Source organism: Salinispora vitiensis, assembly GCF_000378825.1.
In the GTDB taxonomy this organism is placed as follows: domain Bacteria; phylum Actinomycetota; class Actinomycetes; order Mycobacteriales; family Micromonosporaceae; genus Micromonospora; species Micromonospora vitiensis.
This window is the reverse complement of sequence record NZ_KB900388.1, coordinates 632,377-863,062: the sequence shown is the minus strand read 5'-3', so window position 1 is coordinate 863,062 and position 230,686 is coordinate 632,377. Positions and strand designations below refer to the sequence as shown.

The following is a 230,686-nucleotide window of genomic DNA, read 5'->3' as shown; positions in this document are numbered from 1 at the left end:
CTTCCCCCACGCCAACGACAGCGGGTCGATGCGTCGAGTCATCCGAGACGTTGGCGGCGAGGCCGCCGGGGTGGCGAACACCTGAGCCAATCGGCGAGCGCGGCGGGCAGCCGGATCCGGCCGAGGGCCAGCCAACCAGGGGTACGGGCCATGGGGTAGCGGCCCGTACCCCTGGTTCACCACGAGTCCTGGCCGACCTCGGCGGCCCGGGTCTGCAGGATTGCCAGCAGGGTCCGGGCCTGGACGTTGACGTATCGGCTGTGCCCGGCCAGCCAGCTGAGTTGGCCTGGCGTGATCCAGTGGTAGCCGGGCGGCGCCTCGGTCGGCGTCGCCGCCTCGTCGGTGGCGACCACCAGGTAGCGGCTCTCGGCATTGCGGAACCGACCGCCCTCCTCGGAGTGCGTCGCTGCGTACCGGACCTGATCCGGGGACGGCTCCAGCATCAGGTCGAGAAACGGGGGGCGTTGCACCGCTGGCAGCTGGGGGTAGCTCGCCGGAACACACTGCACGGTCGGCGCTAGTTCCACTGTGTCGAGGAAGCCCCCCTCCACCCGGGCGTGCACGAGAACGTGCGGCACCCCGCCGAAGGTCCGGTACGCAAAACCCACCACACCCGGGGCCACCGGCTCGATCAGCGGCTGGCTCCAGCTGGAAACCTCTCGGTTCGCGCCCTCAACAGCGACCGCCAGCACCCGGAAGTGCCGCTGATCAGGGCGGTAGATGCTGTGTTCGTCGCGGCACCAGCCCGCTACCCGCGCCAGCGGAACACGGTGGGTTCGTACCTCGTGGCTGGCCCGTTGACCGGTGAACCAGGTAGCCACCTCGGCGTCGGAGCAGATGGCACCGGGCTCGGGGTACGCCAGCGGTGCGCTCGCCAGCACCGTACGCGAGTCCATGTTGACCACGTTGTCCTGCCGGAGAAGCTGACCCAGCTGACCGAGCGTGAGCCAGCGAAAGCGCTCGTCCGCTGGTACCTCACCCGTCACTTCGACGATCATGTTGCGATTGCGCTTGCGGTAGAACCAGGCGCCGTGCTCGGACTGCAGGACATCGGTGAGTACCCGGCCCGGTGGGGGGTCAACGAAGTGTTCCAGGTACGTCACCGCCGTCCCGCCATGCGCCTTCGTGTAGTTACTCCGAGTGGCCTGCACGGTGGGTGACAGCTGCACCAGGTTGGGATTGCCCGGCTCCACCTTCGCCTGCATGAGGAAGTGCAGCGTGCCGTCGAACTCCTTCGCCAGGATCCCGAGGATGCCGATCTCCCGTTGCACAATGATCGGCTGTTGCCACTCGACGCCCACATCCGGTCGAACGACGTGCAGTCCCTCCACCGTGAAAAACCCTCCGCTGTGGTGGCGCAGGTTCCCGGTCTCCGCCTGGAACGACCAGCCGTCCAATTCCGCGAACGGGATCCGCCGTACTCGGGTACGGCACGCGACCCGCTCAGCGGCGAGCCAGCCCAGCACATCGGAGGTGGCGATCCCGACGCCCTCGGTAGCCGCTGCCGAGCGTGCGAGCCGTTCGGTGAGTTCGGTGCCGCTACGCGGTTGGAGCAATACGGCTGAGGTCACGGTCGATCACCACTTCCTAGCGCGCGCCGTTGAGGGGTCACCGGTGGCGGCACTCGCCGCGCGCTAGGCGGCACCGAAACGCCCCGGGGCACCGGTCCCGCCATGGTGCTCAGCGACCGCCCATCCGGGCATCCTCGACGTTGCCCCGGCCACGGCCACGCTGCCGAACCTGATCAGTTCGTCCGGCGGCGGGGACGCGGGTGGCGGCACTGCTTCGGGGCCACCAACCGACTGGGAAGAGAGTTCAACCGCACTGGTGACGTCAGTCGAACGGGCTGCCCGGCGGCAGGCCCACGGGTCAGGGCAGCGTTCGGGCCAGCACCGACCGGTGTGGCTCCGCGGCGCGCGCGAGGGGTTCCTGCCGTGCCGTGGTGGCCGGGCACCCGCCGGCTACCGGGACGGAGCGGGGGGTGAGTTCCGGTAGGGCGAGCAGCACCGGTGGGTCGATCACCCGCCGGCGGCGGAGGCGGACCGCAGCACTGGTCACACCGTCCGCAATGACCGTCACCCGGGGGTGCATCCCGATCAGGGCGGTGCGACGGCGGGCTTCGGGGCCGACACCGTCGGCCACCGCCACCGCGTGCACGAACCAGGTGCCGTTGGGTACGTGCGGCAGGTGGTAACAGGACGGCCGGCCGCCCGGCACATCAACGACCATCGCCGATACTGCGCGGTGCTGCACGATCCGGGTCGAAAACGCACCCAAATAAACCTGGGCGTTGCCGTGCCCTTCCGGCAGGCTGATCGTCCCAGCGATCGCCCCGACGCCGAGGCGAATGGCCGGAGACCGACCAGGTAGCTCAGTCGCACCGGTAGGCGAAAGGCGACGGAACCGGCCGGGCGAGACCCCGACACTGGAAGTGAAACAATTACTGAAAGAGCCGAGGCTGCTGTACCCCACCAGCACGGAGACATCCGTTATCCGCAGCGGGGTCTCAAGAAGAAGACGCTTGGCCTGATGAATCCGAATAGCGGCCAGAAAACGACCGGGGGTAATTCCGGTTATATTGCGAAAAAGTCGGGCAAAATAGAACCTACTCAACCCGACACTCTCCGCAATCTCGGCCAGCGTCAGCGGCCGGTCGTAACGCTCCCAGAGGTACTCGATCGCCCGTTCGACTGCACTGTCCATACGCACCTCGCTGCATCGTCGCCGACCACCATGGTTACCGCCCTCCGTCGGGAGCAGCTCGAGCAGCAATGGGGACCGGATCCGAACCGGCGATCACCTACAGCGAAAAGGTCGCAACAATTTGTTACCGACAGCAGGCCGGTGTCGGCGTGATCAGCCGCTCCAGACGGACGCGACACCCTAAGTGGCGGGAAAGCATGATTCGAGACGCTAAATACATATTTACATTGGCGATGCGTCGGCACGCCCAGAACGCCAGCCGACCCGAAACGGCGACCCACCTCCCCGCCTTGGTCTGCCTGAAAACGACAACCAAGGCAGGTAGGTCAACCACTCCCAGGAATCCATGCCGAAACCGCTGCAAACCTGCACCGAACCCTACAAACACTTTTCCCGCCTGGAACCGACATTTCCACCTCGCGACCATCGAGTTAATCACCAGTTCCCTGGATCGCTGGATCATGGCACAATATTACGCAATTACCCGCGACACCCAGGGACTGATCGATGGGGGGAGAAACATAGAACACGTGGCAACGCCTACCTGTCGGCGCCCCTGAAATCGTTTTTCCAGTCCGGCATGCATGTGTTGCCGAACTCGCTTCATCAAACAATTCGGCTCCATTTCTATGTCAACCCAAGCCTGCCGCCAGGCCATGATGAAAGGCTTGGAGTTGATAATCCGTTACACGGAGGAGATCGGGTGGAAAGGGACCAGACACTTCTGAACTTCGGGCTACTCGGCCCACTCTCGCTCCACTACGGTCGCACGCCGGTGGAGACCAGCGCACCCAAACAACGTCAGGTGCTCGCCCTACTCGCTCTGAATGTCGGACGCGTCGTCACCGTGCCGATGCTCATCGAGGAACTGTGGGGAGACCGTCCACCACGAAGCCACGCCACAACCCTGCAGACTTACATTCTGCAGCTACGAAACGCACTCGCCACGGCCGGGTACGGCAGCCCGGAAGCCCGACAGATAATCGGTACCCGCCACAATGGCTATCTACTCGAGGGCTTCGCGTGCGAAACAGATGTCGAAGTGTACAACCGCCACCTTGTCGCCGGTCGCACCGCCGCCGAGGCGGGCAACCAGCACCGAGCCTCGCAGGAGTTCAGTCACGCACTTCAGGTCTGGCGCGGTTCAGCCCTGGTCGACGTCCGAATGGGTCCGATCCTGGAGATCGAGGCGGCATCACTTGAGGAAAGCCGGCTCTGCGCGCTGGAACGGCGGATCGAAACAGACCTGGCCCTGGGCCGGCACTCCGATCTACTGGCGGAACTAACGCTCGTCACGGCACGGAATCCGATGAACGAAAACCTGTGCGCGCTACGAATGATGGCCATGTATCGGGCCGGTCACGTCGGGCGCTCACTTCAGGCCTATCACCGCCTCCGTTCCATCCTCAACGAAGAGCTCGGCGTGGAGCCAGGACCACGAGTACAGCGGCTCCTGGCAGCCATCCTTGCCGGCGATCCGGGGCTGGAGGAGACGTCACCGCTATCACCCCCCAATAAATTCACGGTGCGCCATCCGTAACCCCGGTCTGCCGACTGGACCGGAACTCTGTCACCCGTGTGGATTCCACTTCTACCAAGCTATCCCAGGCTGGTTGACCCGGGCAGACCTGCCTGCCCCGAGGGAGGTAAACCAACTGGCCAGAAATTGGCTACCACCCAGCCGTGGCATCACCGAGGAGAACTAGATGCAAAAGGTTTTTTCGCGGGACGGCACCACGATCGCCTACCAGCAGGCCGGAGCCGGGCCGCCAATCGTACTTCTGAACGGCGCATTTCGCGATCACACAATTTTTGACGCACTCGTCCCAGAGCTGACAGCGCACTGCACCACCTACGTCTACGACCGCCGAGGACGGGGGCAGAGCGCAGATTCCCCCCGCTATGCCATCGAACGAGAGATTGAGGACCTCGCCGCCGTGATCGAGGAGGCGGGTGGCCACGCGGTCGTGTTCGCCGGGTCGTGCGGCGCGAATCTCGCGCTGGAGGCGGCCCTGGCGGGTACCCCGATCACCAAGCTGGCCCTGCACGAGCCGTACTTCCGGGTCGGTGACCACCCGCGGCCGCCCCTCGATGCCGCCGACCAGCTACGCGCGCTGGTCGCCGATGGCCAACGTGGCGCGGCTGCGGAGTACTTCCTGAGCGTGCTGATGGACCTACCCCCAACGGCAATCGCCCAGTGGCGGCAAGGCCCACTCTGGGCGACGAACGAGGCGAACGCCCACACGCTCGCCTATGACACCACTTTGTGTGGCGATTTCACCCTCCCGGTCGATCGGCTGGCCGCCCTGCGGACTCCCACCCTGGTCGTCAACAGCGACGGCACCAGCGACTGGCTGCGTGCCGCGGCCCAGGCGACGGCGGCGGCCCTGCCGAACGCCCTAGGGAGGGAGCTGCCCGGCTCCTGGCACCGGATCGAGATGGAGGCGCTTGGCCGGGTTCTGGTCGAGTTCGCCACGACCTGATACCTCCACCGCCCGCGAAAGGAGCTGTCGGATGAACACGCGCGAAGCGGAGGCGGCTGACGAACCGGTCAACCGCAATTCGCCCCAGGTCCATCAGGAATCAAGAAGCGCCCGGAGGTCCACCGTTCGTAGCATGAAGCACATGGGAGTCAAGGTTGCGCAGCGCTTCGTCGCCGTCGACGACCATGAACGTGCGCTCACCTTCTACCGGGATGTTCTCGGCCTTGAGGTTCGCCAAGACCACACATTCGAGGGATTGCGCTGGATTGCCCTCGGTTCGTCTGGGCAGTCCGATGCCGACATCGTTCTGCAGTCCCTGGTCGTCTACCCGGAAACCTCGCCCGCTGACCAGCACGCCCTGGCGGAGCTGCTGGTGAAGGGCCTGCTGCCCGGTCTGGTCTTCCGCACCGAAGACTGTGACGCGGCCTTCGAGCACCTTCGCGCCGAGGGCGCAACGGTGGTGCAGGAGCCGACCGACCAGCCCTGGGGCGTCCGGGACTGCGCATTCCGCGACCCGGCCGGCAACACGCTGCGGTTCTCCCAGGTCCGCCGCCGGAGAAAAGACACCAGCGACGGTGGCGGCTCCGGGGGGCCCCCATTTTCCCAACCATCGGCCTATTCAGGACGGAACGGATGATCGAAGCCAAGAATCTGACTAAGCGCTACGGCGACAAGGTTGCCGTGAAGGATCTTTCCTTCACGGTCGGCCCCGGCAAGGTAACCGGGTTCCTCGGCCCCAACGGCGCCGGCAAGTCGACGACCATGCGCCTACTGCTCGGTCTCGACCATCCGGATCGTGGCACCGCCACCATCGACGGCAAGCGCTACCGCGAGCTGACCACCCCGCTCGCCGCAGTCGGCGCGCTCCTAGAGGCCAAGGCGGTGCACCCGGGCCGGACCGCCTACAACCATCTGCTCTGCCTGGCCCAGTCGCAAGGCATCGGCAAGAAGCGGGTCTCGGAGGTACTCGACCTAGTCGGACTGCGCGAAGTGGCACACAAGCGGGCCGGAAACTTCTCCCTCGGCATGGGGCAACGACTCGGGCTCGCCGCCGCCCTGCTCGGTGATCCCGCCGTGTTGGTGCTGGACGAACCGGTCAACGGGCTTGACCCGGAGGGCATCCTCTGGGTCCGCACCTTCATGCGGCAGCTGGCAGCCGAGGGTCGAACCGTCTTCGTCTCCAGCCACCTGATGAACGAGATGGCAGTGACTGCCGAGCATCTCATCATCATCGGCCGCGGCAGCCTGATCGCGGACTGCCCAACCCAGGAGTTCATCGAGCGGGGAAAGAAGCAGACGGTGCTCGTCCGCAGCCCGAACGCCGACGAGTTGTCCGAGGCACTCACCCGGGCCGGCGGCACGGTGACCCGCAACGACGACAACGAGCTGAGCGTTGAGGACATGGACACCACCAGGATCGGTGAGATCGCGTCGGCCGGTGGGTACGTCCTCCACGAGGTGGTCCCGCAACGCGGCACCCTGGAGGAGGCGTTCATGACGCTGACCCGGGAGAGCGTGGAGTACGCCGGCACTGGCTCAACCCACGATGCCGACGCCCCGAAGTCCGGAGGGGAAGCCCGATGACCGCGACCGCCGCCCGTCCCACCGCCAGCACGGTGGCCAGCCGCGCCACCTTTGGTGGACTGCTGCGCTCCGAGTGGACAAAGCTCCGCTCGGTCCGGTCGACCGGCTGGTCGCTCGGACTACTCGCGTTGCTGTACCCATCCTTCACCGCACTGCTCATCGGCTTGACCACCGCCGCGTGGGACGACACGGCTGCCAGCGACCGCGAGCTGATCACCGGTGATCCGACGACGGTCATCCTCGGTAGCGGCTTTCTGATCAGCCAACCCGCCATCTGTGTCCTGGGCGTCATGGTTATCGCGTCGGAGTACTCCACCGGCATGATCCGGGCCAGCCTACTGGCGAAGCCCGGCCGGCTGTCCATGCTCGCGGCCAAGGGCGTGGTGCTGAGCCTGGTAGTCCTGGCGGTGAGCCTGGTTGCGGCGTTCGTCTCGTTCTTCATCGGCGCGGCGATGCTCAGCGAGAGGGTTGAGGCGTCCCTCAGCGATCCCGGTGCGCTGCGGGCAGTGGTGGGTACCGGCCTCTACCTGGCCATGCTCAGCCTGTTCTCCCTCGCTATCGGTGCCATCGTGCGGCGCACCGCGGCGGGGATCACCGGTGTGATCATGTTCGTGCTCGTGCTCGCTCCCCTGGTGCAGCTGCTGCCCGGCAAGTTCGGCGAGTACGCACACGCCTACCTGCCGACCGAGGCCGGAATCCTGATCGGCCAGGCCACCCAGCAGGAGGGAAGTCTCCTCACGCCCTGGCAGGGCTTCGGGGTGTTCGGCCTGTGGACCGCTGCTCTGCTGGCGCTCGCGGCCTTCCTCCTGAATCGCCGCGACGCCTGATCCACTAGCGTCGCCTCGGGCGCTCCCCATCGCCGGGGAGCGCCCGCGAGCGGAGGATGGTCAGCGGTGGACCGATGGGCCGGTGGCGTCCGGGAGCAACACCAAGCGCCTCAGCCGACAGGTTTGACACCCGGCGGGGCCACGGCACCGCCACCTCAGCCCAGGGCGGTCCGCAGTAGCTTCTTGATCATTGCCTCGGCCTTGTCGGTCAGCTCGGTCAGGGCGAACGATGTCGCCCACAGACCCTGCTCGTCGTCGAGCTTCGCCTCCGGCGAGAACCCGAAAGTCGAGTAACGCTGTTTGTCTCCCTGCCCGCTGCGGAAGAAGCAGATCACCTTTCCGCTCCTGGCCCAGGCGGGCTGGCCGTACCACAGCTTCGGTGCCAGCTCAGGGGCGGTCTCGGTAATGACGGCGTGCAGGCGTTCAGCCAACGCGCGGTCCGGCTGCGCCATGTTGCTGATCTTCTCAAGGACGTCTCTCTCGTCGGCTGCCGCCTTGTTCGCGCTCTTGCTACGGCGAGCCTCCGACTTCAACTCCGCCGCCCGGTCCTTGATGGCGGCCCGCTCGACCTCGGAGAACCCTTCCTCCTGGGACGACTTTGCCTGCTTGCTGTCCTTACCAGCTTTCGACGTAACGCTCACGTACGCACTGCTCCTTTTGTCCGTCCGGCGGCCAACGTGTTTCTCCAGCTAACCACCTGCAGCAGCCAACGCCTTCTCGATTCCGCACCAATCCATCATCGGCGTGGCGCCCCGGCGCCACCTCTCCCTCGGAAGCAGCGACATTCCACATCCCACGTCACGCCGAGCACAGGCGAAAGCGACTCTTCCCAGTTGAGAGGAGGGCTAGGTCGGAGGGTTAGTCGCCGTCGACCGCGCATCTCGATCCCGGAGGCGCCGCCAAGCAGAGCGGTCAATCCTGGGACGTCGTCGATGTCGAGGGGGGTTCATATCGTCACTGCCGACATGGACTTGAGGTCAGTCCCGGGGACCTTGGGAGACTCGGCCGGTTGATGGAAGGGCAGCGGCGATGCAGTCGAGGACGCGCTTTAGCCCATACCGGAACTGGTCGTCGCGGCTCAGGTGCGGCTGGCGCGCCTCCTTCACGATCTTGGTGAAGATCGGGTACTCCCCGCTTTTCACCAGCCGGTCAACGTACGGGGCACTCCGCGCCATCCACTCCGACTCGCTGAGCCCACTGCGGCGCAATTCCTTGGCGGAGCTGATCTCCTCGCGGGAGGTGCCCTCAATATAGCCGTTCAGCATGGCTACGAGGCCGAGATTCTCGTCGATGGAGACGAAGGCGTCAAGCACTCCCATCAGCCGTTCGATCAAGAAAATCTGGTTGGGTCCGAAGCTGGGCAGGGACCGCTGCACGGTGACGATCCACGGGTGCCTCAGCCGCATGGCCCGCAGTTCGTCGGCGTAGCGGGTCAGGTCGGTACGCCAGTCGCCCGAGGGCATACCCACGACGTCGATCTCGCCCATCACCCGGTCGGCCATGAGCTCGATCAGGTTGTCGCGGCTCGGGACGTACCGGTAGAGGGACATCACGCCGGCGCCGATCTCGGCGGCGATCCGCCGCATGGTGGTGGCCTCCAGCCCTTCGGCGTCGGCGATCCGGACGGCCGCCTCGGTGATCTGCGCACGGCTGTAGCCCGGCGTCGGCCCGTAGGCCGGGCGCTCGGGTCGCATCCAGATGTTCACGTACTCGGCGTCGGCCACCGTTCCACCCTCCTGATTGCGCACATCGTACCCAGTCCCTTAGCCTGGCCGCCATGACCGCGTACAACGTACCCAGTAGTGGGGTCATGGCGGATCCAATGGTGGTCGCCGAAGGGCTGCACAAGTCCTTCGGCGACCACCACGCGCTACGAGGCCTGGACCTGAGCGTCGTGAGAGGAACGGTCTGCGGCCTGCTCGGGGCGAATGGCGCGGGGAAGACGACCGCGGTGCGCATCCTGGCGACCCTGTCCGATCCCGATGCCGGACACGCCCGCGTCGCCGGATACGACGTCGTCCGCGAGGCCGGCGAAGTGCGTGCGCGGATCGGGCTAGCGGGCCAGTACGCCGCCGTGGACGAAAAGCTCACCGGCCGCGGCAACCTGCGCATGTTCGGGCGCCTGTACCACCTGTCCCGCCGTGCGGCGCACCGGCGGGCCGACGAGCTACTGGAGCGCTTCGGCCTGATGGACGCCGCCGACCGTCCGGTCGCAAGCTATTCCGGCGGCATGCGGCGTCGCCTCGACCTGATCACCAGCCTCATCCGGCGCCCCGAGGTGCTCTTCCTGGACGAACCCACCACCGGTCTGGACCCGCGCAGCCGCGGCGAGATCTGGAACAGTGTCCGCGAGCTGGTGGCCGACGGCACCACGGTGCTGCTCACCACGCAGTATCTGGACGAGGCCGACCACCTGGCCGACGACATCGTGGTCATCGACCACGGGCAGGTGATCGCCACCGGCACGCCCGAGGAGCTGAAAGCCACGATCGGGGATCGCCTCGACGTCACCCTCGAAGACCCCGCCGCGCTGCCTGCGGCGATGACCCACCTGAATACCCTCGCCAACACCGATCCCACGCCGGTGGGCCCCGACGGGCTCAGCGTCGTCCTGCCCGTCGGCGGCCTCCGGCTCGCCGACATCGTGCGCGAGCTCGACCACGCCGGGGTCGCCGCGGCTGACGTGCGGCTGCGCCGCCCCACCCTCGACGAGGTGTTCCTGCGCCTCACCGACCGCAAGGAGCCCGTCCGATGACTGCCCGCACCTCACCACTGCGTCGCCTGGGCTGGACGCTCACCGACGGGCTGACCCTGGTCGGCCGCGAGCTGGGACGACTGCGACAAGAACCTGGACAGATTGTCGCCGCGCTGGTCTTCCCGGTCATCATGGTGGTGCTGTTCGGGTACGTCTTCGGCAGCGCGATCCAGGTGCCGAACGGCGACGACTACCGCGAGTACCTCATGCCCGGCCTGTTCGCGATGGTGACCTTCTCCGCGTGGTTGGGGGTCATGACGCGGATGGCCACCGACGCCTCCCGCGGGGTGATGGACCGGTTTCGTTCCATGCCGATGGCGCGCTTGGCTGTGCCGTTCGGGCAGACCGGCGCCGACCTGCTGACCGGCCTGCTGATGCTGGCCATCATGGTGGGTGCAGGCCTGCTGGTGGGCTGGCAGCCGCACCGCGGCGTGATCACCACGGCCCAGGCGTTCCTGCTGATGATCGTGCTGCGGTACGCGCTGAGCTGGGTGGGCGTCTATCTGGGCCTGGCGGTGAAGAACGACCAAATCGCCGATGCGCTGGTGCCCCTGGGCCTGCCGTTCACGATGCTGTCAAACGCGTTCGTCCCGACCGCCGGAATGCCGGGCTGGCTGCGCTTCCTGGCCGACTGGAACCCGGTCAGCGCGCTCACCGCTGCCTCCCGGGGGCTGTTCGGCAACCCAGGCGTCCCGTCCGGAAACGTGGACTGGCCACTCGCGCACCCGGTGACGGCCACCCTGCTCTGGTCGGTCGCGCTGCTGGTGATCTTCGTCCCGCTGTCGCTCCGCGCCTACCTGCGCAGCGGACGCTGAACGCTCCCAGGTATCTGCGGCACACCTGCGCGATGCTGTCCCTGCTGCGGGCTTCGCCTGCGCTGATCTGACCACCTTCTGCCGGATCGGCGAGCCCGGCCGGTTCGAGCACCTCCGCAGCTCCGCGCTCGGCTCCGGAACCCGACCAACTACATCGCCAGATCCTGCTCGAGACGGCCGCCTCAGGCCCCACCCACGCCCTCGATCGTGAAGAGCCGCCACAGCTCGCGACGTAGGCCACAACCTATCGGTCTTGGGAATCACGAAAACTTCGGATGAGGATCACCAGGACGATCAGGGCGACCAGGGCCGCGAGTCCAAGGCCGAGTTGCATACCCCGCACAAAGGTGTGGTCTGCCACCGTCCGAATCGCCGTCACCTGATCGGGCTCGGGGTGATCAACTGGCCGACCAGGCCCGACTATCGCCTCAAAAGCGTTCGGATTGGTATCGTCAACGATCTGCTCGACAACAGCAGTCCGTTCGGCACGGTCCGGAATGGTGCTGGCGAGGTCGCTGTCCAAGAAAGAAGCGACCCATACCGAAACGATCGTTCCCAGCACCGCGTAGCCGGCGGTTGATCCAAGACCTCGCTGGGTGGCTATGATGCCCGAGGCCATGCCGGCCCGCTCGACCGGCACCGAATTCAACGCCAGCCCCTGCACCGGCGGGATGATCAGGGAGAGACCGGCGCCCAGGAGCAGGAAGCCCAGCACGACGGCGACGACACTCCGCGCCACCCCGACCACCATTATGGCCAGTCCGACAACGAGCAGAGTCTGGCCGACGAGGGCCGGCAGGCGGGCACCACGGCGGGCAGCGATGAAGCCAGCCACCGGGGAAACCGCCACCGACGCGAGGGAAGACGGCAAGATGAGCAGACCCGCCTCCACCGGGGCATAGAGCCGGACATTCTGAAAGTACTGGGTGACGATTAACAAGGCGCCATACACTGTAAAAAAGCCGAAAAATATTGCCATGTTACCCAGCCGGTAGGCGCGGCTAGTGAAGAGCCGCAGATCCATCATCGGTGACCGGTTGCGGAGCTCACGGACGATGAAGGCAATGAGGCCAACGGCGAAGGCGGCGAACGCTACCAGAATTAGCGGCGATCCCCAGCCCAGGTCATGGCCATCGATAACGGCAAAAGTAAATGCTCCGACTGTTATCACAAACAGCAGCTGCCCGGGTAGATCGACAACACGGCGGGTGGACTCGCGCGACTCGGCGACGTACCGAAGGGTCAGCCCGACCGCCAGCACGGCGACCGGAACATTGACGAAGAAGACGACCCGCCAGCTCGCAACCTCGGTCAAGATTCCGCCGAGCGGCGGGCCGAGCGCTAGCCCGATGTCCGCGACCGCGGCAAAGAGCCCGAGGGCGAAAAAGCGCTGCCGCTTGTGCGGGAAGGTCGCCGAGACCAGGGCCAGTGCGGTGACGGTGATGACGGCCGCGGCCACTCCCTGCAACCCCCGCGCCACCAGCATGACGGTGAAGGTGGAGGTTAGTCCGGCCGTCACCGAGGCCACGATGAAGACCACCACTGCGGTCAGGTACAGGCGCCGCCGCCCGAACCGATCAGCCACGGTGGCCGCGGGCATGATGGCGATAGCCATTCCCATGGTGTAGGTGGCCACGATCCACTGCAGCCCCGACTCCCCCAAATCATAGAAGGCCTGAATTCGGGGCAGCGCCACATTCGCTACCAGCACATCGTGCAGGGTGATGAAGACGCCAAGGCCAGCCGCTACTATCGTCCACTTCTGGGCCCGCGTCCACGGGCGGCCCTCGCCCATCTCAGCTTCCGTTCCGGCGCCCACGAGATCACGGTAGGCGGACCATCGGCGACCCGTGGGCTATTGGACGGTTCCGGTGACTCCTTGCTGCCGGTCAACCGTCGCCCCGGCGCCGCGGCGCACCGACCGGGTTAGCGATCGCCTTGCGTCTCCCAGCTAAACGGGGCGACATCACGACCAGGATCACACCAGTCCGGCTTTCGCAGTGTGTACACGCTGAGCGGCACCGCGATGATCACGGCCGCCAACCCTACTAGGAGTCCTATATAGACGATGGGACTTCCGACACCGATCTGATCTGGGGGTGTAAGGCTGGAGGCGAGTGCGAGCGCCGAGGCGACGAAACCGATGCCACCGATGACCCACATTCCCGGAAGCCCACCCGGCACTCGGTACGGTCGTCGTCGCTCAGGTTGGCTATATCGTAGGTGGATCGCCGCGGCGAACATTCCTAGATAGATGAATAGATAGAGGAGACCAGCAAGCTGACTGAGGACCTGGAAGGCCGCCTCCACTGATGGCATAACAATAAACAGCACCGCCAGGACACTAACCGAAATCGCCTGGAACAGCAAGATTCTGGTAGGCATCCCGTATTTGTTTGTCGATTGAAAGAAGCGCGGCAGATAGCCGGCCTTGGCCACCGCCAACATCGCGGTTGACGGGCCTACGACCCAGGTCACGATGCCGGCCAGAACGCCGATCACCAAGGCGACGGCGACTATCGGCGCCGCCCAGGCGAGGCCGAGCCAGCGGAAAACATCAAGGAAAGTTATCAGTAACGACTGCGTCAGGTCTATCTCGGACCGCGGCACCACGAAGGAAATCGTCAGTGTTCCCAGCACTAGGATGCTCATCGCTCCCACCGCCGCGATCAGCACCGCCAGCGGATAGTGCCGGGACGGGTTCTCCACGTCCCGCACATGGATCGCATTCATCTCCATTCCGGCGTAGAAGAGGAAGATACTCGCGGCCAGCGCCAGGTTACTGAACTGCGTGAAGTCCGGGAGCACCTCGTCCCAACCCAGCGGCGTCTGCGACTGCCCGCCCGAGCTGAGGTAGACGAGACCGAGGATCACGAGGAGCAAGGCGGGCAGAATAGTGCCGGCGATGCCGCCCCATTTCGCGATACGGGTAAACGCGGCAATCCCGCGGGCACCGACCGCGGTGGCGACCCAGAAGACCGCGAGCACAGTCAGCAGAATGTATACCCGGTTGCCGGACAACTTCTCATCCAGCGTTGCCTCCGGGCCGGTGTAGGCGAGCGAGATCGCCCCGAAGGTGAGAAGAGCCGGAAAGAAGATCGTCACCTGGGCCAGAAGTAGAAAAATGGCCACGAATCCCCAACGGGCCCCGAACGCCTCGCCAACCCACCGGAACACGCCTCCCTTCTCCGGCCACCCGGTGGCTAGTTCAGCGGCGACCAACGAGACTGGCACGAGGAAGAAGACCGCAGCGAAGACATAGTAAAATGCGGCACTCAACCCGTACTCGGCCTCAGCCGGTAGGCCGCTCAGGCTGACCACCGCGACGATGTTGAGCATCGCCAGCCCCAGGACACTGATCTTCGCCGTGTTTTTGCCCGCCGGCCGGCTATCTGACGGAGCCATGCGCTCTCGCAAAGATCAATGATGGAACCCAGGTCGCTGGCCGACCGCGGGTATAGGAGATTCAAGAGAGTCAAGGTGCGCTATCTCGCCACGAAGTTCAGCAATAAACACCTCGGCGAGGTCACGGCTGAGCCCATTGCGAATCACGATTCGCTGCACCGTGTGGTCCGTGAGATTCTCGGGCAGCGCATAGGTGGGGATCTGCCATCCCTTCATACGCATGCGATCGGACAGGTGATATAGATTCCAATTTTTGGTGTACCCACTCCGCTGGCGCCAGGCCAGCACCGGAATATCGCTACCATCGCTCCATAGCTCGAGATGCGGTATCTTTTCGATCTCCTGGGAGAGATACCGCGCGACATCATGCATGGCGAGCTGCACCCGCCGATAGCCCTCTCGACCGAGACGCAGGAAGAGATAGTACTGCAGGAGCACCTGCGCTCCCGGTCTGGTGAAATTCAGCCCGAGCGTCGGTGTTTCGCCACCCAGGTAGTTAACCCAGAAAATCAAGTCCTCGGGCAACGCCGCCTCGTCTCGCCAGACCACCCATCCCAGCCCGGGGTACACCAGTCCATATTTGTGACCGGAGACGTTGATCGACGCTACTCTCCGGAGCCGGAAATCCCAGACCATGTCTGGCTGAACAAAGGGCGCCACGAACGCGCCGGTAGCTCCGTCCACATGAATTTCAATATCAAGCCCGGTCGAGTCCTGAATTTCGTCCAGGGCAGCCGCGATGCGCTGGACCGGCTCGAACATGCCAGTGTATGTCACGCCAAGAATCGCGACGACCCCGATCGTGTTCTCGTCCACGTATGACGCAAGGTCGTGACCGTCCAGGGTCTTGTGCTCTTCGGAGATTGGAACGAAGCGGGGCTCCACATCCCAGTAGTTGCAAAACTTCTTCCAACACACCTGCACCGCGCTCGACATCACCAGGTTGGGGTGACTGGTCGGCTTGCCGGCACGGCGGCGCGCATGCTGCCAACGACGCTTAAGCGCCAACCCTCCCAGCATGCAGGCTTCCGAGGAACCGGTCGTGGAAGCACCGATAGTGCTCCGCGGGTCCCGGGCATGCCAGAGATCTGCCAGCATGACCAAACATCGCTTCTCTATCGCGCCGGTTGCCTGATACTCATCTTTGTCTATAAGGTTTCGGTCGAAGGTTTCCGCGAACAGTTTCTCGGCATGATCATCCATCCAGGTGCCAACAAATGTCGCCAAATTCAATCGGGCGTTCCCGTCGAGGGCCACCTCGTCGTGCACGATCTGGTATGCGGTCTCGGGCAGAGTGGCGGCGTCCGGAATCGAAAACCGGGTACGCTCCGTCGACTGGCCTGGACGCGCGAACATCGGATTCAACAGAAGTGAATCCGAAGCAACCATGTCAAAATCTTGTTCCATGTCCGGCATTTACCCTCCTAGGGTTCGCCAGCGACCAGGGGCTACGGATTGGCCAACAGCGTTCCCGGTGGCAAAGGCTCGTCGGGCACACGCTACGCCCGCGGCGCAGGCCCGCGCCGGCAATCGCAACAGCTTCACCCGGCCGACAACACCGCTGGCGCCCTCTCACCTTCTGGCTTACACCGCAGCCGTAAGGTGGATCACTTCGCCGGAACCTGGCCGGACGGACCTGGTGTCACTTGGCGTTGAAGTAACCCGCCTCCGGGTGGTGCACGACAATTGCGTCGGTGGCCTGTTCCGGAACGAGCTGGAACTCCTCCGACAGCTGCACACCGATCCGTTCCGCACCCAGCAGGTCCACGAGCTTCGCCCGGTCCTCCAGGTCCGGGCAGGCCGGGTAGCCGAAGGCATACCGGCAGCCCCGGTAGTCGTTACGCAGCAACCCGGCCAGGTCAGCCGGGTCGGTGGTGGCCACCGTACGGTCGTCGGGCAGGCTCAGCTCGGCGCGGACCCGCTGGTGCCAGTACTCGGCTAGGGCCTCGGTGAGCTGCACCGACAGCCCGTGCACCTCCAGGTAGTCGCGGTACTCGTTGCGCGCGAACAACTTCGCCGTATATTCGCTGATCGGTTGGCCAACCGTGACCAGCTGCAACGCCACCACGTCCAGCTCGCCGCCGCGAGGACGGAAGAAGTCGGCCAGGCAGAGCCGCCGTTCCTGGCGCTGCCGGGGGAAGGTGAACCGGGCCCGCTCCGCGTGCCTGTTCTCGTCGAGCACGACCAGGTCATTGCCGTCGGAGTAGACCGGAAAGTAGCCGTACACCACAGCTGCCTCCAGTACCTGGTCGGCGATGAGCCGGTCCAGCCAGTAACGCAGCCGCGGCCGACCCTCGGTCTCCACCAGCTCCTCGTAGCTGGGACCCTTCCCGCCGCGGGTACCGCGTAGCCCCCACTGCCCGAGGAACGTCGCCCGTTCGTCGAGCAGGGCCGCGTAGTCGGCGAGGGGCAGCCCTCTGACCACCCGGGTGCCGAAGAACGGTGGGGTGGGCACCGCCACGTCGGTGGACACGTCGGAGCGGACCGATGCGTCGTTAAGCTCCGGCAACGAATCGCTGACGATCGCCCGCTGCCGCGCCCGCCGCGCCCGCCGCGCGGCCAACGCCGCCTCCCGCTCCGGGTCCTCCACTGGTGGACCGCCGCGCTTGGCGGCCATCACCCGGTCCATCAGGGAGAGCCCTTCGAAGGCGTCCCGGGCGTAGTGCACCTGGCCGGGGAACATCGATCGCAGGTCGTCCTCGACGTACGCGCGGGTCAGCGCCGCACCCCCGAGTAGGACCGGCCAGCGCTCCGCAACGCCCCGCGTGGCCATCTCGGCCAGGTTCTCCTTCATGATGACGGTGCTCTTCACCAACAGCCCCGACATGCCGATCGCGTCCGCGCGGTTCTGCTCGGCGGCGTCGAGGATGGCGTTGATCGGCTGCTTGATCCCGATGTTCACCACCTCGTAGCCGTTGTTCGACAGAATGATGTCGACGAGGTTCTTGCCGATGTCGTGGACGTCGCCCTTCACAGTGGCGAGCACGATCCGTCCCTTACCGCCGTCATCGGCCTTCTCCAGGTGCGGCTCCAGGTACGCCACCGCGGACTTCATCACCTCGGCGGACTGGAGTACGAACGGCAGCTGCATCTGGCCGGCCCCGAACAGCTCGCCGACCACCTTCATCCCGTCCAGCAGAATGTCGTTGATAACGACCATCGCCGCCAACCCGGTGGCGAGGGCCGCGTCCAGATCGGCCTCGAGACCGTTGCCCTCGCCATCGATGATCCGGCGCTTGAGCCGCTCCTTGAGCGGCAGCGCGGCCAGCTCCTCCGCTCGGCTGGCCCGCGCCGAGGCGGCGTCCACCCCCTCGAAGGCTTCGATGAAGCGCTGGACCGGGTCGTACCCTTCGCGGCGTCGGTCGTAGACCAGCTCGAGTGCGATCTCCCGTTGCTCGTCGGGGATTCTCGACATCGGCAGGATCTTGCTGGCGTGCACGATCGCCGAGGTCAGCCCGGCCTGGACGCACTCGTGCAGGAACACCGAGTTGAGCACCTGCCGGGCCGCCGGATTGAGCCCGAACGAGACGTTGGAGATACCCAGGGTGAAGTTGACCCCCGGGTAGCGGGCGGCGATCTCCCGGATCGCCTCGATGGTCTCGATCCCGTCCCGCCGGGTCTCCTCCTGCCCGGTGGCGATCGGGAAGGTCAGGGCGTCGATCAGGATGTCCGACCGGGCCATCCCCCACCGGCCGGTCAGATCGTCGATCAGCCGGGTGGCCACGCGTACCTTCCAGTCCTTGGTACGGGCCTGCCCCTCCTCGTCGATGAGCAGCGCCACCACCGCCGCGCCGTGTTCCTTGACCACGGGCATCAGGCGGGCGTAGCGGGAATCGGGGCCGTCGCCGTCCTCGAAGTTGACCGAGTTGACCACGCATCGTCCACCGAGCGTCTCCAACCCCGCCTCGATCACGCCCGGCTCGGTCGAATCCAGCATGATCGGGAGCGTGGAGGCGGTGGCGAACCGGCTGGCCAGCTCGCGCATGTCCTGGGTGCCGTCGCGGCCCACGTAGTCCACGCAGAGGTCCAGCAGGTGCGAGCCGTCCCGCGCCTGGCCCCGGGCAATCTCGACGCATGCCTGCCAGTCCTCGGCGAGCATGGCCGTACGGAACGCCCTGGATCCGTTGGCGTTGGTCCGCTCCCCCACCATCAGCACGCTCGCGTCCTGCGCGAAGGGGACATGGTGGTAGATCGACGAGGCACCGGGCTCGGGCTGTGGCTCGCGTACCACCGGCGGTCGGCCCCGCATCCGTCCGGCCAACACCCGGATGTGCTCCGGCGTGGTCCCGCAGCAGCCGCCGACCAGCGCCACACCGTAGTCGGTGACGAACTGCGCCAGGGCATCGCCCAGCTCGTCCGGCGTCAGCGGGAAGTACGCACCGTCGGAGGTGAGGACCGGCAGGCCGGCGTTCGGCATCACCGACACCGGAGTCTGGGAGTGCTGGGACAGGTAGCGCAGGTGCTCACCCATCTCCGCCGGCCCGGTGGAGCAGTTCAGCCCGATCAGGTCGATGCCGAGTGGCTCGATCGCGGTGAGCGCGGCGCCGATCTCGCTGCCCAGCAACATGGTGCCGGTGGTCTCCACCGCCACATGACAGATGATCGGGACCGGGCGGCCCAATTCGGCCATCGCCCGCTTCGCGCCGACTACCGCCGCCTTCACCTGGAGCAGGTCCTGGCACGTCTCGATGATCAGCGCATCGGATCCGCCGGCGATCAGGCCAACGGCGTTCTCCTGGTACGCGTCCCGCAGCGCGGCGTACGTGGCGTGCCCCAGGGTGGGCAGCTTCGTGCCCGGCCCGATCGAGCCCAGGACGAAGCGCGGCTGCTCCGGTGTCGCGTACGCGTCGGCGGCGGTGCGGGCCAGCCGGGCGCCAGCCTCGGACAGCTCACGGATGCGCCGCTCAATGCCGTACTCGGCCAGATTCGCGAGGTTTGCGCCGAACGTGTTGGTCTCCACGCAGTCTGCACCCACGGCCAGATATGCTTCGTGCACGTCACGGACAGCGTCCGGCCGGGTCACGTTGAGGATTTCGTTGCAGCCCTCCAGCCCGTCGAAGTCATCGAGAGTCAGGTCTGCCGCGTGCAACATGGTCCCCATCGCTCCGTCGGCGACGAGGATCCGGTCGGCCAACGCGTCGAGCACGGAGATCATCACAGCTTCAGGTTACTGCGAGGACACGGGGTGTGGTCGACCCCCGACTGCCGGGTCCCACGTGGGGTATCCAGAAACCCGCTACCCCCTTATCGCCCGAGTGTTTGTTTCGTCGCTTGACAGATCGGCGCGGCCGACGGTCCGGTTCCCACCCTTGGCACGTAGGCTGACGGACGTGAGGGACTACAGCGACGCCACGACACCTGGTGGCCGGCCGATCGGGCAGCTGCCCGGCACCGCCCCGACGGGCGGGACGAGGTGACCGCGTGACCGAGTTCGACGGACTACCGGTCCTGCGGTCCCCCGTGGCCATCGCCGCCTTCGAAGGTTGGAACGACGCCGCCGATGCCTCGACGGCCGCCGTCGAACACCTGGAACAGGTATGGCAGGCCCGGCCGGTGACCGAGCTGGATCCGGAGGACTTCTACGACTTCCAGGTCAGCCGCCCCACGATCGCGATGTCGGCGGGCGAGACCCGACGGGTGGAGTGGCCCACCACCCGGTTCATGGCCGCCAGCCCCGCCGGTACCGAGCGGGATGTCGTGCTGATCCGCGGAATCGAGCCGAGCATGCGCTGGCGCACCTTCTGCGAGCAGGTCCTGGAGATTTGCCACAGTCTGGAGGTCGAACGGGTGGTGCTGCTCGGCGCACTCCTGGCTGACGTGCCGTACACCCGACCGCTGCCGATCAGCGGAAGCGCCTCCGACAAGGGCGCGGCACAGCGCTTCCAGCTCACCCCCACCCGTTACGACGGGCCCACTGGCATTGTCGGGGTTCTGCACGACGCCTGCACCCGGGCCGAGGTGAACGCGGTGTCGTTCTGGGTGCATGTGCCGCACTACGCCAACAACCCACCCTGCCCCAAGGCGACCCTGGCCCTGCTGCACCGGGTTGAGGAGGTGCTGGATCTGCCGGTGCCGATGGCGGACCTCGCCGAGGAGGCCGCCGAGTGGGAACAGCGGGTACGGGGTGCCGCCGAGCAGGACGCCGAGCTCGGTGAGTACGTCCGCGAGTTGGAAGAACGGGTCGGCGACGCCGGCATCACCCCGCTGACCGGGGACGAGATCGCCCAGGAGTTTGAGAAGTACCTGCGCCGGCGCGGCGGCTCCGCCGGTCCTACCGCCGGCTCCTGGTAACCCGCAGCGCACTGACCCCATAGCGCACTGATCCCCGTGGCCCGCCACCTTCACCGGTGGCGGGCCACTGTCTGTCTGTCCCGAGTCGGTTGTGGACGGGAACCCACCCGCTACGGCATCCTAGGAACCTAGTTGATGACCGAGGAGGCGGGCATGCAGATCAACCCGGGAGCGGCCGAGTTCCCGCACCGACAGATCGCCGCGCAGATCAAGGCACAGGTGCGCCGCGGCGACTGGGGCCCCGGCGAGCGGCTACCCTCCATCCCGGCCATCGCCGAAATGTTCGGCGTCGCCAAGCAGACGGTGCAACGCGCCGTGGACCAACTCCGGGTCGAGGGCATCCTGATCACGAAGCCGGGCTCCGGTACGTACGTCCGCGGCACCCGACGCCGCCTCAACCGGCTCTCCCGGGGCCGGTACGGCGGCTTCCGTGGCTACCACACCGACCTCGCCGCCCGGTACCGGCAACAGCTCGTCTCCGTCGGTCCCGCCCCCGCACCGCCCGAGGTCGCCGACGCGTTCGGCGTATCCGACGGCACCGAGTTGCTCTGTCGCCGGCACTTGGTCCGGGCCGAGGACTCCCCGGTGGAGGTCGGTGCCGCCTGGTTCCTACCGACCGACACCGCCGGCACCTCACTGGAGCGGGCCGAGGCATTCGGCCGCCCCCTCTACCAGGAGGCCGAGGAAGCCACCGGCCGACGGTACGTCACCGCGACTGACACGATCAGTGCCCGGCAGCCCAGCCGAGACGAGGCGGAGACCCTCCAGATCCGCCCCGACACCCCGGTGCTACACCTGCTGCACATCGCCTACGACGAGCGCCGTAAACCGATCGAGGTCGCCCAAGCCACCTGGCCCGGTCCGGTCACCACCCTGACCGAGGCGTACCGGATCCCGGCCCCGGCGACCGACCCGGATCCGGGCCCGGGGCTCGTCTTGGGCTGATGGCGAGGCCACCCGTGCCGAGTGGGCCGCCTACCGGCCGATCGGACTGCCCAGTAGGTCAAGACGGACGCCGAGCAGGGCGTCCAGTGCCCGGGTGAAGAGCGCGGGCGCCCCCGAGTCGTCGCCGGCACCGACGAGCGCCGCCTCCGCCCAGGAGTCCGCCAGCGCGAGCGCCCCCGGGGTGTCGAGGTCGTCGGCGAGGCGCGCCCGAAGCGTGGCCAGAAACACCTCCGCGGACGGTCCGCAGGGCAACGCGGCCGCCCGCCGCCATCGGCCCAGCCGCTCCTGCGCGGTCGCCAACAGCTCGTCGCTCCAGGAGCGGTCGCTGCGGTAGTGCCCGCTCATCAGGGCCAGCCGGACCGCCATCGGATCCACTTGGTCGGCTCGCAACCGAGAGACGAAGACCAGGTTGCCGCGGGACTTGGACATCTTCTCGCCGTCCAGGCCGATCATGCCTGCGTGCACGTAGTGCCCGGCGAACGGGGTCTGCCCGGTCAGCAGCTCGGCGTGGGCGGCCGAGCACTCATGGTGTGGGAAGATCAGATCATTGCCGCCACCCTGCACATCGATCTGCGCACCGAGCAGGTCCAGCGCGATCACGGCGCACTCGATGTGCCAGCCGGGGCGGCCCGGGCCCAGTTCCCCGCCGGGCCACGACGGCTCGTCGACGCGGGCACCACGCCACAACAGCGGATCGAGCGGGTCGCGCTTACCGGCCCGATCCGGGTCACCACCGCGCTCGGGGAAGATCTCCAGCATCTGCTCCCGGCTCAGGTGGGACTCGTACCCGAACCGGGGCGCGGCCGCGATGTCGAAGTAGACATCGCCGGTGCCGTCCTCGAGCCGGTAGGCAGCGCCCTCCTTCACCAGGGTCAGGACCCGCTCGGCGATGTCCGGGATCGACTCCACCGCACCGACGTAGTGCTCCGGCGGGATGATCCGCAGCGCCGCCATGTCCTCCCGGAACAGCGCGGTCTCCCGCATCGCCAGGACCTTCCAGTCCTCGCCGTCCCGGGCGGCGCGTTCCAGCAGCGGATCATCGATGTCGGTCACGTTCTGCACATACGTCACGTCCCGCCCGGCGTCCCGCCACACCCGCTGGATCAGGTCGAAGGTGATCATGGTGGCGGCGTGCCCCAGGTGGGTGGCGTCATACGGGGTGATGCCGCAGACATACATGGTGCCGGTGCCGGTGCCGGTCGGCGCGCTGGCGGCCATGCCCCGCCGGGCCGAGTCAAACAACATCAGCGGCCCGCCCTGGCCCGGCAGCCGCGGTACCTCGTGTCCCGCCCAAGAGTCCATGACCGCCAGCCTAACCAGCCGCCAATCCTTACCACCGAGCGACATGAGAGGTCGTCGTCTTTGCCGATCATGGGGTGTACCGGTCTGACCGAGTGACCTAGCCTAGCCAGTACGCCCTTCGCAAGTTAAGACAAAGGCAGATGCTGGCGCGAATTCCAGGACCGCACGATGTGCTGGCGGCCGGCCGGCCGGCCGCCAGCAGCGTCAGTGGCCCGGAAGGCGACGCTTGACCGCGCGGGCGAGCCGCTTCGGGTCACGGACGACCGCAACCTTGCGGATCACCACGGCCAGACGGGCGGCCCGCGACCCCCTGAACCTGCTCATCTCCGTGCGCAGCGACCGAAGCCGGCCCTCCCGCACCTTCAGCTGCTGGTCGCGCATTTTCAGGGTGCGTTCTAGGCCAAAGACGTGTCCGGCAAGTTCCACCGCCCGGGTCCTTGCCATCTCCGCCTCAACCAACTGCGTACGCAATTCCGGGATGGGCGCCGCAGTTTGCGGCGCGTCCACTACTGCGGCCACCGACTCGGCGATCTGCCGACCTCGATCGAGGATGGCGTCGGTCGGCGTCTCGCCACTCATGCTCAGCCAGGTTCGCACTAGGTCGGCGCCAGACATCCACGGTGGCCATGGGTGGCGGTGGTGCCCACGGCTCAGCCTGTCGGCAAACCGATGCCACGCAGCGGCAAGCAACTCGGCAGTGCCGGACTCGTCCACGGTCCGCCATGCCAGCACGCCCCGGGCGAAGGTGTCGCCGTCCACGCCGGTATCGTCCAGGCAGATCACCGCACCGGGCCCGAACTCGGCGGCGCTCTTGCCTACCCAGTCGCCCAACTGTTCGGCGAGTCGGCGGAATTCGGGTACATCCTCCTTGGCCGCAGCCCGCAGCAGCAACCGCTCTACCGACTCTGTGTCGGGCACTTCGGCCGGGCTTTCGTTGGCGGACAGACCAGCTGGCGGCGAGCCTGCGCCGGCAACGGTGACTAGCCTCCAACGGTTGTCAGCCAGGTCGGCAGCGAGCACCGATGAGGTGTTGCCTCCCCGGGTGTAGATGGTGTGGACGGCGGGCGGGCGGGGCCCGCACACTACGAGCCAGCCTGGTGTGACGGCGCCCAATTGGCCGGCGCAGGCGGCTGCGTTGAGACCCTCCGCCAGCGACGCGAGGAGCGGCACGGCGGTCGCTGCGGTTTCGAACGCCCGGACGGCGATCCGAGCCGCCGGCCGCCCCGGGCGGGTGGCGGCGAGCGCGTCGGCCTCAATCAACGTATGCGTCTCGCCCGCAACATCAACTGTTGCCCAGAGCAAGGGCGTTTCGAGACCGAGGCCGGTCAGAGCTTCGCGCAGTTGGGCGGGGGAGGCGGGCCGGGTCGGGTCATCGTGCAGTGGCCACCACTCATCGTCGCCGTGCCGCTTGTGTGACGGCCGCGAGTCGAACAACTCCGTAAGTGCGAAGTCGTTTTGCATGCCGACGACAACCACGGCACCGGCGGCGGCGGCCCGGACCAGTGCGGTAGCCCGAGTCTGCCAGTCCTGCTGCGGCGCGTCGTAGCCCATCACCCGGTCCAGCCCGTCGGCGGCGAGCACTAGGTCGTACGCCTCATCCTCGGTGAGGCTGTCGATCAGCCCGTCCAGCGAGCCGGCGACTATCGTGACGGTCGTGTTTGTTATCGCGGCCCGCAACGCCTCCGCGTCACTGACTGAACGGACCAACACGGTCGTTTGGGCACTACGTGCGGCTACGCCGTCGATCAGGTCGGTGCCGTGGGGACCGACTATCAGCGCACGTTCGGACCGTGGCAGCAGGTCGGCGAGTAGGGCGGCGAGCACCGAGCCACTCGCCGGAGCCCGGCCGTCGGAGTAGTCGGTCCAAGGCTGCATCTCACCCCGGACGAATCCATTGCCGGTCGATCGGTTGTCAGTCACGTTCATTCCAATCGAATAGCATGCGCATCTCGGCCGGTGGCATCATCCATGCCCGGCCGAGTTCCTCATTGGTAATGTCCCGGGCCACCGCGACATCGATGTCCTTGCCGTGCATCTCCGGCCAGAGCCGGGCGATACGGGCCGTGCCGCCAAACAGCGGGTTCTCGCCCGCCATTTCCATGGGATCGCCATAGACAGCGGGCTGGCAACCGGCGGCGACGCCGTAGAAGACCGCCGAGGACAGCCGGTTAGCGGCCACCCGCTTGTGCTTGCGGAGCGCCGCCAGCTGCTTGTAGAGGAAACGCCGATCGGTGCCGTCATAGTTCCAACCACGTCGGCCGAAACTCACCACGTCGAAGCCGGCCTTGTCGTAGTAACGCCGGACCTCAGGGCGTTCATACTCGGTGTAGTAGAGGCTGAACGTCACCGGACCTGATTCCGTCTCTCGGATCTCGTCGATCAGCCGGGCATGGTTACCACTGATCTTGCCACCCTCCCAGCCGTGGAAGAGGAACCACAGGGTGCCCTCCCGCTCTTGCTCAGGCACCGCGCCCAACTCGGGCTCGAGGTTCATCAGGTAGAGCCAGGGGGCGCCGACGACGTGGTAGTTGCGGCGACCGAGGGCATGGCCGCGTCGCCGGGGCGCGTCACTCCACACGAACCGCCAGGCGCCATCAAAGAACTCGTGCACCGGGTTCCAGCCACAGCCGACATTCCAGCCGTGCTGTAGGTAGCCCCGGATCCGGGGCGGGAAATCGTCGTCCAGCCCGCAGTATCGAGCAAGGATGTGAGCTTGAGCGTAATAGTGATTGTGATGGTGCATTTCACCGAACCTCAACATGCAGACGGCCAGAGCGGGGGTACAGACCAACGGGTCGTCCGCCAGCGTCAATCTGCAGCGGCAGCTGAGCGACCAGGAAGGCGTCGACCTGCAGGGCGTACGGTGACTCGCCGTCAGGGGGCAGCACCCACAGGATCCAGTCAGCGCGCCGGTCGCTGCCCGGTTGCGCCGTCGCCACCGGCGCCAGTAGCTCGGTCAGGTCCACGTCAGCGGACCACCTACCGTCGGACCGGGTGACCCGGCAGGACACGTCCACGTGGTGGTCGGCCGCGTCAACGTACCGCCGCCACACGACTGCGCCAGGGTCCGCGTCGGTCCAGAGCCGGCCCTGCACGGAGAGCCGATGGCCAGCCCCGGCCGGCGTCACCCTTGCCGTGTCGGCCTGCAGCTGCAACGGCCCCTCGACCACGTTGAGGTACTGGCCGGGCGACCGGGTGACAGCGACCAACCGGTCCTTGTACACGGTGGCGACCGGGGCGTCCAGCCCGGTTGCGAGTATCAGGTGGCGCTGGTTGGCCCACCTGATACTCGCCACCCGCGTGGTGCGCAGGGTGAACGGGTTGTCCGGGCTGGCACTGTCGACGAGGCTGCTGAACGGGACCCGGGCGGTGTACACCAGCTGCTTGCCCGACAGCTGGGTTTCCAACTGAACCTGAACGGTCTCGGAGTGGCGGGCTAGTTGAAGCCCTGCACCCTTCAGATCCGTAGGCATCCGGCCGGTGAGGACGATCCCGTCGCCATCGACGCTGGCACCGGTTAGCTCCAGTGGCCGGATCAACCGCCGCAGCATGATCTCCCCCGCGTTGGTATTGCCCGGCTGGATCCAGGTGTCCTCGTCGATCCAGGCGCCAGTGGCATTCTGCGGGTTGCCGGGCTGAACGTTGCGCAGCAGACTACCTCGGTGGAGAACGCCAGCGCGCAGGCTCACCTTGATGCGCGCACCCGACACATCAGCCGGTAGTTTGGTCAGTGTCGCCTTCGACACCCGGGTCTGGAAGCCCACCAGAGTCTCCTCGCCGTGCGAGTCCCGGGCGGTGAACCGCTCGACCGGCAATTCCATCCGCAGGGTGCCGGCAACCAATGTCAACCGTAGCGTGGAGTTGGCTCCTATCGAGAGGTGCCGGATCTCGGCTGTACCCCGGATCGTCAGCGTGGTGTCGTCCCAGGACATCCGGGTAACCGTGGTGTGGAGGCTTAGCTCACGTCGAGGTAGCCGATAGAGCTGACGCGGCACCGTCGAACCGCGCCCGCCGGTGGGATAGTGGTTCTGGAACCGCCAGGGAAACAGGGAACTCCGGCGTGCCCGGGCGCCGGCGCCCAGTCCGCCCATGGCACGAAACTCGGCCAGCCGGCGCAGTTGGTCGGTGTCGCCGGCCGCCAAGGCGTGGTATTGCAACTGGTCGTAGGCGGAGGCTCGCCGGAGCGCGCGCAGATCGAGCCGGCGGGTCAGTCGTTGGCCAAGCTCAACCAGGGACGGCTCTTCGTGTTCCTCGGCGGTAGCGAAGGCCTGCACCACCGTTGCCAAGTCGATCTGGGCGAAGTGCCGGTGTACTCGGTCACGGAGTTCGGGCGCTCGCGTGTCAATGAGGTCCAGGACCATCTCGGCCGACAGGATCCGGTCGGCCAGGTTGTCGTAGTGGAACTTCTGCTGGGTGATTGACTCGCCAGACTCACGCTCGCGCCAGAAGTAGACTGGAGCAGCGAGGCAGTCGACGGTCACCGCATCCAGATGCGCCTTGAGAGTGACCGGGTAATCCTCATACCGAATCGGCGGGAACTCCAGCTCGAACTCATCCCAGAAAGAACGGCGGTAAACCTTATTCCACACCATCCTGTCCAGCGCGAGAACAGAGTTCTCCAGGATGTGAGTAGCCTTTCTGTCGCCTGTGAAAACGATATTATGCAAGTAACTCTTTTTCACCCCGGAGGAGTTGTTAAACCGGCACGCGTTGCCCCCGACGAAGGATGAGCCGCTGCTGTCCAGGGAGCTCACCATCGACTGGTAGGCGTAAGGCGGAACAAGGTCGTCACTGTCGACAAAGGTAATATATTCTCCCACGCTGTGCCGAGTGCCGGTGTTCCGGGCCGGGCCGAGACCCAAATTCTCCTGAGTAATCACCCGAAAGCGGTAGTCACGCGAGGCGTACGCGTGTGCGATGGCGGCGCTGCCGTCCTGCGAGCCATCGTCAACCATGACGACCTCGTAGTCCTGAAACGTCTGACGGGCCAACGACTCCAGACAGTCCCGGATGTAGTCACCAACGTTATAGAACGGGACAACGATGCTAAGTCGAGTGGGCATGTCGCCCCCTTCCCGATACCCGAAGCGTCGCGGGGCGGTTTACCGCTCCGCGACGCAGGACGGGGCTGGGAATCCACTCCTGATATTCCACGATGCCACTTTCCGAGATTGGGGCGGACGGTCGCCAGGCTAGTCACCCGGACCACCACCATGCAAACGCCTCGAGTTGGTCAAAACGGAAATAAACCCCCAAAAGCACCCGGATGGCTCTCGTTGAGAGGCGCATCTTATGGCAAACACTTTAAAATTTCACCACCAGCGACCTGATTCACTTTTGTGACCAACATCGGCTTCGGCGCCGAGATCCGCGAATACATCTCGGATCAGGCCGCAGTGGCGTCCTCGAGAACCACGCCGGATGGGCTTCGCGTTGTGGCTGGCCGGTGTTGACCAGGCTGACCAGGATGGATGTCCCGCCGAAGACCATGGATGAGGAGGGCAATCTGTTGATCCCCAGGCGGTTGTGCCAGCTACTCACATGGGTGGCCACGGCATCGCCGGCCACTGACGCGACGGCAACGGGAATTGTCCGGCGGCCCGCAGCCGCTCAATCCGGGAAGCCACCGCGGCGACTTCGCTGACCGTAAGGTGCTCGGCGAGAGCACCGCCCAGCTCCCCGGCGACCGCGCTGGCGAGGGTCGCAAGCACCTCCGCCACGTCCGTCGGCAGCTCGCGGCCCGCCCAACCCCACAAGACCGTGCGCAGCTTCTCCTCCACGTGGAAGCTGACCCCGTGATCCACGCCGTGGATTCGGCCCTCCGGGCCGACCAGAACATGTCCGCCCTTGCGGTCGGCGTTGTTGATAACCGCGTCCAGCACGGCTAGCCGGGCGAGCCGCGGATCGTCCGCGTGCGCCAGGGCGTACGGGATGCCCTCCTCGTCCCGGGCCGCGGCCACCGCCAACCAGCGGGACGGCAGTTTGTCGGTCGGAACAAACCCGACCAGTGGCTCCGGCTCCACCGGCCCGTCGATCCACAGCTGACAGGAGCCGGGGCCGAGCGGCCCGTCGCGCAGCACCGTCGGCGGCACCAGGTCCCATCCGGTGGCCGCCGACACCAGGTACGCGGCGACCTCGCGCCCGGCGAGATTGCCATCCGGAAAGTCCCAGAGGGGCCGCTCACCCCGCACCGGCTTGTAGACACAACGCGCGGTCATCCCATCCAGGGTCAGGGCCGCGCGGAGCGTCGTGTTCGAGGCGTCCACCAGCCGCCCCTCCAACTCGAGCGCACCCTCCCGCAGCAGCCGAAGCACCTGATCACCGTCCTGGCGCGGCTGGTGCCAATCCCGGCTCCGGTACAGCTCAGATGAGGTCACCGGTGGTAGCCGTTGTGGCGCGGGCAGAGGTGACCGACCGGGTCGAGGGGCTGGCCGCAGAGCGGACACGGCGGCCGGCCCGCGTTTACCACCCGCCGGGCCCGTCCGATGAACTCGCGGGTCGCCTCCGGCGTCAACCGCACCCGCAGCCGGTCCAAGTCGTCGTCTGGCTCCTCGTCCTCCGACTCGTCCAACTCGACCTCAGCCGCAGCCTCGGCGGCCCCAACCTCGACCTCGGCCTCGCCGACCGCGATCGCCTCGATCACGACCGTCTCGGTGTCCACGTCAAAGGCCAAACCCAGGGTGCCGACCCGGAACTCCTCGTCGACGGGCGCGTCCAGCGGATCGTTGTCCCCACCGACCGGGCCGGTCTCCGGCAGTTTCACCCCAAACCGCCGTTGCGCCTCGGAGAGCAACTCCTCAAGCTTCTCCGCCAGCAATGAGACCTGGACTTTCTCCAGCGCGACGCTGACCAGCCGGCCGCCGCCGCGGGCCTGGAGAAAGAACGTGCGATCCCCGGGCGGCCCGACGGTTCCGGCGACGAACCGCTCCGGCGGCTCGAAGGCGTGCACCTGGTGGGTCATACCTCGACCCTATCCGGCGCACCCGCGGGGCGCGCACCCCACCGACCGGAATCGCCGCGCGGCGCCTCCGCACCGCTACGACCCCTCGGCCCCGCCGGGATCACCCGGGTCGCGTTGCCCCTCGCCAGCGCCAACATAATCGCCGGAACGGGTCAAGCCCCTGCCCCGGCGCCGCCCCCGATCGTGGCGTCCGAGTCCGCGGTACGGCGCTTCCGCCTGCCCCGCTTCGGCGGGGGCGGGACCAACGCGGTCAGATCTCCGCCGGTGTCGTTGAGCCGCACCAGGAACGGACGCAGCGGGGTGTAGCGGATCGCCGTGACCGAGGCCGGATCCACGATGAGCCGCTGGAAGAGGTCCAGGTGCAGGCCGAGCGCGTCCGCCACGATCGCTTTGATCACATCGCCGTGGGTGCAGGCCAGCCAGACCGCGTCCGGCCCGTGCTCCGCGCTCACCCGAGCATCCCAGCTGCGCACCGCGGCCACCGCCCGGGCCGCCATGCTCGCCATCGCCTCCCCACCGGGGAAGACCGCCGCGCTGGGATGCTGCTGCACGACCGGCCAGAGCGCGTCCTTCGCGAGTTGTTTCAGCGGCTGCCCCTCCCAGCTGCCGTACCCGCACTCGGTCAGCCCCTCCTCCACCACCGGCACGGCCTGGGGCAACGCCCGCTCCAGGGTCTGCCGGCAACGGACCAACGGGCTGGTCACCACGGTCGGGCAGGAAAGCAGCCGGAGCCGCTCGCCGACCGCGGCGGCCTGGGAGCGGCCGGTCTCGTCCAGCTCGACCGGCTGCCGACCGGCCAGCCCACCGGCCGCGTTCGCGGTCGTCCGGCCGTGTCGCAAGAGCAGTAGCGTCGCCACGGTGACCACCCTAGAGCCTGCCCCACGCACTGGCCCACCGATGCGCCCTGGGCCGGGGTCCGTGCCGGGCGCGTCGGCGAGAACGGGTCAGGTGGCGCTGATGGTGCCGGTCAGCAGCAGGGCGAGCACCAGCGTTCCCAATGCCACCCGATACAGAACAAAGATGTACAGGGTGTGGCGCGCCACGTAGCGCAGCAGCCAGGCGATGGCCGCGTAACCCACGGCGAAGGCGGCCGCCGTGGCCACGATCATCTGCGCCCCGCTCGGCACCGAGGTGCCCGGCGCCGCCGGGGCGAAGACGTCCTCGAGACTGAGCACGCCCGACATCACCACCGCGGGAATGGCCAGCAGAAACGAGTATCGGGCCGCGGTCTCCCGGGTCAGGTTGAGCAGCAGGCCGGCGGTGAGCGTCCCCCCCGACCGAGACACGCCGGGAATCAGCGCCATCGCCTGCGCGAAACCCATCACCACACCGTCGCGCATCCGGAAGTTCTGTAGCGTCCGCGTCTGCCGGCCCCAGTACTCGGCGAACGCCAGCACGAAGGCGAACAGGATCAGGGTGCTGGCAACCAGCCACAGGTTCCGCGCGGTCTCCCGGATCTGGTCCTTGAACAGGAGGCCGAAGACGCCGATGGGAATCGAGCCGACGATGACGTACCAGCCCATCCGGTAGTCGAGGCTGCTGCGCACCGACCGATCCCAGATTCCAACGACCCAGGTACGGGTGATTCGCCAGATGTCCTTGGCGAAGTAGAGCAGCACCGCCGCCTCGGTGCCGAGCTGGGTGACGGCGGTGAACGACGCACCGGCGTCCTGCTCGAAGAAGATGGCGGAGGTGATCCGCAGATGGCCCGACGAGCTGATCGGCAGGAATTCGGTCAGGCCCTGCACGATGCCCAGGACAATGGCCTCGACCCAGGTCACTCGCCGACTCCTGCGAGATCCAGCGCCTCGGCGACGGTCCGTAGGGTCTGCACGCCGCTGTCCCGGTCGGCCACGAAGAGGGTCACCGACAGCGTGGTGACGCCGGCAGCGGCGAACTCCCGCATCCGCTCGGCGATGCGCTCCTTCGAACCGAGCAGCGAGGTGCGGTCAATCAACTCCAGCGGCACCGCGGCGGCCGCGTCGCGGTGCCGCTTGGCCAGGTACAGCTCCTGCACCTCGCGCGCGGCCTCGCCGTACCCCATCCGGGTGGCGAGCTGGTTGTAGAAGTTCTGCTGCCGGCTGCCCATGCCACCGATGTAGAGCGCGGCGTACCAGCGGACCAGTTCGGCGCAGCTGGCGACATCGTCACCGATCACCACCGGCACCGAGGGAACCACATCGAAGCCGGACAGCTCCTTCCCGGCGCGGGCCCGACCGGCGCGAATCGCAGCAAGCTGCTCCGCGGCGAACTCCGGCGCGTAGAAGACGGCGAGCCAGCCGTCGGCGATCTCGCCGGCGAGTTCCAGGTTCTTCGGACCGACGGCGGCCAGGTAGGTCGGGATGTACTCCCGGGGCGGGTGGAAGCCCAGGCGTAGCGCCTTGCCCGGTCCGTCGGGTAGCGGCAGAGTGTAGAAGTCGCCGGTGTAGGCGACCTGCTTGCGGGCCACCGCCAGCCGAACGATGTCGACGAACTCCCGGGTCCGGGCGAGCGGGCGGGCGAACCGTACGCCGTGCCAGCCCTCGGAGACCTGCGGACCGGACACCCCTAGGCCGAGCCGGAACCGGCCACCGGAGAGCGCGTCGATGGTCGCGGCGGTCATCGCGGTCATCGCCGGAGTGCGGCCCGGAATCTGCATCACCGCGCTACCGAGCTCGATCCGCTTGGTCTGGCCGGCCATCCAGGCGAGCATGCTCGGCGAGTCGGAGCCGTACGCCTCCGCCGCCCACACCACCGTGTAGCCGAGCCGGTCCGCCTCCTGGGCCAGAGCCAGATGGTCGGCAGGTGTACTCCACGCCGTCTGGTAACCGAGGCTGAGCCCGAGTCGCACTAGTCCTCCCCCATCCACACCACAGGTCGCATCAGGTTACGCAATACCATCGCCGCCCTCGATCACCGGCTCACGCAAACAGCGCCGGCAGCGAGGTACCCGAGGAGCACGGCGACGAACAGGCGGCAGACTGGACGGCAGCGGGATATCGGTGCGACCCGTGATGGAAATAAGATTCAACCATGCAACAGCGACCGCTCGGCCGAAGCGGGCTGGCGGTTTCGCGGCTCGCGCTCGGCACCATGACCTGGGGCCGGGACACCGACGCCGACGATGCGGCGGCCCAGATGAAAGGTTATCTCGACGCCGGCGGCAACCTGGTCGACACCGCCGATGTCTACGGTGACGGTGACGCCGAGTCGGTCATCGGCTCGCTGCTCGGCACCCTGGTCCCCCGCGAGGAGCTGCTGATCGCGACCAAGGCCGGGCTGCGCCCGGGCCACGGCCGGCGCCGCGACGGCTCCCGTGGGCACCTACTACGCACCCTGGACGCGTCCCTGCGGCGCCTCGGCACCGACCACGTCGACCTGTTCCAGGTGCACGGGTATGACCCGGACACGCCGCTGGAGGAGACCCTCGCGGCGCTGGACCACGCGGTCGCAAGCGGGCGGGTCCGGTACGTCGGCGTCGCCAACTTCTCCGGCTGGCAAACCGCCCGGGCCGCGGCCTGGCAGGCGGCCTGGCCCGGCCGCTCCCCGGTGGTCGCCGCCCAGGTGGAGTACTCGCTACTGGAACGCGGCATCGAGCGGGAGGTGCTACCGGCCTGCGCGGCTCTCGGGCTGGGGGTGTTGCCCTGGTCACCGCTGGGGCGGGGAGTCCTGACCGGCAAGTACCGAAACGGCCGACCAGCGGATTCTCGGGCGGCCTCACCACATTTCGAGCGGTTCGTCGCGACCTACCTGGAACCGCGCTGCTCCAGCATCGTGGAAGCGGTTGCCACCGCCGCCGGCGGCCTCGGCGTCTCCCCGCTGGAGGTCGCGCTGGCCTGGATCCGCGACCGGCCCGGGGTCGTCGCGCCGATCCTCGGCGCGCGCACGGTGGGGCAGTTACTCGGCGCCCTCCAGGTCGAGGAGATGACCCTGCCGGAGGAGATCAGAACAGCCCTCGACGACGTCTCCGCCGTCCCGGTCGGCTACCCGGAGCGCGACGGCTGACCCCGGCCCGGGGCGCGACGGCGGACTCCGGGCCAGGGCGCACCCCGCCTGGCCTGGGCTAACCGGGCCGGGAAGGGTGCCTGCGGGGTGGCGCCGGGCTGGGCGGATGGGCAGCATGGGGCCATGGACTACGAATACGCGCCGCTACGGTTACCCCCGAACGTTGACCGGCTGACCGCGGCCGCGCAGCTCGCCATCCAGGCGGAGTTCTCCGGCTGGGAGCTGGCCCGGGTCCGGCTTTTCCGGGATGGGACCCGGCAGGTCGTGCTGCGCCGTCGCCGGATCAGCCCGCCACCACCCGGCCTCTCCTACTAGCCGCCGCGGCCCAGACGGTGGCGATTCGGTGGCGGTCATGGCTCCAACAGGCCGGTGAACTCGCTGTGCCGAGGGTCCGCAGCACCTCGTCGGGCACCGGTCGGGCACGGCAGACATGCCGGGCGCGGAAGGCGCGCGCCGGATCGAACAGCTCGTCGCGGCGCTACGCGCGGGAGAGGGCTTCCACCTGGGCCGGATCATCCCGACCGCATCCGCGCTCTCGGTCGTGGAGGAGGTGCCGGCCGGACCGGCCGGGGCGAGCGGGCGGCCCGCCCGGCGGACGCCGGTGGCGGCCTCAGGAAGGCCGAGCGACGCCCTTCATGACCGACCGCGTCTCCTCCGACCAGGCGGTGGGGCGCAGGGTCTTCGGATCGATGCGGACGTGTACCCGCCTACCCTCGGCGTGCACGGTCTGCCCGTCCCGGGACAGGCAGCGGAACCCGTAGGCGGCGCTGGACCCGCTGAACCGGTCGATCCACAGGTGCACGGCCATGGCCCCGGTGCCCCGGAACGGCATGCGGTAGGAGATGGCGAACTCGGCCACCGCCAGAAACACGTCCGGATGGCTGTAGGTGCCTCCGTCGAACGTCCAGCCGTGGGACGTCCAGAAGGTGTTGAGGGCGCGCTCCACCAGAACTCCGTACCGGCAGTTGTGCACCAGCCCCATCGAGTCGAGGTCGTCGAAGTGGATCGGAAGCAGCTCAACGTGCCCGTGATCGACCGAGAACTCGACTGATGCTGTCACCGTATCCCACCATTTCGCATTGGCGTCGATGGTCCACCGTGGCGGTCATCGCCGCACCCGAACCGTGACGATCCGCCGCTGCGAAGTTATCAGACAGGTACGGTCCCGGTCGATGACCAGGAGTACCGTTCGGTCGATGAGCGCAGTCGGCAGCTCCGCCGACAAATGCCGATGCCCTGCCGGCGTGCGTCGGACCGGCAGGTAGAGGTGCTTCAGCATGGCACGATCGAGCGCGGCGAAGCCGCGGATCTCGCCGGTCTCCGGACTCTCGGCCGCCCAGGGTCACGCGTTTGGGCAGCGCCTAGTCGTTTGTATCCGAAGAGGACGAGTCTACATTATTTGTCGCCTCTCCAGATCAGGACTGATCGCCTTCTCGCTCAAGCGCCGGTCGCCAATCGATGCACCGGCTACTGACAACACAGGACAATTAATGGGGTATGCATGAGGAAGGGGCTCAGGCCTCGTCGGTGGCAGCACCTACCACCACACACCGCAGGACGATCTCAGAGGATGGTTGTACGGTCCGCGGACGTCAGAGCGGGGAAGCGCCTGCGGACGTGGGCGGGGGTGAGGGGAACCTCCTCGGCAAGCATGTCGAGGAAGGCGCGGGCGATGGGGTCGGGCTCGCTGCGGGTGTACGCGGTCAGGGGGCGCAGCAGCGCGGGGTCCGGGCGGAGTAGTGCTGCCTCGAAGTGGGGAGGAACGGCGTTCCCGGGGACGAGCGCCAGGCCCAGCCCGGCGGCGGCGAAGTTGACCGCGAACGGCGCCTGCTGGGTGCGCACGGTGATCCGGGGCTCGAAGCCCGCGGCGGCGCAGGCCCGGTCGAGGAGCTGCGCCAGGCCGCTGTCGGGGGTGAAGTGCACCCATTCCCGCTCGGCGAGGTCGGCGAGGCGGACCGTGCCGCCCGGGGCCGTGGCCAGGGGGTCGTCGGGGTGGGTGACCAGAAAGAACTCCTCCGCCCCCAGGTGCCCGATGGTGCCCTCCCCACTGGGCGGGGGCGGGCCGATGGCGATGTCGGCCTCTCCGTCCGCCATGGCGGCGGCGAGTTCGGTGGTGTGCCGGTGCTCGAACAGGGTGACGCGCACATCGGGGTGGCGGGTGCGCCAGAGCGCCAGCGCCGTGGGCAGAATGCCGTAGCTCACCGAGTAGAGCGTGGCCAACTGAAGCTCACCCGAGGCGACTCCGGTGGCGCGCCGGGCCGCGGTGACGGCCCGCCGGGCGTCGGCTAGGGCGGCTCGGGCGGACGGCAGCATCGCCCGACCGGCGGCGGTCAACCGCAGGCCGCGGGGCAGGCGTTCCAGGAGGCGGCCGCCCATCTCCTTCTCGAGGGCGTGGAACTGGTGCGACAGCCCGGGCTGGGTGATGTTGAGCAGGGCGGCGGCCTGGGTGAAGGACCCCTCGTCGATGATCGTCACAAAGTACTCGAGCTGACGAAGCGTAGCCATGCGCCCAGCTTATCGAGTCAAGAATATCCCGTCATTGGACGCATGGGGCGCGGCGGGTGCCGGCTGGTTCGTCCACGAACCACACCCGGCCTCCAAGGCGGCCACGAACGAGTACGGCCGGCCAGGACGGTCCGCCGTCAGCGGCCCGCGTATCGCTGATCACCCCGCAGCCCCTGGTCCTGATCTTCTTCCCTCGAGAAGAAGAACGATCAACCAGGGGCTACGGCCATGACCAGCCAGGGTCGATAGCAACCAACCCCGGGTAGCAATCAAGTCAGTGGGTGCGGTCGTACTCCTCGTCGTCCAGCTCGAGGAAGGGGTGCTCGTCGAGCCGACCGACCAACCGGTCCTCGGCGGCGGGCTGGAACGGACCCACCGGGTCGTCATCGTCGAAGGCCTCGAGATCGACCGCGGCGTCAACCTCGCTGACCATGACAACGCCGTCCATCGGCTCCAGCTCCGGCACATCCAGTGCGGCGAGCGATCCGTCCCCGCTCTGCAACAGCTCCAAGACCGCCTCGCCGACCCCCTCGACAGGTGCCGGCTCGTCCTCGTCGGGGGCCTCCGCCCGCCGGGCCGACGTGGCGGCCCGGATCAGCGCCGAGACGCTCGGCACCCGGTAGTCCCGACGCTGCCGTACCGAGATGACGTGTGGGTGGCTGTCGATGGCCGGCGAGCCGTCTGGGCTGGTGAAGCGCTCGTCGGCCTCCTCCGGGTCGATCGCCTGCACATCCCAGGGAGTAACCTCGCCGAAGGCATCCATCAGCTGCTCGTCGTAGGCGTACGAGGCGTTGTTCAACGCGACGTACGCCTGCCAGACGGCATCGTCGTCGATTCGGCCCTGCGCGGCGCGCACGGCGGCCAGGTGGTGGCGGGCCGCCTCGATGACGCGTTCGAGGGCAGGGTCCAGCTCACCATGCTGGTCGATCATGTAAGGCGTCCCTTCGGTGTTCGGAAGGCGCCGCGCCGAAGTACGGAAGCGGCTCAGCAGTTGCGGAGGAACCGGTCGAGAACCCGCACGCCGAACTGTAGTCCGTCCACTGGAACCCGCTCGTCGATGCCGTGGAACAGCGCGGAGAAGTTCAGGTCGGCGGGGAGGCGCAGCGGTGCGAAGCCGAAACAACGGATACCCAACCGGGTGAAGGCCTTCGCGTCGGTGCCACCGGAGAGCATGTACGGCACCGGCCGGGCCCCCGGGTCCTCGGCACGTAGCGCGGCGGAGATCGCCTCGACCAGGGCACCGTCGAAGGTGGTCTCCAGCGCGGGCTGGCGCTGAAGATACTCGATCTCGATGTCCGGGCCGACCAACCCGCGCAGTTGCCGCTCCAACAGCTCCGACTGACCGGGCAGGCTCCGACAGTCGATGGTGGCGCTGGCGCGTCCGGGGATGACGTTGTCCTTGTAGCCCGCGGCGAGCCGGGTGGGATTGGCCGTGTTGCGGATGGTCGCCCCAACGAGGTTGGCGATCGGGCCGAGCTTGCCGATGGCTGTCTCCGGATCGTCCGGGTCCAGCTCGATGCCGAGCGCCTCGGACACCTCAAGGAGGAACGCGCGTACGGTGTCGGTAACGACGACCGGGAAGCGGTGCTGGCCGATCCGGGCGACCGCCGCGGCGAGGGCGGTGACTGCGTTGTCGTCGTGGACCATCGAGCCGTGCCCCGGCCGCCCCCGGGCGTGCAGCCGCAGCCAGTCAATGCCCTTCTGGGCGGTCTCGATCAGATACAGCCGCTGGTTCTCGTTCACCGAATATGAGAAACCCCCGACCTCGCCGATGCCTTCGGCGCAGCCCGCGAAGAGCTCGGGGTGATGCTCCACCAGGAAATGCGCGCCGTACTCACTGCCGGCCTCCTCATCGGCGGTGAAGGCGAGCACCACGTCCCGGGGCGGCCGGATCCCGCTGCGCTGCCAGTGCCGTACCACCGCGAGCGTCATCGCGTCGAAGTCCTTCATATCGATCGCACCGCGACCCCAGAGGTAGCCGTCCCGCAGCTCACCCGAGAACGGATGCACCGACCACTCGTCCGCCTCGGCCGGCACCACGTCCAAGTGGCCGTGGACGAGCAGGCCGGGGCGATTCCGGTCGGTGCCGGGGATCCGGGCGACGAGGTTGGCCCGGCGGGGCGCGGACTCGTGGAGCACCGAGTCGATGCCGACCTCGGCGAGCTTCTCGGCCACGTACTCGGCCGCTCGGCGCTCCCCGACGCTGGTGTCGTTGTCACCGGTGTTGGTGGTGTCGATGCGCAGCAGATCCTGACAGAGGCCGATGACCTCGTCGGTGGGTGCGGGGTGGGCGCAGGCGGTGTCGCTCCTCATCGCTCCTTGATACCAGGAGAGCGGCCAGGGGTGGGGTGGCGCCGGATCTGGTCCACGGGGTGCGAACGCCGTGCCGCCGGGTAACAGACGGACATGACCGACCTATACCCTGCCGCCGACGACCGCGAGACACTGCGGCAGGCGGCCGCCGCGCACACCGCCGCCACCCGGGACGTGGAGCTCTTCCTGCGCCGGCTACCGGCGGTGCCCGCTCCGGCGGACATCACCGAGTACGCCAACCTGCTCACTCGGGAACGGCAGACCCGCGCCGACCGGGAGGCCGCCGCCGACGCGGCGGGACTGACGATCACCAGTCTGGAACCCGGAGCGTAGTGATCCGTCGGTGTGGGTGCTGGTGAACTCGAAGCCGGCACCCCACCCGACCTGATCGGAAGCGGTCAGCGTTCCACCAGGACGTCGTGGCCCAGATCCAGCAGGGCATGCCGCCACCGGTCATCGGCGTTGCCGCGCGAGGGCTTCGCCGCCAGCAGGTTCTCGATCTCGTCGACGGTGTCCCGCATCGTCTCGATGTCGTCCCGGGTCAGGTCCACCTTGCGTTTGGTGAGCACCCGCAGGATGTGCCGGCCCGGCTCGGGCAGGCCGAGGTCGGGGTCCGGGCCGAAGGTCTCCTCACCGGAGCCCCGGGTGAGCAGCCACTGCCGCAGCTTCTCGGACGGCACGTTGACCCGCTCGTGGAAGCTCTCCCAGAGCTCCTCCACCTGCGGATCGAGCCGCTGCTCGCGTACCATCAGCCCTCCTCTCGCCGGCCGTCGGTCGCCGCCGGGTCCGGCTCGCCGGTCCCGACCTGCCCCGGGCCCTCTGGTGGCACCTGCACCCGGGCGGGGTTCGCGGTCGGTGCGGCGACGATCGGCTCGGTCCGTTCGGTGTTCTCCTGGGTCTCCTCGGGTTCGGTCATCTCCGCCTCCCGGCGCTCAACGGGGATGCGTGGTGGTGGCCGCGGTGTAGCCGTCGCCCTCGGCGACATCGATGGTGAGCTGGCCGTCACGGGCGTCCACAACCACCCGTTGGCCCGGCGACACCGCGGACTCCAGCAGCATCCGGGACAACTGGTTGTCCAACTCGCGCTGAATGACCCGCCGCAGCGGGCGGGCCCCGAACTCGGGCTGGTAGCCGTGCTCGGCGAGCCAGTCGATGCCGGCGGTGGTGATCTCGACGTCGACATCCTGCGCGTGCAACCGACGGCGGGTCTCCGCCAACAGCAGCTCGGTGATCTGCCGCAGTTGCTCCGCCTCCAGGCGGCGGAAGATGATGATCTCATCGATGCGGTTCAGGAACTCTGGACGGAAGTTCTCCTGGAGCCGGCGCAACAAGCGGTCGCGGAGCTCGTCGTTCTCCCCGCCGGCCGCCCCGGTGCCAAAGCCGACCGCCCGCTGGGTGCCGGTAATCAGCTCCGAGCCGAGGTTACTCGTCATGATCAAAACGGTGTTCTTAAAATTCACCGTCCGGCCCTGGCTGTCGGTGAGCCGGCCGTCGTCGAGCACCTGGAGCAGGATGTTAAACACATCCGGGTGCGCCTTCTCGATCTCGTCCAGCAGCACCACCGCGTACGGGCGGCGCCGCACCGCCTCGGTGAGCTGCCCGGCCTCCTCGTACCCGACGTAGCCGGGCGGCGCGCCGACCAACCGGCTGACCGTGTGCCGCTCCTGGAACTCGCTCATGTCGACCCGTACCATCCGGTCGGCCTCGCCGAACAGCGCCTCGGCAAGCGCCCGGGCCAACTCGGTCTTGCCGACGCCGGTGGGGCCGAGGAAGAGGAAGCTACCCATCGGCCGGTCCGGGTCCGCCAACCCGGTCCGCGAACGGCGCACCGCCTCGGAGACCGCGTTGACCGCGTCGTCCTGACCCACGACCTTCTCGTGCAGGTGCCCCTCCAGCCGCAGTAGCCGATCCCGCTCCTCCTCGGTGAGCTGCGCAACGGGGATGCCGGTGGCCCGGGAGACCACCTCGGCGATCTCGTGCGGCCCCACCTGCGGCACGTGGTTAGCGCTACCCTCGTCGCCGCGAACCCGGCGGATCTGGGCCTCCAGGTCGGCGATCTGGTCACGCAACGTGGAGGCCTTCTCGTACTGCTCGTCGGCGACGGCCTGCTCCTTGTCGCGGCGTACCTCGTCGAGCTGGGTCTCCAACTCGCGTACGTCCGAGTCCGGGGTACGGGTGCGCAGCCGGACCCGCGCGCCGGCCTGGTCAATCAGGTCGATCGCCTTGTCCGGCAGGTAGCGGTCGGTGACGTAGCGATCGGAGAGCTCCGCCGCGACGACCAGCGCCTCGTCGGTGAAGCGGACCTGGTGGTGCGCCTCGTAGCGGTCGCGAAGGCCACGCAGGATGGCCACCGTGTCGTCGACCCCCGGCTCGGGCACGAAGACCGGCTGGAACCGGCGGGCCAGCGCGGCGTCCTTCTCGATGGTCCGGCGATACTCGTCCAGCGTGGTTGCGCCGATCACCCGCAGCTCGCCGCGGGCCAGCGCCGGCTTGAGCATGTTGGACGCGTCCATTCCGCCCTCGCTGCCGGCCCCACCCGCCCCGACCAGGGTGTGAATCTCGTCGAGAAAGACGATCAGCTTTTCGCGATGGGCCCGGATCTCGTCAATGACCTTCTTCAGCCGCTCCTCGAAGTCACCCCGGTAGCGGGTACCGGCGACCAGGCCGGCCAGGTCGAGTTGGATGACCCGCTTACCGAGCAGGGTCTGCGGCACGTCGCCGTCGCAGATCCGCTCCGCGAGCCCCTCCACGATGGCGGTCTTGCCGACACCGGCCTCACCGATCAGCACCGGGTTGTTCTTGGTTCGCCGGGACAGGATCTCGACTGCCTGCTCGATCTCGTCGGCCCGGCCGATGACCGGGTCGATCTGATCGTTCTGGGCGAGCTCGGTGAGATCCTGCCCGTACTGGTCGAGGGTGGGGGTGCCCCGATCCGGCCGCGGCCCAGTGGTCGGGCCCCGGTCAGCACTCGCCGCCTGCAACGACTCCGGCTGGATCCGGCCGGCGGCGAGCATCCGGCCGGCGGGTGACTCCGGGTTCAGCGGCAACGCCATCAGGATGTGCTCCGGCCCGATGTAGTTGGCGCTCATGGCGCGGGACAGCTGGTGGGCATCGAGCAGCGCCCGCTTGGCGGCGGGGGTGAGGGACAAGTTCGGCGGGACCTCGCCCCCGGGCGCCCCCTCGCCCCGCCCGCCAAGCGCGTTGAGCAGGGTGTCGGGTTCGGCGCCGGCTCGTTTGACCAGCTCCCGCAGGGACTGCCGTTGCAGCGCGGCCCAGAGCAGGTGGTCGGTGTCCAGGTCGGTGCTGTGCCGCTCAGCCGCCCGACGTGCGGCGTCGGCGAGCATCTCCCGGGCGTCGGCGGTCATCAGCCGGGTGATGTCGACCCGGTGTGCGGGCCGGCGCCCACCCTCGCTCCGGCCGAAGTACCGGGCCAGGAACTCGTCCCATGGGTCGGAGCCGAAGTCGCCGGGTCCCATATCTGTCTCCTCCGCTGCTCGGCGCGGCACGGTCGCCAGGGGCTACCCGGCCGTCGTCTGGACAAACTCCGCCGGCTGGCCAACAGGGTTGCCCGGGCGCGGGCGGATCGGGTGGCAGGCTGGCGGCATGAACGGGACACCGCTGCTGATCGTGGACGCCGCCAATGTGGTGGGATCCCGGCCGGACGGCTGGTGGCGGGACCGGGTCGGGGCGACCACCCGACTGCGGGACAGCCTCACCGGCCTGCCCGATTCCGGGGTGCCACCGGAGCTGCCGCCGCCGGTCGAGGTGGTGCTGGTGGTTGAGGGTGCGGCGCGCGGGGTGCCGCCGGTGCCGGGGGTACGGGTGGTGGTAGCCCAGCAGTCCGGCGACGACGCGGTGGTGGACCTAGTCACCGCGGACCCGCAGCGCCGCCGGGTCGTCATCACCGCCGACCGGGAGCTGCGAGAACGCGTGCTCCGGCGGGGCGCCGAGGTACGTGGACCGCGCTGGTTGACCGGCCGCTGAGCCCAGCCACGCATCCCGGGGTGGTCGACCTCCCCGCGCTTCTGGGTGACAACCACTCAGGAGGGCTGAATACTGGCAGGGAGGATGTTCTCTCCTGGTGCCGATAGGCTCTAATGGAGGCACCCCTTGCCCCAGGAGGTTCCGTCGTGGCGAGCGTCGCCGAGCTCAAGGCAGCCATCGATGTCGCGCTCCAACAGATCGGTGACGGTCAGAAGGCTGTGCACGCTGCCGGTGAGCAGCTGGCCGAGGCGCAACAGACGCTGGCCGGCGCGTTGGAGGGCAGCGGACACGAGACGGTGGATGCGGCCCAGGCCTCGCTGACCCAGGCCGGGCAGGAGTTGGAGGAGTGCCTGGCGGCCACGCTCGTCGCGGTCGAGCAGGCCCAGCTGTACGTCGCGACCCTCTGAGCGCCGCCGTGTCCATCGTCGAAGATATCGGCGCGCAGGTGCGCGCCGCCAGCGATGACCTGCCGCTCGGCCAACTCGCCGAGGCGCTCGACCGGTTCGGGCTGGCCGCCGAGCGGCTGCGCTGGGTGCGTCAGGAGTCCGCCAACCCGATGGGGGTGCCGGAGCTGTCCAGCGCCGTCGAATACGCCGAGTCCGCCGGCTACGCGCTGCGCGTCGCCCAGGAGCAGCTGACTGCGTACCTGGCCATGATCGGGCTGGCGGCCGACGACTCACCCGCCACACGTACCGCCCCCGACCGGCAACCGGCACACGATGCTCCCCGTGGTGCCACGCCACCGACCACGGCCACTGTCCCGCCGAGCCCGACCGCCGCACCGCGCTGGTGGGCAGTCCGGGTCGCCGAGCTGACCGGTGGCAGGAGCGGGTCGGAGCCACCGGATGAGGCGATCGCCGACTCCGGCGAACTGCTGCGCCGAGTCGTCCACGAGGTCCGCGCCGGCGACCGGGAACGACTCCGCGCCGAGCTGGGCCGCGCCCACGCCGACGTGGGGTTGGGGTTGGCCGCGCTGGCCCCTCCCCTGCTGCGGGAACTGGCCGGGGAGTTCCTTGGGCACCCGCCCCGGGCCGAGGACCTGCCGCGGCTCCGCCAAGTCCTGGCCAGCCGGACCCGCGACCTACTGCCGGGCCTGCCCGCGCCGGTGGTGGAGACACTGCTGGCCCGGGTCTGCCGGATGCCGCCGCCCCGCCGGGAGGACGCCGAACAGCCACATGCTGCCGACCCGGCGGTCACCGCCGGGGTGCTGACCGGCGTCCTGCTCGCCCGGCTCGGCCGCGAGCTACCCAGGGACCGGCTTCCCGCCGAGAGCCGGAGCGGGGCGATCACCCCGGGACAGCCCGCGTCTCGACGAGGCGCCGATGGCTGACCGACGGGCGCAGCTCGCGGCCCGGGTCCGACAAACCCTCGGCGAGGCCCTCGGCGCGACCCGGACCCGGCTGGCCGCGGCGCAGACCGAACTGGCCGCCGAACAAGGCCGACTCGACCGGGTCCGCCAGGCCGCCGCCGCAGTGCCCGCACGGGTCGGCGCGGAGCGAGACCGGCGCCTCGCCGAGATCGACTCCCAACACTCGGCCCGGATCGCCGAGCTGTCCCGGCGGGCGGCGGACGCGGCCCACCGGGAGGCCCCGGGCGCGGCCACCACCGACTGGCCACAGTGGCACCCAACCCCCGCCCGCCGGACGGACCTGCCCGGCCCACTACGGGTCGGCACGCTCGCCGTTCCGGGCGGGGAGTCGGTGCCCGCGTTGGTGCCGCTACTCGACGCCGGGCACGTCGAGCTGACCGGCAGCGACCGGGTGGCGGGCGAGGCGGTGGTGGCCGCGCTACTGCTGCGGGCGGTAGGCCGGGCCGACCCGGGCGCGGTCCGGTTGACCGGATACGACCCGGAGCATCTCGGGGGCGGCTTGGCGGGTTTCGCGCCGCTGGGTACCGCCGGGCTGCTCACCTTCGTCGGACCGGGCGGGCTGGGCCGGCTCCTGGACGACCTCGTCGAGGAGATCCACCGGATCAATTCCACTGTGCTGGCGGGCGAGCACCGCTCCCTGCGTGAGCTGGCCACTGCCACCGGTCGACGGCCAGAGCCGTGGCGGGTGGCGGTGTTACTCGGCGGGGAGGAGCCGTCCCGGCACGTACGCGGCCAACTCGACCGGGTGGTCCGCACCGGCGCGGCCTGCGGCGTGCACCTGGTGGTACGCGGCCTGACCCTGCCGGAGGACGCCCCCGTGGCCCGGATCCGCGTCGAACCGGGCCGGGTCGAGCTTGCCGGCGCACCGCCGGTCACGCTCGACCCGGCGCCCCCGGCGACCCTGGTTACCGAGACCTGCCGGGGCATCGCCGCCCGGGTCAACGCCGGCCCGGAGCCGACGCCCTTCAGCGACCTGCTCCCACCGCTGGAGCAGATGTGGCGGGAGGACTCAGCGTCCGGCCTGATCGCGCCGATCGGCGAGGGAACGGACGGCCAACCGGTGCTGGTCACTATCGGTGACTATCCGCCGCACGCGCTGATCGGTGGCCCATCGGGCACCGGCAAGACAAACCTGATCTTCGCCTGGATCGGTGCGCTCGCCGCCCGCTACTCCCCGGCCGAGTTGGAGCTCTACCTGCTCGATTTCAAGGAGGGCGTCTCTTTCGCCCGGTTTGCGCAGGGTCGCCGCGACCCGAGCTGGCTGCCGCACGTTCGGCTGGTCGGCATCAACGTCAACACGGACCGGGAGTTCGGTCTGGCCCTGCTCCGCTTCCTCGCCGAAGAGCTGCGCCGGCGCGCCGACGCGGCCAAAGAGTACGAGGTCACGAAGCTCGCCGAACTGCGCGCGGTGGACCCGGCCGGGCGCTGGCCGCGGATCGTCGCCGTGGTCGACGAATTCCAAATGCTGCTCGCCGGCCGCGATGCGGTCGCCCGGGAGGCCGCCGATCTCCTGGAGGACCTGGCCCGGCGCGGCCGCTCGCAGGGCATCCACCTGGTCCTCGCCTCGCAGGACGTCCGGGGAATCGAGGCGCTGTGGGGGCGGCCAGCCCTGGTCTCCCAGTTCACCCTCCGCATCGCCCTACCCAAGGCGCTCCGGATCCTCGCCGAGCGCAACGACGCCGCGCAGTCACTACCCCGCCACCACGCCGTGATCAACGCCGAGTCGGGATTGGCCGAGGGGAACGCGGTCGCCCGGATACCGTCGGCGAGCGACTGGGAGACGTGGAGCGAGCTGCAGCACCGACTCTGGCGGATGCGCCGGCCGGACGCCGCCCCGGCGCGGCTCTTCGATGGTGACGCGATCCCCCGGTTGACCGACGCCCCGGACTACCAGGCGCTCTGCGCACCGGAGGCCGGGACGCCACGAGCCCCGACGGCGCTACTCGGCGAGATCATCGACGTACAGGCCCGCTCGGCAGGGCTTCGGCTGCCGCGCGCGCCCGGGCGTAACCTCGCCGTGCTGGGCACCCGCGTTGACGAGGCGTGCGCCGTACTCGCCGCGGCTGGGCGGTCGCTCGCCCGACAGCACAGTCCCGGAACGGCACGGTTCTCCATCGCCTGTCTGGACCCGGACGCCGACGCCGCCGCCCGTTGCCTCTACACCGACCTCGCCGACGATGCCGCCTGGTACGACGAGGAGACCGTCACCGAGCTGATGGCCGAGACCACCGCCGGGCTGGGCGCCCCCGGCGTCGGTGCTCCCCACTACCTACTGCTGTTCGCCGTTGACGCGGCGGCCGGCGCGCTCTCCGCCCGGGTTGGCGGCCAGACCGGGCTGGAGCAGCTACGCCGCGTCCTGCATGACGGGCCGGAGCGGCGGACGCATGTGCTGGCCTGGTGGCGGGGAGTCGCGCGGATGCGGGCCGACCTCGGCGGACCGGCCGCCCGCACGGACCAGATCGGTGCCTGGGTGGCGCTCGACACGCACGGCGGGGAACTGGGCGCCTCGCTCTATCCCGGCACCGGCGGGCCGGACTGGTACCCCCGCCCATGGCGGGGCCTCTTTTTCGACCGGGCGGTGCACCGCACCGGGCAAACCATCATCCCGTACGGGCACCAGCGGTGAGGCAGCCGGTGCCGAGCGAGTCGTATCCGGCGCAGGTGCGACGACTGGCCGACCTGACCGAGCAGGTGTCGGCGCAGCGGGCCGAGGCACACGCCTGGTACGAGCAGCAATGTGCGGCCGCGCGGCGTGCCGTGGCGAACGCCGAGGACCAGGTCCGGCACGCGGAACGGGAAGTGACGGCAGCTCGCCGGCTGCAGGAGCGGGTCGAGGCGGAGGTCCGGCTGTTGTGGCAAGAGCTACGCGGGCGGTTTCGGTCGACGGGCCGCCAGCTGGACGGGCCCCCCGGCCCGGTCACCGGCGTCGCCGGGAACCCCCTGCCGATGCTGGCCGCGGTGCGGGACCTCCTGGCCCGTACCGGTCAACCCGGTGAGCTGCCCGGATCCGTCAATCCGCTGCTGGTCGGCTGCGGATTCGGTGGTGCGCTGGTCACGTACGCCCTGGGCACCGTCGCCCGGACCGCCGGCGACCGGTACGGCGGCGACCTCGCGGTCGGGCTGCCGGTGCTGGCGCTGGTCGTAACCTTGCTCGGCCCGCTGGCCGGCCTGATCCCGGCGAAGATTCTCGCTGACCGGCAACACGCGGTGCTCGGCCCGCGCCCGGTGGCCGTGGTGGTGGTCGCCGGACTGCTGACGACGGGGCTCCTCCTGGCCGTTGCCCGCTGAGCCGGTCAGTCGTGGCGGCGTCAGCCACCCGTCGCGCCCTCATCGGGCCGGTTCGGACAGCCGCCCTGGGCAGGTACGGCGACCGCCTCCCGGAGCAGGCGACGCACGAGGGTGACCCGATCGGGGTCGTCGGTCAGGCCGGGCAGGTCCCCGACCCGGCTGACCTCCCCGGAGAGCAACGCGCGCAGGGCCGGGGCACACGCCTGCGGCAGGGTGATCGTACGGTCGAAGACCCGCAGCGTCACCCGCTCTCCCGCCGTGGTGAGCTGCCACCGCAGGCCCGGACGGGGAGTGACCCGGCTGTCAGGGCCGAGCGCGTCCAACGCGGCCGCCTGGGCAAGGGGAGACAGCGGAGCCGGCCGGGCGGCCGGCCATGCGCGCTGCCGCAGCCGGGCGGCGAGCGCTGCCGGTTCGACGCAGCGCAGCCAGTCCTGCAGCACCTCCACCGTTTTCGTCAACTCGGGCTCCACCGCCTCCGGGTCGGAGATGTCAATCCCGAAGGGCAGGGTGGCCCGCAGCCGCGGCTCCTCGGTGGCGAGCGCGAGCAACTCCTCGACCAGCGTGTACCTGGTCAGCGCCCGTACGCCGACGGTCAGGTGAAGTGAGCTGCGCTCCTGGGCCTTGGCACTGTGCAACCAGCCACGGGGCAGGTACAGCGCGTCGCCGGGGGCGAGCAGCACGTCGAGGCTGGGGGCCCCCGTCGCGGTCGCCGAGACCTCATCGGCTCGGCCGCCCCACGGCTGCCGCTCCAGCGGATCGGCAAGCACCGGCGGGTGGATTCGCCAGTGCTTCACACCGTCGACCTGGAGGACGAAGACGTCGTGCGTGTCGTAATGGGTGGCAAATCCCTGGCTGCCGGCAGGAGTCAGGTAGGCGTTGACCTGCAACGGCTGCCCGAGCGCCCAGCCGAGCTCCCGGGTGAAGTCGATGAGTGGCGGCCAGGTGCGGTGCAGGCCCTGCAACACCAGGGTGGCGCCGCCGACGTACAGGTCGAGGATCTTCTCGTCGAGAACCTGGTCGGCGATCTCGGCGCCCGCGCCCCCGCCGCCGGTGTACCGCGCCGCCGGCACCAACACGCCGTCCTGCGCCACCCGCAGGAACGGGGTGCGCAAGCCCCGCCGGCTGAGCAACTCGTCCGCGTCGGCCGGGCTGAGTAGGTCGCAGAAGCCGCTCTGGTTGGGCAACTCGTCGGCGCGGGACAGCAGCGGCGCCTGTCCCCAGTGCACGGCGGCGAACCTCGCCGGCTCGACGGAGACGCACCGGGTCAACGCCGACGCCACGGTTCGCTCGGGCTCCTCGGGGGCGAACGGGAGTGCCGGGCGACCGGGGCCGCCCGGCGAGTCGAGGTACGGCACCGCGTGGTTCAGCGGGCGCTGCCGTCGGCACCACCATCATGCTGACCCGGGGTCGCCCCACCATCAGCCGGACCCTCCGCGCTGCCGTCGGCACCACCATCATGCTGACCCGGGGTCGCCCCACCATCAGCCGGACCCTCGGCGCGGTCGGCCCCGCCGGAGGTCGTCATGTCGTCGTCGTTGAGTGCCATGGGTGCTCCTCGGCTGTGCCCCGTCCGAACGCCGGGGTCCGTCCTACGGCGGGTGTACCCCACCTCCAGCCCTCCCCACCACACGGTAGCCGCCGCCGGACTGCGACGTTGGCGTTCGCCGGTCAACGGACCCGGGTCCGAAGAACCCTGCCACCCGGAAGGGCAGGCGGGTGGGTGGGTCGGTGGGTGGGGCTGCTCAGCTGTCGCTCCACCCCCGAGCGTCGGGCTCCCACCGGCCATCGTCGTCGCGCCGCGGGGGCCCCACCGGGCCGCGGCGTTGTCGTAGCGGGCTGGCCCGGCCGGGCCGGGGCGCCCGTCGCCAACCGCGGGGCGTTCCGACGACGTGAACAACGACGCCCCGACAGCGCTCCGTTCTCGCCTGCAGCGTCACCTTCCAGCCACCTCCGTCCGCTCCGGCCGTGCCACCCTGGGCGGCGACGGCGCGTCAGGCCGCGCGACGCTCCCGAGTTTGCTTGCAGCTAACGCAGGTCGTCGCAGATGGAAAGATCTCCAACCGCTCCACCGGAATAGCCGCGCCACAGCCCTCGCAGAAGCCGTAGGTGCCCTCTTCCAGCCGGGTCAGGGCGTGCTCGAACTGTGCCCGGCGGTCGAGGATCGTGCGCAACAGGGACTGCGCGGTATCCCGCTCCGCGGTCTTCGTGCCACTGTCGGCCTGATCATCGCCCGCGGTGTCCCCGACCTCGACCAGGCGCAGCACCTGACTCTGCACCACAGCCTGCTCGTACTCGGCGGCGAGCTCGTCGTAGCGGGCCTGCAGGGACTGCCGGATCTGATCGGCTTCCGCCTGGGGCCGGGGCGTGTCGACCGGGTCGTGGACGAGCATTTCTGCCTGCCTTCCTGAGGGCCTTCCGGTCCACCGGACCGGTGCTGGTCGTCGCTACACGGGTTGACGACCCGTGTGTGAGCCGACCGAATACCCCGCACCGCCACGGACCAAACCGCCGCCCGACCGGCTACCCGGGCCCATGGATGGCGCGCAGCACCAGCGCGGGTGACGGCTCCGTCAGACCAGCGCGGGTGATGGCCTCCGTCAACCGCTGCGGTCGATGGCCACTCGGGCGTCGTCAGCGAGCCGGTAGCCGACCCCGTAGACGGTGGTGACCAGGGGGACATCCACTCCGACCTTGCCCCGCAGCCGACGGACGTGCACGTCCACCGTGCGTACCCCGGCGTGCTCGTAGCCCCAGACCGCATTGAGTAGTTGCAGCCGCGTAAAGACCCGGCGGGGGTGGGCAACCAGGTGCAACAACAGATCGAACTCCAGCCGGGTCAACGACAACGGCTCGCCGTCGCGCAGCACGGACCGAGAGGAGGCGAGGATGTGCAGGGTGGGGATGGTGGGGATGGTGGGGGCGAGCGACCGGCTTGGCGAACGGCCGGCCGGGACCGGCTCCGCCCGGCGGTCCGAAAACCCGTTGCCGGTCATGGTGACCGTGCCGTCTCCACACTCCACCAGTTCTCGGGCCGCGTCCAGCAACCGCCGGGCCGCTGGATTCAGGGCCTCGTCGCTGGCCAACGGGATCGACAGGGTCACCGTGAGGACCGGGGGAACCGTGTTGGTGGGACGGCGCTGGCCTCCCGGCGGGCGACCGGGAACAGCAGGTTGGGACGAATGCCATCCGGCGCGCGACGAAGCGGGGCTGACCGACATGGTCCTCCTTGGCTGGTCCGGGTATCTCCCCAACGGCCCGGGACGCCGCTTCACCGATGCTTCCCGGCACCCGTTCGGCGGTCAAGGGGCAGCTGCGTTGCATGAATGTGACAATTGGCTTACACATCGAAGCGAGATGCTCGCTCTGCGTACGAGGTCAACTGATTACAGCAGAGCCGCTGCGAGGACCCGATCCGGGGGTCCCCACCGCGTTCACATTTACCATTCCGTTGCCCCACTACCCGTGTCACCGCATTCCGGCGGGGTATACAGGAAAGGTGGAGGACTCGCTCTCCCAGCAGCTTCGCGCCGCCGCGGCGGCGCTGCTCGCCGCCCTGGACGAGCCGGAAAGCACCCGGGCGACCCACCGGTTCGACGACCTGAGGGCGCGACGCTGGATCGAGTACCGGCCCCGGCCCCGGCCTGGCGTTTGCCTGGCCGACCTGCCCCGCGCTGCCCGGAAAGCCACCCACCGACTACTGGCGAGCGCCCTGAGCCCGTCGGCGTACGCGCAGGCAGTAACGATTATCGGGCTGGAGGAGGTCCTCGACCGAGCCGAGGGGTGGCGCCGCGGCCGACACAGCGACGACTACTGGGTGGCGGTTTTCGGTGACCCGATCCAGGACGAGGCGTGGGGGTGGCGGGTCGAGGGGCACCACCTGTCGATCAGCATGACCATCGTCGCCGACCAGGTCTCCCCCGCTCCGGTCTTTTTCGGGGCGAACCCGGCCGCCGTCCGGTGGGCCGGCCGGCCGGTCACCCGCCCGCTCGGCCCCGAGGAGGACCTGGGCCGGGCGTTGCTGGATGCCCTCAGCCCGCAACTACGGGCGACGGCGCTCATCGCCGAGGCGGCCCCCACCGACATCATCAGCGCGACCCGACCGCGCGTGGACACCCCGATGACTCCCCTCGGTGTCTCCGCTGACCGGCTGAACCCGACCGGCCGGGCCCTGTTGGACCAACTCGTCGCCCTCTACCTGGAACGGCTCCCGCCAGAGTTGGCAAACCGGGAGGCACGTCGGCTCGCCGGGTCCCCAATGCACTTCGCCTGGGCTGGACCGAGTTGGCCGGGGCAGCGCCACTACTACCGCGTACAGGGCGACGACCTGCTGATCGAGTACGACAACACCGCGGACGACGGCAACCACGCCCACACCGTGCTTCGCCGGCCGAGCAGTGATTTCGGCGCCGACCTGCTGGCTGCCCACCACCGGGTCGCCCACTGAGACCCACGGCGACGGGTCCAGCGGAACAGCCCCGCCCACCGCGCGGCCATTCCTCCGGCGGGCTAGTTGTCGCGAGGCCGCGAAACCGTGGTGACCAACCGCTCGGCCACCTCCCGCAGCGGGATCCCGAGCGAGGACGCCGCGCTGCGCAGCACCGTCACTGCCTCCTCCGCCCGGCACCCCCGCTGGGTCATGACGACACCGATCGCCTGCCCGACAACGCTCTCGCCGAGCAGTGCCACGTCGACCTGACCGGCCTCGGTCACCGCCCGTGCCCGATCCCGTACCGCGGCGAGCAGAAGACCGGCGTGGTCGGCCACCAGCATCGCGGTCAGCTGGTGCCGGGGGGTAAGCACCTCCCCGGCTCCCGCATAGAGGTTGAGCGCGCCGATCACCTGCTCGTCGATATCGACCGGCGCGGAGATCACAGCCGACACCCCGAGCCGTCGGGCCCGCCACGTCCAGTCCGGCCACCGCGTCTCAACGCTCAGTCGCTCCACGACCACCAGCTCCCGTCGCCCGATCGCCGCCATGGCCGGCGAGTCTGGGCCGTGCCGCAGGTCGTCGAGCTCGGCGAGCCGGTGATCGGAGGCCACCGCCCCGGCCTGCTCCCCCGCGCGCAGGGAGGTGAACCCGCACCAGTTGACCCCCGGGACACCGTCCCGGGCGATCCGGACGAGGACGGTCAGCGCGGCGTCGAGGTCGCTCGCGCCGATCAGCCCGGCGGTCAGCTCCCGGAGCAGTCCCGCGGTCTCCAGGACACCGAGCGTCCCCCCGACCGACTCCCGCATCTCCAGGTCCACCAGACCCCACCTCCGTCACGCCGTGCGCTGCCCATCCCACCGGACCGCCGAAGCATTCGTCCGTCCCGACTCCGCGGCCCCGGCCTACTACCCCACGGGGAGGGGTCGAAACTACCTAAAGTGGGCGGCCTCCGGAGCCGGAGGATAGCGGAACACTCCGGACGAATCAGCGGGATCCCGAGCTGAGCCGCCGCCCCACCGAGGCAATCAGCCGGTCGAGCTCCGAACCGAACGGGTTGTCGTGCACGAGGTACGTCCACGTCGCGCTCGGCCGGACCAGCTTGGCCTCGTCCGGCTCCCAGTCCTCGTCGAACTCCGTCTCGGTGAAGGTTTCGATGGTGCGCCGCTCGATCTCCGGCACCAACTCGTTGAAGGAGGGCACCGCGGCACGGTGGAACTCGTCAAGCGGGTCCAACCGGCCCAACGCCCGCAGGTGCACGCCCTCGCGGACCTCGGAGAGCTCGGCGAGATGCTCGGCCCAGAGCCGGTCCAGATGGAACAACGCGATCGACCGGGCGGCCCGGGCGAGCAGATCCTCGTCCATCTCGCCCGCCTGGTCCGCGACCTTGTCGAGCAGCATCAGTGCGGCGACATCGCTGGTCAGCAGCCGCTCACGGCGCTCCGCCAACGCCTTGCGCTGCTGCTCCACCACCACGCTGTAGCGCCAGGTGTTGCGGTGGATCTCATGGTTGACCCCCTCCGCGACCCGCTGGGAGTGCTCCACGGCGTAATCCACCTGCGGGTCGGTGACCAGGCCGTCGGCGTTCATCCGCGGCGACCGCGGCACCGTGTCGCCAGCGTGCCGGACCACGAGATCGTCCTGCAGACTGACGAAGAAGACCGACCCACCCGGGTCACCCTGCCGACCGGCCCGCCCACGCAGCTGGTCGTCCACCCGACGGCTGTCGTGCCGGCCGCTGCCGATCACGTAGAGACCACCCAGCTCGGCCACCCGGTCCCGGTCCGCCTGATCGCTGCCGCCGAGTCGGATGTCGACACCCCGGCCGGCCATCTGGGTCGAGACCGTGACCGCGCCGTGGGCACCGGCCTCGGCGATGATCGCCGCCTCCTCGTCGTCGTTCTTGGCGTTCAGCACGACGCAGGGAACGTCAGCAGCGTCGAGACCGGCCGCCAGGCTTTCGGACTCCTTCACGTCGAGGGTGCCGACCAGGACCGGCCGTCCCCGCTCGTGGTTGCGCCGGATCTCGTCGATCAGCGCCTCCTCCTTCTCCGCCTGGGTCGCGTAGATCCGGTCCGGCTCGTCCTCGCGGACACACGGCGTGTTCGGCGGGACCACCGCCACCTCGAGATCAAAGAACTCGCGTAGCTGCTCGCCGACGAGTACCGCGGTCGCCGTCATCCCGCACACGGTCGGGTAGAGCCCGATGTACGCCTGCACGGCGATCGTGCCGAGCACCTCCCCCTCGGCGGTGGCGTCGAGCCCTTCCTTGGCCTCGACCGCCGCCTGCAGTCCATCCGGCCAACGGCGACGCTGCGCCACCCGTCCGCGCATCTCGTCGATCAACTCGACCGTGCCGTCCCGCACGATGTAGTCCACATCGCGGTGCAGCAGGGCGTGCGCGTGCAGGGCCACGTTCACCGCGGAGAGCTGGGCGACCTGCTCCTCGTCGTACAGGTCGATGCCGAGCTTGGCCTCGACGGCGCTGAGGCCGTCGGTGGTGAAGGCGACGCTGCGACCGTCCTCGGCCACCGTGTAGTGCCGACCCTCACGCAGCCCACGCATCAACGCCGCGGCGGTGTGCAGCGGATCCTGCTCGCCAGGAACCGCTCCAGCGAGGACCATCGGTACCCGGGCCTCGTCGATCAGGATCGAGTCGGCCTCGTCCACGATCGCGGTACGCAGCGCCGGCTGGACCCGGTCCTCAATGTCGGTGACCAGCTGGTCGCGCAGGTAGTCGAAGCCCGCCTCGCTGACCGACACGTACGTGACATCGCAGGCGTACGCCGCGCGTCGCTGCTCCGGGGTGGACGCCTCGTTGACCCAGCCGACGGTCAGGCCGAGCAGGTCATAGACCGGCTGCATCCACTGGGCGTCCCGGCGGGCCAGATAGTCGTTGACGGTCAGCACGTGCACCGGACCGTTGCCGAGGCGGACATGCCCGTACGCGGCGACCGTCGCGGTCAGGGTCTTACCCTCACCGGTGGCCATCTCGGCGACCTTGCCGGAGAGCAACGCCATCGCACCGAGCAGCTGCACATCGTAGGGCCGCTGGTCCAGTCCGCGGTGGGCGGCCTCGCGGCCGACCGCGCAGATCTCCGCGTAGTTCTCAGCCCGGCCGGCGACCTCGGTCAGCTCGACATCGTCGAGAGCCCGTAGTTCCTCGACCCGGGTCTCAATGGCGGGCAGGAGTTTCTCCAGCGGTGCGAGATCGACTGTTGTCCCGGGGCGCTGGAGGAACCGGCGGAACCTGCTCTTCAACCGTTGCGACACACCCATGAGCGGCAACGGTACGCGACCGGACCGATCTTGAGCGGCCCACCCGGTCCGTCGCCGACGTCCACGAGCGCCACCGCTGGCCGCTACCGGTGACTGACCGCCACCGGTGACCAGTCGGTCGGGGGCGGGAGAAGCACCACCGCTCCCCGGGGAACGAAAATGCCGCTCTAGCCGGAATAATCCCTCTCGCCTGGTTTCATGGTCAGAGGGGCGGGTAGCCGCGCCCGTCCCATCTGTCGTAGCGGGGTGAGGGTCCATGCCCAAGCGGGTCACCACGGAACCACGGGACCGGGGTCCGGCGATCCTGGCACCGGCGCGCTTTGGCGGCTACCCGGGCCCGCGACGGCCGGCGCTACCCGGCAGCACGCTGGCCCGCTGGCTGTCCACCACCGACCACAAGCAGATCGGCCTGCTCTACCTGACCACGTCCTTCGTCTTCTTCGTGCTGGCCGGCATCGAGGCGATGCTGATCCGGGGCGAGCTGGCCCGACCCGGGCTCCAGTTCCTCTCCCCCGAGCAGTACAACCAGTTGTTCACCACCCACGCCCTCGCGATGCTGCTGCTCTTCGCCACCCCGGCGGCGCTGGGGATGGCCAACTACATCGTCCCGATCCAGGTCGGGGCGCCGGACGTCGCGTTCCCCCGCCTGAACGCCTTCGGCTACTGGCTCTTCCTCTTCGGCGGTCTGCTGCTCTTCGGCAGTTTCCTGACCCCGGGCGGCTCCGCCGACTTCGGCTGGTTCGCCTACACGCCCTTGAGTCAGGCCGAACACTCCCCCGGCATCGGCCCCGACATGGTGCTGGTCGGACTCGCCCTCGGCGGCGTCGGCACAATCCTCACCGCGGTCAACCTGATCACCACCATCGTCACTCTCCGCGCCCCCGGCATGACCATGTTCCGAATGCCGATCTTCACCTGGAACATGCTCTTCACCAGCCTCCTGATCCTGCTGGTCTTCCCCCTGCTGGCCGCCGCGCTCTTCGCCCTGCTCGCCGACCGGCTGCTGGGAGCACACGTCTTCGATCCGGCCACCGGCGGACCACTGCTCTGGCAGCACCTGTTCTGGTTCTGGGGCCACCCCGAGGTCTACATCATCGCGGTGCCCTTCTTCGGGATCATCACCGAGATCATCCCGGTGTTCTCCCGCAAACCCGTCTTCGGCTACACCGGACTGGTGTTCGCCACCGGCGCCATCACCGTGCTGTCCATGGCGGTCTGGGCACACCACATGTTCGGCACCGGCCAGGTGCTACTGCCGTTCTTCAGCATCCTGAGCTACCTGATCGCCGTACCGACCGGGGTGAAGTTCTTCAACTGGATCGGCTCCATGTGGAAGGGGCAGCTCACCTTCGAGACACCGATGCTCTTCTCCATCGGTTTCCTAGTCACCTTCCTGTTCGGCGGGCTCACCGGGGTGCTGCTTGCCAGCCCACCGGTGGACTTCCACGTAACCGACAGCTACTTCGTGGTAGGGCATTTCCACTACGTGCTCTTCGGTACGGTGGTCTTCGCCTTCTTCGGCGGAATCTACTTCTGGTTCCCGAAGATGACCGGGCGGCTACTCGACGAACGACTCGGCAAGGTGCACTTCTGGACCATGTTCCTCAGCTTCCACGGCACCTTCCTGGTCCAGCACTGGCTGGGCAACGAGGGAATGCCCCGCCGGTACGTCGACTATCTGCCCGGCGATGGGTTCACCACCCTGAACACAATCTCCACCGTATCGTCGTTCGTACTCGGCGCATCCACCCTGTTCTTCATCTGGAACGCCTGGAAGTCCTGGCGGTACGGACCCGTGGTCAAGGTGGACGATCCATGGGGCTTCGGTAACTCCCTGGAGTGGGCGACTACCTGTCCACCGCCGCTGCGCAACTTCGACCAGATACCCCGGATCCGCTCGGAGCGCCCGGCCTTCGACGCCAAGTACGGCCCCCTCGTCGCCAACCTCGGTCGTGATCTGCCGCAACGCACTACCCGGCCACCGCAGAAGCTCCGCGACGAGCTGCACCGGGAGCCACACCTGCCCGAGCCACCCAGCGCCGAGGGCGCGGTCGGCGCACGCGAGGCGGTCGCCTACCACCCCTCGCCACAGTCCGGGGCGCGGCCGGTCGAGGTACCGGAGCCGGAGGACGTGCGTCGACCCAGCTTCGAGGAGACCGACGGGCCCGAGGAGACCACCGACCTTGAAACCCCGCAGGAACCGAATGACCGGTGGCGCCATCCCCGTGGATCCGGCGACAGCACCGAGAACTGAGCCAGCCCGGCGGGCGGACGGCCTGGCGTAGCCGGGCGGCTCTCACCGAGCTCTGGGACGGCCGGTCTCCGCCTCGCTGACACCGTTCTGCCACGGCGGCGGCGCGTCGGCGAGCATCGCCTGCCGCAGCCAGGTCAGCGCCCGGGACAGCAGCCGGGACACGTGCATCTGGGAGATGCCAAAGCGGGCGGCGATCTCCGCCTGGGTCTGGTTGCCGTAGAAACGCATGGCGAGGATCCGCCGCTCCCGCCAGGGCAGCCGATGCAACAGACCGCTCACGGTGACCCGATCATCCACCGACTCCAGCGCGTTGTCGGACTCACCCACCAGGTCACCGAACTCGGCCGAGCTCTCGCCGCCGACCGGGGCGTTGAGCGACGCCGGGCTGTAGCCGGCAGCCGACTCCAGCGCCGCGAGAATCTCCTCCTCCGGCGTCTCCAACCGCACCGCCAACTCCGCCACCGTGGGCGCCCGGGACAGCTCACTGGTCAGCGCCGCCGTGGCCTGGCCAACCTCGAGGATGAGGTCACGCAGCCGGCGGGGCACGTGCACACCCCAGGTACGGTCCCGGAAGTGACGCTTGATCTCACCAACGATGGTGATCGCCGCATACGCGGTAAAGGAGCCCCGCTCCGGGTCGTACCGATCCACCGCGTTCACCAGCCCGAGCCGCGCGACCTGTTCCAGGTCCTCCAGTGGCTCGCCCCGCCCGCGATACCGACGGGCCAATCGTCCGGCGAACGGCAGAGCGAAGCGGACCAGATCGTCCCGGGCCTCCTGGCACCGCTGGGGCGGCAACCCCTCAATCCGGGCCGCGTACGCCAGTGCTGCCGCGTCGAGGTCCTCCAAGCCTCGCTCGGTCGGTGACGGCGTACTTGTGGTGGTCTGTCCGAACATCCGCGCCTCCCTCAGGAAGGTCCCGCCCGGATTTGGCAAACCGGTCGTGCGCGTGGTGATCCCACGCACCGGGTCGGAAGTGGGTTTCGTGGCTGGGACGCCAGTGGGCGCCGGCAGGATCCGGCCGCCGCAGCCAGCGGTGTTCCCGCTCCGTAGGTACTCAATCACGGGACCCCGGGTTCGCGAGGATGTTTCGGCACGTCCGGGTCAGGAGACGAGCAGGCCCTGCGGGGAGCCGCCGTCGCGGAGTGCCGCAAGGGCTGCTGTAACGGTCATCGGCGACGGCGTGGGCAGGTCGTACGACTGCGCCCGCAGCACCTCGGTGGCCCGACGCGTCGGCACCGAGGTGACCGGATATCCCCGGGCGGCCGACCGATCCAGAACCCGCCGACGATGGCCGAAGCCGGCCACAGCCAGCCACTGGGGCAGCCCGGCGACCGCCGGCGACCGTAGCCCCGGCGGCTCCGGCAGCACGTCCACGGAGCTGAACGGCTCGCTGCCGGCGAGCCACCACTCCACCCCCTCCACGCTGCGCCGGGTGGCGTTCTCGCACCAGTAGGGCACCATGCCGGCCCGAACCACCTGCCACGGGTCGAGCAGCCGGCCGCACTCGACGATGAGACGGTTGCCGGTCTTTCCGGCCGCGCGCAACCAGTGCCGGTACAGGTCCGCGGTCAGCGCGCTCAACACCGCCGGCTCGGGCACGAGTACCTGATGCGACGGATGCCGGTGCACCGAACCCCAATCCCGAACGGACTGCTCGAAGCCGGGCTCCACCCCGTGTTCGGCCAGGCGGGGCGCCTCCGCCACCACCGGCGGGCACCACCGTGCGCCGTCGCTTCCGGCCGCGTGGAGCACCTGACGCAACGCGGGGCTGTCCGGGTGGAAATCCACCGGATCAAGCCCACTGCGCGGCGAGCCGACCTGGAAGCTGTGCCCGGGGGCGGAGTCAACCACCGGCCAGGTACGGGCGTCACAGAGCAGCAGCACCGGCGCTCCGGGCTCCAGGCACTCCGCCAGCCACTGGAGGTAGGCCGCGGGCAGCCAACGCCAGCGAGCGGCCAGCGCGACCGTCGCCCCCGCCAGCGCACCGCGGCTGGCCGGGCAGTGCACCTGCCGGACGTGGAGTTCGGGGTTGCCCACCAACAACCGGGCGGCCAGTGCGGCGCCGTGATCGAGCGCGGCCTGCGGCCCGTCCACCGCCCCCTGCGGCCAGTGCACAGTAAGTTCGAAGCCGGTGGGCAGCCACGGGATGCCGAGCGCGACCGCGAGGTGCGCCGCCGCGCCGTGTGGTGAGCCGAGCAGCAGCCCGGGATAGCGGCGGCGGGGATACTGGTCGGCGAACCAACGGGCCACCTGATCCGCGTCCACCTCGGCGGCCTGCCCCACGGTCAGCGCGACCCGGCCGGCGGCTCGGGCAGCCGCGGCCCGCCGGACTGGTTCAGGCGCCCCGCTGAGACGAGAAATCCCTCTGGGGTACCCCAGATCGGCGCAGTCGGTGCCGCGCAGGGCCCGGGCGGTGGCCGCGACCAGGGTCCGGGCTGCGCTGCCGGCTGCCACGACGCGGTCGCCGGTCAGCCCGTCAACGCGCCCTGCGCGCACCCCGTGCGCCGGCCCGGCCCTTCCTCGTTCACTAACCACGCAGCCCGGCTTCCCACCTCCGATGGGGTTCAAACTGGGCATCCCTTACTCATCGGGATTAACCCGGTAACCCGGGCGGATGGGCGGCGGGACCTCAGGCGCCGTCCCGCCCCGGCGTGGCCGCATCGACGTACCGGAGCACCGCACCCACCCCACCGGTCAGCTCCGGCGCCTCATCGGGGCCGAGGACGGTCAGCTCCGCGTCAGTTCCCACCAACGCCCGTACCAGGGCGGCATCGACGCGTACCTGCTCCGGGTCCCGGACCGCCATGGCAGACAGCTGCTCAGGATCGGTGGCGAGCTGCGTGGGATCCGACCCGACCCACAGCTCTCCCGTCGCCGACGGGTCGTCCACGAGGAGCAGGTTCTCGACCTGGTCTCGCTGCAGCGCGGAAACCACCGCATCCAGCCCGGAGCCGACCTCCTCCTGCTGGCCGAACCGGTCCAGGGCAGTGCTGACCCGCTGGTCGGCCACCTCGGCGATGGTCTGCACGGTCAGGTCATCCAACTGGGTGTGGTCGGCGCCGTCGGCCCGTTTGCCGGCATCGGTACGGACCAGCACCTCCTGCCAGCGCTCCGGCAACTGCGCGGCGATCACACCGGTGGCCCGCACATCTCCGGACACCACCACCACGTCGGCACGCACCCGCTCCGCCAGCTCCGCGGCGGCGGCGGCGATGTCCCCCGCGTTGCGGTGCCAGGCCTCCACCGCAGCCCGCTGATAGCGGGACTGGGACCAACCGCCCGGCCGCACGCGACGTAGTTGGTAGTCCTGCCGGCCCTGCACCTGGGCGTGCCGGGGCACGCCCCCCGCGCTGACCGCCATCGCGTCCGCTCCGGTCCGGTCGGCGATCACCCGCACCCAGGCCACCTGCTCGCCCCGCTGGGCCAGCAGCGGCATCACGTGCGGCAGCGACGCGAACGCGGCGACGTCTCGCAGCGGCGGGGCGGACAGGTACTCCGACAGGGCCACCCGACCGTGGCTGGCGAAGACCGCGATGCCGTAGTCACCAGGCATCGGATTATGCCCCCGAACCACCCGATCGATCGCCTCGATCGACGCCGGATCGGCCCCTTGCTCCTGAAGTCGGTCCCGGAGCGCGCGCCAGCGCAGGTCCAGCGCGGCGTGGGCGTCCTCGGTGTCGGCGGAGGCGTCCAGGTAAACCGAACACCACGGGCCCGGTCGATCATAGAGCGGGCGTAGGAAGGACAGCTGCATGCGCGACCCCTTTCCAGCTCGACCCTGCGGTTACCCGTGCCGGCTGACTTGTCACCTGACCCGCGCCACGTGACCAGCGTTCATTCCCCCCATTCACCCACACCGGCCGATACCATCGGTGAACAGATCAACCCTGGGTGGTGGCGATGGACAGCGACCTACATGCCCCACGGATCACTCATCCGACGGCGCGCATCGTCACCGGGCGAATCGTCCGGTTACTCGAGGGCTACCCGCGTGAGGTACGGGTGGGCCAGCCGGTGCTGGTGGCGGTGCTCGTGGCAGCCGGCGTGGTCAGAATGCTGATGGCCCTGCTCCAACAGCTCGCGGCGGCCGATTCCGGCCGCGGCCGGCGCACCTTCAAGGAGCTCCGGAACGGGCCGGAGTTCCTGGTTACCCCCGTCCGCCTGCGGGACTCCGTCGGACGGCTGTGCGAGGTCGAGCTACACGGACACCTGCCGCAGAGTGCCCTGCACCCGGCCGACCACGTGCAACTCACCCTACGCCGGCAGCGCGACTCCGAACTTCCGCCGAAGATCGAGCGGATCGTCAACCTCACCACCGGCCAGTCGCTCACCCCGCGTACGGCGACCCTCTGGTCGCATCTCGGGCCGCCGCTCCTGCTCCAGGCCAGCCTGGGCCTGCTGCTGCTGGTCGCGGTGGCCGCCGGTGCAAGCCTGCTCTGAGCCGGCTCCGGTAACCGCTCGGTCCACGCGGTAGCCCGGGCGCGGCCCGGATCGACGGGAGTCTGTCGTGGCCCACCGGTGGGTGGGAGAAACAAACAGGTCTACCGCCGTTGGACACACTGTGCGACTGTCAGGTAACGGGCCAGCGGTGACAGGGCGGTAACCATGGGCGAGAACGTTGACGTGCGGACCTTCGACCGTGCGGATCGAGCCCGATATCGCGAAAAGCTCCGCCGCTGCCTCCATGCCTTCGCCGAGTTGCTACCAGACTCCCGGTTCGATGTGGATCGACCGGCGACCGGGGTGGAGATCGAGCTCAATCTGGTCGACGACATGTCCCGGCCCACGATGCGCAACGCCGCAGTGCTGGCCGCGGTGGCCGACCCAGACTTCCAGACCGAGTTGGGTCAGTTCAACCTGGAGATCAACGTAGCTCCCCTGCGGCTCGCCGGCACCGGGGCACTGGAGTTCGAGAAGACGCTGCGTGAGCGCCTCAACGCCGCCGACATCCGGGCACGCACCGTCGGCGCCCGTCTCGTCATGATCGGCATCTTGCCGACGCTACGGTCGGAACACCTCACCTCGGCGGCGCTCTCCGCGAATCCCCGCTTCGCACTACTCAACGAGCAGATCTTCGCCGCTCGTGGCGAAGATCTGCGAATCGTCATCAACGGCGTAGAGCGACTGACGACCACCGCGGACACCATCACTCCAGAGGCGGCCTGCACCAGCGCTCAGTTCCACCTCCAGGTCAGCCCCGCCCAGTTCGGCGACTACTGGAACGCGGCGCAGGCGATCGCCGGCGTTCAGGTGGCGCTGGGCGCCAACGCACCGCTGTTCTTCGGCCGGGAGCTGTGGCGGGAGACGCGGATCCCGCTGTTCGAACAGGCGACCGACACCCGCGCCGAGGAGATCAAGGCACAGGGCGTCCGTCCCCGGGTGTGGTTCGGGGAACGCTGGATCGCCACTGCCCTCGACCTCTTCGACGAAAACGTCCGCTACTTCCCCGCACTGCTTCCGGTCTGCGACCCGGAGGACCCAGTCGACGCGATCGCGGCGGGTGCCGTGCCGCAGCTGGCCGAGCTACGCCTGCACAACGGCACCATCTACCGGTGGAACCGGCCGAGCTATGACGTCCTGGCGGGCCGGCCGCGGCTGCGGCTGGAGAACCGCGTGCTACCGGCCGGGCCCACCGTGGTGGACACCATCGCCAACGGGGCATTCTTCTTCGGTCTCGTCCGCGCGCTGGCCGAGAGCGACCGACCACTGTGGTCACAAATGTCCTTCAACGCGGCCGAGGAGAACTTCACCACTTGCGCCCGACACGGCATCGACGCGCAGGTCTTCTGGCCGGGCCTCGGCCAGCTACCCGTCACCGAGCTGGTACTCCGCCGGCTACTCCCGCTGGCCCACCACGGGCTGGACCGCTGGGGAATGGACCCGACCGAGCGGGATCGGCTGCTCGGCATCATCGAGCAGCGCTGCCTCACCGGCCGCAACGGGGCGAGCTGGCAGGTAGCCACCCTGAACCGGCTGGAGTCCGCCGACCGCCTGGGCCGGCCCGAGGCGCTGCGCGAGACGCTCCGTCACTACGTGGACCTGATGCATAGCAACCGCCCAGCCCACGAGTGGCCCATTCCCTGACCCACCCCCGGTCAAATTCGGATCACCGGCCGGCGGCTGTCGGAGAGGTGCGGCGTAACACGGGAATGAGGAGCGCCGCGACAGCGGTGTGCATCAGCGCCAGGGTGATCCGGGAGCCGGTGGGAATGCCGGTACCGAGCAGCGGGCCGCCGTAGGAGATGATCAATACACTCAGGGCGATCACCGTCCAGGCGGTACGGGCCGGTCGGATGAGTCGCTCCAGCACCGCCAGGAGACCCCATCCCGCCAGCGACGTGCACAGGGACATGAGGACGACGGCGCCGAGTGGGACCGCCTCCAGCTCGGTGCTGCCCGGACCACTGGTGGCCTGGAGCTCCACGCCCAGGAACAGGACCGCGATGGCCCAGATGACAAGGTTGATGAGGACGATTCCCACCACCGCACCGAGTCGCCAACGGTTCCTCGCGGGCTCCGGTTCGGGCTGGGGATGGGTTCCGGTCTCCATCGATCCTTCCTTCCTTCGTTGATCCACCCCGACAAAACGATGACTTACGCAACTAACTGCTCGAAGCATAGACTTGCCACCCGCAACTGCGGAAGTAGTAGGGTGTGGAAATGTCAGCGACCGAACCGACCCCCCAGCCGGCGGTCGAGGAACCCGACCCGGTGCTGGTCGCCATCGAACGGGCCATGGTCAAAATTCGTCGCCGGCAGACGCAACGAGTACTGGGCCAGATCGTCACAAAGGACGAGCCACACATCGACCTGAACCAGATCGCCGCGGTAGACGCCGTGGCCGAAGGGCCCGACGAGACGCAGGAAGGCGTCACGGTTGGCGTGGTGGCCGAACGGCTTGGCATCGACCCGTCCCGGGCCAGCCGGGTGGTAGCGGCGACCATCCAGAACGGCTACCTACGTCGGATCGCCTCCCAGCACGACGGCCGACGGAGTTGCCTGGAGATCACCGACCAGGGGGCCGCCGCACTCGAGCAGACACACCGGGCCCGGCACGCGCTTTACGAACGCCTCCTCGCCGGCTGGACGGTCACGGACCGACGCGACCTGGCCCGGCTCCTGACCAGGTTCACCGCCTCGATCAGCGCGGACGAATCCGGCCCCGCGGCGCCGACCGCCAACCGCACGTGAGCGGCCCGATCGCGCCACGGCCCTGGCCAGCAGAAAGATCACCGGCCGCTGCCGACAGTGCAGCGGCCCGCCATTCCGCCTGGCAGCGCCAGCCGCGGGTAGGCGCAGTGAGGAGACACTGAGAGCACATGGCGAGAACAATCCGGGTCAGCACCCGAAACGCGACCTTCCAGCAGTGGCAGGCCCTGCTGACCAATCGCACCAAACGCCAGCGTGCGGGGGAATTCGTGGTCCAGGGGGTCCGGCCAATCACCCTCGCCGTCGAACACGGTTGGCAGATCCGTGCACTGCTGTTTCCCGCCGGGCAGAGCCTCTCCCGATGGAGTCGAGACCTACTGGACCGGGTCGGCGGAGCCAGCCCGGTCTCGGTGTCGCCGGAGCTGTTGGGTGAGCTCGGGGGCAAGGACGAGGAGCCACCGGAGTTACTCGCGGTGGTCGGCCTCCCCGAGGACCGACTGCAGCGCATACCCGACTCGGCCAACATGCTGGTGATGGTCTTCGACCGTCCGACCGCTCCCGGCAACATTGGTTCGCTGGTTCGGTCCGCGGATGCCTTCGGAGCCGCCGGCGTGGTCATCACCGGGCATGCGGCCGACCCCTACGACCCCAAGTCCGTGCGTGCGAGTACCGGGTCAATGTTCACCGTGCCGGTGGTGCGCGTGCCGAGCCACCGTGCGGTGCTGGACTGGGCCGACTCGCTGCGTGCTGCGGGCGTCCCCATCGAGATCGTCGGCACCGACGAAAACGGCGAGGTGGAGATCGCCGCGCACGACCTCACCGGCCCAAAGCTCATCGCGGTGGGTAACGAGACGCGCGGACTCAGCACGGCGTGGCGGCAGTCCTGCGACCGTACGGTTCAGATCCCGATCACCGGCGCCGCCAGCTCCCTGAACGCCGCCGCCGCGGCGACCGTCGTGTTGTACGAGGCCGCGCGGCAACGGTCGGCGTCGGCCGCCGGCGGGGTAGCTCCACCACGCCCGTAGCGACGGCCGACAAGGCAGGCCCACCAACCGCCTCGACTCAGGCGCGTACCTGCGTGAGCCAGTCGGTGACGGAACGTGGAGCGAGACCAAGCAGCCGCTGGGCGCTGTTCTCCTCGGCTACGGTGTTCCCGGCCTGGGCGTTCAACAGCTCGTACAGGCCCACCACGCCAGCGCTGGCACCGGCACCGAAGAGCGGGGTGATGAGATCGCCGAACGCGGCCGGCGTGATGGCCTCGTAGCGCACGTCCGTCCCCAGATAGGCGGAGAACCCCGCGGCCAGGTCCGCCCCCGTCAGCCCTGGCCGATGCCCGACGGCGACCGTACCGGTGGTGACGGTCGGATCGGTCAGGAGCCGGGTGACGATGTCTGCGACGTCCAGGTGGGAACTCCACGACACCGCAAAGTTCTCCGGAAGCGGATAGCGCAGGACCCCCTCCGCACGTACGGGCCCCATGACGACGGGCAGTAGCAGATTCTCCAGGTAGAGGCGCGGAGCGACCACGGCCGTCGGGACACCACTCGCCTCGATGCCACGGATCAGCTGGACGACCGGCGTCTCCGGCGCAGCCTGAAGCGGCGTCCCCGGCTGGTCAACGACCTGACCGCTGGTGGAGATGACCACCCGGCGAGGTCGGGCCGTGGCGACCGCCGCCGCGACCGCTTTGGCGTAGACTTCCAGATCGGCCGGCGCCCCCAAGGGAAGGTGGACGAACACACCATCCGCACCGGTGTAGCTCGCCGCCAACGAGTCGGCATCCGCCAGGTTGACCGCGGCCGAGGCGAATCCGTCCGGCACCGTGGTGGTGTCCCGGACCGCCGCGACCGCGCGCTGCCCCGCCGCCTGGAGAGCGGACAGCACCGGGAACCCCTGAGCGCCAGTGGCGCCATGCACGATGTAAGACATCTCGAAATTAACGCATATGGCGGTGCAGTCACGCCAGTTCGGGTAGGGGTCCGCCGACCGGCAGCCAGATCACGGGTGTCCGGCAGTCCCGATACCCGCAGGCAGCCGGCAGTCGCTGAGCCCGACCACAGGGTCAACGACTGCCGGCTGGATAGGTTAGCGAGAGTTCACGCCGTTCAGCGCTGCTCGAGGTTGACGTAGTCGCGCTGCATGGCACCGGTGTAGACCTGCCGCGGACGGCCGATCTTCGTCTCCGGGTCCTTGATCATCTCACGCCACTGGGCGATCCAGCCGGGGAGCCGCCCCAGCGCGAACAGCACCGTGAACATCTTCGTCGGGAAACCCATGGCCTTGTAGATCAGGCCGGTGTAGAAGTCCACGTTCGGGTAGAGCCGGCGGGAGACGAAGAAGTCGTCGGCGAGCGCAATCTCCTCCAGCTCCATCGCGAGGTCCAGCATCGGGTCCGAGATGGACATCCGACCGAGCACGTCCTGGGCGGCCTTCTTCACGATGGCGGCCCGAGGGTCGTAGTTCTTGTAGACCCGGTGGCCGAAGCCCATCAGTTTCGCACCGGCCTGCCGGTCCTTGACCCGCCGTACGAAGGAGCGGACATCGCCACCGTCAGCCCGGATCGTCTCCAGCATCTCCAACACGGCCTGGTTCGCACCGCCGTGCAGCGGACCGAAGAGGGCGTTCACCCCCGCCGAGACCGAGGCGAAGAGGTTGGCGTTGCTGGAACCCACCAGCCGTACGGTCGAGGTGGAGCAGTTCTGCTCGTGGTCGGCGTGCAGGATGAACAGCATGTCCAGCACCCGAGCCATCACCGGGTCAACCTCGTACGGCTCGGCCGGCACGCCGAAGGTCATCCGGAGGAAGTTCTCCACGTACCCGAGGGAGTTCTCCGGGTAGAGCAGCGGCTGGCCGATCGACTTCTTGTAGGCGTACGAGGCGATGGTCGGCACCTTCGCCATCAGCCGGACCGTCGACATCTCCACATGCTCGTCGTCGAACGGGTCGAGACTGTCCTGGTAGAAGGTGGAGATGGCGCTTACCGCCGAGGAGAGCACCGCCATCGGGTGCGCGTCCCGGGGGAAGCCGTCGAAGAACCGACGCATCTCCTCGTGCAGCAACGAGTGTCGCCGGATCCGCTCGGTGAACTCGGTCAGCTGCTGCTGGGTGGGGAGTTCGCCGTAGGTCAGCAAATATGAGACCTCCAGGAAGGAGGACTTCTCCGCCAGCTGCTCGATCGGGTAGCCACGGTAGCGCAGGATCCCCGCATCGCCGTCGATGTAGGTGATCGCGGACGAGCAGGCGGCGGTGTTCACGAAGCCAGGATCATAGGTCGTCATCCCAGTCTGCTTGAGCAGCTGGCTGACCCCGATGCCGGCGGGACCCTCGATCGCCGTGTTCACCGGCATCGACATCTGCCCACCGGGATGATCGAGCTTGACTTCCGTCATGTGCGTCCTCGCTTTGCCGACAGATCTTCTTCGTTGAATTTCCTTCGCGTTACCGTATTCGTGCTTCCCAGGACACCGCCCCCCGGTGGTTCGCCGGTGAGGGATGCGTCACCCATTTCCCGGCCGACCGGCCCAGAAACGCCGACCGGGTCTACCGCCCGAGACCGAGGAGTCAGCCGAGGCAGGACAGGGCAGGACGAAGCCGCTGGACCATAAATATCGGCACCAATCGCGGCAGAACACCATAAATTGCCTGGTTCAGGCCGGGAGGAACAGGCTGGACCACCCGAGCGCTGGCGACCGCGGCCAGCAGAACGAGGCCGAGGCCAGCGGCCAGCGGCGGTAAGCGACCAGGGAACAGGGAACAGGGACCAGGGACCAGAGACCAGCGACCAGCGACCAGCGACCAGCGACCAGCGACCAGGGTCAGGAAAGCGCGAGCCGGGTCAGCGTGCCATCGGGGGCGACGAGGAAAAGATCAAGCTGATTGGTTCCCGGCCGAAAAAACTGATCATTATCGATTAGGGCGGCGAACCGGCGCCCGCCCTCGTCCCGGCTAACCACCGGAACCACGACGGCAACCCGGTCGTTGATGGCCACCGCCAGCGGGGTGCCGTCGGGGACCTCGTCGGGCAGGTCACCCCAGACCAACGCGGGTAACAGGCCCTGGTCCGGATCCACCTCCCGGAAGGCAGCCAGGTTCTCGACCTGGGCCACCCCCGCCGTCGGCTGATCCGGCGCTGTGCTGCCGATCAGCGGGTGCGGCGCGGCTGGCGGCACGACGGCGGGAACGCCACCGTCGATCGGGATCGGCTGGGCGGGCCGGTCATAGAAGACCTTACTTTCCTGCGCCCGGGGCGCCTCCCGCGCCGACAACCCGTCGACCTCCCAGGGCAGCCGAATCGCCGCCTCGTCGGCGAGGGTGGGCAGCAGATCGACGTGCTGCCAGTCCCGGTCGTCGACCCGGCCGGTGCGTTGCCCGGGATACTTGACAAACAGCGGCACCCAGGCCACCTCGTCGGCCGCGGCTTCGATCGCGCCCATCCCCCGCCCCGGCGCCCCCTCGGTGAAGCTCACCCCGTGGTCGGCGGTGACCACCAGCAGGGCGTCGTCGTAGAGTCCGGTGGCGCGCAGCGTACGCACAGTCTCGCCGATCAGCCGGTCGGTGTAACCGAGCTGGGCCAAGTGGCGCTGACGGGCCAACTCCGCCCAGCCCTCCCCGTCGTTCGGGAAGTCCTCCGGCGCCGCATAGCGCATCCCCGAGGGCAGATACGCCCATGGCGAATGCGGCATCAGCAGGTGCAGGAAGTGCAGGGTGGGCCGGTCAGACGGCCGGAGCCCGGCGAGGAAGCTACTGAATCGGGCCGGTTGGTTGTCACTCAACCGGTCCCAGCGAAACGTCGGATCCTCCGGGATCGGCTCGGCCGCGTCGAGGCCAGCCTCGGCGGCGGTCTGTTCCCGGTAGGAGTCCGCCGGGTCAACCCGGCTCTCTGTTGGCGCGGATATCCGGGCCAACAACTTCGCGCTCTCCCGAGCCAGTACCCCCATCCCCTGCTCCCGACCCAGCGTCGTCTCACAGCGGCTGGGCGGGCAGAGGCGGGCGATGCTCTCCTCGGCGCGGATGTCGTAAAGGCCACCGAAGGCGGTGAACAGGTTGTCCGGATGGTGCGAATAGTGGGGGGCCGCCCCGGTGGCCGGATAGCGGCCGGTCAACATCGCCGGCAACGCGTACGGCGTCCAACCGCTGACCCCGGTCGCGTTCCGGTACCAGGTCGAGCCGGCGGCCAGCTCGGCGAAGTGCGGAAACCGGTCCGCGTCGACCTGCCCGTCCGGGTTGAGCAGGGAGACCAGGGGCAGTTCGTCCAGGACCAGGAGAACCACCGGCGGGTGGCCACCAGCGCGGGCCAGCCCGACGGTGCCGCCGTCCCAGCGCGGCAACACCACCGCCGAAGTGGGCGACACGAGCAGGAACAGCGCGACGAAGACCACTGGCCCGAGCGCCGCGACCCGTAGCACGCGGGCCGGGGCACGCCACCGCCGGTAGGCCACCGTCGCCGCCGCCGCGAGGACCACCGCCAGCAGCAACAACGGCACGCCCCGCAAAGGTGTGGTGTGCCGTCCAACCTGCACGGCCAGCGCGGTGAGCAGTACCCCCACAAGCAGCGTCTGGGTCCACTCCCGGGTGGCACGGCCGGCGAGCCGCGACGTCGCCGCGAGCGCGCCGATCGCGAGGGTCGGCACGATCGCGACCAGCACGACCAGTTGTACGATCTCGCCACGGCTGGCCCGGTGGAAGAGGAAGAAGTCCGGGCTCTGGCCGAGCACATCCAACAACGGCTGAGTAACCGCGAGCCCGAGCAGGGCGGTGAGCTCCAGTAGCCGGAGCCCCTCCGCTCTCCAGCCACGCCGCGGCGCACCGTCGGGGTCCCCCGCTGCGCCGGCTCGTCGATCAGCGGCGCCGTCAACGTCCTCGGGTCGATCCGGGGTGGGCGCGACGTCCGGGTCAGCCACTCAGGACCACCCGGTACAGGGTCCGGCTACCCGAGGGCAGCCGAAGGCGTTCCTCAAGGTGACCGTGGGCAGCGAGCAGCCGCTCGAACTCGTCCCGGTGGTAGTGGGGGAAGGTGTCCTGCGGTTTGTTGGCCAGCAGCCGACGGGCCATCGGATCCTCCGGGTGTACGAACTCCACCACCAGCCGGGTGCCGGGCCGACCGAAACCGGCCAACCACGCGACCACCTCCGGCAGCGGGACGTTCCGCCCCACCGCGAGGTGGTGCACCACCGCCAGGGCGAGGACGACATCAGCCCGCGCCCGATCACCGAAGGAGGCCCGTTCGATCCCCCGCCAGCCGCCGCCGGGTGACGGGTCGGCCAGATCCATCACCAACGGCAGGATCCGCTGCTCCCCCTCGGCCCGCAGCTCCCGGTACAGCCGGTCAACCACCCCAGGATCCTGTTCGACGGCGACAACGTACTCGGCGTGACGCGCGGCCAGGCGGGCGTACCGGCCGTCGTTGGTCCCGAGGTCGAGCGCCAGCCGCGTCGGGGGCCCGGCGGTCAGCGAAGCGGCGACGAAGCGCTCCTTGGCGGTCCGGTCCTCGGCGGTGTAACCGCAGGTGCGCTGGTAGTCAATCCAGTGGCTGGCGGGCGGCGACCGGTCCAGCCGGCGGACGAGGCGTTGCAGACGGCGTACCGTGGCGACGGCGAGGTCGCGGGAGTAGCCGGCGTCGCGCAGCTGGTTGCGGACCTCGGCCGTACTCGATTGGGCGTTGCGTCGCTGCATCGCGTCGTGCAGGTGAACGTGGGTGAGCACGCCGGGGCGGAACCGGCGACGGCCGGTGAGCAGCCGACGAATCTGGTCCGCCTCGATGCCGTCCACCTGGGCCCGCAGCAACGGCTGGAAGTCCAGCCCCAGGTGGGCACCGAGGAGTAACGGGTACAGCAGGGTCTGGCAGAACTGGCGGTAGCCGGCCCAGGGCTCACCGTCCCGGACCGGGGCGAACGAGCCGATATCGATGAAGACCGGCTCCACGCCGCGCCACTGCAGGTTGTACGCCGAGCCGTCCTTGGTGGTGAAGCCCTCCGGCAGCGCCGCCTGGAGGATGTCCAGGTGCAGCAGGGCGGCGTCCCGCAGCATGCCGTGGGACCATTCGTACGGGTGGGAGACGAACGGGATGCGTTCGTGCCGGAGCACCGCGGACCAGCCCGGCGGGGCCGGGCTGGTCTCCACGGTGTCGCAGACCTTACCCTCGGCAAGCAGTGCCGCGAAGAAGTCGCTGCCGGCGAGGGCCCGCCAGTCGGTGGCGGCCCGCTCGTCCAACCCACGCAGCACGTCGTCGCCGCGGTGGAAGACCCGATTCGCGGGATCCCGAAAGGACGCTGGCTCCGCCCGCAGGTCGGGATACGCAGATGTCATGCCGGTCGGTTCCGGTCGGTGGGCTGCTTACGGAACCGGGCCACCAAGCGTCGCCAGTAGAGCTTGCCGGCGACCGCGACACCCGCTGCCCCGCCAACCACCGCCTGCACGATCAGGCTGCCCGATCCCGCATCCAGGTAGGCCAGATGATCCACTGGCTACTCCTTCCGATCTCGCTCCTCGGCCCACCAAACCGGGCGCACCGGGAGGTGCTCCAATACGCTGAGGATGTATTCGGACACAGTACGCGCATGCAGGGCGCAATGCGGGTCATAACCACGCCAGCATTCTGATTTGGTGGCGATTCAGCCCCAACCGTCAGCCACCCCGCCGGTGGTGCATGGCATAGCGGAGCAGCACGAACCGCAACACCGTGGCGGCTAGGTTCGCGACGACCAGCACCGCCAACTCCACCGTCCGCGTCGGAGCCGCCACCACGGCGTGTAGCAACGCGAGCGAACCACTGGTCAGCGCAAGGCCCAGCCCGAAGGCCACCAGGCCTTGCAGATGGTGCCGACCGGCGCCCCACCGACCGGTGATCCCGAAGGTCAGTCGCCGATTCGCCGCGGTGTTGGCTACCGCAGTGATCAACAGCGACAGCAGATTTGCCGGTTGGGCGCCGAGGACGCCGCGGGTGGCGACGTACAACAGCAGGTAGGCCACCGTGCTGGCCACCCCGACCAGGGCGAACCGGCCCAGCTGCCGGGGCAGCCCCACCGGCACTCGCGCCGGCGGCGGTGCGAGCGGGGCCCGTCCGAACTGCTCACGCAGATGCCGCAGCGGCAGCGCCCCGGTGAACAGGGCCCGCCCCAGCCGGCCGATGCCACGCAGGTCGGCCAGCGCGGTCGCCAACACATCCACCCGACTGTCCGGATCATCCACCCAGTCCACCGGAACCTCGTGGATGCGGAGGCCAGCCCGCTGGGCCAGCACCAGCAACTCGGTGTCGAAAAACCACCCGGTGTCCCGGACCAACGGCAGCAGCTGGGCCGCCACGTCAGCCCGGATCGCCTTGAAGCCGCACTGGGCATCGGAGAATCGAACGGCGAGGGTGCCCCGAAGCAACAGGTTGTACCCCCGCGAGATCACCTCCCGCTTCGTACCCCGAACCACCCGTGAGGTTCGGGCCAGCCGGGTGCCGATGGCAAGGTCCGAATGACCAGAGATGAGCGGCGCGACCAGCGGCAGCAGCGCCGCCAGATCAGTAGACAAGTCCACATCCATGTAGACGAGCACCTGCGCGGGTGAGGCCGACCAGGCGGCCCGAAGCGCCCGCCCACGCCCCTTGGCATCCAGATGTAGCACCTCGACACCGGCGAGGTCGGCGGCGAGCGACCGGGCTACGTCCAGCGTGCCATCGACACTGGCGTTGTCCGCGATCGTGATCCGGAATGGGTACGGGACATTCGCGCGTAGATGTGCGTGCAGCCGCCGCACGCACGGCCCGAGGTCCGTCTCCTCGTTGTAGACGGGAATCACCACGTCCAGGATGGGCGCCGTGACAACAGGCTGGATCCACTCGGTAACCCGGACTTCGGTTGTATCGATCATGCTTCCTCTCCCTCGCTACTCAGGTCGTAGATAGTGATTCCGTCCACGGTTCGCGCCTCGAACGTCTCCGCCACCCAGGCGGCGATCTCGGAGGAGGCGGAGCTGCCACCGTTGGCACCCCGGAAGCCATCCCCGTCGATGAACCAATGGATCTCTCCGGCAGCGACGTAACGCTGGAACTCGACGACGGTCGGGGCGGGATCGGTGCCGTTGAAACCACCCACGGGCAGCACCGGCTCGCCGGTGGCCAGCTGGTAGCCGGCAGCGTTGTTCGCACCCACCGTGGCCGCGACCCACGTGTAGCTGTCGCTGTCGAGTTCAAGGAGCTCGCGCAGTTGCGCGCTGGGAACGCGGGCACCCAGCAGCCCACCGGCACCGCCCGGCTGGCCGAGCTGGTGCTGCCCGCCGGACTGGTCTGGCCCACCGGGCTGACCGGAGCCGTTCGGGCCACCGGGCCCACCGGGTTGACCCGACCCGTTCGGCCCACCGGGCTGACCCGACCCATTCGGGCCACCGGGCCCACCGGGTTGACCCGACCCGTTCGGCCCACCGGGCTGACCCGATCCATTCGGGCCATCGGGCCCACCGGGTTGACCCGACCCATTCGGCCCACCAGACCCACCGGGCGGACCCGGCTGGCGGTTGTCGGATGCCATGCCGGATTGCCGATCCGGACCCTGCGGCAGCTGCGCGGCGCCGGGAGGCTGCCCGCCACCGGCGGCGCCGGGGCCCTCGCCGGCGCCGTCAGACCGATCGCTGACCTCGCGAGCCAGCTCCGGTCCCGCCGTGGGAACCCCACCGTTGTGCGCCGACGCGGCGGCATGTAACGAGTACGCCACCGGCCCGGCGAGGGCCGCCGCGGCACCCAGCGCAAGCCCCGCCACCCCAACTGATCGGGGCAGCCGAGGAGAGAGCACCAACAGCGCCGCTGCCGCGAGGCCACCCACCAGAACCGTGGTACGCAACCACGGATACCAGTCCGGGCTACGAGCCAGCAGCAGCCAGGACCATCCCACGGTGCTGGCCAACGCCCCGGCCAGGATGACGGTGGCGGCATGGGGCTGCCGACGCCAGACAGCGCCGGGCGGCGCGGTTCGCACCCGCCACAGGAGCGTGACACCGATCCCGACCAGGGCACCGACCGCCGGTGCCAGGGCCACGGTGTAGTACTCGTGGAAGATCCCGGACATGAAGCTGAAGATCGCCCCGGTGACCAGCAACCAGCCGCCCCAGATCAGCAGCCCGGCGCGGGTCAGGTCGGTCCGCGGAGCCCGCCCGACCACCAGTAGACCGGCGGCGAGCAGGATCAACGCGGCGGGCAACAGCCAGGCGATCTGCCCGCCAACCTGGTCGTCGAACATGCGCAGCAGGCCGGCCCCGTCACCCAAGCCCCCTCCGCCGGGCTGCCCCACGCTGCCTTCCTCGCGGCCGGTGATGCGGCCGAGACCGTTGTAGCCAAGGGTCAGCTCGAGGACACTGTTGGTCTGCGATCCGCCGACATACGGGCGAGCGCTGGAAGGGACCAACTCGACGATGGCCACCCACCACCCCGCCGACAGCACGACCGCGAGGCCGGCCAGCAGGGTCTGGCGGATCCGCCGGCCGAGCCCGGTCGGCGCTGCCAGCAGGTAGACACCGGCAAGCACCGGCACCACCAGGAAGGCCTGCAACATCTTGGTGAGGAAGGCGAACCCGACCAGCACACCGGCGAGCACGAGCCATCGGGTCGCGGCCGTCTCGACCGCCCGTACGGTGGCGTAGGCGGCGGCCACCAGCAGCAGCACCAGCAGCGCGTCCGGGTTGTTGTACCGGAACATCAGCGTGGCCACCGGTGTGACGGCGAGGACCGCGCCAGCGATCAGCCCTGCTGCCGGGCCGTGCCAACGCCGTACCGCGGCGTGGAGCACCGCGACCGCGGCCACCCCGCACAGCGCCTGCGGCAGCAGCACCGCCCAGCTGCTCAGGCCGAACAGTCGTACCGACAGCGCCATCAGCCACAGCGCGGCGGGCGGCTTGTCAACGGTGATGGAGTTGGCGGCATCGAACGAGCCGTAGAAGAAGGCGGTCCAGTTCTGCGCGCCGGCCTGCGCCGCCGCCGCGTAGTAGGCGTTCGCCCAGCCGGAGACGTCGAGCCCCCACAGGTAGAGCCCGGCGGTAGCTAGCAGTAGCCCGCCGAGGCACGGGCGCTCCCAGCGGGCCGTCCGACGCGGCCTGGAGGTCGGCGCCGCCTCCGGTTCTGCCAGCGGTGGCCGGGCGAAGCCTGCCGACGGAGCGGCACGGGACCCGTAGGTCGTCTCGGATCTGTCCATGGCGGGAAGCCTGGCCGGCCGGGCTGCGCGACCCCCATGGGTTCGCTATGCCTCCGCTGTGGAATTCGGCAGCCGTACGGTGAACACGGTGCGACCGGGTCGGCTGCGCACCGAGACGGTCCCGTGGTGGGCGTCGACCACCGCGGCGACGATGGCGAGCCCCAACCCGGTGCTGCCCTGCGACCGCGACCGCGAGCTGTCCGCGCGCGCGAAGCGCTCGAAGACCTCTGGTTGCAGCTCCGCCGGAATACCGGGGCCGTCGTCGGCGACCCGGAGCACCGCCGCGTCGGGCTCAACAGCGAGGCTGGTGGTGACAGTGGTACCGGCCGGCGTGTGCACCCGGGCGTTGGTCAGGAGGTTGGCCACCACCTGGTGCAGCCGGGCCGCGTCACCGGGCACGGCGATCTGCTCCTCGGGCAGGTCCAACTGCCAGCGGTGTTCGGATCCGGCGACGTGCGCGTCACTGACGGCATCCACGACCAGCACGGAGAGGTCCACCGACGCGACCGCGAGCGGGCGACCTGAGTCGAGCCGGGCGAGCAGCAACAGATCCTCCACCAGGCCGGTCATCCGGGTGCTCTCGGACTCGACGCGGCGCAGGGCGTGCGCCACGTCGGGCGGCACCTGGTCCCGGCCTCGCCGGGCCACCTCCGCGTACCCTCGGATGGCCGCCAGCGGGGTCCGCAGTTCGTGACTCGCGTCGGCGACGAACTGACGCACCCGTGTTTCGCTGGCCTGCCGCGCGGCGAGCGCGGCGGCGACGTGCCCGAGCATTCGGTTGAGCGCGGCACCGACCTGGCCCACCTCGGTGCGGGTGTCGGTGTCGGCGCCCGGCACCCGCACCGGCAGCGTCACCGCGCCCCGGTCCAACGGCAATTCGCTGACCTGGGCGGCCGTGGCGGCGACCCGCCGCAGCGGGCGCAGGGTGCGCCGGACCATCAGTGCCCCGGTGGTGCCGGCGACGATCAGCCCGGTGCCCGCGATTCCGGCCTGCGCGACGACCATCCACATCACCGTCTCCTGCACCTCGGCGAGGGGGAGGGCGAACGCGGTCACCCGGCCGTCCGGCCACTGCCTGGCTATGGCCCGGTACTCCCCCTGCTCCAGATCCACCGTGCGCGGATCGGCGCCCGGCACCAGGCCGCCCAACGCCGCCACCGCCTCGGACGCGATGCTCTTCCCACCGTCCTCGCGGGCCTCGGTCTGGATGCGGGCCTCGGTGACCCGGCCATCCTGCAGTTCCGCGATGACCGACCCCACTCCCATTCCGGCCGGGATCTTGAGTTCCTGCCACTCGCGCCGCCGCTCGGGAGAGGGAAAGCCCTGTGGTCCGGCATCGGCCTGGAGTTGCCGGTCGATTCGGTCAGTTAGGAAGTCCCGTAACGCGACGGTGGTGATCCCACCGATGCCGACGCTAACCGCGGCCAGCAGGGAGACCAGGATGACCACCAGCCGGGTCCGCAGCGACCGACCGGCCACCCACCGCCGCCAACCCACCCCTTCAGTCGGCGGGCTTGAGCACATAGCCCGCCCCGCGCAGGGTGTGGATCATCGGCGCGCGGCCGACGTCGATCTTCTTGCGCAGGTACGAGATGTACAGCTCGACCACGTTGGCCTGACCTCCGAAGTCGTAGTTCCAGACGCGGTCCAGGATCTGCGCCTTGCTGAGCACCCGGCGCGGGTTACGCATGAGATAACGCAGCAACTCAAACTCGGTGGCGGTTAACGCGATCAACTTTCCGCCCCGGCTCACCTCGTGGCTGTCCTCGTCGAGGGAGAGGTCGCCGACGGTGAGCACGGCCTCCTGCCGGGCGGCGATCGCGAAGCCGGAGCGGCGCAGCAGCGCTCGCAGGCGGGCGATCACCTCCTCCAGACTGAACGGCTTGGTCACGTAGTCATCGCCGCCGACGGTCAACCCGGCAATCCGGTCCTCGACCGCGTCCCGCGCGGTCAGGAAGAGCACCGGCACGGTCGGAGCCACCTCGCGTAGGCGACGCAGCACCGCGAAGCCGTCCAGGTCGGGCAGCATCACGTCGAGCACCACGGCGTCCGGCTGGAACTGACGGGCCGTGCTCAGCGCCGCCATCCCATTGCCGGCGGTACGCACCTGCCAACCCTCGTAGCGCAGCGCCATCGACAGCAGGTCGGACAGGGTGGATTCGTCGTCAACCACCAGGACCCGCACGGGCTGACCGTCGGGGCGGCGGAGGTCAACCCGGGCTGGTCCCACCTGCTCGTTGGTCATCATGGCCCTCATCCTGGATGCTCCCGCTGTAGGGCGGTTGTGCGCTTCCTGTGCCCCCGCTGTGCAGGCTACTCGGACGCTCCCGGCCGGGGCCGAAACGAAACGACAGGCCCAGCCGACTCCGCTCCCCGGAGCTGCTCTTCGCTGCCCGGAGCGCGGTTTCGCGCGGCCGAACGCCGGGTAGCCCGGGGTGAGTGACGGGAGGAACACCATGTCCCAGCACAGCTCCTGGCTGAACGAGACAGCCACCGCGACGGCGGAGGGCGGGCACGTCCGCACCGAGGATGGCGGGCTCTCCACCGCCCTGGCATCCCCACTGGCTCCGCACTGCACCGGGCTGAGCCCGTCGCAGTTGCTCGCTGCGGCCTTCGCCTCCTGCCTGCACCACGCCGCGGTGGAAGCGGCCGGTGAGATCACCGACGAGGCCCACACGGTCCAAGTGCGGGCCGAGGCGAAGCTCGGCCGCGACGACGACGGCCGGTACCGGGCCGACGTGAACGCCTCCATCTCGTCGGTCGGACTGACCCGCCAACAGTTGGCTGACCTGGTGGAACACGCTGATCGGCTCTGGCCCTTCTCCACCGAGGATGCGAGCCGGCACCACCTGACGGTGGCGCTGACCGACAACGGCCGACACTGAGCCATGGCGATCCGGACCTGTCGGGTCAGCAGTCCGACCGACCACTGCTTAACCGAACGCCGGATCAGTCGCCAGCTGTTCGGAGGAGGGGTTAAGCCATGGATCAGGCCACCCGGCAAGATCAGAACCTTGTAACCTTTCCAGCTCCCTAAACGCCTATTTCCGACATTAGCGATAAATGAGGTTTGTACGGTTTCCCCGGACCTCATCCACCCCATCCGAACTGTGCGGCAATTAGTGACGCACCCCACGGATCGGACCGATGGCAGCGAGCGATCTGCTTTCTAGCCTCGGCGGATGCACCCCGACGACGCGTTCACCGAGAAGACAACACAGCACGGATCGGCTACCCAGTCGACCGATGAAACCTCCACCGAACGGACTACCCAGCCCGTCCGCACCTCCAGTAGCGGGCTACGCACGCTGCTGGCGTCAACCCCGGCCCGGGTCGCGCTCGCCGCCGGCCTCACCGGCTGCCTCGGCGTAGCCACTTTCATTGGGACGCGGCAGACCCCCGAGCAGCCCGAGCAGGCCGCAGTCGCCGAGGCGGCAGCGGAACGGGGCGAAGCGGCAGAGCGCGCTACGCGCTCCCTCCTTCGCGACGACGCCGCCTCGACCAGCCCCAGCCCGACCGAGACCGCCACCCCGACCGAAACCGCCAGCCCCACTGCGGCCGAGCAGGAGCCGACCTTCAGCATGCCGGCACCGCCCCAACCGGTCGCCGGGCTGACCCAGACCCAGATGGACAACGCAAAGACGATCGTCGACGTCGGGACCGAGATGAGCATCCCGCATCGTGGTCTGGTCGTCGCCATCGCCACCGCGATGCAGGAGAGCACCCTGCTCAACTACGCCAACGCGGGCGTGCCGGAGTCACAGAACTACCCGCATGAGGCGGTTGGTTGGGACCACGACTCGGTCGGCCTGTTCCAGCAGCGCGCAAGCACCGGCTGGGGTAGCGTCGCCGAGCTGATGACTCCGACTTACGCCGCCGAGGCGTTCTACCAGGCACTCCTACAGGTCCCCGGCTGGCAGGAGATGAGCGTCGCTTGGGCTGCCCAGTCTGTCCAGGTATCGGCTTTCCCCGACGCGTACGCCCAGCACGAAACCCGGGCGAACACCATCGTCGGCGCGTTGGTGTGACGGGATCCCGCGCCGCACAACCGGGTGCGTCCATCCCCACCAGGCGAACCATCCCCGGCGGGGCCATGGTCCCCGGTAGGCGAATTACCCCTCAGTGGGCGGCTCGGCTCGGCGCCACGGCGGAGGCGGCGGTCGGCGTGTCGGTCGGCACCGCCTCCGTCGCGCCACCGAGGATCTCGTCAACCCGGACCGCCCGGCGCCGTCGAGCGTGTAGCGCCGCCTCAAGCTCCCGACGGGCCTGCACCGCCTCGGTGTAGGCCTGCTCGCGCACCTGTCGAGCCTCCTCCCGGGCGGAGTCGAACTCCAGTCGCGCCCGGAGCAGCAAATCGGTCACCTCCCGCTCAGCGGCTTCCCGATCGGGTGGGTCAACGGGCCGCCGCGCCACGTCGCCAAGGTCGAGCCGCTGAAGCACCCCACAGAGACCCGCCGCCTCCTCGCGAATCTCGTCCCACTCCCGGCCGGCCCGCGCGGTGCCCTCTGCACGTGCCGCCAACCGGCTCAATCGAACCCCGAGCTCATCCAGGCAGGAATCGACCTGCCGCTGGTCGTAACCGACGTCTACGACGGAGAACCTCATACTGTCGCCCCCAGACAGCTGGTACGTCTATCCCCACTGTCGATCCTCGGTGCCCGGGGCCACCGCCGGGGACATTCGGGAAAAATATTCAACATTCGAACGACCCGCCGAGTTCCGACACCTCAGGTCACCGCTACCGTCGGTCCGGCCGAACGCTGCGGGCGGAAGAGCGGCACCGCGCCGCTCTCCATCGTCGATACCGCTGCTCACACCGCCCGCTGCCTACACCGCCCGCAGGTCAGGGCCGGTTACCCGCCCCGGCACCACCGTCGCTGGTTCGGCATCCCCAGGCGCGCCCGAATCCGGAGTCTGGAAGAGGTAGCGGAGAAACTCCCCGCCGGACTCGTTGTCGTCCGCACCGGGCCACTGCCCGACGCAATCCACCCCGATCACCTCCCGGCCCGTGCCGTCGCTCTCCTCAAGCAGGACCCACAGGCTGACCGGGTAGCACCGGGTGCCACCGGGTGCCAGCCGCCAACGTGCGTACCAGCCGGGTCGGGCGGGGATGATCTCGACGATCCGCTTCATCACGACCTTCCCTTCCGCATACCTCGGAAGTCCACCGGTCCACTGCGATCGTCCGGCTCAACCGGGTGAGCAACCATCACCCCGGTCGGATGAGGATCCCGCGCCGACTCCGCGGCCATGCCCAGGCCCGTTTCCTGCTCGCCAGCGGTGGGAAGGCATCGATGACAGCGGGAACCGCACTGGAGGAGGCCACATGCGCAAGCAGATGGAGGGCGACAACCAACGCCGCCGGGCACTCGCCCGTCAGGCCCGGAGCCAGGGACAGCGGCCCAGCGGGACCGGGGCCAGCCTGGGCGCCACCAAGCAGTTGACCAGCCTTGACCAACGGCGGCGCAACGGACCCGCGCCAGCGGGACGCCACAAACCGACCAGCACCAACGGTGGTCCCGCCCCACCTCCGGTCGGCACCGCGGAACATTCACGGCCTATCCCGGACAGTGGCCCCAGCAGTGCCACCACGATCAGCTACCAGGATCTGGTGGCCGATGTCGGCCGGCGGTCCGGGGTCGACTTCCCCACCGCGAAGGTGGGCGCGACGGCGACGGTGCTGACCCTGGCCCGCACACTGGGTGCGGCCGAACGCGGCCGGCTACTCGCGGCCGTGCCGAGCCGGCTACACGACATCATCCCGGTGGGCGGTATCGAGGACCGCCCCGACCTACCCGGCTTCCTCGCCGAGGTGGGGCGGCTGAGCGGCCGTACCCCGGAGCAGGCCCGGTACCAGGCGGCGGCCACCCTCACCGCGCTGGCCGACCGGGATGCGGACCTGGTCGAGTCGCTGCACGTCCCGGAGGAGTTGCGGGACCTACTCGCCCCGCCCGAGCCCGGGGGCGGCGTGATCGGAGGGACGGCCGCAACCCCACCGCTCGACGAGGAACAGCTACGCGAGGAGTTGGCCCGCCTCCCGTACTGGTCCGGTGATCGGCACGGGCTGTCCCGAACAGTCGAGCTGCCCACCGAGAACCTCGGCCGGGTGCTGGACCGACTCGACCGGCTCCGACTGCAGATCGGACGCGGACCTTCGATCGGACAACCGGACCGCACCACCGCCGTGTTGACGGTGGCGACCTCCCGGCCCCGAAGGGCTCCCGAGGTGACCGGACCGGACGTTGACCTGGCCCACGCCGTCGACGACGCGATCGACGAGGTGGGGGCCGGGATGGCGGGCTAGCCCGGCGCCCCGTAACGGGAAGGGGCCACCGCCAAAACCTGGTCGCACCATCTGGTCGCGGCGGGCCCCTTCCCCTGCCTATCCCATCGGGGCGGGCACCTCGGGGGAGCTGCTCTCCAACGGAACCGAGTTGGCCGGCACCAGGCTCAACTGGACCGCCGGACGGGGCAGGGTAGCGTCCAGCAGCCAGTCGGCGCCCACCCGGGCGCGATTACCGGGCAGGTTGAGCAGGTGATATCCCCGGGTCACCACCTTGGCGGGCAGTCCGGCCAGCGGCACCTTCAACGGGTTCGCCGCCGCATCCCGACCACCCAGGTCAACCACCCAGCCCAGGTCATGGTGGTGGTACGGCTTGCGGGTGCCCTGCCCGTACGAGGCGGCGATGTTGCGGGCGACCAGCTTGCCCTGCCGCTGGGCGTGCTGGGCGGTCATCGCGCATACCTGCCCGGGCTGGGCCAGGTCGGGCACGGCCGCGGCGTCGCCACAGGCGTACACCTCCGGAAAGCCCGGCACGTTGAGGTACTCATCGGTCACCAGCCGGCCCTTCTCGGTCCGCAGACCGAGCTGCTCCACAAATGGATCGGGGCGGACCCCGACACACCAGATGAGGGAGCAGGTCTGGATGAACTCCCCGTCGGTGAGCTTGACCCCATCGGCGGTCGCGACCGCAACCGAGGTTCCCATCCGCACATCCACGCCCCGCTCGTCCAGGACCCGGTGGGCGGTGTCGGACATCCGCCGGTCCAGCTCGGGTAGCACCCGCGGCGCCACGTCGACCAGCATCCACCGGGGCCGAAGCTTCAGCCGGGACCGCTGCCCGACGAGCCGGTCGGTGAACAGCTGCCCGTGGGCGGCCACCTCCGTACCGGTGTAGCCGGCTCCCACCACCACGAAGGTGGACCGCGCCCGTTGTTCGGCCGGGTCGGTGGCCTGTTCCGCGAGTTCAACCTGTCGCACCACGTGGTCGTGGAGGTAGAGCGCCTCTGGCAGGCCGCGAAAGCCGTGCGCGTACTCGGTCACCCCCGGGATCGGCAGCAGCTTGTTGACGCTGCCGACCGCCAGCACCAGCCGGTCGTACGCGAGGCGGTTCCGCTCCCCCTCCGGCTGGGTGAAACCGACCCAGCGGTTCCGCAGGTCAACGTGGTCGGCTTCGCCGACCACGAGGCGGACGCCATCGAGGGTCCCCGCCAGCGGCACCGAGATCCGGGACGGCTCGACGACACCGGCGGCGACCTCCGGCAGCAGCGGCAGGTACAGGAAGTAGTCGGTCGTGTTCAGCAGCACGATCTCGGCCTGATCCCGGGCCAGCCGGCTGAGTGTCTTTGCCGCGTGGTACCCGGCGAAACCGGCCCCTACGATCACCACCCGAGGCTTCGTCATTCCACCGCCGTTCCCCGGGCAAGGCTGGACAAACCTCCCGGTTGCCCGGCGGCACCGCGGGCGCCGCGCACCGATGGTGAACGCCCTCGGTCAGGTGGGGCCCCGGCCGACGGTGCTGGCGCCCGACCTGCTGGTACGGGTCGCGTACAGGCTTGTGGCGGTGACCGCCACGAGGACAACGAGAATCACTGCGAGTGATGCCAGGGTCGGAATCTGCGGCACCCCCGGCCAGACCCCGTGGGCCCAGTGCAGGCCCAGCTTCACTCCGATGAAGGCGAGGATGACCGCGAGTCCGTAGTTGAGGTGAACCAGCCGGCTGAGCGCGGCGTGCAGGACGAAGTAGAGCGCCCGCAGCCCGAGCAGCGCGAAGGCGTTGGTGGCGAAGACCAGGTACGGATCTTCGGTGATGCCGTACACGGCGGGCACCGAATCGACGGCGAAGACCACATCAGTGGCGAGCACCGCGACGACCACCAGGGCCAGCGGGGTGAGGGTTCGCCGGCCGGCGAGGCGGACGACCATCTTCGTACCCTGGTAGTCCTGGGTGACCGGCATGAACCTGCGCAGGAGCCGTACCGAGCGCATTCCGTTGATGTCGACCTCCTGCTCCTGGCCGGAGATCGCGTCGCGCAGCAGCTTCGCCGCGGTGGCGAGCAGGATGAGGGCGAAGAGCAGGAAGGCGAAGTCGAGTGTCTGCAGAGCAGCCGCGCCGAGTGCGATGAACACCGCGCGCAGCACCAGGGCACCGGTGATCCCGAACAGCAGGACCCGCTGGGCGAGCACCGGGGGCACCGCGAACGCGGCCAGCAGCAGCATGAAGACGAAGAGGTTGTCTACCGAGAGGGACTTCTCCACCAGGTAGCCGGTCAGGTACTCGACGCCCTGCTGCGAGCCGTAGCGGGACCAGAGCCAGGCGCCGAACGCCAGCGGCAGCGCGAGGTAGAACGCCGACCAGGCCAGCGCCTCCCGGAGCGATACCTCGTGCGGCCGCCGGGTGACCAGGAAGTCGAGCACCAGCAGCACGACGATACCGGCGATGGTGACGCCCCACAGCGTCGGTGTACCGACCGACTGCAGCTCGGCAGAAAGGTACAAATCGGTCATGGAGCCTCCTCGAACACGATGCCATGCTCGAGGTCTCCTTCACCCACTTTCGTGGGCAACCATCCGAGGCAGGCTCCGGGGCCCGCCGTACTGACCGGAATGGCTCGCGGGAAGTACTCCCCTCGTCTCGACCAAGGGTAGGGCAGCCCGGGTCCAAGCCGCCACGCGGCACCCCGGCAACGGCACTCAGTACCAACCAGCGCACCAAGCCCCCTACCACCCGAACCCATCGGCGCTTATCGTGGCCCGATGACCGACAACGTACCGGCCGGCCCCCTCGCCGGGGTGCGGGCAATCGAGCTGGCTGGCATCGGGCCGGGGCCATTCGCCGCAATGATGCTGGCCGATCTGGGCGCCGAGGTGATCCGGGTGGACCGCGCGGCCGACGTGGACCCGACCGCCTTCGGCACCCCGCACCCCGACCTGCTGAACCGGGGACGGCGATCAATCGGCGTGGACCTGAAGTCACCCTCCGGCCGCGACGTGGCGCTCGCGCTGACCGCCGGTGCGGATGTGCTGATCGAGGGTTTCCGGCCCGGCGTGACCGAGCGACTTGGTCTCGGCCCGGCGGACTGCCACGCGGTGAACCCACGCCTCGTGTACGGGCGGATGACCGGCTGGGGGCAGCACGGTCCCGCCAGACCCGAAGCCGGGCACGACATCACCTACCTGGCCCTGACCGGGGCGCTACACGGGATCGGGCGGGCCAACGAACGTCCGGTTCCGCCGCTGAACCTGCTCGGCGACTTCGGTGGCGGTGGGATGCTACTCGCCCTCGGCCTGATCAGCGCCCTGTACGCCGTGCGCGGCGGCGCCACCGGCCAGGTGGTGGACGCCGCCATCGTGGACGGCGTCTCGGTGCTCAGCACCCAGATCCACGCCCTACGCCGCCTCGGCAGGTGGCAGGACCCACGCGGGGTGAACCTGCTCGACGGGGGCGCACCGTTCTACGACAGCTACGAGTGTGCCGACGGAAAGCACCTGGCGGTGGGCGCGCTGGAGCCCCGGTTCTACGACGAACTGGTCCAACGCACCGGCTTTCCGCTGCCCGGCGATACCGCGCTGGACCGCACCGACCCGGCGAACTGGCCGGCGTTGCGGGAGGCGTGGGCACGGTTGTTCCGGACCCGGACCCGGGACGAGTGGGCGACGCTGTTCGCCGGCTCGGACGCCTGCGTAGCCCCAGTTCTGGATTGGGCGGAGGCACCAGCCCACCCGCACCTGGCGGCGCGGGACACCTTTGTGGAGCACCACGGGGTGACCCAGCCGGCGCCCGCACCACGCTTCTCCGGTACCCCGACAGCCCTGCACCGTCCACCGCCGCACCCCGGCGAACACACGGACGAACTGCTGGCCGAGGCGGGCTTCGGAGCTGACCGCATCGCCGATCTGCATGCCGCGGGGGCCGTCGCCTAGCCACCGAGGGTGCGGGGAGTCAACACCGCGCATCAAGGCCGGCGCAGCGCCGAACCCGGCGCCAGCGCCGGCTCCACCAATTCCCGGTAGTCGCGGGGCAGCTGCACCGCGACATCGTCGAACTCACCACCGCTGATCGCCTCCCGCAGCGTGCTGAAGACCGCTCGGACCGCCCCGTGCGCAGTCGCTTCGTCAACGTGGGCGCGGGCGGCCACCCGGGTGACGAACTCCGCCGCCGCGAGCCGCTGCGCTGCCTCGTTCTCGGGCCCCGGCTTCAGCACCACCTGCAGTTGCGCCGGCAGCTGTACGGCTAGGTCCAGCACCTCCCCGCCGGTCAGCCGCTCGGCAAGTGTCTCCAGGACCGCCCGGGTCAGCTCCACCGCCTGTGCGGTAGGGGTGCCCGTCCGCTGCCCGACCTGGTCAACAAAGGTGTGATAATCCATGCTGTCCCTTCGGTCCGGCCGATCGGATACCCACCCGCGGGGTGCGGAAACCGCCGGCTGCCGGCGGCGGAGAAGGGTCTGCCCACTCACCGCGCTGGTACGGCCTGACCGATCACCTCCGGGTATCGCTGCTCCAGGTCAACCCGGGCGAGCGCGCCCACCAGCCAGGCCAGCCGCTCCGACCGGCCGTTACCCGCCAGTCCGGCCAGGTCGTCGGCGGAACGCCCAAGGCCCAGCCGCCGGGCCGCGGCCAGCGCCCGCCGATCGGCGACCGGCGGCACCTCCGCCCAGAGTGCCTGCACCTCGCGGAGAAACAGGACAACCGCCGTGTCGTCCACCCCGGGCAGCTCGGTGAGCAGGTCACGTTCCCGGTCGGCATCGCGGGCGGCGACCACGCGCAACCGGCGCAGGTCGCCCCGGTACCGGTCAACGACCGCCTGCGCCAACTTCCCGAGCGTGTCGGCGGTCTGCTCGGCTTCCGCCCGGAGGCCGCAGTCGCGCAGCAGCCCGACCCGCTCTGCGGGCGTGGAGCGGGCCAGCCGGGCGGCACTGTCCCAGCCATGGACCTGCAGGGCGCGGGCCGCCGCAATCGCTCGCCGGGCGTCGCCGCGGCGGGACAACAACACGGCGAGGCAGAGCAGCTGAAAGAGGCTCGACGGGTTGTTGGTGGTGCGGAAACCGTACTGCTCAGCGAAGCCGCGCCCGCCCCCGGCGAGCCGGCGGACCAAGCGCTTCTTGTCCTCGATTGTCGGCATGGGCGGCGACTACCCGCCCCGACCGGCGCCACTCCTGGCTGCCCGGCACCGCTGCCACACACACCCACCCGGCTCGCCAACGCCCCAGCCGCACCGCTGGCGGCGCGCGTCGCCCTCACTGTCGGCGTGCGCTGACGGCCTCGTCCAACAGGCTTTCGATCCGGTCCACTCCGGCGGGCATCGACATCTGCTGCAGGTACGCCTCCCGGCCCCGCCGCCCCATCTCGGCACGGGCCGTCGGCGGGATGGTGGTGGCCAACCAGAACCGGTCGGCGAGGGCGTCCCACTCCTCCGGCGGACACGACAGTCCGGCCCGGGCGCTCTCCACGACCTCGGCGGTGTCGCCACCGGCCGAGGCGATCACCGGCGCCCCGCAGGACAGGGCCGTGGGCAACTTGCCGGGCAGGGTGCTGCGTAGTTCGGGCCGATCCCGAAGCATGACCAACTGGTAGTCGGCGGCGGCGTACAGCTCCGGCATCTCCAACGGCGAGCGCCGGTCGACGAACCGCACGTTGTCGGCGCCCAGCTCGGCGGCGAGCCCCCGCACCGGCCGCTCTTGCTCGCCCGACCCGACCAGCACCAGATCCATCCGCTGGTCGAGGGCCGCCGCCGCCCGTACCGCCGTCTCCAGCCCTTGTCGGGCGCCGATGGTGCCGGCGTGCATGACCACGCAGCGGTCGTCGCGACGGATCAGCTGACCGGCGGCCGGGCTCGGCGGAGCCGGCTGGAAGATCCGCTCGTCGGTCCAGTTGAGCACCATCTCGACCCGCTCCGGGTCGGCCCCCTCGGTCACGACGAGGTCCCGCAGCGAGGGGGCCGCGACCGCGACCCGGTCGGCGCGGCGGTAGGTGGCGGCCATCGCCCGGGCGAGCCGAGCGGTCCACCGATCGGGCTCGCCGGCAGCCGGCTCCTGGCCCGCCCACACGTCTTGAACGTGCACTACCGCCGGCACCCGTCGAAGCGCGCGCAGCAGGCGGGCGGCGGCGAAGGCGGTGGCCGGCGGCTGGTGCACGTAGAGGGCGTCGACACCGGCGAAGAACCGCCGGCCGACCAGCGACACGCTGCCCGCGAAGGAGCGGGGGCCGGACCACCGGCCGCGTACCTGGCCGTTCCGGCCAAGATAGCGGGGCACCCGCCGCACGGTCAGCCGCTCACTGCGGGTCTCGTGGCGCCAACGCTGACGCCAGCCCGGGTAGGGGTGCCCGCCCGGATAGTCCGGAAATCCGGTCAGTACCCGGACTTCGTGCCCACGGCGGGCCAACTCCTCCGCGAGGCTGCCCGGGATGAAAGCCGGTTCCGGTGGAAAGTGATACGCCAGGATGCCGATCTTCATCGTTGCTCCCCCGTTGCCAGCAGGGCGGCCGTTTTGCCCCGCTGGCCGCTGTCCATGTACGAGTCCGCCCTGCAGCGGTCCATCAGGTACGCCGCCGCACCGTGCCGAAAGCCCCAAAGAAACTCATAAAAGCTCCTAAGCTCAACTTATACCGTGAAACCATTACAACGCCTCATACATCAAATATCCGAAGTTTCGCCATTCGATCGATAAGCCCGACGCCCTGCCGCCCCCGGGCGAAACGGTGCGACGGGGGCAAGGTCACGTCGTCTCCGCTCGCCGTCCCGTCACTCGCCTGGATAGGGTGGTGAGCGGTGTGCCGGGAAGCCTGGTCGGCGAACGTTTCCTGCTGCTCTGACACCGCTTGGATGGACCGCGCGTATGACCGACCGCACCCCGCCCCCGGGCCGCGCCCGCCGCCTCTTTTCGCGTACCTCCTGGCCGGAGGCCCGCTTCCTGGCTGACGTGCTGCGGACCGAGACCTTCGGCGGCGGCCTGCTACTGCTCGGCGCGGTGATCGCGCTGCTCTGGGCGAACTCGCCCTGGGGCGACTCCTACACCAACCTGGCATCGTGGGTGCCCTGGCCGGGCGGGTCCGACCTGCACCTGAACCTGGACCTCGCCACCTGGGCGGCCGACGGCCTGCTGGCGATCTTCTTCTTCGTGGTCGGGCTCGAGCTCAAACGCGAGTTCGTCGCCGGCGACCTGCGCGATCCACGACGTGCCGCCCTGCCGGTCGTCGCGGCGGTCGGCGGCATGATCGTTCCGGCCCTGATCTACGTCGGCATCAACCTCTCCGCCGGTGGCGAGAACCTGCGCGGCTGGGCCATCCCGACCGCCACCGACATCGCCTTCGCGCTCGCCGTGCTGGCGGTCATCGGATCCCACCTGCCGCAAGGGCTCCGCGCCTTCCTGCTCACCCTGGCCGTGGTGGACGACCTGCTCGCGATCACGGTCATCGCCATCTTCTACACCGGCGACTTCAAACTCATGCCGCTGCTGCTCGCGCTGCTGCCGATCGCCCTCTTCGGCCTGCTCGTGCAGCGCCGCAAGACCTGGTGGTGGGCGCTGATCCCGCTGGCCCTGGTGGCCTGGACCCTGGTGCACGAGTCGGGCGTGCACGCCACGGTGGCCGGCGTCCTGCTCGGCTTCACGGTGCCGGTCCTGCGCGGCCGGGAAGGGGACAAGCACGGGCTCGCCGAGCACCTCGAGCACCGCTGGCGGCCGATCTCCGCCGGCTTCGCCGTCCCCGTCTTCGCCTTCTTCGCCGCCGGAGTGTCCCTACGCGGTGCCGACCTCGGCGCCGTGATCACCGACCCGATCGTCGTCGGCATCGTCGCTGGCCTAGTGCTCGGCAAGGTAATCGGTATCTTCGGCTCGACGTTCCTGCTCGCCCGGTTCACCCGAGCCGAGCTGGACCGGGACATCACCTGGACCGACCTGCTCGGGGTCTCCCTACTGGCCGGCATCGGATTCACCGTGTCGCTGCTGATCGGTGAACTCGCCTTCGACAGCAGTGCCGCCGATGACAACGTCAAGGCTGCCGTACTCAGTGGGTCCCTGATCGCGGCGCTGCTCGCCTCCGTCGTGCTGACCCGACGCAACAAGGCCTATCGGCGTATCGCCGTGAAGGAGCGGGTGGACAGCAACCGCGACGGGGTACCCGACGTTTACCAGCACCGCGACGACTGACCAGGCCGACCGGTCGCCGACGGACGCCACCGCGCTTCCGTCGGCGAAACCGCCAAAGCGCGGCAGCGGGCGAACCGAACTCGGTCGGTTCGCCCGCTGCCGGCGCAGGGCGTACCGCCCGGAAGGTCAGCCGAGCTGCCCGGCCGCGTCCAGGATCAGCCAGAGGCCACACCCGGCGAAGAGCAGCGCCGCACCGAAGCGCACGGTCCGCTCGGGCAACCTGCGACCGAGTACCCGCCCCACCATGATCGCCAAGGCGTCCGCGGCGACCATGCCGAGCGTGGATCCGACCCAGGTACCGAACCAGCCGTACTGGGTCGCCAGGGTGATGGTCGCCAGCATGGTCTTGTCGCCCAGCTCGGCGAGGAGGAACGCGACGCCGACCACCACCGCCGGCCGACCCGACCGGTCCGCCTTGCGGCGCTCCTGCTCGGTGAGGCGGTCGCCGCGAAGCGTCCAGGCGCCGAAACCGAGAAACGCCACGCCGGCGAGGAGCGCGATCCATCCGGTAGGCAGCGCCGCACCGAGCCCGTAGCCGATCGCCACCGAGGCGAGGTGTACGACGGCCGTGGCCACGGTGATGCCGACCAACACCGGCAACGGTCGAAACCGGGTGGCAAAGGTCAGCGCCATCAGCTGGGACTTGTCCCCCAACTCGGCGACAAAGACGACGCCGAAGCTCACTCCCAGCGCAACGAGGAAACCCGCCATGACATCCTTCCGATCCGGCCGGAAAGAGGCACGGAGGGACCTCGACCCGGCTACCAACCTGGGTCGAAGGTCTCGCCCGCCCCGCAGAGCGGGGCCGTGTGGCCGGGCGCCGGAACACCAGTGTGTCGACCACGACGTTGGGGGCTACTCCCCTTCGCGCCGACCACCCTAGCCGACCACCGACGACGCTGATGTCGGCGGACCGGCCAGGCCGGTTGGTAGAGGAGGGGGCGGGCCGGTGAGTCGAGGAGGGGCCGGCGGCGTCCGCCTACTCGGCGCGGGCGAGCGTGACGCCGAACAGGCCGGCCGGATCCGTCCAGAACTCACTGGTGACGAAGCCCGCCGCGCGCAGCTCCGCCGCGATCCCCTCGGGTCGGAACTTCGCCGAGACTTCGGTCCGTAGCTCCTCCCCGGCGGCGAACGTCACCTCGGTGTCGAGCACCTGCACCCGCATCGGGTGCCGGGCCCGCAGCCGCATCTCGATCCACTCCCGCTCCGGATTCCAGAGCGCGACGTGGTCGAAGGCCGCTGGGTCGAAATCGGCACCCAGCTCCCGGTTGATCACCCGCAGTACGTTGCGGTTGAACTCGGCGGTCACCCCCGCCGCGTCATCGTATGCGGGAACAATGACGGCCGGATCCTTCACTAGGTCGGTGCCGACCAGCAGCCAGTCCCCCGGCTCCAGCGCGACGCGCATCGCCGCGAGGAACTCGGCGCGCTCGGCCGGCAGCAGGTTGCCGATCGTCCCGCCGAGAAACACCACGAGCCGCCGCCCACCCGCCGGCAGCCGATCAAGATGCCGGGTGAAGTCGCCAACGATTCCCCGGACACGCAGGCCGGGATAGTCCACGGCGATCCGGGCGGTGGACTCACGCAGCGCACTCACTGACACGTCCAGCGGCACAAAGGTGCCCAGGTCGCCGTGGCGGGTGAACGCGTCCAGCAACAGCCGGGTCTTCTCCGAGGAACCGGAGCCCAACTCGATCAGCGTCTTGGCACCACTCATCGTCGCGATCTCAGCAGCCCGCTCCAGCAACACCGCCCGTTCGGCCCCGGTCTGGTAGTACTCCGCCAGCCGGGTGATCTCCTCGAAGAGCTGGCTGCCCCGAGCATCGTAGAACCACTTCGGGGACAACCACTTCTCCTCGGCGGTCAACCCGGCACGAACATCCTGCCGCAGGTTGCGGCCCAGGTCCTGCTCTTCGAGGTGGATCTCCAGCGGCTCTGCGCTCATGTCTGTCCCTTCCTCATTGGCGTCTCCGGCGGTATCAACGGCCTGGCGATCACTCCGCCAGCAGGGCACTGGTCCGCACCCCGGTGGCGGTCGCCACCACCAGCTGCCCCTCTGGCACCGCCTGCCAGTCGGGGTCGTCGTCGTGCGGCTCGGACGCCAGCAGCACCGAGTCCGGCGTCCGACGGATCGACAGGCTGTGCCCGGCGACGCTCGCCACCGCCGTGTGCCCATCGGTGAGCAGCAGGTTGAGCCGGGACCCGGGGGCGGCCCGGGCCACCGCCACCACCGTCTCCGCCACGGCGCGGCCCGGCTCGACCCCGGCGCGCAGCCGGTGCCGGACCAGCGCCCAGAGCAGCGCTGCATCGGTGGGCGCGTCGAGGGTGAGCAGGTCACGCACCGGCAACGCACCAGCGAGCGAGGCCAGGCTGTCCGGCCAGCCGCGAACCGCCCCGTTGTGGCTGAACAGCCACCGCCCTTCCAGAAACGGCGCGGCGGCCGTCTCGAGCACCGGCATGCCGACGGTCGCGGACCGGACCGCCGCGAGGATCGCGCCCGCCCGGGTGACGCCGGCCAGCTGGGCGATCGTCGGGTCGGTCCAGATCGGCTGCGCCCGCCGGTAGCGGACCGGATCGCCGTCGTCGGAGTACCAACCGACACCGAAGCCGTCGGCATTGATACACCCGCCACGGCGCATGTCCTTCGGCGCCCAGGATTGTTGGACCAGCGACGCCGGCGGATCGAAGAGCAACTCCCGCAGGGTGATCGGCGGCCCGAGATAGACCAGGTGACGGCACATCAGCGGGCCCTCACTCGGGTGCTTCTTCGGGGGCGACGTCCCGCGCGCAGCGGAAACCACTGAAAATCTGCCGCCGAATGGGATAGTCCCAGTTTCGGAAGGTGCCCCGGCAGGCCGCCCGGTCGGTACCGAACGATCCGCCGCGCAACACCCGGTAATCATCACCGAAGAAGACTTCGGAGTACTCCCGGTACGGAAAGGCCGTGAAGCCGGGATGGCCGCGGAAGGTGGTCGAGGTCCACTCCCACACGTCGCCGATCAGCTGGTGGACACCGAGCGGCGACGCACCCGCCGGGTAGGCCCCGACCGGCGCCGGCCAGAGGTGCTGCTGGCCCAGATTGGCGTGGCTGGTCGTCGGCTCACCGTCGCCCCACGGGTAGCGGCGGGACCGACCGGTCGCCGGGTCCCAGCGGGCCGCCTTCTCCCACTCCGCCTCGGTCGGCAACCGCTTTCCCGCCCAGGTGGCGTAGGCCTGCGCCTCGTACCAGCCGACATGCACCACCGGCTCGTCGTCGCGTACCGGCGCCCATCGGCCGAAGCGGCGGTAGGCCCAGCCGTCGCCGTCCGGGCGCCAGTGCAACGGTGCCGTCAGGCCCACCTCCTGCAGGTGCGCCCACCCCGCGCTGCTCCACCACCGTGGGTCGCGGTACCCGCCCTCGGCGATGAAGGCCGCGTACGCACCGTTGGTGACCGGCGCCGCGTCGATGACGTACGCGGGCAGGTGCACCCGGTGGGCGGGGCGCTCGTTGTCCAACGCCCAGGGATCGGTGTCGGTGCCCATGGTGAACTCACCGGCCGGAACCAGTACCTCCCCGCCGACCCGGACCCGAGGCTCCGGCGGCGGCGGCGCGTCGAAGACAGCCGGACCGGAGCGCAGCTGATGGGTCGCGAGCATGGTCTCGTCGTGCTGCTGCTCGTGCTGGACGATCATGCCGAAGGCAAAGCCGTCGGCGACCAGCCGCCGATCGGTGAAGGTCACCCCGTCGAGGAGGTCGAAGACCTTGTCCCGGACCGTCGACACATATGCCCGCGCCTGCGGCGGCGGCAGCAACGGCAGCGCCGGCCGGTCCCGGCGCGGCTGCTTGAAGGCGTCATAGAGCTCGTCGATGTCCTGGCGGACCGGCTCCCGGCCGCCAACGTCCCGGACCAGCCAGAGCTCTTCCTGGTTGCCGACGTGGGCGAGGTCCCAGACCAGGGGCGACATCAGCGGTGAATGCTGTCGCACCAGGTCGGCGTCGTCAACCGCGTCGGTCAACACCTCGGTACGGGCCCGGGCCCGGGCCAGCTCCGTCGCGATGTGCTCCCGCAGTCGTACCCCGTCGGGCCGGTCGGTTGTCTCGGTCACCGCCGCCTCCTTCCCGCGGCCTCCCGCCGCCGTCGTACGCCTCGGTCAAGGTCGTCGTGCAGGGCGGCCGGTAGCCCCAGCCGGGGCAGCACGGTCAGCGCCAGATCAAAAAGGTCGGCGGCCGTCGCCGCGAGAGCGTCGTCGTGCAGGCCGTACCGGGCGGCGGCGATCCACCGCTGCGCCTGTGCCCCGACGAGCGAGCGGGCGGCCCGGGTGACGGCCGGTTCGGAGAGCAACGCGGCGACCACCGCCACCGGCACGGACCAGCTGCCTTCCGGTTGGGCGTCGAGGTAGCGCAGCTCCAGGTAGCCGCGGGGACGCACCGGCGGAAAGAGCGTGCTCACGTGGTAGTCGAGATCGTCGACTGTGGGGGGCCGGGGCAGCGCGCCAGCGAGCCAGTCGGCGAAGGTGACGCCGACCGGAGCCGTCCAGTCCGGCCCATCCCGCACGCAGAGCAACGGGGCAGCGAGGACGTACGCCGTCCAACTGGCGATCGGATCCGCGGTGCCCTGCTCGGGAGTCCACACCGCCCGGGTCCGCGCCGGGTCGATGGCCAGCCATGCGGCCATCCGGGCCGAGACCCAGCCGGTCGCTCGCCCGGCATGCCGGCCGGCGGTGGCGAAGGCGGCGATCAGGGGTGGACCGATCGCGTGTGCCGTGGCCCAGCGGTCGGCGAGCTGATCCGCCTCGCCGACATCCAGGCAGACCTGGAGGCTGGCGGTGCTGTACATCATCCTGCGCCCGGCCGGGCCACGGCGATCGAAGACCTGGCGCATCGCCCGGTACCGCGGGGTTTCGAACACGGGACGGGGTGATCGGTGGGCGTCAATCCCACCGGCACCGAGGACCAGCCCGGCTCGCTCGAGTAACGCGGTGAGTTCGGCGATCTCGGCTTCGGTGGCGGTGACGAGGGCCATGACCGAGGTATGTGTTGCGGTGGAGATCTCCACCTGCCCGCCGGGCTCGACAGTGACGGAGCCGCCATGCCTCAGCGGCTGGGCGGGGCTCGTCGTGTCCAGGGTGCGGGGGCTGTGCGGCCCGAGGGCTGCCCGTAGGCGGTTAGCCCCGACCGGACGGGCGGGGTCGACCGCATCGTGCACGGTCCATTCAAGCTCGACGCCGAGCCATCGGGGCGGGCCGGTCTTGAAACAGATCCGCGACAGGTGGCTCGCAGCCGCGGCCGGGGAGGTGAGGACCGTGCCGTGATCCACCTCCGGCGACGTCACCATGGTCCGGCCCCTTTCGCCGCGCCGACGTCCAACCCGTGCCACCGTAACGCGGATCACCACGAAGGTGGATGCCCGCGAGCCAGCCTCCCTCTGTCTAGCAGACGAACTCCGTAAATCCGGGTGGAATACCGGAGCCCCCGCGGCGGGTGGGGCTCCGCGGCGCAGCACCCCCGCCCGCGGTGGGTACGGTGTTGGCGTGTTGACATCGGGTGTCGTGCTCAGCGGTCGATACCGCCTGGACGAACGGATCGCCACCGGCGGCATGGGGGACGTCTGGCGGGGCGTCGATCTGATCCTGGACCGCCCCGTGGCGGTGAAGGTACTGCTACCAACGCTCGTCTGTGACCCCGATTTCATCACCCGGTTCCGCTCTGAGGCGCGGATCATGGCCGCCCTGCGGCACCCGGGGGTGGTGCAGGTCTTCGACTGCGGCGCGGACGAGCTCCCCAACGGCGACCAGGCCAACTACCTGATCATGGAGTTTGTTACCGGCGAACCCCTGTCCCGACGGATCGAGGCCGCCGGTGGGCTCGACGTGGCCGAGACGATGTCAATCGTCGAGCAGGCCGCAGCAGCGCTGGAAGCTGTGCATCGCCGTGGCGTCGTGCACCGGGATATCAAGCCAAGCAACCTGGTGGTGCAGGAGAACGGTGCCGTTGTGCTGGTCGACTTCGGGGTCGCCCGTTCGACTGGCGTGACGAGCATCACCAGCACCAACGCCGTACCGGGAACCGCGCTCTACATGGCACCGGAGCAGGCCGCCGGGCGTCCGGTCTCCGGTGCCACCGACATCTACGCGCTCGGGGCGGTGGCCTACTGCTGCCTCAGCGGCAGCCCGCCATTCACCGGCGAAAACCCGCTGCAGGTCGCCGTCGCGCACCTCGACGAAGAGCCCCCCGAGCTACCCCACGACATTCCGGAGGCGGTGCGGGCGCTGGTCCGCCGAGCTCTGGCGAAGAACCCCGAGAGCCGGTTCAGCAGTGGGGCTGCGATGGCAGCGGCCGCCCGCGCCGCGGTGTCGGATCCCACCGCGGCAACCGCACCGACGGCTCGGGTGGTTCCGGCGACGCTGCGCACTGCCGAGCCGAAGACGCTCACCGATAATCCGGTCGTCGACACGTACCGCCCCGGCCGACGCGGACCGCTGGTTGGGGCGGTGGCCACCGCGGTGGTGGCGGTCGCCGGCCTGGCCACGGCGGTGGCTCTCGGCGGCGCTGCCGCGGACCGCCCGGGCGGGACGCCGTCGTCGGCGCCGACAACGGCGGGCGACGACGGGGCAGCCCCGCCGCCCGTCGCGACGACCAGTTCGGCGCCGCAGCGCCCCTATCAACCGAACGGGTCCACCAGTAAGCCGCCGCCGGCACCGACACCAACCCTTTCGGCATCGGCATCGGCATCGGTGTCGGCTTCGGCGGACCCATCGCCGAGCCCGAGCGAGCCGCCGAACTCCTCGGAAACGCCCGAGCCGCCGCCATCGCCAAGCTCCGAGCCGTCCGATCCGAGCGACGCCCCCACGACGACGCCACCGGCCCCGACCACCACCCCCGGGGCAGGAGCGTGACCCGGAGCGCCGGAGCGGTGTCGGCTGGTCAGCTGTCGAGCAGCTCCTGCATCCGGCTGATCTCAACGTTCTGTTCGACGGCGACCGAGTTCGCGAACTCCAGCAGCACCGGCTCCGCACCGACCTTCAGCAAACCGATGGACATTTCGACAGCCCCGGCGTGGTGATCGCTCATCATCTCCACGAAGAGTCGGTCGAACTCGGCACCCTGAGACTCGGCGAGACGGCGCATCGCCTCCGGCGACTGCATGCCACGCATCGTGCTGTGGTCGTGCTCGGGAACCTCCACCGGAAGGTTGCGGGCGGCGAGCCAGGCCCGCAACACCTCGATCTCCGGCGCCTGACTGGCCCGGATCCGCTCAGCCAGCGCCGCCACCTGTGGATCGGCGGCCCGTCCCGGGGCCAACTCCGACATCTCCAGCGCCTGCTCATGATGCGGGATCATCATCTGGACGTACCAGGTATCCAGCGAGTTGTGCGCTCCGGTGGCGATCGCCCGCACCTCGTCGGCAGGGCGGATTCGAGCCGGCTCTCCGGGCCGGCCGGGCACGATGACCGACGGACCGGGGCTGTCGTCGACCCCAGTTGCCGTCGGCACCGCAGATCGTGACCGGTCCTGGGCGACCCCCTGCCACACCACCACGCCGAGCAACAGAGCCACCGTCGTCACAGCGGCCAGCACCCACCTACCCCGCACGGTCATTCGACACCCCCTAGCGGTCAAGGTCACGATGATCGTAGCCATCGACAACTGAGAGTATATGTGACATACATCACCGCCTTTCGCCTCGGCGGGCCCGGCTATCGGCAGCCCAAGAGCCTCGCCGCGCCGAGATCAACCAGAGCCAGCGGGCCGGACCGGATCGGATCGATCGCAATAGCTATCGACACTCGACATTGCAGCGGTAGGGTGTGGCCAGTCTTCACACCTCGCGAAGGGCCCCGCCGATGAGCAGATCCCGCACGCCGCGGTCCCGCTGGCTCGGCACACTGAGCCTGGCCGCGGCCGGCCTTCTCCTGACGAGCGTGGCCGCGCTGGCGCCCCAGGGCGCCAGCGCGGCCACCACCAAGTCCAGCGCCGTCACCACCGCGGACATCCCCGGGGTTGACGAGATCCGCAGCAGCCCCAACCTGAAGCAGGTCGCCAACCTGCCACTGGAAACACCGCTCGACGCGACGAACAGCGACCTCGCCTTCCAGGGCCGGTACGCCTTCGCCGGCAACTACAACGGCTTCGTTATCTACGACATCTCGCGTCCGGCCGCACCGACGGTCGTCTCCCGCGTGCTCTGTCCCGGCTCGCAGAATGACATCTCCGTCCACGGCGACCTGCTCTTCCTCTCCACCGACTCGCCCCGCAGCGACGACTCGTGCGACAGCATCAGGGTGCCGTCAAGCGAGACTCAGTGGGAGGGCATCAAGATCTTCGACATCAGCGACAAGGGCAACCCCCGCTACCTGAAGAGTGTGCAGACCGCCTGCGGTTCGCACACCCACACGCTGGTGCCCGGCCGAAACAAGGCGACGATGTACATCTACGTCTCGTCGTACGGCCCGTCGGACACGTACGTCGGCTGCCCGCCACCGCACGACTCGATCTCCATCGTCAAGGTGCCGGTACACCGGCCCACCGACGCGGCGGTGGTGGCCACCCCGAACCTCTTCCCCGACGGCGGCTACGAGGGCGTGCCGGGACAGAAGTCGGCGACCAGCGGTTGCCACGACATCACTGCCTACCCGTCGAAGAACCTGGCCGCCGGTGCCTGCATGGGTGACGGCATCCTGATGGACATCTCGGACCGCGAAGCGCCGCAGGTCATCAACCGGGTCCGGGACACCGAGAACTTCGCCTTCTGGCACTCCGCCACCTTCAACAACGCCGGCACAAAGGTGATCTTCACCGACGAGCTGGGCGGTGGCGGTGCCCCCACCTGCAACGACACCATCGGTCCCAACCGGGGAGCCGACGCCATCTACGACATCGTCGGTCGCGGCGACGACCGCACCCTGGTCTTCGGCAGCTACTTCAAAATCCCGCGGGAGAACGCCGACACCGAGAACTGCGTGGCACACAACGGCTCGCTGATCCCGGTGTTCGGGCGGGACATCATGGTCCAGGCGTGGTACCAGGGCGGCATCTCGGTCTGGGACTTCACCAACTCGGCCAACCCCCGCGAGATCGCGTACTGGGAGCGGGGCCCGCTGGACGAGGAAAACCTGGTCCTCGGCGGCTCCTGGTCCGCCTACTGGTACAACGGCTACATCTACTCCAACGACATCACCAAGGGCCTGGACGTTCTCCGGCTCAACGACTGGCGCACCTGGACGGCCAACTTCGTCCGCTTCCCGGAGCTGAACGCACAGACCCAGAATGGTCGCTTCGGCTGGTAACCGACGGGTAACCGCGCAGCCCGATCCCGACCGGACGCATCGTGGGGCCGGCTTCCATCCGGAAGCCGGCCCCACGTCTCGCTCGGCGGTCCGGCGTGACTCAGGCCCGCGTCACTGGCTGCTGCAGCTCCGTCACCCCGGCCGCGGGATCATCGGCACAGTACTCCAGGTACAGCTCGCGGGCGTAGCCCTCGGCCCGCCAACCGTTCTCCTCGATCCACTGAGCCAGCAGCTGCAGGGTCCCCGCGACCTCATTCATCGACCCGCGGTGAATCACCGTGGCCGCTGCCGGCACCGCCGGCAGGTCAACGACCGCCAAGTCCCGCGCCAGATCCGGGCTGACCGCGACCTCGATGGCGGCATGCACGACAACCTGCTCCCCGTCCCCGGCCGGCTCGTAATATGCCAGGCCCGGCCCGGCCGGCGACATCTCCGCCGCGGCCAGCCGCCGGAACAACTCCGGGTAGAGCGGCTGAATCGCCCGACCAATGTCAGCGGGCTCGTAGCTGGCCGCCGTCGTGGTCAACTCCGCGACGCGGAGCGTCGGTAGCTCCTTGAGCACGACATCCTGCGTGGTCATCCGACCCTCTCTCTCGATCGCCCGGAGCCTCGCCTCGATCCGGGTCAACCGCGCGGCGTCCGCGGCAAGCTGCGCCGCCAGCTGGGCCCGACGCAGCCGCAGCATGCCGCGCAACTCCGCGACATCCAACGCGTCGTCGAGGACCTGCTGCACCTGGGCCAGCGTGAGACCAAGATCCTTCAACGCGATCACCCGGTTGAGCCGGCGCAGCTGGTCGGCCGTGTAGTACCGGTAGCCGCTGCGGGCGTCAACAGCGACCGGCCGGAGCAGACCGATGCGGTCATAGTGTCGCAACATCCGCACCGATACCCGGCCGAGCCTGGCGAAGTCTCCGATAGAGAACATGGTCCCTCCACGGTCGGCCCTGACACGATGTCAGAGTCAACCCCCGGACCATCCTCAGCCGGGCGACGGCACGTCGTCCCCCGGGCTACGCCGCGGTCCGACCAGCCGGCGCACGACCGGCAGTGCGTTCCACTTCGCCGCGCCGACCAGGTCCCGGGCATGCTCCAGCACCGTGTAGTCCGGGCGGGCTCGGCCGGCGGCGATGGCCCGATCCAAGTCGTTGCCGCAGCTGGTCAGCACGCGGCCGAAATCCCGGCGTACCGGCTCGGCCAGGTCGTAGCGGAAGGAGCGGTGCAGCCGGGCGAAGACCGGTTTGTAGAGCCGGGCCCGCTCGTGCAGACCGGAGGAGTACGACATCGGGTTCTTCGGTCGCCGCCGGATGTAGTCCGGCAACAGATCGGCGAAGGCGCGCCGGACGATCCACTTCTCCTGCCCCGCGCGCAGTTTGAGCCCGATCGGCAACCGCATCGCGAGCTCGACCACCCTCGGGTCGAGGAACGGCACCCGGGCCTCCACCCCGTACGCCATGCTGGTGCGGTCCACGCGTTGCAACTCCGTACGGCCAAGATTGCTGATCTTGTGCAGGAAGAGCCGATGGGCATCCTGCGGGCCGACCCGGTGGTACATCGGGTAGCCGCCGAACAACTCGTCCGAGCCGTCGCCGGTGAGCGCCACCTTGACGCCCAACTCGCGCAGCCGTCGGAAGAGCGGCACCGAGACCACCGCGTTGATGATGTCGCCGTACTCGGTGAGTTCCGAAATCCGGATCGCCTCCCGGATCTGGGCCAGGCGAATGTCTCGCGGCTGCAACTCCACCACCTCGTGCGGGACCCCAAGGTCCTTCGCCAACCGACGCGCGTAACGCAGGTCGGGGCTCTCCGGCACGCCGACGGTGACCGCCACGCAGTCCGGGTGCAGCTCGCGGGCGTGTAGCAGCGCGAGGGAACTGTCCAGGCCACCGGAGAGGACCACACCGACGGTGAGGTCGGTGTCCAGCCGTGCCCGGATGCTGTCGGTGAGGGCGGCCCGGACGAGCAGGGCGGCCTCGTCCGGGTCGTCCACGATTGGCAGCCCCGCACCGAGGGCGAGCAGGTTGACGTACGGACGCAGGCAGGCTGCGACGTCGGCCTGCACCCAGCCGTGGTGTCCGGGCGGCACCTCGGTAACCGGCGCGCCGAAGCCGACCAGGGCCTTGACCTCGCTCGCCACATGCACACACCCCGGGGTCTGGGTCCAGTACAGCGGCTTGACCCCGAGCGGATCACGCACCAGGTACGCCCGTCCGCTGGCCCGTTCGACGATCACGAAGGCGTACTCACCGCGCAGCCGGGAGACCATCGCCTCGCCCCAGTGCAGGTACCCCGCGAGTACCACTTCGGTGTCGCTCGCCCCACGGAATCGGTGACCCAGGGCGGTCAGCTCCGCGCGCAGCTCATGGTGGTTGAAGACCTCGCCGTTGTAGCAGAGCACCCACCGCTCGTCGGCGGAGACCCAGGGTTGCACGGCCCGCTTCCGGTCCACCACCGGCAGCCGGCGCACCCCGGTGAGCAGGCCCGTCTCGGATCGGGTCTCGGTCACTTCACCGCGGGGCGCCAGGATGGCGAGCATCTGTCGGAAGACAGCCGGATCGGCCTCCGGACCGAGGCTCACCGCGATCCCACCCATGCGTTCAGACCCCCAGCTCGGCTTCGTATACCCGACGCAGTCGACCGCGCGCCCCGGGCGCCAGGCACAGGTGCCAGGCCTGCCCCTCGTCAACCACGTTGACCTCGCCCGACCGCTGCCGGGCGAGAAGCAGTTCGGCGAGGACGTCCCGGGCTCCGAAGCGGTCGAACCAGTTCATCTCCACATCCGCGGCCCAGCCGAGGCAGTGCCCGCTGGGCAGCACTGCCGCATACCCGAGCTGGCGCAGCCGGTACTGGTGCTCCGCGCTGCGTACCAGGCTGGTCACCCAGAGCGGCGGGGTGCCGGCGGGGGCGTGGGCGACGAACTCGCGGGCGATGTCGTTGAGTAGTGCCACCATCTCCCGGCGGGATCGGCGGAACAGCAACCCGGCGGTCTGTGGAGCAGCGCCGGGGCGGATTCGGTGCCGCAGTGCCCGCATTCCGCGCTCGAAGATCGTGGCCGGCTGTTCCTGGTAGCGGAAGCGCAGCAGGTCCCGGCGGCGCAGCCACTCCAGGTCAACCAGGTCGGTGCTCTGGTTGACCTGCTCGTCGGTGCGGTAGGTGAGCGCGTCGCGCCACCACATGACGTCGATGCGCGAGAGCAGGTAGATCCGGACCAGGGCGGTAAGGTCAGCCGCGGAACTGCGCTCGCTCGGCTGGTAGCGAGCCATCTCCAACAGCAGCGTCTCGCGCGCGCCGACCAGCCCTGATGGAGTGGCATCCAGCACCGCCGCGATGGCCGGCTCGCGCAACCGCTGGTCGATCAGCACCTGGCGGGCTACGGTGCTGGCGACGCCAGCGAGCGCAGCCACCTCAATCAACAAATCGGCGACGGCCGCTCGGTACGCGTCCAGGTCGGGCTCGCCGGCCGGAAGCCGGCGGGACACGTCTGCCGCCGCGCGGCGGGCGGAAGCCGGGATGGACGGGCCGGGCTGCTGGCCCGGGCTTCGGCTGGGCACACGCATCGTCGGCCCCCTCTCCCGTCTTCGCACGCCAGGAAGCGTCACTCTGCGTGAGATCGTAATCACCTCTAGCGGGTATTAGGCCGAATATTCCTCCTATTTCCCCGTTAAGAACCTAAAACAGCTTGGAAGGGAGCTAAGCACCAGCATGCGGACAGCTAGCCAGGGATCCGGCGGGGCCCGCAGCCCCGCCACCCGGGTTCGCAACCGCACCGCCACCCGCGGCAACATCGGCCGACGCAATGATGTGCCGGTCGGCGAAGCGGGCCCCGAGTCGTGATGAAAGGCTTGTCGCATGAGCTCCGCACCCGTTAGGCCAGATCCAGCTGCCGAACCGTCCACTGCCGACGAGGCGACCGCCTTCGTCGACCTGGGCCTGCGCGACGAACTCCTCGCCGCGCTCGCCGCGCTCGGCTACGAGGAGCCGACGCCGATCCAGCGGGAGGCGATCCCTCCCCTGCTCGCCGGACGGGACCTACTCGGCCAGGCTGCCACGGGCACCGGCAAGACGGCCGCATTCGCCCTACCGTTACTGCAACGGATGCCCGCCGACCGGTCGACCGCCGATCCGGTGGCGCTGGTGCTGGTACCCACCCGAGAGCTGGCAGTGCAGGTCTCGGAGGCGTTCCATCGGTACGGCAAGGAACTTGGCACCCGGGTGCTGCCAATCTACGGCGGCCAGCCGATCGGTCGGCAGCTGCGGGCTCTGGACGCGGGGGTGGACATCGTGGTGGCCACGCCCGGCCGAGCGCTCGACCACATCGCTCGTGGCACCCTCCGCCTGGGTGACGTCGGCACCGTCGTGCTGGACGAGGCCGACGAGATGCTGGACATGGGCTTCGCCGAGGACATCGAGGCGATCCTGGAACACGCGCCGGAACAGCGGCAGACCGTCCTCTTCTCGGCGACCATGCCGGCCCGCATCGACGGCATGGCCCGGGCGTATCTGACCGACCCGATCCGCATCCTCATCGCGCGGGAGAAGCCGGTGGCGGGGGAGGCACCCCGGGTACGGCAGAGCGCGTACCTGGTGGCCCGAGCGCACAAACCCGCCGCGCTGGGCCGGGTGCTGGACGTCGAGTCCCCCACTGCGGCGATCGTCTTCTGCCGCAGCCGGGAGGAGGTTGACCGGCTCACCGAGACGATGAACGGTCGCGGCTACCGGGCCGAGGCGCTGCACGGCGGGATGAGTCAGGAGCAGCGAGACCGGGTGATGGGTCGACTGCGTGCCGGCACCGCCGACCTGCTGGTCGCCACCGACGTGGCAGCGCGGGGCCTGGACGTCGAGCAGCTCAGCCACGTCGTCAACTACGACGTCCCCTCGGCGCCCGAGTCGTACGTGCACCGGATCGGCCGGGTGGGGCGAGCCGGCCGGGAGGGAGTGGCGATCACTCTCGCCGAACCGCGGGCGCACCGGATGCTCAAGACCATCGAGCGGGTCACCGGTCAACGGATCACCATCGACAAGATCCCCACCGTGGCGGACCTGCGCAATCGTCGCCTGGAACTCACCCAGGCGGCGCTGCGGGAGAGCCTGCTGGAAGACGACCTGGAGCCGTTCCGGGTGATCGTCGAGTCGCTGAGCGACGAGTTCGACCTGATGGAGGTGGCCCTCGCCGCGGTACGCCTGGCCCACGAGGCCACCCTGCCGGGCGCGCTGGAGGAGGAAGAGGAGATCCCGCAGATCGCGGTTCGCCCACCCCGGACCGGCCGACCGGGACAGGAGGGCCGGGGGGAGCGTCGGCCGGGACGGCCCCGGAGCGCCGGCACCACCCAGGTCTTCGTCGGGCTGGGCCGGCGGGCCGGGGTCCGACCGCAGGATCTGGTCGGCGCGATCACCGGCGAGACCGGCATGAACGGACGGGACATCGGCTCGATCGAGATCGCAGACCGCTTCTCGCTGGTGGAGGTGCCGTCGGGGCTGGCCGACGAGGTGATCTCGGGCCTGCGCGGCAGCACCATCAAGGGACGCCGGGCAACCGTTCGCCGCGACCGGGACACCGACGGGGGTGACCGCCGCCAGCAGCACCGTTAGCGGGCGCGCGGTCGCCAACGCGCTGGCATTGACGAGGGCGTGTTAGCGGCCCTCGTCGGCGGCGATCGGCTCCTCGCCACCGCGTGCTACCAAACTCCGGGCGCACCAGCCGGCCAACGGTGGTCGGCATTGGTGCGCCCGAGGTGTTTCGGTTGTCACCATGGCGATTCGGCACCAGATTTCGCCTCCCCCGAAATGAAGTCGACGCGTTTTGTTGCGAAAATGCCCGGCGATAGGTCAAACTTTGACCCACACCCCGCCCCCACACAGGGAGTAATCGGCCATGGCAAGAAAAGTAATCACGGTTCTGACCGACGACCTCGACGGCGGGAAAGCCGATCGGACCGTTGAGTTCAGCCTGGACGGCGTGGCGTACACCATCGACGTGTCCGACGAGAATGCGGGCATCCTCCGGAAGACGCTGGATCCGTATCTGAGCGCCGGCCGCAGGATCGGCCGGGGCGGCGTGGACACGTCACGGACGCTGCGACGGGGCACCAGCACTGGAATAGACCGGGAGCAGAACCGTGCGATCCGGGAATGGGCCGCGCAGAACGGCTACAAGATTTCTGAGCGCGGTCGCATCCCGGTAGAGGTGGTCGAGGCGTACAAGAAGCGCTGAGCGCCCAGGTACCCGCCCGAGCGGGGCCGTGCCGAGTCCGGCACGGCCCCGCTGCCTTTTCGCCGGCCAAACGGCCCGCCGCCAGTGCCGCGCCCCGCACTCACCACCATGCCGGCGGGCGGTCGCCCGACCGGGCCCGCTCCACCAGGAACAGACACGTTTCGGAATCGACCGCGAGGGACCGGAATCGCCGGACCACCGACGGTCGCCCGGTAGCTGAATTGATCCGGGCTCGCCGACATTCGACCGTGACCGGGGCTCGGCTCATACCAGTCCACCACCATCGGACTTGGCTACAGCCGGTACCGGCCAGCCAGTTAAGGGCCCCACGATGGTCAGCGCGGGCCGACTGCCCGCATCGGCGATAGCGTGATCCCTGTTGATGGAGACAGCGACTTCACCCGTCCGACTCGATCGATGTCGGGCGATATGCTCCAAATGCTGCACGAGCAGCAATCAACCCGAGAGCATAGATGTCGACTGCCGCATCGCGCTCCGGACAGACCGGCCCCCGCCAGATCTCGGCCAAATCCCTCCTTCGTCGTCGCCCTCCGCATCGCCCCGGGTTTACCAAGTCGCTGCTGGGCCACGGGGGTTAGCGGTTTGCGGAAGGCCGCGCGGCCAGCCATCTGATGCGGTCTATAGCTCCGACGCCGGCCGGATCAGGACCATCTGGCGACACGACATGGCGGAGCACTGCCGGTCGCACCCCGCGAGGGTCACTACCGAGCCATCGGCCAATGCCAGTTGTTGAGGTGATCCGCGCGGGCGGCCGAGTCCGCTAGGCCAACCAGCAACCCGGGCGAACGGCGCTCCTTCGTTCAGCTGGCACGCGCATCGAGGCAGCCCCGGCAGGCCCAAGATTCCACCACAGTCATTGCACAACACACCTTTCACAAGAACTATTGTCTTGCTAGTCTCCCGGCGTGGACTCTCGACCGACGCGGCACATCCGAAACATCCAGGCACTCGGCGCACTGGCCCATCCGGTACGACAGCGCCTGCTCGACGTACTCAAACTGGAAGGGCCCGCTACGGTCGGCGCGCTGTCTGAGGCGACCAACCAGGCGGTCGGTAACGTGAGCCACCATCTTCGCGTCCTAGCCTCGGCCGAGCTCATCGAGGAAGCACCGGAGTTGGCCAGAAACCGCCGGGAGCGGTGGTGGCGTCTTGTCTCCGCGGACGTGCGCTGGAGCCGGGTTGACTTCGATACCGACGCCTTGTCCGAAGCGGTCGCACACGCTGTAGGCACCATGGTGTTCGACCGTCAGGGGGCGTTCTTCCGGCAATGGCTCGCCGAGCGAGGAACCTATGACGCCGCCTGGCACGAGGGGTGCGCTGTCTCCGCCGAGACGTGGCTACGGCTGACCGCCGACGAGACCCGCCAGGTAGCAAACGAGCTGACCGAGGTGCTCACCCGTTGGGCGAACCGAGAGGTCCCGGACGACGGACAGCAGCGGGAATCGGTGTTGGCTGTCGCCCACACCGTCCCTGCGACTCCGTGAGGTCCATACCAGAGCGCCTACCTGCCCGCTGGGGCCTGCTCGCGGATCGAGACTTTCGGCTGTTGTTCCTGGGGGAAACCGCCAGCAAGTTCGGCAGTAGCGTCACCACGGTCGCACTACCCCTGATCGGCGTCGTTGAGTTGCAGGTGAGCGCGTTCACCGTCGCTATGCTGACCGCCTCGGTGTGGCTGCCCTGGCTGGTGCTTGGCCTGCCGGCCGGTGTCTGGGTGGGGCAGCTGCCTCGCCGTACGGTCATGCTGGCCTGCAACGTCGTGTCGGCTGGGGCGTTTGCCAGCATCCCCCTCGCGGCGGTGCTCGACGTGTTGACCGTCGCGCACCTGTTGGCGGTCGGGCTGCTTGCCGGGATGGCCTCGGTCTTCTTCACGACCGCCTACCAGGTTTATCTGCCGGAGCTGGTCGAACCGAGTCACCTTGTCGAGGGCAATGCCAAGCTTCAGGGCAGCGCCTCCGCCGCCCAGGTCGCCGGTCCCGGCGTCGGGGGTCTGCTCGCCCAGTGGCTCGGCGCGGTCACCGGTCTGCTGGTCAACGCCGCCACCTTCCTGCTGGCCACCCTCATGCTCGCCCTGATCCGGGCCCCTGGGCAGCCCCCGGAACCGCGGCTGACCACCCGCCCGTCGCTGCTACGCGAGGTGCGCGAGGGTCTCCGCTTCACGCTGCGAGATCCTTACCTACGTACCCTCACCGCGTTTGGGTCCGCAGCCAACCTCACCCTGATCGGCTACCAGTCCATACTCGTGCTCTTCCTCGTCCGGGAGGTGGGGGTCACCCCCGGGCTCACCGGCCTACTCGTCAGCACGGGCGCCCTCGGCGGCATCCTCGGCGCCATCATCGCCCGACCACTCTGCAGGCGACTGGGCACCGCACGCAGCATCCTGCTCAGCCACCTCGCCGCTGCGCCGTTCGGACTACTGATACCGACAGTTGGTAATGACTGGACGCTCGTGCTGTTCGTCGTCGGGTCGCTCCTACTCGCCACCGGCGTAATGGTCTGCAGCGTGGTCTCGGCGAGCTTCCGCCAGACCTACCCCCCGCCGCACCTACTCAGTCGTGTTGTGTCCACCGCCATGTTCGTCAACTACGGCACGATCCCCCTCGGCGCGTTGCTAAGTGGCGTCCTTGCCTCCGTGATCGGCCTTCGCCCCACGATGTGGGCCATGCTGATCCTGTACGTGTCGTGTTGGACGATTCTCGGCGCGAGCCCGTTGCGTCGGCGAGTGGATCTACCCACCTCGGCCGTGGCCCAGCCTGCCGAGCGGGGGGACCGCACCGCGGGTGCCGTTCCCTACCGCTCCGTCGGTCAACGATGACGGCCGTGCCCCGGATCAGCGCCAGACGACCACCTCGTCCAGCGGCTTGCGGGAGATGTCCGGCACGGTCGCCCCCTCCGCCGGGTAGCCGACCGGAATAATCAGGTTTCCCCGCTCCTCCGCCGGCCGGTCCAACAACTCGTTGAGGAAACGCATCGGACTCGGGGTGTGGGTCAGGGTGGCGAGGCCAGCCTGGTGCAGCGCGGCGAGCAGTAGCCCGACCGCGATCCCCACCGACTCCTTGACGTAGTAGGGGCGGGGACTCTGTGGGCCGCGGTGGACCTCGAAGACGACGATCACCGCTGGGGCGGTCTCCAGGAACGGCTTGCTCGCGTCCGTTCCCAGCGGCGCCAGCGCCGACAGCCACTCCTGCGGGGCGCGCTGCTCGTAGAACACCCGCTCCTCGGCCTCCGCTGCGACACGCAGCCGCCGCTTGAGCTCCGGTTCGGTTACCACCACGAACCGCCACGGCTGCCGGTTCGCGCCGCTCGGCGCCGAGGCCGCCGCCCGCAGGGCGTGCTCGAGCACCCCCTCCGGGACCGGCATCTCGCTGAAGTCCCGCACGGTACGGCGCCGGACCATCGCCTCGGCGAACCCGCGTACCCGAGCCAGCGCCGCCGCGGGCGGCACGCCGTAGTCGGAGAGTGGTCGGACGGCGGGGGGCTGCTCAGCACGGTTCGGCGACATCCGGCCATTGTCGGCCGCCCGGGTGGCGGTGGCCACTCCCGCGTCGGCATGATCGACGTAACGGCCGACGGGAGGCGGAGCGGATGCGGGTGGTCTCACTGGTGCCGTCGCTGACCGAGGCCGTGGCGTTGACGCTGCCCGGGGTGCTGGTCGGTGCCACCGAGTGGTGCACCCACCCGGTGGGGCTGCAGGTGCCCCGGGTCGGCGGCAGCAAGTACCCGGACCTGGACCGGGTCCGCGCGCTCCGGCCGGATCTGGTCCTGCTCAACGTCGAGGAGAACCGGCGTGAGGACGCGGACGCTCTGGTGGCGGCGGGGGTGCCGGTGCGGGTCACCTACCCTCGTACCGTCGATGGGGCGCTCACCGAGTTGGCCGAGCTCCTCACCGAGCTGGGTTCGCCGGGTGAGCCCGAGTGGTTGGTCTCCGCCCGCCGCGTCTGGGCGGACCTGCCCGCGGACCGGTCGCCGCGCCGGGCCGTGGTGCCGGTCTGGCGGCGCCCGTGGGTGGCGCTGGGCCGGGACACGTTCGCCGGGGACGTGCTCCGGCGACTGGGGCTGACCAATCTGTACGCCGACCACGCCGAGCGGTATCCTCGGCCGTCCCTGGACGAGCTACGCGGCCGGGCTCCTGCGCTGGTCGTGCTGCCCGACGAGCCATACCGTTTCACTGTGGATGATGGGCCGGAGGCATTCCCCGGGCTACCGTGCGCCCTCGTCTCCGGTCGGCACCTGACGTGGTACGGCCCGTCCCTGGTGGAGGCGCCCGCCGTCCTGGCCGCCCAGTTGGCGGCACCGGTCACCCACCCGGCGGGTTGACCCACAGGCCCAAGGTCCCGGCTGGCGAACCCCACTTGACCCTGTTCGCACTCATTGCCGCTGCGATCCAATTGAAGTACCACAGACAGTGCGATTCGAGGCACCAGCAGGAAGGGGCGTGGAGACGATGACCGCAACCACCAAGCGGAACGCCGCCGAGACCACCAGCAACCTGAACCAGGTCGAAACCGGGCCGGGGCGAGCCGCCCGCCACGTACTGGCCGGCACCCGCCTGGCGCTGGGCTGGATCTTCCTCTGGGCCTTTCTCGACAAGCTGTTCGGGCTGGGGCGGGCGACCGAAGCCGACAGTGCCTGGATCAACGGCGGCAGCCCGACGAAGGGCTTCCTGAGCTTCGGCGCGACCGGCCCGTTCAAGGGCTTCTACAACAGCATCGCGGGCGCGGCCTGGGCCGACTGGCTGTTCATGATCGGGCTGGCGGCGATCGGCACCGCCCTACTGCTCGGGATCGGCATCCGGGTCGCCGCCGCGACCGGCGGACTACTCATGGTCCTGATGTGGACGGCCGCCCTGCCGCCGTCGAACAACCCGTTCATGGACGACCACCTGATCTACGCCGCGGTGCTGGCGGTCATCGCCCTGCTCAACGCCGGCGACACCTGGGGTCTCGGTCGAGCCTGGGCCGGACTCCCGATCGTACGGCGGATGCCCTGGCTCCGTTGACGATCCCGGTACTCCGCTGGGCGGGTGTCACCACTGGTGACGCCCGCCCAGCGTGGTTACCGCCCCCTGGCGGTCGGCCTGCGGCGATCCGGCAGGATCGGGCAGGTCAGGCAGGACGACGAAGGACAGGAGATGCTGGTGAACCAGGCAACGAAGCCCGAGGTGGGACCGATCGAGGGCGACCCGCCGAGCGACCTCCTCGTCGAGGAGATCACTGTCGGCGAGGGCGCGGAGGCGAAGGCCGGGCAGGTCGCCCGCGTCCACTACGTGGGTGTCGCCCACTCCACGGGCCGTGAGTTCGACGCATCGTGGAACCGCGGCGAGCCGCTCGAGTTCCCCCTCGGTGGCGGGCGGGTCATCGCCGGCTGGGACCAGGGTGTGGTCGGCATGCGGGTCGGCGGCCGACGGCGACTGACCATTCCGCCGCACCTCGCCTACGGCGACCGCGGCGCCGGTGGCGTCATTCGGCCAGGCGAGACGCTGGTCTTCGTCGTTGACCTGGTCGGCCTCCGCTGACCGGTCCGACCAACCGGGCCCGGGCGTTCCCTCCGGCTTACCGGAGGGAACGCCCGGGACAACCCGTCACCTCAGCTCCGGCGGTCAGCCGCCGCTCACGGAGGGCTCTGGAGCAGGGGAACCGCTGCCCTCGGACGGCACCGGTGCGGGAGAGCCGCCGGCCACCGCGCCCGGGTTCGGGGCGGCCGGACTCGGTTTCAGACTTGCCGGCACGGGCAGGGCGCTGCCCTTGACGTACTCCTCCCAGCTCACGTTCCAGGCGGTCCAGCCGTTGCCCTCGCCCAACGTCACCTCGGTGCCCTTGATGGTCACCAGGTCGCCGACCTGGGTGACGCCCATCAGCCAGTCGGCGCTGCCGGCCGAGAGGTTGGTACAGCCGTGGGAGACGTTGCGGTACCCCTGAACGCCCTCCGACCAGGGCGCGCCGTGTAGGAATTCGCCCTGCCAGGTCAGCCGCTGCGCATCTTCGACATCCACCACGTACGGGTCCGCCGAGCCACGGGTGTCGAAGGTGGTGAACTCATGCTTCTCCATGATCACCATCTTCCCACTGGAGGTCGGCGTGCTCGGCTTGCCGAGGCTCACCGGTAGCTCCCGCAGCAGCTTTCCGTCCTGGAACACCGACATCTGCTTGGTCTCGTTGTCGATCTCCAAGGCGACCTGACGACCGATCTTCGAGGTCGCCCGCCGGTCGGCGTCGCCCACGTACTCCTCACCGATCGGCAGGCCCTCCAAACCGGCGCGGAAACTGATCGTCGTACCCGGTTGCCAGAAGTCCGGCGCCCGGTAGTAGACCTGGCTGCCGTCGGATACCCAGGACCACGCCCCGGGCTGGGATGGATTGGTCCGCACAAACAAGCGCCGCTGAACGGCCGCCCGGGCCTCCTCCGGAATCGGCGGATCGAACGCGACCGTCACCGGCATAGCGGTTCCGTACGTCCGGTCATCCGCGAAATACAACGTGCTGGTAATTGCCGGTTTCGTGGACTTCGGCCCGGTGGTGAAGGTGGTTTTCCGAGTGGTAGTTGTTTTACCCGAGTTACCGGTAGCAGTCACCTCGGCCGTGTATGTCCGTTCTGGCGTTAGCGGCGCGCTCGGCACCCAGGTCGAGCCATCCTCCCGGGGCTCTCCCTTGACCTCGGCCCCCGTGTCGTCGGTGACGCGGATCGCCGTAATTGTCCCGTCCTTGACCGCGGTGCCGACCTCGGCGCTGATCGGGATGTCTTTCGCTCGGTCGGCCGGCGTCACGGTCAATTCCGGCGGAGCCGGTTGGGCCTCCTCGCGCTTGTCGGCGGTGCACCCGCCGAGCGCCACCGACACGGCCGCGACGGTTACCGTGAGCAGCGTCATTCGCCGCCTAATTGTCATGTGCGTACCCCCCGTTGATCGCCTCCTCCGCCACATTCTCTCCGCCAAGCAACCCGGGTAACGCAATTTCAATAAAATCGGCGGCGCAATTATCGCCCCTGTTTCACGGCTTCGTGCTTTCTGTTCCGAGCCTGCCCGATCAGGCTCACCGTTCATATCCGAGCCGATTAGGGGCTGTTCGTCCGAAATTTTCTCCAACGTGCGGTGGAGCCCGGAACGCGGGGCCTACGGGCCCCGCGTCCTGGTCAGAGGTTCGCGATCAGCACCGCTGGCCGCTCGACACAGTCCGCGACATGCCGCAGGAAGCCACCGGCCACCCCGCCGTCGCAGACCCGATGATCAAAAGTGAGGCTGAGCTGCGTCACCTTGCGTACCGCAAGCTGCCCGTCCACCACCCACGGCTTGTCCACAATCCGGCCGACGCCGAGCAGCGCCGCCTCCGGATGGTTGATGATCGGTGTGGACCCGTCCACCCCGAACACGCCGTAGTTGTTCAGCGTGAACGTCCCGCCGGTGAGCCGGCTCGGTGGCAGCGTGCCGGCCCGCGCCGCCGCCGTGGTCTCGGCCAGCGCGGCGGCCAGCCCGGCCGTGGTGAGCCGCTGCGCGTCGCGCAGCACCGGAACCACGAGCCCTCGGTCGGTCTGGGCCGCGATGCCCAGATGCACCCCGGCGGACTGGACGATCCGCTGCGCCCCACTGTCTACCCGGGCATTGAGCTGGGGGAATCGCCGCAGCCCAGCGAGGCAGATCCGGGCGAGCAGCGCCAGGACGCTCACCGGTTCGGCCGGGGTGGCCGCGTTGATCGCCGCGCGGGTCTCCAGCAGGGCGGTCGCGTCGGCATCCACCCAGATCGTCACCTCGGGAATCTCCCGCCGGCTGCGGGAGAGCTTCTCGGCGATGACCTTACGGATACCGGTCAACGGCACGATCACATCGCCGTCGGCGGGCACGGCTTCCGCCGCCGGCACGGCGTTCGCGGCGGACACAGCGGGCGCAGTGACCGGAGCCAGGGTGGCGGCCTCCACATCAGCCCGGCGAATCACCCCACCGGGGCCGGTACCACGCAGGGCGGCCAGGTCAACGCCGCGCTGCTTCGCCAAGCGCCGCACGATCGGCGAGATGACCCGAACGCTCCCGCCGGCTGGCCCCCGGCCACCACCCGGGGCAGTGCCGGTCGGGGCGGCACCACTGGACACGACACCGGTCGGGGCGGCCCGGGACCGGCGTCGGCGAGCCGCTCCGCCGTGGCCGGTCCCATACCCGATCAAGACGTTCCCGGAGCCATCCTGCTCCGGCTCACGGTTGACCACCGGCCCACCAGAGCCCCCAGGAGCACCATCCGCCTCGACCGCCGCCAGCGACGCAATGGTGATCAAGGGCTGGCCGACCGGCCGCACCTCGCCCGCCGTGCCGTGCAGGGCCACCACCCGTCCGGCGTACGGGCAGGGCACGTCGACCACCGCCTTGGCGGTCTCCACCTCCACGACGGCCTGGTCCACCGTCACCGTGTCGCCCACGGCGACCCGCCACTCGACGATCTCCGCCTCGCTCAGCCCTTCCCCGAGATCCGGCAGGAGGAAGACTCGCTCACTCATCCGACCGTCACCCACCGCTCGTCGGGCTGGTCATCCCACTGGAGGCGGGCCACCGTGTCAAGCACCCGATCCACCGACGGCAGATGGGTGTGCTCCAGCATCGGCGCCGGGTACGGGATGTCCAACCCGGCGACCCGCAGCACCGGCGCGAGCAGGGAGTGGAAGCAACGCTCCTGCACGCGCGCGGCGATCTCCGCACCGACCCCGGCAAAGCCCTGGGCCTCGTGCACCACCACGCACCGGCCCGTTCTCCGCACCGACGCCGCGATCGTGCCGTCGTCGAACGGCACGATCGTCCGCACGTCAACGACTTCAAGGTCCCGGCCCTCCGCCTGGGCTGCCTCGGCAGCGGCCAGGGCCACCGGCACCGCCGGCCCGTACGCGACCAGGGTGGCGTCAGTGCCCGGACGACGTACGACGGCGCGGCCGAACGGCTCGGTCCGGACCGGCAGCTGCGCCTCGGAGCTAGCGAAGTAGAGCTTCTTCGGCTCCAAGAAGATGACCGGGTCCGGGTCGTCGATCGCCGAACGCAGCAGCGAGTAGGCGTCGGCCACGGTGGCCGGGGTTACGACCTTCAAACCGGGGGTGTGCGCGTAGTACGCCTCCGAGGAGTCGCAGTGGTGCTCCACCCCGCCGATGCCACCAGCGTACGGGATCCGGATCACGATCGGCACGGTCAGCGCGCTCCGGGTACGGTTGCGCAGCTTCGCCACGTGCGAGGCGATCTGCTCGAAGGCCGGGTACCCGAACGCGTCGAACTGCAGCTCCACCACCGGGCGGAGCCCGGACATGGCGAGGCCGACCGCGAAGCCGACGATGCCGGCCTCGGCGAGCGGAGTGTCGAAGCAGCGCTTGTCGCCGAAGCGGGCCGCCAGCCCGTCAGTGATCCGGAACACCCCGCCGAGTTGGCCGACATCCTCGCCGAAGACGACCACCCGGTCGTCGTCGAGCATCGCGTCGGCGAGCGCGGCGTTGAGCGCCTTCGCCATGGTCATGCTTGCCATCACCCGGCTCCCTCCTGGTCGGCGGCCAACTCGGCGCGAACCTGCGCCCGCTGTTCGACCAGCTGCGGCGTTGGTTCGGCGTAGACGTGGTCGAAGAGCGTCAACGGGTCAACGGTCGGCTTGTCGTGCATCCGCTCGCGCAGGTCGGCCGCGTACTCCTCGGCCTGCGCGGCCACCCGCGCCACGGTGGTGTCGTCCAACGCCCCCCGGTCCCGCAGGTAGGTTTCCAGCCGGACGACCGGGTCCCGGTCCTGCCAGCTCGCCACCTCATCGGCGTCCCGGTAGCGGGCGGCGTCGTCGGCGTTGGTGTGCGGCTCCATCCGGTAGGTGTGCGCCTCGACCAGGAAGGGGCCGTGGCCAGCACGGGCGTGCGCCACGGCCCGGGTGAGCACCGCAAGGACGGCGACCGGGTCGTTGCCGTCGACCCGCTCGCTGGGCACGCCGTACCCGACGCCCTTGTACGCGAGACTGGGTGCGGCGGTCTGCCGGGACAGCGGCACGCTGATCGCGTACTCGTTGTTCTGGATGAGGTAGACGACCGGCGCCTTGAAGACGGCGGCGAAGTTGACCCCCTCGTGGAAATCACCCTCGCTGGTGGCGCCGTCGCCGAGAAAGGCCAGTGCCACCGTGTCCCGACCCTGGTACGCCTCGCCGTAGGCGAGGCCGGCGGCGTGCACACACTGGGTGGCCAACGGGGTGCACTGCGGGGCGGTACGCCGGACGGCCGGATCGTAACCACAGTGCCAGTCACCGCGGAGCAGGGTCAGCACCTCGACGGGGTCGATCCCCCGGGCGGTCAACGCCATCGACTCGCGATAGGTCGGGAACACCCAGTCCTCGTCGCGCAGCGCGAGGACCGCGCCGACCTGACATGCCTCCTGGCCCCGAGCCGACGGGTAGACGGCGAGCCGACCCTGTTTGGTCAGGGCGGTGGCCTGCAGGTCGAAGCGACGGCCGAGCACCATCCGGCGATACAGCTCGACCAGCGCCTCAACGGGGGGCACCGGGTAGTCGGGGTGCGCCGGCAGCGGGGTGCCGGCGGGGTCGAGCAGGCGAATCTGCTCGGTGGTGGGCAGGAACGGGCGGGCCGGGTCCGGCGGCGCGGCCGGCCGAGACTTTCGGCGAACCGCCCGGGATGTGGTTGTCACGGCGGGTACCTCCTGGACGTCTGGTGCGCCCATGCTCCTGTGGTCGGATGGTTGACTCAAGAACCGGTGAAAACGCAGGATGGTTGGCCTAGGGGAGGTATCGCAATGAGCCAAGAGTCCGACCCGGGTAGGGCCGCGGCGACCGGGCCGGGACAATCGGCCCGGCCCCTGGACGATGTGGACCGTCGCATCCTGGCCGAGTTGGTCCGGGACGGACGCACGTCGGTGCGGACGCTCGCCGCACGCCTGCACATCTCCCGAACCAACGCGTACGCCCGGATGGAGCGGTTGCTCCGCGACGGTGTGGTCACCGGCTTTCATGCCCGGGTGACGCCGGAGGCCGCCGGCCTGGGTACGTCGGCGTACATCGCCATCACCATCGAACAGAACACCTGGCGGGAGGTCTCGGCGGAGCTGGCCCAGGTGCGCTACCTGGAGCACGCCGCGCTGGTCGGCGGCGAGCACGACGTACTCGCTCTGGTCCGGGCCCCGGACAACGCCACGCTGCGAGACGTGGTGCTGACCCGGGTGCAGAGCATCCCCGGGGTGCTCTCCAGCCGCACCTGGCTGGTCTTCCACGAGTTCGACGGCGAGACGTCGCCCTGGGGCCCGGCTGCGTCCCCACCGTCTCCCGGCCCCCGGCGCCCGGGACCCTAACGCTCGGGCGGCGCCGCCAGCTTCTCCCGGTCGGCCAGCTCCAGCAACGGCTCCAGCGAATACGCCCGTTCGTCCAGCCCCGCGTGTGGATCGCCGTGCTCGGCGAAGCGGGCCGGCATCGTGGTGATGTCGAAGTCCTCCGGCTGGGCATCGTCCAGCTCAGTCCAGGCCACCGGGGCGGAGACCAGCGCCGCCGGGGTGGGCCGGATCGAGTACGCCGAGGCCATCGTGTGGTCCCGGGCCATCTGGTTGTAGTCGACGAAGACCGGCCGATCCCGTTGTTCCCGCCACCAGGTGGTGGTGACCAGGTCGGGCCGACGGCGCTGGATCTCCCGACCCAACGCCAGCACCGCCCGGCGGCAGTCACCGAAGCCCCACCGTGGCTCGATGGTGAGGTAGACGTGCAACCCTCGTCCCCCGGTGGTCTTCGGGTAGCCAACCAGGCCGAGCTCGTCGAGGAATGCGCGGACCTCGTGCGCCACCGGTACCACCTGGTCGAACCCGACCCCGGGTAGCGGATCCAGGTCGATGCGGAGCTGGTCCGGTCGCTCGACATCAGGTCGGGACACCGGCCACGGGTGGAACCGGAGCGTGCCGAGGTTGACCGCCCAGGCCACCACGGCCAGCTCACTCGGCGCGAGCTCGTCCGCGCTCCGACCGCTCGGGAACGTCAGGTGCACGGTGCGAACCCAGTCGGGAGCGCCCGCCGGCAGCCGCTTCTGGAAGAAGGCGTCCCCGCGGTTGTCCGCCCGCGTCGCGATCTTGGCACCGGCGAAGACGCCGCGCGGCCACCGTTCGAGCATCGTCGGCCGGTCCCGAAGGGCGCGCAGGATGCCCTCGCCGACCGCCAGGAAGTAACGCACCACATCGATTTTGGTCAGCCCCAACTCGGAGAAGTAGGGCTTGTCCGGGTTGGAGACGCGGACCAGCCGCCGTCCCACCCGGATCTGCTCGGCCGGCGTCGCCACGTCCACACCGTAGCCGTGATCCGACGCGCACCTCGGGTCGGACGCGCATCGCCAGCCGCACGGATCCGACAACCCCGGCGAAGGAACGGGCTACCAGGCGGTCGGTGGCGACCCCGCCGGCGCCGGCAGGATCCGGCGCGGCTGCCCCGGCGGCCCGCCCCGGCGCCGCCACTCCCGGGGGTAGCCCACCGACACCTCCTCGAAGCGCACCCCGTCGTACCAGGTGGTGCGCGGGATGTGGAGGTGGCCGTAGACCACCGCGACGGCGTCGAAACGCCGATGCCAGTCGGCCGTCGCCTCGGTGCCGCACCACTGCGCGAAGATCGGATAGCGGAGAATGCGGGTGGGCTCACGACGCAGCGGCCAGTGGTTCACCAGGACCGTCGGCAGCGCCGGGTCCCGCTCCGCCAGCCGCCGGGCCGTCCCGGCGACCCGGGCGGCGCACCAGGCCGACCGGCTCTCGTACGGGTCGGGGTGCAGCAGGTACTCGTCGGTGCAGACGATCCCGGTCCGGTACGCCTCGGCGAGCGCCGCCTGCGACGTGTCGAGGCCCTCGGGACGCCAGCTGTAGTCGTAGAGCAGGAACAGCGGTGCCACGGTGACCGGGCCGCCGGGCCCCTCCCACACCGGGTACGGGTCCTCCGGTGTGACGACGCCGAGCTCCCGGCAGAGCTCGACCAGGTGGGCGTAGCGGGCGGCGCCGCGCAGGGGCACCGGGTCGGCTGGCAGGCTCCACAGCTCGTGGTTGCCGGGCGACCAGAGCACCTTCGCGAACCGGGCAGCCAGCAGCCGCAGCGCCCATTCGACCTGCGCGACCGTGTCTCCCACGTCGCCGGCGACCAGCAGCCAGTCCGCTGGCGACTCCGGGCGGAGCTGCTCAACGACCGTCCGGTTCTCCGCGTGCCGCACGTGCAGATCACTGATTGCGAGCAGACTTCCCCGACCGTCCGCCCGATCGCCCGGCCCCGCCATGTGCCGATCCTAGCCGCGCCGCCCATCGCCGTCGATCTTCGATCCGGCGCTGCCCCGCCGAGCACGGCGGAGGAACGTCGGCCGGGCGCCGCACCGCGAACCCGGTAGGATCCCCTCGGGTCGGGACTGGCGCGATTTGGGATGGAGCACCATCGGGGAACGACCCACCACACGGACGCACGCCGAGCGCCTGGGCCTCCACACGTCCACCGGGAACGTTCACCAGGAGGTCACATGTCGGGTAACGCCGAGTCCACCGCCTATCGCAGCGCGCTCGAGGTGATCGGTGCCGTCGAGCCGCGGGTCGCCACCGCCATCCGCGCCGAGTTGGCCGACCAGCGTGAGTCGCTCAAGCTGATCGCCAGCGAGAACTACGCCTCCCCCGCGACGCTGCTGGCCATGGGCAACTGGTTCAGCGACAAGTACGCCGAAGGTACGGTCGGCCGTCGCTTCTACGCCGGCTGCCAGAACGTCGACACCGTCGAGGCGCTCGCCGCCGAGCACGCCCGGGAGTTGTTCGGAGCGCCGTACGCCTACGTGCAGCCGCACTCGGGGATCGACGCCAACCTTGTCGCCTTCTGGGCGGTCCTCGCCGACCGGGTCGAGGCGCCCGCGCTCAAGCGCGCCCAGGCCCGACATGTCAACGACCTCACCGAGGCCGACTGGTTCGCCCTGCGCCGGGAATTGGGCGACCAGCGGATGCTGGGCATGTCGCTGGACGCGGGCGGTCACCTCACCCACGGCTTCCGGCCGAACATCTCCGGCAAGATGTTCGACCAGCGCAGCTACGGCACCGACCCGGAGACCGGGTTGATCGACTACGACCGGGTCGCCGAGGCCGCCCGTGAGTTCAAGCCGCTGATCCTCGTCGGCGGCTACTCGGCGTACCCCCGGAAGGTCAACTTCCGGATCCTGCGGGAGATCGCCGACTCGGTCGGTGCCACCTTCATGGTGGACATGGCCCACTTCGCCGGGCTGGTCGCCGGCAAGGTCTTCACCGGTGACTTCGACCCGGTTCCGCACGCGCACATCGTGACCTCCACCACGCACAAGTCGCTGCGTGGGCCCCGCGGCGGCCTGGTGCTCTGCGGTCCGGAGCTCGCCGCGCAGGTCGACCGGGGCTGCCCGATGGTGCTCGGCGGCCCGCTGCCGCAGGTGATGGCCGCCAAGGCGGTCGCGCTCGCCGAGGCCCGGCGTCCCGACTTCGTCGACTACGCCGGGCGGATCGTCGCCAACGCGCAGGCCCTGGCCGACGGGTTGCAGCGTCGGGGCGCGAAGCTGGTCACCGGCGGGACCGACAACCACTTGGCGCTGATCGACGTGACCGGGTACGGGCTCACCGGCCGGCAGGCCGAGCAGGCGCTCCTCGACTCGGGCATCGTCACCAACCGCAACGCGATCCCGCAGGACCCGAACGGCGCCTGGTACACCTCCGGGATCCGGGTCGGTACGCCGGCGTTGACCACCCGCGGCTTCGGCACCGCCGAGCTGGACGCCACTGCCGAGCTGATCCACACCGTCCTGAGCCGGACCGCACCCGGGACGAACGCCGACGGCACCCCGTCGAAGGCGAAGTACGTGCTGGACCCGGGCGTCGCCGACCGGGTCGGCAAGCAGGCCAGCGACCTGCTCACCGGTTTCCCCCTCTATCCCGCCATCGACCTCGGCTAGCCCGCCGGTCCCGATCGGACTCGTCAGCGCACGGTGGTGTCCTCGGACCAGCTACTCCGGTAGAGGGTTCCCCGGCCCTGCGGGTCGGGGACACCATCGACGGGCGGCACCGACGCGGGGAACTCGTCCTCCGGCCCGTTGGGCTGCACTCCCCCGGCTGTCCGGGACCGGCGGAGCCGGGTGACGACGAACCAGCCGAGCCCCGCCACGCAGGCCACGATGACGATGTTCTGGAGCACCCCGGCGTACTCCTCGACCAGATGCCAGTTGTCACCGAGCAGGTAACCGGCCATGACGAAGGTGGTATTCCAGATCAGACTGCCCATTGTGGTGTAGACGACGAAGGTCCACACCGGCATCCGCTCCACCCCGGCCGGGATCGAGATCATGCTTCGGAAGATCGGAATCATCCGGCCGAAAAACACCGCTTTGACGCCGTGCCGGAGAAACCACTCTTCGGTCTTGTCGACGTCGCTCAGCTTCACCAACGGAAGCCGGGCGGCGATGGCTCGCATCCGGTCCCGCCCCAATGCCGCACCGATGTAGTACAGCGCGAGCGCACCCACCAGCGAGCCCAACGTGGTCCAGAAGATCGCGCTGATGACGCTCATCCGTCCCTGGCCGGCAACGAACCCGGCCAGGGGCAGGATCACCTCGCTGGGGATCGGCGGGAACAGGTTCTCCAGCGCCACGGCGAGGCCGGCGCCGGGCCCGCCCAGCCGCTCCACCAGACCGATCACGTGCCCGACCAGGCCGTCCTGAGGGGGTTCGGCCTGGCTGACGCTGGTACTGGCGGCGAGGAGGGCGTGCACGGTTCGAGGCATGGGCTATACGGTACGAACTCCACCTGAGAGCGCACTCAGCCGGTCGGCGCTGACCGGACGACGAGATCAGGCGGGCCCGCGCCGAGTCAGCCCGAGGGTAGTTCGGCCAGGATCCGGTCGAGCAGTTCCGGCGTACGCTCTGGCGGCTCCGCCTCCACGCAGAGCCGCTCCATCGCCAACGCGTAGAACTCCAGATCTTCCCGCTTGTCGAGGTAGAGGGCGCTGGTGAGCTGCTCAATGTAGACCACGTCGGGCAGTTCCTGGTCACTGAAGCGCAAGATGGTGAAGGCGCCGCCCGCGGCGGCGTGCCCACCGGCGGCGAACGGTACGACCTGGAGCCGCACGTTCGGCAGCCTGGTCGCCTCGATCAGCGCCGAGACCTGCTGCCGCATGACCGCCGCGCCGCCGATCGGCCGGCGCAGGGCCGCTTCGTCCACCACGGCCCACAGCTGTGGCGGTTCCGCACCGTGCAGCACCTGTTGCCGCCGCATGCGCAGCGTGACCCGACGGTCGATCTCCGCCGACGAGGCACGGCTGTGCCCGAGAAGCACGACCGCCCGGGCGTACTCCTCGGTCTGGAGCAGGCCGGGCACGAACTGGAGCTCGTACGTGCGGATCCGGGTCGCCGCTGCCTCCAACCCGAGGTAGGCCTGGAACCAGGACGGCAGCACGTCCCCGTACCGGTGCCACCAACCGGGGCTGTTCGCGTCCCGGGCCAGGCCGAGCAGGGCGTCCCGCTCCGTTGGGTCGGTGATGCCGTAGAGGGTCAGGAGATCCGCGACGTCGCGTTCCTTGAAACCGACCCGTCCCAGCTCCATTCTACTGATCTTCGACTCGGAGGCCCGAATCTCCCAGCCCGCGCCCTCCCGGGTAACCCCGCAGGACTCGCGGAGCCGGCGCAGCTGCGCGCCGAGCATCATCCGTAGGACGGTTGGGCCAGCCGATGACCCCCCCTCAACGGGTATCGTCGCCACTGCCGCCCCTCCGTTTGCTGGACGCGCCCGGGCCGGACCTGACCCGGTCGCCGGGTCAGCATGCCATGGCCCATCGGTGAGGGGAATTGGTCCCGGCGGCGCGGCGCGGATCAGTCGATCAGTGGATCAAGTGATCGAAGTCACCATCTCTGGCCCCGAGCACGAAGGCCGCGATCTCGTCCACGGTGTAGATCAGAGCGGGGCCGTCGGGATGCCGCGAGTTGCGCACGGCGATGCCCGCACCATCCGGAAGCTCGGCCAGCTCGACGCAGTTGCCACTGGGGTTACTACGGCGGCTCTTCTGCCACCGCAGCGGCGGCAGCTCGGGAGCGGGAACGCCATTCGATAGCGGCTGCATGTGCGCCCTTCTCGTCATGCATCCGTCCACACCGCAGCCCGGACGGGTACGTGTGGACAGAGAGGCTCCTGCACGTGCATCTGCTATTGCATCTGCATCGGACAACGAGCATGATAGCCGACGGGAGTGGTGTCGATCCGCTTACCGTAAGTCACCTTTACTGGGCGGCTAGCAGGGCAGACACGGGTCGGTGACCGTCGGCAATGCCGGGGCATCGGCATGACGGGAGGACTCATGCCGGATCCGCTGACGATCGCATCCGGCGTCTGCGCCGCGGGCGCCCTCATCTCCTCCTGGCAGCTGCACCGCCGGGCGGTGCAGGCCGAGACGGAGATCGCCCTCCTCCAGGCCGAGCTCGCCGCCGAACGCCACGCGGCCAGCCACGACCCGCTCACCGGCCTGCCCAACCGGCGAGCCTTTCATCGGCTGGCCGCCGCCCTGCTGACCCGAGCCGACGGGCGACCGCTGATCGCCGTCGTCCTCGATCTCGACGACTTCAAACAGATCAACGATCGGTACGGACACGCCGCCGGCGACCAGGTACTGGTCAACGTCGCCCAGCGGCTCGCCGACTTCGCGGGAGACGACCCGGTCGCCCGACTCGGCGGGGATGAATTCGCCGGGCTGCTCACCGCCCCTGAGGTCGAGCGGCGGTGGCTTGAGCACGCCACCCGCCGGCTGCACGATGTCCTCGCCGCACCAATCCGGCTGCACTCCGCAAGCGTGCGGGTGACCGCCTCCGTCGGATTGGCGCCGGTCACCTGCCCCGCCCAGCTCTCCGAGGCGTTGGACCAGGCCGACGCCGCGATGTACCGCGCGAAGAGCATCGACTCGCCCCACCTCCGCCAGCTCCTCGACAGCGCGAGCAGCGGCGACCGCTGACCAACTGGCCGCCCTGCCCGATGATCGTCATGCGACCGATCGTCAGGTGGCCTGGCTACGGGTGACCTGGCGACGGGCCAGCAACACGACGGCCAACAAGATGAGCCCCGCAAGTCCGACCAGCACCCGCTGGGCCAACCCCAGGTAGTCGGCCGGACCGAGTTGGCCTCTGGAGACGTCGTACCGGATGGGAAGGACCACCGCACGCGCATACCCCCGGGGGTACTGTTGGCGATGGAGGTGTCAGGTGAAGCTTCGACCCGAGATGACCGGTGATGCGCTGACCCGGCTCAAGCGAGCCCGAGGCCAACTCAACGCGGTAATCGACATGATGGAGGACGGTCAGGACTGCCGCGAGGTGCTGACCCAGCTCGCCGCGGTGTCGAAGGCCATCGACCGGGCTGGCTACAAAATCATCGCATCGGGCATGCGGCACTGCACCACCGCTCGGAAACAGGGCGAGGAACCCGAAATGACCGAGGAGGAGTTGGAGAAGCTCTTCCTCGCCCTGGCCTGAGTCAACCGAGAACCAACCCTCCAGCTGCATCCCGGCGATCGGAGGGGGTAACCGCACGCCAACCGAAAGACATCCACCTGACCGCTGCATACCCCCGGGGGTATAGGTTTTGCCCTGAAAGGAGCACGACGGTGACATTCAACGTGTCGGTCCTCGCGACCTCATCCCTGGGCGACCGCAGCTACCTGGCCACCGACGGTCAGGTGGCGGTCGTCGTTGACCCACAGCGTGACATCGACCGAATCCTGTACCTGGCCGGAGCGGCGGGGGTCCGCATCACCCATGTGGTCGAGACGCACATTCACAACGACTACGTCTCCGGCGGGCTCGATCTGGCTCGCGTCACCGGCGCCCACTACCTGGTCGCCGCGGCCGAGCGGGTCGAATTCGAACGCCTGCCGGTCACCGACGGCGACACCCTGTTGGTCTCCGACACGATGCGCCTACGGGTTACCGCCACCCCCGGCCATACCTTCCACCACCTGTCCTACGTCCTGGACTACGCGAACGATGGCGACTGGCAACCAGTGGGAGCCTTCACCGGCGGCTCACTCCTCTTCGGCACCACCGGCCGCACCGACCTGCTCGGCCAGCAACACGCCCACGAACTGGCCCACCACCAGCACAGCTCCGCCCGGCGGCTGGCAGACCTGCTGCCCGACGGCGCCGAAGTGTGGCCGACCCACGGGTTCGGCAGCTTCTGCTCCGCCAGCCAGACCGACGCCCCGGAATCGACCATCGGCCGGGAGAAGGAGGTTAACCCGGTGCTCCGGCTGGCCGCCGACGACTTCGTCACCGAAACCCTCACCGGGTTGGACGCCTACCCGGCCTACTACGCCCATACGGGCTTTACCAACCTCAACGGTCCGGCACCGGTGAACCTCACCCCGGTTGCCCGCGTCGACGCCGCCGAGCTACGTCGGCGGGTCAACGCCGGGGAATGGGTGGTTGACCTACGGCACCGCAGGGCGTACGCCGCCGCCCATCTGATCGGTACGGTCAGCCTTGGACTGGACGGAGCGATGTCCACCTGGCTCGGCTGGCTCATCAGCTGGGGCACACCGGTCACCCTGCTCGCCGAGACCTCCGCGCAGATCGCCGAGGCACAGCGCGAACTGGTACGCATCGGCATCGACCGGCCAGCCGGCCAGGCCACCGGCGAGGCCGAGCGGTGGGCGGCCGACCGCGAACAGCTACGGAAGCTACCGCTGGCCGACTTCGCCGCGCTGGCCGCCGCCCGTACCGGGCGGCTCCCCACCGGGCTGCCCACCCCCGACGTGGTGCTCGACGTGCGAATGGCCAACGAGTGGGCCGCAGGGCACATCGCTGGCGCCGTACACCTGCCCCTGTCCGAGCTTCCCCGGCGTCTCGCCGACCTGCCCACCGGTGCGGTCTGGGTGCACTGCGGCTCCGGCTATCGGGCCACCGCCGCCGGTTCGCTGTTGGCCAACGCCGGCCGCGACGTGGTCGTCATCGACGACCGATTCGCAGCGGCCGAGGCGGCCGGAATCACCCTGGTCGGCGCGGAAGCCACCCGCACCCGCCACGACAACGCGCCAACCGGACGGCGGTCGTGACCCTCAGCCTCATCCTGACCGTCGGGCTGGCCGTCCTGATCGGGCTCAGCCTCGGCCTACTCGGCGGGGGCGGCTCCATCCTCGCCGTACCGCTGCTGGTCTACGTCGCCGACCTGCCGGCGAAGGAGGCGATCGCCACCTCGCTGCTGGTGGTCGGCGTGACCAGCGCGGTCGGCGTGCTACCGCACGCCCGCGCCGGACGGATCCGCTGGCGTACCGGCCTGCTCTTCGGGGTCGCCGGCATGGCCGGGGCCTACGTCGGCGGCCGGCTGGCCGCATTCGTCCCGGCGGCGGTCCTGCTCACCGGCTTCGGAGTGATGATGCTGGCCACCGCGACCGCGATGATCCGTGGTCGCCGTGGCACCGGCCGGTCGAGGGTGCCACGAGAGCTCCCGGTACGGCGGGTCCTCCTAGACGGCGTTGTGGTCGGCCTGGTCACCGGCATCGTCGGCGCGGGTGGCGGCTTCCTGGTGGTGCCCGCACTCGCGCTCCTCGGTGGCCTGCCGATGTCGGTCGCCGCCGGCACCTCACTGGTGGTCATAGCGATGAAGTCGTTCGCGGGTCTGGCCGGCTTCCTGTCCAGCGTCAGCATCGACTGGGGCCTGGCCGCCGCGGTCACCACAGCCGCGGTCGCCGGCAGCCTCGCCGGCGCCCGACTGGCCGGCCGGGTACCGGAAGTCGTGCTCCGTCGGACCTTCGGCGGATTCGTACTGGTCGCGGGCGTGTTCATGCTGGTCCAGCAGGTGCCCGGGGACGGCCGGGACAAGATCCTGGTTGCCGTCCTCGCCAGCGCCCTCGCGGCGGGGGCACTGCTGGTCGCCGGCCGCCGCCGCAGATCCGCTGGGACGACCGGGCCCGCGCACCGCGGCGCACCGGATCACCAGGCGGAGCGCTGAGCGCACGGGCAGGAACTCGCCGGTTTCGGCCCGGCATGTTGTCGGCCAGGCCGGGAAGGCGGCGGAGCGTCCCCCGCCAACGGGGGCGGGACGGAGGTCGACATGCGGGTAGTACTGTGGGTCATCGGCATCGTCGCGGCCGCACTCATCCTGCTGGGACTGCTCTGGCAGGCGGCCCAATGGCTGATGGTTATCGGTGCGATCGCGCTGGTGATCGTGATCATCATGGCGGTGGTCAAGGTGCGCCAGATGACCCGGCAATCGCAACGACGGCACTGACCACGGGGCACTCGATCGGCGGTGCGGTGACAGGCACCTCGCCGGGTTTTCTACCAGACCGTAGGTTACGGTCCGGTAGACGAACGTGGGGAGGATGGCACCATGAACCTGAGCGCCGAGCGGCCGTGGCTTCGTAGCTACGCACCGGGGGTGCCGACCACCATCACCCCGACCGACGAGTCCCTGGTCGACCTGCTGCGAGTGGCCGTTCACCGGTTCGGCGACCGGACCGCACTGGACTTCTTCGGCGCCACCACCAGCTACCGAGAGCTGGCGGCCCAGGTGGACCGGGCGGCTGAGGCGCTACGCCGCCTCGGCGTCGGCCAAGGCGACCGGGTCGCACTGATCCTGCCGAACTGCCCGCAACACGTGGTGGCCTTCTACGCGGTGCTGAGACTCGGTGCGATTGTGGTCGAGCACAACCCGCTCTACACCGAGCAGGAACTCGCCCACCAGCTCGCCGACCACGGTGCCCGGGTCGCTGTGGTCTGGAACAAGGTCGCGCCGCTGGTGCAACGCACCGCCAGCGCCACCAAGGTCGAAACGGTCATCGCAGTCGACCTCAGCGCGGCCCTACCCCCGCTCAAGCGCTGGGCGCTGCGGCTACCGGTGCCCCGAGCCCGCACCGCCCGCGCCGCGATCACCGCCCCCGCACCGGGCACCCTGGCCTGGGAACGCCTGCTGGCCGGCAGCGGGCCGCTGGCCGCCGACCATCCCGCGCCAGAGCCGGACGACACCGCGTTGTTGCAGTACACCGGCGGCACCACCGGCACCCCGAAGGGAGCGATCCTCACCCACCGCAACCTGCGCGCCAACGCGGCGCAGGGCCGCGCGTGGGTGCCGGGACTCCGCGACGGCGCCGAGACCGTGTACGGCGTACTACCGCTGTTCCACGCCTACGGGCTGACGCTCTGCCTGACCTTCTCGGTCAGCATCGGTGCGACCCTGGTGCTGCTGCCCCGCTTCGACGTGGACGAGACCCTCCAGGCGATGCGTCGCCGCCCGCCCACATTCCTGCCGGCGGTGCCGCCGATCTACGAGAAGCTCGCCGTCGCCGCCCGGGAGCGCGGGGTCGACCTGACCTCCATCCGGTACGCCATCTCCGGTGCGATGTCGCTGCCCCCGGCCACCGTGGGCCTGTGGGAGTCGGTGACCGGCGGGCTGCTTGTCGAGGGGTACGGGATGACCGAGACCTCCCCGGTGGCGTTGGGGAATCCGGTGTCCACGGCCCGGCAGCCCGGCACGGTGGGCATCCCGTTCCCCGCCACCAACATCCGCATCGTCGACCCGGAGGACCCGACCCGGGACCGCGCGCCCGGCGAGGCAGGCGAGTTGCTGATCAACGGGCCGCAGGTCTTCGCCGGCTACTGGTGCCGGCCGGAGGAGACCGCGGCGGTGCTGCTGCCCGGCGGTTGGCTTCGGACCGGGGACATCGTGGAGATGAACTCGGACGGATTCGTACGGGTCGTTGACCGGATCAAAGAACTGATCATTACTGGTGGGTTCAACGTCTACCCGTCCGAGGTGGAGGAGGCGCTGCGGCAGATCCCGGGGATCCGCGACGCCGCGGCGGTCGGCCTGCCCGGCGCCAGCGGCGGCGAGGAGGTTGTCGCCGTGGTGGTACTGCACGCCGACTGCACCACCGACGAGGCGGGCATCCGGGCCGGGTGCCGGGAGCAGTTGACCGCGTACAAGGTGCCGCGCCGGGTGGTGGTGGTTGACGACCTGCCCCGCTCCCAGATCGGGAAGGTGCTGCGCCGGGAGGTCCGCGACCGGCTGCTCGCCACTTGACCGGGGGGCCGGCTGCTCGCCACCTAACCGGAGGCCGGGCCGCCGAGCCGGCCCGGCCGGACTGACCTACGCCAGCTCAGGCACCAGAGGTGCCCAGCGCCGGCGCCGACCGGTTGCTGGCCCGGTCGCGGGGCCGGCGATTGGGCAGCGACAGCCGGATGACCTTCTTCCAGGCGGAGAAGACCTGCCGGGGCAGCGATCCGGTGGTGTACTTCAGGCCGTACCGGTCGAACAGCGCCCGGACCTCCGGGACGACCTCCCGGTAGCGGTTGCTCGGCAGGTCCGGGAAGAGGTGGTGCTCGATCTGGTGGGAGAGGTTGCCGGACATGATGTGTAGCAACCGGCTACCGCTGATGTTCGCCGAGCCGAGCATCTGCCGCAGGTACCACTCGCCGCGGGTCTCCCCCTCGATCGAGGTCTTCTCGAAGGTCTCCACGCCCTCCGGGAAGTGCCCGCACATGATCACCGAGTGGCTCCACAGGTTCCGGACCAGGTTCGCGGTGAAGGTCGCGGCGAGCGTGCTCAGAAACGATGGTCCGGACAGCAATGGGTGCAGCACGTAGTCCTTCAGGACCTGACGGCGGATCTTCCGGCCGACCGCCCGGGCCCGGGCCCGGAACGCCGGATCCCGGTGCCGGCCCTTCTTCAGGTTGCGCCCCAGTTCCAGGTCGTACGCGGCGATGCCGTACTCGAAGAAGAAGGCGTTGATCAGGTTCCACACCGGCTGCCCCAGGTAGAGCGGGTGCCACCGCTGGTCCTCGTCAACGCGCATGATGCCGTACCCGAGGTCGTTGTCCTTGCCGATCACGTTGGTGTAGCGGTGGTGCAGCTCGTTGTGGGAGTGCTTCCACTGCTCGGCCGGAGAGACGTGGTCCCACTCCCAGGTCGTGGAATGGATCTTCGGGTCCCGCATCCAGTCCCACTGGCCGTGCAGGATGTTGTGCCCGATCTCCATGTTCTCCAGGATCTTGGCGACCGACAGACCGGCCGTCCCGATGATCCACGCCGGCGGGAACAGCGAGAAGAGCAGCACCGCCCGACTGCCCAACTCCAGGCCCCGCTGCGTCCGGATCAGCCGGCGGATGTAGCGGGCGTCCCGTTCCCCCAGGTCGGCCAGCACGCGGTCCCGGATCGCGTCCAGTTCCTTTCCGATTTCCTCAATGTCCTCGGAGCTTAGGTGAGCGATCGGGTTGGCGGGCTTGCGTTGCATGACGGTCACGTCGGTACTCCGGAATCAGTGTTCGAGATCGCAGGGGCCGGCGGCAGCCGACACACAGGTTTGGACGAGGACGCCGTCGCCGGGAACCGCCGTGGTCAGCGACCCGTTGCGCAGGTCACGGACGGCGCCTTGGCGCAGCGGCAGGACGCAGCCGTAACAGATGCCCATGCGGCAGCCGGACGGCATCAGCACACCGGCCGCCTCCCCCGCCTCCAGCAGCGGGGTGCGGCCGTCGGCGGCGACGGTCACCCCGCTGCGACCGAAGGTGACGGTGCCGCCCTCGCCCGGCGCGATGATGGTCGGGCGGAACTGCTCGGTGTGCAGTCGTTCGCCGAGGCCGGCGGCGGTCCAGTGCGCGGTCAGGGCGTCGAGGAGCCCGGCCGGGCCGCACGCCCACGTCTCCCGCTCGAGATGGTCCGGCACCAGCGCGGCCAGGTCGGCGAGGCTGAGCTGGCCGGCATCCCGGGTGTGCCGCTCCACCAGCCGGAGCGAGCCGGTGGCGGCGAGGTCCCGCAGCGCCGCACCGAAGATCACGTCCGCTGCGGTGGGCGCCGAGTGCACCAGCGTGACGTCCGCCCCGGTGAGGGCCCCGCTGCGCAGCATCCCCATGACGGGGGTGATGCCGCTGCCCGCGGTCACCAGCAGCACCCGCGCCGGCGGGGTGGCCGGTGGCACGAAGTCGCCCTGCGCCTGGTCAAGCTGCACAATCGTGCCGGGTTGAGCGTGCCGCACCAGCTGGTTGCTGACCAGGCCGCCGGGAATCGCCTTGACGGTGATCGTGATCGGGTCGTGGCGGTCGCCGGGAGCGGAGGTCACCGAGTAGGCCCGCCACTGCCGCACGCCGTTGACATCCACGCCGAGCCGGACGTACTGCCCGGGGCGGTGCCCCTGCCAGTCTCGCCCCGGCTGGATCACGACGGTGGCGGCGTCCTGGGTCTCCGGACGCACCTCGAGGATCCGGCCCCGTAGGTCGGCGCCAGCACGCAGCGGGGCGACCAGGTCAAGGTAGTCGTCGGGCAGCAGCGGGGTGGTGACCGCCGCGGCGAGCCGCAGCAGCCCGCGACGCAGGGACGCCGGTGCGGACGGGCGCTGGACGGTGGTGGTCATCTCCCGATGGTGGCGGCACACTGGCATAAAATCTTGACCTGGGAAGGTGAACCCGACCCGGTAATTTATACGAAGGGAACAAAGTTGTGGCCGAACGTTCCGAGGCGACCCGGCGGGCCGCCCGGCTGGACCTCGATGACCGGGTCGCCGGGGAACTCCGCAACGGGCTCGCCCTGCTCGCGGAGCACACCGTCACCGCGATCACCGCCGAGGTACCCAGCTATTCCGGCACCCTCACCGGGCAGATGCGGGACAAGATCGAGAATGCCGTACGGATCGCCCTCGGCACCTTCCTGCAACTCGTCGAACGCTCCTACGGGGCCAGCACCCCGCTCGTCCCCGCCGTCGAGGCCGCGTACGCGCTCGGCAGCGGAGAGGCCCGCTCCGGCCGCAGCGTGGACGCGCTACTCGCCGCGTACCGGGTGGGCGCCCGGGTTTCGTGGCGGGAGATGTCCGCTATCGCCGTACGCGGACAGCTGCCGGCCGCCACGGTGGCCGAGTTCGCCGAGCTGATGTTCGCCTACATCGACGAGCTCTCCGCCGCCAGCGTCGCCGGGCACGCCGACGAGTTGGCCAGTACTGGCCTCATCCGCCGCCGAAACCTGGAACGACTCACCCAGCAGCTGGTAACCGGAGCCGACGAAGAAGTACTGCTGCGCAGCGCGGAGCGGGCCGACTGGCCAACACCGCAGACCCTCACCGCCGTGCTGCTGCCCCGATCGAACCTACGCCCGGTACTCAAGCTACTCCCCGGACAGACGCTGGAGAGCGCCGACGACCTGCCCGGCGGTACGCCCGGCGACGAGACCGCCGGACTGCTCGTCCCGGACGCCCACGGCGACCGGCGACGGCAGCTTGCCCGACTGCTACGCGACCGGCGGGCGGTGCTCGGCCCGGCCCGGCCGTGGACCCAGGTCGCCTACTCCTGGCAGCGGACTACCCGGGCGCTCACCCTGGGTCTGCGCCCGGACGACGCCGGCGCACCCCTGGACACCGAGGCGCACCTAGCCGAACTGCTACTCAGCCACGACCCGGAAGGCCTGGCGGACCTGCGGGCACGGGTGCTGGCGCCGCTGGCGGCGCTGCCACCCACCACCGCCGAACGGTTGACCGAGACGCTGCGCTCCTGGCTGCTGCACCACGGCCGCCGTGACGATGTCGCCGCCGATCTCTTCGTACACCCGCAGACCGTGCGCTACCGCATGGGCCAGCTTCGCCAGCTGTACGGCGAGCGGCTCACCGACCCCGCCACCGTGCTCGACCTGACCCTGGCGCTGGCCTTCCCACCCCGCGCGCGGATCAACGAGCTGCTGCCGCAGGACTGATGTGACCAACTGGTCGGGAGGGCGCCCGCGGCCGCGGGCGCCCTCCCGACCTACACCGTCACCGACGACGGGGGCGCCGGGTCAGACCGAAGCCGACGACTCCAGCCACGGCAGCGAGGATGCCGCCGACCGTGCTCCAGGCCCAGCGCGAACCGAGCTCGGGCAGCCAACCGAAGAAGCCGTCGTCATCGCCCTCGGCTGGCTCCGTCGGTGCGGCGTCGAGTACGGTGCCGGCCTCGGTCGGCAGCACCAGCGGCTCCGCCAGCACGCCGTCGTCGCGGGACCCCTCACCCAGCGCTCCGACCAGGAGGTCAACCTCGATCGGCAGGCCCAGGTCCTCCTCCGGCAGTTCGGCCACGGAGAGCCGGACGTAGTAGGTCCCCGGCAACGGATCGGCTGACCACGGCTCCGCCCACGAGCGGACCTGCCGCAGGGTGCACCCGAGCGAGACGCTCTCGGCCTCGGCGGTGGCCGTCGGCGTCTGGGCACCGGCGGTGCAGGCCTGTCGCCGCCGCAGCCCGTCGAAGACCTCCACGGTCCACGTCGACTCGCCGCTGCGCCGCTTGGGGAACGACACGGTCGCGGTGATCTCGTGGCGCTCGCCGGCCACCGCCGGGAACGACCAGTACAGGTAGTCGCCGGTTGCGGCGTCCACCTGCACCGGCTGCCCGGCGGTGATATCGGTGGCGGTCAAGAAGGAGGTTCCCGCTCGGGTGACCGGGGTCGCCCCCGGTGAGGGCGTCGGAGTGGCCCGGGCCGCCCCGGGCGAGAGCAGCAGGGCCAGACCGACAGCGGCCAGGACGGCTCCACCCCGCATTGACCGGACCCGCATCACTTCTCCCTCCAGGTCGCTACCCACCACCGGGTGAGCACCCCGGACGCCAGTCCGGCCAGCAGACCAGTCACCGTCAACAGGATGAGCAGCACCACGCCCCGACCGAGATCCGGGGCAGCCGGAGCGGGCGAGGACGCGACCATGTCCACGGTCAACTCAACCGGCATCCCCGGCGAGGTCTGGGTCCCCGGCTGGGGTGCGAAGGCATTACTCACCACGAGACAGACGATGGTGGCTTCGGCCTCGGTCGTGGTGGACGGGGTTGGGGAGGGCTCATCCTCCGGCTCCTCCCCGGCCGACCAGCGCAGTCCCGCGGAGACGACATCGGTCCGACCGCTACCTGCGTCCACCCCACGCACCAGCTCCCGACCGTCGGTGGCCACCGCCCGCAGCAGCACCGCATGGTCGGGGTTGACCGGCCGGTCCAACGCCACGCTGACAGAGGCACGCAGCTCCTGCCCGGGATACACCGGCACCCGATACCAGCGATGCTCCGAGAACTTCTCCCGGTCGCTGTAGACGCCAGCGCCGAGCAGCGGGGCGTCGGCGCAGACCGAGGTGCCGGAGACCACGGCCGGCGTGACCGTGTGCGTGTCCTGCGCCCGGTCGACCAATTGCTTGATCCGCCCGGTCAGCTCGTCCGCGCTCTGCGCCGCGGTGTACGTGCCGCCGGTGGCCGCGGCGATGCAGAGTAGCTGCTGGCGTACCTTCTCGTCTGGCGCCAGACCGAGGGTGTCCACGATCAGCTTCGTCCCCTGCGCAGCCAGCTCTCGGGCCACCTCACAGGGGTCCGGCGGGGCACAGGTGTCCTCACCGTCAGTGATCAGCACTATCCGCCGGGCGGTGCTACCGGTGCCGAGATCCTCGGCGGCCGAGCGCAACGCCAGCCCGACCGGGGTGTATCCGGTCGGTCGGAGCGTCGCCACCGCCGCCTTCGCCTGCACCCGGTCGACCGGTCCGACCGGCACGATCTGCTGGGTGTCCTGGCAGCCCTGCTCCTTGTCGTCACCGGGATAGGTGGCGCCGAGGACCCGGATGCCCAGTTCGGTCTCGTCCGGTAACGCGTCCACCACTTCGTTGAACGCCTGCTGGGCAACCGAGATTCGGCTTCGCCCGTCGATATCGGTGGCCCGCATCGACCCGCTGACATCAAGGACCAGCTCGACCTTCGGTGGCTCGACCGGGGTCTCCCGATCCGCGAGGGCCGGTGCCGGACCAATCATCACGCTCGTCGCCAGCAGCCCGACGAGGGCTGCCGCCAATCGTCTCGTCTTGATCATCGCGCGCAGTCTATGGCAGCTCCACATCGGACCAATTCCCGGGTCCGGTGACGCAGATCACGCATGCTTCCAACCAGGACCATGCCTAGCGTCGGGGAACGTGGTTGATCCATTGATCGAAAATCAAGAACCGTCGACCGCCGGGCCGCCGGTGCGCCCACTCTCCCAGAACCGGGACTTCGTCATCCTCTGGGTGAGCCAATCAATTTCCGCGCTGGGTAGCGCCGTCTCCTCGGTCAGCTTCGTCCTGCTGACTCTGGCCATCACCGGATCAGCAGCACACGCGGGAGCCGTCGCGTCAATCGCCGCCATCACCACTGTGGTGTGTCGGCTCCCGGCCGGGTCGCTGGCGGATCGGCACGACCGACGACTTCTCATGATCGCGGCAGATCTGGGACGCGCGCTGGCACTGGGCAGCCTGGTCATCGCCATCATCGTCGACGGAACCACATTCGTCCACATTGCTGTAGTGGTGGCCACGGAAGCAGCCCTGGCCAGTTGCTTCCAGCCCGCGGAGACGGCTGCCCTTCGGTTTGTCGTGGCGCGAACGCAGGTGACCCAGGCCGCCGCCCGAAACGAATCCCGTACGCAGCTCGCGACGCTGGTCGGACCCGCCCTCGGCGGGATACTCTTCAGCGCCGGCCGGATGGTGCCGTTCCTGGTGGATGCCGTCTCCTACCTCGTCTCCGCAATGGGCCTGGCCCTGATCCGACGCCCCCTGCACCACCACACTCGGGATCACCCGCCACACCGGGGCCGCGGTTTCATCAACGCGGGTCTGCGGTGGCTGTGGCAGGAGCGGTTCGCCCGGGGTGCGGTGCTCTGGTTCGCCGGCGTCACCTTCGTCTTTCAGTCGATCGGGCTGGTCTGCGTCTTCCTGGCCGAGCGCCACGGCGCCGGACCGGTTGCCACGGGGCTGCTGTTCTCGATTAGCAGCATCGGCGGGTTGGTGGGCGCGTTAGCGGCACCCCGACTGGTCGCGCGCTTTCCGCCCCGGACGCTGATCATGGCGTTCGGGTGGGTTGCGGCGACGGTGACGCCGCTGTTGGCGGTGGCCCACTCCGCGTATCTCATCGGTGCCCTCGGCGCGCTGGTCTTCCTCCTCGCACCCGCAGCCAACGCCGCGATCATCGGCCACATCCTCACCCACGCCGAGCCCGCCCTCCAGGGACGGGTGAGTGCCGCCGTGCACCTCCTCGGCGGGAGCCTGCTACCGATAGCCCCCGCGCTCGCCGGCGTACTGGTGCAGTGGCTCGGCGCCGTCCCGACTGTGCTGCTGTACTCGTCACTCCTGCTGACCCTCGCGACCTTCGCGACGGCAGCACACAGCCTCGGCGTACGTCAGCGCTAAACGGCGGTCGCGGACAGCCAGCACAGGTCAGGTGGGCGGCGGCCCCCCCGAATCGGTGGAGCGCAGACGGGCGCACGCCTGCTCGCACGCCCGCTCAAGTCGTTCCGTGGCGTCGCGGGACAAACCACGTTCGGCTGCGGTCCAGGACGCCCAGGCATGGACAACGTCCGGAAGGACGTCACTCACCTCCGGATCACCGATGGCGTCCCGGCTCAGACCTGGCAGCCCCAAGGCAGCCATCACCCGCCGCGGGCCGACCCGCATCGGATGGGAGCAGGCCCGCTCGGTGAGCTGCTCGACGAAGAGGTCCACCGCCTGGCTCGTCGCGCCGCCCCCGGGAAGCTTGGAGCCGATGCTGGAGGCGAGGAACGCCCGCTTCATGAGTTCGACATCCACGCTGTCGGGCAGCAGGTCCGGTGGTGCGGCGGCGACACTCAGGGCCCGGGCCCGGGCCAGGGTCAGCGCCCGCATCTTCCGGTACGCAGCCGGCGCCGGATTCGGCTGGTAGTCCCGGTCTTCCAGCACCTCGTCCGAGGTGACGACCGCGTCCTCGAACAGCCGCCGGGCATACGCCGGGTCGACCGGCTCGGTGACCAGACCATCGACTCCGTCGGCACGGCGCAGGACATCCTGCAGCACCTCCACGTCCATGCCGAGGGTCAGCTCCCGAAACAGGCCACCATCGACGGCAAGGTCGATCATCGCCAGGATGCCGTGCTCATCGTCTCCGTCGTAGGAGAAGACGCACAGCAGGAAGGCGGTCTCGTCGAAGGGGTCGTGTGCCCACCAGCAGCCCTCCACCCGCACCCGGCCGATCGTGGCCGCCCAGGGGGCGTCGGGAACGCCCTGCCGAGTGAGCCGGTCGGCGTGCAACCCAGCCAGTTCCCGTTGTGTGTCGACCGGACTCATCGCCTGGAACGCCCGCAGCGCCGCCACCGCCGTCGGCGTCTCCCGCCGACCCAACTCCTGGATGACCCGGGCATCCTCGCGCGCGGCGACAGCCAGGGACGGCCCGATTCCCTCCGCACCCTGATGGGCGAGCAGCTGCGTCATCCCCTCCTCGATGCGCCACGGCGAACCATCCGCCATGATCGAGAAGTTCCACTCTACGAAGTCAGCGCCCGCAACGGCACGATCGATGCCCTGATCGCTGTCATCCATCCCCGGATTGTCGCAGCCGATCGATCACCAGACGACTACCTCGCCGCGCGCGGCGAGCCGTTACCCGCCCCCGGGGAGCGCAGCGACCCCCCGGGGCCCGCCCCCGGAGAGCGCGGGCCGCGGGAGGTCACAGCGCGCGGAGCAGTCAGTCCTCGACCCAGCCGTACTGGCGGGCCATGGCGACCAGCGCTCGACGGGCCTCGACGATCTGCGCACCGGTCATCGTGGGCACGTTCGCCAGCAGTAGCTCGGTCACGGCGCCGTCGAATTGCTCGACCGCCAACACATCGCACTCACCGTCCTCGTCGGACAGGGGCTGCGGGCGGCTCGGCACAGTGCGGCTCGGCGCCGGCGGGGCCGCCTCCAGCACCACGCTCGCGACCTTCAGGCCCCGTTCGGACTGCACAACCTCATAGCTCACCCGCATGCCGGCTGCGACCTGATGCCGCTGATCACCGAAGTCATTGGCGTGCACAAAGACGTCGTCGCCGCCACCGAACGGTGCGATAAACCCGTAGCCGCGAACGTCGTCGAACCGAACAATCGTCCCTTTTTCCACCACAATCCCCCAACAAAGACCAACCACCAACAACCGAAGCGCGCAACCCGCGGAAGGGTCCCACGCGCCGCCCAGCCTAGCGTCCCTGCCACCGGGACGGGACCCGACGTCAGCGGGATCGGCCCCGGCCGCGCCGGAAACACCGATGGCAGAAGCTTTGACCACGGGTACGATCGGCGCCTTGTGGACGGGAACCAGCAGGAACTGATGATCGTTGTCCCGGCGGGGCAGGTAACGCTCTCCGACCGCCGAACACAACGCCGATGGTCAGTCGACCTGAAGCCGTACGAGCTCGCCCGTTTACCGGTCACCCAGACCCAGTACGCCGCGATCACCGGCACCAACCCGAGCACGGCTCGCGGAGATCAACTGCCGGTCGAGGGGGTGTCCTGGTGGGATGCCGTCCGGTGCTGCAATGCCTGGTCGCGACGGGACGGATTGCTGCCGGCCTATCGGATCTCCGGCGACGAGGAGATCGAGTGGGACCGCTCCGCCGACGGGTACCGGTTGCCGACCGAAGCCGAGTGGGAGCACGCGTGCCGTGCCGGTACGACCGGCCCCCGCTACGGACCGCTGGACGAGATCGCCTGGTACCGCGGCAACTCGCGGGAACGAATCCACCCGGTGGGCGACCGGCAACCGAACGCCTGGGGCCTACACGACATGCTGGGCAACGTCTGGGACTGGTGCTGGGATCAGTACGACCCGGAGGTCTACGGCAGCTACCGGGTCCTCCGTGGCGGCGGCTGGTTCGACGAGCACTGGAGTTGCCGGGCCTCCGTACGGCGCCGCAGTCATCCGACCTTTCGCGTGGACGACGTGGGCTTCCGCGTCGCACGTTCCATTCACCCCGAGTCGGACTGACCTGGTGCCCGCGCCTCACCCACGGCGTAGACCGCGGAGATCGCAGCGAGCACCTGATCCCGGGCGGCCGCGGCTGGACGGACGCCGATAAGCACGTAGTAGGCCAGCCCTTCCGCGAGCGCCACCAGGGTTACGGCCACCTCCGCGGGATCAGTCCCGGCACGGAGATGGCCAGCGGCTTGGTCGCAGCGGAGCAGATCGGCGAGTTGGCCGTGGAGTGTGGCGTAGTCGCCGCGGAGGCGGGCGGCGATGACCTCGTCGGCCAACGCCACTGCGGTGAATGACTGACGTACCCGCAGGTGGGCACGGGTGACGGCGTCGTACGGAATCAGCTCGGTGAGCACCACGGTAAGAAGGCGCCGTCGGCTGAGGTCCTGCTCATCGGGGTTGGTCTTGGCGGCGATCCGCTCGCTGGACCGGGCGTTGCCCCGTTCGAAGGCGGCCTCGACCAGTTCTCGCTTGGTGGGAAAGTAGTGCTGCACCCGGCCGGGCGACACGCCGGCCTGCGCGGCCACCGCGACCAGGGACACGGCCGCCAGGCCACGTTCGGCGACAACTGCCAGTACCGCATCGGCGATCTCGTTGCGCCGATGCTCATGCTCGGAGCCCACTCCGCGGGTTCGACCGGTCGCCAACCCTTCCCCTTCCCCATCCAGGTTGCCCAGACGCTACGTCGTGGCTACGGTCTGCAGTATAGCAGTGTGGTTACACTGATTTAATTGGGGGACTCGTGAGGTGGTGGGACGGGGACAAGCCGGGCACGCAGCGCGTCCGGCGCCGCACCTCCGGCCGGGCTGTGCTCCTGCTGGCCTGCACCGCACAGTTCTTGGTGGTGCTCGACGTATCCGTGGTCAACGTCGCCCTTCCGTCCATCCAACAGGCCCTCTCCCTCTCGCCGTCCGGCCTACTCTGGGTGGTCAACGCCTACGCGCTGGTGTTCGGCGGCTTCCTCCTCCTGGGTGGCCGGTTGGCCGATGTGTATGGCCGCAAGCTGGTCTTGATCTCCGGGCTGGGGCTGTTCACGGCCGCGAGCCTCGTCGGCGGGCTCGCCACCACCGTCGGTGCGCTGGTCGGCGCCCGCGCGTTCCAGGGTCTGGGTGCCGCCACGCTGGCACCCGCCACCCTGACAATCCTCACCACGACATTTCCACCTGGTTCCGCGCGCAACCGCGCACTGGCGGTCTGGACCGCGGTCAGCCTGGCTGGCGGCGCGGCCGGGAACCTCCTCAGTGGCGCCCTCACCGCGTACCTGACCTGGCGGTCAACCTTGCTGATCAACGTACCGATCGGGACGTTCTGCATTGCGCTGGCAGCTGTCACGCTGACCGGAGGGCGGCCACGTGACCGGCTGGTCCAGCTCGACGTCAAGGGTGCCGCCCTGATCACCACCGCCCTGATCGCGGTGACCTACGCCCTCACGGCCAGCTACCCGCACAGCCAGCCAGGGCCGACCGCCGCAGCCGCGCTGGTCGTCGGCCTGACCTGCCTGGCCGCCTTCGTCGTGGTCGAGGCACGCGGCGCCGAACCACGACTCCTGCCGCTGCGGCTGCTGCGAAGCAGGGCAATCTGGCTGGGCAACCTGCTGATGCTGCTGGTCGGGGCCGGCTTCCAGATTCCGCTGTGGTATTTCCTGACCCTGTACCTGCAGCAGGTTCTCGAACTCACCCCGCTGCAGGCCGGGGCCGGGTTCCTACCACACACCCTGCTGATGATGCTGGTCGGAATGCGGGTGACCCCATGGTTGATGCGGCACTTTGCCGCACGGAGTCTGGTCGTCGTCGGCACCGCCATCGCCGCGGCCGGGTTCTGGTGGCAGAGTCAGATCACCGTCCACAGCACCTACCTGTCCGGCGTACTCGGCCCGGCCGTCGTGATGTCGATCGGCGGCGGGTTGCTCATCGTGCCACTGACCGCCGTGGTGACCTCTGGCGTCTCCGGCCCCGACGCCGGGGCGGTCTCCGGGCTGGTTAACGCCGCCAAACAGTTTGGTGGCGCCCTTGGCCTGGCCGCACTGATCGCGCTGACCAGTCAGCATTCGTCCAGCAAAGCCGAGCTCGTCAACGGCTACGCGCAGGCGTTCGCGTTCACCGCCCTCGTCTTGGCCCTCGTCGCCGTCGTGGCGTTCGCCCTACCCGCCGGGGCTACCCTCAGGACACCTCCCGGGTCTCGCCGGACCAGCGCCGGCACAGCCGGCGGTCGTGGCTGACCACCACCACGGCGCCCTGGTATTCCTCGAGAGCGGCCTCCAACTCCTCGACCAGGCCCAGCGAGAGATGGTTGGTGGGCTCGTCCAGCAGCAGTAGGTCGACGGGCTCGCTGAACAGCCGGGCCACCGCCAGCCGCTGGCGTTGCCCGGTGGAGAGCCGACCGATCGGCACGGTGAGGCTCTCCGGGGTGAACAGCCCAAGCGAGAGCAGACTGGAGCTGTGTTCCTCAGCCGGACCGGGCCGTCCGTGCGCGAAGGCGGCCAGCAGGGTCCGCTCCGGCTCGGCGGTGGGAACCTCCTGCGGGAGGTACCCGATCCGGCCAGAACGGGTCAGCTGACCACCGTCCGGGGCGAGGTCGCCGGCGAGGATCCGCAGCAGCGTGCTCTTTCCGGCGCCGTTCGGCCCCCGGATCAGCAGGCGTTGTCCCGTCGCGACGGTCAGTGTGGTGGGCTTGAGCCGACCGGCGAACGTCACCTCCTGGGCGGCCAGTAGCACCCCGGCGGCGGCTGTCGTATGCCTGGGTGGCTCGAACCGAAGCGGGTCGGGCGGCGGCGGCACCGGATCCTCCTGGAGGCGGCGCAGTCGTAGCTCCGCGTTACGGACGCGGCTCGCGACCGACTGCTGCACCCGGCCAGCGTTGCGGTCATAGGCGATCTTGTTGCGATCCTTCATCGCCCGGCCGGGCGCCACCTGCCGGGCCGTGGTCGCCGCGACCTCCCGCAGCCGGTCCGACTCCGCCTGCCACTGTTCGTACGCCTGCTGCCAGCGTTGCCGGGCCGCCGCCCGCTCGACCAGGTAGCCGGCGTACCCCGTGCCGTAGCGGACCAGGGTACGCCGATCCGCGTCCACCTCGATCAAACCGGTGGCGACCTGCTCCAGGAAGACCCGGTCATGGGAGACCACGACCGTGGTACCACGCCGGGAGCGGAGGTACCCCTCCAGCCAGCTCAACGCGGCGTCGTCGAGGTGATTGGTCGGTTCGTCGAGCAGCAGCACCTCGCTGTTGGCGGCCAGCACCGAGGCCAGGTGCACGCGCGCCTGCTCCCCGCCGGAGAGGCCGCCAAGCGGACGGTTCCGCTCCACCGCGGTCAGCCCCAGCCCGTGCAACGCCTGCTCCACCCGGGCGTCGGCCTCGTACCCTCCCCGCAGCTCGAAGGTGGTCGCCAGGTTCCCGTACTCGGTCAGGTCGTTCTGGTTGCCGTCGGCGAGCCGTGGCTCCAGTTCCCGTAACCGCGTCTCCATCGCCCGAAGGTCGGCCAGGGCGGCATCGATCGCCTGCTGAACGGTCCACTCCCCCGGCAGGTACGTGTCCTGGGCGAGGTACCCGACACCGCCGTCCGCGGTGACGGTCACCTGTCCACCGTCCGGATCCTCCCGGCCGGCGAGCAGGCGCAGCAGCGTCGACTTGCCGGAGCCGTTCTCGCCGATGATCCCCGTACGCCGGTTCGGGCTGATGGCGAAGGTGACGCCGTCGAGCAGAAGTCGATCGCCGTAGGCTTTGGTCACGTCATGGACGCTGATCTGGGTAGGCATGTGGATACTCCGAAGTGTCATGGTCGGGAACCCGCCGGAGCGGGAGGTCGGACACGGGGAACACTCAGCGGAGCATCACGCCTCCCTAAAGCTATGGATGTAGCGATAAGATGCTGACATGGCCCAGCCCCCGGCGACAACCGATAAAACCCCCCGCCGCCCCAACGGACGCAGTGCGCGCGTCCGCCGCCAGGTGCTCGACGCCGTCCGCGCGCAGCTGGTAGACGGCGGCTTCGACCTACTGACCATGGACGCCGTGGCCGATCGGTCGGGCGTACACCGGACCACGGTCTACCGGCGCTGGCGGGACGTCGGCGGCCTACTGGCTGACGTCCTGGCCGACGCGACCGGCGACGACTGGCGCCCGCCACAGACCGGTTCGCTGGAAACAGACCTCGCTGCAGTCAACTGTGAGGTCCACGCGGCACTAACCGCCGACCCGTCGGTCAGCACCGCGCTGATCGCCGCCTCGTTTCGCTCCCCCCAGGCAGCGGAGGCGCTGCAGACCTTCTGGGCCGACCGTTACGCGCGCTGTGCCGCCATCGTGCGACGCGCCATTGACCGCGGCGAGGTCCCAGCCGACACCGACCCGCACGCCGTGATCATCGCGGCGACCGCACCGCTCTACCACACCCTGGTCCTACTCCGGTCTCCCGCCGACAGCGGCCTCGCCACACGCTCGGCCCACCAGGTGAGCGTCGCCGCCCGCGCGGGCGCCTTCGCCCGCCCCAGCAACGAGCTCATGACCGCCGGTGCACCAGGATCCGGGGTCCGGTGAAGCCCGCAGAGGCCCGGGCGGCACCGGGCCGCCGGGATCATCGGCGGGGCAGCTCGACAGCCAGCACCACACCACGAAGTCCGTCGCGGGAGGCGGCAGTAAACCTGGCCGACCTCCGCCAAGTCGAAGTCTGCACATGCGGCTGTGAAAAAGCTAACCTACATGACGCTGCACGCCGGTGAATCCTGTTAGGATTCCGCAATTCTTCATGTCGCCGCCATTGAAGAAGGGAACCATCTGAATGCAGGACGTGGACACCGTGCGTTATCCACTGGCCGCCCCAGGAAGCGACGCATGGGAACGCGTCGTCACAAAAACCCGCGCCGACCTGCGCGACCACGGGTGCAGTGTGCTACCGGAGTTCATTCGGCCGACCAGCTGGGAGACGCTACGACGGGAAGGCGCCACCGTTGCCCCGTCAGCACACTACGACGTTACGGAAACCAACGTCTACAATACGAAACTCGATGCCGGTCTGCCGGCGGAGCACCCGGGTCGCATCATCATGCGCCGCGGCAACGCGTTCGTCCCGCGCGATCTGATCCCGGCCGACAGTGTCATCCACCGGCTCTACCGCGACCCGTCATTCGTACGCTTCGTCGCCGCCTGCTTCGAACTCCCCGCGCTCCACGAGCTCGCCGACCCACTCTCCGGCCTGGTACTCAACGTCGTGCAGCCCGGCATGGACCATCCGTGGCACTTTGACCTCAACGAATTCACCGTCAGCCTGCTGACCCAGGAGCCGGAGGACGGGGGCGTGTTCGAGTACTGCCCGAACATCCGTTCGGCGGGCGCGGAGAACTTCGACGCGGTCCGTGCGGTACTCACCGGCGCCGATCGAGCACCGGTACGAGCCCAGACTCTGCGCCCCGGTGACCTCCAACTGTTCAAGGGGCGGTACGCGCTACACCGGGTGAGCGCCGTGCACGGGGACACCGCCCGGCACACAGCGATCTTCGCCTACTCCCAGCGCCCCGGCGTGATGGGTAGTGTCACCCGTACGCAGCAGCTTTTCGGCCGGGTCCTACCCACGCACCGCGATGCCGAACGTCATGCGATTCGGGTTGACCAGCTGCTGGATTAGGGCTCACGAAAGCAACCCGACGCGTTTCCACCAGCCCGGAGGACTTCCGACGGCATACCCTTTGACCTCAACCACTGGCCCAGCAGACGGTCCGACGAGCAGCGCATTCCAGGAGGCCGAGTGAGTACGTTCGAGAACGAGGACAAGCTGCCCTCGGTACCGCTACCCACGCTGGAGGAGACCTGTGCCCGGTTCCTCGAATGGTCCGGGCCGCTGCTGACAGCGCAGGAGTTCGCCGACACCGAGGCCGCGGTGCGGGAGTTCGCGCGGGCCGACGGTCCGGGTCCGAAGCTCCACGCCGACCTGGTGCGGTACAACGAGGATGCCGCCACCCGCAGCTGGCTGGACGATTTCTGGCCGGCCCGCTACCTCGGCCGGCGCGACCGCATCGCGTTGAACGCCAACTTCTTCTTCCTGTTCCGCGACCCGCCGCTGCGCGGTTTCACCGACCCGCAGGTGGAGCGCGCTGTGCGGCTCATCGCCGCCACCGTCAACTACAAGGTCCAGCTCGACGCGGAACGCATTCCCCCTGCCGTGACCCGCGGGCAGCCGCTGTCGATGGAGCAAAACAAGTTTCTCTTCTCCACCACCCGCATCCCGGGACAGGTGCAGGACCGCGTCCGAGCACCGTACAGCGCCGAGATGCCCGGCCCCGCAACCGCACGGCACGTCGTGGTGTTCTGCCACGGTAACGCCTTCCGGATGGACGTACTCGGTCCGGACGGGCGCCCGTACTCCCTCGATGACCTGACCCTGGGCCTGCGGGAGCTGCAGAAGGCCGGCCTCGTGCCGGCGGCGATGACCACCGCGGCCGGCCATCTCACCACCATGGCCCGAGCCGAGTGGGCGGCCGCCCGACAGCGACTGGTCGCGCTCGACCCCAGCAACGCCGCGGCGCTGGAGACCATCGAGACGGCGCTGTTCTGCGTCTGCCTGGAGGACCTGACCCCCGCCGACGACCTGGCGGCCTGCGACCAACTGCTGCACGGCGACAGCGGCAACCGGTGGTTCGACAAGGCGGTTTCGCTGATCGTCTTCGCGGACGGCACCGCCGGCATCAACGTCGAACACTGCGAGCTGGACGGCACCACCATCCTCAGCTTCGTCGACACCATCCTCGCCGGAACACCGGAGGAACACGCCGCGCAGTCCGGTGCGGTGACACAGGGCGCGCCAGCGTTCGAGCCGGTCACCTTCGTACTCGACGAAGGGCTACAAGCCGAGATCGGCACCGCGGCACAATCCTTCGCCCAGTTCGGCGCCGACACCGCCACCGTGACCCTACCCATCGACGAATTCGGCGTGGACGAAGTCAAGCGGCTCCGGATGTCACCGGACGCTTTCGTGCAGCTGGGGTACCAGCTCGCACACAAACGCGCCAAGGGGTTCACCGGTGCCACGTACGAGTCCATCGCCACCCGCCAGTACTCGCGGGGACGAACTGAGGCGATGCGCGTCGTCACGCCGGAGGTGCTGCGGTTCGTCGAGGTCATGGACGATCCCGCCGCAGCTGGCGACGAGCGACGGGCGGCGTTTCGTGCCGCGGCCGACAAACATGTCGAGCGGGCGAAGCAGTGCCAGGCCGGTGCCGCACCGGAGCAGCACCTCTGGGAGCTACAGCTCATCCAGCAGCGGCGGGGGGCCGAACTCGGCGTGCCGGAGGCGCCTCGGCTCTACGAGACGCCGGGGTGGCGCACGATGCGCGACGACTACCTGAGCACCAGCTCGGCGCCGTCAACGAGCATCCGCTACTTCGGGTTCGGGGCCACCAGCAGCCGTTGCATCGGCATCGCCTACGTACTGCTACCGGACCGGTTCCACCTGTACCTCAGCACCCCACGCCCGGTCGCGGAGATGATGCACACGTTCGCCGACCGGCTCCGCGAGGCATTGCGTGAGCTGCGCGCCCTCCTCGACGAGCAGTAGCCGACCGTGGACTACCGGGATGCTGCCATGATCGATAGGAGGTCCAGACCCGGGATGACGCGGGTCCGTCGCGGCGACGAGCATCGCCCCAGGTCACCGAGGACCGGTTATTACCTGGCACATAATCGACACTCCGCCGCCGGGGGTGGGAATCTCCAGGGGCCACGGGAACAGCGCGTGGTTTCCGAGACCGGAGGAGCCGCAGTCATGAGTGACCTTGCCACCACCATCGGGCGGTACATCGAAATGTGGAATGAGTCAGACCCGACACGCCGGGCTGAAAAAGTGCGCAGTATCTGCGCCGAGAATGCGACGTACACGGACCCGATGGCACACGTCAGTGGACACGAGGCGATCAACGCCCTGATCGGGAGTGCCCAGGAGCAGTTCATGGGAATGACCTTCACCCTGGCCGGGCCGGTTGACATCCACCACGACATCGCCCGCTTCACCTGGCACCTCGCCCCAGCCGGGGCAGCCGAGCCGGTGGTCGTGGGCTTCGACATGGTCACGGCCGACGACGAGGGACGGCTCTCCGCGGTGTACGGCTTCCTCGACAAGGTGCCCACCGCCAGCTGACCGCGCAGCAACCGCTCGGTCAGCGGCCCGTACACCCCACGGAGATGCGAAACATCGCCGGCGTCGGCGATGTTTCGCCAACGCCGGCCGATGACGATCTACCGCATGCGGAATGCACTTCGAGCCCCCGTCCTCGCCCCCACGCTCATGGCCGTCTACGGCCTGGTCCGGCTCCTGGATGGACTGGATGGACAGCGCGGTCCCGGATTCTTGTGGACCTTGGGGCACCTCATCTTCCTGGTATCGCTGTCCCTCTTCTGGTTGGTGGTACTGGCTGCGCGTCGAATGACCGGAGGAGGGGTGGCGGCCACGGGTGCGGCGGCCGCTGGTTTGGCCGGGCTGGCCGGTTCGATAGCTCAGATTGGCATCGACATCGTGGTGGGGATCGCGGCCGACGATGCGGCCGCAATGCGGCAGATGTTCGGTGAGGTGCGGGCGGTGCCCGGTGTCGCGGTCGCCATCTACGGACTGGCACCAGCGTTATTCTTTGTCGGACTGCTTGCGCTGGTCATCCACCTAGCGGTGGTACGGACCATTCCGTTGTTCACTCCGGTGGTCCTACTTCTCGGAATCGGGGTCGCGGTAACCAGTCTGGACCTGCTGCCGATCGCGGGCCTGCTCGTTCTGGTCGCCCTGGCGCCCCTCGCCCGGCCTGTTCCTGTCAACCCATGAAAACATGTCGCACCGTGTGGTGGGACCGGATACGTTCGCCGTTCTCGGATGTCGCGCTGGCAGCTTGTGCCATGGTGGCTCAGCTCTGGCCGTTGCTGTCCCGGGACGGCCCATGGCACTGGTGGGGATATGCCGTCGCCGCTGGTTCGGCCCTACCGCTGGTAGCGCGGCGGAGAGCCGCGCTACCCGTACTGCTGGTCAGTTACTCCTTTAGCGCCTCGTACGATCTAGTGAGCGCAGTCGCACCGCAGCCGCTCTGGTACGGGCCGCTCATCGCCCTCTACACAGTTGCTATCCAGTCCCAGTGGTGGGTGCGGTGGGGGGCACTCGCCGCCATCCTCTGCGGCGGGCTACTTACGGTCGGCTCCTCGGATACGGCGTTTCGAGGGGTCATCGTCACCCTGACGGCGTACGCCCTGGGCAGGGCGGCGGCGGGAAGCAGGGCGCACGCCACTGCCCTGGTGGAGCGTGCCGCGTGGCTCGAGCGGGAGCGGCTCCTCGAGGCCGAACGCGCCGCGGAGCGGGAGCGTACCCGGATTGCCCGCGATCTACACGACATCCTGGCGCACACGGTGAGTCTCATGGTGGTGCAAGCAGAGGCGGGCCCAGTGGTGGTGCGTACCGACCCGAAACGGGCCGTCGCCACGTTCGATGCTATCGCCGACGTTGGCCGGGATGCGATGGATCAGCTGCGTCGCATGCTTGTAGTACTCCAAGACAAGCAGGGATCGGATGCTGCGCTCGCGGCCATCGAGGACCTACCCAGCCTCGTGCGGCAGGCGGCGGGGGCCGGCTTGGCAGTGGGTTATGAAGTCACGGGCGACCCCCAACCGATGGCGCCCGACCTGGCAATCACGACCTACCGAATCGTTCAGGAGGCGCTCACGAACATCGTCCGACACGCTGGGGCTTCCCGCGCCGACGTGCGGCTGAGCTGGCGCAAGCAGGAACTGACGATCGAAGTTCGAGACAACGGGCGGGGTACTGGGGTCAGCCTTCCGTCCGGCGGCAATGGCCTTGCCGGGATCCGGGAGCGTGTGGCCGCACATGGCGGGTCCGCATCGGCCGGTCCGGGTCCCACGGGCTTCACGGTATGTGCGCGGCTACCGCTGTGATCAGGATGGTGGTCGCCGACGACCAGGAACTGGTACGAGTCGGCTTCGCGATGATCCTGGACGCACAGGCCGACATTGAGGTGGTCGCCGAGGCGGGGAATGGCTTCGAGGCGGTCGCCGCTGCCCGAGAGCACCGTCCCGACGTGGTGCTACTCGACATTCGGATGCCGGGCCTGGACGGCATCGAAGCAGCCCGGATCATCGGCGTCGAAACCGTCTGCCGGATGGTTATGCTGACGACCTTTGACCAAGATGACCACATCTTCGATGCGTTACGCGCCGGTGCCAGTGGCTTCCTACTCAAGGATGTGCGGCGCGATGATCTCGTGCACGCCATACGCGTGGTGGCAGCGGGTGAGTCACTGCTCGCCCCGTCAGTGACCCGGCGCCTAATCGACCAGTTCACCTCAACGGATTCCACAGGCCTACTGCCCATGGAGCGGCTGGCCGTGTTGACCAACCGAGAGCGGACAACCCTGCAGATGCTCGCGGAAGGGAAGTCGAATCCAGAGATCGCGGCCGCGATGGTGGTCAGCACACACACCGCGAAGACGCACGTCAGTAACGTGCTCACCAAGCTCGGTCTACGCGATCGGGTCCAGGCTGTGATCGCGGCGTACGAGACCGGCCTGGTCGTGCCCGGGCAGCGGTAGCGGTCGCGATGCTGACCCTTGACCTACAGTGGACTTTAGGTTTCATACTTTCCTCAGCCGCCGGGTCGCCGGGGCACCTGGATCCGAGCACCCGGCATCACCCCGAGTCGAAGCTCCCCAGATCCAGGGACACCGAGACGAGAGAAGTGATCCCTGATGAAAGCTGCCGCCCTGAACTCCTTCGGTGGGCCGGAGGTTCTGACGCTGACCGAGGTCGCCAGCCCGCAGGCCGGCCCCGGCCAACTGCGCGTCCGCATCCGGTCGGCCGGGGTCAACCACTTCGACACCGCCATCAGGAAGGGGTGGGCACCGCCGACGGTGGACAACTCCTTCCCGGTCGTACCCGGCAACGAGTACGCGGGCGTCGTCGACCAGGTGGGCGAGGCGTCACCGGGCACTCGGTGGGGGACAACGTCCTCGGCTACTGCACGCTGGGTGCCTACGCCGAGTACGTGGTGGTCTCCCCCGAGCAGGTGACGGCCAAGCCGGAGAGCATGCCCTGGGACATCGCGGGCGGTTTCTCCGCCAACGGAGTCGGCGCGCACATGTGCCTGCGCGAGATGAAGGTCGGACCTGGCGACACGGTCCTGATCCACGCTGCGGCGGGCGCCCTGGGCACCTTCGCGGTCCAGCTGGCCCGGGCCCGGGGAGCGAGCACCGTCATCGGTACGGCGAGTGAGGCCAACCACGCTTACCTACGGTCGATGGGCGCGATTCCGGTGACCTACGGCGATGGACTGGTCAAGCGGGTACGCGCCCTGGCACCTGACGGGGTGGACGCCGCCCTGGACATCGCCGGCGACCACGCGCTGCGCGCCTCGGTGGAACTGGTCAAGGACAAGAACCGGGTCCGCACCATGGTCTCCGACGAACTCGCCGCAGAACTCGGCGTTCCGGCTGTAACACCAAAACGGTCCAACGCCCAGCTCGCTGAGCTGGCCGGGCTCCACGCACAGGGCAAGCTCAAGCTGCACCTCCGTCAGGCGCTCCCACTCGCGCAGGCCGCTGCGGCACACCGCTCGATCGAGACCGGGCACGGGCGGGGGAAGATCGTCCTCCGCGTGGAGTCCACATCGTGAACGACATCGAAATTCGCAGCCATACGACCGGCACAGGTCCAAAATCGATCATTCCAGGGAAGCCAAAATTGAAGATCGGCACCGAACAGCCACTTCAGGTGCCCCGAAACCCACATTAAAATAACGCACGAACCGAGCGCGGCGACACCACAGCTTCGGGGGAAACATGAGGCGGATCGAGATCGACCCCCAGATTCAGATCCTCGGCCCCATCCAAGCGACGAGCTGCGGCATTGAGATCGACCTGGGCCCTCCGAAACAGCGAGCAATTCTCGCCCTGCTGGCGCTCCGGGCCGGACGACACGTACCACTCGAAGAGGTGATCGCCACGCTCTGGGCGGGACCGTCACCGGCCCGGGCCGCCAACCTCGTACACACCTACGTCGCCCGGCTCCGCCAGGTGCTGGAACCGGACACACCACGCCATCGACGAACCAACGTCATCGCCTCGGTACCCGGCGGATACCGGCTGGCTGTCAACGTCGGGCAACTCGACCTACACGCGTTTCGTGCCGAAGTCCGGGAGGCGGCGTCCCTCCACGAGCGCGGCCAGTCGACGGGCGCCTTCGCCCGCTTCGGCGACAGCCTTGGCTGGTGGCGAGATCCCCAGGTCAGCGAGCTGGCCGCACTCCTGATCGAGCAGGACGATATCGGTCCGCTGCGGCAGGAGTTCCTGGCCGCGGCGCTCAACTATGTCGGCCTCGGGCTGGAGTTGGACCGGCCGGAGGCAGTCCTGCCCGTTGCCGAACAACTGGCCCTGACCGAGCCACTCAACGAGCGGGTGCAGGCCCGGCTGTTGCAGACGCTGGCCCGAATCGGGCAGCGGGCTCACGCCATCGAGCGGTACGGCGAGGTCCGCGGGCGGCTTCGGCTTGACCTCGGGGTGGACCCAGGGCCCGAACTGTCCGGGGCGTACCGCGAGGTGTTGGAGGCCCGGCTGACCTCGTCGTCCATCCACCATTCGATCCCGGCGCACGCCCCACCGTGGCGCGGGGCGGCGCCCCTGCTCGACGAGCTGACCGGACGATCAGCCGATCTTGCGGCAGTCAACGACCTGCTCGACAGGTATCGCCTGGTGAGCCTCACCGGTCCGGCCGGGGTGGGCAAGTCCGCGCTCGGCCTGGCCGTCGCCGAGCAGCAGCGGGCGCGGCACGCCGACGGGGTGGCGGTGGTCGACTTGACGAACGTCCGCACCGGTCCCGCGCTCGAGCGGGCGGTGATCGCCGTGGTCGCCGCTCCACCGCGACGAACGACGGGACCACCCGTGCCCCTGGTACGTCAGCTGAACGACCGACGACTACTGCTAGTGATCGACAACGCCGAGCTGGTTACCGACGCGACGGCCGACCTGGCGGACGAGCTGCTCCGGGGTTGTCCCGGCCTCACCGTCCTGTTGACCTCACGCGAGTTGCTCGGGATGCGGTACGAGGCGGTGTATCCGGTCCGGCCGCTGCGCACCGATCCGGAACCAGGTTCGTCGGCGCCCCCACCCGCGCAACAGTTGTTCGCCCGGCGGGCCACGCAGGTCCGGCCGAGCTTCCGACTCGACGAGTCGACCAGGCCGGGGGTCACCACGGTGTGCCAGGCCCTGGACGGCCTCCCGCTCGCCATCGAGCTGGCCGCAGCGTGTCTACGGACGCAACGGTTGGACGCCCTGGTTAAGGTCGTCGCCGATCCACTGCATTGGCTCCGGCCGCCGCGGCGAGGGGTGCCGAGTCATCATCGGTCGCTACACGCTGCTGTGCACCGCAGCGTCGAGTTGCTCGACCCGGCGGAGCTGCGCTGCTTCACCGGGCTCGGGGCGATGCCCGCCGACTTCGACCTGGCGACCAGCGCGGGCACGGGTGCCGGCACGGGCGCGAATGCCGGCACGGGCGCGAATGCCGGCGCAGCGCTGATCGGTGATCTCCGCGCCGTGCAGGTGCTCCTGGACCGATTGGTCGACAAGTCGGTGCTGGAGGTTCGGCACGGTCCCGCCGGCCGGAGCTACCACATGCTCGGCACGGTGCACGCAATGGCGCGGCAGCTGTTTCAGGAGGGTGGCCGCCCGGGGGTACCGCCCTCAGCGCGGTGCAGCTGCCGCTGCCACCTCGGCGATTGAGTCCGGGACAGACGTAATCCTCGTAGCGGCTTCAAGAATTGTTCAAGGAGGTATCAGCAGAATTTTCGGTGGGTGCCCGAATAACCGTACCGGGGGCGCACATGAATTCAACCTCAGGCGTCTCGCCGTACCTTGCGGACCAGGCCCGAAAGGCAGCCGCGGCACAGGCGATCGACTACATGCGCCGGCATCTGGCGGAGCCGCTGCAGCTGGCCGACCTGGCTCGGGTAGCGCCGTTCAGCCCCTTCTACTTCCATCGACTGTTCCGAGACGTGACCACGATGACTCCGGCCCGTTTCCTCGCCGCGCTACGCATGGCGGAGGCACGGCGGTTGCTGCTGCACACGGATCGGACCGTCACCGCGATCAGCCGGTGCGTCGGCTACACCAGCACCGCCACCTTCACCACCCAGTTCTCCCGGCTGGTCGGTACCACGCCGGGCTACTTCCGGCAGGTGGCCCGGCTGCTCGATGGTCGCTGCTGCCACATCCTTGCGGACCAACTCCACCGTACGGCCGCAGTGGTGACCCGCCCCCGGCTCACCCTGCTCGTGCCCGACAGCGAACCCGGCGATCTGGTGCTGGTGGGCCTGCGCGGGAAAGGGCGGAGCGCCGACGTACCGACCGCGTGGACGGTGGCCGTCGGCGGTTCGGCCGTTCCGGTCGTCGCCCGACCCAGCTCCTACCACGCCCAGATCGTGCTGGCGCGGGCACACCGCACGCTGATCAGCTCCCTGGTCGACGAGGATCCGGCGAGCTACCTGGTCGGCACCGCCGAGGTGGAGCTGACCCAGCGCGGCGCGACATTCGGCCGAATCCGGGTCGGACCGCGACGGCCCACCGATCCACCGGTGCTGGCGATCGGCCCGGTCGGCCGAGTCATCGAGACGTTCGCCTGCCTCTCCGAACCGCCACGATGGCCGGACTCACCCCCGCTGGCCGCCGTGCCCACCACGATGGCCAGCGCATAATTTGCCCTCATACGAGAAGGCAACGGCCAACTGACCCGGAAGTGCTGCAGTTGAACAGAGCGCGGAGTCCGCACACCCGCAAATTCACCATTCGCATGCCGGCTCACCTCGGGAAGTACCGCTGGGCCAGTACCAACCCACCCTTCTCCTGTTCGGGCCCGGCACCAGTGCCGTTGTGCCACCGACAGCCCTCCCCTACGCTTTCGCCCATCATGTCACCCCCTCACGGCGGGAGGTCGATAATGGACAAGAGTGATAGCCCGGATCTGCGGTCATTCGCACACGACTCACCGACCGAGACGGAGACAGCGCTACGGCTGACCAAACTCTTGGCCACCGCGCCGATTCCACCCGAGGAAATGATCAATAATCTGCCGCTCTTCCTCCGCCGACATCAGCTGACCGACCTACTCTCCATGGACGCGCTGTACCGGCAGGTCCTCGACGTCCCCGGGGTGATCATGGAGTTCGGGGTCCGGTACGGCCGCCACCTCGCCACCTTCGCCGCCCTCCGCGGCGTCTACGAGCCGTACAACCCGCTGCGACGCATCGTTGGCTTCGACACCTTCACCGGCTTCCCCGACCTCAACGACGTCGACCGGGTGGGCCCGACCGCGTACGAGGGTCGCTTCGCCACCCCGCAGGGCTACCCGACGTACCTGCGGGAAGTCTTGGACGCACACGAACAGAGTGAATTCTTCGGTCACGTCACCCAGCGCAGCGTGCTGGTCCAGGGCGACGTACGGGAAACCGTGCCGCGCTACCTGGAGGAGAACCCGCAGACCATCATCGCCCTGGCCTACCTCGACCTGGATCTGTACGAACCGACGCGGGCGGTCCTGGAGGCCATTCTGCCGCGCCTGACCAGGGGTAGCATCGTCGCCTTCGACGAGGTGGACAACCCGAAGTGGCCCGGCGAGAACGTCGCCGTACGGGAGGTGCTCGGGTTGGACCAGGCGCCGCTACGGCTACTGCCCGGTCGACCGGCCCCGGCCTACCTGGTCTGGGGAGACTGAGCGGGGTGGGACTACCTGGACCAGGTCACGGCGCGGGCCGGGCGGTACCCCAGGCGGTCAGGGCCTGGTCCAAGTCGGGCCCGGTGGAACCGGCCCAGGCGACATACCCGTCGGGCCGCACCAACATGGGTGTGGTCGGCTCCGCCGGCCGGAACGTCACTAGGTGGTCGTAGCCGGAGCCGCTCGGAGCCGGATCCACCAGGACGAAACCGCCACCCCGCAGCGCCGTGTACAGCCGGCTCCCGTCCTGGGCGGCGAGGTCGGGGGCGCGCTGGCCGACCAGCGGATGCGCGCCACGGGCCGCCGGATAGCGTACGCCGATCCCGCTGAGCCGCATTCGCAGCTGGTCGCCCAGGGGACGCACGGCGATGCCGGCGCGGAAGAGTCCGTTGCGGGCCGCCCGTGCGAGCGCGGAACGGAGGATCACCGCCCGGATCAGCCCGCCACTGGTACGCAGCACCATCCGACCGACCGGCCGGCGCTCCGCCTCGTACGTGTCGAGCAGGCTGTCACCAGCCCGCCCCTGCACCACGGCAGCGAGCTTCCACCCCAGGTTGGCGGCGTCCTGCAGACCGGTGTTCATGCCCATACCACCGGCCGGCGAGTGGACGTGGGCGGCGTCACCGGCGAGCAGCACCCGCCCCTGCCGGTAGGCGGTTGCCTGTCGCTCGTCGCTGTGGAAGCGGGACATCCAGCGGGGACTGTGCATGCCGTAGTCAGTGCCGGCGATCCGGCGCACCAGCGTGGCGATCTCCTCGAGGGTGACCGGCGTGCTGTCGGGCGGTTCCCAGTTCGGGTCCCACGCCATCACCCGGTACCAACCGTCGCCGAACGGGACGATCAGGCAGAAGCCATGCTGGTTGCCCAGGACCGTCAGCACCTCCGGCGGCGACTCGGTGAGCTGGACGTCAGCCAAGATCAGTGAACGGAGTACGGCGTGACCCGGGAAGTCCAGGCCGAGCTGTTCCCGCACCGTGGAGTGGCGTCCGTCGGTGCCGACGACGTACCGGCCCGTCAACGTGTGGACGTCCCCGTCGCGGTCAACGGTCAGCTGCACCTCACCCTGACCTGACTCGATCTTGATCACCCGAGCACCACGGATCAGCTCGACCCCACCCGCGACGGCACGCTCCAGCAACAAGCGCTCCACCTGGTACTGGGGGGTGACGAGCAGGAACGGAAAGCGGGTCGGCAGCGATGCAAGGGACACCGACACCGAGCCGAACAACCGGAGCCGGCCCAACGCCTTGCCGGTGTCGACCAGTTGGTCGGCGAGCCCACGGGCGTCGAACTGTTCGAGCGTCCGGGCGTGTACCCCGAACGCTCGGGTCAGGTTCGACTCCTCGCGGCGCTTCTCCAGAACAGCGACCCGCACCCCGGCCGCCGCGAGATCACCGGCGAGCAGCAGCCCGGTTGGTCCGGCTCCGACAATCACGACCTCGTACGTGGTTTCGTCCATCGGATCAGCCACCTCCACACTCCGTTGCGCGGGATCGCCCTGAGTCAGGAACGTGCGAGAACTCGTTCCACTCTCACCGGTGAGCCTACGCAGACGGGCATCGCCGCCACCAGAGAGTGACGACTGTGGCTTCGATGACAATAAAAATGTGGCGGTTGGGTCAGCTCCGCTGCTAGCGCTTGCCGTCCATGGTGACCTTTGGGTGGTCAGACACCGCTACCGACGTTGGGCCGGACAGCGACGAGCCCGGTCGACCCTCGTCGGGTCGACCGGGCTCGTCGTGGGGTTTGATCAGGCGAGGTCGAACCGGTCGAGCTCCATGACCTTGGTCCAGGCCGCGACGAAGTCCTGCACGAACTTCTCCCGCGCGTCCTCGCTGGCGTACACCTCGGCGAGGGCCCGCAGCTGCGAGTTGGAGCCGAAGATGAGGTCGACCGCGCTGGCGGTCCACTTCACCTTGTCGGTGGCGAGATCCCGAATCTCGTACCCGTGCTCAGCGGACTCCGACGCCTTCCACCGCGCGCCCGAGGCGAGCAGGTTGGTGAAGAAGTCGTTGGTGAGCACACCGGGACGGTCGGTGAGAACGCCCTGCCGGCCGCCGCCGACGTTGGCCTCGAGCGCCCGCAGGCCGCCGATGAGGACGGTCATCTCGGGTGCGGTCAGGTTAAGCAGGTAGGCGCGGTCAATGAGCAGCACCTCCGGCTGGGTCTTCTCACCGGGACGCAGGTAGTTGCGGAACCCGTCGGCCCGCGGCTCGAGCACCTGGAAGGACTCGACATCGGTCTGCTCCTGGGTGGCGTCGGTACGACCCGGCCGGAACGGCACGGTCACCTCGACACCGGCGTCCCGCGCCGCCTTCTCGACCGCGGCCGAGCCAGCCAGCACGATCAGGTCCGCGAGCGAGATCTTGGCGCCACCGGCGGCGTTGAACTCCCGCTGGATCTCCTCCAGCGCCGCCAGGACGGTGGCGAGCTGCTCGGGCTGGTTGACCTCCCAGCTGCGCTGCGGCTCGAGGCGGATCCGGGCACCGTTGGCGCCACCGCGCTTGTCGGTGTGGCGGAAGCTGGCCGCGGAGGACCACGCGGTGGAGACCAGCTGGGCGGTCGTCAGGCCGGACTCAAGCACCTTCGCCTTGAGGGCGGCGATGTCGGCCGCGCCGACGAGCTCGTGGTCAACGGCGGGTACCGGGTCCTGCCACAGCTGCGGCTGCGGCACCCACGGCCCGAGGAACCGGCTGACCGGGCCCATGTCGCGGTGCAGCAACTTGTACCAGGCCTTGGCGAAGGCCAGCGCGAACTCGTCCGGGTTCTCCAGGAAGCGACGCGAGATCCGCTCGTACGCCGGGTCGACGCGCAGCGACAGGTCGGTCGTGAGCATCGTCGGCTTGTGCTTCTTGGTCGAGTCGTACGCGTCGGGGATGATCGCCTCGGCGTCCTTGGCGACCCACTGCTTCGCGCCACCGGGGCTGGTGGTGAGTTCCCACTCGTAGCCGAACAGGATCTCGAAGAAGCGGTTACTCCACTGCGTCGGCCGGTCGGTCCAGGTCACCTCGAGGCCGCTGGAGATCGTGTCGGCGCCCACGCCGCTGGCGTGGCTGCTCATCCAACCCAGACCCTGCGCCTCCAGGGGGGCACCCTCGGGCTCGGGGCCCACGTGATCGTCGGCGACGCCGGCACCGTGGGTCTTGCCGAAGGTGTGGCCGCCGGCGATGAGGGCCACGGTCTCCTCGTCGTTCATCGCCATCCGGCGGAAGGTCTCCCGGATGAAGTACGCCGCCGAGGCCGGGTCCGCGTTGCCCCGCGGCCCCTCCGGGTTGACGTAGATCAGACCCATCTCGGTCGCCCCGACGCCTCCCGAGAGCTCCTGCGCGGAGACGTAGCGCTCGTCGCCGAGCCAGGTGTCCTCCGGGCCCCAGAAGATCTCCTCGGGCTCCCAGACATCCTCCCGGCCGAAACCGAACCCGAAGGTCTTGAAGCCCATCGACTCCAGGGCGACGTTGCCGGCGAGCACGAGCAGGTCGGCCCAGGAGATCTTCTGACCGTACTTCTGCTTGACCGGCCACAGCAGCCGCCGGGCCTTGTCCAGGTTGACGTTGTCCGGCCAGCTGTTCAGCGGCGCGAACCGCTGGCCGCCGTCACCGGCGCCACCGCGGCCGTCATGGATGCGGTAGGTGCCGGCGGCGTGCCAGCTCAGCCGGATCATCAGACCGCCGTAGTGGCCGAAGTCGGCCGGCCACCAGTCCTGCGAGGTGGTGAGCACCTCGGTGACGTCCCGCTTCAGAGCCTCGATGTCGAGCTTGGCGAACTCCTTGGCGTAGGAGAAGTCCTCGCCCAACGGGTTGACCTTCGCCGAGTTGGTGGAAAGCACCGACAGGTCAAGCTGGTTGGGCCACCAGTCCCGGTTGGTACGCGGACGGCCACCAGCGACCGCGGTGGGAGAGTCGATCGCCGGGCTCTCGCTCTCGCTGCCGTGCGCGGTGACGGAGTCGTGCGCGACCGGACAGCCGGCCGCCGCCTTCTGATCCACGCCCTGCGCGCTGACGGGGGCGTTGTCCTGAGTGTCGCTCATCTACTTCCCTTCACGTGGTGGAGCGCGGGAGTCGCGTCCGATTTCTTGCAGTTGGGGCAGGTGCCCCGGTAGATAACCTCCGCCTCATCCACCACGAAACCGTGGTCGTCGGAGGCGGTGAGGCAGGGAGCGCGGCCAACCGCGCAGTCGACATCGGCGATCGCTCCGCAGGACCGGCACACGACGTGGTGATGGTTGTCCCCCACCCGGGACTCATACCGAGCGGGGGCGCCGGTGGGTTGAATGCGTCGCACCAGGCCGGCGGTGGTGAGCGCGCGGAGCACGTCATACACCGTCTGATGCGACACGGTGGGATTATCTACCCGAACCAGGGCGATAACCTCATCTGTGTCGACGTGCGGATGGTCCCGCAGCGCGGCGAGCACCGCCATCCGAGGTCGGGTCACGCGCAACGAGACCGCCCGCAGCTGCGTCTCGAAGTCGGGCGTCACGCGACGACGATAACCAGTCTTCTGGAATGAATCAAGTTTTACGACGGGCGGGGTGCGGGTCGACCCGGCCGCCTTCGACAAGTCCGACCGGCCAGCGCAGGTCGAGAACCTCCTCGCCCAAAGACGGCGAGCGGCCACCCCTTGCGGAAGGGTGGCCGCTCGGAGCCATGCGACGGCTCGACGAAATCAGCGGTTCGGGGGCGCCAGGATCGTGGTCACCGCGGTCCCGTCGGTGCGACTCAGTGCTTGACCCGGTCGAACTGGAAGTAGTCGATGTTGAAGGTCTGCTCCACCGCGTCGTCCATCCGCACCTCGAACTCGTGCGTACCCTTCCGCAGGAAGTGGGTCTCCGCGATCGCCTGGGACTCCAGCGCGCGGTGTGAGGTCGTACCGGTCGCCTCCATCGGACCGAACACCGTCTTGTCATCGAAGGTGATGGTAAGGCGGCCCGCCGGGAAGTACGGCGACGACAAGCGCACGCTCGCCCGGTAGTTCCCCGACTTCGGCACCTCGACCGTGTACCTGACCCACTCGCCGCCGCGGATGTAACACATCACCAGCGCGCCGTTGCTGTCGCAGATGTCCACGCCCTCGTACTGGCGGCCCGCCGTGCCACCCTGGTTCTCGTCCTCTAGGTCGTGGTAGCCGATCCCCTTACCCGCCGGCGAGTACTCCTCGGCCTGCACCCGCACCGAACCCTTCGGCAACGACGGCCACTCCCCCTGACCACCGTGCTCCCGGTCCCGACTGGCCAGCCAGCTGACCAGGTGCTCCGGGTTGTCAGTCTGGATCATGTCCGCCTGGTGCCGGTCCACCACCGCACCCCAGCCCTGCGCCGGATCCCGCAACGACGACTCGTCGGTGTAGCCGGCGGCCTGGCCGTACCACAAGGTATTCATCCACACCCGGGCATGCGACTGGACCGCCGCCAATGCCGCCGGCTGCACCTGCGGATCGGTGAGTCGATCGAAGCCGATCTCGTACGCCTGCGGAGCACGACCGGTGAACGCACCGATCTCGTCCACATTGTCGTCGTTGATCTTGTGCATGTAGAGGATCTCGGGGTTGGAATCGAGAAACTCCTGCGCGTCCGCCAGCGTCGCCGGCCCCTTGAAGATGCCGTGATCGAGCGTGTCCGTCTCGACCAGGACGTCATACACCTCGTCCCGAATCTCCCACGCCTTGTCCAGGTTGACCAGAGCGCGGCCCTTCACCTGCGCCATCGCCTCGGCCAGGGTCGGCACCCGCTCGTCGGTCAACGGCGCCTGGTCGCCACCCAGGCCCACCTTCAACCGCAGCTGCTTCACCTCGGCCAGCGTCAACTCCGACACCGCACCGGTTCCGTCCGTGGTCCGGTCCACCGTGCTGTCATGCATCAACACCAGATGACCGTCAGCCGTACGCCGGACATCGATCTCCACCACGTGCGCGCCCGCCTTCACCGCGGACTTGATCGCCTCCAGGGAGAGCTCCGGTGCGGCACGCCAGTGCCCACGGTGCGCCGCCACCAGCACCTCCGCATCCGGACCGTGCCGCAGGAACTGCTCCCGCACCTGCGCGATGGTGTGCGCGGGCGCCGACTCGACAACCGAGGTCGGCGCGTCCGAGACCGTCGCCCCCGCCACCCGCGGCACCACACCAACCACCGCGCCCGCCGTCACCACGGCCAGCACCCCGCTCAACCACTTCGTACGCACGAGCAACTCCCGGTAGAGACCAGACTGATCAACGGCCTCGCGCCGCTCTCCGGCGCAGCCACCGCCCCAACCTGCCCAACCGACTCGTACGGCTCGCCAAGGCTTCGTGACACCTCGGGGTATCAGCGGTGAAACTTCGTCCCGCACAACCCGGGAACCGGGGCGCTCCGGTTCACCACGGCCCGATCTGTTCTGTCGCGCGTACCGCTGCGGCGAGCAGGGCGGCGTCACCGGTGCCGGCGTACGCGTCGAGCGCGGTATCAGCGAACTTGATGGCGTGCGGTTCGGCGGACTCCACCGCGAGCCGCATGACCTCGGCTGCATCCCGTTCGGCCCCGGGCAGCGGGCGGGGTTCTCCGATCGCCGGGGCGTACGCAGCGGTGACGGCCGCGGTGGCGGCCCAGCCGGCGGCGAGGCTGGCCGGCCAGATCTCCCGGGGCAGGGCGGGCAGGGTACGCAGGACCGCGTTCGGGGCGGTGGCGGCGTGCACCAGCATGACCGGCTTGGCGTAACCGTGGGTGCCGTGCCGGGTAACCGCCGCGTGCACGATGCCGGCCAGCCGGGCCGGCACGGCCTCCGGACCGTCGGCGACCTTCCCGCTGTCTGCTACTCGGCACGGCACCGCGCCGGCCACCGCCGACCAGCCGGGCAGGTCAGCCAGTTGAGCGAGCCGGGCCCGGATACCGAACCGCTGGTCGGGTACGCGGGGCACCGCGTCGAGCGCCGCGCGGGGATCGATGGCGGGGTACGGCCCGGCTCCGGGTGGCGCGAGGGGCTGCCAGCGGGCCGCCCAGTAGGCCAACCCTTGCCCGAGTTCACCGACCCGCGGGACGGTCTCCTCGTCCAGCAGGGCGCGAACAGCGTGGCCGACGCGGATCACGCCGTGGGTGGCGCCGGCCGCGATGCCGGGCAGTAGGCGGGGCCACCAGCGAGCAAGCACCTGCCGCCACGGCTCGTCGGCCAGCTCCCGGTCGAAGTAGTTGAGCCAATCACCGGTGCGTACGGGGTCACCGAGCGGGTCTCGCCACTCGTCGGCGGTGATCGGCTCGATTCCCCGTGGTCGCTCCTCCAGCCGGTCCCCGTACCCGTCCAGCCACCGGTGGACGACCGCGGCATGGCCGTGCCGGGCCAGCGCCTCAACGGCCATGGGCGCGTGGTTGGAGAGCCACCCATCCCGTTCCGGTCCGAAGCGCCGGATCCGTTGAAGTGCCTCGTCGAGTTGATCCATTCGGGAACGGTAGGAGTTGAAGTGAGGTTGAGGTCAACTGGCGGCGTGCACTGGGCACACTGGTCCGACCGAGCGCGACGGGCGAACTGGTCTCGCTGGGCGCGCTGGGTCAGCCCGCGTTCGACCAGGATCGGCTGGACAGGACCACCCGGTAGCCATCCGGGTCCTCAACAGTGACGCCCCAACGATCCCAGTAAGGCCCCTGGGAGACCACCCGACCGCCGGCCCGCTTCAGGCCATCGATCATCGCGTCATCGATCGGCTGGTCCAGGTAGAGCACCAGTAGGTCCTCGGCGGTGGGTGCCGGCCGCACCGTAAGGTCGGCGCCGCCGACCAGCTCCAGGTGCCAGTTCGCCTCCCGTCGCCCGAGGATCAACAGGTCGTGCTCCCCGGGCCCGTTCGCCGCGATCCGCTGCAGCAGGGCCAGGCCGAGACCCTGGACGTAGAACCGTTCCGCAGCCGCCAGATCCGTGCACGGGCGCGCGATCCGTACCGCCACCTCGTTGACCATGAACCCTCCGCTCTGTAATCAGCCGCGCTCCCGGCGAGCGACGACTCGTCACGGCGGGAAGATTCCGGCGGCCACCGCCCTCAGGTCCGCGACGGGCACCGCTCCATTCCCGCTGACGTCGATCACCGTACCGCTGGGCGTCGTGATCACCACCGCGTGGACGGTGACCTCGGAGCCGCCAGTTCTGGTGAGCTGGGCCTGACCAGCCGGAACCGGGAAGCTGTCAATCACCTCCGTGCCTTTGATGGCCCAGCCGACCAGCCACTCGGTGACCTGCGCCCGATCAACCTCCGCCGTCGTCCGTTCCGGGCGCAACACCGAAATCCAAAGCCAATTCGCCCCGTTGGGCCGCACATAGTTACGGTAAGTTGTCGTGGCGGTCGGATGGTCGGAGCCGGCGACCGCTCCGCCACCGGTCGGGGTGGGCACCCCGCTGTCGTTGTGCAGTTGGTTCTTCGACACGGCGTAGCTAACAGGTCCGAACTGCGCAACATAGGCCCGCAGCCCTTCCGGAACGGAGGTGACCCGATAGCCGTCCAGTGGCTGGTAGAGCGGGTACGCAACGAAGGTCGGCGGGGCGGCCACCGACGGACCTGTGGACGAGTTCGGAAGCGGAGCCGATTGGGTGATCCCGCTCAGGGAAACCGTGACAGTGACGGCGATGGCGGTGGCGGCTACCGCGCCGCCGGCCACACCCGCGCGCAGAATTCGACGTCGGCGTACGCCGTGATGCACCCGGGTGACGAAAGCGTCCGTGACCGGGAGCGCGAAGTCTTCTTTGTCTAGTTCGGCTAGCTCGTCGGCGAGATTCTCGGACACCGGATTCACCCTTCTGCTGACAACGTCGCGCGGAGGCGGGACAAGCCTCGGGAGAGTTGCGACCGCACCGTCGCGGGGGTGCAGTTCAGGAGGCGACCGATCTCGTCGTCCGACAGGTCAGCGACGTAACGTAAGGCGATCGCCGCCCGCTGCTTCGGTGGCAGGCTCGCGAGGATCCGCCGAACCGCGGCGGTCGACTCCACCGCGGCCAGCGCGGTGTCCTCGTAGCCGGTTTCCGGAATGGTGTCGGTCGGCGTCGGCCGGCGGCGTCGGCGTTCGTTGAGGAAGAGGTTGGTCATGGTGCGCTGGGCGTAGCCGACCGGATTTCCGTCCGCGCGCACCCGTGACCAGGCCAGCCCGACGCGGATCAGGGTCTCCTGGGCGAGATCCTCCGCGGCAGCTCGGTCCAGCGTCAGAACGTTGCCCAAGCGCAGCAGCCCGGCGGCACTCTGTCGCACGAACGCGTCGAACCCGGACCCGTCCGGCGGGAGTGCAGGCACCTTCACACTATGACTACCCCGCATCCCCCTGGAAATGTTGCATGGGCCCTGACTCGGGTGCCCCCCGGGCGCCTCACCTCGATCAGCGGCCTGACGTCGGGCCACCGCCCGCGGCCCGCTACCTCCGCGGCGAGTGGCCGCAGCGGTCACGTGGCCCACCGAGCCAATATGGCCGACCGACCCGGTGGTGCCGGTATTTCTGGACAGAGCTGGCAGCTTTGGGTGAGACCCAGATATTCACCTATGCTATCGTCGCGCTATGACTGCCGGGTCGGCTACACGCCAGAAGCGAATAGGGTTCCCGGCCGGGGCGTGACCGCCCGGCGGGGCCGAGCCCCACCCTCCGCGATCAGCTATTTTGCCAGCACAGCAACCGCACTTCTGCTTGCTGTCGCCTGCGCTTTTCTTTTCCCCATGTCTCGCCGCGCTACTTCCGCAAGCGCATCCGGCCGAGCCGGCGATTTGTGGTGCCCACACCGTTTCACTGGCCGAGCGCCATCGGCTCAGGCTGCGCTGGTAGCCGCTGACAAGAACGACACCCACCCCAAGGAATGGAGTACACCCTTTTGCCGTCCGACCACGCTACCCAGATCAAGGATTTCCACACCCCACAAGGACAGAGCTCGAAGACTCCCGAAGACCGGCGGCGCATTCTGCTCACCACCGCAAACCGAGAAACCGGGGCACCGCGTACCACCTGGGTGGAGTTCTTCCTCGGCGAAGACCGACGCATCCTGGTCGTCGCGCTGCCCGACGGCACTCGCACCAAGCCAGACTGGCACGACGACCTGCTCGCCGAGCCGCAGGTGACCCTGGAGAACGACGCCTTCACGATCGAGGCCCACGCGGTACTGCTCGAGGAGGGCGAACGGGACGCCGCGCTCGACCGGGCGGCGGAGCTGGACCCCGTACTGCGGCGGGAGCGTTCCCTCGCCCCGGAACCGCCACCGGTTGTGGCGCTGAACCCGCTGCGCGGCCGGCCGGTCGGGGCCACCTGGAGCAGCGGCCTGAAGCTGATTCACGACGCCTTCCGCCGCGAGTTGGCGATCATCCGCAGCGAGTTGGCACGGCCGGGGAGCCGCCTCGGTGCGCAGCTGCGCATCAACTGTCTCGCCCTCTGCGGCGGCCTCGGTCATCACCATCGCAGCGAGGACGACCAACTGCTCCCGGTGGTTGCCCAACACCATCCCGAGCTCGCCGATACGGTACGGCGGCTGCGGGAGGAACACGCGGCCATGGACGCGTTGCTCCAGCAACTGCAGCAGGTGGTCGGGTCAGCCGACGTGGACCGGGCGAGCGTGCGTACCGAGGTCGACCGGCTCACCGCCGCGGTCGAGGCGCATCTCGACTACGAGGAGGCGCAACTCCTACCGATCCTCGACCGGCTCTCCGCTGAACAGACAGGTGACGACTCGGCCTGACCGCGGTCAGGTCAGCCCCGCCCCGCTGCGCCGCGGTCCCCGTACCGCTCGGCGGCACGCGCCTTGGCCTTCGCGGCCTCCACTGCGCGGTCCCGGGGCGGTGCCTTGGTCACCAGGTCACCCAGGAGGGTCTGGGTGGCCGCGGTGACCGCCCGAACGGCTTCGTTGAACGCCTCCTCGTTGGCTGCGGATGGTCTGGTAGCGCCACTGACCTTGCGCACGTACTGGATTGCGGCGGCCTCGATCTCGTCGTCGGTGGCGGGCGGTTCAAAGTTGTGGAGCACGCGAATGTTGCGACACATGGCTCCACGATGCCAGGCCCGGGCCCCAACTTGAACCGCCCACGCCCCACCGCACTATCCGCGGGACGAGATCTGTTGCACTGTCCAGTGGTTGCCGTCCGGATCGTCGAAAACGATGAAGCCGACATTGTCCAGGCTGTCGCCGTCCCGGGCCGGGCGAAAGCCCTCCGGCCCGGCCACTCGGACCTCGCTGACCCCGACCCCCCGCTCCACCAGCTGCTGACGGGCCTTCCGCACGTCCGCGACCACGAACTGCACCCCCTTCAGCGAGCCCGGCTCCATCGAACTGATGCCCTTCCCGATGATGATCGAGCACCCGGAACCCGGTGGGGTCAGCTGCACCGGACCGAACTCGCTGTCGCCGCGAGAATCGAAATCCAGGTGGAAACCCAGCTTCTCGGTGAAGAATTCCTTGGCGCGGTCCACGTCCGCCACCGGCACCAGCACCACTTCCAGAGTCCAGTTCATTTCTCCCGCTCTCGCTCGCATTGCTCCTTGGGTGGCGGACATGCTCTCCGGCCGCCGACATATTCCTGGTGGCTCCCCCGGGCCCGGATCACCGCGACGCGAACACCTCGTCGAGCCGGTCGTAGCTCTCCCCCACTCCCCGCTCCATCGGCGTGGCCAGCACCAGGTCGCGCACCTCGGGCGACGAGTAGCGCAGCGTGGTCTGGAGCGTGGTCAACCCGGCGCGTTCGGAAAGGACGGCGGTGACGAGGGACTCGCCCGGCACCCACTGGTCGTCGTAGGACTCGGTGTAGACGAGCCGGTCCGGCGCCTGGACCTCGCGGTACACCCCGCCCTGGCCCATCTTCAGGCCATCCGGCCCCACCGAGACGAAGCGCCAGCTCCCACCGACCCGTAGCTCCACCTCGCATTCGACCAGGCGCCAACCGCGAGCACCGAACCACCGCCTGAGTAACTCGGGCTTGGTCAACGTGTCGAATACGAGGTGCCGTGGCGCGTTGAACACCCGGGTCAGGACGATGTCAGTCGGTGCCGGTGTGGTCACCCGCAGCGTCTTCGCCGTCATGTTCCCTGCCCCTCCCGGCCGCCGCTCGACTGGCGGGCATCGTCACCGGCTTGAAGTTCGTCGAGCAGTTCGTCCAAACGCCCGTACGCCTCCGCCCAGTAGCCGCGGTAGTTCTCCAGCCAGTCCACGACCAACCTGAGCTGGCGCCCCTCAAGGTGACACGGCCGACGCTGGGCGACCCGTCCGCGAGAAATCAGGCCCGCGCTCTCCAAGACCTTCAGATGCCGAGAGATCGCCGGTTGACTCACCGGGAACGGGGCGGCGATCTCCTTCACCGTCGCGTCGCCCTGCGCGAGCCGGGCGAGGATCGCTCGCCGGGTCGGGTCCGCCAGGGCCGCGAAGGTGGCGTCGAGACGCTCGGGCTCATCGAGTGCATAACTAGCTTGTTTCATAACGAGTTGGTTATATCGTTCGACTGTTGCCCTGTCAAGCCCGTCTCCGGCATGTCTTCGCAGGTGAAGGTCGCTCCGGCGAGGTGACGCGAGCTGACCGGCCGCCCGCCCTACGCGCCCGTTCTACCGGCGCGCGGCAGTCCGGCTCCCCGGGACACGCGTAGTCGAGCGGCGGTGGGCGGCGCAGGGGATCGGTACGATCGCCTCTCGATCGGAGGACCACGATGCCGGATGTCAGCGCCGAGAAATTCGTCGAGAAGTTGCAGACGTACCAGTCGGATGAGGAGCTCCGCAAGATCCAGCGCTACTTCAGGCATGCCGAGGGCGACACGTTCCTGGGCGTCCGAATGGGTCAGGTCTTCGCGCTGGCCAAAGAATTCATCGACCTGACGCCCGGCGAGATCGAACTGCTACTCGACAGCCCGATCCACGAGGTACGCGCCGGCGCGGTAAGCATCATGTCCAAGCAGGCCGCGCGGAAGAAAACCACCGACGCCCGCCGGGCGGAGCTGTACGACCTCTACCTGCGCCGGCATGACCGGATCGACAACTGGGACCTGGTCGACCTCGGTGCCGCGAACGTGGTGGGGGCACACCTGGTCGACAAGCCCCGCGACGTGCTGTACGAGTTGGCCCGCTCGAACGACCCGTGGCAGCGACGCACCGCGATCGTCAGCACCATGGCGTTCGTACGCGCCGGCGACCTCGACGACACGTTTCGGATCGCCGAGCTGTTCGTCGCTGATCCACATGATTTGATCCACAAGGCCACCGGCTGGCTGCTGCGCAGCGCCGGGGACCAGGACCGGGCACGACTGCTCGACCTCCTCGACCGGCACGCGGCCACCATGCCCCGGACGCTGCTGCGCGCCGCCATCGAACACCTCGACCAGGAGCAGCGGACCTACTACCTGGGCCGGAAGAAAGCCACGCAGGGAGCCTAGGCTCGACGCCAGGGTGCGACGACGCACTGTTTCGGTGCTCGGCAACTGAGTTGGCGGCCTGCCCCAAGGCGAACCGCCACTGCAGCGCGAAACGCGATTGGGCCATCTCATGGGATTTCTGGGGCATCAGCTGACGCCACAGAAAGAAAGGGGCGGTCGGGGCGTCACCCTACTTTCGGCCGGTTTGCGACGACAGCTTTCCGGCCTAGCCTTGGCCGTCATGACCCCGTCGGCCACAGCTGCCAAGGCCCCCGTCCGTACCCTGGAATTCGTGCGCATCGGGGTCAGCACCAGCACCGCGATGGTCGATACGGGGCTGGCTGCCCTCTTCCTGACGGCCGCCGTGGTCGAGGCCATCGCGATCGCGCAGAGCTGGGGCCTGACGTACTGGCTGCTCGGCGGAGCCGCCGCCACGATCGTCTGTGTGCTGGCGCTGGCCCGGCGCCGGAGCCGGGCCGGGTTCGCCGCGGCCGGCCTGGTCATCGCGGCCGGCTCCGTCCTCACGTCGGGCGTGCTGCACCTGCCTGCCGAGCCCGGGCCGGCCATGGCGCTCGGCCTGGCCGTCCTGACGGGATCGGCGGTGCGGTCCGAAACCACCGCACGGGCCGCGGCAGTAGCGGGCGGCGGGCTCGCCGTGGTCATCTGCAGCCAGATCGCGGCCGGGCCGTGGGGCGCCGGCCCGGCCCCGGTGACCTGGCTGAACATTCTCATCTGGATAGCCGGTACCGGCACCGGCGTGGCGTTGCGCCTGACCGACAGCCGGGCCCGGTCGAACTCCGCGCGGATCCGCGCGGAGGAGCGCCTGGAACTGGCCCGTGAGCTGCACGACATGGTCGCCCACCACATAACCGGCATGGTCCTGCAGACCCAGGCCACCCAGTTGCTGGCCCGGCGGGGGTCGGAGCGGGTGCCAGAGCGGCTGGCGGTCATCGAGGCAGCGGGGGCCGAGGCCCTCACCGCCATGCGCCGGGTGGTGGGCCTGCTGCGCGACACCGAGGACGGCCCACCGGTCGAGTCCGAGCCGGAGGAGCTGAGCGTGCTGGTCGAACGGTTCGGGCGGCAGCGCGGGCCGGTACGGTTGCACACCCCGGCGAACCTGGCCGAGTGGCCGCCCGCGGTCACCACCACCGTCTATCGGATCGTCCGGGAATCGCTGACCAACATCTCGAAGCACGCCCCGCCGAGCGCGGCGGTCTCGGTGGCCGTCGAACAGACCGACGAGATCACCGTGATGATCGACAACGACGGACCCACGAGCCCGACCCGCCGCATGCCCCGCGGCGGGTACGGTCTGGTCGGCATGCGTGAGCGAGTGGAAGGCCTCGGCGGCACGTTGCAGGCCGGACCGCGTCCCAGTGGCGGCTGGTCGGTGAAGGCCACCCTGCCCTATAGCCCGAGGGAGCAACGATGACGATCCGCGTGCTGATCGCGGACGACCAGGCCTTGATCCGTAGCGGTCTGCGTCTGATCCTGGAGGACCAGCCGGACCTCGAGGTGATCGCCGAGGCGGTCGACGGCGTCGACGCCGTCGACCAGGCCCGTAAGCTGCGGCCGGACGTGTGCTTGGTGGACATCCGGATGCCACGGATCGACGGCATCGAGGTGACCCGTTCGCTGGCCGGACCGGGCGTGGTCAACCCGCTCCGAGTCATCGTGGTCACTACCTTCGACATGGATGAATACGTCTACGGCGCCCTGCGCGGCGGGGCGGTCGGGTTCATCCTGAAGGACGCCGGGCCGACGCTGCTGGTCGAGGCAGTCCGAGCCGCGCACAACGGCGATGCGATGGTCTCCCCGTCGATCACCCTGCGCCTACTGAACCACCTGAACGCCACGGCGCCGCCGCCGGGAACCCGCGAGATCCCGCTCTCGGACCGTGAGCTGGAGGTCGTCCGGGCCATCGCTCTGGGACGCACCAACCAGCAGATCGCCGCGGAACTCTTCATCTCGCTGAGCACGGTGAAGAGCCACAATTCCACGATCCAGTCCAAGCTCGGCGTCGGCAATCGGGTCGGCATCGCCGCTTGGGCTTGGGAGAACCGGCTGGTCGAAGGCAGCTGACCGGCGCTGTCCAACCGGGTTCCTTCCGCGGTCGAACGGGGCAACCGGCACGCGTCCGGCGGACGTCGTTGTCCGCCGGACGTTCCGTGTCGAGCTGCCCGCCCGTCATGTCAGGCCGGCCGCCGCTGGATGCGCCGCAGCGCGAACAGCACGAGCAGGCCGGTCAGCAACAGGTAGCAGCCGGACTCCAGGAGCTGGAAGGCCCAGTAGCGGTTCCAGGGCTGGTAGGCGATGTCCACATGCAGGTCGTGCTTGGCCAAACAGACCGCGATATCACCGTACGGGCCTTCGGTTGCGCCGGTCTTCGGCGCGTTCATGTAGCAGTCGTCGAACGTCTTCGCGCTCAGCGGCTTGCCGTCCGCCTGCGTCAGCGCGCCCACATCGGTGATCCAGCCCTCCGGGATGGTCAACCCGTTCAGCACCGGCGCACCGGTGATGCTGCCCAGCGAGCGGGCCTCGTTGATCGCGCTGACCGTCATCTGCTTGCTCAAATGCTCGGGCGGCAACAGGTGCGGCCGAACCAGGTTCGGCACCAGGAATTGGAAGATGACGAACACGACCAAGGTCAGCGCCATCGTCGGCACCATCCGCCGGACTAGCAGCCCGATCACCGTGCCCAGCACGAACGCGAACGCCGCGTATGCGATAGGCGGAAGGAACCGGGCGCCGAACAGGACCGTGCTGAACCGGTTGTTGGCGACGTCGTCCACCGGTGCGGCAGCCCAGGTCAACAACATGCTCGCCGTCCCGGCCACGACCATGCAGGCCAACCCGACCACCAGCAATTTGATCAGGAGCCAGCGCCGGCGGGTGACGCTCTGGTTCCAGACCAGGCGTTGCGTGCCGTTCTCCAGCTCCCGGGTGATCAGCGGGGCACCCCAGAACATGCCGAGCACGCCGGGCACCAACCCGAGCACGCCGGCCAGAGGGAGCAGCGTGTTCTCGTAGTCAAGGCTGAACTGCCCCATCGGCCCGGAGCAGTCGCCGGCGTCCGGGCACTGCGCCAGATAGGTCTGATAGGAACCGCGGATGTCCAGGCCGAGATAGATGAGGTACGCGGCGAGGACAGCCACCACGGCGCCGCCGACGATCGCCTGGCCGCGGAACTGCCGCCAGCTCATCCAGATCAACGGCCGACCTCCCCGGACGAGGTCATCAGCGGCTGGCCGGCGACGCCCATGGCCCGGGTCATATACGCGAGCACCAGCCCCTCCAGATGGATCGGCTTGATCGTCCAGGTGGCAGGCCGGCTGCCATCACCACGGACGACCGCGGTGGTCCATCGGTCGGTGTGCTGCGCTCGGATCACCTCCATGCCGGCCGGCGGGTGGTCCAGCTCGCCCCGCGGCGCCACGATCCGGTAGTGCGTGTTGAGCAGGTCCGGGACGTCGCCGGCAACCTGCACCCGGGAGGCGCACAGCACGATGAGGTAGTTGCAGACCCGTTCGACGTCGCCGAGCAGGCGCGAAGACAGAATCGCGCTCGCGTTGAGCTCGGTGACGAACTCGACCAGGTTCCGCAGGAAGCCGTCCCGGGCCAGCGGGTCCAACGCGGCCGCCGGCTCGTCGAACATCAGCAGCTCCGGTCGCTTGGCCGCGGCCAGGGTCAGCGCCAGCTGGGCGCGCTGGCCGCCGGAGAGCCGGCCGGCCTTCTGCTTGTAGTTCAGGCCGACCTGGGCGATGCGGCGCTCGGCGAGGCCCTGGTCCCAGGTCGGGTTGAGCCTGGCACCCATCTTCAGGTGGTCACCGACCGAGAAGTTTGCGTACACCGGCGTGTCCTGCGCGACGAAGCCCACCTTGGCGAGGTGGGCGGCGTTCGCGGCCGGCGTCTCGCCGAGCACCCGCAGGGTGCCCTCCGACGGCGTGACCAGGCCGCAGGCCAGCTGGAGCAGCGTCGACTTGCCCGCGCCGTTCGGGCCGACCAAGCCAATCACCCGGCCCCGCGGAATCGTCAGGTTGCAGTCCTCGAGGGCGGTGCGGGCGCCGTAGCGCTTGGTCACACCCTCCGCGTGCAGTATCGGATACGAATCGTCAGACGTCATCGTGAAAGTCCTCGTGTCTGTCATGTCGGTGCGGACGGGGGTCAGGTCGCATGACGCTGGATGCGCCAGAGACCGACGGCGGCCAGCAGGCCACTGAGCAGCAGGTAGAGCGCGGACTCGAGCCACTGGAAGGTCCAGTAGCGGTCGTTCGGGTGATAGGCGATCTCGACGTGTAGCTTCAGGTCGGCCAGGCAGGCGATGATCCCGCCAGTGCCCGCGCCGGCCCCGGCGGTCACCGGCGGATCGGTCGCGCACCTGCGGTACGTGGCCTTGTCGAGCGGGTCGCCGTCCGCGGTGAGCAGCGCGCTGGTGTCGGTCACCCACGCGCCGGGAACGCCCACGCCCTTCACCACGGGGTCGTCGCCGAAACCGCGCACCTCGCCGAACGCCTGCAGCGTCATCTCCCGTGTGGTGGTCTCCGGCGCCATCAGGTGCGGCCGGGCGAATGCCGGCACCACGAACTGCATCACCGCGAAGACGAGCAGGGTCACCGCCATAGCCGGGATGGTCCGGCGCATCAGCAGACCGATCACGGTGCCGAGGGCGAACGCGAAGGCCGCGTAGGCGACCGGGGCGATGTTACGGGCATCGAACTCCAGCGCGCCGAACCTGTCTTGCGAGACCGCGTCGACCGGGCTGCTCGCCCACGTCAGCAACGCGCTGGCCAGGCCGGCCACCGCAATCGAGGTGAACCCGACGAGCAGCAGCTTGACGGTCAGCCAGCGGCGCCGGGTGACGCTCTGGTTCCAGACCAGCCGGTGCGTACCCATCTCCAGTTCGCGGGACACCAGCGGGGCGCCCCAGAAAACACCGAGGATGCCGGGAATCGCGGCGAGTAGGATGGCCAACAACAGCAACCGGGTCCGGAAGTCGTTCTGGAACTGCAGCATGGCCTCGGCACAGTTGCCGATGGACGCACACTGGGCCTCGTACCGGTCGTGCGAGCGCCGGATGTCGATGCTCGTGATAATCAGGTACGCCACCACCGGCAGCAGGGCGATGGCGCCGGCAAGTGCCTGCGAACGGAACTGGCGCCAGCTCATCCAGATCATGGCCGCACCTCGCCGTGCACTGCCGGCTGCATGTGGTCGGTAGGCATGTCCCTCACCCTGCCGAACCGCCTCACGGCAAGCATCGGTCCGAAGCAGGGTTGGCTACGGCCCCGACCGTACTTTTGACCGGTTCGCCACCGCCGCCGGACTCCTAGCGTGAGCCCCATGACCAATTCAGTCCGACCGACCGCCCGCGTCGAATTCGCGCTCGACGCGACGTTCGGCCTCATCGCACTGGCCGGTATCGCCTTCACCATCAAACTGCTGGCCGACAGCTGGGGCATCGGCTACGCGGTGTTCGACACGATCGTCGCCCTGATCCTGGTCGGCCTAGCCCTGGCCCGCCGGCTGAACCGCTCGATGACCACAGCCGCGGGCGTAACGCTGGCCCTGATCGCCGTGATCGTCTCCCAGATCGCCGACCTGCCGCAGGAACCGAGCCCGATCGCCTCGCTGGCCCTCGCCGTCCTGATCGGCTCGGCCCTGCGACACGTACCCGACCGGTGGGCCACCGGCATCGGCGTCGGTGGCCTGGCCGTAATCATCGCCTGCTGGGCCACCGGCGGCTTCCGCGCCGTCGCGGCCCTGGCCACCCTCGCCTACGTGACCGCCGTAGTCATCGGCTGGTCAATGCGCGAAGTCGACAAGGGCCGCCGTGCCGCCGCCGAGCGCGACCGAGCCGCCGCCGCGGATCACACCACCTGGCGGTGATCCCCGCGTACGCCGTCGAACACCCTCGACCAGGAGCAGCGGACCTACTACCTGGGCCGGAAAAGGCCAAGCGGGAAGCCTCGGCTCGCCGCTAGGGTACGGCGCATGGCCAAGCAGTTGACCGGCAAGGTGGCGCTCGTCGCCGGAGGGACAAGAGGCGCCGGGCGAGGAACCGCCATCCAACTCGGAGCGGCCGGGGCCACGGTCTACGTCACCGGAAGGTCAACCCGCGCCCAACGGTCGGAGATGAACCGACCGGAGACCATTGAGGAAACCGCCGAGTTGGTCAGCGCAGCTGGTGGGGTCGGCATCGCGGTGCGGGTCGACCATCTGGTCCCCGCCGAGGTACGCGCGCTGATCGCCCGGATCGAGTCCGAGCAGGGCGCCCTCCACGTACTCGTCAACGACATTTGGGGCACCTCCCAGGTGGAGTGGAACAAAACGGTCTGGGAGTCGGACCTGGACGCCGGGCTGCACACGCTGCGTCTCGCCGTGGAAACCCACGCCATCACCAGTCACTTCGCACTGCCCCTGCTAATCAGGAACCCGGGCGGGCTGGTTGTCGAGATGACCGACGGGACTGACGAGTACAACGCGGCCACTTACCGCAACTCGTTCTTCTACGATCTCGCGAAGGGCGCCGTGAGTCGGATGGCGTTCGCCCTGGCGCACGAACTCCGTTCGCATGACACGACGTCGGTGCTGCTTACGCCCGGGTGGTTGCGGTCCGAGGACATGCTGGACAGCTTCGGTGTGGCCGAGGAAAACTGGCGCGACGCGCTCGCGGTTGAGCCGCACTTCGCGATCTCCGAAAGCCCGGCCTATGTCGGCCGCGCCGTGGCGGCCCTGGCACAGGACCCGGAGGTGTCTCGGTGGCATGGCAGGTCGCTCTCCAGCGGGGAGTTGGCGAAAACCTATGGCTTCACCGACCTGGATGGGAGTCAGCCCGATGCCTGGCGATACCTGGTCGAGGTGCAGGACGTCGGTAAGCCCGCCGACACCACCGGATACCGCTGACCCCAACCCGGGCCAGTAGCTGCACGACGATTGACACGTTCACCCATCGAACACCGCCGAGCAATTGAAGTCGGCTGATAATGACGGCCATCATCGATGGCCATGAAGAGACCGCTGAGTCTGCTGCTCGCCCTAGTTCTCACCGCGTCCGGGTTACTCGCCTCCGCGGCCCCGGCCGCCGCCGCCCCGGCACCGCTGCAGGTCCTGACCCACAACGTCATGTTCCTGCCCCAGTCGCTCTTCCCCAACTGGGGGCAGGTCACCCGCGCCAACCTGATCGCCGAGGCCGACTACATCACCGGCCGAGATGTCGTCATCCTGCAGGAACTATTCGACAACGAGGCATCCGACCAGCTCAAAGACCAGCTCGCTGCGAAATATCCCTACCAAACCCCGGTTCTCGGCCGGTCGAGGTCCGGCTGGGACGCCACTTTAGGCTCATACTCCAGCGCGACGCCGGAGGACGGCGGAGTCACCGTCCTGAGCCGGTGGCCCATCCAGGAAAAAATCCAGTACGTCTACGCGGACGGCTGCGGGGCGGACTGGTTTTCCAACAAGGGCTTCGTCTACGCGCGCCTCAACGTCGACAACGCACCCGTACACGTGGTGGGCACTCATGCGCAGGCGGCCGACGCCGGCTGCGCCGACGGCACCGGGGCCCAGGTACGGGCAGCCCAGTTCGACGAGCTCGACGCCTTCCTGGACGCGCGCCAAATCCCGGCGGACGAACAGATCATCGTCGCCGGTGATCTTAACGTTGACCGCTACTCCAGCGAGTACGACAGCATGCTGGCCCGGCTCGACGTGGGCGATGCCGCGTTCACCGGCCATCCGTACTCGTGGGACGCGCAGCGCAACGCCATGACCGACTACAACGACGACCAGGACAGCCGCCAGCAACTCGACTACATCCTGCAACGCAACGGTCACGTACGGAACGGTGCCGGCGACAACGAGACGTTAGCCGTCGAGTCACCGGAGTGGTGCGTGACGAGCTGGTTCGTCCGCTACTGCTACACCGACTACGCCGACCACTACCCGGTCGCGGCCGAAATCTGACGCGTACGACCTGGGGCGGAGGTATTCCTCCCGTGCTTGGGCAGCCGCGGGTACGCCGCTGCCTAGCGCCAGTCGTACCACCGGCACCGCCGCGACCTCGCGGGCCCGCAACCCGCCGACCGGCTTGTGGTATACAACCCCCTGCTTGCTCGGGTTCAGCTACAGGCCCTGGTCTGCCATGGTCAAGGCGCGCGCCCATTAGCTTTGATCATCGCGCACCGGAGCGAGGGGTCCATGCCCGGCAGCGCGGCTTCGTGTCGCATTGTGGCGGTCAGCTCGCGTCCAATCTCCGCGTTGGGTAGCTCCCGGTATCCAAGCCTCCGGTAGTAGGGGCCGTTCCAGGGCACATCGCGGAAGGTGGTCAGGGTCGTCGCCGGACGACCCTGACGCCTCCCCCATCCCTCGACGTGTGCGATGAGTTGCCGACCAATCCCGCGCCGAGCGTGCGTGGGCGCTACCGACACCTGCTCGATGTGGGCGTTGCCGTCCAGCACCGCCGCGATGACGTAGCCGACCGTCCGGTCGCCTTCCTCGGCGACCCAGATCAGCCCCTGCCGCTGACTTCGCCGCAGGGCCTGTCGATCCACGGCATGATCAGCTATTTCTGACATGCCAACCGTATGGAAGAGCTGGCCAGCCTGGACCTCAAGCCGAGCCAGATCGCCGAGCTCCGACTGTCGTGCCGCCCGAATCAGGGACATCCTCCGCACTCTCGACGCAGCGAGGCCGACTGCTATTGGACAGTCGGCCTCGCCCCTGTTTGGTATCAGGGCCCCGTGACTGCCGCGTCGTTGCCCGGCATCCGGGTCACGCTGGGCAGCTGCAGCACGTCCGCTGCCGACCGGCCACTCGTCTCGCTGGTCGGGCACATCGCCGCCAGCAGGAACGACTGCCAGGCGATGTCGATCGGATGCGCCTCGGGCAGGCCTATCGAATAGTGGCTGAGGTTGATCCCGGACGATACCTGGCGCCCGCCATCCCGGCTGTGCAATGAAGACGTCAGGTGACCGAACACCGCACCGTCATGTCCGAAGAACTCACCGCACGGGGTGGAAAACGAGAGGATACCAAGACCGTAGCTACCGGCTTCGGGCGCATCCGGGAACATCGGCACCCCGGCGAGCATCTCATCGAGGGTGGCCGGGCTGAGCAGATCACCGCCGAGTAGTGCCCGGAAGAACGTGTTCAGGTCCGCCGTGGTCCCAATCATCTCGCCCGCCGTCCACCCCCAGCTCATGTTGAACTCGCTGAGGTCACGAACCCCGAAGGGGGCGAAGTAGGCACCACTATGTGGGCCACGAATAGTCGGATCAGTGCCAGGGAACGACGTCCCGGTGAGCTTCAGGGGCCGCAGAATACGCTGCTGCACCTCTGCCGCCGCCGGGTTACCGGTGACCGACTCGATTAGCAGGCCCGCCAAGATGTAGTTTGTGTTCGAGTAGCTGAACCCCGCCCCGGGCGCGTTGGTCGGCGGCATGGCCAGGCCCATCGCCACCAGATCTGCCGGAGCGTACGTCGTAACCTGCATCTGGTCGATCGCCGCCCACGAGTCGAGCATCGCGTTGGTGTAGTTGCCGATGCCGCTGGTGTGGTTCAACAGCATCCTGACGGTGACTTCGGCGCCACGCTCACCCGGCACGATCTCCGGCAGCAGCTCCCCGACCGGGTCGTCGAGGCCCAGCCGGCCCTCGTCAACGAGCTGCAGCACAGTGGTGGCGACGAACGTCTTGGTGATGCTGCCGATGCGGTGCCGCAGCTGCGGCTGCATCGGTCGGGGGCTGGTCAGGAACGCCTGGCCGGCACTGCCGCGCCAGTCGTGCCGGCCATCGCGCACAGCAGCCAGCGCACCCGGAACCCCGGCTTCGGGCACCGCGGCGAGCGCGGAGCGCAACTCACCCCGATCCAGCCCGCCGGAGGAGCTTCCCCCAGCTGTCTGAGTGGGTAACGCGGCAGCAGATGCGGGCACCACAAAGGCGGCGGCTGCCAGCGTCGCACTGGCAATTGCGATCTTCAACGCCCGAGGAATGCTAGACATATCGCGATCCTAGGTGGCGCCTGCAACCAGGATTTCACTTCGATTCTCATGTCAGTAACCGGCACGACATAGTTTGGATCCCCGCCACCGGATGTCTGTTCGATCTCTTGGGGATCAGTATCTATGCTGGACCACGTCGCATGTCCCGGGAGGGCGCAATGAGGGCAACCTCTACAGTACGGGCCGAGGCGCTACGCTATGCGGTAGCCGAACGTGAAATTTTCGCTGACATTTCTTTCGACGTGCCGTCGCGGACGTCGTTGGCGGTTACCGGGCCCAGCGGCACGGGGAAGACGACGCTACTGATGTGCCTCGCGGGGATCCTGCCGGTGGCGGGTGGTCGCGTCTGGATCAACGGCCAAGAACTGACCAGTCTGCCGCCGAGGGCGCGATCGGCGTTGCGGCTGCGGTCGGTCGGCTTGGTGTATCAGTTCGGTGAGTTACTGCCCGAGTTGACGCCGTTGGAGAACGTGACGCTGCCGGCGCTGTTGGGTTCCGCACCGCGGCGGGCAAGCTACGAGCGGGGGAAGACACTGCTGCATGATCTTGGTGTTGGAGAGCTTGCCGACGCCGCGTCCGCTACCTTGTCCGGCGGCGAGCGCCAACGGGTCGCGGTGGCGCGCGCGTTGATCACACAGCCCAGTGTCATCCTGGCGGACGAGCCGACCGGGTCTCTCGACAGCGCCTCAGGGCAGGTCGTCAGCGATCTCCTGTTCGACCTGCCGCGCCGGTACGGCTGCGCGCTGATCGTCGTCACGCACAACGACCGGGTCGCCGCGCGTGCGGATCAGCAGCTCGCCCTCGACGGGGGTCGACTCACCGCGATGGCGGCGGGTAGCTCGTGAACCGTGCGTTCGTACTGCTCGCTGCCGGTCATCGCGCGGGGCGACGGGCCGGCGCTGGTGCCGTGACGCATCGTTGGTCCCTGGCCGTTGCTGCCGCGGTGGCCCTGCTGACCGCGTGGACCTTCATCAGTATCGCGGCCATGTACGACGCGCGGAACGCAAGCGTCGCCGCACGGGAGCCGGTATTCCTGGCCGAGAGGCAGGACGAAGGCGCGGTCGCCCGGTGGATCCCGCATTCAGACCGGGTGAACAACCGTCAGTTCCTCGTCGTGTATCTGGCGCCGAGCCGCGCGGACGCGGCGCCGCCCCCGGGGCTGTCCCGGTGGCCCGCCCCGGGGGAAATTTTCGTCTCCCCGTCGCTGCTCGACCAGGCGGGCCGGGATCAGCTTACCGAACGCTACGGGCGGATTGCGGGCACCATCGGTGCCGAAGGTCTCGCCGCCGACCAGGAACGGCTCGCCTACTATCGGCCCCGCACCGATGCCGCCTTCGACCGGCGGGACGGGCTCGTGGCTATCAGCGGGTTCGGTGTCGACAAACAACAGATGGTGGTCAATCGGACCACCAGGACTGACACGAACTACGGCAAGTGGACAGATAACGACTTCTTCATCCTGGCCGCGTGTCTGATCGCCCTCCCCGCCGCGCTGTTGCTGTTGCTCGCGGTGCGTAGTAACGCCGAGCGGCGTGACCGGCGGCTGGCCCTGCTCGATGCCCTCGGCGCCCCGCGCTCCGCCCGCGCCTACCTCCTCCTGGGCGAGGCCGCGCTCCCCGTCACGGTCGGCACCCTGGTGGGGGCGCTCACCGCGGCGGCCACGACCGTGGTCGACGTACCGCTGCCGGTGGTCGACCATGTCCTCAAGGCTGACGTGTTGGCCCGCTTCCGTGCCGTGCTCGCGGTGACGGCGCTCGCCACCGCGGCGGTGGTGCTGGCCCTCGTGCTGGTCGCGCAGCTACGCAGCCGCGCCGCTTCAGAGACCGCGCCGCGTCGGATCCAGCACCGGTTCGGGCGGCCGATCAGGGCCATGTTCCCGCTGGCGATCATCGTGGCGGTCTGGGGGGCCAGCACCGCCCGCGACGATGCCGGCGCCGGATCCTCGGTCGGGCTGGCCGCCTTCCTCATCGCCACGGTCCTCACCCTGGCGCTGCTGCCCGCCGTTCTGGCCGGTTGGGCTGGCGCCGGCGGCCGACTCATCGCTCGTCACGGCGCGCGACGAGGCCGGCCGTCGGCAATCGTCGGTGGCCGTTGGCTCAGCACACGTCCCGTGCTCGTGGCGCAGCTGTGCGCGGCCTTCGTCATCGGCCTCGGCCTACTCGTTCAGGTGCAGGTCCAGCAAGAGTGGATCGTGCAGCGCACCCACGGAATCGCGAACGGGGTCACCGCCCCCGCCGTCGTGGTCGGCAACCAACTCGTCACCGTTCGCGGTGACGCGCAGCCGCAGGAAGCACAGCGGTTCATCGACCGAATTGGCCCGGACGACGTCCTGACCACCTACACCACCGCAGCGGGTCGAACGCTCGTGGCAACGTGCCCGGCACTGCGGTCACTGGGACAGCTGCCGACCTGCCCCACCACCGCCACCCCGATCGAGGACTCCTACACCACCATCAACCGAACCGGCCAGGTCCTCCAGCACGACACCGAAATTTCCCGGCCCCGGTTCACTATCGCCACGACCCCACCACCGTCCGGCGAAGTGGACGGCTTCTTCGTACTCAACCCCGACGGCGACAGCGGGGTCAACGCCATCGCCGGCACCGCGTACCGGGAACTGGCTAAACCGCACATCTCGACTCCCGGCCAGGAGTGGATCGGCGGCGGACTCGCCGGAGCCGCCGTCTTCGACTGGGTGCTTTCCTTCGGCGTAGCCGGCGTGACCATCCTCGCCCTCGCCGGCATCCTGGCCGCCGCCGGAATCTTCCTCAGCCAGATCCGGTCCCTCGGCGTCCTCACCACATACGACGCCCGCACCCGCCTCTACCTCGGCATCGCCGCCTGGAACCTCGCCCTGCCGCTCATCGTCTCCGCGGTGATCGGCGCGCTCGTCGCCGCCTTCCTCGGAACGCTGGCCCTACAGATCCGCAGGACCGGCGAAGTCTCCGTACCGGTGCTGTCGGCAGCGCTGCTCGGCGTCGCCGCTATCGCCGCTGCTCTCACCCTGCTCTGCGGCACCACAGCCGCACGCGCCGTACGCACCTGGCACCCGTCCAAAGACTGAGAGGATGGTTCGGTCAACATCCACCGCTGGAGCACTTAGCCGTTGCGCGGAGCAGCCCAATCACTATCGTCACTCCGACGGCGGGCACGCACTGCCATGAGCGTGACGGCTAGGACCGTCAACGAGGTGACTCCAACAGCTTGACCAATCCGGTCAATTCGCTTCGAGCTGCAGGTCCGGAATGCCATCTCCCAGTAATATCTGTCTCCGGCCACCACCCAGCGATGAAGGTTCATTTCCAGCGCATTTCCGCAACTCTTTTTCTCATGGTCACCCGGCCCGATCTTAATTGGCAGTAGCATCAGAAGCGCCACCAAAAAGCTCCCCAGCAGGGCCACCTTTGCGGGCGTCACCCAGCCGAGCCTCGACCCATTCCGCTCAGTTCCCGCTGCCATCGAACGAATGGTAGGTCATGCGTGGCGCGATGTCATCATGGCTGTTGGCCGGCACCCGGTTCGGGTGCCGGCCAACAGCTTCTTTCCCCCTTTGTGGGTTAGGTCTATGTAGGTGGTGCGGTGGGATCAGCTGGTCCAGTGCTCGGCCACCAGGTCGGCGGCCTGGGTTTCCCACTGGGCGTAGTGGAACGGGTACGCCGACACCTGGACCTTCTGGGCGGCTTCGGTCAGGGGNAGTTCCTGCCAGCCCTCGACCTGCTTCAAACCCTTGAGGAAGGCGGTGGTGGAGTACTCGGGGTCGGTGATCTGCTCCACGCTGCCCCAACCGGAGGAGGGGCGCTGCTGGAACAGGCCCTGCGAGTCGTGGTCGTTNCGNTCNCCNAGGTGTCCCAGGTTCTCCAGCTTCGACTCCTGCAAGCTGGTACCGATGGCCACGACGGCGGCGCGCTCGTCCATGCCGGCCTTCTTGGTGGCCTCGATGATGGCCTTCACGTTGCCGGTCTGCTCATCACCCAGGTCGATGCGCGACTGCTCACCCTGGGTGCCGTGCGGGATCAGCGTGTCCATGTCCGGCTTGTCGGCCCGCACCGCAGCAGCAGCTGCGGGGGTGGTGTCGGTCAGGGTGGCCAGGGGGCCGGCGACGACACCGGTGGACAGGGCCAGACCAGCGATACCAAGGACACTACGACGCAGAATCGTGTTCATGGGGGTTGCTCCATTCGGGGGTCGACACCCCACACGCCCGAAAAAAGGGGGGATCAGGCGGCAAAAGAGGGGTGCAAGCACCGTCCGGCGCTCAAAGAAAAGAAAGAAGAGGGGGTCGGCGACCGCAGGGCCTCACAGGGGGCACACACGGCGCCGGGTCCAGATGTAACGACCGCCCGGCCACCAACATTCCCGGCGACCCGGTGTCACCCGCCCGAGCGGGCCACCTCCACGGCCGTACGCAGGGTGTAACGCCCCGACGGCGGCCGAGATTCCACCACCACCGTGACCCCGACCACACCCCAAACTGACATGAACCGGTCATTCATGATGCGATAGAGCCTTATCAGCCCCTGCTGAACGACGGTGGGCATCGCAGCACAGTGGGGCGAACGACGCTGAGCCCAGCATCGCGGATCGGCGGATACCCGTCATCGGACCCCCGGTGTCGGTCGACACGGGTAACGTACGCCGCACCGCGTAGAGCATCCTAGGAAAATGGTGCCCGCGGCCTACCCCCCACTCAACCGGCCATCGCGGGCTACTCGGATCCGCCGGTCCATGCCGAGATGTTCTTGCCGCCCTACTCCGGCACCGGCGTGCCCGCCGGTGCCGGCGGGGCCCTAAAGTCGGTTGTCGACGACAGCGAACTCCGGGACGCTGGGCGGCATGTCGTTGTGAGGGCAGCACCTTCGTCGCCGCCACGCCATCGCGATCGGCGGCCGTCCACCCAACCCTTGGCGAGAAGTGAGCGTCCTTGTCTGTTCCACCTGTCCGGCCGGAGTCCCGGCCGGCACCCACCCCTGCCACCGTTACCGTCTTCGCCTCCCCGACCAGCTGGGTCGAGTCCGACGCCGTTGACCAGTGCCACCAGGTCGCCGCCCTCGACGGCATGGTCCATGTCGCCGGCATGCCGGACCTGCACCCCGGCAAGGGCGCCCCGATCGGCGCCGCGATGACCTCTACCGTGCTCTACCCCCACCTGGTCGGCTCGGACATCGGCTGTGGCATCGCCGTCTTCCCGATCAAGCTGAAGCGGGTCGTACCCGAACGGCTCGCCGCCCGCTTCCCCGACCTGGACCGCCCGCTCGACCCGGACCGCGACGCCGACGACCCGGCCTGGTCGGTGCTGGACGGTGACATCCCCGCCGGCCACCTCGACGGTCTCGGTACCGTCGGGCGGGGCAACCACTTCGTCGAGCTCGCCCGCGTCGGCGAGATCCTCGACCCGGACCACGCCGCACGACTGCGGCTGACCGCCGGCGACACGGTCCTCGTCGTCCACAGCGGATCCCGTGGCCTCGGCGAGCAGATTCTGCGTGCACACACCGCGCAGGGCGGCGCCGGGCCCGCCGAGGACCCGGCCTCGTACCTGGCGCGGCACGACGACGCGGTGCGCTGGGGCTCGCTGAACCGGCGGTTGCTGGCCGCCCGGGCCGCGATCGCGCTGGGTGCCGAGCCAACCGCCCCGATCGTGGACCAATGCCACAACCTGGTCGAGGTACGCGACGGCCACTACCTGCACCGGAAGGGCGCGGCGCCGGGCGACGGCCGGGACGTGCTCGTCGCCGGCACCCGCGGCACCCCGTCGTACCTGGTGGCCGGGCACGCGGGCGCCCAGGCCAATCATTCGGTGGCGCACGGGGCGGGCCGCAAGATGTCCCGGGCGGACGCGCTGCGCCGGGGCCGGGCCAAGCACACGGTCAAGGAGCTGCGCCGTACCCCGCTGGGTTCGCTGGTGGTCTGCGGCGACCGGCAACTGCTGTTCGAGGAGGCGCCGACCGCGTACAAGCGGATCGAGCAGGTCGTCGGTGACCTGGTCGCCCATGGGCTCGCCACCCCGGTGACGACCACGGTCCCGCTGGTCACCTACAAGACCCCGGACGTGGGGGTGCCCCCGCGCGGCGACCGACGACCGGAGCGCCGGCGGCGAGGGCAGCGATGAACCAGCACCTGCTGCTGTCGGCTGGCCGGGGTCCCCAGGAGTGCGCCTGGGCGGTGGCCCGGCTGCTGCGCCGGCTGGAGGCCGACGCCGCCCGCAACAACGTGGACGCGGTACGGCTCGACAGCGTCGCCGGTGACCGACCCGGCACCTACCGGTCGGTGTTGCTCCGACTCACCGGCGCCGAGGTGGAGGCGTTCGCCGAAGGCTGGACCGGGACGTTGTGCTGGCAGGCACCCAGCCCCTACCGGGCCGGCCAGGGCAGAAAGAACTGGTACGTCGCAGCCCGCCGGTGCGAGGTAGACGCCCCGGTCACCCCGTTCGCCGAGGCGGACGTGGAGGTGCTTGCCGTACGCACGGGTGGGCCGGGTGGCCAGCACCGCAACAAGGCCAGCACCGCCGTACGGGCAACGCATCGTCCGACCGGCACCACCGTCGTGGTCGACGCCGAGCGGCAGTTCAGCCTCAATCGCGGCATCGCGCTGCGGCTGCTACGGCAGCGGCTCACGGCCGGCGACGAGGCGGCCGAGCGGGCGCTGGTGGCCACCCGAAGGCGGACCCACGACGAGCTGGTTCGCGGCGATCCGGTGCGGGTCGAACGCCCCTGACCGGCCTTTTCTGCCTCGGCCGCTGCGCGGCTCTTGCCGCCGTCGGGCCGGGCGGCCGCACTGGGATGGCAGTGGCCGGCGCGACGCCAGGGGTGATGGGCTCGCGCCGGCCGGCTCAGCTGCCTACAGATTCCCCGTACCTTGCGGGCGTCTGTGGTTGACGGCCTCGGGGGTAGGGATCAGGGAAGGACTTCGAAGGTCCAGGTCTTGGCACCGGAGCTGATGGTGGTGCCGTCGGCAGCGAGCACGCCGGTGACCTCGAAGGTGACGTCGTAGGTTCCGGCGGCGTCGAAGCCCCAGTTGACGTGGGCGTGGGTGTTGTGGTTGACATTCAGGCTGTCGGGGAGCCCGTCACCGCTGTCGAAGAGCACCGTTGGGGTGCCGCCGGAGACGGTGTAGGCACTGAAGCCGGCCGGCCCGTTGACGTTGGTGAGCTTGAAGGTGACCCGGTTGTTCTGGAACGCGCCACTGGGCACCTCTTCAGTGTTCCAGCCTGCCCACAGCAGATCGGAGCTGCTGGCCTGCGGTAGCACCCACGCTTGATTGTCGGTGCCGAGGAACGACCACTCACTACCGCTGGGCACGGTGACCTTGGCGGTGTTGGGGACGCTCAGGATGACATCAGCGGGGTCGCGCTCCACCGAGTCGTCGTCGAGCAGGTTGACGGTCAGTGTGCCGTCGGCGTAGTCGACGTCGAGGACGTCAACGTGACCGCTGGAGATCACGATCGGCGTTGCGGCAGCGGTAGTGGTGGTGCCGGCGAGCAGTGCGGCGGTGACGGCGAGGCCGGTGAGAATTCGGCGACGGAGGTGCATGGTGCTCACCCCTGAACCACGACGCGCAGGGTGACCGCCTCGCTGCTGACCTGCTGCCCGGTGTCGGCGAGGGTGCCGGTGGCGCTGAAGGTGACGCAGTAGGTGCCGGCGCGGTCGAAGGCCCAGCTGTAGTGCTGGTGGTCGCCAGCGTTCAGGGTGATGGTGCCGGGCAGACCGGCACCACTGTCGACGAGGACGTTGGGCTGCCCGACGGCGTTTTCGGTGTAGAGGGCGAGTTCCCCGGGCCCGCTGACCGACTGCATCGCGAGGGTGAGCTCGTCGTCGGTGAAGACGCCGGCCTCGACCTCCTCGGTGGCGACGCCGGGCCATACGAGGTCGGTGTCCTGGATCTGGGGCAGGATCCACACTGTCGACACGCCGGGGGTGCCGAGGAAGTCAAAGGCGGGGTCGTTGGGGACCGTCACCTCGGCCTGCTGCTTGACGACGATCTTCACCTCGTCGGTGGCGTATTCGACGTCGTTGTCCTCGTCGTGGACACCAAGCTCCAGCTCGCCGGCCTCGTAGGCGATGTCGACCAAGTCGATGTGCCCGGAGCTGAACGTCACGAGTGATGCCTGCGCTGGTTGCGTTGCCGCGAGCAGCGCCGCGGTCGCCGCCCCGGAGGCGAGCAGCAGGCGGATGGGCTTACGCACGAAGGAACTCCTTCCCCGCGGTCCCCCTTGGACCGCAGCTGTTGGAAATGGTAGTCGTTTTCGTTAACTGGGGGAAGCGACTGTCGCATGGCTTCGGTCACGGTGATGCGCCCTCAGCGGATCGCCACGCCGCGGGGCCGGACACCAACCACCGAGAGCGGCCGGCCGTGCACCAACGCGACTGAAGTAACGAGCTGGTGATGAGAGCGTCCTAAGATCACCTATGACCACTCGCCCTCGCCAGCCCCTCCCGGGCGGTCTACCGCGTAGCCGGTGCCCCCTCCTGACGGGAACTGGGGTCGGACAGTGACGAGGGCCGGGAACCATCACCCTGCGCCCCCACCCGCCGCCATCGTTTGGCCAGCAGACCGTGCCGAGGGGCAAGCAACCAGGCAGCAAGGAAGACGGCCGTGGCGATCAGCACGATCGTGCCACCAACGGGTGTGTCGTAGCTCCACGACAGATACAGGCCAACCACCGCTGACGAGCCGCCGATCACCGGGGCGAGCAGCATCATCACGCCGAGTCGGTCGGTGAGCAGACGAGCCGCCGCCGCAGGGGTGATCAGCAGAGCGAGGACGAGAATATTTCCGATCGTCTGCAAAGAGATCACCACGGCGAGGGTGACCAGGACGTAAAGCACAATGTCGAGCCAGAAGACCGGAAGCCCCATCGAGCGCGACATCTCCCGGTCGAGGCAGACCGCGACAAACTCCTTGTGCAGGGCCAGTACCAGGCCGAGGATGACCAAGCCGGCGCCACCGACGACATAGAGGTCCCGGTCGGGAATGCCGGTAATCGAGCCGAACAGGAACTGTTGCAGGGACCCGGCATACCCCGGGGCCTGTGAAATGATCACAATGCCGAGGGCGAACGCGCCAACGAGGAAGACACCGATGATCGAATCCTCCTTGACCCGTCGATTCTGCGAAAAGATCGCGATCAGCAGTGCGGTGGCGACCCCGGCGACTGCTCCGCCCAGGACCAAACTGCCCTGCAGGACGAAGGCGACCGCGATTCCCGGGAAGACCGCGTGAGCCACGGCGTCGCCGATGAAGGCCATGCCCCGCAGGACCACATAGCAGCCCACAACGCCGCAGACGATGCTCGACATGACCGCGATCGCCAAGGCCTTCGGCAAGAACGCGAGGTTCGGGTTGAACAGGTCGGTGAGGAAGTCGGTGATCGACATCAGATCGCCTTCACGAGCTTCAGTAGCGGGGAGGTGTCACTAACGCCGAAAGTCGTCGTCCACAGCTCGGCGTCCTGCAGGTCCGCCGGGTGTCCATCGGCGATGATCCGGCCGTTGAGCAGGACCAGGCGGCTGCAGGTGTCCACTGCGGCCACGAGGTCGTGGGTGGTCATCAGTACCGCGTGTTCCGCACTGGCCAAACTCGTGAACAAGTCACCCAGTAGTTCCTGGGTGGGCATGTCCAGCCCGGTGAACGGCTCGTCAAGCAGGAGGATCCGCGGCGCGAGAGCGAGCGCGCGAGCGACCAGGACGCGTTGACGTTGCCCACCGGACAACTCACCGACCGGTCGGCGACGCAACTCGGTGAGCTGTACCCGGTCCAGCGCGGCGCCGACCGCCCGCCAGTCGGCGACGCCGGGGCGGCGGAACAGCCCCATTCGGCCGGTCCGGCCGCTCAACACGGCTTGCTCGACAGAGATGGGAAAGTCCCAGGTGAACTCGTGGCGCTGGGGGACGTAGCCGATCTCGCAGCGGCCGGGGCGCGACGGCTTGCCCCCCACCAGCACCCGGCCGGCGCGGATGCCGGTCAGCGCCAGGATCGCGCGCAGCAAGGTGGTCTTACCGGCGCCGTTCGGGCCCAGGAGCCCGACCAGCTCACCCCGGTCCAGGCGCAGGTTGATGTCCCGCAGGACCGGTCGGCCACCGAGGTCCACCTCCAGGTGATCAACCTCGAGCTCGCTCAACGGTCACCCCCGGACAGCGAGGTCCCGCCTTCTCGCTCAGCCTGCCGCTTGGCCCGGCGTCCCCGCAGCAGCAGAAGCACCAGGCCGGTGGCGAGCAGGACCGCCAGCGTCACCATCGCGGGGAGGAGCAGAGTCATGGACTCGGCGGCTGGCTTGCCAGCCTCGGCGCGGTCGCTGACCGGCGAGGTCTGTTCCGCCGATCCGGGGAGCTCGGTGGTGGCGGTATACGCCTCGTCAACGCTGGTGCCGTCGCCCACGGCGAAGCGCAACATACGGGTCGCTGACACTGTCTCACCGCTGATCAGGTCGGCGGACACCTGCACCGCGATCAGGTAGACGCCGGGTGCGGTGAAGACCCAGTTGGCGTGGGTGTGGGTGTTGACCTCCGCCCAGAAGGGCTGTGCCTTCGGCTCGACGGAGCGCCACAGCGGCTCGGGGGCCGCGAAGTTCCCCGACTGCAGGTACGTGGTGAGGGTTCCGGGGCCGTCCACGCCAAGCAAGGAGAGGGTGACGCCACGGTCGATGCTCTGCATCACCCGGGGATCCTGGGTGTTCCAGCCGAGCCAGACGACATCGGGGTTCTGGACCTGCGGCACCACGTACACCTGTTCGCCGGCGTCAACGCCGAGAAACTCGTACGCCGGATCCTCCGGAACGGTCTGCAGTGCCGCGTCGGACACCCGCAGCACCGTCTCGTCCGGGTCACGCCACACCGGCTGTGCCTGCGTACCGTCGTGAATCATCAGGGTCCACTGGTCATCGACGTATCGGGGCCCGAGGTCGATGTGTCCGGCACCGAGTTCCGCCCGACCGGTGGTGAGCGGCTGGTCCGCGGCGATCGACTGGCTGAGCCCCGGGGTGGGCTCCTGCGCCGCCGCGGCAGCCGGCGCCGTCGTCAGCACGATCAGCACCGCGAGCACGCAGCGTGGGAGCAGTCCGCGTATGCGGGTGCGGCGTCGCACCCATCCGGATGTCACTGAGGCCTCCCCTGGTTGGTGGTGGTCAGGCAGTCACGCAGCGATTCGGCGTTGAACCGCATCATCTGCACGTAGTTGGTGATGTCGCGGTCGAAGGTGTCGCCGTAGATCGCACACACCCGGAGCCCTTCCTCACGGGCCACCTCGTTGAGGGTGGTAGACCGGGCTGCCAGGTTCGGCTCCAGGAACACCGCCGGGATCCTCAGGTTGCGGATCGTCTCGGTAAGACGACGCCGGTCGGCAAGGCTCGGTTCGACGGCCGGGTTCGGGGCGACGAAACCGGAGATGTTCACCCCGTACGCCTGGCCGAGGTAGCCAAAGGCGTCATGAGTGGTGATCAGGTGCCGTTGCGACGGCGGAATCTCGGCGATGGTGTTCCGCACGTACGTGTCGAGTTGCTCCAACCTGTGGATGTAGGCCGAGGCGTTCGACCGGTAGGCCGCCGCGCCTCGGGGATCGGCCTCGATGAGGGTGTCGCGGATGAGTTCGGTGTAGGAGATCGCGTTTCGCACGTTCTGCCACAGGTGCGGGTCAATCTCCCCGTGTACGTGTTTGCCGAGTACCGCCTGCGGAAGCTGGTACACCTGACTACCAGGTCGGCCGAGGAACCGGAGCCGGCGATCGCCAGGCACCTCCAGCAGCGCCTTACCCGGCACCTCGATGACCGTGCGGGCCGGATCGTAGACCCGCTGTTCGGCCTCCCCGCTGCCCTCCGGGTCGGCGAACAGGTAGAGCCGTTGCTGGTCGAGATCAACGGTGAGATCAGCGTGGCCGGCATTCAGGACCGTCGCCTCGGGCATGCCCGGCACCGAGTGCGGATCCACCCCGACGGCGAACGTGAACACCTGCTCGCCCATCGGAACCGATGGTTCCTGCGGGTCAACGGACAGCGTCGCCCGCATGCTCAGCCGGTAGACACCGGGTTTGGTGAACGCCCAGCTCATGTGCGTGTGCGCGTCGGGTGGGAGCACGGCGGTGTCGGCACGGAAGCCATTGGCCGGATCGAAGCCGTCGGTGGAGTCCACGTAGACCGACGGGTTGCCGAACGACTCGGTGAGGTAGGCGACCACACCACCCGGACCGTCAGCCGACGTCGCGCTGAGCAACACGTCCGAGGCGCGGTTCGCACCGTGCACCGCACCGGTCCCCCGTACCCGCATGCCCAGCCAGAGGGTGTCCAGCGACACGTCCTCGACCAGCGGGATAATCTCCGCGGCGTACTTCACCGCTCCCTCTGCCAGCGAGATGTTCGGCACTCCCGCGCGCAGGTTGGCGTCCAGCGCCTTGATGATGGCCTGCTCTTCCAGCAGCAGATAGTTGCTGAAGGCGACGTCGGCGTAGACCACGTCCCGGATGTCGCGCAGCGACGGCTCATAGCTGTGCGGATCGGCGCCGTCGCGCACCAGCGAACTGACCGCTACCCGGTCACCGCCGACGTTGTGCACCAGGTCGCGCAGGATTCCGGTGGTCGTGATGACCTGCAGGCGCTCGTCGTTCGCGCTTAACGCCACCTCCGACCGACAGCCGGCGACCAGCCCCACAATCAGCAGCGGCAGGATCGCCCGTCGCAACCAGGACCGGGGCGCCGGAGTCACGAGCCCTCCGGGTTGGCGCCAGCACGGCGACGGGCGAGCAGCACCAGCAACGCACCGGCGATAACAAGGACGACGCCAACCGTGCCGGCCAGCAACACCCACCCCGCGCCCGTACGCGGCAGCGGGCCGGTGCCGTCCTGGTCCTGTCCGTCGTCTCCGGAGCCGCTGCCCGATCCGAAGCCACCGCTCGGGTCGGTGCTGTCGCCGACGGCGATGGTGAGCGTCTTCGTGTCGGTGACCGCCTTGCCGGCGGTGGTGGTGCCGCTCATCTGCACCGCGAGGCGGTACAGGCCGGGCTTACTGAAAGCCCAGTTGCCGTGTGCGTGCGTGTTCAGCGGAACAGCCAGTTGCTGCGGGAACGACGTCGCGGAGTCGAACAGCACGTCGGCCTCGCCGAACGAGCCGGTCAGGAAGAGCGCGAACCGCCCGGGCCCGTCAACGCCCTTCAGCGTCCAGGTGACGTCGCCCTTGATACCGGAGACGACCGACTCGTGCTGGGTATTCCAGCCCGGCCAGACGATGCCGGATTGCTGGGACTGTGGCAGCAGCCAGACCGAATCGCCCTGCGCGCCGAGAAAGTCCGCACCGGCGGGTACCGTGATCTTCGCGTTGTCCTTGATCCACAACACCACGTCGGCGGTCTCTCGCCAGACAGCCGGGCTGGTGCGATCGTCCTTGATCCGAATTGTCCAGTCGGCTCCGGAGAGTTGCGGCCCCATGTCGACGTGTCCATCGGCGATGACCTGCTGGGTGCCTGTCTCCGTGGTGGTGCCCGTCTTCGCGGCGGCCGGCGCCATCGGCGCGGCGAGAGGTTTCGGTGTCGCAGTCGGCCTCACTTCGGCGACGGTCGGGGCGAGCGCCGCCGTGTCCGGCTGACTGCCGGGCCGCGGAGGCTGCGCAGCCGACGGCAGCACCTGCCCAGCCGGGACGATCTCGGGTACGCGAACCCGATATGTCGCCTCAGCGCTGGCCGCCTCGCCGGAGCGCAGGTCCGCCGACACGGTCAGCGTGAGCCGATAGTCGCCGGCCGCGTCGAAGGCCCACACCACACCATCAGTACGCGTAGCCGCTGGTAGTCGTAGAGACCGCGGCAGATTCGTGCCGCTACCGAACAACGCAGTCGCCCCTTCGAGACCCGACAGTCGGTAGGCGGTAAAGGTGCCCGGCCCCTCGACCGACCGCAGGCGCAGCGTCACCGTGTCCTCGGTGACAGCGCCCAGAGGTACCCCGGTGGTGTCCAGAGCCGGGAACCCGGTGTCGCCAGTGGACAGCGACCACATCGGCTGGCCCGCCGGCCCCAGGAAGGCGAGGGCTGACTTGGCTGGAACCCGCCCCGCCAAACCCCCGTCGGGGCCGAGCACCACCTCGGCCGGGTCGTAGCCCGGCACGTCGCGGGCCACCTGGCCGGCGTCTCGAATCCGTAGTGACATCGCGTCACCGTCGAGCGTCACCGAAACCAGGTCCGCGTCGGTCGCGCCTATCGTGGCCGTTTCAGCGACAGCCGGCGCGGCCCCTACGGCCAGGGCCAGGACGGCCAGGGCAAGTCCGGCCGCGCCGGCACACCTGCTTTTCATCGTCATTGCTCGCTCCCCAGGCGACGTGATGGTGTTGTCTCGTGCGGTTCCTGAGCGGCACCGTTGTTGGCAGCGTCTTGCGGCGTCGTCCGGCTGGCCTCCAACCGGCCCTGCTCACGGGCGGTGGCCAGCGCCTGCGCGATCACTCGAAGCCGCCGGCGCCGGGCAACGATCAGCAGCCACCCGGCGAGTCCGATCGGGATCAGTAGGGCCAGTTGCAGCCAGGGCACCGCCCAGACGGTGGCCCGCGTCGTATCGCCCCGCGGTGGTGGGTCAAGGACCTGGTCGCCGACGGCGGCGGGGGTGACAGTGAGCCTCGCGGTCAGCCGGAAGAGCGGCGGCACACCCGTCATCCGTACGGTGGTGGTCACCTCACCACCCGGCAGGATCTCCGGTAGGTCCGCCGCTTCCACGGAACGCCGGCCGAGGCCGAGGGGGCCGGCCACCTCGAGCGCGGGTAGGCCGGTGAGCCGGACATTGCCGGTGTTGCGGACGGTGACGGTGGCGATGAGCGTGCCACCGACCAGGGGGTTGAGCGACCCGGTGTGCCGTACCCGAAGGTTCTCGACAGTCAACGCGGGTCTCAGCTCTCCAGTGACCCGCAGGTAGATCCGGGCACCGACGCGGTGGTCGACGGCGACCTGGTTGCCCTGGCCATCCGCCGCCGTGGTGGCGAGTGACGCGACAACACCTCCGGCGTGGTCGCCCGGTGTGGCGTTGTCCGGCACCGCAAGGGTGAACGGAATGTTCAGTCGCGACGTTGACGGGACCGTCACACTGCGTTGGGTGAAACGGACCCAGGAACCCACATCAGTGGGTTGCTGACCGCCGGCCAGCAGGTCAAAGCCACCGTTTTCGGTGGTGAAGGCGTCGCTGGCGTAGAGGTTCAGGGTGAGCGGATGCGTCGAGTGGTTGGTGACCGCGACGTAGTCGGTCAATGTCGCGCCGGGGTCGAGCTTGTAGGTGAACGCCGGACGGCCGTTCGGTCCGTCCGGACTCGATGGCGCCACCCCCCAGGTCACAGCGGATGGAGCCGGCGACGGACCTGGTGGCGGCGTGGGTGGGGCCGAGGCGGCGCCGAGCAGGGCGAGGCCGGTGGCGATGGCGGCGAGCAGGCGCATGGGGGCGACGATTTCCGTTCCGTGGGGCAGGGGATGGGGTGGGCGGGAGCGGTTGCGCTCCGCCCACCCCGCAGCTGTCCGGGGCCCTGAGGTCAGTGCCGGGCTCTCGGACCGGCCGGCACCCTTAGATCGCGGTAAGGGTGAGGGTCGCGGTGTAGGTTCCCGCGGCCGTCTCGGTGGGCAGGCTTAGCCGCAGCCCGGCGCCCAGTTGGGCGGTGCCCCGCCCGGCTTCGTTCGGTGCCGAGCCCAGAACCGCACTGCTGCCGAGGCCACCGCCGCTGCCGACAACGTACGGCGGCACCTCGGGACCGGCTACGACCCCCTGGCCATCACCCTGGACCAGGACCCGGGGGGTCCAGCCGAGGTAGCCGGAGCTGAAGGTGGCGCCGTCGGGTCCGGCGAAGTCGTCCGGGATCTGCCCGGATGCGCTCCAGCCGGGCTGACCGGCGCGCGTGTCGGTCACCGTCACCGGCCGAAGCTCACCGTTGCTCTCCCACCGGTCACCGGCGCTGTTGAGCTGGGCGGGTGGCAGCACCACCGCCCGGTCGTCCGGGTCAACGCTGATGACCAGGGAACCCTGGGTCTCGTCGATAGACGCGGTGATCGTCTGCGAGTTCCCCGGCTCGGCGGGCGCGAACGCCACCCACAGAATGACCGGCTCGCTGACGGCCGACACCACGTCATCGTCGTCGTAGAGCTTGGCCACGTACTCGCAGGCGTTCAGCTCCCGGGTCGCGGTGAACGAGTAGCTGGCACCCACTTCGCCCGGGATCATCGTCCAGTCTGTCGCGCCCGGACACCTGCTGAACCAGTGGTAGGAATCCAGCTCGGTCTGCGGCGTTTGCACCGCGTTGAGCGTGACGGTGTCGTTGGGCTGGTACTCATCGGCCATGCCGCTGATCGACAGGCTGACCTCCGTGCCGTCACCGGGCGACTCACCGACGAGGAACGAATAGTCCACCGGACCGGTACTGATCGTGGTGCCGCCGGTCAGCGTCGCATCGACCTGGAACGTCAGCGTGTAGTCGCCCAGCGCGCTAAACGACCAGTTCGAGTGCGCATGGGTCTGCACCGGCACATCGATCGCGTCCGGAAGCCCGTCGTCCCCGCGGAACTTGATGATCGGACCGCCGAACGAGTCCTGCGTGAACAACGTGACGTTACCCGGCCCCTGCACCTCGACCAGGCTCAGTCGCACCGTGTCGTCCTCGAACACATCGGACTCGAGAGTCGTGGTGTTCCAACCCGGCCAGAGCAGGTCCGGGTCCTGGGTCATCGGCAGCAGCCAGATCTGGCTACCCACCGGGCCGAGGAAGGCGAACCGGGGATCGTCCGGAACGGCCATCGTCGCCTCCGGCAGGACCTGGAACGTGACATCCGCCGGATCCCGGACCACCGCCGGACTGACCGTATCGTCGTTGACCTTCAACGACAGCCTGCCGTCGCTGTAGCGCACGTCGATCGCGTCGGCGTGCCCCTTGGACAGCACCACCTTCTCCGCCGCCGACGCAGCGACCGGCGCTGCCACCAGGCCAACGACCACCGCCCCGGCTAGTAGGGCCGCGAAGCCGCGAGCCCGCACCGTCGCATTCATACCTCCCCTTTCACACCGCGTGCCCGCACGGTGGTACGTGGTGATGTCACTGTCGGTCTGCCGGGCCAGCAGATCTTCGGCTTGCACGCCGCGAAGCGTGTCGACAACGGTAACGACAACGGTTTTCATTATTGCATTGTTGGTCAACCAGTTCCACGCGGGGATGGTGGCGATCCCACGCACCGCCAGCTACACCCGCCCCGGCCACTGGACCCGGTACCCGCCACCGGGCGGGCCCGCTCGCCCCTTGACCTTGACCCTTGGGCAAGCAGCACCGTGGTCCGTGCCGGCCACCCGGCCGGCACGAGGAGGATGACACCGTGGAGCTGCTGACGATCGGCGCGTTCGCCCGGGCGGCGCGGCTGACCCCGAAGGCGTTGCGCCTGTACGACGAGGTGGGGCTGCTGCCGCCCGCGGCGGTCGATCCCGAGTCCGGCTACCGGTTCTACGACCCGGAGCAGTTGGCGCACGCTCGGCTGATCGCCCAGTTACGCCGCATCGGCATGCCGCTGGCCGACATCCGTACCGTGTGCGACCTGGAACCGGACGCGGCGGCCCGCGCGGTAACCGACTACTGGCAGCAGGTCACCGCCGACACCGCGACCCGCGCACACCACGTCGCCCGCCTCGTCGCACACCTGTCCCAGGAGGGCGTCACCATGTCCGCAACCAACCCCACCCCGACCATCCGCTACGCCGTCCGCTGCGACCAGGGCATCGAGCGCGACAGCAACGAGGACGTCGCCTACGCCAGTGACCAGCTACTGGCCGTCGCCGACGGCACCCGGGGCGCCGGCGCCACCGCCAGTAGCGCGGCCGTCAACGCGCTCAAGGCGCTCGAACTGACCGACCGGCCCGCCGTTGACCTGCTCGCCATGCTGGCCGCAACCATCGACGACGTCGATCGCGCGGTGCACGCCACCAGCACCGACGACAACCAGCCGGCCACCACCCTGACCGCGCTGCTGCGTCGCGGTACGCAACTAGCCTTGGTGCACATCGGCGACACCCGCGTCTACCTGCTACGCGGCGGTGAACTCGCGCAGCTCACCCAGGACCACACCTGGGTACAGAGCCAGGTCGAGTACGGCAAGCTCAGCCCCCAGGAGGCTGCCGCCCACCCGCAGCGCGCACTGCTCACCCGCGCGCTCGGTAATGGCAGCCAGCCCGTCGAAGCCGACCTGGCGCTGCGTACCGCCGTGGCCGGTGACCGCTACCTGCTCTGCTCCGACGGCCTGTCCGCCGTCGTCAGCCGAAGCGACCTGCACACCGCCCTCGCCGAGTCCGGTGACCCCGAGTCAACCGCACAACGGCTGATCGACCTGGCCTACACGGCCGGCGCGCCGGACAACATCGCCTGCGTCGTCGCCGACATCATCGCCGCGTAGGGCGCCGTCGCCGCGTAACGGCGTCGCCAACCCAACGCCGTTACGCGGCGCTCCGACAAGGGCACCGGCTCTTCCGTAGAGCACTTCGTCTTCCGTTCAGGAAAGTGAGTCGTCGTGTGTCGCAAATACGAATAGCACTGGCTTTTGTGCCGCAACTGGCCTCCGCACCACACCACAGCGAACGCCGACGCGATCGAGTGCCACGTCAGTCGCGAGAGATCGCCCAGCAGGTCCGGCAAGCCGAAGAACGCCGGCGACACGGGTACAGCCAGTAGGTGGACCCCCGCTCGCGTCCCGGGCCGACGGCACCTCGAAAGGCCACATGTCCGTACGCTCTCGGGAAGCCCCAGATGGACGGATGTCGTGCGGAGTGTCAATGTGACGGAGCCGGCACGTCTGGTCCATCGAGGCCGACCTTCGCCACGGGGTCCACGGTGAGCGCCTGGAAGATCTCGGTGGGCCTGAGCACGTCGGCCGCGAAGTGCACTCCCGCGGGCGTCTCGTCGCCGAGCACCGCGGTAGCCGCCGCGGTGGCCATGAATCCGCTGAGTTCATAGGAGTCCTCGCAGGACAGCGAAAGGACGTGCGGAGTCGCCTCGGCGTCGCTGCCGGCCCAGAGGTGGAACTCCTGGCCGTACCACGTGCCGTAACGGCGTACGTCCTCAGCCGCTGCATCGACGAGCTCTGCTGTGTTCGGGTCGCCGAGGGCCCAGGCTAGCGCCAGCTGCTCGGGTAGCCGGCCCCCGCCAAAAGCGGTGTACCAGTTGACCTCGCCGACCTGCAGCGCGCGAGCGAGCCGGACCGCCTCGGTGGACAAGAAGGGGAAGGCGTCCACCGGTTGGGGGAACGCGGCGAGTGACAGGCCGCGGCGGGGCTCGAGGCTGCGTTCCCGGACGACGCCGTCCCGCCAGCCCGCCCCGGGTATGCCGTGTTCGGGTCCACGACTGAGCAGTACGTCTCCGGCCGCTGCCGGGGACAGCGGTGCCACTCCGCCAAGGTAGGCGTCGAGCCGGCTGACTCGTCCGACGGTGGTGGCCAGGTGGCGCGGCAGGAGCCCGGACAGCCCAGGGAGAGCCCCGGCCGACAACAGGGCGACCCGCCCGGCGGCCAGCCACTCGCGCGCGCCGCCGCCGGTGTTCAGACGCAGAAAGGTGGGGTCGTCGCCGGCGGCGTCGACGTAGTTGGCGCCGTTGCGCAGCGCCGCTCGGGCGACCGTGTCGAGAACCTGGTACGACGGACCGGCACAGTTGACTAGGAGATCGCACCGGGCCGCGAATCGGTCGAGCGCGGCCGGATCAGCAAGGTCGACCGCCACCGGCTCGGCGAGGGTGCCGCTCGCATCCAACGAGCGGACGAACTTCTCGGCCCGGCCGAGGTCGCGACCGGCGACCAGGAGTGGCGCAGCCGCGCTCTGGTGCAGGCGGCGCACGACCGCGCTACCAACGGCTCCGTAGCCGCCGAGAACACCGATCGTCGTGATGCGGCTCATCGTGGGGACCTTTCCCTGGGCACTAGCTACCGAGCTAGATGATAACTATTGTCATTTTCGTTTAGAACGCGAGTGCCGGCGCTGCCGGCGAGGAGGATTCCGTGTACGACGTGATCGTGGTGGGCGGGGGGCCAGCCGGTCTCAACGCCGCCCTGGTGTCGGGCCGACAGCGCCGGCAGGTGCTGGTTGTGGACAGTGATCGCCCGCGTAACGCACCGGCGTCCGAGATGCACATGTTCCTCAGCCGGGACGGCTTCTCCCCGGCCGAACTGCGCAAGGTGGGCCGGGAGGAACTCTCGGCGTATCCGAGCGTGGAGCTGCGGATAGGCCAGGTCGAGAGCATCACGCCCGCCAAAGACGGATTTACCGTGGGACTGACGGGCGGCGAGACCCACCGGACCCGCAAGCTGGTCCTGGCGACGGGGCAGGTTGATCTCACCGATGCCGTCGACGGACTTGCCGCCCGCTTCGGGCGCGGCGTCTTCCACTGTCCCTTCTGCCACGGCTACGAGACCCGGGGCATGACCCTCGCGGTGCTCGGGCACGAAATGCCACAGGTCATGCAGGCGCTGTATGTCGCCGACCGGTTCAGTGACGATGTCATTGTCTGCACGAACGGGCATCCCGTACCGGAGCCGGCCGTGAGCCGGCTGGCCGCCGCCGGCATCCCCGTCCGCGAGAAGCCCGTCGCCCGAATTGAGGGAGAGGAGGGCGACCTGCGGCTGGTCTTCGCCGACGGCACGGTGCTTGAACGGCAGGCCATCTACCATCGGGCACCCACCCGCCAGCATTCCGCTTTGGCGGAACAACTTGGGTGTGAACTGCTGCCGGACGGTTGCGTACGCGTCGACGAGTTCCAACGGACCTCCGTGCCGGGGGTGTACGCCGCCGGGGACACCGCCCGGTTGGCCGCGTTACCCGACGCGCTGACGTTCGTCATCACGGGCGCAGCAGACGGCGCGCGTGCCGCGGTCTGGCTGGACCAGGAACTGTTCCGAGAGGATGCTGGACTGACCGGCTGACGGCGGCAGAACAGCCATCGCGCTACAACGGCATGCTGATCGAACGGAGCCATGGCGGGGCGTTCCGCCCCGCCATGGCTCCGTTCACGATCCGATGCCGACGTTATGGCCGGCGGCTTCGGCCGGCGCACGGACAGCGCTGGCGAGTCCCGCCACGGTGGGGTGGTCGAGGAACCGACGCGGCGTCACCCGCCCGATCTTCTCCCGGGCAAGGGCTCCGAGCATTCGTACCGCGAGCAACGAGTCTCCACCGAGCCCGAAGAAGTTCGCGGCCCGGTCCGGCACCTCGCAGCCGAGCAGCACCATCCACTTGTCCGCGATCATCCGCTCAAGGTCGTCCCGCGGCGGACCGGGCTCGTCGACCGTTCCGGTCGAGCCGGTCGGCACGGACAGGCGGGCGAGCGAGAGCACCTCCTCGGGCGCGTCCAGAAAGCCTGGCAGGTCGACCGGGGTGGACCAGTGGTCCGCATCGACGAGCGACTCCACCAGGGACATCACCTCATCGAACATCCGGTCCACGTCCGAGGCTTCGAAGAGCTCCTCCACCAAGGAGAACACGACCACCAGCTCGTCACGTAGCTCAAAAAGCCGAACCTCAAGCGCCACCTGCGGGGTCCGTAGCTGCTGGTAGTGGCTGGACAGGTCGATGGAGCCCAACGGCCCGGCCACCCGGGGCACCTCGCTACCAAGCGCAGCGTCGACCCCCAATGTGCTCTGGAAGACGACCGGAGCCACCGGCCGTCTGGTGTCACGGCGCCTTCCGAGTTCGCGGGAGACCTCCACACCGGTCACCAGGTTGTGCGCCATAGCGTCCCCGATGTCGCGCTGGGCGCGGACCGCGAGGTCGGAGAAGGTCGCCGACTCCGGCAGCTCCACCGGTACGAGCATGGTGGAGGAAAAGGCCCCCACCAGCCGTGGCACGTCCGGGTGTAGCGGGAGACGGTTCAGCTGCAGGGTGTTGAGCAGGAATCGGCGGTGTCCGCAGGCGCGGGCCAGGGCGGTCGAGAAGACGGCGAACATCGCCGCGGATGGGGTGACCCCATGTCGGTTGCAGTGTTCCCGCAAGGTGGCCCACCGGCCGGCGTCCAGGACGGCCTGCCGCGCGCCCATCAGGGCGGGTCGGACGTCGGCCGGATCGGCGATCAGTGGCAGGGCCGGAGGAAGCGGAAGGCCGTCGAGCCGATTCCACCACCAGTCCCGGTCGGCCCGCCACGACTCGGTCTCGGATAGCCCATCCAGGGTCACGGCGTAGTCACCGAAGTCGACATCCAGCGGTGTGAGCATCGCATTCTGATCGGTGACCAGCGCGAACAGGTCGCGGTAGAACACCCCCGATGACCAGCCGTCGACAATCATCAGGCTGGTCGAGGAATGCAGCCGCGCCTTGGCCCCCGGAAGCAGGGTAAGTCGCATGTCCAGACCGCATCCTCGGGTCGGGTCAGGGCCGTCGGTGCTCATCTCGCGACGAATAGCGGCAAGCCTTTCGGCGATCTCGTCCGCGCCGGCCGTGCTGAGGTCGGTCACCCGCAGCACCGGTATCGCCGCCGGATCGTCCAGGGGCAGAATCCGCTGCTGCCCGTCGGGCAGGATCCGCGCGCGCAGCACCGCCTGGTGCTCGGCGAGTCGCTCCAGCGCGTCCTGTAACGCCTCAGCGATCTCGTCCGTTTCGATGTCCTCCAGACCGATGTCCACGTAATGGTGGGCCGACCGGTAGGAGAGCTCCCATCCGTCCTGCTGACCGACGAAGTAGCCCTGTTGCAGCGGCAGAAGCGGGAACGGGGCTTCGGGGTCGTCCCGGCGCTTGAGGTTCAGCGGCAGCGCGCGCACGCCGCCCGTGGCGGTGCCGCGCTCCTGGATGAGGGCGGCCAGCTGGGCCGGACTGTGCTCGACGCGGACGTCGGCCAGGGCTAGGGCCACCCCGAGCCGTTGCCGGACCAACGCCGCCATCCGTACGGTCAGGACGGAATCGCCGCCGAGGCTGAGGAAGCTGGCATCGGCCGGGACCGCGGTCACGTCGACATCCAGGACATCGGCCCAGACACCGCGTACGACATCGACGAGTGCGGTGGGACTGGTGGTATCGGCGAGGTCGGTCAACGAGGTACTCCCATCGAGACAGTGTTCGGAGCGGACATGACACGGTCCACGGCGTGGATCCGTTCAGGGCGATCGTGTGGCGGCAACCGGGCCGCGAGGGCCGCTTCGACAAGCACCGGATCCGGGCGTCGGACACCAGATCGGACCCGACCGACGATCACCCGCTGTCCCGCGTCAGCCAGTGGATGGTTGTCGCCGGGCAGGACCGGCAGCGGATCGAAGCCGGCCGCGTCCAACTGGTCGACCCACTCGGCCGGGTTGAGGAACACCCGGTCCTGTCCGGCTCGCACGTCGGTGAACCAGCGCTGTTCTCCGGCGGATGGAGACATGAGTAGGTACATGGAGGTGAGCGCCTGGTAGTGCTCGCGGCAGGACTCGACGAGCACCAGCAGCCCTTCCGGGGCCAGCAGTTCCCGTAGTGCGGCCAGCGCCCGGCCGATGTGGCGAGCGTTGTGGAGGACGTTCGCGGCGAGGATGACGTCTCGGGAACCGGGCGTGATCTCCGGGGCGACCGGCGGCAGGTTGATGTCGAATAGGTCGAACCGCAATCCGGGACGGTCTCCGAGGAGCCTCCGCGCCGACGTGAGGAAAAAACGCGACACATCGGTGAACAGATAGTCCAGTTCGGTGTCGGACAACGCGTCGAGGACCGATCGGGTCGTCGCCCCGATCCCGGCGCCCACCTCCAGAATCCGCAGTGGACGCCCCGAATCGTGGGTGCGCTCGGCAACCAGCGCCGCCGCCGCGTGGTTGACCCAACGGCTAGGTAGGTTGTCCCGATAGTTGCCCTCGGCGGTGTCGGTGGAACCATCCGGGAACAGCAGCTCCTGCACCCCGGCCTCGTCCCGCAGCAGGGCCGGCAGCCGTTCGGCCGTGGCCACGAAGAACCGTGTCATCGATGGTGGATAGCCAAGGCCCCGCCGCGCCTCGTCCAGCTCCCGCCGGGCACGGGCGTACCCGACGCGATCCGGCGCGACGAGATCGTGGTAGTGGCCGCTGCTCCGGTCATACCGGAGCCTTTCCTCGGTCACCAACGTGGACAGCCATCGACGAACGATCCAGGCGTGTCGCGGTGCGACCCGCAACCTGTCCAGCACTTGTCCGGTGTCATGATTCGCGCCGTCGCGGAAAAGCCGCGCCCGGTTCAGCACCCGAGCCATCGCGAGCAGGGCGACCTCGTCCATCAGCCGGCTCAGCTGAGGAAGTGCGGCCAGGTCGGCACCGGCCACGGCGTAATCCCCGGCCGCCGACGCCGCCGTCAACTCGTCGACGATCGCCTGTTCCGCAGTCGGTTTCGCCCGGCCGTCGGTGCCGGGCGGGGTGGGAGCGACCAGCAGGGTCGGCCGTTGAGGGCCGGGAACCCACTGCCAGGCGCCCACCCCGGGAAGGTCCGCCAAGGTGTCGACCGGCGGGCCGCTCACCGTGCTCCCCTGCCGTCGTAGTCGTCAGCCACCACGATCCTGGGTGGTCCAGTTCCCGGCATCTGCCGCCGCAGGTGGTCACGCAGCACCTCTGGCAGCCGGCGGCGTACGAAGCCGGCGAATGGCTCGTGTGCCTCAGGTCCGGTCTCCGGCCCGCTACCGACGAGGTCCTCAGGGGCCAGCAACCCACCGGCGGCGGGCGCGGCGACGGCCAGCAGCCGGGGGTGGTCCGAGTCGAGCAGTACCGCGGCGTCCAGTTCGCGTACGGCGTGGCGGAGAGCGTGGGGCGTGACCGCCGTCGGCGCATCGCTCAACAACGCGTTCGGGATGCCGGAGACGACGATCGGATCGTCGGCCGACGCCACCCGCAGCGTCGTGGCCAGGTCTACACCGAGCTGCTCCGACCAGGGGATCGTCCGGACCGGTGTGGGCGCCTCCGGCGTGCCGGCGCCGACGTGCAGGACAATGTCGTAACGGTAGCGGGTCAGCTCTGTGTCCTGTTCCATGGTGCGCGCGTGCAGGCTCATCCGTACCGGCCGCCCCTGCGCCGTGAGCAACCCCGCGACGGCCCGGGGCGAAAACGACAGTTCCTCGTCTGCCGCGATTGCCGCTCGAATCCGGGTTTGCAGGTCGTCCCCGCCGATGCCGCGGTCGCGAGACTGCTCCAGCCACGTGAAGTGCGCGGTCAGGAGATCGCTGTGCCGAATGTCACCGACGATCACCGTGCCCCCGTCGGCCACCACGGCCAGTGCCTGCCGTAGCACCTCGGCCAGATAGCCGAGCCCGGGAAAGCACTGGGTGACGGAGTTCAGCAGCACGCACTCTGGTGCAAGGCCCCGGCCGAAGGCATGGTCCATGGCCTCCCGCACCCTGTCGGTCGCGGTTTCGTGTGCGGCGGCCTGGACGAACGCGGTACCGGGCAGGTCTGCTTCCCCGAGTCGCTGTACCGCCGCTGGCGCCACGTCGGTGCCCACGTAGCCACGCAGGTTCGGGTACAGGCGATGCGCGAGCAGGCCGGTGCCGCAGCCGATCTCCAGGACGCGTCGCGGCCGTTGGGCGAGAACCAAGCCGACAGTGCAGTTCAGCCATTCCCGCATGTGTTCGATCGGCAAGGGCTGGCCGGTGTCCGAGGCACGCCAGCCGGACAGATCCAGGTCGTCCGAGTGTCGCCCGAGGGCCTCCTGGTACACCCAGTCGTACACCTCTGCCCAGTGATCGAGGTGCTCCCGCAGTAGGGGACCGGGTTCGGGACCGGCGAGGGTGGCGGCGGGCTCGGGCCACACCGCGATGGCATCGCCTGTTGTGGCGCGTGCCTCGGCGACCCAGGGATGCGCGGAGACGAGGGACACCATCGAATCGACGGTCACTTCAACGGGCACCGGATTCCTCCGTTTGGTTGTCGGTGAGGGGCAGTGGACCGTCGGTGCGGCCCTCGACGAGCCGTCGGGGGTGGACGTGCAGGACCCGGTCGGCGCGGGCCGCCACGGTGGGGTCGTGGGTGACCGACAGGATGGCCAAGCCGTCGTCCCGCAGCCGGTCGAGCAGGTCGAGCACCGTGGCGGCGGAGGCGCGGTCGAGTGCCGAGGTCGGCTCGTCGAGCAGCAACACGCTTGGCCGCGCGGCCAGGGCCCGGGCCAGCGCGATCCGTTGGCGTTGACCGCCGGAGAGAGCGGGTGGGCGTCGGTGTGCGATCTCGGCCGCGAGCCCGACCGAGCCGAGAAGACGCAGGGCCTCCCTGGCCCGCTCACGGCGGCCCACACCGTGCAGCACCGCCAGTGGACGGGCTACGGCGGGCCCGACACGGTACACCGGATTGAGTTCCCCAGCCGGATGCTGACCGACGAGTTGGATGGCGCGTCGCTGCTCGCGGTCGCGCTGCCGTACGTCGGCCGGCAGCGGATGCCCGCCCAGCAACAGCCGGCCGTGTAGGACGGGACGGCGACCGAGGATTGCGTACAGCAGACTCGTCTTGCCGCTGCCGGAAGGACCGAGAATTGCGGTCCACGACCCGTGGGCCAGGTTCAAGTGCACGTCTTCCAACAGCGGTGTGCCGTCCGGTCGGGCCACTTGCAGCCCTTGTACGGCCAAAAGCGGTGCGGTGCCGTGGCCGGGTGCCAGGGGTACGGCGGCCAAGCTTCGTACTGGTGGCGACGTCACGGTGGAGGGTGTCGGCACGGTGACACGTCGCGCCGCAGGGGATCGTCGCGTCACGGTAGCCGGTGGCGACAGGTCCACCACCCGGTCGGCGACGGAGACGAGAAACGGGTCGTGGGTCACCAGCAGAGTACAGCCGCCTGGATGGGCCCGTACCGCCTCGACGATCATGCTCCGGGTCTCCGCGTCCAGGGCCGAGGTCGGCTCGTCGAGCAGCAGGACGTCCGGCTCGGTGGCCAACGCGCGGGCGAGGGCAACCCGTTGAGCCTGGCCACCGGAGAGTTCACCGCACCGGCGGCTGGCGAGTTCGGCGGGCAGGCCGAGTAAGTCACAGACCTCACGGACTCGGAGTGCCCGGTTACGTCGCGACCCGCTCAACTGCTCGCCCACCAGACGCGCGACCGACCAGAGCGGGTTCAGCGCGAGGATCGGATCCTGCCCCACATACCCGCAGTGCGCCCGCCGCCAGCGGCGAGCCGCCCGCCCCTCCGGGATCGGCAGGCCGCGCCAGCGCACCACTCCCCCATCGCGGCGCAGACCCGACGGCAGGCTGTCCAGAAGAGCGTGCAGCAGGCTGCTCTTGCCTGCCCCGGAAGCCCCGACGACCGCCACCACCTCACCGGCGCCGAGCCGAAGGTCCGTGGCCGGCAATACGAGCTGGCCGTCACCGACCCGACGCACCGACAGTCCCGTCACCACCAAGGGCTCCGAGTCGGATGTGGCGGACTCGATCGGGCGCTCGACGCGCTGTCTCACCACACCCCCTCCCGCTCACGTGTGGCGGTGCGCGCGGTAGCGGCACAGAGCAACGCGCACAGCGCCAACGGGACGGCGGGCGCCAGCAGCGCGGTGGGATTGAGCGCCGCGCCGGGCAGGTTCTCGCTCAGCATCAGAGCCCAATCGGGATCGGGGGGCTGCGGGCCGAATCCGAGGACCGCGAGCGTGGTGGCCAGTTGCAGTGCCGTGATCAACCGCAGACCAGCGTCCGCCGCCACCAGGCCACGCAACGCCGGCAAGAGTTCCCGTACCAGAACAACCGCTCCGTGTTCGCCACGTTCGACGGCGGCGTGCAGGTAGCCACTATCCCGGACGGTGGCACACTGGGCGGCCACGACCCGGGCGGTGAGCGGCGCGCCGCTGAGCACAGCGGCGACCACCACCGCCGCTGCCCCCGGTAGCGCCACCGCCAGTACCAGGGCGAGGACCAGGGCGGGCACCGCCAGCAACAGATCGCCGAACCAGCGCACCGCGTGGCCCGCCCACCGCGGCCACCAGCCCGCGACCAGCCCCAGCGCTACTCCGATCAGGAGGGCCGCCGCCGCCGCGGTGAGGGCGACCCCGAGCAGATTCGCGCCGCCGGCCAGCACCCGGGACAGTACGTCGCGGCCCAACGCATCGGCGCCGAACGGCAGCTGTGTCGACGGGACGGACCAAGGCACGGCCACCGGCTGTTCCGGGTCGTTCGGAGCGAGGTACCGACCCAGCAGAGCCAAGGTGAACACTGCCAGCGCCACCCCCGGCGCGACAGCGCTCCAGCGGATGCGCGTCACGGAGTGCTCTCCGCCGTCCGAACCGGTCGCACCACGGCCGGACGGCCGTTTCGATGCACCGCCGCGGCGGCGAGATCGGCGAGCAGCATTCCGAGCAGCACGGTCGCGACGGGCACCAGTGCGGCGCCCTGCACCACCGGTATGTCCCGCACCGCCACTGCCGAAACGAGCAGCCCGCCGAGGCCGGGAAACCCGTAGACCGTCTCCACCAGGGCAGTGCCGGCGGCGAGCCAGCCGGCGGTCAACGCGAGAACCTGCAACGCCGGTACGACCAAGAACGGCCGGACATGCCGCAACAGCACCAGCATCGGTGGCAGCCCGCGCCGGTACGCGTCGACGACGTGCGGCCGGCGCAGGGTGTCGGTCAGGACCCCACGCAGCAGCGTGCTGGCATACGCGGCCGACGGCAGCGCCAGCGTCAGCGCCGGCAGGACGAGCGTGCGTGGGTCCTGCCACGGATTGCCGCCCGGCGGCAGCAGGGAGACGGCCGGAAGCCACCCCAACGTCGCGGACAGCAGTGCGCCCAACGCTGCCGCGTAGACGGCCTGGGGCACCGCGGCGAGACCGGCGGCGAGCATTCCGCCCCGGCCCCGACGCAGCTGCGTGACGATGAGGCCGGCGACGGTGAGCAGCACTGTTGTGCCGAGGGCGACAGCCACCAGGCTGGCGGTCGCGGGCAGGCGTTGGCCGAGCAGGTCACTCACCGGCCGGCCGCTGCTCAGCGACGAGCCCAGGTCTCCCTGGAGCAGCCCGCTCAGCCACCGCAGATACCGCACCACCACCGGTTGGTCCAGGCCGAGCTGTTCGCGCGCCTGCGCGACCTGCTCCGGCGAAGCTCGACCAGCTTCCCGGACGGACGCCGCGTCACCCGGCAGCGCCTCGGTAGCGGCGAACACCACCACGGTGGCCGCCAGTACCAGAAGCGCTGTCCGGGTGAGGCGGCGTGCGATCATCTCGTCTTCCAGGCGCGTTCGATGAACATCCGCTGGAAACCGGGACCGTCGGGCAACCCGTGCACACCAGGGCTGGTCAGGTCCAGCCCGTCTCCGACGCCCCACACCACGTACCCACCGTCGCGCCACAAGTCCTGCTGGATGCGGGCCAGTTTGGTGTTGCGCTCGGCCGGATCCAGGATGCCCATAGCAGCGTTGAACTCAGCGTCGAACGACGCGTTGCGCCAGGCGGTCTCGTTGGTCGGCGAGGCGGCCAGCAGACCGACGCGTACCAGGTCAGGGAAGGAGATGCCGCCGTAGTAGCCGACGTAGAAGTCCTTCTTGGCGTAGATGGCGGTCCAGTAGGTGTCGGCCGGCTCCACCTTCACGTCGACCTCAACACCGACGTCGGCGAGTTGCTGGGCCCACAGGGTGGCCGCGGTGTCCATGCCGGGGTACGACGTCGTGGTGTGCAGGGTGAGCTTCAGCCCGTCGGCGTGCCCAGCTTCCTCGAGTAGTTCCTTGGCCCGGTCCAGGTCCCGGGTGCGCTGCGTCAGATCCTGCGGGTACGACGGGTCGTACGGGGTGGGCAGATCGTTGGCGATCTGGCCGTATCCGAGGAACACCGTGTCGACGAGTGCCTGCCGATCGGTCGCGAGTCGGAACGCCTCCCGCACGCGCGGATCGTCGAACGGTGCGGAGTCCAGGCGCATGATGATCGGATACTCGGTGACGCCCTTGCGGCGTACGACCTGCACGTCACCGCCCGCTTCGGCGGCCTTGACCGCCGCCGGGCTGACGCTGCCGGCGACGTCCGCCTGGCCGGATGTCACGGCGGCCGCGCGAGCCTGCGGGTCGGCGACCGCCCGGATCTCGATCCGATCCAGGTGCGGTCGCTCGCCCCACCAGTCGTCGTTCCGCAGGAGCACGGCGGTCTGGGCGTCGGTCTCGGTCACCCGGAACGGCCCCGAACCGCCGACCGGCTCGGCGAAGTCCGTGCTGCCCTCGGGAACGACGAAGCTGATCGACTCCAGCGCCTTCGGCGCTTCGGCCATCGGCGCGCGGGTAGCCAGCACCACCGTGTGGTCGTCGGGCGCGCTGGCGGCGGCCATGTCGAAGTCGGCCAGTCGGCCGTAGTTCTCGGCGGCCTTGTCCGCTATCCGGGTCAGCGAATAGAGCACGTCCTCGGCGAGTACCGGTTGGCCGTCGGTGAAGGTGGCGTCCTCGCGCAGGTGGAACGTCCAGCGGTCAAGACTCTGGTTCGCCTCCCACGTTTGGGCCAACCGTGGTTGCGGGGTGCCGTCGGCGCCGGGCACGGTGAGCACGTCGTAGGTCAGCGCGAAGCGCATGAGGTCGGACTCGTTGCCGAGTCCACCATGCGGATCGTTGCTCGCGGTCGCCGGCGACCCCGGTACGACGTAGCGCAGGGTGCCGCCATCGACTGGCGTGCCGGGCTCGTCGGTGGAACCGCCGGTGGTGGTGTCGGTGCCGCAGCCGGCCAGCAGCAGGGCGGCGATGGCGAGGGGCAGCGCCCCTCGCCGGGCCAAACGGGATCTAACAGGGGTAAGCATCAGTTTCTCTCGTTGACTAGGTGTAATCGGATGGTTGTCGGAGCGGATGCGGCAGCGCCGCGAGTGTCCTGTTGAGGTGCTCGGCGATCGTCTTGGCGGCGCCCCCCGTGAGCAGTGAGTAGTGGTGCCCCGCAACGACCACCTCGTCTATCGGGCCACGCACATGGCCATCCCAACCGAGGCGGGACAGGTCAGGCGCGTCGTCCACGCCCATGCCCACGCCGCTGTTGTGGGGCGACGGCAGCGCGGCCCGGACGAGGAGCAGCCGAGTCGTGGGATCGTTCAGGTGGCCCGCCCGGTGTTCCCCGAGAATCCGCAGGTGCCGCTCGAACACCCGCAGCCGGGTGTCGGCGGTGTCCCGCCGGCTCAACAGGCCGGCGTCGCGCAGCCGTCGCGTAACGGCACGACGAATCTCGTCGCCAGGGCGACCAAGAAGCTCGGCTTCCTCGGCTGGGCCGAACCCGAGGTCCAGGTCGAGGAACGCCGCCAGCGAGTGCAGGTAGCGCACCGCGGCGATGGCCTGCGGAGCACCCCGGCCGTGCAGAGTCCTGATCCGGTCCGGCGTGTTCGAATCGATCATGAAAAGCAGATCGGTATGCTCGCCACGCCGTTCGAGCAGGCAGGCCATCTCGTGGGCCAACGTGCCCCCCATCGACCAGCCACCGAGCAGGTACGGACCGGATGGCTGGTGCTGGCGCACCGCGTCCAGGTAGTGCTCGGCCAGGGTCGGGATGTCCGCGGGCCCGACACCTCCGGTGAGGGCCGGGTCGGTGAGCCCGACCACCGGGCGGTCCTTGTTCAGCAGCCCGACGAGTTCGCCGTAGCAGAGCACGTCACCACCGGACGGATGGACCAGAAACAGTGGGGGCTCGGCGGCACCGGCGCGCAGCAGCAGCGCGGTCTCGCCCGAGCCCGTGCCCACCGAATCGCTGCGCGGCGGCCCGGCCACGGTCGGCCGTGCCGGTCTGGGCGCTTCCCACTCCTCGGCCTCGTCGGCCAGTCGGCGCACCCGGTCGACGTAGCCGGAGAACACCTGGTCCGCCTCGTCGGCGGGTAGGACGTTCTCCAACACGTCCCACTGCAGAAGCAGGGCGCCGTGCTGCTCGATCACCTGGTGGTCGAGCCAGGTCTGCGGCGTACTGCTGATGCCGTAGACAGGGGTGCCCATCCAGTCCAGGTCGTGCTCGCCGCCGAGCGGATCGGTCAGCCCCAGCGCACTGGTGAACACCACGGGTACGGACTCGGTGGCCCCGCTGCGAGCCGATTTCTCGGCCAGCATTTCCAGCGCCGAAAACTCGCGGTGGTCCAGGTCGCGGAAGAGGGTCCGCTGCGCTTCGCCCGCGTCGTCGGCGAACGTCCCCGGGCGGGACCGATCGACCTCGTGCAGCAGCAGGGAGGTGAAGTCCCCGACGACCAGGTTGACGTCCGGATGCACCGATGGGCGGTCGAACAGGGTCAGGGTGATGGCGAACTGCCCCTGTCCGGACCAGGCGGCCAGCGCGTCCCCGTACGCCGCGAGCAGCACGGCGGTCGGGGTGAGGCCACGCCGGGCTGCCTCCGTCCGGAGCGCCTGCCACTGCGCCGGCTCCAGCCGTGCGGTGCGACGCGCGAACCTGGGCCGGATCCCCGGCGGTGCCGGACGGACCGGCAGCGCTGGGGGCCCGGGCAGGCGGTCGAGCCGGTCCCGCCAGTAGCGCGCCGCCCGTTCGCGTTCCGGGCTGTGCGCGCGACGTTCCAGCGCGGCGACGCACGCGGCGAAGGTCGTGCCCACCCGGGGCAGCTCGACCTGCGGATCCTCGTACCGGGCGCGCAGCTCGCGGTCCCAGAGCAGGAAGCTGGCGGTGTCGCAAACGAGCACATCGACGTTGACGAAGAGGCGTACGATCCCGCCGGGCAACCGGGCGGCACGGATGTCGACCAGCGGCCAGCGGCCCGGACGGGGTTCCCGCCCCACCATCTCCGCTCTGATCCGGGAAAGCTTCTCCAGCCGGACGGGTTCATCGAGCGCGGATAGGTCCCGGACCCGGATGCGGTACCGGGGCACCCGATCGAGGATTCGGTTTCGGCCTTCGAAAGTGATGATCGCGCGGAGCATCGGGTGCCGGGCGATCACGGCGTTCCACGCGTCCTCGTATCGCGCCATATCCAGCCCGGGACAGTCGTGTTCCAGGTGGAACGAGCAGGGCACGTCACCGAGCCGGTAGCCACCCGAGCCGCCGACCCAGTACGCGTGCTGTACCCGGGTCAACGGAAACTCCCGCGGCCCGTCCCCGTCTGGTCCGGCCTCCGCGAACTCCAGGCCGGCAGGAGATGCGGTGCCCACCGACGGGCCGGCATCGCCCGTCGGGTCGGACTCGTCGGCCGTCGGCGGTCGCGGGTCGAAGTTGTCGGTCGTCGGCAGGAGCGCCGCCAGCGACGCGACGGTCGGTCGTGCCAGGAGATCCTGCAAGCGCAGTTGGACGCTGTGCTCGTCCCGCAGCCGAGCTAGCATCCGGGTGGCGAGCAGCGAGTGCCCCCCGAGAGCGAAGAAGTCGGCGTCCCGGTCGGATACCTCGAAACCGAGCAGTTCCGACCAGACCTTGGTGAGGGTCGCCTCCGCGTGCCCACGGGCACTGTTCTCAGCCTGGCCGCTCTCCCTCGCGGGCGCGACGTGTCGCCGGGTGCCGCCTGCTCCGCCGGACAGGCGGGGGCGTAGCTCGGCGGGAGAGACCGCGACCAATGCGGGGGCCCGCCCCCGGCCGGCCAGGACGAGTAGCCGATCCAGCGCCCGCATACCGTCGGGCCGCCCAATCGAGTGCCGGGACGCGACGGCCCGCTCGGTGCCGCCCGGGCCAACCCGCCAGCCGTCCCAGGCAACGCTCAGCCAGGCCGTGCCGCTCGCCGCGCCCTGTTGCTCAGCCAGCGCCTCCAGGTAGCGGTTCGCCGCCGCGTACGGAGCCAGTCCCAGGCCGCCCACCAGGGTCGTCGCCGACGACATCAGCAGTACGGTCGCGGGCCGGGCCTCCTTGGGCAACTCCACGAGGGCCCGCCGCAGGGCGACGGCCGCCGACACCTTGGCCCGGGCGTGGCTATGTGCCGCCTCGGGGTCGACCGACCGCAGGGGGGTGACCGCCGTCGAGGCGACCACTCCCGCGCCGTGGACCACGAGGTCCAGCCGGCCGAAACGGTCGACGATGTCACGCAGCAGCGCACCGGTGGCCACGGAATCTCCGGCGTCGACCGCGCGTACCTCCACCGGCAGACCACGGTCGGTCAGTCGCCGGACTGCCTCGATCCGGTCGGCTGCCGGGCTTCCCGGCGCCGCTTCGGGTACCAGGCCGGTACGGCCGGTGACGATGACCCGCCAACCCAGCTCGGCCAGATGTTCGGCCATGGTCAGGCCGACGTCGCCCAGCCCGCCGATGAGCAGGGCGGTGCCGGCATCCGTCCGGTCCGTGACTCCGTCCGAACGGGGCCGCCACGGGTTCACGGTGCGCAGCCAGCGGTGTCCGCCGCGGAGCGCCACCTCTGCTCCGGTCCGATCACCGGTGGCGAGGTCCGTCGCCTCCTCAGCGACCCGGCGGGCCAGCTCGTCCGGCGCCCCGGTCACCGGCAGGTCGACGGCGCGCCACCGCAGTCCGGGGAACTCCTGCGCCAGGATCCGGGGTACGGCGGTGCCGGCGGCGGCGGCCGGGGTCGGTCGGTCGGTGCTCTCGACCTGCTGGACGGCCCGGGTGACGTGCAGCAGACAGCTGTCGTGTGCCCAGGTAGCGGTGAGGCGGGCCAGTTCGGCGTGCCGTAGCACCGCTCTAGTCACCCGCGCGGCCGGGTCGTCGCCGTCGGGCGCGAGGTCGAGCACGAGCACACCAGCGCACGGGATCGTCGCGTCGGCGGCGACGTCGGCGCGGTCGGCAACCTGGGCTCCAGCGGCGATCAGGTGAACCCGTACCGCCTCGACCAAGGGGTCACCCTCGGGCCCGTCCAGCAGCCATCGGCCGGTGATGCCGGCCGGGTTGTCTGGCGCCGGTACGCGGAGCCAGACCGGCACCTGGAAGGGTTCGTCCTCATCCGGGGCGTCAGCGGTGGATTCCGCCCCCGGTTCGGGCGGTTCGATCCACAACGTCCGTCGATCGAAGGGGTGGCCAGGCAGTGGGACCCGCCGCCGGCCAGACCGATGCAGCGCCTCGGCGCTGATATCCACACCCCACGTCCAAAGCTCCCCGGCGGCGGTCAGCAGCGCGGCCCGTTCGTCACCGGGTTCGTCGGGCTCGGGGAAGGTGGCGACGGTCGCCGTCAGGTTCAGCATCGGGTGTTGGCGGGCAAGTTGCAGCAGGCCACCACCGGGTCCGGTCTGCACGACCACGGCCGGGCCGTCGCCGATGGCGGTGGCCAGGGCAGCGGAGAAGCGCACCACGGACCGCAGGTGCGGCGCCCAGTGGTCCGCGTTGGGCGCGGAGGTGAGGAAGCCACCGGTGAGGGTGGTGGCCAGCGGGACCACCGGCGTCCGGGCCTTCACTCCGGAGGCGGCGGCCCGAAGTTCGGGCAGGACGGGGTCGACGAGACGGGAGTGGGCCGCGGCGTCCAACCGAAGTCGAGTGGGTTTGACCCCGTCGGCGGCCAGCCGTGACTCCAGTGCGGCCACCGCTTCCTCGGTTCCGGAGACCACGCACGAGGCGGGGGCGTTGACCGCGGCCAGATCCACGTCGGGATGGTCGGTCAGCAGCGTGGCGATCTCCGTCTCGGGCAGGGGAACAGCGAGCATCGCGCCCTGACCTGCGGCCCGTGACATCCCCCGGGACCGAACCCGCACCAGGGCCGCCGCGTCCGCTACCGGCAGCGCGCCGGCGACCACCGCGGCCACGTACTCGCCCAGACTGTGCCCCACCACGACGTCCGGTCGTACGCCCCACCGGATGAGCACGCGCGCGGTGGCTAACGACACGGTGAACAGCGCCGGCAGGCCGTACGCCGGGTCGCGGGCGAGCCGCAGCGCGGCCGGGTCGGCGCGGTCGGCCTCGATCAGCGCGGCCAGCCGGGGCCGGCCGGGTTCGTCGAACAGCGCCCCGCACTCCCGTACGGTGTCGGCGAACTCCGGCTCGTCGGCCATGAGTCCACGGCCCATGCCGGGGTACTGGGCGCCGCCCCCGGGAAACAGGAAAACAACCTTGGGAATACCGGTGCCCGCCGCGCGGCGGGCGGCGGTGCGCAGAGCAGCGCGGTCACCGATGTGATCACCGGTGACGACCGCCGCGACGCGGTGCCGCCGATACGGTCGCCCAGCGTGCAGGGTGTAGGCGAGGTCGGCGGGTGCCACCGTCGTGGTGTGGAACGTGTCGGCAACATCGGTGACGCTCTCGGCTAGGGCGCCGTCGCTAGCCGCGGAGAGCAACACCAGTTGGGGACGCGGGTCGGGTTCGGGGGTGGGCACGGCCGGTGCGCTGCCCAGCACGATGTGACAGTTCGTGCCGCCGATGCCGAAGGAGCTCACGCCCGCGTACCGCGCCCCGGACCACTCGGCGGTCCGTCGGGCGACGGTGAACGGGGAATCGTCCAGGTGTAGGTCCGGGTTGAGCGGTTCGGCGTCGAGGGTGGCCGGAAGGACCCCGTGGTGCAGCGCGAGCACGGTCTTGGCGAACCCCGCGATGCCGGCGGCCGAGTTGGCGTGCCCGATGTTGCTCTTCACCGAACCCAGGGCGCACCAGGCCGGGCCGACGGAACCAAACACGCGGCGCAAGGCGCCGATCTCCACGACGTCGCCGAGGCGGGTGGCGGTGCCGTGGGCCTCGACGTAGCTGATCTGTCGCGCCTCCACCCCGGCCACGGCCAACGCCTCGGCGATCACGCGCGTCTGGCCGCGTGGGGACGGTGCGGTGAAACCGGTCTTGTCCGCGCCGTCGTTGTTGACCGCCGAACCGTGCAGCACCGCCAGCACCGGGTCGCCGTCGGCGCGCGCGTCGGCGAGCCGACGCAGGACCGCGACGCCGACGCCCTGGGAGTGAACAATTCCGGTGCCCTCGGCGGAGAACGCGCGCACCCGGCCGTCGACGGAGAAGATTCCATCCGGGACATACAGGTAGCCGCGGCCCTGGGGCACGATCAGCGACGCGCCCCCGGCCAGTGCGGTGTCACACTCGCCCGCCAGTAACGACTGAGCCGCCAGGTGCACGGCGACCAGCGAGGTGGAGCAGGTGGTGTTGACGGCGATCGCCGGCCCGGTCAAGCCGAGACGGTGTGCCACCTGAAGCGGAAGGTAGTCCCCGACGGTCGCCATCGCCGTCTGGAGGCTCCCGACCGGGTCGCTGGCGGCGGCGGTGTACCGGCGGGCCAGGTTTCGCATCAGATAGTCACTGTGCGCCGCCCCGGCGAACACCCCGACGGCTCCGGCGCCGATCCCGTTGCCGTGCCCGGCGGCTTCGAGGGCACGCCAGCACGCTTCCAGGAACAGCCGTTGCTGCGGATCCATGAGCGCGGCTTCGGCGTCGGTGAGCCCGAACGGCTCCGGGTCGAACCGGTCCTGATCGTCGATGACACCGCCGACCGGGACGTACGCGGGATGCTCGCGCAACCGTGGAGGCACTCCTCGCTCGCCGAGTTCGTCGAGGCTGTGCCGGGTGAGTCCATGACGCTCGGAGACCAGCAGGTCCCAGAACGCCTCGGTGTCGGGGGCGCCGGGAAACCGGCAGTCCAGTGCGGTGACGGCGATCAACGACTCGTCAGGGTTCTCGGCCGTGCTCACCGGTCCACCTCCTGGGCCCGGGTACGGGCAGCCAGCCGGGACGAGCGTCGGTCGGACGGCGCCGGGGTGGTCGTCGGCCCGAGTGCCTGGGTGTCTTTCGGAGTGGTCAGGGCGGTGATGTGCGCGGCGAGGGAGGCCACCGTGGCATGGGCGAACACGTCCGCGAGCGCGAGTTGGGGCGCGATGCTCTCCCGGAGCCTGCGGTAGGTCAGCACCAGCGTGAGTGAGGTCACGCCCAGTGCGGCGAACGCGCTGTCCGCCCGGACCTGCTCCCCCGTCAGGTCCGCGAGGACCGCGATGACGGCTTTTGTCGCGGCCGGATCAGCGGTACGACCACCGGCGACCGGGCGACCGGTTAGCTCTGGCCCGGACCGGTCCGGCGAGGCCGCTGGCGGTTCGGCGGTCGACGCGCTCTGTGGGGTCGGCGTGCGCTGTGGGGCTGATGGCGGGGCGTCGTCGACCCGTGGTAGATCGGTGGTCCGCTGTGCGAGTTCGATGAGACCATCGGCGGGGATCCGCTCGACCAGCGCGGGGGCGCCTTCCGGGCGGGCCCGGTCGAGCCAATGCGTTGCCGCGACGAGGGCCTGCGCTGGTGACATTCGACCCGGGCGTACAACGAGTGCGACGTCGAGGCCGAGTGCCTCCGCCTCGGCTACCGCCGTGCCGGCCCAGCTGGCGAAACGTGGGGCGGACGTGACCGGGGGTTCCACCGGCGACGCGGACGGCGGAAGCGTTGAAGGACGTGCCGGAACGCCGCCGTCCCCCACCTGGTACGGATTCGGCAGCGCCGCATGGTCGATTTTGCCGTTCGGGGTGACCGGCAGCGAGTCGAGCACGATGAATTTACTCGGCACCATGTAGTCGGGCAGCCGTTCGCGCAGCATCCCGGTCAGTTCGTCGACGGTCGGGACAACGTCTCCCGCCTTCGGCACCACGTAACCGGCCAGGCGGGGGCGCTCGTCGGAGCCGCGCACCGCAGCCACGAGGCACTGCCGCAGAGCCGGGTGCCGACCGAGCGTGGCCTCGATCTCGCCGAGTTCGATCCGGTGACCGCGGATCTTGACCTGCCGGTCGGCGCGTCCCAGGAACTCGATGTTCCCGTCGGTCCGCCAGCGTCCCAGGTCTCCGGTGCGGTACAGCCGCTCGCCCAGCAGCGAGTGCCGGGCGAAGCGATGCGCCGTCTGCTCCGGATCGCCGATGTATCCGCGGGCGAGCCCATCGCCACCGATGAACAGTTCCCCCGGCTCACCCACCGGGCACGGCCCGCCATCCGGGTCGAGAATGTGGAACGACTGGGCCCGCAACGCCCGGCCGTAGGGGATACTCCGCCACCCCGGGGCGACATCCGCCACCGGGTAGGTGATCGACCAGATGGACGCCTCGGTCGCACCGCCCAGACTCATCACCTGGGCCTGTGGGGCGAGCCGACGCAGGCGTTCAGGCAGGGTCAACGGGATCCAGTCGCCGGAGAGCATCACCAGCCGTAGGGCGTGCAACGCCCGGGTCGCGACCTCCGGTTCGATTTCGGCGTACTCGACGAGCATCTCCAACAGCGCGGGGGCGGTGTTCCACACCGTGACGCCATGCCGCTCGGCCAGTTCCAGCCAGTGCTGCGGATCGCGCTGCCGGGCCGGGTCGGGCAGGACCAGCGCCCCGCCCGCGCCGAGAACGCCGTAGATGTCGAAGACGGAGAGATCGAAACTGAGCGCGGACAGTGCCAGCACCCGGTCATCGGTGTGTACGCCGAAGCGGTCGACGATGTCGTCGATGGTGGTGCGGGCGGCGCGGTGCTGGATCTCGACGCCCTTCGGCTGCCCGGTGGAGCCGGAGGTGAAGATGACGTAGGCGGTGTCATCCGGGTTGGGTCGCGATGGCGGTGGGGTTGCGTCGGAGGCGAACTTCCCTGATCGGCCGCCGGGCCGTCCGGCCGCCGTCAGGCGGTGCGTCGACACGCCCTCGGGCCACATGGTCCGGACACCCCGACCGACCAGCGCGTGCCGCACTCCGGCACGGGCACAGATCGTGGCCACCCGGGCATCCGGCCAGGATGGTTCGACCGGCAGGTAGCCCGCGCCGACGGCGTTGACCGCTAGGACCGCGACGACCTGGGCCAGCCCCTTCTCGCAGGCGACCGCCACCAGATCGCCGGTACCGACACCGGCGGTGGCAAGAGCGGCAGCGGTCGTCGTGACGCCCTCGGCCAACCGGCCGTGCGAGGTGACGGCGGTCCCCGCGTACAGGGCCGGCTTCTCCGGCACCCGGCGGGCGGCACTGGTCGCCGGGTCGTGCAGCAGTGGGCCGGCATCAGGGAATGGGTCGACGTCCAACGGCTCCACGGGCAGGACGAAGGGATCCCAGGCCAGGCTCGGGTCCTTCCACGCGTTGGCCTCGGTGAGGCGGTGCAGCAGCCGGACGTACGCGTCGAGCATGCCGCGTAGGTAGCCGTCGGGAAAGGCGTCAACGACACCGTCCCAGGCGATTCGGAGCACGCCGCCCTCGTCCCACACGATGTGGTCGAGCAGCACTTGGGGGGTCTGCGAAACGCCGAAGACCTCCGCGCCGAGCCAGCTCGCCGGAGCCGCGGTACCGTCGCCGGCGAGTCCCACCCCACTTGTGAAGACGACCGGGTAGGGCGGGGCGCCAGAGCTGTCGCCGAGCCCCCGCAGCACATCAACTCCGGAGACCGACCGGTGGTCCAGGTCCTCCCAGAAACGACGGTTGAGCTCCGTCGCGTAGCCGGCGAAGCCACTCCACGAGGCCGGGTCGATCCTCGGGGTACCCACCAACGCGGTGGTGGTGAAATCACCCACTACCAGGTCGATACCCTCGGGCTTTTCCGGACGCTCGAAGAGGGTGGTGTTCAGGCAGACCTGCTCGCCGGCGCCCCACCGCCCGAGGATCACCGCGAACGCGGCAAGCAACGCGGCGGTCGCTGTCACGCCGTGCTCGCTACACCGGGTCCGGAGGATCCGCCAGGCCTCCGCGTCGAGCTGGCCGGCGTGCCGAGCGAAGCGGGGCGGCACGGTGGAGTCGACAGCCCGGGTCACCGGTAGGCGTGGCGCTGGAGGAAGCTCGGCAACACGGGCTGTCCAGTAGGCGCGGTCCCGTTCCCGCCGCTGGGTCCACTCCAGATCCGTCTCCCGAGCGCGCAGCAGGTCGGCGAACTCGGCGGGCGGCTCGGGCAGGGAGGCCGTCGGGTCGGCGACGAGTTGTCCCCACTGCCGCATCAGCAGCATCCAGCCGGCCATGTCGGTGATCAGCACGTCGAAGCCGACGTAGAGGCGGGTACGACCGTCGGGTAGGAACGCCGCGTGCAGGTCGAACAACGGCCACTGCCCGGTCGGGCGTACCTGGTGGGAGCGGTCGTGCCGGAGCGTGGCCAACGACTCGTCCACCTGTGCGGGCAAGGCGCCTCGCAGGTCGGTGACGCCGATGCGGTAGGGACCGGCCGTGGGCAGGATCTCCCCACGGCCACGCTGGTCGACCACCATCCGCAACATCGAGTGGTGGTCGACCAGTTGGTTCCAAGCGACTTCGAGTCGCTGGAGGTCGGTTGCGGCATTGTCGCTGACCCGGTCGTACTCGTAGTAGTAGAAGGTGGCCACCCCGCCGAGGACCAGGCCTGACTCGCGCCCGACAAGGTAGGACTCCTGGACCGCGGTCAAGGGGAAGGCCGACCGGTCGCCCGGCTGCCCGCCGCTGCGCTGCCCGCCTATTCCAGCGGTGCCGGCTGGCTCGTCAGGGGCTTTCGACAGGTGCCGGGCGAGGTGCCTCGCGGTGGCGTTGTCGAGGAACGCGGTCAGTGGGAGGTCGTGCCCGGTGCGCTCCCGGATCCGCCGGCGTAGCCGTACGGCGGTGAACGACTCCAGCCCCAGGGCTGTCAGTGATGTTTCCGCATCGATCAGCCCCGGATCCGTGCCGAGGACCTCGGCGATGCAGTCGAGTACGTCGTCGAGGACCGCTTCGGGCGTCAGGGGCAGGTTCATCCGGTCTCCGTAGCTGCGACGGCTTTGTGGAGCGCGCCGCCAGGTAGAAGGCGGCCGGCGCACCGGAGACACTAATTGAAAATGATTTCCAGTTCAACTCCGGGGTCGGGGTCAATCCTGTGCGCGGGTCGCGACGTACAGGCCGGCGTCGGGATGCCCGATTTGCCGCATGGTCAGCCCATGTTCCGCCAGTTCCTCGCGCAGCTCCGCCTCGTCCATGACCCACCAGTCGTAGTCCACGGCCACCTCGGAGACCGGTGATCCCTCCGGCGACCGGGTCAGGTAGGTCATGCGCCACCTGATCTGTCGTTCGCCGACCGCCCTGGCGCTTGCCCAACCCTCGTAGGTCAGACTGCCTACGCTTCGGCTGGCCATTCGGGTTCTCGGAACCTCGACCGGACGCGTCGGCGGAGCGAGGTTGACGACCACACGGCCCCCGCGGACCAGTCGCGGGACGACACCCGCCCACAGTTCATGCCTGTCGTCCGGCGACAGGTGTCCGATCATGTTCATCGCCACCAGCGCCCGCACCCGGTCGGGCAGTGGCACGCCCAACGCGTCGGCCGACGAGACCGTCACTCGCGAGCTCAGGCGTTCGTCCTCGTGCGCTCGGGCGAGGAGCACCGCACGGAGCGCGGGTGAGGGCTCCACGGCCAGCACCGGCGACCCGTCGGGCAGGCTGGCGCAGATCACCGCGACGCCACGCCCGGTGCCGGCACCCAGGTCCACCGTGACGCCGGTTTCGCCGCGGAGCTCATGCAGGGCCTCGGAAAGTCCGGGGGCGAAGAGGCCCCACGCATCGGCGATGAGGAGGTCAATGTACTCGGCTGACTGTGCGTACGGATCGTCCATGTCTTCCTCCGAGCTCGTAGGTTCTAATGATTATGACAATCGTTTCATTCGAAGCCACCTAGGCTCCGAAGCTGACGCGCGAACAGCTGTTGCGCAGCCGCCGGACCTCAGCCGTCGGCAGCCGAACCAAAGGTGACCCACCTCGGTAGGACGGTGCGGATCGCCCGTCGCGGCGATCGTGGAGGGCGAATCTGGGCCGGACCGGATGCCCAGGTCAGCGGGACGGGTCGCCAGGGCGTACGAGACCGGTCTCGTACGCCAGGACGACGGCCTGCGCCCGGTCCCGCAGGTGAAGCTTGGCGAAGATCCGTGCTACGTGGGTCTTGACGGTCGCCGCGCTGAGCGTGAGCTTCTGGGCGAGTTCGGCATTGGACAGGCCGGCACCGAGCAGGGTCAGCACCTCGAGCTCACGCGGGGTAAGCGGGCTGAGGTCGTGGTGCGGTGGCACCGGGGCGGACTCGGTCGTGAACCGCTCCACCAGGCGACGGGTGATCACAGGGGCGAGCAGGGCATCGCCGATGGCGACGAGGCGTACCGCGTTGGCCAGGTGCTCGGGGGTCACGTCCTTGAGGAGGAAGCCGCTGGCACCCGCGGCGAGCGCCGCGTAGACGTACCGGTCGAGGTCAAACGTGGTGAGCATGATGACCCGGCAGTGCGGTAGCAACGCCATGACCTGCCGGGTGGCGGCGAGACCGTCGAGGTTCGGCATCCGGATATCCATGAGAACCACATCGGGATGGAACCGTCTCGCCGCGGAGACGGCCTCAACCCCATCGGCGGCCTCACCTACCACCTCCACCCCGCGAGCATTGAGGATCATCCGGAATCCGGTGCGGACCAGTAACTGATCGTCAGCGATGAGAACCCGTGGCCCGGTCACGCCGAGTCCAGGGGGATGCGGGCGCGAACCCGGTAGCCGCCGCCGAGCCGACGTCGAGCGTCGAGGTCGCCACCGTAGACCGCGATCCGCTGGCGCAGGCCGCGCAGGCCACGGCCGGCGCCGTCGGCCGGTTGCCGTGCCGCGGGCTGGCCGGACAGGACGCTCGGCCCCGGATTGAGGACCTCGACACGCAGGTACCGGTGCGCGTACCGGACCTCGACCTCGGCCCGGTCGGCTTCGCCGTGCTTGAGCACGTTGGTCAGCGCCTCCTGGATGATGCGGTACGCCGTCACGTCGATTCCGGTCGGTAGGGGATGCGGCTCGCCACTGACGCGTACGTCGACCGGCAGGCCCGCGAAGGCGATTCGATCGACCAGCTGACTCAGCTGGCTCAGGCTCGGCTGCGGCGCGTACTCGTCGGGCGTTTCGGTGGCTTCCTGGCCGTCGGCGGCGGGGGCGAGCAGTCCCAGCAGGTGCCGTAGCTCCGTCAGCGCACCACGACCGGCCCCCTCGACGGCGGCCAGCGCCTCGGCGGCCTCGGGTGGGACCGTCTCTCCGGCGGCGCCCAGCACCTCCCGCGCGGCACCGGTCTGCACCACCATCACGCTGACGTGGTGACTCACAATGTCGTGCAGGTCCCGGGCGATGCGGGCCCGCTCGGCGTCAACCGCGGCAGCGGCGGCCGCTTGGCGCTCCCGTTCCAACAGCCAGCCCCGCTCCGCCAGGACCCGGCGGTGCCGGTGACGAGCACGGGCCGCGGCGATACCGAACGCCACGGCGGCTCCCGCTGCCACACCTGCTGCCGCCAGCGCGGCGGCCAAGGGAATCACCGGGCCACGATCTCAGATCGGGCGCGGGCGCGCATCGGTCCCTGGTGGTGGCGGCGTACATCGGCAGGATGACACCCGGCGCCGAGCTACATCCCGGCGGGGACGATTCCGACATGGAAGCCGACCTAGCCTCGGGCCATGACAACGGTGCTGCGCCTGGATGAGGTGCGCAAAGAGTACGGCGACGCGACGGCCCTGGACGGTGTCTCACTCCGGGTCGGGTCGGGGGAAGCGGTCGCCATCATGGGGCCGTCGGGCTGCGGTAAGTCGACGCTACTGAACGTGATCGCGGGGCTGGACCGGCCGAGCGCCGGGCGGGTCGAGGTGCACGACGAGGACCTCGGCGAACTCAGCGAGGCCGGGCTGGCCCTGTTCCGGCGACGCCGCATCGGCTTCGTCTTCCAGTTCTTCAACCTGCTCGACGACCTGCCCGCGCTGGACAACGTGGCGTTGGCCGCCCAGCTGATGGGCGTACGGGCCGGGCAGGCGCGGCGGCGGGCGCTGGAGCTCTTCGAGGAGCTCGGAATCGCCGACCGCCGTAACGCCTACCCGGCGACGCTCAGCGGCGGGGAACGGCAGCGGGTCGCCGTGGCCCGCGCGCTGATGAACCGCCCGGCGCTGCTGCTGGCCGACGAGCCGACCGGAGCGCTCGACAGCCGTACCGGCGAGCAGGTGATGGACCTGTTGCTCGACCTCAACCAGATCGGCCAAACGCTGCTGCTGGTCACCCACGACCCAGCGGTCGCCGAACGTTGCGCGAGTCGGGTGGTGGAGTTGGCCGACGGCCGGATCGTCCGCGAGCGGGCACTGGAGCGGACGGCATGAGCGCGGTATGGCGAGCCTCCCGGGCGGCGGTACGGCGACGGAGGTTCCAGACCTCGGTGATCGCGCTGGTGGCGCTCTGCGCAAGCGCGACGGTCGTGCTGGCGGCGGGGCTGCTGGACCTGTCGAGCGGCCCCTTCGAGCGGGCCTTCGCCGCGCAGCGCGGCCCGCACGTCATCGCCACCTACTCGACCCCGGCACCGCCCACGGGCGGCACCGACACCGAGGCGGTCGCCGGCCCGTTCGGACAACTCGTCTTGGACGTTCCGGCGGACGGCGGGCCGGTCTGGGCAACCGGACCGCTCACCGTCGTCGGCCGCGCTGACCCCGCCGGACCGGTGGACCGGGTAGACCTCTGGGCCGGGCGGTGGGCCACCGACCCGGACGAGATCGTGGTGAACATGTTGCCGCCGTCGTCACTGAGCGCGGCGGACAGCTTCACCCAGGACGTCATCGGGAAGATGATCACCACGCCGGGCCGGCCGCAGCTGACCATCGTCGGTGTCGCCTACAGCGTGTCCCACACCGCCGACGCCTGGGTTTCTCCCGCCACGATGGCCCAGCTTGGGCCGACCACCGCCCAGGTGCTCTACCGCTTCCGCGACGCCGCGACCACCGAGCAGGTGGAGGTGGCGACAGCCAGCCTGCCACGTGATGGTCTGCTCGCGGCCAGCTCCTACCTGACCCAGAAGGAAGCCGTCGCCGCCGGCCCTGGCACGATCCTGCCGTTTCTGATCGTCTTCGGAGCGCTCGGCCTGATCGTCGCCGTCCTGATCGTGGCGAACGTGATCAGCGGCGCGGTCGTCTCCGGATTCCGGCACATCGGCGTGCTGAAGGCGCTCGGCTTCACACCGCGTCAGGTGGTGTCCGTCTACCTCGTCATGGTGACGGTGCCGGCGACGGCCGGTGCCGCTGCCGGGGCTGTACTGGGCACGGTCGCTACCCGTCCCCTGATCGGCATCGCGTTTCAGGGCCTTGGCTTAGGCGGTCAGCTCGAGACCGGCGCGTGGGTGCCACTCACCGGGCTCCTCGGCGTCCCGGCGCTGGTCATGCTGACCGCCCTCGTTCCCGCGTCCCGCGCCCGCCGGTTGTCCGCTGCCGAGGCGATCAGCGCCAGCGCCACGCCGAGGACGGGGCGCGGGCTGCGGGTGCAGCGCGCGCTCTCCGGGATTCGGCTGCCCCGGGCCGTCAGCCTGGGTCTGGGGCTGCCCTTCAGCCGTCCCGGACGGACCGGGCTGACCATGGCGGCGCTGTTACTCGGCGTCACCAGCGTGACGTTCGCTGGCGGTCTGGCCGCGTCGTTGGTCCGCTACGGCCAGGCCGTGGACCGCGCCGACGCCGTGCAAGTGCAGGTGCGCCCGAACAACCCGTCCCTGGGCAATCCCCCCACCGACCGCACCGACCCGCAGGTGGAGTCGCTGCTACGCGGGCTGCCTGGAACCTCCCACGTCACCGCTGAGCTGCCCATGCAACTCACCGCTCTCGGCCACCGCGACCCGGTCCCGGTGAGTTTCCTGCGCGGCGACTCGGCCACCCTCGGCTATCAGGAGCAGCTCGTCGAGGGCCGGTGGATGACCGCTCCGAATGAGGTGGTCGCCTCCTCGGCCGCCCTCCACCACCTGGACGCCCAGGTCGGTGACCGGTTGGAACTGGCCTATGCCGGTGGCCACGAGCCGGTGACAATCGTGGGCAAGACGATCGAGGGCGCCTTTGACCGCGACACCATCTTCGCCGACTGGCAGCTCCGCACCCGCCTCGCACCCGACCACCAGGTGGTGAGTCACGAAGTCCTCTACTACATCCGACTCGCCTCCGACACGCCGGTCGCCACCTACCTGGCCGCGGTTCGCCAGGCAGATCCAGGCCTGTCGGCCTGGTCAGCCGACTCCGGCCTGGGTAACTCCTTCACCGTGTCGGTCACGATCATTTCTATCGCCTTCGCCTCAATCATCGGCTTGGTCGTCGCGCTGAGCGTCTTCAACACCGTCCTGCTCAACACGCGAGAACGTCGCCGGGATCTCGGCATGCTGAAGGCGATCGGGATGACGCCAGGTCAGGTGGTGACAATGATGGTGACGTCCATGGCCACGCTGGGCTTGGCGGCGGGTTGCCTGGGCATCCCGCTCGGGGTGGGTGCGCACCGCCTGGTTCTGCCGCTGATGGCCGAGGCCGCGGAGCGCGACCTACCGGCCCGAATCACCAACGTCTGGACGGTCGGCGGTCTGTCCCTGGTGGTGCTCGTCGGCGTGGCGATCGCGGTCCTGGGCGCTGCCCTGCCCGCCAGAAGAGCCGGCCGACTCCCGATCGCCGCGGTTCTCCACAGTGAGTGAGCCTTTCCGCGTAACGGGCCGTGACGTTGGCTGATCAGGTGGCTTGTTGGTGGTCGGTGTGGAGGATGACCAAGGCTGCCGCGACGGTGTCGCCGACTTTCCAGGGACAGAGGCTGATGTTGCGGATCCGGGGCGCCCCGAGATGGTGGCCGGCGATGCCCCGAAAAGGTTGGCGCGTCGGCGGGCACGGATTGCCGGCGACGCGGATGAGGAGGGGTACACCGAAGCAGCATCGATTGACACTAATGGGCATCAATGCTGATGGCCGCTAGGATGCCAGCGTTACGTTCGCTGTCGAGCTGCCCCACCGGCGGGACCGACACCAAGGCTCGACTCGGGCCGCCGCGAGCAGGTGCTATCAGCCGGAATAGAACGGGATGTCGATCGAGGCGGGCGCGGGTATTCCTGCGCCCCATCCATGAGGGCAACTCGACAGCGGGCGACACAGCACCACCTAGCCCCGGCAGGACGACGCACGACCGCCCGCCCGCCCGGATGCCCGCCCGGCTGCAGTGACGTCCCGGCCGGTCCGGACAAGCCGGACCGTCTCCTACCGCACCGGCCTCGTTGCGCTGAATGGCTCAGTAGGCCAAGAGAACGTCGGATGGCCGCCGGCCGCTCTGGTCATCGGCCGGCGGCAGACGCTCTTGGGTGGTTTCTCGTTACTGGTGGTGATGTCGCGGCTGGTGCCGGACATAAGCACCAGTAGGAGGTGCCATGGGTGGCAGCGAAGACCGTTTCACCGAGTTGTACGAGCGTCACCACGGTGACGTGTGGCGGTATGTGACTCGCCGCATCGTCGGCGCTGAGGTCGGCGATGTGGTCGCCGAGGTCTTCCTCGTCGCGTGGCGCCGCCTGAATGAAGTTCCGACGGAGCCGGCCCTGCCGTGGTTGTACGGGGTGGCGCGCCTGGTACTGGCCAACGAGGCCAGGGGACGTCGACGGTGGCGGGAGTTGACGTTGCGGGTTGCGGCGGAGCGGGATCAGGCAGTGGTGGCGGATCACGCGGACGAGGTGACCAGCAAGCGTGACGTTGCCGTCGCGTTCGACCAGGTCCCGGCGACAGATCGGGAGGTGCTTCGGCTGGTCGCCTGGGAGCGTCTGACCGCTGCCGAGGCGGCGGTCGTTCTCGGGTGCTCGCGGGCGACGTTCACCTCGCCTCCGACCGCGCCGCTCCCCCGGCCAGCCGGGCGGTGCTACGACGCCGTCTCGTACTGGCGGCCGGCGGGGTGGTACTGGCGGTGGCTGCCGGTGCGGTGGCGCTGGAGACAGTTCGGGAGCCGCAGCCGGCGTACGCGGCCACTCCGGCGATGCTCACCTACGGCCCGCCGGCGAGCGCGGAACCGGCCAGTACCCGGCTGCGGCGCCTGGCGGAGGTGGCGGCGGGGCAGCCAGCACCGCCACGGCCGGCCGGCACGGTGGAGCACCTGGAGTCGGCGAACTGGTTCCTGAACTCCTCGGTCACCGACGGACGGACGACGTCCGCAGTTGTGCCGGAGCAGTGGCGGTCCTGGCGGACCGAAGACGGCGCCGGCCGGGAGGCCCTGAAGGCACTGCCCCCGATATTCCGGTCCGAGGCCGACCGCCGGGAGTGGAAGCGGCGCGGCGGCCGGATCGACTCGTCGGAAGAGACGCGCGACTACACCGCCGGCGAGTACTACAGCCACTGGCAGGGCCCAGTGCCCACCGACGCCACCGCGCTACGCGAATGGCTCACCACGGGCGTGCCCGCCCACGAGGCGCCGGTGCAGTATCTGGAGTCCGTTACCGAACTCGCGGGGGTACGGCTGCTGAACCCGGAGCAGCGCGCGGCGGCACTCAGACTCCTCGCTGAGCTGCCGGGCATCACGGTGACCGGCACCGTCACCGACCGTGCCGGACGGGCCGGGGAAGCGTTCTCGATCACCTCCGACTTCCATGGCCTGCCCGCCCAGTACACGGTGATCATCGATCCGGGGTCCGGCGCGTTGCTGGGATACGAGGAGGTGCTGACCGAGACGGCGGGCATGTTGAACGTGCCGATCCCCGCGGTGATCACCTACCGGTCGTACCTGGTCGCCGAGTACGCTGCCATGCCCCGCTGACAGACTCCGGGGCATGCCTCTTGGATCAGCGCGGCTGGGCCGGCTACCGGGCGACTCGCCATCGGCCCAGCCGGGCAGGCCCGCTTCGGTTGAACCGCCACACCGTTACCGCCGAACCGATCCCCAGCAGCAGTGCCGCTTCGGCGAAGGCCAGTGTGGAGTGGGTGTCGGCGACCGGCCACGCCCACCAGTGCACCAGGCCACCGTGGCCGGTGCCGAAGAGCGCACTGACGATCACCGCGCCGACTGGGGCCAGCGCCGCGAGTCGGGTGCCGATGATCGGGGCGACCAGTTGGGCTAGCCCGAGGAAACCGATGAGGTTACGCAGGTATCCGGGGCCGAGCTGCCACGAGCCGGTCGTCGAGGTGACGCCGACCAGAATCGCGGTCACCAGCACGATCGTCGCGGCGGCACCCAGGTCCCGAGCGGCCACCAGGCGGACCGCGGTGGCGTCCAGGTCACCGCCGCTGCGGTCGATGCCGTGCCAGAGGATGACGATCGGGACGAGCGGCAGCAACAGCGCGAACACGATCGGCACGAGCAACGCCCCGGCCAGACTGGGCAGCGGCAGCACCTCACCTCCGAGCACGATCGCGGCGGCGAGGCTCCCGGCGAACGCGACCGTCACCGCGGTCAACGCGCGGGTGCGCCACCACCAGATCACCGCGGCTGCTCCGATGCAAAGGAAGCTGGGTCAAGTCGCGGCGGGGTGGTGCAGTCGCCCATCGGCACCACGTTGGCGCGGTACCAGGCGAGCTGCTGCTCGTTGTCGAGTTCTTGACGTACCCGGAGCACCAGGTCCATCAGCTCCGGCGGGGCGGTCGAGTCCAACGTCGATGCCGGCACGCCGGCTGCCAACGCCACCCACACCGTCAACGCGGCATCGTTGTGGGCGCCTGGCCACGGCCCGTGGGCCGCGCAGGGCGGAAATGTGTCCGGCACAAGGCTGCTCGCCAGGCTCCGTACCACCATCTGCGGGTCCGGACTGGCCGGCGGGTTGATGGAGACCGCCTCAGCCGCGTTGCCTTGTTTGGTGTCGGCAGCGCGGACGTCGCTGGTCACCGTCTCCGGCAGCATGAGGCCGACCTCGCCGAGCCGGGAGTACGCCGCTGCCAGCACCGGGTGGATGACATCTCGGGCCTGCTCCTGCTCCGGCCACAGGCACAGCGTGGGCCGCTGCCCAGCACACCGCGGTGCTCCGTCGCGCGGGGCACTAACCGAGGGGCCGAGCGGCAACGCCACCGTGACCGCGACCAGAAGCAGGGCGGTGCCGCTCACCGCACCGCCGATGCGAGACAGCCGGCTTCCGCCCAGCGCGATCAGCGTGCCAACACCGATGCCGACGGCGAAGAGCACGGTGGCCAGCACCGCCCGGCTGTCCGGCTGATAGCCGATCGAGCAGCAGCTTTCAAAGGACAGTCCGTTGAGGTGCCGGATCCAGAACGGCTCGACCGCAGCCGGGTAAGCCAGCCACACGTAGGAGCCACCCAGGCTGGCCGGCAGCGCCAGCGCCGGCGGCAGCCAACGCCCAAGACCGTAGCCGACAATGGTGTGACCGGCCATCACCACCAGGTAGACACCAATCAACCCGAGCGGCGGGACTCCGGGCGCACCGACTGCCGCAGGCGCGGTCGACAGCACCGCTGCGGCAACCCCGAGCACCCCCATCACCAACGTCGGCGCCACCGCGACGGCAGCGACCACCCACACCGGCCGAGCGATGCCCAGTTCGTTGACGCCGCCGCCGCGGTGCCGCGCCCCCTCCCAGGCGGCGCAGACCGCGCAGAGCGGCACGAGGATGAACAACATCAGGTTGGCCTCGGCCACCGCGGCCATCCAGTACCCGGACGTGACCGTATCGGTCACTGCCGTCCCCTGGAGAAGCACCAGGGCGAGCATCGGCCCGGTCACGTAGATCTCCGCACGAGCGCGCCAGGGGTAAATCGTCCGCCAGCTGCCAGCGCTCCGCTCGTTCATACCTCCGCACCGATCAACTGCGCGTAGGAGTCCTCGGCCCGTCGAGACAGCTCGACGTTCGGCTGCGCCAGCGCCATAAACTCCGGCACCCCACCGTGGAACCGCACCACGCCGTGATCCAGCACCACCACCTGCTGGTAGATATCACTGATGTCTTCGGTCTGATGCGTCGACACCAGCAGGTCGACATCGCCGGCAACCCCGTTGAGCACCTCCCGCAGCACCCGCCGCTGCTGCGGATCCAACCCAGCCGAGGGCTCGTCCATCACGACCAGCTTCGCGTCGTGAACCAGGGTCTGCGCGATCCCGACCCGCCGGAGCTGACCACCGGAAAGCGTCTTACTGGGTCGTTCCGCCAGCTCCCCCAGGCCAACCCGACCCAACGCCTGCGCCGCGTTGGCCCAGGCATCCCGGCGGTTGAGCCCCTTCAGCCAGCCCGCGTAGGCGACCTGCTCCCGCACCTTCAAACCCGGCATCGCCACGACGCGCTGCGGTAGCCAACCGACCGAACGACGGTAGCGCGACCGGGTACGCCGGGCGTGACTGACCAGCCGACCAATGCGTACGGTGCCGGCGTCTGGCCGCAGCAGCCCCACGATCAGCGACAACAGCGTGGACTTCCCGGCACCGTTGGGACCGAGCAACACCGTCGCACCGGGCTGAAGCTCGATGGTCAGGTCACGGAACACCGGAATGTCGGCACGGTACTGAAAAGTACAATCCTGGAGAACTGCAGACACCAGCTAAACCTCCTGAGATCCAGGACGACCGAGGGCCAATGCCAACAGCAGGGGTAGCTGCCGGCCGCGCGTACTCACCATGATCAAGCACAACTTGGATAAATTTGACCCCCGTGCTCAGCGGCAAACGCCGCCAGCCTCTCGGCGTGATGAGCATGAGCCGTAATGTGAATCTCGAATTCCCCCGCCACCTCAAGCACCGACGGAGTCTACGCGCGCAGCACTCAAGCTGGAAGACCCGCTGAGCGCGTCCCGCACCGACGAGTCATGGAACATTTGTTCGATTCATGTTCTTTGTCGCATCCATTCCCTACGCTGAGCGCTACCAGCCAGGGGAGGAAGCATGACTACCGCCATCATCACCTAAATGGTGCGATCCGCGAAAGCGTCTGCTGCACTCATGGACGAACTACGAGCGATCATTGACAACCGGGACGTACACCAGGCACAGTCCGCGATCGCGGAGTTCGTCGCCCGGCACCGCCTTACCCGCAGCGACATTGATGCGCTCGTGGTGGCGCTGGCCCAGCCGCAGGCCAGCAGCGACCGCACCCGTCCTCCAGACGCTACCCCAACGCCCCAAGCCCAGGTCGCCCCCACCGCTACCACCACCAGTGCCACCGAGACCACCAGTACCGCCACGACCACGACCGCGACCGAAACCGCCACCGAGCCGGCGGTTAGCGGGGCTGAGGCCACACTGGACGACGACCTACCGGACAGTGACGTCGGGTGGATGTTCGATGACGATCCGGTGCCTCCCGATCCCCTTCCCGCAGACGATGCCGTCGGCCGGGCGTTCGAGGACCTTTTCGGAGACTGGATCCGGACGGGGGGAAGGCTCACCCGTGCCGACGTCGCCCTGCTGGCAACCCGGCGAAGCCTCACCGCGGCACAGACCGGTGAGCTACTCGGCCTCTTGGCCGACGCTGGCGTTGACCTCCCAGCCTTGGCCAGCACGGGACCGGTCAGGTCCGGCCGACCGGGCAACGAACCACCCGACGACACGGTTCGCCAGTATCTCCGGGAGATCGGGCGATACCCGCTGCTCGACGCCGCTCGCGAGGTAGAGCTCTGGTCGTTGATGAAGCAGGGCGCAACGGCTCGGGCCGCACTCGATGCCAACGGATCGGACCTATCCGCGACGGACCGCCGGTCGCTACACAACCGTGCGATCGAGGGGCAGCACGCCCACACGGCGTTGGTGTGTGCGAACCTGCGGCTCGTGGTGTCGATCGCCAAAGCCCGGCAATACCGCCAGACCGGCGTCGCCTTCGCCGACCGCATCCAGGACGGCAACACGGGCCTCATCCACGCCGCCCACCTGTTCGACGGCTCCAAGGGCTACAAGTTCTCCACCTACGCGACGTGGTGGATCAAACAGAGCATCGAACGGGGCATCGGCAACCACGGCCGGATCATCCGCGTACCCCTGCATGTCCACG

At 69.3% G+C, this 230,686-nt stretch carries 199 protein-coding genes, 3 pseudogenes and 1 riboswitch (2 of these 203 running past the window's edge); of the genes and pseudogenes, 79 read left to right on the top strand and 123 right to left on the bottom strand.

What is annotated here, in order from left to right; translation table 11 throughout:
• Positions 1-85: the end of a sulfotransferase family protein gene (locus tag SALPAC2_RS0103930; RefSeq protein WP_018215337.1), read on the top strand. 581 nt of this gene lie to the left of the window's left edge; 85 of the gene's 666 nt are visible here — the last part of the coding sequence; its start codon lies off the left edge, out of view; its stop codon occupies positions 83-85.
• A 91-nt stretch (positions 86-176) separates the two neighbouring features.
• On the opposite strand, the gene SALPAC2_RS0103925 is transcribed toward SALPAC2_RS0103930, so the two are convergent.
• Positions 177-1,571 (bottom strand): NDP-hexose 2,3-dehydratase family protein, encoded by a 1,395-nt coding sequence (locus SALPAC2_RS0103925; protein ID WP_026184393.1) that lies wholly within the window; start codon positions 1,569-1,571, stop codon positions 177-179.
• A gap of 298 nt (positions 1,572-1,869) precedes the next feature.
• Positions 1,870-2,703: a helix-turn-helix transcriptional regulator gene (locus tag SALPAC2_RS0103920; RefSeq protein ID WP_026184392.1), complete on the bottom strand. Its 834-nt coding sequence runs from the start codon at positions 2,701-2,703 to the stop codon at positions 1,870-1,872.
• Between the two features lie 703 nt (positions 2,704-3,406).
• Between SALPAC2_RS0103920 and SALPAC2_RS0103915 the strand changes: the two genes are divergently transcribed.
• The 5 genes from SALPAC2_RS0103915 (at position 3,407) to SALPAC2_RS0103895 (ending at position 7,597) form a co-directional block, all read left to right on the top strand.
• Entirely contained in the window at positions 3,407-4,243 is an 837-nt protein-coding gene (locus SALPAC2_RS0103915) for an AfsR/SARP family transcriptional regulator (RefSeq protein WP_018215334.1), read from the top strand.
• A 166-nt stretch (positions 4,244-4,409) separates the two neighbouring features.
• On the top strand, positions 4,410-5,186 hold the full coding sequence (locus SALPAC2_RS0103910) for an alpha/beta fold hydrolase (RefSeq protein ID WP_018215333.1): 777 nt from the start codon (positions 4,410-4,412) through the stop codon (positions 5,184-5,186).
• Between the two features lie 142 nt (positions 5,187-5,328).
• On the top strand, positions 5,329-5,823 hold the full coding sequence (locus SALPAC2_RS0103905; protein ID WP_223874065.1) for a VOC family protein: 495 nt from the start codon (positions 5,329-5,331) through the stop codon (positions 5,821-5,823).
• Positions 5,820-6,770 carry an ABC transporter ATP-binding protein gene (locus SALPAC2_RS0103900; protein ID WP_018215331.1) on the top strand — a complete coding sequence of 317 codons (951 nt, stop codon included), beginning with the start codon at positions 5,820-5,822 and terminating at the stop codon, positions 6,768-6,770. The genes SALPAC2_RS0103905 and SALPAC2_RS0103900 overlap by 4 nt, the downstream gene beginning before the upstream one ends.
• On the top strand, positions 6,767-7,597 hold the full coding sequence (locus SALPAC2_RS0103895) for an ABC transporter permease subunit (RefSeq protein ID WP_018215330.1): 831 nt from the start codon (positions 6,767-6,769) through the stop codon (positions 7,595-7,597). Before SALPAC2_RS0103900 ends, SALPAC2_RS0103895 begins: the two co-directional genes overlap by 4 nt.
• A 155-nt stretch (positions 7,598-7,752) precedes the next feature.
• On the opposite strand, the gene SALPAC2_RS0103890 is transcribed toward SALPAC2_RS0103895, so the two are convergent.
• Both SALPAC2_RS0103890 and SALPAC2_RS0103885 read right to left on the bottom strand, forming a co-directional pair.
• Entirely contained in the window at positions 7,753-8,238 is a 486-nt protein-coding gene (locus SALPAC2_RS0103890; RefSeq protein ID WP_018215329.1) for an iron chaperone, read from the bottom strand.
• A gap of 336 nt (positions 8,239-8,574) precedes the next feature.
• On the bottom strand, positions 8,575-9,321 hold the full coding sequence (locus SALPAC2_RS0103885) for a TetR/AcrR family transcriptional regulator (RefSeq protein ID WP_018215328.1): 747 nt from the start codon (positions 9,319-9,321) through the stop codon (positions 8,575-8,577).
• Positions 9,322-9,374: 53 nt separating this feature from the next.
• Here SALPAC2_RS0103885 and SALPAC2_RS0103880 point away from each other — a divergent pair, with 53 nt between their 5' ends.
• Both SALPAC2_RS0103880 and SALPAC2_RS0103875 read left to right on the top strand, forming a co-directional pair.
• Positions 9,375-10,352 carry an ATP-binding cassette domain-containing protein gene (locus tag SALPAC2_RS0103880; RefSeq protein ID WP_018215327.1) on the top strand — a complete coding sequence of 326 codons (978 nt, stop codon included), beginning with the start codon at positions 9,375-9,377 and terminating at the stop codon, positions 10,350-10,352.
• Positions 10,349-11,167 carry an ABC transporter permease gene (locus SALPAC2_RS0103875; RefSeq protein WP_018215326.1) on the top strand — a complete coding sequence of 273 codons (819 nt, stop codon included), beginning with the start codon at positions 10,349-10,351 and terminating at the stop codon, positions 11,165-11,167. The genes SALPAC2_RS0103880 and SALPAC2_RS0103875 overlap by 4 nt, the downstream gene beginning before the upstream one ends.
• Before the next feature lie 244 nt (positions 11,168-11,411).
• On the opposite strand, the gene SALPAC2_RS0103870 is transcribed toward SALPAC2_RS0103875, so the two are convergent.
• The 4 genes from SALPAC2_RS0103870 to metH all read right to left on the bottom strand — a co-directional run bounded on the left by SALPAC2_RS0103870 (position 11,412) and on the right by metH (position 19,730).
• Positions 11,412-12,986, bottom strand: coding sequence for a DHA2 family efflux MFS transporter permease subunit (locus SALPAC2_RS0103870; protein WP_026184390.1), 1,575 nt, complete (start codon positions 12,984-12,986; stop codon positions 11,412-11,414).
• Between the two features lie 107 nt (positions 12,987-13,093).
• Positions 13,094-14,572 carry a putative glutamine/gamma-aminobutyrate antiporter GadC gene (gene gadC, locus SALPAC2_RS0103865; protein ID WP_026184389.1) on the bottom strand — a complete coding sequence of 493 codons (1,479 nt, stop codon included), beginning with the start codon at positions 14,570-14,572 and terminating at the stop codon, positions 13,094-13,096.
• Positions 14,573-14,587: 15 nt separating this feature from the next.
• Positions 14,588-15,928, bottom strand: a complete 1,341-nt coding sequence (locus SALPAC2_RS0103860) for a glutamate decarboxylase (RefSeq protein ID WP_085981293.1) — start codon at positions 15,926-15,928, stop codon at positions 14,588-14,590.
• A 286-nt stretch (positions 15,929-16,214) separates the two neighbouring features.
• Entirely contained in the window at positions 16,215-19,730 is a 3,516-nt protein-coding gene (gene metH, locus SALPAC2_RS0103855) for a methionine synthase (protein WP_026184387.1), read from the bottom strand.
• A 263-nt stretch (positions 19,731-19,993) separates the two neighbouring features.
• Here metH and SALPAC2_RS0103850 point away from each other — a divergent pair, with 263 nt between their 5' ends.
• Complete coding sequence (locus SALPAC2_RS0103850; protein WP_018215321.1) at positions 19,994-20,863, top strand: PAC2 family protein; 870 nt, start codon at positions 19,994-19,996, stop codon at positions 20,861-20,863.
• A gap of 153 nt (positions 20,864-21,016) precedes the next feature.
• Positions 21,017-21,808, top strand: a complete 792-nt coding sequence (locus SALPAC2_RS0103845) for a GntR family transcriptional regulator (RefSeq protein WP_026184386.1) — start codon at positions 21,017-21,019, stop codon at positions 21,806-21,808.
• A 30-nt stretch (positions 21,809-21,838) separates the two neighbouring features.
• Here SALPAC2_RS0103845 and mshC read toward each other — a convergent pair whose 3' ends face one another.
• The 9 genes from mshC to SALPAC2_RS0103800 all read right to left on the bottom strand — a co-directional run bounded on the left by mshC (position 21,839) and on the right by SALPAC2_RS0103800 (position 32,901).
• The gene (mshC, locus tag SALPAC2_RS0103840; RefSeq protein ID WP_026184385.1) at positions 21,839-23,110 is read right to left on the bottom strand and encodes a cysteine--1-D-myo-inosityl 2-amino-2-deoxy-alpha-D-glucopyranoside ligase; all 1,272 of its coding nucleotides are present in this window, start codon (positions 23,108-23,110) and stop codon (positions 21,839-21,841) included.
• A 204-nt stretch (positions 23,111-23,314) separates the two neighbouring features.
• Positions 23,315-25,030 (bottom strand): serine/threonine-protein kinase, encoded by a 1,716-nt coding sequence (locus tag SALPAC2_RS0103835; RefSeq protein ID WP_018215318.1) that lies wholly within the window; start codon positions 25,028-25,030, stop codon positions 23,315-23,317.
• Positions 25,023-25,853 carry a hypothetical protein gene (locus SALPAC2_RS0103830; protein ID WP_018215317.1) on the bottom strand — a complete coding sequence of 277 codons (831 nt, stop codon included), beginning with the start codon at positions 25,851-25,853 and terminating at the stop codon, positions 25,023-25,025. Before SALPAC2_RS0103830 ends, SALPAC2_RS0103835 begins: the two co-directional genes overlap by 8 nt.
• A 1-nt stretch (position 25,854) precedes the next feature.
• Positions 25,855-28,173 carry a glycosyltransferase family 2 protein gene (locus SALPAC2_RS25415; protein ID WP_018215316.1) on the bottom strand — a complete coding sequence of 773 codons (2,319 nt, stop codon included), beginning with the start codon at positions 28,171-28,173 and terminating at the stop codon, positions 25,855-25,857.
• Positions 28,174-28,647: 474 nt separating this feature from the next.
• Positions 28,648-29,487, bottom strand: a complete 840-nt coding sequence (locus SALPAC2_RS0103820) for an SCO1664 family protein (RefSeq protein ID WP_018215315.1) — start codon at positions 29,485-29,487, stop codon at positions 28,648-28,650.
• Positions 29,484-30,071 (bottom strand): DUF3090 domain-containing protein, encoded by a 588-nt coding sequence (locus SALPAC2_RS0103815; protein ID WP_018215314.1) that lies wholly within the window; start codon positions 30,069-30,071, stop codon positions 29,484-29,486. Before SALPAC2_RS0103815 ends, SALPAC2_RS0103820 begins: the two co-directional genes overlap by 4 nt.
• Before the next feature lie 152 nt (positions 30,072-30,223).
• Complete coding sequence (locus tag SALPAC2_RS0103810) at positions 30,224-30,937, bottom strand: MSMEG_4193 family putative phosphomutase (protein ID WP_018215313.1); 714 nt, start codon at positions 30,935-30,937, stop codon at positions 30,224-30,226.
• 78 nt (positions 30,938-31,015) lie between these two features.
• Positions 31,016-31,852 (bottom strand): undecaprenyl-diphosphate phosphatase, encoded by an 837-nt coding sequence (locus SALPAC2_RS0103805; RefSeq protein WP_018215312.1) that lies wholly within the window; start codon positions 31,850-31,852, stop codon positions 31,016-31,018.
• Positions 31,849-32,901, bottom strand: coding sequence for an LLM class F420-dependent oxidoreductase (locus tag SALPAC2_RS0103800; protein WP_018215311.1), 1,053 nt, complete (start codon positions 32,899-32,901; stop codon positions 31,849-31,851). The genes SALPAC2_RS0103805 and SALPAC2_RS0103800 overlap by 4 nt, the downstream gene beginning before the upstream one ends.
• Positions 32,902-33,083: 182 nt before the next feature.
• Between SALPAC2_RS0103800 and SALPAC2_RS0103795 the strand changes: the two genes are divergently transcribed.
• Together SALPAC2_RS0103795 and SALPAC2_RS0103790 are read left to right on the top strand one after the other, a co-directional pair.
• Complete coding sequence (locus tag SALPAC2_RS0103795; RefSeq protein WP_018215310.1) at positions 33,084-34,055, top strand: aldo/keto reductase; 972 nt, start codon at positions 33,084-33,086, stop codon at positions 34,053-34,055.
• Positions 34,056-34,178: 123 nt separating this feature from the next.
• A complete protein-coding gene (locus SALPAC2_RS0103790) occupies positions 34,179-34,370 on the top strand; it encodes a DUF5703 family protein (RefSeq protein ID WP_018215309.1) in 192 nt (63 codons plus the stop codon).
• Positions 34,371-34,665: 295 nt separating this feature from the next.
• On the opposite strand, the gene SALPAC2_RS0103785 is transcribed toward SALPAC2_RS0103790, so the two are convergent.
• The 5 genes from SALPAC2_RS0103785 to SALPAC2_RS0103765 form a co-directional block, all read right to left on the bottom strand.
• On the bottom strand, positions 34,666-35,115 hold the full coding sequence (locus tag SALPAC2_RS0103785) for an acyl-CoA thioesterase (RefSeq protein ID WP_018215308.1): 450 nt from the start codon (positions 35,113-35,115) through the stop codon (positions 34,666-34,668).
• Positions 35,116-35,160: 45 nt separating this feature from the next.
• A complete protein-coding gene (locus tag SALPAC2_RS27460; RefSeq protein ID WP_018215307.1) occupies positions 35,161-35,334 on the bottom strand; it encodes a hypothetical protein in 174 nt (57 codons plus the stop codon).
• Between the two features lie 284 nt (positions 35,335-35,618).
• Complete coding sequence (locus SALPAC2_RS0103775; protein WP_018215306.1) at positions 35,619-36,560, bottom strand: LysR family transcriptional regulator; 942 nt, start codon at positions 36,558-36,560, stop codon at positions 35,619-35,621.
• 274 nt (positions 36,561-36,834) lie between these two features.
• Positions 36,835-37,491 (bottom strand): hypothetical protein, encoded by a 657-nt coding sequence (locus SALPAC2_RS0103770; RefSeq protein WP_018215305.1) that lies wholly within the window; start codon positions 37,489-37,491, stop codon positions 36,835-36,837.
• A gap of 53 nt (positions 37,492-37,544) precedes the next feature.
• Positions 37,545-38,873, bottom strand: coding sequence for a M20/M25/M40 family metallo-hydrolase (locus SALPAC2_RS0103765; protein ID WP_018215304.1), 1,329 nt, complete (start codon positions 38,871-38,873; stop codon positions 37,545-37,547).
• Between the two features lie 93 nt (positions 38,874-38,966).
• Here SALPAC2_RS0103765 and SALPAC2_RS0103760 point away from each other — a divergent pair, with 93 nt between their 5' ends.
• Positions 38,967-39,206, top strand: a complete 240-nt coding sequence (locus SALPAC2_RS0103760; protein ID WP_018215303.1) for a hypothetical protein — start codon at positions 38,967-38,969, stop codon at positions 39,204-39,206.
• A gap of 65 nt (positions 39,207-39,271) precedes the next feature.
• Here the strand turns inward: SALPAC2_RS0103760 and SALPAC2_RS0103755 are convergent, their stop codons facing one another.
• The 3 genes from SALPAC2_RS0103755 to SALPAC2_RS0103745 are packed head-to-tail and all read right to left on the bottom strand — an operon-like array spanning position 39,272 to position 42,349.
• The gene (locus SALPAC2_RS0103755) at positions 39,272-39,622 is read right to left on the bottom strand and encodes a DUF3140 domain-containing protein (protein ID WP_018215302.1); all 351 of its coding nucleotides are present in this window, start codon (positions 39,620-39,622) and stop codon (positions 39,272-39,274) included.
• Positions 39,622-39,789, bottom strand: a complete 168-nt coding sequence (locus SALPAC2_RS27455) for a hypothetical protein (protein ID WP_018215301.1) — start codon at positions 39,787-39,789, stop codon at positions 39,622-39,624. Before SALPAC2_RS27455 ends, SALPAC2_RS0103755 begins: the two co-directional genes overlap by 1 nt.
• 16 nt (positions 39,790-39,805) lie before the next feature.
• Entirely contained in the window at positions 39,806-42,349 is a 2,544-nt protein-coding gene (locus SALPAC2_RS0103745) for an ATP-dependent Clp protease ATP-binding subunit (protein WP_018215300.1), read from the bottom strand.
• Positions 42,350-42,476: 127 nt separating this feature from the next.
• Between SALPAC2_RS0103745 and SALPAC2_RS0103740 the strand changes: the two genes are divergently transcribed.
• From SALPAC2_RS0103740 to SALPAC2_RS0103720, 5 genes are all read left to right on the top strand, one after another.
• On the top strand, positions 42,477-42,857 hold the full coding sequence (locus SALPAC2_RS0103740; RefSeq protein ID WP_018215299.1) for a hypothetical protein: 381 nt from the start codon (positions 42,477-42,479) through the stop codon (positions 42,855-42,857).
• 146 nt (positions 42,858-43,003) lie between these two features.
• Positions 43,004-43,264 carry a hypothetical protein gene (locus SALPAC2_RS0103735; protein ID WP_018215298.1) on the top strand — a complete coding sequence of 87 codons (261 nt, stop codon included), beginning with the start codon at positions 43,004-43,006 and terminating at the stop codon, positions 43,262-43,264.
• Between the two features lie 8 nt (positions 43,265-43,272).
• Complete coding sequence (locus SALPAC2_RS0103730; RefSeq protein WP_018215297.1) at positions 43,273-44,187, top strand: magnesium transporter; 915 nt, start codon at positions 43,273-43,275, stop codon at positions 44,185-44,187.
• A complete protein-coding gene (locus SALPAC2_RS0103725; protein ID WP_018215296.1) occupies positions 44,180-46,852 on the top strand; it encodes an FtsK/SpoIIIE domain-containing protein in 2,673 nt (890 codons plus the stop codon). The genes SALPAC2_RS0103730 and SALPAC2_RS0103725 overlap by 8 nt, the downstream gene beginning before the upstream one ends.
• Positions 46,849-47,514 (top strand): hypothetical protein, encoded by a 666-nt coding sequence (locus SALPAC2_RS0103720; protein WP_026184382.1) that lies wholly within the window; start codon positions 46,849-46,851, stop codon positions 47,512-47,514. Before SALPAC2_RS0103725 ends, SALPAC2_RS0103720 begins: the two co-directional genes overlap by 4 nt.
• Positions 47,515-47,534: 20 nt before the next feature.
• Here SALPAC2_RS0103720 and SALPAC2_RS0103715 read toward each other — a convergent pair whose 3' ends face one another.
• From SALPAC2_RS0103715 to SALPAC2_RS0103700, 4 genes are all read right to left on the bottom strand, one after another.
• Positions 47,535-48,869, bottom strand: coding sequence for a cupin domain-containing protein (locus SALPAC2_RS0103715; protein ID WP_018215294.1), 1,335 nt, complete (start codon positions 48,867-48,869; stop codon positions 47,535-47,537).
• 8 nt (positions 48,870-48,877) lie between these two features.
• A complete protein-coding gene (locus SALPAC2_RS0103710; RefSeq protein ID WP_018215293.1) occupies positions 48,878-49,060 on the bottom strand; it encodes a hypothetical protein in 183 nt (60 codons plus the stop codon).
• Between the two features lie 445 nt (positions 49,061-49,505).
• The gene (locus tag SALPAC2_RS0103705) at positions 49,506-49,904 is read right to left on the bottom strand and encodes a TraR/DksA family transcriptional regulator (protein ID WP_018215292.1); all 399 of its coding nucleotides are present in this window, start codon (positions 49,902-49,904) and stop codon (positions 49,506-49,508) included.
• 207 nt (positions 49,905-50,111) lie between these two features.
• The gene (locus SALPAC2_RS0103700) at positions 50,112-50,615 is read right to left on the bottom strand and encodes a winged helix-turn-helix domain-containing protein (RefSeq protein WP_018215291.1); all 504 of its coding nucleotides are present in this window, start codon (positions 50,613-50,615) and stop codon (positions 50,112-50,114) included.
• A 395-nt stretch (positions 50,616-51,010) separates the two neighbouring features.
• On the opposite strand from SALPAC2_RS0103700, the gene SALPAC2_RS0103695 reads away from it, so the two are divergent.
• Complete coding sequence (locus tag SALPAC2_RS0103695) at positions 51,011-51,958, top strand: DUF3500 domain-containing protein (RefSeq protein WP_018215290.1); 948 nt, start codon at positions 51,011-51,013, stop codon at positions 51,956-51,958.
• Between the two features lie 62 nt (positions 51,959-52,020).
• Here SALPAC2_RS0103695 and SALPAC2_RS0103690 read toward each other — a convergent pair whose 3' ends face one another.
• Positions 52,021-52,761, bottom strand: coding sequence for a GAF and ANTAR domain-containing protein (locus tag SALPAC2_RS0103690; RefSeq protein WP_018215289.1), 741 nt, complete (start codon positions 52,759-52,761; stop codon positions 52,021-52,023).
• A 166-nt stretch (positions 52,762-52,927) separates the two neighbouring features.
• Positions 52,928-55,219: an accessory Sec system translocase SecA2 gene (gene secA2 / locus SALPAC2_RS0103685; RefSeq protein WP_018215288.1), complete on the bottom strand. Its 2,292-nt coding sequence runs from the start codon at positions 55,217-55,219 to the stop codon at positions 52,928-52,930.
• Positions 55,220-55,475: 256 nt separating this feature from the next.
• Between secA2 and ctaD the strand changes: the two genes are divergently transcribed.
• On the top strand, positions 55,476-57,473 hold the full coding sequence (ctaD, locus tag SALPAC2_RS0103680; RefSeq protein ID WP_018215287.1) for an aa3-type cytochrome oxidase subunit I: 1,998 nt from the start codon (positions 55,476-55,478) through the stop codon (positions 57,471-57,473).
• A 42-nt stretch (positions 57,474-57,515) separates the two neighbouring features.
• On the opposite strand, the gene SALPAC2_RS0103675 is transcribed toward ctaD, so the two are convergent.
• The 3 genes from SALPAC2_RS0103675 to SALPAC2_RS0103665 all read right to left on the bottom strand — a co-directional run bounded on the left by SALPAC2_RS0103675 (position 57,516) and on the right by SALPAC2_RS0103665 (position 61,230).
• Positions 57,516-58,370, bottom strand: coding sequence for a SigB/SigF/SigG family RNA polymerase sigma factor (locus tag SALPAC2_RS0103675; protein WP_018215286.1), 855 nt, complete (start codon positions 58,368-58,370; stop codon positions 57,516-57,518).
• A gap of 207 nt (positions 58,371-58,577) precedes the next feature.
• Positions 58,578-59,972: a hypothetical protein gene (locus SALPAC2_RS0103670; RefSeq protein WP_018215285.1), complete on the bottom strand. Its 1,395-nt coding sequence runs from the start codon at positions 59,970-59,972 to the stop codon at positions 58,578-58,580.
• 133 nt (positions 59,973-60,105) lie between these two features.
• Positions 60,106-61,230: a baeRF2 domain-containing protein gene (locus SALPAC2_RS0103665; protein ID WP_018215284.1), complete on the bottom strand. Its 1,125-nt coding sequence runs from the start codon at positions 61,228-61,230 to the stop codon at positions 60,106-60,108.
• 137 nt (positions 61,231-61,367) lie between these two features.
• Between SALPAC2_RS0103665 and SALPAC2_RS0103660 the strand changes: the two genes are divergently transcribed.
• Together SALPAC2_RS0103660 and SALPAC2_RS0103655 are read left to right on the top strand one after the other, a co-directional pair.
• Positions 61,368-61,916, top strand: a complete 549-nt coding sequence (locus tag SALPAC2_RS0103660; protein ID WP_018215283.1) for a hypothetical protein — start codon at positions 61,368-61,370, stop codon at positions 61,914-61,916.
• A gap of 165 nt (positions 61,917-62,081) precedes the next feature.
• The gene (locus SALPAC2_RS0103655) at positions 62,082-63,560 is read left to right on the top strand and encodes a glutamate--cysteine ligase family protein (protein ID WP_018215282.1); all 1,479 of its coding nucleotides are present in this window, start codon (positions 62,082-62,084) and stop codon (positions 63,558-63,560) included.
• Positions 63,561-63,582: 22 nt separating this feature from the next.
• Here SALPAC2_RS0103655 and SALPAC2_RS27750 read toward each other — a convergent pair whose 3' ends face one another.
• Entirely contained in the window at positions 63,583-64,026 is a 444-nt protein-coding gene (locus tag SALPAC2_RS27750) for a DUF6069 family protein (protein ID WP_018215281.1), read from the bottom strand.
• 110 nt (positions 64,027-64,136) lie between these two features.
• Between SALPAC2_RS27750 and SALPAC2_RS0103645 the strand changes: the two genes are divergently transcribed.
• Positions 64,137-64,667: a MarR family winged helix-turn-helix transcriptional regulator gene (locus SALPAC2_RS0103645; RefSeq protein WP_018215280.1), complete on the top strand. Its 531-nt coding sequence runs from the start codon at positions 64,137-64,139 to the stop codon at positions 64,665-64,667.
• Positions 64,668-64,795: 128 nt separating this feature from the next.
• Positions 64,796-65,650, top strand: a complete 855-nt coding sequence (locus SALPAC2_RS0103640) for a TrmH family RNA methyltransferase (RefSeq protein ID WP_018215279.1) — start codon at positions 64,796-64,798, stop codon at positions 65,648-65,650.
• A 37-nt stretch (positions 65,651-65,687) separates the two neighbouring features.
• Here SALPAC2_RS0103640 and SALPAC2_RS0103635 read toward each other — a convergent pair whose 3' ends face one another.
• The 9 genes from SALPAC2_RS0103635 to SALPAC2_RS0103595 form a co-directional block, all read right to left on the bottom strand.
• Positions 65,688-66,554, bottom strand: coding sequence for an SDR family oxidoreductase (locus SALPAC2_RS0103635; RefSeq protein ID WP_018215278.1), 867 nt, complete (start codon positions 66,552-66,554; stop codon positions 65,688-65,690).
• A 176-nt stretch (positions 66,555-66,730) separates the two neighbouring features.
• Positions 66,731-68,014 (bottom strand): citrate synthase, encoded by a 1,284-nt coding sequence (locus SALPAC2_RS0103630; RefSeq protein WP_018215277.1) that lies wholly within the window; start codon positions 68,012-68,014, stop codon positions 66,731-66,733.
• 426 nt (positions 68,015-68,440) lie between these two features.
• Complete coding sequence (locus SALPAC2_RS0103625; RefSeq protein ID WP_018215276.1) at positions 68,441-70,525, bottom strand: sulfatase-like hydrolase/transferase; 2,085 nt, start codon at positions 70,523-70,525, stop codon at positions 68,441-68,443.
• The gene (locus tag SALPAC2_RS0103620) at positions 70,518-71,930 is read right to left on the bottom strand and encodes a class I SAM-dependent methyltransferase (RefSeq protein WP_018215275.1); all 1,413 of its coding nucleotides are present in this window, start codon (positions 71,928-71,930) and stop codon (positions 70,518-70,520) included. The genes SALPAC2_RS0103625 and SALPAC2_RS0103620 overlap by 8 nt, the downstream gene beginning before the upstream one ends.
• Positions 71,927-72,085, bottom strand: a complete 159-nt coding sequence (locus SALPAC2_RS27450; protein WP_018215274.1) for a hypothetical protein — start codon at positions 72,083-72,085, stop codon at positions 71,927-71,929. Before SALPAC2_RS27450 ends, SALPAC2_RS0103620 begins: the two co-directional genes overlap by 4 nt.
• Before the next feature lie 163 nt (positions 72,086-72,248).
• A complete protein-coding gene (locus SALPAC2_RS0103610; RefSeq protein WP_018215273.1) occupies positions 72,249-73,481 on the bottom strand; it encodes a bifunctional glycosyltransferase family 2/GtrA family protein in 1,233 nt (410 codons plus the stop codon).
• Positions 73,478-75,790, bottom strand: coding sequence for an ArnT family glycosyltransferase (locus tag SALPAC2_RS0103605; protein ID WP_018215272.1), 2,313 nt, complete (start codon positions 75,788-75,790; stop codon positions 73,478-73,480). The genes SALPAC2_RS0103610 and SALPAC2_RS0103605 overlap by 4 nt, the downstream gene beginning before the upstream one ends.
• Positions 75,791-75,835: 45 nt before the next feature.
• Entirely contained in the window at positions 75,836-77,269 is a 1,434-nt protein-coding gene (locus SALPAC2_RS0103600) for a sensor histidine kinase (RefSeq protein ID WP_026184381.1), read from the bottom strand.
• Between the two features lie 22 nt (positions 77,270-77,291).
• Entirely contained in the window at positions 77,292-78,038 is a 747-nt protein-coding gene (locus tag SALPAC2_RS0103595; protein WP_018215270.1) for a response regulator transcription factor, read from the bottom strand.
• 208 nt (positions 78,039-78,246) lie between these two features.
• On the opposite strand from SALPAC2_RS0103595, the gene SALPAC2_RS0103590 reads away from it, so the two are divergent.
• Entirely contained in the window at positions 78,247-78,675 is a 429-nt protein-coding gene (locus tag SALPAC2_RS0103590; RefSeq protein ID WP_018215269.1) for an OsmC family protein, read from the top strand.
• Positions 78,676-78,972: 297 nt separating this feature from the next.
• Complete coding sequence (locus SALPAC2_RS0103585) at positions 78,973-79,818, top strand: hypothetical protein (protein WP_018215268.1); 846 nt, start codon at positions 78,973-78,975, stop codon at positions 79,816-79,818.
• 91 nt (positions 79,819-79,909) lie between these two features.
• Here SALPAC2_RS0103585 and SALPAC2_RS0103580 read toward each other — a convergent pair whose 3' ends face one another.
• Both SALPAC2_RS0103580 and SALPAC2_RS0103575 read right to left on the bottom strand, forming a co-directional pair.
• Positions 79,910-80,395, bottom strand: a complete 486-nt coding sequence (locus tag SALPAC2_RS0103580) for a hypothetical protein (RefSeq protein ID WP_018215267.1) — start codon at positions 80,393-80,395, stop codon at positions 79,910-79,912.
• A gap of 222 nt (positions 80,396-80,617) precedes the next feature.
• Positions 80,618-80,923 (bottom strand): hypothetical protein, encoded by a 306-nt coding sequence (locus SALPAC2_RS0103575; protein WP_018215266.1) that lies wholly within the window; start codon positions 80,921-80,923, stop codon positions 80,618-80,620.
• A gap of 193 nt (positions 80,924-81,116) precedes the next feature.
• Here SALPAC2_RS0103575 and SALPAC2_RS0103570 point away from each other — a divergent pair, with 193 nt between their 5' ends.
• Positions 81,117-82,094 (top strand): DUF2267 domain-containing protein, encoded by a 978-nt coding sequence (locus SALPAC2_RS0103570; RefSeq protein ID WP_018215265.1) that lies wholly within the window; start codon positions 81,117-81,119, stop codon positions 82,092-82,094.
• 78 nt (positions 82,095-82,172) lie between these two features.
• Here SALPAC2_RS0103570 and SALPAC2_RS0103565 read toward each other — a convergent pair whose 3' ends face one another.
• Both SALPAC2_RS0103565 and SALPAC2_RS0103560 read right to left on the bottom strand, forming a co-directional pair.
• Positions 82,173-83,474 (bottom strand): NAD(P)/FAD-dependent oxidoreductase, encoded by a 1,302-nt coding sequence (locus SALPAC2_RS0103565; RefSeq protein ID WP_018215264.1) that lies wholly within the window; start codon positions 83,472-83,474, stop codon positions 82,173-82,175.
• 90 nt (positions 83,475-83,564) lie between these two features.
• Positions 83,565-84,578, bottom strand: coding sequence for a TerC/Alx family metal homeostasis membrane protein (locus tag SALPAC2_RS0103560; RefSeq protein ID WP_018215263.1), 1,014 nt, complete (start codon positions 84,576-84,578; stop codon positions 83,565-83,567).
• Positions 84,579-84,827: 249 nt separating this feature from the next.
• Here SALPAC2_RS0103560 and SALPAC2_RS0103555 point away from each other — a divergent pair, with 249 nt between their 5' ends.
• The gene (locus tag SALPAC2_RS0103555) at positions 84,828-85,994 is read left to right on the top strand and encodes a CaiB/BaiF CoA transferase family protein (protein WP_018215262.1); all 1,167 of its coding nucleotides are present in this window, start codon (positions 84,828-84,830) and stop codon (positions 85,992-85,994) included.
• Between the two features lie 32 nt (positions 85,995-86,026).
• Here SALPAC2_RS0103555 and SALPAC2_RS0103550 read toward each other — a convergent pair whose 3' ends face one another.
• The 3 genes from SALPAC2_RS0103550 to SALPAC2_RS0103540 all read right to left on the bottom strand — a co-directional run bounded on the left by SALPAC2_RS0103550 (position 86,027) and on the right by SALPAC2_RS0103540 (position 88,525).
• On the bottom strand, positions 86,027-86,437 hold the full coding sequence (locus SALPAC2_RS0103550; protein WP_018215261.1) for a DUF2267 domain-containing protein: 411 nt from the start codon (positions 86,435-86,437) through the stop codon (positions 86,027-86,029).
• 86 nt (positions 86,438-86,523) lie between these two features.
• On the bottom strand, positions 86,524-87,192 hold the full coding sequence (locus SALPAC2_RS0103545) for a hypothetical protein (RefSeq protein WP_018215260.1): 669 nt from the start codon (positions 87,190-87,192) through the stop codon (positions 86,524-86,526).
• A gap of 115 nt (positions 87,193-87,307) precedes the next feature.
• On the bottom strand, positions 87,308-88,525 hold the full coding sequence (locus tag SALPAC2_RS0103540; protein ID WP_018215259.1) for a glycosyltransferase family 4 protein: 1,218 nt from the start codon (positions 88,523-88,525) through the stop codon (positions 87,308-87,310).
• 381 nt (positions 88,526-88,906) lie between these two features.
• On the opposite strand from SALPAC2_RS0103540, the gene nhaA reads away from it, so the two are divergent.
• Complete coding sequence (gene nhaA / locus SALPAC2_RS0103535; RefSeq protein ID WP_018215258.1) at positions 88,907-90,217, top strand: Na+/H+ antiporter NhaA; 1,311 nt, start codon at positions 88,907-88,909, stop codon at positions 90,215-90,217.
• Positions 90,218-90,343: 126 nt separating this feature from the next.
• On the opposite strand, the gene SALPAC2_RS0103530 is transcribed toward nhaA, so the two are convergent.
• The 5 genes from SALPAC2_RS0103530 to SALPAC2_RS0103510 all read right to left on the bottom strand — a co-directional run bounded on the left by SALPAC2_RS0103530 (position 90,344) and on the right by SALPAC2_RS0103510 (position 95,532).
• Complete coding sequence (locus SALPAC2_RS0103530) at positions 90,344-90,928, bottom strand: TMEM165/GDT1 family protein (RefSeq protein ID WP_018215257.1); 585 nt, start codon at positions 90,926-90,928, stop codon at positions 90,344-90,346.
• 268 nt (positions 90,929-91,196) lie between these two features.
• Positions 91,197-92,162: an L-histidine N(alpha)-methyltransferase gene (egtD, locus tag SALPAC2_RS0103525; protein WP_018215256.1), complete on the bottom strand. Its 966-nt coding sequence runs from the start codon at positions 92,160-92,162 to the stop codon at positions 91,197-91,199.
• Positions 92,163-92,211: 49 nt separating this feature from the next.
• Positions 92,212-92,958 (bottom strand): ergothioneine biosynthesis protein EgtC, encoded by a 747-nt coding sequence (egtC, locus tag SALPAC2_RS0103520; RefSeq protein WP_018215255.1) that lies wholly within the window; start codon positions 92,956-92,958, stop codon positions 92,212-92,214.
• Positions 92,959-92,968: 10 nt separating this feature from the next.
• The gene (gene egtB / locus SALPAC2_RS0103515) at positions 92,969-94,303 is read right to left on the bottom strand and encodes an ergothioneine biosynthesis protein EgtB (protein ID WP_018215254.1); all 1,335 of its coding nucleotides are present in this window, start codon (positions 94,301-94,303) and stop codon (positions 92,969-92,971) included.
• Complete coding sequence (locus SALPAC2_RS0103510; RefSeq protein WP_018215253.1) at positions 94,300-95,532, bottom strand: glutamate-cysteine ligase family protein; 1,233 nt, start codon at positions 95,530-95,532, stop codon at positions 94,300-94,302. The genes egtB and SALPAC2_RS0103510 overlap by 4 nt, the downstream gene beginning before the upstream one ends.
• A 214-nt stretch (positions 95,533-95,746) precedes the next feature.
• On the opposite strand from SALPAC2_RS0103510, the gene SALPAC2_RS0103505 reads away from it, so the two are divergent.
• Positions 95,747-97,093 carry a serine/threonine-protein kinase gene (locus SALPAC2_RS0103505; RefSeq protein ID WP_018215252.1) on the top strand — a complete coding sequence of 449 codons (1,347 nt, stop codon included), beginning with the start codon at positions 95,747-95,749 and terminating at the stop codon, positions 97,091-97,093.
• A gap of 28 nt (positions 97,094-97,121) precedes the next feature.
• On the opposite strand, the gene SALPAC2_RS0103500 is transcribed toward SALPAC2_RS0103505, so the two are convergent.
• Positions 97,122-97,796, bottom strand: a complete 675-nt coding sequence (locus SALPAC2_RS0103500; RefSeq protein ID WP_026184379.1) for a DUF305 domain-containing protein — start codon at positions 97,794-97,796, stop codon at positions 97,122-97,124.
• A 245-nt stretch (positions 97,797-98,041) separates the two neighbouring features.
• On the opposite strand from SALPAC2_RS0103500, the gene SALPAC2_RS0103495 reads away from it, so the two are divergent.
• On the top strand, positions 98,042-99,484 hold the full coding sequence (locus SALPAC2_RS0103495) for an LVIVD repeat-containing protein (protein WP_026184378.1): 1,443 nt from the start codon (positions 98,042-98,044) through the stop codon (positions 99,482-99,484).
• 100 nt (positions 99,485-99,584) lie between these two features.
• Here SALPAC2_RS0103495 and SALPAC2_RS0103490 read toward each other — a convergent pair whose 3' ends face one another.
• From SALPAC2_RS0103490 to SALPAC2_RS0103480, 3 genes are read right to left on the bottom strand one after another with little or no spacing between them, the layout of a single operon-like run.
• On the bottom strand, positions 99,585-100,409 hold the full coding sequence (locus tag SALPAC2_RS0103490) for a MerR family transcriptional regulator (RefSeq protein WP_018215248.1): 825 nt from the start codon (positions 100,407-100,409) through the stop codon (positions 99,585-99,587).
• Between the two features lie 54 nt (positions 100,410-100,463).
• Positions 100,464-102,074: an asparagine synthetase B family protein gene (locus SALPAC2_RS0103485; RefSeq protein ID WP_018215247.1), complete on the bottom strand. Its 1,611-nt coding sequence runs from the start codon at positions 102,072-102,074 to the stop codon at positions 100,464-100,466.
• A gap of 4 nt (positions 102,075-102,078) precedes the next feature.
• On the bottom strand, positions 102,079-103,038 hold the full coding sequence (locus SALPAC2_RS0103480; RefSeq protein WP_026184377.1) for a DUF5715 family protein: 960 nt from the start codon (positions 103,036-103,038) through the stop codon (positions 102,079-102,081).
• A gap of 292 nt (positions 103,039-103,330) precedes the next feature.
• Here SALPAC2_RS0103480 and SALPAC2_RS0103475 point away from each other — a divergent pair, with 292 nt between their 5' ends.
• The 4 genes from SALPAC2_RS0103475 (at position 103,331) to SALPAC2_RS0103460 (ending at position 108,525) form a co-directional block, all read left to right on the top strand.
• On the top strand, positions 103,331-105,070 hold the full coding sequence (locus SALPAC2_RS0103475) for a DEAD/DEAH box helicase (protein ID WP_018215245.1): 1,740 nt from the start codon (positions 103,331-103,333) through the stop codon (positions 105,068-105,070).
• Between the two features lie 283 nt (positions 105,071-105,353).
• On the top strand, positions 105,354-105,692 hold the full coding sequence (locus SALPAC2_RS0103470; RefSeq protein WP_018215244.1) for a histone-like nucleoid-structuring protein Lsr2: 339 nt from the start codon (positions 105,354-105,356) through the stop codon (positions 105,690-105,692).
• Between the two features lie 926 nt (positions 105,693-106,618).
• The gene (locus SALPAC2_RS0103465; RefSeq protein WP_018215243.1) at positions 106,619-107,197 is read left to right on the top strand and encodes an ArsR/SmtB family transcription factor; all 579 of its coding nucleotides are present in this window, start codon (positions 106,619-106,621) and stop codon (positions 107,195-107,197) included.
• Positions 107,194-108,525 carry an MFS transporter gene (locus SALPAC2_RS0103460; protein WP_223874063.1) on the top strand — a complete coding sequence of 444 codons (1,332 nt, stop codon included), beginning with the start codon at positions 107,194-107,196 and terminating at the stop codon, positions 108,523-108,525. Before SALPAC2_RS0103465 ends, SALPAC2_RS0103460 begins: the two co-directional genes overlap by 4 nt.
• Positions 108,526-108,540: 15 nt before the next feature.
• Here the strand turns inward: SALPAC2_RS0103460 and SALPAC2_RS0103455 are convergent, their stop codons facing one another.
• Positions 108,541-109,248, bottom strand: coding sequence for a nitroreductase family protein (locus SALPAC2_RS0103455; RefSeq protein ID WP_018215241.1), 708 nt, complete (start codon positions 109,246-109,248; stop codon positions 108,541-108,543).
• 47 nt (positions 109,249-109,295) lie between these two features.
• On the opposite strand from SALPAC2_RS0103455, the gene SALPAC2_RS0103450 reads away from it, so the two are divergent.
• The 3 genes from SALPAC2_RS0103450 (at position 109,296) to SALPAC2_RS0103440 (ending at position 111,225) form a co-directional block, all read left to right on the top strand.
• Positions 109,296-110,027, top strand: coding sequence for a helical backbone metal receptor (locus SALPAC2_RS0103450; protein ID WP_018215240.1), 732 nt, complete (start codon positions 109,296-109,298; stop codon positions 110,025-110,027).
• A 118-nt stretch (positions 110,028-110,145) separates the two neighbouring features.
• Positions 110,146-110,709, top strand: a complete 564-nt coding sequence (locus SALPAC2_RS0103445; RefSeq protein ID WP_018215239.1) for a DoxX family membrane protein — start codon at positions 110,146-110,148, stop codon at positions 110,707-110,709.
• Between the two features lie 138 nt (positions 110,710-110,847).
• A complete protein-coding gene (locus SALPAC2_RS0103440) occupies positions 110,848-111,225 on the top strand; it encodes an FKBP-type peptidyl-prolyl cis-trans isomerase (RefSeq protein ID WP_026184376.1) in 378 nt (125 codons plus the stop codon).
• A gap of 84 nt (positions 111,226-111,309) precedes the next feature.
• Here the strand turns inward: SALPAC2_RS0103440 and SALPAC2_RS0103435 are convergent, their stop codons facing one another.
• The 4 genes from SALPAC2_RS0103435 to pdhA all read right to left on the bottom strand — a co-directional run bounded on the left by SALPAC2_RS0103435 (position 111,310) and on the right by pdhA (position 116,373).
• A complete protein-coding gene (locus tag SALPAC2_RS0103435) occupies positions 111,310-112,575 on the bottom strand; it encodes a L,D-transpeptidase (RefSeq protein ID WP_018215237.1) in 1,266 nt (421 codons plus the stop codon).
• A 263-nt stretch (positions 112,576-112,838) separates the two neighbouring features.
• Positions 112,839-114,203, bottom strand: a complete 1,365-nt coding sequence (locus SALPAC2_RS0103430) for a dihydrolipoamide acetyltransferase family protein (RefSeq protein WP_026184375.1) — start codon at positions 114,201-114,203, stop codon at positions 112,839-112,841.
• A complete protein-coding gene (locus SALPAC2_RS0103425) occupies positions 114,185-115,192 on the bottom strand; it encodes an alpha-ketoacid dehydrogenase subunit beta (protein ID WP_018215235.1) in 1,008 nt (335 codons plus the stop codon). Before SALPAC2_RS0103425 ends, SALPAC2_RS0103430 begins: the two co-directional genes overlap by 19 nt.
• On the bottom strand, positions 115,192-116,373 hold the full coding sequence (gene pdhA / locus SALPAC2_RS0103420) for a pyruvate dehydrogenase (acetyl-transferring) E1 component subunit alpha (protein WP_026184374.1): 1,182 nt from the start codon (positions 116,371-116,373) through the stop codon (positions 115,192-115,194). The genes SALPAC2_RS0103425 and pdhA overlap by 1 nt, the downstream gene beginning before the upstream one ends.
• Positions 116,374-116,445: 72 nt before the next feature.
• Here pdhA and SALPAC2_RS0103415 point away from each other — a divergent pair, with 72 nt between their 5' ends.
• A complete protein-coding gene (locus SALPAC2_RS0103415; RefSeq protein WP_018215233.1) occupies positions 116,446-116,997 on the top strand; it encodes an Lrp/AsnC family transcriptional regulator in 552 nt (183 codons plus the stop codon).
• Here the strand turns inward: SALPAC2_RS0103415 and SALPAC2_RS0103410 are convergent.
• Both SALPAC2_RS0103410 and SALPAC2_RS0103405 read right to left on the bottom strand, forming a co-directional pair.
• Positions 116,994-117,965 carry a DNA polymerase domain-containing protein gene (locus SALPAC2_RS0103410; RefSeq protein ID WP_026184373.1) on the bottom strand — a complete coding sequence of 324 codons (972 nt, stop codon included), beginning with the start codon at positions 117,963-117,965 and terminating at the stop codon, positions 116,994-116,996. The two genes, SALPAC2_RS0103415 and SALPAC2_RS0103410, sit on opposite strands and share 4 nt — an antisense overlap.
• Positions 117,966-118,055: 90 nt before the next feature.
• Positions 118,056-118,937, bottom strand: a complete 882-nt coding sequence (locus tag SALPAC2_RS0103405) for a metallophosphoesterase family protein (protein ID WP_018215231.1) — start codon at positions 118,935-118,937, stop codon at positions 118,056-118,058.
• 112 nt (positions 118,938-119,049) lie between these two features.
• Positions 119,050-119,140: riboswitch (ZMP/ZTP riboswitch) on the top strand.
• Positions 119,141-119,171: 31 nt separating this feature from the next.
• Here SALPAC2_RS0103405 and SALPAC2_RS0103400 point away from each other — a divergent pair.
• Positions 119,172-120,608 carry a glycine hydroxymethyltransferase gene (locus SALPAC2_RS0103400; protein ID WP_018215230.1) on the top strand — a complete coding sequence of 479 codons (1,437 nt, stop codon included), beginning with the start codon at positions 119,172-119,174 and terminating at the stop codon, positions 120,606-120,608.
• Between the two features lie 23 nt (positions 120,609-120,631).
• Here the strand turns inward: SALPAC2_RS0103400 and SALPAC2_RS0103395 are convergent, their stop codons facing one another.
• The 3 genes from SALPAC2_RS0103395 to SALPAC2_RS0103385 form a co-directional block, all read right to left on the bottom strand.
• Entirely contained in the window at positions 120,632-121,432 is an 801-nt protein-coding gene (locus SALPAC2_RS0103395) for a DedA family protein (protein ID WP_018215229.1), read from the bottom strand.
• Between the two features lie 86 nt (positions 121,433-121,518).
• Entirely contained in the window at positions 121,519-122,352 is an 834-nt protein-coding gene (locus SALPAC2_RS0103390) for a helix-turn-helix domain-containing protein (RefSeq protein ID WP_018215228.1), read from the bottom strand.
• A 172-nt stretch (positions 122,353-122,524) separates the two neighbouring features.
• A complete protein-coding gene (locus SALPAC2_RS0103385) occupies positions 122,525-122,764 on the bottom strand; it encodes a DUF397 domain-containing protein (RefSeq protein ID WP_018215227.1) in 240 nt (79 codons plus the stop codon).
• Positions 122,765-122,998: 234 nt separating this feature from the next.
• Here SALPAC2_RS0103385 and SALPAC2_RS0103380 point away from each other — a divergent pair, with 234 nt between their 5' ends.
• On the top strand, positions 122,999-123,646 hold the full coding sequence (locus SALPAC2_RS0103380) for a GGDEF domain-containing protein (protein WP_018215226.1): 648 nt from the start codon (positions 122,999-123,001) through the stop codon (positions 123,644-123,646).
• Between the two features lie 42 nt (positions 123,647-123,688).
• Here SALPAC2_RS0103380 and SALPAC2_RS26800 read toward each other — a convergent pair.
• Positions 123,689-123,835 (bottom strand): annotated as a pseudogene (locus tag SALPAC2_RS26800) (DUF998 domain-containing protein); the annotation flags it as partial.
• A gap of 58 nt (positions 123,836-123,893) precedes the next feature.
• Here SALPAC2_RS26800 and SALPAC2_RS0103370 point away from each other — a divergent pair.
• The 5 genes from SALPAC2_RS0103370 (at position 123,894) to SALPAC2_RS0103350 (ending at position 128,706) form a co-directional block, all read left to right on the top strand.
• Entirely contained in the window at positions 123,894-124,163 is a 270-nt protein-coding gene (locus tag SALPAC2_RS0103370) for a metal-sensitive transcriptional regulator (RefSeq protein ID WP_026184371.1), read from the top strand.
• 131 nt (positions 124,164-124,294) lie between these two features.
• Positions 124,295-125,740, top strand: a complete 1,446-nt coding sequence (locus tag SALPAC2_RS0103365) for an MBL fold metallo-hydrolase (RefSeq protein ID WP_026184370.1) — start codon at positions 124,295-124,297, stop codon at positions 125,738-125,740.
• Positions 125,737-126,636: a sulfite exporter TauE/SafE family protein gene (locus tag SALPAC2_RS0103360; RefSeq protein WP_018215222.1), complete on the top strand. Its 900-nt coding sequence runs from the start codon at positions 125,737-125,739 to the stop codon at positions 126,634-126,636. Before SALPAC2_RS0103365 ends, SALPAC2_RS0103360 begins: the two co-directional genes overlap by 4 nt.
• Before the next feature lie 102 nt (positions 126,637-126,738).
• Entirely contained in the window at positions 126,739-126,915 is a 177-nt protein-coding gene (locus SALPAC2_RS27445) for a hypothetical protein (RefSeq protein WP_018215221.1), read from the top strand.
• Between the two features lie 102 nt (positions 126,916-127,017).
• Positions 127,018-128,706, top strand: coding sequence for a long-chain-fatty-acid--CoA ligase (locus tag SALPAC2_RS0103350; protein WP_018215220.1), 1,689 nt, complete (start codon positions 127,018-127,020; stop codon positions 128,704-128,706).
• 76 nt (positions 128,707-128,782) lie between these two features.
• On the opposite strand, the gene SALPAC2_RS0103345 is transcribed toward SALPAC2_RS0103350, so the two are convergent.
• On the bottom strand, positions 128,783-129,925 hold the full coding sequence (locus SALPAC2_RS0103345; RefSeq protein WP_018215219.1) for a fatty acid desaturase family protein: 1,143 nt from the start codon (positions 129,923-129,925) through the stop codon (positions 128,783-128,785).
• A gap of 15 nt (positions 129,926-129,940) precedes the next feature.
• Positions 129,941-131,032: a ferredoxin reductase gene (locus SALPAC2_RS0103340; RefSeq protein WP_018215218.1), complete on the bottom strand. Its 1,092-nt coding sequence runs from the start codon at positions 131,030-131,032 to the stop codon at positions 129,941-129,943.
• A gap of 86 nt (positions 131,033-131,118) precedes the next feature.
• Here SALPAC2_RS0103340 and SALPAC2_RS0103335 point away from each other — a divergent pair, with 86 nt between their 5' ends.
• Complete coding sequence (locus SALPAC2_RS0103335; protein WP_018215217.1) at positions 131,119-132,357, top strand: PucR family transcriptional regulator; 1,239 nt, start codon at positions 131,119-131,121, stop codon at positions 132,355-132,357.
• 58 nt (positions 132,358-132,415) lie between these two features.
• On the opposite strand, the gene SALPAC2_RS0103330 is transcribed toward SALPAC2_RS0103335, so the two are convergent.
• Positions 132,416-133,189 (bottom strand): hypothetical protein, encoded by a 774-nt coding sequence (locus tag SALPAC2_RS0103330; protein WP_018215216.1) that lies wholly within the window; start codon positions 133,187-133,189, stop codon positions 132,416-132,418.
• Positions 133,189-134,472 carry a VWA domain-containing protein gene (locus SALPAC2_RS0103325; RefSeq protein ID WP_018215215.1) on the bottom strand — a complete coding sequence of 428 codons (1,284 nt, stop codon included), beginning with the start codon at positions 134,470-134,472 and terminating at the stop codon, positions 133,189-133,191. The genes SALPAC2_RS0103330 and SALPAC2_RS0103325 overlap by 1 nt, the downstream gene beginning before the upstream one ends.
• Positions 134,473-134,572: 100 nt before the next feature.
• On the opposite strand from SALPAC2_RS0103325, the gene SALPAC2_RS0103320 reads away from it, so the two are divergent.
• Positions 134,573-135,823, top strand: coding sequence for an MFS transporter (locus tag SALPAC2_RS0103320; RefSeq protein WP_026184368.1), 1,251 nt, complete (start codon positions 134,573-134,575; stop codon positions 135,821-135,823).
• A 27-nt stretch (positions 135,824-135,850) separates the two neighbouring features.
• Here SALPAC2_RS0103320 and SALPAC2_RS0103315 read toward each other — a convergent pair whose 3' ends face one another.
• Together SALPAC2_RS0103315 and SALPAC2_RS0103310 are read right to left on the bottom strand one after the other, a co-directional pair.
• Positions 135,851-136,984, bottom strand: coding sequence for a beta clamp domain-containing protein (locus SALPAC2_RS0103315; RefSeq protein ID WP_018215213.1), 1,134 nt, complete (start codon positions 136,982-136,984; stop codon positions 135,851-135,853).
• A gap of 145 nt (positions 136,985-137,129) precedes the next feature.
• Positions 137,130-137,543 carry a cold-shock protein gene (locus SALPAC2_RS0103310; protein WP_018215212.1) on the bottom strand — a complete coding sequence of 138 codons (414 nt, stop codon included), beginning with the start codon at positions 137,541-137,543 and terminating at the stop codon, positions 137,130-137,132.
• Between the two features lie 183 nt (positions 137,544-137,726).
• Between SALPAC2_RS0103310 and SALPAC2_RS0103305 the strand changes: the two genes are divergently transcribed.
• Positions 137,727-138,407: a formylglycine-generating enzyme family protein gene (locus tag SALPAC2_RS0103305; RefSeq protein WP_018215211.1), complete on the top strand. Its 681-nt coding sequence runs from the start codon at positions 137,727-137,729 to the stop codon at positions 138,405-138,407.
• On the opposite strand, the gene SALPAC2_RS24360 is transcribed toward SALPAC2_RS0103305, so the two are convergent.
• On the bottom strand, positions 138,389-139,018 hold the full coding sequence (locus SALPAC2_RS24360) for a TetR/AcrR family transcriptional regulator (RefSeq protein WP_018215210.1): 630 nt from the start codon (positions 139,016-139,018) through the stop codon (positions 138,389-138,391). The two genes, SALPAC2_RS0103305 and SALPAC2_RS24360, sit on opposite strands and share 19 nt — an antisense overlap.
• A gap of 119 nt (positions 139,019-139,137) precedes the next feature.
• Here SALPAC2_RS24360 and SALPAC2_RS0103295 point away from each other — a divergent pair, with 119 nt between their 5' ends.
• Positions 139,138-140,613, top strand: a complete 1,476-nt coding sequence (locus SALPAC2_RS0103295; protein ID WP_018215209.1) for an MFS transporter — start codon at positions 139,138-139,140, stop codon at positions 140,611-140,613.
• Here the strand turns inward: SALPAC2_RS0103295 and abc-f are convergent.
• Positions 140,555-142,147, bottom strand: coding sequence for a ribosomal protection-like ABC-F family protein (abc-f, locus tag SALPAC2_RS0103290; RefSeq protein WP_018215208.1), 1,593 nt, complete (start codon positions 142,145-142,147; stop codon positions 140,555-140,557). The two genes, SALPAC2_RS0103295 and abc-f, sit on opposite strands and share 59 nt — an antisense overlap.
• A gap of 193 nt (positions 142,148-142,340) precedes the next feature.
• On the opposite strand from abc-f, the gene SALPAC2_RS0103285 reads away from it, so the two are divergent.
• The 11 genes and pseudogenes from SALPAC2_RS0103285 to SALPAC2_RS0103235 all read left to right on the top strand — a co-directional run bounded on the left by SALPAC2_RS0103285 (position 142,341) and on the right by SALPAC2_RS0103235 (position 154,121).
• Entirely contained in the window at positions 142,341-142,925 is a 585-nt protein-coding gene (locus SALPAC2_RS0103285; protein ID WP_018215207.1) for a TetR/AcrR family transcriptional regulator, read from the top strand.
• 241 nt (positions 142,926-143,166) lie between these two features.
• Positions 143,167-144,009, top strand: a complete 843-nt coding sequence (locus SALPAC2_RS0103280; protein ID WP_018215206.1) for a HalD/BesD family halogenase — start codon at positions 143,167-143,169, stop codon at positions 144,007-144,009.
• A 120-nt stretch (positions 144,010-144,129) separates the two neighbouring features.
• Complete coding sequence (locus SALPAC2_RS0103275; RefSeq protein ID WP_018215205.1) at positions 144,130-145,935, top strand: choline/carnitine O-acyltransferase; 1,806 nt, start codon at positions 144,130-144,132, stop codon at positions 145,933-145,935.
• A gap of 207 nt (positions 145,936-146,142) precedes the next feature.
• A complete protein-coding gene (locus tag SALPAC2_RS0103270; RefSeq protein WP_018215204.1) occupies positions 146,143-146,514 on the top strand; it encodes a nuclear transport factor 2 family protein in 372 nt (123 codons plus the stop codon).
• A gap of 105 nt (positions 146,515-146,619) precedes the next feature.
• The gene (locus SALPAC2_RS0103265) at positions 146,620-147,186 is read left to right on the top strand and encodes a hypothetical protein (protein ID WP_026184366.1); all 567 of its coding nucleotides are present in this window, start codon (positions 146,620-146,622) and stop codon (positions 147,184-147,186) included.
• Between the two features lie 71 nt (positions 147,187-147,257).
• Positions 147,258-148,301, top strand: coding sequence for a sensor histidine kinase (locus SALPAC2_RS0103260; protein WP_018215202.1), 1,044 nt, complete (start codon positions 147,258-147,260; stop codon positions 148,299-148,301).
• Positions 148,298-148,954: a response regulator gene (locus SALPAC2_RS0103255; protein WP_018215201.1), complete on the top strand. Its 657-nt coding sequence runs from the start codon at positions 148,298-148,300 to the stop codon at positions 148,952-148,954. Before SALPAC2_RS0103260 ends, SALPAC2_RS0103255 begins: the two co-directional genes overlap by 4 nt.
• 156 nt (positions 148,955-149,110) lie before the next feature.
• Positions 149,111-150,033, top strand: a pseudogene (locus tag SALPAC2_RS24355) (NADP-dependent oxidoreductase).
• A 166-nt stretch (positions 150,034-150,199) separates the two neighbouring features.
• Positions 150,200-152,134, top strand: a complete 1,935-nt coding sequence (locus tag SALPAC2_RS0103245) for a BTAD domain-containing putative transcriptional regulator (protein WP_018215199.1) — start codon at positions 150,200-150,202, stop codon at positions 152,132-152,134.
• Between the two features lie 101 nt (positions 152,135-152,235).
• On the top strand, positions 152,236-153,105 hold the full coding sequence (locus SALPAC2_RS0103240) for a helix-turn-helix domain-containing protein (RefSeq protein WP_018215198.1): 870 nt from the start codon (positions 152,236-152,238) through the stop codon (positions 153,103-153,105).
• 242 nt (positions 153,106-153,347) lie between these two features.
• On the top strand, positions 153,348-154,121 hold the full coding sequence (locus SALPAC2_RS0103235; RefSeq protein ID WP_018215197.1) for a class I SAM-dependent methyltransferase: 774 nt from the start codon (positions 153,348-153,350) through the stop codon (positions 154,119-154,121).
• Positions 154,122-154,146: 25 nt separating this feature from the next.
• On the opposite strand, the gene SALPAC2_RS0103230 is transcribed toward SALPAC2_RS0103235, so the two are convergent.
• The 8 genes from SALPAC2_RS0103230 to SALPAC2_RS0103195 form a co-directional block, all read right to left on the bottom strand.
• The gene (locus SALPAC2_RS0103230) at positions 154,147-155,598 is read right to left on the bottom strand and encodes an FAD-dependent monooxygenase (RefSeq protein ID WP_026184364.1); all 1,452 of its coding nucleotides are present in this window, start codon (positions 155,596-155,598) and stop codon (positions 154,147-154,149) included.
• Between the two features lie 273 nt (positions 155,599-155,871).
• On the bottom strand, positions 155,872-158,148 hold the full coding sequence (gene katG / locus SALPAC2_RS0103225; RefSeq protein WP_018215195.1) for a catalase/peroxidase HPI: 2,277 nt from the start codon (positions 158,146-158,148) through the stop codon (positions 155,872-155,874).
• Complete coding sequence (locus SALPAC2_RS0103220; RefSeq protein WP_018215194.1) at positions 158,145-158,600, bottom strand: Fur family transcriptional regulator; 456 nt, start codon at positions 158,598-158,600, stop codon at positions 158,145-158,147. The genes katG and SALPAC2_RS0103220 overlap by 4 nt, the downstream gene beginning before the upstream one ends.
• A 239-nt stretch (positions 158,601-158,839) precedes the next feature.
• Positions 158,840-160,297, bottom strand: a complete 1,458-nt coding sequence (locus tag SALPAC2_RS0103215; RefSeq protein ID WP_050563075.1) for a glycerophosphodiester phosphodiesterase family protein — start codon at positions 160,295-160,297, stop codon at positions 158,840-158,842.
• A gap of 172 nt (positions 160,298-160,469) precedes the next feature.
• Entirely contained in the window at positions 160,470-161,525 is a 1,056-nt protein-coding gene (locus SALPAC2_RS0103210) for a questin oxidase family protein (protein WP_018215192.1), read from the bottom strand.
• 109 nt (positions 161,526-161,634) lie between these two features.
• Positions 161,635-162,036, bottom strand: a complete 402-nt coding sequence (locus SALPAC2_RS0103205; protein WP_018215191.1) for a VOC family protein — start codon at positions 162,034-162,036, stop codon at positions 161,635-161,637.
• A gap of 48 nt (positions 162,037-162,084) precedes the next feature.
• Positions 162,085-162,864 (bottom strand): hypothetical protein, encoded by a 780-nt coding sequence (locus SALPAC2_RS0103200; RefSeq protein WP_018215190.1) that lies wholly within the window; start codon positions 162,862-162,864, stop codon positions 162,085-162,087.
• Positions 162,861-163,361: a SigE family RNA polymerase sigma factor gene (locus SALPAC2_RS0103195; RefSeq protein ID WP_018215189.1), complete on the bottom strand. Its 501-nt coding sequence runs from the start codon at positions 163,359-163,361 to the stop codon at positions 162,861-162,863. The genes SALPAC2_RS0103200 and SALPAC2_RS0103195 overlap by 4 nt, the downstream gene beginning before the upstream one ends.
• 560 nt (positions 163,362-163,921) lie before the next feature.
• Between SALPAC2_RS0103195 and SALPAC2_RS0103190 the strand changes: the two genes are divergently transcribed.
• Positions 163,922-164,776, top strand: coding sequence for a nitroreductase/quinone reductase family protein (locus SALPAC2_RS0103190; RefSeq protein ID WP_026184362.1), 855 nt, complete (start codon positions 163,922-163,924; stop codon positions 164,774-164,776).
• An 11-nt stretch (positions 164,777-164,787) separates the two neighbouring features.
• Here the strand turns inward: SALPAC2_RS0103190 and SALPAC2_RS0103185 are convergent, their stop codons facing one another.
• From SALPAC2_RS0103185 to SALPAC2_RS0103170, 4 genes are all read right to left on the bottom strand, one after another.
• On the bottom strand, positions 164,788-165,078 hold the full coding sequence (locus SALPAC2_RS0103185; protein ID WP_018215187.1) for a DUF2277 domain-containing protein: 291 nt from the start codon (positions 165,076-165,078) through the stop codon (positions 164,788-164,790).
• A 54-nt stretch (positions 165,079-165,132) separates the two neighbouring features.
• Complete coding sequence (locus SALPAC2_RS0103180) at positions 165,133-165,546, bottom strand: VOC family protein (protein ID WP_018215186.1); 414 nt, start codon at positions 165,544-165,546, stop codon at positions 165,133-165,135.
• 88 nt (positions 165,547-165,634) lie between these two features.
• Positions 165,635-166,111 (bottom strand): SRPBCC family protein, encoded by a 477-nt coding sequence (locus SALPAC2_RS0103175; RefSeq protein ID WP_018215185.1) that lies wholly within the window; start codon positions 166,109-166,111, stop codon positions 165,635-165,637.
• Positions 166,108-166,503 carry an ArsR/SmtB family transcription factor gene (locus SALPAC2_RS0103170; RefSeq protein WP_018215184.1) on the bottom strand — a complete coding sequence of 132 codons (396 nt, stop codon included), beginning with the start codon at positions 166,501-166,503 and terminating at the stop codon, positions 166,108-166,110. The genes SALPAC2_RS0103175 and SALPAC2_RS0103170 overlap by 4 nt, the downstream gene beginning before the upstream one ends.
• Before the next feature lie 224 nt (positions 166,504-166,727).
• Between SALPAC2_RS0103170 and SALPAC2_RS0103165 the strand changes: the two genes are divergently transcribed.
• From SALPAC2_RS0103165 to SALPAC2_RS0103155, 3 genes are all read left to right on the top strand, one after another.
• Positions 166,728-167,447, top strand: coding sequence for a DNA alkylation repair protein (locus SALPAC2_RS0103165; RefSeq protein WP_018215183.1), 720 nt, complete (start codon positions 166,728-166,730; stop codon positions 167,445-167,447).
• 271 nt (positions 167,448-167,718) lie between these two features.
• Positions 167,719-168,858 (top strand): sensor histidine kinase, encoded by a 1,140-nt coding sequence (locus tag SALPAC2_RS0103160; RefSeq protein WP_223874062.1) that lies wholly within the window; start codon positions 167,719-167,721, stop codon positions 168,856-168,858.
• Entirely contained in the window at positions 168,855-169,508 is a 654-nt protein-coding gene (locus SALPAC2_RS0103155) for a response regulator transcription factor (protein ID WP_018215181.1), read from the top strand. Before SALPAC2_RS0103160 ends, SALPAC2_RS0103155 begins: the two co-directional genes overlap by 4 nt.
• Positions 169,509-169,618: 110 nt before the next feature.
• Here the strand turns inward: SALPAC2_RS0103155 and SALPAC2_RS0103150 are convergent, their stop codons facing one another.
• From SALPAC2_RS0103150 to SALPAC2_RS0103140, 3 genes are read right to left on the bottom strand one after another with little or no spacing between them, the layout of a single operon-like run.
• Positions 169,619-170,629, bottom strand: a complete 1,011-nt coding sequence (locus SALPAC2_RS0103150) for an ABC transporter permease subunit (RefSeq protein ID WP_223874070.1) — start codon at positions 170,627-170,629, stop codon at positions 169,619-169,621.
• 5 nt (positions 170,630-170,634) lie between these two features.
• Positions 170,635-171,549 carry an ABC transporter ATP-binding protein gene (locus tag SALPAC2_RS0103145; RefSeq protein ID WP_018215179.1) on the bottom strand — a complete coding sequence of 305 codons (915 nt, stop codon included), beginning with the start codon at positions 171,547-171,549 and terminating at the stop codon, positions 170,635-170,637.
• 41 nt (positions 171,550-171,590) lie between these two features.
• Positions 171,591-172,601, bottom strand: a complete 1,011-nt coding sequence (locus SALPAC2_RS0103140) for an ABC transporter permease subunit (protein ID WP_018215178.1) — start codon at positions 172,599-172,601, stop codon at positions 171,591-171,593.
• A gap of 165 nt (positions 172,602-172,766) precedes the next feature.
• Here SALPAC2_RS0103140 and SALPAC2_RS0103135 point away from each other — a divergent pair, with 165 nt between their 5' ends.
• From SALPAC2_RS0103135 to sph, 3 genes are all read left to right on the top strand, one after another.
• Entirely contained in the window at positions 172,767-173,312 is a 546-nt protein-coding gene (locus tag SALPAC2_RS0103135; RefSeq protein ID WP_018215177.1) for a hypothetical protein, read from the top strand.
• A 105-nt stretch (positions 173,313-173,417) separates the two neighbouring features.
• On the top strand, positions 173,418-174,329 hold the full coding sequence (locus SALPAC2_RS0103130) for an SDR family oxidoreductase (protein ID WP_018215176.1): 912 nt from the start codon (positions 173,418-173,420) through the stop codon (positions 174,327-174,329).
• A 102-nt stretch (positions 174,330-174,431) separates the two neighbouring features.
• Positions 174,432-175,388, top strand: a complete 957-nt coding sequence (gene sph, locus SALPAC2_RS0103125) for a sphingomyelin phosphodiesterase (protein WP_026184360.1) — start codon at positions 174,432-174,434, stop codon at positions 175,386-175,388.
• Positions 175,389-175,570: 182 nt separating this feature from the next.
• Here sph and SALPAC2_RS0103120 read toward each other — a convergent pair whose 3' ends face one another.
• Positions 175,571-176,089, bottom strand: coding sequence for a GNAT family N-acetyltransferase (locus SALPAC2_RS0103120; RefSeq protein WP_018215174.1), 519 nt, complete (start codon positions 176,087-176,089; stop codon positions 175,571-175,573).
• Positions 176,090-176,154: 65 nt separating this feature from the next.
• Positions 176,155-177,279 (bottom strand): serine hydrolase domain-containing protein, encoded by a 1,125-nt coding sequence (locus SALPAC2_RS0103115; RefSeq protein WP_018215173.1) that lies wholly within the window; start codon positions 177,277-177,279, stop codon positions 176,155-176,157.
• A 302-nt stretch (positions 177,280-177,581) separates the two neighbouring features.
• On the opposite strand from SALPAC2_RS0103115, the gene SALPAC2_RS0103110 reads away from it, so the two are divergent.
• Entirely contained in the window at positions 177,582-178,268 is a 687-nt protein-coding gene (locus SALPAC2_RS0103110) for an ABC transporter ATP-binding protein (protein WP_026184358.1), read from the top strand.
• A 62-nt stretch (positions 178,269-178,330) separates the two neighbouring features.
• Complete coding sequence (locus SALPAC2_RS0103105) at positions 178,331-180,487, top strand: FtsX-like permease family protein (protein ID WP_223874061.1); 2,157 nt, start codon at positions 178,331-178,333, stop codon at positions 180,485-180,487.
• A 521-nt stretch (positions 180,488-181,008) separates the two neighbouring features.
• Here SALPAC2_RS0103105 and SALPAC2_RS0103100 read toward each other — a convergent pair.
• Complete coding sequence (locus SALPAC2_RS0103100; protein WP_018215170.1) at positions 181,009-181,587, bottom strand: hypothetical protein; 579 nt, start codon at positions 181,585-181,587, stop codon at positions 181,009-181,011.
• Between the two features lie 206 nt (positions 181,588-181,793).
• Positions 181,794-181,961 (bottom strand): hypothetical protein, encoded by a 168-nt coding sequence (locus SALPAC2_RS27195; protein ID WP_018215169.1) that lies wholly within the window; start codon positions 181,959-181,961, stop codon positions 181,794-181,796.
• 383 nt (positions 181,962-182,344) lie between these two features.
• Between SALPAC2_RS27195 and SALPAC2_RS0103090 the strand changes: the two genes are divergently transcribed.
• Positions 182,345-183,532: an RNA ligase RtcB family protein gene (locus tag SALPAC2_RS0103090; protein WP_018215168.1), complete on the top strand. Its 1,188-nt coding sequence runs from the start codon at positions 182,345-182,347 to the stop codon at positions 183,530-183,532.
• Positions 183,529-184,137 (top strand): peptide chain release factor H, encoded by a 609-nt coding sequence (prfH, locus tag SALPAC2_RS0103085; protein ID WP_018215167.1) that lies wholly within the window; start codon positions 183,529-183,531, stop codon positions 184,135-184,137. The genes SALPAC2_RS0103090 and prfH overlap by 4 nt, the downstream gene beginning before the upstream one ends.
• A gap of 179 nt (positions 184,138-184,316) precedes the next feature.
• Here the strand turns inward: prfH and SALPAC2_RS0103080 are convergent, their stop codons facing one another.
• From SALPAC2_RS0103080 to SALPAC2_RS0103040, 9 genes are all read right to left on the bottom strand, one after another.
• Complete coding sequence (locus tag SALPAC2_RS0103080; protein ID WP_397540881.1) at positions 184,317-184,952, bottom strand: choice-of-anchor M domain-containing protein; 636 nt, start codon at positions 184,950-184,952, stop codon at positions 184,317-184,319.
• 5 nt (positions 184,953-184,957) lie between these two features.
• Entirely contained in the window at positions 184,958-185,605 is a 648-nt protein-coding gene (locus SALPAC2_RS0103075; RefSeq protein ID WP_018215165.1) for a choice-of-anchor M domain-containing protein, read from the bottom strand.
• Between the two features lie 259 nt (positions 185,606-185,864).
• Complete coding sequence (locus SALPAC2_RS0103070; RefSeq protein WP_018215164.1) at positions 185,865-186,797, bottom strand: anchored repeat-type ABC transporter permease subunit; 933 nt, start codon at positions 186,795-186,797, stop codon at positions 185,865-185,867.
• Entirely contained in the window at positions 186,797-187,540 is a 744-nt protein-coding gene (locus SALPAC2_RS0103065; protein ID WP_018215163.1) for an anchored repeat-type ABC transporter ATP-binding subunit, read from the bottom strand. Before SALPAC2_RS0103065 ends, SALPAC2_RS0103070 begins: the two co-directional genes overlap by 1 nt.
• Positions 187,537-188,517, bottom strand: a complete 981-nt coding sequence (locus SALPAC2_RS0103060; RefSeq protein ID WP_026184357.1) for a choice-of-anchor M domain-containing protein — start codon at positions 188,515-188,517, stop codon at positions 187,537-187,539. The genes SALPAC2_RS0103065 and SALPAC2_RS0103060 overlap by 4 nt, the downstream gene beginning before the upstream one ends.
• The gene (locus SALPAC2_RS0103055) at positions 188,514-190,112 is read right to left on the bottom strand and encodes an anchored repeat ABC transporter, substrate-binding protein (RefSeq protein ID WP_018215161.1); all 1,599 of its coding nucleotides are present in this window, start codon (positions 190,110-190,112) and stop codon (positions 188,514-188,516) included. Before SALPAC2_RS0103055 ends, SALPAC2_RS0103060 begins: the two co-directional genes overlap by 4 nt.
• Complete coding sequence (locus SALPAC2_RS0103050; protein WP_018215160.1) at positions 190,109-191,692, bottom strand: TIGR03773 family transporter-associated surface protein; 1,584 nt, start codon at positions 191,690-191,692, stop codon at positions 190,109-190,111. The genes SALPAC2_RS0103055 and SALPAC2_RS0103050 overlap by 4 nt, the downstream gene beginning before the upstream one ends.
• Positions 191,689-192,807 carry a WxL protein peptidoglycan domain-containing protein gene (locus SALPAC2_RS0103045; RefSeq protein WP_018215159.1) on the bottom strand — a complete coding sequence of 373 codons (1,119 nt, stop codon included), beginning with the start codon at positions 192,805-192,807 and terminating at the stop codon, positions 191,689-191,691. The genes SALPAC2_RS0103050 and SALPAC2_RS0103045 overlap by 4 nt, the downstream gene beginning before the upstream one ends.
• A 124-nt stretch (positions 192,808-192,931) precedes the next feature.
• Positions 192,932-194,401 (bottom strand): choice-of-anchor M domain-containing protein, encoded by a 1,470-nt coding sequence (locus tag SALPAC2_RS0103040; RefSeq protein ID WP_018215158.1) that lies wholly within the window; start codon positions 194,399-194,401, stop codon positions 192,932-192,934.
• A 320-nt stretch (positions 194,402-194,721) separates the two neighbouring features.
• Here SALPAC2_RS0103040 and SALPAC2_RS0103035 point away from each other — a divergent pair, with 320 nt between their 5' ends.
• The gene (locus SALPAC2_RS0103035) at positions 194,722-195,789 is read left to right on the top strand and encodes a MerR family transcriptional regulator (protein WP_018215157.1); all 1,068 of its coding nucleotides are present in this window, start codon (positions 194,722-194,724) and stop codon (positions 195,787-195,789) included.
• 373 nt (positions 195,790-196,162) lie between these two features.
• On the opposite strand, the gene SALPAC2_RS0103030 is transcribed toward SALPAC2_RS0103035, so the two are convergent.
• Entirely contained in the window at positions 196,163-197,278 is a 1,116-nt protein-coding gene (locus SALPAC2_RS0103030) for a saccharopine dehydrogenase NADP-binding domain-containing protein (protein ID WP_018215156.1), read from the bottom strand.
• A gap of 101 nt (positions 197,279-197,379) precedes the next feature.
• Here SALPAC2_RS0103030 and SALPAC2_RS0103025 point away from each other — a divergent pair, with 101 nt between their 5' ends.
• Positions 197,380-198,300 carry an NAD(P)/FAD-dependent oxidoreductase gene (locus tag SALPAC2_RS0103025; protein ID WP_018215155.1) on the top strand — a complete coding sequence of 307 codons (921 nt, stop codon included), beginning with the start codon at positions 197,380-197,382 and terminating at the stop codon, positions 198,298-198,300.
• Positions 198,301-198,384: 84 nt separating this feature from the next.
• Here SALPAC2_RS0103025 and SALPAC2_RS0103020 read toward each other — a convergent pair whose 3' ends face one another.
• The 12 genes from SALPAC2_RS0103020 to SALPAC2_RS0102965 form a co-directional block, all read right to left on the bottom strand.
• Positions 198,385-200,397, bottom strand: coding sequence for a condensation domain-containing protein (locus tag SALPAC2_RS0103020; RefSeq protein WP_018215154.1), 2,013 nt, complete (start codon positions 200,395-200,397; stop codon positions 198,385-198,387).
• On the bottom strand, positions 200,394-201,818 hold the full coding sequence (locus tag SALPAC2_RS0103015; protein ID WP_018215153.1) for a class I SAM-dependent methyltransferase: 1,425 nt from the start codon (positions 201,816-201,818) through the stop codon (positions 200,394-200,396). The genes SALPAC2_RS0103020 and SALPAC2_RS0103015 overlap by 4 nt, the downstream gene beginning before the upstream one ends.
• Positions 201,815-203,185: a class I SAM-dependent methyltransferase gene (locus SALPAC2_RS0103010; RefSeq protein ID WP_026184355.1), complete on the bottom strand. Its 1,371-nt coding sequence runs from the start codon at positions 203,183-203,185 to the stop codon at positions 201,815-201,817. The genes SALPAC2_RS0103015 and SALPAC2_RS0103010 overlap by 4 nt, the downstream gene beginning before the upstream one ends.
• Position 203,186: 1 nt before the next feature.
• Complete coding sequence (locus tag SALPAC2_RS24350) at positions 203,187-204,728, bottom strand: ABC transporter ATP-binding protein (protein ID WP_033662028.1); 1,542 nt, start codon at positions 204,726-204,728, stop codon at positions 203,187-203,189.
• On the bottom strand, positions 204,725-205,522 hold the full coding sequence (locus SALPAC2_RS0103000; protein WP_018215150.1) for an ABC transporter permease subunit: 798 nt from the start codon (positions 205,520-205,522) through the stop codon (positions 204,725-204,727). Before SALPAC2_RS0103000 ends, SALPAC2_RS24350 begins: the two co-directional genes overlap by 4 nt.
• Positions 205,519-206,475, bottom strand: coding sequence for an ABC transporter permease (locus tag SALPAC2_RS0102995; protein ID WP_018215149.1), 957 nt, complete (start codon positions 206,473-206,475; stop codon positions 205,519-205,521). The genes SALPAC2_RS0103000 and SALPAC2_RS0102995 overlap by 4 nt, the downstream gene beginning before the upstream one ends.
• Positions 206,472-208,025, bottom strand: a complete 1,554-nt coding sequence (locus SALPAC2_RS0102990; protein ID WP_026184354.1) for an ABC transporter substrate-binding protein — start codon at positions 208,023-208,025, stop codon at positions 206,472-206,474. Before SALPAC2_RS0102990 ends, SALPAC2_RS0102995 begins: the two co-directional genes overlap by 4 nt.
• A gap of 16 nt (positions 208,026-208,041) precedes the next feature.
• Entirely contained in the window at positions 208,042-214,740 is a 6,699-nt protein-coding gene (locus tag SALPAC2_RS0102985) for a type I polyketide synthase (RefSeq protein WP_026184353.1), read from the bottom strand.
• Positions 214,737-218,726: a non-ribosomal peptide synthetase gene (locus tag SALPAC2_RS0102980; protein ID WP_018215147.1), complete on the bottom strand. Its 3,990-nt coding sequence runs from the start codon at positions 218,724-218,726 to the stop codon at positions 214,737-214,739. Before SALPAC2_RS0102980 ends, SALPAC2_RS0102985 begins: the two co-directional genes overlap by 4 nt.
• Positions 218,727-218,837: 111 nt before the next feature.
• Positions 218,838-219,578, bottom strand: coding sequence for a class I SAM-dependent methyltransferase (locus SALPAC2_RS0102975; protein WP_018215146.1), 741 nt, complete (start codon positions 219,576-219,578; stop codon positions 218,838-218,840).
• A gap of 214 nt (positions 219,579-219,792) precedes the next feature.
• Positions 219,793-220,458, bottom strand: coding sequence for a response regulator transcription factor (locus SALPAC2_RS0102970; RefSeq protein ID WP_018215145.1), 666 nt, complete (start codon positions 220,456-220,458; stop codon positions 219,793-219,795).
• Positions 220,455-221,288, bottom strand: coding sequence for a sensor histidine kinase (locus SALPAC2_RS0102965; protein WP_026184352.1), 834 nt, complete (start codon positions 221,286-221,288; stop codon positions 220,455-220,457). Before SALPAC2_RS0102965 ends, SALPAC2_RS0102970 begins: the two co-directional genes overlap by 4 nt.
• 138 nt (positions 221,289-221,426) lie before the next feature.
• On the opposite strand from SALPAC2_RS0102965, the gene SALPAC2_RS0102960 reads away from it, so the two are divergent.
• The 4 genes and pseudogenes from SALPAC2_RS0102960 to SALPAC2_RS0102950 all read left to right on the top strand — a co-directional run bounded on the left by SALPAC2_RS0102960 (position 221,427) and on the right by SALPAC2_RS0102950 (position 226,524).
• Complete coding sequence (locus SALPAC2_RS0102960) at positions 221,427-222,113, top strand: ABC transporter ATP-binding protein (protein WP_018215143.1); 687 nt, start codon at positions 221,427-221,429, stop codon at positions 222,111-222,113.
• Positions 222,110-224,440: an ABC transporter permease gene (locus SALPAC2_RS0102955; protein ID WP_026184351.1), complete on the top strand. Its 2,331-nt coding sequence runs from the start codon at positions 222,110-222,112 to the stop codon at positions 224,438-224,440. The genes SALPAC2_RS0102960 and SALPAC2_RS0102955 overlap by 4 nt, the downstream gene beginning before the upstream one ends.
• A 717-nt stretch (positions 224,441-225,157) precedes the next feature.
• Positions 225,158-225,529 (top strand): annotated as a pseudogene (locus SALPAC2_RS25715) (RNA polymerase sigma factor); the annotation flags it as partial.
• A gap of 44 nt (positions 225,530-225,573) precedes the next feature.
• Positions 225,574-226,524 carry a CU044_5270 family protein gene (locus SALPAC2_RS0102950; protein WP_018215141.1) on the top strand — a complete coding sequence of 317 codons (951 nt, stop codon included), beginning with the start codon at positions 225,574-225,576 and terminating at the stop codon, positions 226,522-226,524.
• A gap of 43 nt (positions 226,525-226,567) precedes the next feature.
• Here SALPAC2_RS0102950 and SALPAC2_RS0102945 read toward each other — a convergent pair whose 3' ends face one another.
• The 3 genes from SALPAC2_RS0102945 to SALPAC2_RS0102935 are packed head-to-tail and all read right to left on the bottom strand — an operon-like array spanning position 226,568 to position 229,190.
• Positions 226,568-227,188: a hypothetical protein gene (locus tag SALPAC2_RS0102945; protein WP_018215140.1), complete on the bottom strand. Its 621-nt coding sequence runs from the start codon at positions 227,186-227,188 to the stop codon at positions 226,568-226,570.
• Positions 227,185-228,501: a DUF7224 domain-containing protein gene (locus tag SALPAC2_RS0102940; RefSeq protein WP_020493361.1), complete on the bottom strand. Its 1,317-nt coding sequence runs from the start codon at positions 228,499-228,501 to the stop codon at positions 227,185-227,187. Before SALPAC2_RS0102940 ends, SALPAC2_RS0102945 begins: the two co-directional genes overlap by 4 nt.
• A complete protein-coding gene (locus SALPAC2_RS0102935) occupies positions 228,498-229,190 on the bottom strand; it encodes an ATP-binding cassette domain-containing protein (RefSeq protein ID WP_018215139.1) in 693 nt (230 codons plus the stop codon). Before SALPAC2_RS0102935 ends, SALPAC2_RS0102940 begins: the two co-directional genes overlap by 4 nt.
• A 451-nt stretch (positions 229,191-229,641) precedes the next feature.
• Between SALPAC2_RS0102935 and SALPAC2_RS0102930 the strand changes: the two genes are divergently transcribed.
• Positions 229,642-230,686: the 5' portion of a sigma-70 family RNA polymerase sigma factor gene (locus tag SALPAC2_RS0102930; protein WP_018215138.1), read on the top strand. Its footprint extends 524 nt past the window's final position; the window shows 1,045 of its 1,569 coding nt (coding positions 1-1,045); its start codon is at positions 229,642-229,644; its stop codon lies beyond the right edge, outside the window.

Bases quoted from the DNA above. Each gene is read 5' to 3' on its own strand.
- SALPAC2_RS0103920 (WP_026184392.1), bottom strand. From the start codon at position 2,703: ATGGACAGTGCAGTCGAACGGGCGATCGAGTACCTCTGGGAGCGTTAC.
- SALPAC2_RS0103910 (WP_018215333.1), top strand. From the start codon at position 4,410: ATGCAAAAGGTTTTTTCGCGGGACGGCACCACGATCGCCTACCAGCAG.
- SALPAC2_RS0103905 (WP_223874065.1), top strand. From the start codon at position 5,329: ATGGGAGTCAAGGTTGCGCAGCGCTTCGTCGCCGTCGACGACCATGAA.
- SALPAC2_RS0103900 (WP_018215331.1), top strand. From the start codon at position 5,820: ATGATCGAAGCCAAGAATCTGACTAAGCGCTACGGCGACAAGGTTGCC.
- SALPAC2_RS0103895 (WP_018215330.1), top strand. From the start codon at position 6,767: ATGACCGCGACCGCCGCCCGTCCCACCGCCAGCACGGTGGCCAGCCGC.
- SALPAC2_RS0103880 (WP_018215327.1), top strand. From the start codon at position 9,375: ATGACCGCGTACAACGTACCCAGTAGTGGGGTCATGGCGGATCCAATG.
- SALPAC2_RS0103875 (WP_018215326.1), top strand. From the start codon at position 10,349: ATGACTGCCCGCACCTCACCACTGCGTCGCCTGGGCTGGACGCTCACC.
- gadC (WP_026184389.1), bottom strand. From the start codon at position 14,572: ATGGCTCCGTCAGATAGCCGGCCGGCGGGCAAAAACACGGCGAAGATC.
- SALPAC2_RS0103860 (WP_085981293.1), bottom strand. From the start codon at position 15,928: ATGTTCGCGCGTCCAGGCCAGTCGACGGAGCGTACCCGGTTTTCGATT.
- SALPAC2_RS0103845 (WP_026184386.1), top strand. From the start codon at position 21,017: ATGCAGATCAACCCGGGAGCGGCCGAGTTCCCGCACCGACAGATCGCC.
- mshC (WP_026184385.1), bottom strand. From the start codon at position 23,110: ATGGACTCTTGGGCGGGACACGAGGTACCGCGGCTGCCGGGCCAGGGC.
- SALPAC2_RS0103830 (WP_018215317.1), bottom strand. From the start codon at position 25,853: ATGCACCATCACAATCACTATTACGCTCAAGCTCACATCCTTGCTCGA.
- SALPAC2_RS25415 (WP_018215316.1), bottom strand. From the start codon at position 28,173: ATGCCCACTCGACTTAGCATCGTTGTCCCGTTCTATAACGTTGGTGAC.
- SALPAC2_RS0103815 (WP_018215314.1), bottom strand. From the start codon at position 30,071: ATGACCCACCAGGTGCACGCCTTCGAGCCGCCGGAGCGGTTCGTCGCC.
- SALPAC2_RS0103795 (WP_018215310.1), top strand. From the start codon at position 33,084: ATGCAACAGCGACCGCTCGGCCGAAGCGGGCTGGCGGTTTCGCGGCTC.
- SALPAC2_RS0103790 (WP_018215309.1), top strand. From the start codon at position 34,179: ATGGACTACGAATACGCGCCGCTACGGTTACCCCCGAACGTTGACCGG.
- SALPAC2_RS27460 (WP_018215307.1), bottom strand. From the start codon at position 35,334: ATGCTGAAGCACCTCTACCTGCCGGTCCGACGCACGCCGGCAGGGCAT.
- SALPAC2_RS0103775 (WP_018215306.1), bottom strand. From the start codon at position 36,560: ATGGCTACGCTTCGTCAGCTCGAGTACTTTGTGACGATCATCGACGAG.
- SALPAC2_RS0103770 (WP_018215305.1), bottom strand. From the start codon at position 37,491: ATGATCGACCAGCATGGTGAGCTGGACCCTGCCCTCGAACGCGTCATC.
- SALPAC2_RS0103765 (WP_018215304.1), bottom strand. From the start codon at position 38,873: ATGAGGAGCGACACCGCCTGCGCCCACCCCGCACCCACCGACGAGGTC.
- SALPAC2_RS0103760 (WP_018215303.1), top strand. From the start codon at position 38,967: ATGACCGACCTATACCCTGCCGCCGACGACCGCGAGACACTGCGGCAG.
- SALPAC2_RS0103755 (WP_018215302.1), bottom strand. From the start codon at position 39,622: ATGGTACGCGAGCAGCGGCTCGATCCGCAGGTGGAGGAGCTCTGGGAG.
- SALPAC2_RS27455 (WP_018215301.1), bottom strand. From the start codon at position 39,789: ATGACCGAACCCGAGGAGACCCAGGAGAACACCGAACGGACCGAGCCG.
- SALPAC2_RS0103745 (WP_018215300.1), bottom strand. From the start codon at position 42,349: ATGGGACCCGGCGACTTCGGCTCCGACCCATGGGACGAGTTCCTGGCC.
- SALPAC2_RS0103740 (WP_018215299.1), top strand. From the start codon at position 42,477: ATGAACGGGACACCGCTGCTGATCGTGGACGCCGCCAATGTGGTGGGA.
- SALPAC2_RS0103725 (WP_018215296.1), top strand. From the start codon at position 44,180: ATGGCTGACCGACGGGCGCAGCTCGCGGCCCGGGTCCGACAAACCCTC.
- SALPAC2_RS0103710 (WP_018215293.1), bottom strand. From the start codon at position 49,060: ATGGCACTCAACGACGACGACATGACGACCTCCGGCGGGGCCGACCGC.
- SALPAC2_RS0103705 (WP_018215292.1), bottom strand. From the start codon at position 49,904: ATGCTCGTCCACGACCCGGTCGACACGCCCCGGCCCCAGGCGGAAGCC.
- secA2 (WP_018215288.1), bottom strand. From the start codon at position 55,219: ATGGGTGTGTCGCAACGGTTGAAGAGCAGGTTCCGCCGGTTCCTCCAG.
- ctaD (WP_018215287.1), top strand. From the start codon at position 55,476: ATGCCCAAGCGGGTCACCACGGAACCACGGGACCGGGGTCCGGCGATC.
- SALPAC2_RS0103675 (WP_018215286.1), bottom strand. From the start codon at position 58,370: ATGTTCGGACAGACCACCACAAGTACGCCGTCACCGACCGAGCGAGGC.
- SALPAC2_RS0103665 (WP_018215284.1), bottom strand. From the start codon at position 61,230: ATGCAGCTGTCCTTCCTACGCCCGCTCTATGATCGACCGGGCCCGTGG.
- SALPAC2_RS0103655 (WP_018215282.1), top strand. From the start codon at position 62,082: ATGGGCGAGAACGTTGACGTGCGGACCTTCGACCGTGCGGATCGAGCC.
- SALPAC2_RS27750 (WP_018215281.1), bottom strand. From the start codon at position 64,026: ATGGAGACCGGAACCCATCCCCAGCCCGAACCGGAGCCCGCGAGGAAC.
- SALPAC2_RS0103645 (WP_018215280.1), top strand. From the start codon at position 64,137: ATGTCAGCGACCGAACCGACCCCCCAGCCGGCGGTCGAGGAACCCGAC.
- SALPAC2_RS0103640 (WP_018215279.1), top strand. From the start codon at position 64,796: ATGGCGAGAACAATCCGGGTCAGCACCCGAAACGCGACCTTCCAGCAG.
- SALPAC2_RS0103635 (WP_018215278.1), bottom strand. From the start codon at position 66,554: ATGTCTTACATCGTGCATGGCGCCACTGGCGCTCAGGGGTTCCCGGTG.
- SALPAC2_RS0103630 (WP_018215277.1), bottom strand. From the start codon at position 68,014: ATGACGGAAGTCAAGCTCGATCATCCCGGTGGGCAGATGTCGATGCCG.
- SALPAC2_RS0103620 (WP_018215275.1), bottom strand. From the start codon at position 71,930: ATGACATCTGCGTATCCCGACCTGCGGGCGGAGCCAGCGTCCTTTCGG.
- SALPAC2_RS0103610 (WP_018215273.1), bottom strand. From the start codon at position 73,481: ATGATCGATACAACCGAAGTCCGGGTTACCGAGTGGATCCAGCCTGTT.
- SALPAC2_RS0103605 (WP_018215272.1), bottom strand. From the start codon at position 75,790: ATGGACAGATCCGAGACGACCTACGGGTCCCGTGCCGCTCCGTCGGCA.
- SALPAC2_RS0103595 (WP_018215270.1), bottom strand. From the start codon at position 78,038: ATGATGACCAACGAGCAGGTGGGACCAGCCCGGGTTGACCTCCGCCGC.
- SALPAC2_RS0103590 (WP_018215269.1), top strand. From the start codon at position 78,247: ATGTCCCAGCACAGCTCCTGGCTGAACGAGACAGCCACCGCGACGGCG.
- SALPAC2_RS0103585 (WP_018215268.1), top strand. From the start codon at position 78,973: ATGCACCCCGACGACGCGTTCACCGAGAAGACAACACAGCACGGATCG.
- SALPAC2_RS0103580 (WP_018215267.1), bottom strand. From the start codon at position 80,395: ATGAGGTTCTCCGTCGTAGACGTCGGTTACGACCAGCGGCAGGTCGAT.
- SALPAC2_RS0103575 (WP_018215266.1), bottom strand. From the start codon at position 80,923: ATGAAGCGGATCGTCGAGATCATCCCCGCCCGACCCGGCTGGTACGCA.
- SALPAC2_RS0103570 (WP_018215265.1), top strand. From the start codon at position 81,117: ATGCGCAAGCAGATGGAGGGCGACAACCAACGCCGCCGGGCACTCGCC.
- SALPAC2_RS0103565 (WP_018215264.1), bottom strand. From the start codon at position 83,474: ATGACGAAGCCTCGGGTGGTGATCGTAGGGGCCGGTTTCGCCGGGTAC.
- SALPAC2_RS0103560 (WP_018215263.1), bottom strand. From the start codon at position 84,578: ATGACCGATTTGTACCTTTCTGCCGAGCTGCAGTCGGTCGGTACACCG.
- SALPAC2_RS0103555 (WP_018215262.1), top strand. From the start codon at position 84,828: ATGACCGACAACGTACCGGCCGGCCCCCTCGCCGGGGTGCGGGCAATC.
- SALPAC2_RS0103550 (WP_018215261.1), bottom strand. From the start codon at position 86,437: ATGGATTATCACACCTTTGTTGACCAGGTCGGGCAGCGGACGGGCACC.
- SALPAC2_RS0103545 (WP_018215260.1), bottom strand. From the start codon at position 87,192: ATGCCGACAATCGAGGACAAGAAGCGCTTGGTCCGCCGGCTCGCCGGG.
- SALPAC2_RS0103540 (WP_018215259.1), bottom strand. From the start codon at position 88,525: ATGAAGATCGGCATCCTGGCGTATCACTTTCCACCGGAACCGGCTTTC.
- nhaA (WP_018215258.1), top strand. From the start codon at position 88,907: ATGACCGACCGCACCCCGCCCCCGGGCCGCGCCCGCCGCCTCTTTTCG.
- SALPAC2_RS0103530 (WP_018215257.1), bottom strand. From the start codon at position 90,928: ATGGCGGGTTTCCTCGTTGCGCTGGGAGTGAGCTTCGGCGTCGTCTTT.
- egtD (WP_018215256.1), bottom strand. From the start codon at position 92,162: ATGAGCGCAGAGCCGCTGGAGATCCACCTCGAAGAGCAGGACCTGGGC.
- egtC (WP_018215255.1), bottom strand. From the start codon at position 92,958: ATGTGCCGTCACCTGGTCTATCTCGGGCCGCCGATCACCCTGCGGGAG.
- SALPAC2_RS0103510 (WP_018215253.1), bottom strand. From the start codon at position 95,532: ATGGTGACGTCGCCGGAGGTGGATCACGGCACGGTCCTCACCTCCCCG.
- SALPAC2_RS0103500 (WP_026184379.1), bottom strand. From the start codon at position 97,796: ATGACCGTGCGGGGTAGGTGGGTGCTGGCCGCTGTGACGACGGTGGCT.
- SALPAC2_RS0103495 (WP_026184378.1), top strand. From the start codon at position 98,042: ATGAGCAGATCCCGCACGCCGCGGTCCCGCTGGCTCGGCACACTGAGC.
- SALPAC2_RS0103490 (WP_018215248.1), bottom strand. From the start codon at position 100,409: ATGTTCTCTATCGGAGACTTCGCCAGGCTCGGCCGGGTATCGGTGCGG.
- SALPAC2_RS0103485 (WP_018215247.1), bottom strand. From the start codon at position 102,074: ATGGGTGGGATCGCGGTGAGCCTCGGTCCGGAGGCCGATCCGGCTGTC.
- SALPAC2_RS0103480 (WP_026184377.1), bottom strand. From the start codon at position 103,038: ATGCGTGTGCCCAGCCGAAGCCCGGGCCAGCAGCCCGGCCCGTCCATC.
- SALPAC2_RS0103475 (WP_018215245.1), top strand. From the start codon at position 103,331: ATGAGCTCCGCACCCGTTAGGCCAGATCCAGCTGCCGAACCGTCCACT.
- SALPAC2_RS0103470 (WP_018215244.1), top strand. From the start codon at position 105,354: ATGGCAAGAAAAGTAATCACGGTTCTGACCGACGACCTCGACGGCGGG.
- SALPAC2_RS0103450 (WP_018215240.1), top strand. From the start codon at position 109,296: ATGCGGGTGGTCTCACTGGTGCCGTCGCTGACCGAGGCCGTGGCGTTG.
- SALPAC2_RS0103435 (WP_018215237.1), bottom strand. From the start codon at position 112,575: ATGACGCTGCTCACGGTAACCGTCGCGGCCGTGTCGGTGGCGCTCGGC.
- SALPAC2_RS0103425 (WP_018215235.1), bottom strand. From the start codon at position 115,192: ATGGCAAGCATGACCATGGCGAAGGCGCTCAACGCCGCGCTCGCCGAC.
- pdhA (WP_026184374.1), bottom strand. From the start codon at position 116,373: ATGGGCGCACCAGACGTCCAGGAGGTACCCGCCGTGACAACCACATCC.
- SALPAC2_RS0103415 (WP_018215233.1), top strand. From the start codon at position 116,446: ATGAGCCAAGAGTCCGACCCGGGTAGGGCCGCGGCGACCGGGCCGGGA.
- SALPAC2_RS0103405 (WP_018215231.1), bottom strand. From the start codon at position 118,937: ATGGCGGGGCCGGGCGATCGGGCGGACGGTCGGGGAAGTCTGCTCGCA.
- SALPAC2_RS0103400 (WP_018215230.1), top strand. From the start codon at position 119,172: ATGTCGGGTAACGCCGAGTCCACCGCCTATCGCAGCGCGCTCGAGGTG.
- SALPAC2_RS0103395 (WP_018215229.1), bottom strand. From the start codon at position 121,432: ATGCCTCGAACCGTGCACGCCCTCCTCGCCGCCAGTACCAGCGTCAGC.
- SALPAC2_RS0103390 (WP_018215228.1), bottom strand. From the start codon at position 122,352: ATGATGCTCGGCGCGCAGCTGCGCCGGCTCCGCGAGTCCTGCGGGGTT.
- SALPAC2_RS0103385 (WP_018215227.1), bottom strand. From the start codon at position 122,764: ATGCAGCCGCTATCGAATGGCGTTCCCGCTCCCGAGCTGCCGCCGCTG.
- SALPAC2_RS0103380 (WP_018215226.1), top strand. From the start codon at position 122,999: ATGCCGGATCCGCTGACGATCGCATCCGGCGTCTGCGCCGCGGGCGCC.
- SALPAC2_RS27445 (WP_018215221.1), top strand. From the start codon at position 126,739: ATGCGGGTAGTACTGTGGGTCATCGGCATCGTCGCGGCCGCACTCATC.
- SALPAC2_RS0103350 (WP_018215220.1), top strand. From the start codon at position 127,018: ATGAACCTGAGCGCCGAGCGGCCGTGGCTTCGTAGCTACGCACCGGGG.
- SALPAC2_RS0103340 (WP_018215218.1), bottom strand. From the start codon at position 131,032: ATGACCACCACCGTCCAGCGCCCGTCCGCACCGGCGTCCCTGCGTCGC.
- SALPAC2_RS0103330 (WP_018215216.1), bottom strand. From the start codon at position 133,189: ATGCGGGTCCGGTCAATGCGGGGTGGAGCCGTCCTGGCCGCTGTCGGT.
- SALPAC2_RS0103325 (WP_018215215.1), bottom strand. From the start codon at position 134,472: ATGATCAAGACGAGACGATTGGCGGCAGCCCTCGTCGGGCTGCTGGCG.
- SALPAC2_RS0103315 (WP_018215213.1), bottom strand. From the start codon at position 136,984: ATGGATGACAGCGATCAGGGCATCGATCGTGCCGTTGCGGGCGCTGAC.
- abc-f (WP_018215208.1), bottom strand. From the start codon at position 142,147: ATGCCTACCCAGATCAGCGTCCATGACGTGACCAAAGCCTACGGCGAT.
- SALPAC2_RS0103280 (WP_018215206.1), top strand. From the start codon at position 143,167: ATGCAGGACGTGGACACCGTGCGTTATCCACTGGCCGCCCCAGGAAGC.
- SALPAC2_RS0103270 (WP_018215204.1), top strand. From the start codon at position 146,143: ATGAGTGACCTTGCCACCACCATCGGGCGGTACATCGAAATGTGGAAT.
- SALPAC2_RS0103265 (WP_026184366.1), top strand. From the start codon at position 146,620: ATGCGGAATGCACTTCGAGCCCCCGTCCTCGCCCCCACGCTCATGGCC.
- SALPAC2_RS0103260 (WP_018215202.1), top strand. From the start codon at position 147,258: ATGGTGGCTCAGCTCTGGCCGTTGCTGTCCCGGGACGGCCCATGGCAC.
- SALPAC2_RS0103245 (WP_018215199.1), top strand. From the start codon at position 150,200: ATGAGGCGGATCGAGATCGACCCCCAGATTCAGATCCTCGGCCCCATC.
- SALPAC2_RS0103240 (WP_018215198.1), top strand. From the start codon at position 152,236: ATGAATTCAACCTCAGGCGTCTCGCCGTACCTTGCGGACCAGGCCCGA.
- SALPAC2_RS0103235 (WP_018215197.1), top strand. From the start codon at position 153,348: ATGGACAAGAGTGATAGCCCGGATCTGCGGTCATTCGCACACGACTCA.
- katG (WP_018215195.1), bottom strand. From the start codon at position 158,148: ATGAGCGACACTCAGGACAACGCCCCCGTCAGCGCGCAGGGCGTGGAT.
- SALPAC2_RS0103210 (WP_018215192.1), bottom strand. From the start codon at position 161,525: ATGGATCAACTCGACGAGGCACTTCAACGGATCCGGCGCTTCGGACCG.
- SALPAC2_RS0103205 (WP_018215191.1), bottom strand. From the start codon at position 162,036: ATGGTCAACGAGGTGGCGGTACGGATCGCGCGCCCGTGCACGGATCTG.
- SALPAC2_RS0103185 (WP_018215187.1), bottom strand. From the start codon at position 165,078: ATGTGTCGCAACATTCGCGTGCTCCACAACTTTGAACCGCCCGCCACC.
- SALPAC2_RS0103180 (WP_018215186.1), bottom strand. From the start codon at position 165,546: ATGAACTGGACTCTGGAAGTGGTGCTGGTGCCGGTGGCGGACGTGGAC.
- SALPAC2_RS0103175 (WP_018215185.1), bottom strand. From the start codon at position 166,111: ATGACGGCGAAGACGCTGCGGGTGACCACACCGGCACCGACTGACATC.
- SALPAC2_RS0103170 (WP_018215184.1), bottom strand. From the start codon at position 166,503: ATGAAACAAGCTAGTTATGCACTCGATGAGCCCGAGCGTCTCGACGCC.
- SALPAC2_RS0103165 (WP_018215183.1), top strand. From the start codon at position 166,728: ATGCCGGATGTCAGCGCCGAGAAATTCGTCGAGAAGTTGCAGACGTAC.
- SALPAC2_RS0103155 (WP_018215181.1), top strand. From the start codon at position 168,855: ATGACGATCCGCGTGCTGATCGCGGACGACCAGGCCTTGATCCGTAGC.
- SALPAC2_RS0103150 (WP_223874070.1), bottom strand. From the start codon at position 170,629: ATGAGCTGGCGGCAGTTCCGCGGCCAGGCGATCGTCGGCGGCGCCGTG.
- SALPAC2_RS0103145 (WP_018215179.1), bottom strand. From the start codon at position 171,549: ATGACGTCTGACGATTCGTATCCGATACTGCACGCGGAGGGTGTGACC.
- SALPAC2_RS0103140 (WP_018215178.1), bottom strand. From the start codon at position 172,601: ATGATCTGGATGAGCTGGCGCCAGTTCCGTTCGCAGGCACTTGCCGGC.
- SALPAC2_RS0103135 (WP_018215177.1), top strand. From the start codon at position 172,767: ATGACCAATTCAGTCCGACCGACCGCCCGCGTCGAATTCGCGCTCGAC.
- SALPAC2_RS0103130 (WP_018215176.1), top strand. From the start codon at position 173,418: ATGGCCAAGCAGTTGACCGGCAAGGTGGCGCTCGTCGCCGGAGGGACA.
- sph (WP_026184360.1), top strand. From the start codon at position 174,432: ATGAAGAGACCGCTGAGTCTGCTGCTCGCCCTAGTTCTCACCGCGTCC.
- SALPAC2_RS0103120 (WP_018215174.1), bottom strand. From the start codon at position 176,089: ATGTCCCTGATTCGGGCGGCACGACAGTCGGAGCTCGGCGATCTGGCT.
- SALPAC2_RS0103110 (WP_026184358.1), top strand. From the start codon at position 177,582: ATGAGGGCAACCTCTACAGTACGGGCCGAGGCGCTACGCTATGCGGTA.
- SALPAC2_RS27195 (WP_018215169.1), bottom strand. From the start codon at position 181,961: ATGCCCACCGTCGTTCAGCAGGGGCTGATAAGGCTCTATCGCATCATG.
- prfH (WP_018215167.1), top strand. From the start codon at position 183,529: ATGAACCAGCACCTGCTGCTGTCGGCTGGCCGGGGTCCCCAGGAGTGC.
- SALPAC2_RS0103080 (WP_397540881.1), bottom strand. From the start codon at position 184,952: ATGCACCTCCGTCGCCGAATTCTCACCGGCCTCGCCGTCACCGCCGCA.
- SALPAC2_RS0103070 (WP_018215164.1), bottom strand. From the start codon at position 186,797: ATGTCGATCACCGACTTCCTCACCGACCTGTTCAACCCGAACCTCGCG.
- SALPAC2_RS0103050 (WP_018215160.1), bottom strand. From the start codon at position 191,692: ATGACGATGAAAAGCAGGTGTGCCGGCGCGGCCGGACTTGCCCTGGCC.
- SALPAC2_RS0103045 (WP_018215159.1), bottom strand. From the start codon at position 192,807: ATGCGCCTGCTCGCCGCCATCGCCACCGGCCTCGCCCTGCTCGGCGCC.
- SALPAC2_RS0103040 (WP_018215158.1), bottom strand. From the start codon at position 194,401: ATGAATGCGACGGTGCGGGCTCGCGGCTTCGCGGCCCTACTAGCCGGG.
- SALPAC2_RS0103030 (WP_018215156.1), bottom strand. From the start codon at position 197,278: ATGAGCCGCATCACGACGATCGGTGTTCTCGGCGGCTACGGAGCCGTT.
- SALPAC2_RS0102995 (WP_018215149.1), bottom strand. From the start codon at position 206,475: ATGATCGCACGCCGCCTCACCCGGACAGCGCTTCTGGTACTGGCGGCC.
- SALPAC2_RS0102990 (WP_026184354.1), bottom strand. From the start codon at position 208,025: ATGCTTACCCCTGTTAGATCCCGTTTGGCCCGGCGAGGGGCGCTGCCC.
- SALPAC2_RS0102980 (WP_018215147.1), bottom strand. From the start codon at position 218,726: ATGAACCTGCCCCTGACGCCCGAAGCGGTCCTCGACGACGTACTCGAC.
- SALPAC2_RS0102975 (WP_018215146.1), bottom strand. From the start codon at position 219,578: ATGGACGATCCGTACGCACAGTCAGCCGAGTACATTGACCTCCTCATC.
- SALPAC2_RS0102960 (WP_018215143.1), top strand. From the start codon at position 221,427: ATGACAACGGTGCTGCGCCTGGATGAGGTGCGCAAAGAGTACGGCGAC.
- SALPAC2_RS0102955 (WP_026184351.1), top strand. From the start codon at position 222,110: ATGAGCGCGGTATGGCGAGCCTCCCGGGCGGCGGTACGGCGACGGAGG.
- SALPAC2_RS0102940 (WP_020493361.1), bottom strand. From the start codon at position 228,501: ATGAACGAGCGGAGCGCTGGCAGCTGGCGGACGATTTACCCCTGGCGC.